Source organism: Pseudomonas sp. IT-P2 (assembly GCF_949767575.1).
Taxonomy (GTDB): domain Bacteria; phylum Pseudomonadota; class Gammaproteobacteria; order Pseudomonadales; family Pseudomonadaceae; genus Aquipseudomonas; species Aquipseudomonas pharyngis.
Window position 1 is genome coordinate 52,515 of record NZ_CATKQA010000048.1, and the last position, 219,932, is coordinate 272,446.

The following is a 219,932-nucleotide window of genomic DNA, read 5'->3' on the forward strand; positions in this document are numbered from 1 at the left end:
TTCCAGGCGATTGGCGTGGGTCAGCAGGGCGCGGGTTTCGGCGAGAAAGGTCTGGCCGTCGCGGGTCAGGCGTATGCGCTGCTGGCTGCGTTCGAACAGGGTCAGGCCCAGGCGTTCTTCGAGCTGGGCGATCTGTCGGCTCAGGGGCGACTGGGAAATGTGCAGGCGCTCGGCGGCGCGGCCGACGTGTTCTTCCTCGGCGACGACGACGAAGTAGCGCAATTGGCGGATGTCGATCATGTCAGACCTTCAGGGACTCAAGTGCTGCTGATTATGTCTTGGACGGTCTGAGTGGCGCAATCTAGGATCTGCTCAACGGTCAACACCGACCACGAACTACGAGGACAGCATCATGAGCTTGAAAGACAAACTCCCCGGCCAACTCGGCTTCGGCACCGCGCCACTGGGCAACATGTTCCGCGCCATTCCTGATGAAGAAGCCCAGGCCACCGTGCACGCAGCGTGGGATGCCGGCGTGCGTTACTTCGACACCGCGCCGTTCTACGGCTCGGGCCTCTCGGAAATCCGCCTCGGCGAAGCATTGTCCCGCTACCAGCGCGATGAGTATGTGCTGAGCACCAAGGTTGGCCGGGTGATTCTCGATGAAGTCGAAGACGCTGCCGCCCGGGATCTGGGCGAGAAAAGCGGGGTGTTCGAACACGGCCGCCCGAACAAGATCGTCAACGACTACAGCGCCGACGCCACCTTGCGTTCGATCGAAGACAGCCTCAAACGTCTGAAAACCGATCGCCTCGACATCGTCTGGGTCCATGACATCGCTCAGGATTTCTACGGCGACCAATGGCTTGAGTACTTCAATCAGGCCCGCACCGGCGCCTTTAAAGTCCTGACCCGTCTGCGTGAAGAAGGCGTGATCAAGGGTTGGGGCCTGGGCGTGAACAAGGTCGAGCCGTGCGAGTTGACGCTGGACCTGACCGAGGCGCAGCCTGACGGCTTCCTGTTGGCCGGCCGCTACACCTTGCTCGACCACGATCGCGCCTTGCAGCGTTTGATGGATTCGGCACGGGCGCAGAACGTTGAAATCGTGGTCGGCGGCCCCTACAGCTCGGGGATCCTGGCCGGCGGCGCGCACTTCGAATACCAGAAGGCCAGCCCTGAGATCGTGGCGAAGGTCGAGCAGATCAAACGCATCGCCGCGGCCCATGGCGTGGATGTCAAAGCGGCTGCACTACAATTCTCGCTGGCCAATCCGGCCGTGGCAGCCGTGATTCCCGGCGCGAGCAAGCCGGGGCGCATCGCTGAAGATGTGGCGGCGTTGTCGGCGGTCATTCCGGCCGGTTTCTGGCAGGCCATGCGTGAAGCGAAACTGGTGTCCGAACGAGCACCATTACCCATCGACGAGGTGAAAGCATGAAGATCGATCTGAGCGGAAAACTGGCGATTGTCAGCGGCAGCACGGCGGGCATCGGTTTGGGCATCAGCCAGTCGCTGGCCGAGGCGGGCGCCACGGTGGTGGTGATCGGTCGCGACGCGGCCAAGGTCGAACAGGCGCTGGCAAGCATTCGAGACAAAGTGCCGGGCGCGCAACTGCGCGGTCTGACGGCGGATCTGGGCACGGCCGAAGGCGCGCAGAAACTGTTCGCCGCTGAACCGAAAGCCGACATCCTGGTGAACAACCTCGGCATCTACAACGCCGTGGATTTCTTCGATGCGCCGGACGATGAGTGGACGCGCTTCTACGAAATCAACGTGATCTCCGGCGTTCGCCTGTCGCGGCATTACGTACCGGCGATGGTCGAACAGGGCTGGGGTCGGGTGATCTTCCTGTCTTCGGAATCCGGCGTGGCCACTCCGGCCGACATGATCAACTACGGCGTGACCAAAAGCGCCAACCTCGCGGTGTCCCATGGCCTGGCTAAACGTCTGGCTGGCACCGGGGTTACGGTTAATGCGATTTTGCCCGGGCCGACCTTCACCGACGGTGTCGAGGAAATGCTCAAGGATGCTGCCGCCGAATCTGGCCGCAGCCTGCGGGACGAGGCTGACGCCTTTGTGCGCCGGGCCCGTCCGAGCTCGATCATCCAGCGCGTGGCGGATGTCGAAGAGGTCGCGCACCTGGTCACCTACATCGCTTCACCGCTGTCCTCGGCCACCACCGGCGCCGCTTTGCGGGTCGACGGCGGCGTGGTCGACAGCCTGACTATCTGAATTCATTGAGAGAGACTTTTTATTTATGGCAACAGCATCAGCAACGATCGACATCCCGGCTTCGGCCGATCAGGTCTGGCAATTGATTGGCGGCTTCAACACCCTGCCGGACTGGCTGCCGTTCATTCCCAACAGCGAACTGAGCGAAGGCGGGCGCGTGCGCACTTTGCAAACCGCTGACGGTGGCGTGGTGGTCGAGCGTCTTGAGATGTTCGATAACGCGGGCAAAACCTACAGCTATTCGATTCTGCAGGCACCGTTTCCGGCCACCGATTATCTGGCGACGATTCGCGTTGAAGCCCAGGGGCAGGGCGCGAAGGTAACGTGGTCGGGACGCTTCACGGCCAAGGGCGTGAGCGATGAGGAAGTGGTGGCGCTGTTCAGCGGGATCTATCAGGGCGGCCTGGAAGCGCTGCGCGCCAACTATCCCGCCTGAGTTTGTTCACTGATCGTTCCCACGCTCTGCGTGGGAATGCAGCCCGGGACGCTCCGCGTCCCTTCCGGAGCTGGAACGCGGAGCGTCCCTTGAGGCATTCCCACGCAGAGCGTGGGAACGATCTATCTCAAGACTGTGAAATCAGGCTCTGCCGGCAATCCAGCACCAGCTTCGCCCCGCCCAGATCGCTGCGTCCCACCTCAAGGCTGAACCCGTGCAGGTTGACGATTGCCGCAACGATCGACAGCCCCAGGCCAAAGCCGTTCTGCGGTTGCCCGCCCTCGGCGCGATAAAAGCGCTGGAACACCGCCTCCCGTTCGGATTCGGGAATACCGGGGCCGGAGTCATGCACTTCGATCCGCGTATGCCCTGCATCATTGACCCCGCGCAACACCACCGTGCCACCGGCCGGGGTGAACTTGATCGAATTGCTCAACAGGTTCGCCAGCGCTTCAAACAGCAACGCCCGATCACCGTTCAGCATCGGCAGGGTTTCCGGCATGTTCAGTTCGAAACGCAACTCGTCGTCTTCGGCCAGCGGCAAATAGAACTCGTGCAGTTCCTGCAGCAACAACACCGGATCGAGCTCGACAAAACCCGAGCGCCGCTGACGATCCTCCAGTTCGGAAATCCTCAATAAACCGCGAAACCGCGCCATCAGCGTATCGGCCTCGGCCAGCACCAGATCCAGTTGCGCCGCTTCCGGCGAACCTTCGCCGGCCTGTTGCTGCATGCGATACAACTGCGCGCGCAACCGGGTCAACGGGGTGCGCAGGTCATGGGCGATGTTGTCGCACACGCCTTTGACTTCGTTCATCAAGCGCTCGATGCGATCAAGCATGGCGTTGACGATGGCGGCGAGCATGTCCAGTTCATCGCGGCGATTGGACAGCGGCAAGCGGTGGGTCAGGTCGCCGGCGACGATCGACTGGGCACTGTCCTGGATCGCCCGGATCCGCCGCAACGGCCGCCGACGCAGCAGATGCCAGCCAATGATCCCCGGCACAATCGTCAGCGACACGCCCCAGAGCAACGCATGCAGAATGATCCTGGTCACCGCGAACAGCGAACCGTTGTCGCGCAACAACACCAGCCAGCGGCCGTCGCGGGTCGGGGTGGCGACTGCGTCGCAGCTGTCGGCGGGCAGGGTCGGGTCGTCGGAGTCGGCGCATTCGCTGAGCATATGGATCTTGCCGTCCAGCGGCAGGCCCTCGGGGATCCTCTGCAACGCGCCGCCGAGGTAGCGATGCTGAGCGTCGAACAGACCGTAGGCGTCGATGCCGCGAATGTCGAAGGTCATGCTGGCGGCGAGCGCGTCTTCCAGCTGATCGCCGCGAAAGTGCGAAAACAGATGCTGACGTTGCATCAGCGAATGTTTGGCCAGGTTGTCGAGGTAACCGGAGACCTCGAAATACATGACCCCCATCAGGATCGCGCTCCAGGCCACGAACAACGAACTGTACAGCGCCAGCAAGCGGCTGCTGGAGGAGCGCCAACCGTCAGACGGGTTCGGCAATGACATAACCCGAGCCTCGCACCGTGCGGATCAACGGGACGTTGCCCGGCGGGTCGATCTTCTTGCGCAAGCGGCCGATGTGCACGTCGATCAGGTTGGTGCCAGGGTCGAAATGATAGCCCCAGACTTCCTCGAAAATCATCATCCGCGACAGGATCTGGCCGCTGTTGCGCATCAAAAATTCCAGCAACTTGTACTCGGTCGGCAACAGCGTCAGCACCTGCTCGGCGCGGCGGGCTTCGTGGCTGATCAGGTCGAGTTGCAGATCCGCCACCTGCAACGTGGTCGGTTGTGCGCCACTGCTGTTCTGCCGGCGCAGCAGCACTTCGACCCGGGCCGCCATCTCATCGGTGGCGAACGGTTTAGTCAGGTAGTCATCGCCGCCGGCGCGCAAGCCACGCACGCGCTCGTCGACGTCGGAGAGGGCGCTGATCATCAGGATCGGCGTGGCCACGCCCATGGTGCGCAGGGTGGTGACGATGGCCAGGCCATCGAGCTCCGGCAGCATGCGGTCGAGGGTGATCAGGTCGTAGTTGCCGCTGACGGCGCGGTCCAGGCCTTCACGGCCATTGTCGACCCAGTCCACGTCGAGGCCGTGGCTGCTCAGTTCGGCGACAATTTCCCGGGCGGTCACGGCGTCGTCTTCGATGGTGAGGATGCGAGTCATGGTGGGCCTGCTGGTCTGTTCAAACGCAATGGCAGCATTTTGCCAAGATTTTGCGCCTGCGCTTTAAATTAACTTTCATGTTGTTGCGGATACAAACGCTACGGCCGGGCTTTTGTGCCAATGCATAAAACCCGCTGTTATCGAGCCGTTGTTGCAAATTGCATGGTCCTAAGAAGTTCAGAGTTTTTAACTGATTGAATTAAAACGATTTATTTAATGTTGGCGACTGGCACGGTCACTGCAATTCATCTGATGACGAGTTGTAACACCATTTTTCATGCCTGGAGCACTACAACAATGAATAGATCCTCTGATGGGTTTTATCCTGCCTACGAAGGAGAGTCGAGCAATGTCTCGGGCGTGTCCTGGGGCGCGATCTTCGCAGGGGCTGCCGCTGCAGCGGCACTGTCGCTGATTCTGGTGCTGTTGGGATTCGGTCTGGGCTTTTCCGCCGTTTCTCCGTGGGCCGGGGAGGGCGTCAGCGCCAAGGGCCTGGGCATTTCCACCATCATCTGGCTGGCCGCCACGCAAATCATTGCCTCGGGGCTCGGTGGCTATATCGCCGGTCGCCTGCGGGTGAAGTGGGCCAACATGCACGGTGACGAAGTGTACTTCCGCGACACCGCCCATGGCTTCCTCGCCTGGTGCGTGGCCACGCTGGTCACCGCGACGCTGGTGGTCGGTTCGGTCAGCAGCATCGTCAGCGGCGGCGTGCAGGCCGGTGCGAGTGTTGCCGGCGGCGCAGCAGGCGCCATGACCCAGGCCGCTGGCACCGCAGCGGGCAATACCGACAGTGATCAATACGGTTACTTCGTCGACAGCCTGTTCCGCGACGATCGTCCCGCCGCCGTCAGCGATGACGCCGCCCGTGGCACCGTGACCCGGATCTTCGCCCAAAGCCTGGCCAACGGTCAGCTCAGCGCCGAAGACCGTACCTACCTCGCCCAACTGGTCGCCCAGCGTACCAACCTGACCCAGGCCGACGCCGAACGTCGGGTCGATGAAATCTACGCCCGCACCCAGAAGGCAATCGCTGACGCCAAGGTTAAAGCGCAACAAGCCGCCGACACCGCCGCCAAAGTCGCTGCCTGGACCTCATTGTGGATGTTCATCGCGCTGCTGGCCGGTGCGTTCTTCGCCAGCCTTTCGGCCACCTTCGGCGGTCGCCGCCGGGATGCGGTCGAGTACGTCGAAGTCGAAACCTACACCACGACCACGCTGCCGCCAGTCCGTTAATCAAGGAGACTCACCATGCGCTCACTACTGCTGTTTTTCCTCGGCGTACCGATCCCGATCATCATCCTGATCGCCCTGTTCGTGCACTGATTCCTTGAGGCATATGCCTTGGCCGCTTCCACCTTCGGGTTGAAGCGGCTTTTTGCTTTCTGCGCGGGGCCGAAGGCGCAGAACCGACCAGTCATTTCCATGGCCTGGATCAATATTCGTCGGCGCAATATCCCCTACCGTGAAATTTCCAGGCCCTTGCCGCTGGATCGACTACATTGCTTGCGCGCACTTTGCTGCGCGAGCGGAACCAACCTGCCGGCCCGATAGAGAGATAACACCCGACGTGCCGGCGAGGTGTAGTGCAGCAAGGAGCTGTTTCAACCTCACCTGAACTTTTCACGGATGATCATTGCAATGCACTGCCTAGAAAGAACCTTCGATATCCAGCCTTTGACGCAGGCGGATATGACTGTCCACATCAACGGCCAGACGGTCAGCGCCGCCATCGGCGAAACCGTGCTCAGCGTCATTCAGTCCCTCGGCGTGCGCCAGGTCGCGCGCAACGATCACAACCAGATCAGCGGTGCCTATTGCGGCATGGGCGTGTGCCAGTGCTGCCTGGTGAAAATCAACGGTCGGCACAAGCGTCGCGCCTGCCAGACCGTAGTGCGCGACGGCATGCTGATCGAGACCCAGGCCAACCGTATTCACGGGCAGGAGGTGGTATGAGCCTGCATCCGGTGATCGTCGGCGGTGGCCCGGCGGGAATGGCCGCGGCCATCGAACTGGCCCTGCACGGGGTGCGCTGCACCTTGCTCGAAGAGGCGTCGCGCCTGGGTGGCGTGGTCTATCGCGGGCCGCTGCGTGACGGCGTGCAGCTGGATTACCTGGGGCCGCGCTATGCCGAGGTGCTGGGCAAACTGCACGGTGATTTTCAGGAGCAGTCCGGGCTGATCGACGTGCGCCTCAACCACCGCGTGGTCGGCGCCGAAGGCACGCGCTCGCTGGTGGTGCTGGACGGCGACGAGCGTCTGCACGAAATCGAATACCCGCAGTTGCTGCTGGCCGCCGGTTGCCATGAACGCAGCGTGCCGTTTCCAGGCTGGACGCTGCCCGGCGTGATCATGCTCGGCGGCCTGCAATTGCAGATCAAAAGCGGCGTGGTCAAACCGCAGGGGCCGGTGGTGATCGCCGGTACCGGGCCGCTGTTGCCGCTGGTGGCGACTCAGTTGCATGCGTCTGGCGTGAGCGTGGCGGGTGTCTACGAGGCCTGCGCGTTCGGCAAGATCGCCAAGGAAAGTCTGGCGCTGCTGAACAAGCCGCAGCTGTTCCTCGATGGCTTGAGCATGCTCGCCTATCTGAAACTGCACGGCATCCCGATGCACTACGGCTGGGGCGTGGTCGATGCGCACGGCGAAGGCGAATTGAAAAGCGTCAGCGTGGCGCCGTATTCGGCGACGTGGGAGCCGGACATGAGTCGCGTCGAACGCTTCGAGGCGAAGACACTCGCGGTCGGCTACGGCTTCATTCCGCGCACGCAACTGAGTCAGCAAATGGGCCTGGATCACGGCTTCAGCGACGACGGTTACCTGCGCGCCAAAGCCAACATCTGGCAGCAAAGCAGCGAGCCCCACGTGCATCTGGCCGGTGACATGGGCGGGATTCGCGGCGGCGAAGCGGCGATGCTCGCCGGCAAGATCGCTGCCACTTCGATCTTGCTGCAACGCGGTGTGCTCGAAGAGGAACTGGCGCGCGTCCGTTGCGACCGTTATCTGGGCAAACTCAAAGCCATCGTGCGCTTCCGCGCGGCGGTGGATCGCTACACCGAACGCGGCGTCGGGCAGACCGCATTGCCGGCCGCCGACACGGTGATCTGCCGCTGCGAACACGCGACCCGCGCCGACATCGACCGCGCGCTGGAGCAGGGCGTGCAAGACATCGCCAGCCTGAAAATGCGCACCCGCGTAAGCATGGGCGACTGTCAGGGGCGGATGTGCGTCGGCTATTGCAGCGATCGTTTGCGACAGGCCACCGGGCGCAAGGATGTCGGCTGGCTGCGCCCGCGTTTCCCGATCGATCCGATACCTTTTTCCGCATTCCAGTCCCTCGGCACGGAGGCCGTTTCCCATGAGTAAGTTCTATGACGTGGTCATCGCCGGCGGCGGTGTGATCGGCGCGTCCATCGCCTATCAACTGTCCAAGCGCAAAGGCCTCAAGGTTGCGCTGATCGACGCCAAGCGCCCGGGCAACGCGACCCGCGCTTCGGCCGGTGGCTTGTGGGCCATCGGCGAGTCGGTGGGGCTGGGCTGCGGGGTGATTTTCTTCCGCATGATGTCGGCCAACCGCAAGCGCGAAACCCAGGGCGCGGCGGTGGCAGTGGACGCCAGCACGCCGCACATTCTGCCGCCGTCGTTCTTCGATTTCGCCTTGCAGTCCAATGCGTTGTACCCGGCGTTGCACCGTGAGCTGAAAGACAACCACGGGATGGATTTCAAGTTCGAAAGGACCGGGCTGAAATTCGTCATTTATGACGATGAAGACCGCTTGTACGCCGAGCACATCGTCGGCTGCATTCCGCATCTGGCCGATCAGGTGCGCTGGCTGGATCAGGCGGCATTGCGCGAGTCCGAGCCGAGCGTCAGCCATGAAGCGCGCGGGGCGCTGGAGTTTCTCTGCGACCATCAGGTCAGCCCGTTCCGCCTGGCCGACGCCTACACCGAAGGCGCCCGGCAGAATGGCGTGGACATGTTCGTCAACACCAACATCACCGGCGTGTTGCATCACGGCACGCGAGTGACCGGGGTGCAGACGGCTGAAGCCGGGGTGTTCCACTGCAAAACCCTGATCAACGCCACCGGCGCCTGGGCAGCGGACTTGAGTGAGTGGGCCACGGGCATCCGGATTCCGGTGAAACCGGTGAAAGGCCAGATTCTGCTGACCGAGCGCCTGCCGAAAATCCTCAACGGATGCCTGACCACCAGCGATTGCTACATGGCGCAGAAGGACAACGGCGAAATCCTGATCGGCAGCACCACCGAGGACAAGGGCTTCGACGTCACCACCACCTGGCCGGAAATCGCCGGGCTGGTGCAGGGCGCCGTCCGTTGCCTGCCGGAACTGGCGGACATCAACCTCAAGCGTACCTGGGCCGGATTGCGGCCGGGTTCGCCTGACGAGTTGCCGATTCTCGGGCCGATGGCCGGGGTGGAGGGGTATCTCAACGCCTGCGGTCATTTCCGCACCGGGGTGCTGACGTCGGCGATCACCGGGGTGTTGCTGGACAAATTGGTCAACGATGAACCGCTGCCGCTGGACATCACGCCGTTTCTGGCGGACCGGTTTGAAGTGGCGCCGGCCAAAGAAGAGAGGGAGCTGGAGATAGCCTGAGCCTGCTAGCTGTGATCGTTCCCACGCTCCGCGTGGGAATGCAGCCCGGGACGCTCCGCGTCCCTTCCAGATCTGGAACGCGGAGCGTCCCTTGAGGCATTCCCACGCAGAGCGTGGGAACGATCATCAACTCTGCAAACGTCAGGACTTGCCCGATTGTTCTTCCAGTTGATCCGACTCGAACAACCGGGCCAGTTCCGCCCGCGCTTCCTGCGCGGTCTGCAGGACTTTGGCCGCGTCGTCGTACACCGCGTGTTGAGCTTCCAGCACCTGTTCATCATGGTGCTTGAAGCGCTTGATCCGCGCATCGGCCTGGGCCTGGGTCAAGCCGAGGCCAACCAGCGTACGGCGGCTCATTTCCAGACTGGAGTAATAGGTTTCCCGGATTGGATCGGCCCCCACATCCACCAACCGATGCACATGCTGCCGGTTACGCGCCCGGGCGATGATCTTCATGTGCGGGTAGAGCTTGCGCACGATCTCGGCGGTCTTGATGTTGGTTTCCGGATCGTCCGTGGCAATCACGAAATACTCCGCTTCCCCGGCCTTGGCCGCATTGAGGATTTCCGGACGCATCGGGTCACCGTAGAACACCGGCACGCCACCGAAACTGCGCGACAGTTCGATAGTCTCCACCGAGGTGTCCAGCGCCACGAACTTGATGTTCTGCGCCCGCAGGATCCGCGCCACGATCTGGCCCATCCGACCCATGCCGGCGATTACCACCCGTGGGGTTTCGGTCTCGATCTGGCGGAACTTCTCCGGCACTTCCACCGGCTGCACCTTCGGGCTGACCAGTCGTGCGCAAATCAACAGCAACAGCGGCGTGACCGCCATCGACAGGGTGATGGTCAGCACCAGCAGATCGTACAGACGCGGTTCGAACAGCCCCTGATCGCGACCGATCTTGAACACCACAAACGCAAATTCACCGCCCGCCGCCAGCACGATGCCGAGGCGAATCGCGCTGACCTTGTTCAACCCGCCGGCCAGACGCCCGACCACAAACAGCAGCGGCAACTTCAGGGCGATCAGCAGCAGCGTCAGCCCCAGCACCGTGATCGGCGCGCTGAGCAGCAGACTGAGGTTGGCGCCCATGCCGACGCTGATGAAAAACAGCCCCAGCAGCAGGCCCTTGAACGGTTCGATCTGCGCTTCCAGCTCATGGCGATATTCCGAATCCGCCAGCAGCAGGCCCGCGAGAAACGCGCCCAGCGCCATCGACACACCAACCATGTCCATCAGCCACGCGGTGCCGATCACCACCAGCAACGCGGTGGCGGTGGAGACTTCCGGCAGACCGGTTTTCGCCACGATGCGAAACACTGGACGCAACAGATAACGTCCGCCGATCACCACCACCGCGATGCCGCCGAGCACCTGCAAACTGTGGCGCACGTCGTCGGCGGTGCTGGTGTGGTGATCGACCCCCGCGAGCATCGGCACCAGGGCGATCAGCGGGATCGCGGCGATGTCCTGGAACAGCAGAATCGCAAACGCCAGGCGACCGTGGGGGCTGGTCAGTTCCTTGCGCTCGGCGAGGCTTTGCAACCCGAACGCGGTGGACGACAGCGCCAGACCCAGGCCCAAGACAATCGCGCTGTTCAACGGCTGACCGAACACCGACAGCGCCAGTACGCCAATCACCGAACCGGTCAGCAGCACCTGCGCCAGACCCACGCCGAATACCGATTTGCGCATCACCCACAAGCGTCGCGGCGACAACTCCAGACCGATGATGAACAACAGCAGCACCACGCCCAGTTCCGAGATATGGCTGACGCTCTGCGGATTGCCGATCAGGCCCAGCACCGACGGGCCGATGATCACCCCGGCAAACAGATAACCGAGCACCGCGCCCAGTTGCAGGCGCTTGGCCAGGGGAACGGTGAGCACGGCGGCGAAGAGAAAGACGACGGCGGCTTGCAACAGATTGCCTTCATGGGGCATGAGCGGAACTCCAGTAACGCGGTACGGCGGGGGGCGACAAGGATAAAGGCTGAAATGATTGCAGATCCAGCGCAGAGCCTGATTGAGCAGATGTGCTTCTGTAATAATTTGCATCAATTGGTTACATTTATAGCCTCAGCGAATCAATTCCTCCCGAGTCTTCCATGGCCATCAACTTCGACCTCAACGACCTGCAAGCCTTTCGCGCCGTCGTCGAGCAGGGCAGTTTCCGCAAGGCCGCCGACACCGTGCGCCTGTCGCAACCGGCCCTGAGCCGGCGCATCGAAAAGCTCGAAGACGCCCTCGGCGTGAAGCTGTTCGAACGCACCACGCGCAAGGTCAGCCTGACCCAGGCCGGACGCGGTTTCATGCCCAGCGTCGAACGTTTGCTCGACGATTTGGACGTCGCGTTGCTGGGCATCAGCGAAGTCGCCTCGAATCGACAGGGCCATGTAACCGTCGCCTGCGTGCCGTCGGCGGCGTATTACTTCATGCCTAGCGTAGTCGCCCGTTATCACCAGCAGTTCCCGCGCATCAAAGTCAAAGTCCTCGATTCCAGCGCCCACGACGTGCTGAGCGCGGTGGTCAACGGCGAGGCGGATTTCGGTCTGAGCTTCATGGGCACCCAGGAGGCGGGCGTGGATTTCGAACCGCTGGTGCAGGAGAGCTACGTCGTTGCCTGTCGCCGCGATCATCCGTTGGCGCGGCGCAGCAGCGTGACCTGGGACGAGTTCTACCGGCAGGATTACATCTCGCTCGACAAGACCTCGGGCAATCGTTTTCTGCTGGATCAGGCGCTGGCCAAAGTGGTGCCGCAGCGCCCGAGCATCTGCGAGACGCGGCATGTGACGACCATGATCGGTCTGGTGGAAGCGGGATTGGGTGTGGCGGCGGTGCCGCTGATGGCGATGCCGGCGGCGGATCATCCGATCCTGACGCGGGTGCCGCTGACCGAGCCGCAAGTGATGCGCAGTGTCGGCATCATCAAACGCCGGGGTCGTACGCTGACCCCGGCGGCACTGGAACTGGAGCGGCTGGTGGTGGAAATGAAAGTCCAGCCGCCGACGGTCAGCGCTTGACCGAATCCAGACCGGTGGCCTGCACGTCAGCCTGGGCGGCAGGTGCGGCCAGATAAGCGAGCAACGCCTTGGCTTCCTGCGGGTGCTGCGCACCTACCGGAATCCCTGCTGCAAATCGCGTCACCGACTGCACCGATTCAGGAATCTTCGCCACAAAACTCACCCCCGGCACCGGCAGCAATTCGCTGACCTGCTGGAAGCCCAGTTGATAGTCGCCGGTCGCGACCACCGAGCCCACCGGGATTTTCGGGATCATCTTCGCCTTCGGTTTCAGCTGATCTTCGATACCCAGTTTTTTGAACAATTGCTGCTCGATGTACACGCCGCTGGCGCTGTCGGAGTAAGCCACCGATTTTGCATCCAGCAGGGTTTTCTTCAGGGCATCGACGTTGCTGATGTCCGGTTTCGGCGCGCCTTCGCGCACTACCAGGCCGATTCGCGAATCCGCCAGCTCCACCCGCGACGCCGGATCAACCTTGCCTTGCTTGATCAGATCATCGAGGGCGTAGCCGACCATGATCACCACGTCGGCCTTTTCACCACGGGCGAGGCGATTGGGGATTGCCTCCGGCGCCTTGCCCATCGACGGACCGAGTTGGGTGTCCAGCGTGTTGCCGGTGGCGGCGGCGAATTTCGGCCCGAGGATCTTGTAGGCGGCGGTGAAACCGCCGGAAGTCATGACCCGCAGTTCTTCGGCCTGGGCCGCAACGTTGAACGCAAGACCGGCGAGCAGGGCTGAAACGGTAAACAGTTTTTTCATGGTGATGTTCTCAGGCAGTAACAGGTTGCAGACGACCGCCGGCCCGGCGATACAGATAAAGCGTCGCGCACAATGCGCAGAGCGCGCCGATGCTCATCCAGTAACCCGGTGCGGCTTTGTCGCCGGTGTACTGGATCAGGAAGGTCGACATCGCTGGAGTGAAACCGCCGAACACGGCAGTGGCGAGGCTGTATGCCAGGGAGAAGCCGGCTACGCGCACTTCTACCGGCATGATCTCGGTCAGCGCCGGAATCATTGCGCCGTTGTACAGGCCGTAGATAAACGACAGCCACAACAGCGACAGCAGCATGTGGCTGAAGCTCGGCGCCTGCACCAGGTACGACAGCGCTGGATACGTGGTGGCCAGCGCCAGCAGCGCCATGGCGATCAGCACCGGACGGCGGCCGACGCGATCGGACAATGCCCCGCCAATCGGCAGCCAGAAGAAATTGGAAACGCCCACCAGTAGCGTCACCAGCAATGCATCGGAAGTGCTCAGGTGCAGCACGGTTTTGCCGAAGGTCGGTGCGTACACGGTGATCAAGTAAAACGCGGTGGTGGTCAGGGCGACCATCAGCATCCCGCCCAGCACCACGCCCCAGTTCTGGCCGAGGGTGCGGAACACTTCCTTCATGCTCGGACGATGTTTACGAGCGGCGAACTCTTCGGTCTCCGCGAGGTTGCGCCGCAGAAAGAAGATGAACGGCACGATCATGCAACCGACGAAAAACGGAATACGCCAGCCCCAATCGGCGACCGCTTCCGGCGCCATCCATTGGTTCAAGCCATAACCGAGCGCGGCGGCGACGACGATGGCCACCTGCTGACTGGCCGACTGCCAGGCGGTGAAAAAGCCTTTGCGACCGGGCGTGGCGATCTCCGAGAGATACACCGAAACCCCGCCCAGTTCGGCACCGGCGGAGAAGCCCTGCAGCAGCCGTCCGATCAACACCAGCGCCGGGGCAAACAGGCCGATGGTTTCATATCCGGGCACCAGCACAATCAGGATCGTGCCGCTGGCCATGATCGACAGGGTGACAATCAAACCTTTGCGACGACCGACGTCATCGATGTATGCGCCGAGCACGATAGCCCCCAGCGGACGCATCAAAAAGCCTGCGCCGAACACTGCAAAAGTCATCATCAGGGACGCGAACTCACTGCTCGCCGGAAAGAACACCGCCGCGATCTGCGTGGCGTAGAAGCCGAACAGAAAGAAGTCGAACTGTTCGAGGAAGTTACCCGAGGTCACCCGGAAAATGGCGCCGGCCCGCGAGCCGCCGTGTGGGATTGAGGCTGTCATAGAAAAGTACTCCACCGCTTTTATGACGTGCGCGACGGGGAGGCGGCGCACGGTTTTTATTGGGGCGGATAGTGGCGCGCAGGGATCGATTTGTTAATTGCATTGTTGGCATGGATTGATGTGCTATGCAGATCAATGGCGTGCTATGGCAGCTGTTTTGGCGTCGCTGCCTGTACGGTTCTGGCTACCATCGAGTCTTGCGCTGGTGCGGCGATGTTCACAAAAGTCCCGTCCCAGTCAGGGTCTATCCTGCGAATGCGTTCACGCAGATCCGGATGGCCCGAGAGCAGAAGAGAGCTGGAAGTGCCAGGGCCGAAAAACAGGTGGCTGAACTCGGCGGCACGGGCGGCCTTGAGGGTCGAGCCCATTTTGTATCCGCCGATTTTCTTCAGTGCCCCGGCGATACTGTCGGGGTTGCGGGTGTATTGCACGGCCGTCGCATCGGCCAGGAACTCGCGTTGCCGGCTGACTGCAGCCTTGATCAGGTTGCCGAAGAACGTCCCGGAGAATCCGACAATACACAGCGCAGTGCCAAACATGCTGACCAGAATGGTCGGCTGCTTACGATTGGCAGATGAGTGTGGTGTGTCTTCAAGACCGCGCAAGAGATGGTTTCCCGCCAGCCCGATCACCATGATCCCGTGAACGATCGCGACCAGTTGGGTGTTCAGGCGCATGTCGCCGTTATAGATGTGGCTGAATTCGTGGGCGATCACGCCTTGCAGTTCATCGCGTGACAACAGGCTTATCGCACCTTGAGTGACGCCGATCACTGCATCCTGAGGGGTGAAACCGGCGGCAAATGCATTGATGCCCTGATCCGGCAACAGATACACGCAAGGAACGGCGGTGCCAGACGCCAACGCCATTTCCTCCACCACGTTGACCAGGCGGCGCTCTTCCAGAGTCCGCGCGTCATGGTTGATCAGACGACCGCCCAAACGGCGCGCGACCACTTTTCCACCCCCTGTCAGTTCGACGTATTTGATTAGCCCGCCGAGCAACACAACACCCGTTACCAGCGTCGCAACGGTCGCGAAAAACTGCCAGTTCGACGCCATGTTCTCCAGCGTTTTGCCGTATGAGAACGGCAGAATCAGGAGCATGCAGGACACAAGAATCAAGCCGAGTACGGCGAGAAACATCAAGATCACGAGCTGCACCGAGCGACGTTTGGCCCGGCACTGTTGTTCAAAGAAATTCATCTAGTCTGAATCAATCCGCCGTTGCCGCCATCTGATCTGGCACCGGTCTGCCCGCTGCGGCAGCCGTCGTAAAACTCCCGTCCCACTGCGGATCGATCCGACGAATCCGTACGCTCAGATCAGGGTGGGTCGCAAACATCCGGCTCAGCAAACCTGAGCCGCCGGTACTGAAAAACAAATGGCTGAACTCGGCGGCACGGGGCGAGCTGATCACCGAGCCTTGTGCATGGGCGCCGATTTTTTTCAGGGCGCCGACAATGCTTTGCGGATTGCGCGTGTACTGCACCGCGCTGGCATCAGCGAGGAACTCACGCTGACGACTGACAGCGGCCTTGATCAAATTGCCATAGAGATTTCCGATAAATCCGGCCACGCACAGTGCGGCACCGAGCGCAAAAACCACCAGCATCAATCGCACGTCGCGTTTGTCGCGCTTGAGCAGGCTGGCCATTATGTAAGTGCCAGCCAGCCCCAGCACCAACAGGCCGTGCACTACCGCCACCAGTTGCGTATTGAGGCGCATGTCCCCGTTGAAAATGTGGCTGAATTCGTGGGCGATCACCCCTTGCAGTTCTTCTCGGGTCAGTAGTTTCACTGCGCCACGGGTCACACCAATGGCCGCGTCCTCCGGTGTAAATCCGGCCGCGAAGGCGTTAATGCTTTCGTCCGGTAATAGATATACCGATGGCACGCGGGTGCCGGAGGCAATCGCCATTTCTTCGACGACGTTCATCAACCGCTGCTCGTCCAGGGTTCGCACATTGCCATTGAGCAGGCGGCCACCCAGTTTCTCCGCGACGACCTTGCCGCCCGCGCGCAATTGCCGATATTTCAGCAGACCGCCAATTACCACGATGCTGCTGATGAACGATGCGATAACGACCATTGCCAGAAACGCATCCGCCAGCGTGCCTGTCCCGCTCAGGTAATCCTCAAAGCCATTGAAGACGAAGGGCAGGCTGGTCATCCCGATCAGCATGACAATCGCCAGAATCATCATGCACACCAGCCGTTGCGTCTGGTTTCGGGCCTGGGTTTGTCGTTCGAAAAAGTTCATCGAGCCATCCATGGAGAGAAGAAGTCAGAAAGAAACGTTGGGCGCGGTCTTGATGGCCAGCGTATCGGCGAACTTCAGCGGAACCGCATCCTCGCGATGGCCAAAACTGGCCGCCAGCAGCACCGCCGGAAAACTCTGCTTGAGCGTGTTGTAGGTCATCACCGCGTCGTTAAACGCCTGGCGCGCGAAGCTCACCTTGTTTTCGGTGCTGCTCAGCTCTTCACTCAGTTGTTGCATGTTCTGCGAGGCCTTGAGTTCCGGATAAGCTTCCAGCGTCAGATTCAATCGACCCACCGCGCTGCTGAGTGCGCTGTCCGCCAGCCCCAGTTGCGCGATGTTCTGGGCGCTGCCCGGTTTCGCCTGGGCAGCCTCAAGTCCAGCCACGGCGGCATTGCGTGCGGCGATCACGGCTTCAAGGGTTTCGCGCTCATGGGCCAGATAACCCTTGGCGATGCTGACCAGATTGGGGATCAGGTCATAGCGGCGTTTGAGCTGCACTTCGACCTGGGCAAATGCGTTCTTGATCTCGTTGCGCCGGGCAACAAGTTTGTTGAAAAGACTGACAGCGTAGAGCCCCAGCAGCGCCAGCAACACCAGATTGACGATGAGATAGATTTTCACGGTGATGTCCTTATTCACTCGGCAGGGGCGCGCGATCTTATCGCAAATGGATGCCGTTGACTGTATTGGCCCGGTGGCGGGTTAGCCCGGATCGCGTTCCGGAGCGTGGCTACAATCTCAACTTCCATCAATAAACAAGGAATGATTCCGGAACCCCGCAGTCGGAGTTCAGGTATCACACATTTCAGGAGGTTCACCGATGAACAACAAGACCCTAATCGCCAGCCTGGCCCTCGTCGCCGGCATCGCCGGGATCAGCCCCCTCGTTCAAGCGGCGCAAACCTCGAACGACACCGTCGAACAATCACCGACCGGCAACCGCGAACTGAACGTCAACGACCGCGCCCCGGATATCTACCAGCGCAGCGAAAAAGCCATCAAAAACTGGAAACAGAAAGGCCTCAAGCAGCCGGAACCGCAAGCGCAGTGGGTGCAGATCAATGACAAGTACGTGATGGTGATGATTACCAACGGGACGATTGTGGCGATTCAGCCGGTGGAGAAATAGCCTCGGGCTCAATCAGCCCGGCCATGACTCAGCGCTTGCCCGCCGCCCAATCGATACTGATTATTCCCGCTGCGCTTGGCCTGATACATCGCCAGATCCGCAATGTGCAGCAAGCGATCCATGGTCGGTGCGTGGTCGGGGAACACGGCGACGCCGAGGCTGGTGCCGATGTGGCGTTGTTCGTTGCCGATGGGAGTCGGCGGGGACAGTTCGATGAAGATTTTCTGACAGATGCTGCGGGCTTCGTCCTGCAGGTTCAGGCCGGGGGCGAGGCCTTGCAGGATGACCACGAATTCGTCGCCGCCGATCCGCGCGACGGTGTCGCTGACCCGCAGGATGCGTTTCAGGCGCGTAGCGGTGGTGAGGTCGCCGGCGGCGTGACCGTAGCGGTCGTTGATCGCTTTGAAGCCGTTGAGATCGATAAACACCAGCGCCACCCGCGTCTCGGTCACGCGCGCATGTTCCAGTGCTTCCGATAGCCGGTCTTCCAGCACCAGCCGGTTCGGCAGGCCGGTCAATGGGTCGAAATGAGCAAGATGCTGAAGGTAGCTGGCCGAGGCCTTTTCTTCGGTGATGTCGCGCACCACGCCCATCATCTTGATCACCGCGTCGTGATCGTTGCGCACCACGTTACCGGTTTCCCGCAGCCAGCGAATCGTGCCGTCGGGCCAGACCACGCGGTATTCCTCATCGTGGTTTTCACCGGTCTCAAGACATCGCAATTCCCCGGCGCGCACCTTGGCGCGGTCTTCGGGGTGTACGCAGGAGCAGAACAGGGCGTAGGAGGGTGTCACTTCGCCGATCTTGAACCCGAACATGCCGAAGATCGCGTCCGACCAGTAGAGCCGGTCAGTGTCGACTTCCCAGTCCCACGTGCCGATCCGGGCGAAATACTGGCTGCGCTTGAAGCGGTCGGCATCGCCATCCTGACGTATGTTCTGGCCCTCGGCGGCGCGGGTGAGCAATTCGCGATACTCGGCGAGTTGCTGACGAAGCTCGCGCACTCGGCGGATCAGAACGGCGATCACGACCAACAGCACAGCGACAATGGCGAAGCTGATCCAGAGTTGAGTCATTCAAGCGTCGCTGACATGGCGTATCGATCGGGATTGGTAGCGGGTGGCCATCATCCATCACGGCCGACGTAGGGTCAAACGGTTGCCAATGGCCGGTATTTCTGGGAAAACGGCGGCCAGCGGAACAATAGAGCGAATGTTATGAATGATGAACTGCAGATAATCGATCTTCAGCCCGGAGACGGAAAAGCCGCCGTCAAAGGCGCGTTGATCACCACCCAATACACCGGTTGGCTGGAAGACGGCACCGAATTCGATTCGTCCTGGAGCCGGGGCAAGCCGTTTCAGTGCGTGATCGGCACGGGCCGGGTCATCAAGGGTTGGGATCAAGGGATCATGGGCATGCAGGTGGGCGGCAAGCGCAAACTGCTGGTGCCGGCCCATCTGGGTTACGGCGAGCGGACGATGGGCAAGATTCCGCCGAATTCGAATTTGGTGTTCGAGATTGAGTTGCTTGAGGTTTTGACGCGGGAGGATTGATTGCCCGTTTCATCGCTGAAGTCATAAAAACCCGCTGCCTCCCTTCACGGAGGCAGCGGGTTTTTTCTTGCCTTATGCCCCAGGTGTTACGCAGCCATCGCCATCTCATCCAGCGTCGCGGCAACCGTGCCGGTCAGGCTTGGGAATCTGCGTTTTACGCTGGTGAGTGCCGGCAGCAGGCGGCTGCGGTCCAGTTCGCCATGGTCACGGGCGAGTTGGGTGAGTGCGGTGAGTGCGGCGCTGACGATGGATTTCCGTTCGCTCTCGAGCAGTAGCAAACAGGCTTTCTGGGCCCATTGGCTGTCTTTCTCGTTGAGGCCGATGGAGATCAGGGCGGCGACGATGTGTGCATCGGATTTGCTTTCCATGGGTGTTCCTCAGGTCGTGGCATCGAGAGTGTCCAGCGCCCGGTTCACAGCCAGTTCGCCACACATCACCACTTGGGCGATGCCCAGCACGGTGCTGCGGTAGGGCGGGTCCAGCAGCGCGGCGAAGTCGCTGAGCATCACGCTGGCCGAAGTCATCGATTCGCAGGCGTGGGCCAGCAGGGCATGCTGATCCAGGTCGGGGGCGACGAGGAACATGCGGCCGGGGCAGTGTTGTTTCGGGGCGGTGGGTTTCAGGTAATGGTCGAGGGCGCGCTCGGCGGCTTCGTGGAGTTTTCTGGAATCGGCGGAGGCGTAGGGCGAGGCCGGATCGGATTCGCTGGGTTTGTCTGTTTCGGGTGGATCGGGGACGTATTTGAACATTCGGGAAAGCCTCAAAGTGATGCCGACACCACCTCGCGACTAAACGAAAAGGTGGCAGCTGTACGCAGGTTAGTCGACCGGCGACTTCCCAAAACCGGCGCACCCGAGGGTGCCCTGCACACAGCCGCCATAGAGTGCAGATGAAGGTCACCTGACTGTCTGGAGCACATGTAAAGTTTTGAGAAATCATCGAGCGACTAAACCCGATCACTGACCATTCAGTGACGCGGACCAAGTTACTGACGCCCTCAAAACCGCACAAGCCGGCGGATTCTGGCGTAGTTGTAGGCAAAGGCGCAAGGCGATGTAGCCTCGCGGATGAGGGCAAAATGATGCTTCATTTGTCAGGCTTTATGGCTCACGTAAAAGGTCGCCGTCGGCCTGTGAAGCGTGTTTGCTTGTGAACATCCTCTTTGTGATACCGAATATTTAATAAGCCACTTTGAGCTTGATTTATATCGGTTTCGATATAGCCTGCGTGGCACGTTCAAATGCCAGGAACAGGTGAAACATGAAGGATCATCAAAACCCACCCCAACGTTTCTCAAACATCTGGGACGCACTGGAAGACACGCCGCATGAAGCGGCCAACATGCGTCTGCGGGCCAAGCTGATGCGCACGCTTTGCGAAACGATTCGTGCGTGGGAGCTTCCCCAGAAAGAGGCGGCCAAGCGTCTTGGCATCACTCAGCCGCGTCTCAACGACGTACTCAACGGCAAAATCGACAAGTTCTCGCTGGACGCGCTGGTCAACCTGTCGGCCGCCGCAAAACTGGAAGTAGACCTCTGTTTCCAGTTGCCTGCATCCCTGGAATGGGCCACCTGATCCTTGATTGCAGCGATGCTTAAGTCTGCATCTCGCTGAACATCGGAATTCGTCCATTCAGCGAAGGCCGGTAGTGCCACGCGAGTCTTCCCGGATCAATGTCGCGGGCGAGAATTTCAGTGAGCGTGGCGCTGGCGATCGTCATCGCCAGCATCTGTCCGGGACATTGATGCCGACCGCTGCCGAACGTGAAGCTGCGTCGGTTCGGGCGATCCACCATAAAGCGATCCGGGTTTCCATTCAGTGCGGGGTCGCGATTGGCCGAGGCCAGCAGCACCAGAATCACGTCACCTGCTTCCAGCCGCACACCGTCGATTTCACAGCTGTTCGCCACAAATCGACGGGTGTTCTGTACCGAAGGATCGAAGCGCTGGACTTCAGCCAGCAACGAATCCACTGACGCCACGCGTAATTCAGGCTGACGCTGCAACGCCACCAGCGCATTACCGATAAGCCCGGCGGTGGCCTCGTACGTCTGCGAACAGAGGCCGATCAGGTTGGCGAGCAGTACGTCCGCATCGCCGACAAAACGCTGGCGAATGTCGGCGAGAAACGGGTTCGGGTCCGACAGCAACTCAATGAAGTAACCGCGCAATTGCTCCGCCGCCCGATGCGCTGCCGCCAATTGCAGGTCATTGCTCAACGGCGACAGGCACGCCGCGAAATCCGCCGTCAGTTCACTGATGACCCGCGCCTGCGCCGGGGTGAAACCGAGCAGCGACGCAACCACGCACACCGGGCCACGAAACATTGCTTTATAGAGGCCGTCGGCGTCGTTCGTTATCAGCCGCGCGGAAACCAGCGCGCTGACTTCTTCCCGATCAATCATCCCCAACGGTGGCTCCGTGGCCGAACGCGGGCAGCGCTGCGCTTCACCGTCATTCATGCGCATCAACTGGCCGAACACCTTGCCCGCCGTTCCGTCGACGATAGCTTTGGGCACCGGCTCCTGCACCGGACGCACCCTGCAATCCGGATGCGCCAACACCGCGCACACCGCGCGGGCGCTACTGGCAACCCACAGTTTCAGTCCGTGATGAAAGGTCAACCCGCCCGCCGAGCGCAGTTCGGCGTAGTAGGGGTAGGGATCGGCGTGAGTCGCAGCGATGATCGGGTCCATGGATCGCAACCTTGTCGGTGGGGAAAGTGTTGCTACTATCTCCAGTCCTTGAGGGCGATGATTCGTCCGGGAGCGAAATATGCACGCAGAACATCAAGACATCGGCGTCTCGCAAGTGGCTGCCGCCATCGCGGAACCGGCGCGGACCAAAATGCTGTGCTCGCTGATGGACGGCCACGCCCGCACCGCCACGGAGCTGGCGACCCTCGCCGACGTCAGCGCCTCGACCGCCAGCGCACACCTGGGCAAGCTCAAGGATCTGGCCTTGGTGCGCCTGCATGTGCAGGGCCGCCACCGTTATTACAGCCTCGCCGACAAGCGCGTGGCCCAAGCGCTGGAAGCGCTGATGGTGATCGGCCAAAACCCCGCGCCGACCTTCAAACCACACACGCCGGATCGCCTGCAATTTGCCCGCACCTGCTACGACCATATGGCCGGGACGCTGGCGGTGTTGCTGCATGACCGCTTGCTCGAGGCGGGATGGCTGGTGGAAACCGATGAGCAGGGTTATCGCCTCAGTGAAAGCGGCGAGGCGTTGTTTGCAGGGTTAGGTATCGAGGTCAAGGATCTGTCGACGATGCGCCGACGGTTCGCCTGCCCGTGTCTGGACTGGAGCATGCGTCGGCCGCATCTGGGCGGTTCGCTCGGGGCGGCGTTGTTGCAGGCGGCGTTGAAGCGCAAATGGGTGACTCAGGATTTGGACAGTCGCGCGCTGACATTGACGGTGCAAGGGCGCCGAGAATTTGCGTCGCGCTGGGGTCTGGTTTTGCCGGAGTCCGGGCGGGATTCGTCAGGTCGCCAGCTGACGGATTCCACGCCCGGATCGGTGCATGCGCGTTAGCTCAAGGTGTATCCGCTGTCGACCACCCAGTCCTGACCGATGACGCCGCGAGCACCATTGCCCAGCTGGAACAGAATGACGTCGGCCACTGCCGCAGGTTCGAGGAATTGTCCGCCCAATAGTCGTTTGTTGACGCCTTGGGCGACGTCCCCGAGCGCTTCGTCACTCAGGCCCAATGTCGACCAGATCGGCGTTGCGGTCGGGCCGGGGGAGACGCAATTGATGCGCACGCCATGGGGTGCCAGCTCGACCGCAAGGGTTCGGGCATGGGCGATCAACGCCGCTTTTGATGCGATGTAGGCGGCCAGTCCCGCGAAACTGATTTGGGCCAGAAAAGTACCGATGAACACCACCGAAGCGCTGTCTGCGAGGTGCGGGCGCAGGACGGCCAACGTGTTCAGGGCACCTGCGCCGTTCACCGCCCATTGGCGATCAAACGCCGAGCTGTCGAGCCCGTCGGCGAGTTCTGCGATACCGGCATTGGGCACCACGAAGCTCACCGGGCCCAGACTCGCAGCCTGCTCGGCCAAGGAGGCAAGGTCAGAGGCTTGAGTGACATCGCCGGGATGCCAGACCAGTTGGTGGGGATACCGCTCAAGCAGTTCGGCCAGTGCGCCGAATTTTCGCGACATGGCCAATACGCGCGCGCCTTGATCGAGCAGGCGTTCGGTAGCGGCCAGGCCTATGCCCGAACTGGCACCGGTGATGACGGCAAGCTTGCCCTGAAAAACATGATCCATGTTCGACTCCCGTTTTTGGTCTTCAGCCAAATGGCTACGGGGGAGCAGTCAATTTTCGGGCCATGCCGGACAGCCTTTGATATCAAGGGTTGCGCAGGGTTGGTAGTCATTATGACTCTTTTGGAATCGAGTCAATCTGACTGCCTTTGAGTCAAATTGACCTGACTCCTGCGGCGCGACATTCCGACGAAGAGCGGTATTGCGCCTTGTGTGAGCCAATCACTCTCTATACTGTATATGCGAACAGTATCGAGTCCGTGCCATGCAAATCATCGACAAGCTCAGCATCCTCGCCGACGCCGCCAAGTACGACGCCTCCTGCGCCAGCAGCGGTGCGCCCAAGCGCAGTTCCGAGGGCAAGAGCGGGCTGGGCTCGACCGATGGCATGGGCATCTGCCACAGCTACACGCCGGACGGGCGTTGTGTGTCGCTACTCAAGATTCTGCTGACCAATTTCTGTCTCTACGACTGCCAATACTGCGTCAACCGCCGCTCCAGCGACGTGCCCCGTGCGCGTTTCACGCCCGAGGAAGTGGTGACGCTGACTCTTGATTTCTACCGGCGCAATTGCGTCAGCGGCTTGTTCCTCAGCTCGGGGATCATCCGTTCGGCGGACTACACCATGGAGCAACTGGTGCGTGTCGCGAAGCTGCTGCGCGAAGAGCATGAGTTCCGTGGCTACATTCATCTCAAGACCATCCCTGATGCGGATCCTGCGTTGATCGAAGAGGCCGGGCGTTACGCTGACCGCTTGAGCGTCAACATCGAATTGCCCACCGATGCCAGCCTGCAAACATTGGCGCCGGAGAAGCACATCGGTTCGATCAAGCAGGCGATGAATACCATCTACACCGGCGTGCAGACCGTGCTCAACGAACCCCGCGCACCAAAGTTCGCCCCGGCCGGGCAGAGCACGCAGATGATCGTCGGTGCCGATGACACCGACGACAGCACCATCCTGCACAGCGCTCAAGCTTTGTATGGCAATTTCCGTCTGCGCCGGGTCTATTACTCGGCGTTCAGCCCGATTCCCGACAGCCCGAAAAGCGTGCCGTTGGCCGCACCGCCGCTGATGCGCGAGCACCGCTTGTATCAGGCGGATTTCCTGTTGCGCGGTTATGGCTATACCGCCGGTGAGTTGCTCACGGGGCCGGGCAATCTGGCGTTGGACATCGACCCGAAACTGGCCTGGGCGCTGCAGAATCGTGAGGTGTTTCCGCTGGATCTCAATCGTGCCGAACCGGCGTTGATTTCACGCATTCCCGGCATCGGCTTGCGCACCACCGAACGTCTGGTGGAACTGCGTCGGCAGCGGCGCATTCGCTACGAAGACGTGGCGCGCATGCGCTGTGTGCTGGCCAAGGCCAAACCGTTCATCATCACCAGCGATTACCACCCGCAGCAGGCAGAAGTCACCAGCCAGATGCTTTATCAGCAATTGCGCGACCGACCAATGCCGCAACAGATGGGGCTGTGGGGATGATCAACCTCGATTGCGACGACCTGTTCGACACCTGGCGCCAGCAGGCGCGCTGGCTGCTCAGCCATGAAATCGACCCGAGTCTGGTTAGCTGGGCGTCGGAAGGGGTAAGTGATTTGTTTGCCAGTGACGTGGCGGTGCCCGAAGGGCAGGGGCCGTTTCAGGCGCGAATTCCGCGTGCACTTCTCGACACCCTGGAACAGGCGTCGCGATACCGTGGCGATCAACGCTGGAGTTTGCTGTATGAAGTGCTGTGGCGAGTCAGCCACGGCGACCGCACGGCAATGATGGCCGGCGACAAGCTGGGCAGCGAGTTGCAGCGGCGGATCAAGCAGGTGCAGCGCGAAGCCCATCATCTGCATGCGTTCGTGCGTTTCATCGAGCGCCCGCCAGAGCTGCCGGGCCCGCAATACGTCGCATGGCACGAACCGGCCCATGACATGCTGCACAGCGCCAGCGAACACTTCATCGGGCGCATGGGCCGGCATCGCTGGCTGATCGCCACGCCCCGCGACGGGGTTTATTACGATGGTGAACAATTGATCCATGAACGTCAGTGTCCGCTGGAGTGGCAGCAACTGGCGCAGAACGTCGATGATCCCCACGGGGACTTATGGCTGACGTACTACAGCCATATCTTCAATCCGGCGCGTTTGAACGAGAAAGTCATGCAGGGGCATTTGCCGACGCGGTTCTGGAAGAACCTGCCGGAAGGAGAGCTGATTCCCGGATTGATTACCCAGGCGCGAATGGGCAAGCAGCAGAACGGACAGGCGAGCGGGATTGCCGGTCGCGCGGGCAAGCGGATTGCCATGAAGGCCACCGAGCCAAACGAATAAAAAAGCCCCCATCGATCACTCGATGGGGGCTTTTGTGCATCTGGCCGTCAGATCAAACCTTGACGATCCAGCCTGCTGGCGCTTCAACGTCGCCGGTCTGCACGCCGGTCAGCTCTTTGTAGAGCTTCTGGGTGACCGGGCCGACTTCGGTTTCGCTGTGGAAGACGTGCAGGTGGTCGTTGTAGCTGATGCCGCCGATCGGGGTGATCACCGCAGCAGTACCGCAAGCACCGGCCTCTTTGAAGTCCGACAGCTTGTCGATGAACACGTCGCCTTCGACCACTTCCAGGCCCAGACGGGACTTGGCCAGTTCGATCAGCGACAGACGGGTGATGCCTGGCAGTACTGACGGCGAGTTCGGAGTCACGAACTTGTTGTCGTGGGTGATCCCGAAGAAGTTGGCCGAACCGACTTCTTCGATCTTCTTGTGGGTCAGCGGATCCAGGTAGATGGCGTCAGCGAAGTGCGCTTTCTTGGCCTGGGAACCCGGCATCAGGCTGGCGGCGTAGTTGCCACCGACCTTGGCGGCACCGGTGCCTTGTGGCGCGGCGCGGTCGAAGGTGGAGATCTGGAAGTTGTGCGGGGTCAAGCCGCCCTTGAAGTAGGCGCCAACCGGAATGCAGAAGATCGAGAAGATGAATTCGGGTGCGGTACGCACGCCGATGTTGTCACCCACGCCGATCACGAACGGACGCAGGTACAGCGCGCCGCCGGTGCCGTAAGGCGGGATGAAGCGCTCGTTGGCGCGAACCACTTGCTTGCACGCTTCGATGAACTGCTCGGTGGACACATGCGGCATCAGCAGGCGGGCGCAGCTGCGTTGCATGCGCGCGGCGTTCTGGTCTGGACGGAACAGGTTGATCGAGCCGTCCTTGCAACGATAGGCCTTCAGGCCTTCGAAGCATTGCTGGCCATAGTGAAGGGCAGTGGAGCCTTCGCTGATGTGCAGCACGTTGTCTTCGGTCAGGGTGCCTTTGTCCCACTCGCCGTTGCGAAAGTACGACAGATAGCGTTTGTCGGTCTTGATGTAGTCAAAACCCAGCTTGTCCCAGTTGATGCTTTCGTTACCCATGACACCCTCTATCACTGAACAACCGCCGAAGCGGTTCAAGGCTTCTGACGTTTTTTTGGATGGGCACAACAATACTTCATTCTTGAGCGGTTTCGCAGCCCGAAATCTCTGCCTTTGATCGTTCCCACGCTCTGCGTGGGAATGCAGTCCGGGACGCTCTGCGTCCCAACAGCCGAACGCGGAGCGTCCGTGGAGGCATTCCCACGCGGAGCGTGGGAACGATCTGCGACCGAGAGTTACAGGTGCAACGCGTGCCCAAGCGCACGCAACGCCGCTTCCTGCACCGCTTCACCCAAGGTCGGATGCGCATGGATGGTGCCGCCGATGTCTTCCAGTCGCGCACCCATTTCCAGACTTTGGGCGAACGCGGTCGACAATTCCGATACCCCGACACCCACCGCCTGCCAACCGACAATCACATGGTTGTCCCGACGAGCGACCACCCGCACGAAGCCGGTTTTCGATTCCAGGGTCATCGCCCGGCCATTGGCCGCGAACGGGAAGTTCGACACGATGCAGTCCAGTCCTGCCGCTTTGGCCTCGTCCGGGGTCTTGCCGACCACCACCATTTCCGGGTCGGTAAAGCACACGGCAGCGATGGCGGTCGGGTTGAACTCGCGGGTCTTGCCGCTGATCAGCTCGGCAACCATCTCGCCCTGAGCCATGGCGCGGTGGGCCAGCATCGGCTCGCCGCTCAGGTCGCCAATGGCGTAGACGTTGCGCATGCTGGTCTGGCAGCGGCTGTCGATCTTGATCGCCGAGCCGTTCATGTCCAGGTTCAGCGCTTCAAGGTTCCAGCCCTGAGTATTGGGTTTGCGACCGACAGCCACCAGCACCTGATCGGTTTCAAGGTTCAGGGTGTCGCCGTTCGGATCACGCACCTGCAACGTACCGTCGAAGCCCAGTACGCTGTGTTTCAGGTACAACTTCACGCCCAGTTGCTTCAGCGCGTCGTGCACCGGTTGTGTCAGTTCGGCATCGTAGGCCGGCAGAATGCGATCCTGCGCCTCTACCACGCTGACCTCGGCGCCGAGCTTGCGATAGGCAATGCCCAGCTCCAGGCCGATGTAACCACCGCCGACCACGATCAGGCGTTTCGGAACCGACTTCGGTGCCAGCGCCTCGGTGGACGAAATGATCGGCCCGCCAATCGGCAGGATTGGCAGATTGACGCTTTTCGAACCGGTGGCCAGCACCAGGTGTTCGCACTGGATGCGGGTGTCGCCGACTTCCACGGTCTTGCCGTCGATGACCTTGGCCCAGCCATTGACGACCTGAACCTTGTTCTTCTTTAGCAACGCGGCGACGCCGGTGGTCAGGCGATCAACGATGCCGTCCTTCCATTCGACGCTCTTGGTGATGTCAAGGGTCGGCGCCGAAACGCTGATGCCCAGTGCCGAATGCTGGTTGTGATGTTGAGTCTGGTGAAACTGCTCGGCCACATGGATCAGCGCTTTCGACGGAATGCAGCCGATGTTCAGGCAGGTGCCGCCCAGCGATTCGCCCTCGACCAGAATGGTCGAAATGCCCAGTTGCCCGGCACGAATGGCCGTCACGTAACCGCCGGGGCCGCCACCAATGATCAGCAGCGTGGTGTTCAGAGATTGCATGCCATCACTCCACAAACAGGGTCGCGGGTTGTTCGAGCAAGCCACGAATGGCCTGGATGAAGAGCGCCGCGTCCATACCGTCGACCACGCGGTGATCGAAGGAGCTGGAGAGGTTCATCATCTTGCGGATCACCACTTGGCCTTTGACGACCATCGGACGTTCGACGATTTTGTTCACGCCGACGATGGCCACTTCCGGCAGGTTCAGCACCGGGGTACTGACGATGCCGCCAAGGGCGCCGAGGCTGGTCAGGGTGATGGTCGAGCCGGACAGCTCATCGCGGCTCGCCTTGCCGTTGCGTGCAGCGGTGGCCAGGCGGGAGATTTCCGCCGCGCTGTCCCACAGGCTGCGAGCTTCTGCGTGACGCACGACCGGCACCATCAGGCCGACATCGCTTTGCGTAGCGACGCCGACATGCACCGCGCCGAGGCGGGTGATGACCTGGGCTTCGTCGTCGTAGCGGGCGTTCATCTGCGGGAAGTCGCGCAGGGCAACGACCAGTGCACGCACCAGGAACGGCAGCAAGGTCAGCTTGCCACGGCTGGCGCCGTGTTTTTCGTTCAGATGGGCACGCAGTTCTTCAATTGCGGTGACGTCGATTTCCTCGACATAGCTGAAGTGCGCAGCACGCTGAGTAGCGTCCTGCATGCGCTGGGCAATCTTGCGGCGCATGCCGATCACTTGAATCTGTTCTTCATCGTGACGCTGGGCGTACGCGGCAGCGACCGGCGCCGAAGCGTTCGATTGACCTTGCGCCAGATACGCCTCGAGGTCTTCGTGCAACACGCGACCGGCCGGGCCGGAACCGCGCACCAGACGCAATTGAATGCCCAGGTCCAGCGCATGCTTGCGCACGGCCGGCGAGGCCAGCGGACGCTCATCGGCTTCGCGAGCGACCACCGGGCCCTGGCAAACCGGAGCCGTACGCGGCGCGGCGGGTTTGCTTTCAACGACAGCTTCAACTTTGGGTGCGACTGGCGTTTCTTTCGCCGTAACTGGCGCCGGTTTGTCCGACTCCTTCAGATTGCCGGCGCCCTCGACCTCGATGCTGATCAGCACACTGCCGACCGCCATCACTTCACCCGGCTGACCGCCCAGCGCAATCACCTTGCCATGGACTGGCGAGGGAATATCGACCATCGCCTTGTCGGTCATCACATCCGCCAGCACCTGATCTTCAACGACCAGATCACCAACCTTGACGTGCCACTGCGACAGTTCTACTTCTGCGATGCCTTCGCCGATGTCCGGCATCTTGATAACGTGCGTGCCCATTCAGACCTCCATGACCCGTTTCAGCGCCGCGCCCACTCGGGACGGCCCAGGGAAATACGCCCACTCCTGCGCGTGCGGGTAGGGGGTGTCCCAACCGGTGACGCGTTCGATCGGCGCTTCCAGGTGGTGGAAGCAATGCTCTTGCACCAGCGACACCAGTTCGGCGCCGAAACCACAGGTGCGGGTGGCTTCGTGAACGACCACGCAACGGCCGGTTTTCTTCACGGATTTGACGATGGTTTCCAGATCCAGCGGCCACAGGCTGCGCAGATCGATGACTTCCGCATCCACACCGGATTCTTCGGCGGCGACTTGCGATACGTAAACGGTGGTGCCGTAGGTCAGCACGGTCACGTCCTTGCCCGGACGGGTGATGGCGGCCACGTCCAGCGGCACGGTGTAGTAACCGTCCGGCACCTGGGCTTGCGGGTGTTTCGACCACGGGGTTACCGGGCGGTCGTGGTGCCCGTCGAACGGGCCGTTGTACAGGCGTTTTGGCTCGAGGAAGATCACCGGGTCATCGTTTTCGATGGAGGCGATCAGCAGGCCTTTGGCGTCATACGGGTTGGACGGCATGACGGTGCGCAGGCCGCAGACCTGAGTGAACATCGCCTCGATGCTCTGGCTGTGGGTCTGGCCGCCGTAGATGCCACCGCCGCACGGCATGCGCAGGGTCATCGGGGCGGTGAACTCGCCGGCCGAGCGATAACGCAGACGGGCGGCTTCGGAAATGATCTGGTCGGACGCCGGGTACACGTAGTCGGCGAACTGAATCTCGGCCACCGGACGCAAGCCATAAGCGCCCATGCCCACCGCGACGCCGACGATACCGCTTTCGGAGATCGGCGCATCGAACACCCGCGAGGTGCCGTACTTGGTCTGCAAGCCTTCGGTGCAACGGAACACGCCGCCGAAGTAACCGACGTCCTGGCCGAACACCACCACGTTGTCGTCACGCTCAAGCATCACATCCATGGCCGAGCGCAGCGCCTGGATCATGGTCATGGTGGTCGTGGTCATGGCGGTTTCCAACTGAATATTGTTGTTGTGATCGTTCATATCAGATCCCCAACTGCTGACGCTGGCGCTTCAAGTGCTCCGGCATCTCTTTGTAGACGTCTTCGAACATGGTCGCGGCGCTTGGAATCTGGCCACCGGCGAGGGTGCCGTACTGTTCGGCCTGTTTCTGTGCGGCGATCACTTCGGCTTCGAGCTCGGCGCTGACGGCGGCGTGCTCCTCTTCCGACCAGTGGCCGACCTTGATCAGGTGCTGTTTCAGGCGGGCAATCGGGTCGCCCAGCGGGAAGTGGCTCCAGTCGTCGGCGGGACGGTATTTGGACGGATCGTCGGAGGTCGAGTGCGGGCCGGCGCGGTAGGTGACCCATTCGATCATGGTCGGGCCGAGGCCGCGGCGCGCGCGTTCGGCAGCCCAGGCGGAGGCTGCGTAGACCGCGTAGAAATCGTTGCCATCCACCCGCAGCGAGGCGATGCCGCAACCGACGCCGCGTCCGGCGAAGGTGGTGGCTTCACCACCGGCGATGGCCTGGAAGGTCGAAATCGCCCACTGGTTGTTGACCACGTTGAGGATCACTGGCGCACGGTAAACGTGGGCGAAGGTGAGGGCGGTGTGGAAGTCCGATTCGGCGGTGGCACCGTCGCCGATCCAGGCCGAGGCGATTTTGGTGTCGCCCTTGATCGCTGAGGCCATGCCCCAGCCCACGCCTTGAATGAATTGGGTGGCGAGGTTGCCGGAAATGGTGAAGAAACCCGCATCCTTGACCGAGTACATGATCGGCAACTGACGGCCCTTGAGCGGATCGCGCTCGTTGGACAGCAGTTGGCAGATCAGGTCGATCAATGGCACGTCGCGGGCCATCAGGATGCTTTGCTGGCGGTAGGTCGGGAAGCACATGTCGTCGATGTTCAAGGCCAGGGCCTGAGCGCTGCCGATGGCTTCTTCGCCGAGGCTCTGCATGTAGAACGACATTTTTTTCTGACGCTGGGCGACCACCATGCGGTTGTCGTAGATGCGGGTCTTGAGCATGGCGCGCATGCCTTTGCGCAGGATCTCGACCGGCACGTTTTCGGCCCATGGGCCGAGGGCGTTGCCCTGGTCGTCGAGCACACGGATCAGGCCACGGGCCAGGTCGGCAGTGTCGGCCGGTTCTACGTCGATGGAAGGTTTGCGCACCGTGCCGGCATCGGTCAGATGCAGGTAGGAGAAATCGGTTTTGCAGCCTGGGCGGCCCGAGGGTTCAGGGACGTGCAGACGCAGCGGTTCATACGCTTGGGTCATGGCTTCTACGCTCGATCTTGTGAATTTCTTGTAGTGAGCTGGCAGTCATTCTTCGATAAAAGAAATCTTGTCCTACAACAATCATAGGCCCGGCCAAGAAGAATATTTCTCTCTGTTTCGTTGCGCTGAAGATCATTTGCAGATAGAAATTCTGCATAAACATAAAAAACAGGTGGTTTTGTCTCATGCGCAAACTGGACCGTACCGATATCGGCATTCTCAACAGCCTTCAGGAGAACGCGCGTATCACCAACGCCGACCTGGCCCGTTCGGTCAATCTGTCGCCGACGCCGTGCTTCAACCGGGTCAAGGCGATGGAGGAACTGGGGCTGATCCGCGAGCAGGTAACCCTGCTGGATGCCGACCTGCTGGGGCTGCACGTCAACGTGTTCATTCACGTCAGCCTGGAGAAGCAGGTGGAAGAGGCCCTGCAGCATTTCGAAGAGGCGATTTCCGATCGCCCGGAGGTCATGGAGTGCTACTTGATGGCCGGCGACCCGGACTATCTGATCCGGGTGCTGGTACCAACCATCCAGTCGCTCGAGCGCTTCATGATGGACTTTCTGACCAAGGTGCCGGGCGTGGCCAACATTCGGTCGAGCTTTGCGCTCAAGCAGGTGCGCTACAAGACGGCGTTGCCGTTGCCGGCGAACGGTTTGACATTGGGTGCTTGAAGATGATCGTTCCTACGCTCTGGGTGGGAATGCCGCCATGGACGCTCCGCGTCCCGCTTCCGATCAGTTGATTACAGTTTGTTGAGCGGAATCTTCAGGTACACAACGCCGTTATCTTCCGCCGCCGGAAAATCCCCCGCCCGGACATTGACCTGAATCGCCGGCAGCAACAGCGTCGGCATTCCCAACCCCGCGTCCCGCCGTGTGCGCATTTCAACGAACGTGGCTTCATCGACGCCGTCATGCACATGGATATTGCTTTTGCGCTGTTCACCGACAGTAGTCTGGCACTGTGCCTGGCGACTTTCGGGTGGATAGTCGTGGCAGACGTAGAGCTTCACGCTGGCGGGGAAGGCCAGCAGCTTGTGAATCGAATTGAACAATTGATGCGCGTTGCCACCGGGAAAGTCGCAACGGGCGGTGCCGACGTCGGGCATGAACAGCGTATCGCCGACCAGAATCTGCTCGCCATCGATCAAATAGGCCATGTCCGCCGGGGTGTGGCCGGGGACGTGCAGGGCGGTGGCCTTGAGATTGCCGATCCTGAATGACTCGTTCGGCGCGAACAGATGATCGAACTGCGAGCCGTCGACGCGAAATTCCGGTTCCAGGTTGAACAGCGCCTTGAACACGTTCTGCACTTTGCTGATCGATTCGCCAATCGCGATTTTCCCGCCCAGTTCCCGACGCAGGTACGGCGCGGCGGACAGGTGATCGGCGTGCGCATGGGTTTCCAGCAGCCATTGCACTTGCAGGTCGTGGGCGCGAACGAAGGCGATGATCCTGTCCGCCTGTGCCGTGCAGGTGCGACCGGCGGCACCGTCGTAATCGAGCACCGGATCGACGATCGCGCATTGCCCACCGTCGGCTTCGTAGACCACGTAGCTGTAGGTCGAGGAGGCGGGGTCGAGAAAGGCTTCAATCAACGCGGGCATGGACATGAACCTGTGGCAGAGGACGAAAAGTCAGTCGTGGGTTGCAACACTTTATGTAAACACATAATGTCCGCAGCTTAAGTGACGTTGAAGGCATCCTGCAAATGCAATCCAGTCTGACCGAATGTGAAGTCGCCCAACTGCGCGCCTCGGCTTCCAAGGCCTGTTCGCTGCTCAAGGCATTGGCCAACGAAGACCGACTGTTGATCCTGTGTCAGTTGACCCAGGGCGAGCGCAACGTCGGCGAGCTGGAGAAAATGACCGGCGTGCGGCAGCCGACCCTGTCCCAGCAGCTGGGTATCCTGCGTGATGAAGGGCTGGTCGCGACCCGTCGTGAAGGCAAGTACATTTTTTACGGTCTCGCCAGTCACGAAGTGATCCAGGTGATGAAAACCCTTTCCGGACTCTACTGCGGAGCCGTGCTCAAAAGCTGGGCGCAATAGACCCGGCTATCCTTGCGTGCAGCCATAAGGAACAAACAATGAACGATCAACACTGGGGCCCATCCATCAGTGCGGACATCGTGGTCATCGGCGGCGGCACTGCCGGTATCGGTTTTGTCGCGAGCCTGCTCAAGCGCGATCCCGGCCTGAAAATCACAGTGATCGAGCCGAGCACCCTGCATTACTACCAGCCGGCGTGGACGCTGGTCGGCGGTGGTGCCTTTGATGCCAAAGACACTGCCCGACCGATGAACAAAGTGATGCCGCGTCAGGCCACCTGGATTCAGGCTGCAGTGACCGGCATCGATCCCGACCAGCGCCGCCTCACCCTCAACGATCAACGCACTGTCACCTATCAGAACCTGATCGTCTGCCCCGGCCTGCGCCTGGCGTGGGAGAAGATCGAAGGCTTGCAGGAAAGCCTCGGCCAGCACGGCGTCACTTCCAACTACAGCTATCAGCACGCGCAATACACCTGGGATCAGGTGCAGAAACTGCGCGGCGGCAGAGCGCTGTTCACCCAGCCGCCAATCCCGATCAAGTGCGCCGGCGCGCCGCAGAAGGCGCTGTACCTGTCCTGCGATCACTGGCTCAAGCGCAACGTGCTGAGCAAGGTCGAGGTCGAGTTCAATCTGGCCGGCGCCGCATTGTTCGGCGTCCCGACCTTCGTACCGCCGCTGATGAAGTACATCGACAAATACAACGCGCGGCTGGCGTTCAATTCGAATCTGGTAAAGGTCGACGGCGCGGCGAAAACCGCCTGGTTCGACGTCAAGGATGCGGACGGCAACGTCACCCGCCAGGCCAAGACTTTCGATCTGCTGCACGTCGTCCCGCCGCAGGTTTCACCGGATTTCATCGCGCAAAGTCCGCTGGCCGACGCCGCTGGCTGGTGCGAGGTCAATCCGCACACGCTGCAACATCCGCGTTATCCCGACGTGTTTGCCCTGGGCGATATCTGCGGCACCACCCATGCGAAAACCGCCGCGGCAGTGCGCAAGCAAGTCGTGGTGGTGGCGGAAAACCTTCTCGCCCTGCGCAAGGATCTGGCACTGCCGCTCAAGTACGACGGCTATGGTTCCTGCCCGCTGACGGTAGAGAAGGGCAAGGTGATCCTCGCCGAGTTCGGCTACGGCGGAAAATTGCTGCCGACCTTTCCCCTCGACCCGACCGTGCCGCGCCGCTCCGCGTGGTGGCTGAAGGCGACGCTGCTGCCGTGGTTCTACTGGAACGGCATGCTCAAGGGCCGCGAATGGCTGACGCGTCTGTCCAGGGTCGACTGAGAACACGCTATGTTGCTGGCAAGTCTGTTTGGCGTGGTGATGGGATTGGTCCTTGGTCTGACCGGGGCCGGCGGCGGGATTCTCGCGGTGCCGGCGCTGGTGCTGGGGCTGGGCTGGACGATGACGCAAGCGGCGCCGGTGGCGTTGTTTGCAGTGGGCAGCGCGGCGGCGGTCGGCGCGATCGATGGTTTGCGTCACGGTCTGGTGCGCTATCGCGCGGCGCTGCTGATTGCAGCGCTCGGCGCGGTGTTTTCGCCAGTGGGCATCTACTTCGCCCATCAGTTGCCGGAAAAGGTTTTGATGATTCTGTTCAGCCTGCTGATGGTCATGGTGGCGTGGCGCATGCTGCGCCGCGAACGCCAGCAGGAGGGCCCGAGCGACCATGGCCACGCCAGTTGGGGCCAGAAGAACTGCATGCTCAATGAACAGACCGGCCGTTTCGACTGGACCGCCAAATGCACCGCGACCCTCGCAGCATTGGGCGCGGTCACCGGCGTGGTGTCCGGTTTGCTGGGGGTGGGCGGCGGGTTTCTGATCGTGCCGGCGTTCAAGCAACTGACCGATGTGCAGATGCGCGGGATCGTCGCCACTTCACTGATGGTCATCAGCCTGATTTCCGCCATCGGCGTGATCGGCGCGTTCCATGCGGGCGTGCGGATAGATCGACTGGGTGCTGCGTTCATTGTGGCGAGCATCGTCGGCATGATCATCGGTCGCCAACTTTGCGCGCGAGTACCGGCGAGGACGTTGCAGGTGGGGTTTGCCAGTGTGTGCCTGGTGGTTGCGGCTTACATGTTGCTGCGGGCGTGAGACAACACCTGTGGCGAGGGAGCGAACGCCCTCGCCACAGCGTCAGCGTTACAACACCAGGTGCGGTAACCACAGCGACAGTGCCGGAACATAGGTCACCAGCATCAGCACCAGGAACAGCACCGCATAGAACGGCAGCAGCGCCTTCACGGTGCTTTCGATGCTGACCTTGCCCACCGCCGAACCCACGAACAGCACGGCGCCCACCGGCGGCGTTATCAGGCCGATACCGAGGTTGACCAGCATGATCATGCCGAACTGCACCGGGTCGACGCCGATACCGAGGATCACCGGCATCAGAATCGGCGTAAGGATCAGGATCAGCGGCGCCATGTCCATCACGGTGCCGAGCAACAGCAGCATGACGTTGATGCACATCAGGATCACGTAGCGGTTGTCGGACAGGGTCAGGAACAGCGTGGTGATTTTCGCCGGGATCTGCATCAGGGTCATGATGTAGCCGAAGCTGGCGGCGAAGCCGATCAGGATCATCACGATGGAAATGGTGCGCACCGTGCGATGCATCAGTTTCGGCAGCTCACTCCATTTGTAGTCGCGGTAGATGAACATGGTGACGAAAAACGACCACAGCACGGCGATGGCCGCCGACTCGGTGGCTGTGAAGATCCCCGACAGAATCCCGCCGAGAATGATCACCATCGCCATCAGCCCCCACAGCGCTTCGCCGCAGATCTTCAAGGCTTCGCGCATCGGGATCACTTCGCCTTTGGGATAGTCGCGTTTGCGCGCGAAAATCAGGCACAGCACCATCAGGCATGCGCTCATCAGCAGGCCCGGCACGACACCCGCCATGAACAGCGAAGCGATGGACACGGTGCCGCCAGCCGCCAGCGAGTAGAGCACCGAGTTGTGACTCGGCGGAGTCAGCAAGGCCTGCACCGAACCACTGACGGTCACTGCCGTGGAGAAGTCCCGGGGATAACCCTTGCGCTCCATTTCCGGGATCAGCACCGAACCTACCGACGCGGTATCGGCCACCGACGAGCCGGAAATCGCACCGAAAAACGTCGAGGCCATGATGTTGACCAGCGACAGCCCGCCACGCACGAAGCCCACCAGTACCCCGGCGAACGCCACCAGCCGTCGCGACATGCCGCCCTCGGCCATGATCGCGCCGGCCAGCACAAAGAACGGAATCGCCAGCAGCGAGAATTTGTTCACCCCGCCCGCCACCTGAATCATCAGGGCCTGGAACGGGATGTCGATCCACCACGCGCCGATCAGCGCCGACAGCCCGAGCGCATAGGCCACCGGCATGCCGATCAGGATCAGTGCGATAAAACTGCCCAGCAGAATCAATGCGTCCATCAGGCAGCCCCTTCGTTTTCTTCAACCAGGTCGAACCGCACCACGCGGCGATTGCTTTGATCGCCGAGCAAGAGTTTTTCCAGCACGAAAATCAGCGTCAGCGCGCCGCCAATCGGGATCGGCATGTAGGTGATGCCGACGCGCAATGTCGGCAGGGCGCTCATGAACTGGTTCCACGTCGACAGGCAGAGCTTGGTGCCCCAGATGGTCATGAACAGGCAGATGGTGCCCATGAGCACTTGGGAAACGATGCTCATGGTTCGACGCATGTTCGGTTGCAGGCGGTCGGTGACCATCGCCACCGCCATGTGCGCCCCGGCGCGGTAGCTGGCGGCGGCGCCGATGAAGGTGAAGACCATCATCAGCAGGATGGCGGTGGGCTCCGGCCAGCTCGAGCCGGTGCCGAGGACGTAACGGGCGAACACGCCCCAGGGAATGATCAGGGAAATGGTCAGCACCGACAGGCCGGCGACCCAGATGCAGGCCATGTAGATCCGGTCATTGATGCGCAGCAGCAAATTCTTCATCGGGTTCCACCGTAACCGGGCAGGCGTGAGCGTCGAGCGACGCCAGCGCTGCCGGGCCTTGTATTGAGGGCAGGGAGGTTACTGAACGGCTTCGATGCGTTTGATCAGGTCGACGTAGGGCGCGCCGTATTTTTCGCGGATCGAAGCGGTGGCCTCGTAGAAGGGTTTCTTGTCGACCGTGATGAACTCGACGCCGGCGGCCTTGAGTTTCTCTTCACTGCTGGCCGACTTGGCATCCCACAAGGTGCGCTCCTGGGCCTGCGCAGCCTTGGCGGCTTTTTTCACCAGGGTCTGCTGATCGGGGCTGAGTTTTTCCCAGGTGATTTTCGACATCACGATGGGCTCGGGCAGGATCAGGTGCCCGGTCAGGCTGTAGAACTTGGCGTTCTGGTAGTGGTTGTGTTCGAGCAGGGTCGGCGGATTGTTTTCCGCGCCATCGATGACGCCGGTCTGCAGGGCACTGAAGATTTCGCCGGTGTCCATGGCGATACCGTTGCCGCCCATGGCGTTGATGGTCTCGATGAACATCGGGTTGCCCTGCACGCGGATTTTCATGCCCTTAAGGTCTTCAAGGCTGCGCACCGGTTTCTTGGTGTAGATGTTGCGCGTGCCACCGTCCATCCACGCCAGCGCCACGAGGTTGAATTCGGAGTTGGTGATCTTGTCGAGGATCTCGTCACCGATTTCACCGTCGATGATTTTGCGCATGTGCGCCTGGTCACGGAACACGAACGGCATGTTGAACACGTTCACGTCCGGCACCACAGGGCCGACGATCCCGAGGCTGACGCGGGCCATCTGGATGGCGCCGACCTGGGCCTGTTCGACCACTTCCTTTTCCGAGCCGAGTACACCGCCGGGGAACATCTTGAAGGTCAGCTTGCCGTCACTTTCGGCAACCAGGGTCTTGCCCAACTGTTCTTCGGCGACCACGGTCGGATACCCGGCGGGGTGGATGTCGGCGAATTTGATTTCCAGCGCCTGGGCCGCGCTGCCGAAGGTGAGCGCGAGGGGGAGGGCGACGGCGAGCAACGTGCGTTTGAAGTCCATGAGGGGTTCTCCAGTCTTGTTATTTTTGTGTTCAAGGCACAGCAATGCAGCAGGGGGTTACAGCAGGTCGTCGAACAATGGCTCCGGCAGGCCTTTGACGCCGGGGTTGAGGGCGAACACGCCGCCGGCCAGGGACTGCGGATCCTGGTCGTCGCCGGGGCGAATCGAAGTCACGAACAAGGTGTCCATCCGGCTGCCGCCGAAGGCGCACATGGTGGGTTTTTTCACCGGCACCGACAGCGAGCGGTCAAGGCGACCTTGCGGGGTGAAACGATGGATCAGGCCGACGTCGTTCGCGCAGATCCAGTAGCAGCCATCGGCATCCACGGCTGCGCCGTCGGGGCGGCCGTAAAAATGGTTCATGTCCACGAACACCCGCCGGTTGGAGGGTGTGCCTGTCTCGGTGTCGTAGTCGAAAGCCCAGATCAGTTGGACGTTCGGGTGCGAGTCCGACAGGTACATGGTTTTGCCGTCCGGGCTGAAGCCCAGGCCATTGGGCACGATGAAGCCATCAAGCTGTGCCTCGATCACGCCTGTTTGCCCAGCACCGTAACGATAGAGCCGGCCCTCGGGCAGATTCAGCCCCATGTTCAGCACCATGCTGCCGGCCCAGAACCGGCCCTGGCGGTCGCAGCGACCGTCGTTCAGACGCATGTCCTGGCGGTTGTGTTCCACGGTCGCGAGCAGGTCGCTGTCGAGGCTGCCATCGCCATGCGGTTGCAGATGAAAGAACCCGCTCTCCATCCCGGCAACCCAACCGCCCTTGCTGTGGCGGGCGATGCAGGCAAGCATTTCGGGAGTCTTCCAGGCATGGACATGGCCAGTGTCGGCGCTCCAGCGCTGCAGGCCGCCGTTGGGGATATCGACCCAGTACAAGGCGTTCTCCTGCGATACCCAGACCGGGCTTTCACCCACCGCGTTGCGGGCGTCGACGATCAATTCGGCTTGCATACTCATTCCCTTGGTTTTATTGGAGACGTGAATCGCGCCGGTCAATCGCCAAACGGGCCGGCCGCAACGAAGGCTCCGCCCTGATAGATCCGCGCCGGGTCATCGGCTGCCGGCATGGGCTGCGCCTCGACCTTTTCGCGAAACACTTCGGAGGTGTCTTTGGCCTCGAAACCGAGGTGGCTGGCGAAGCGGTTGTCCCACCACACATCCTTGTTGGCGGACATGCCATACACCACGGTGTGGCCGACGTTGGGGGTGTACAGCGAACGTTCGAGCAGTTGAGTGAGGTCGTCGAAGCTCAGCCAGGTGTGCATCATTCGGCGGTTCTGTGGTTCGGGAAACGACGAGCCGATGCGGATGCTGACGGTTTCGATGCCATAGCGATCGAAGTAGAAACTGGCCATGTCTTCGCCGTAGGACTTGGACAGACCGTAGTAGCCGTCAGGGCGACGAGCAGAGCTGGCGTCGAGGTGTTCGTTCTGTTTGTAGAAGCCGATGACATGGTTGGAGCTGGCGAAGATCACCCGCTTCACACCGTGTCGGCGTGCCGCTTCATAGATATGGAATACGCCGCAGATGTTGGCGCCGAGGATTTCTTCGAAGGGGCGCTCCACCGAGACACCGCCGAAGTGCAGGATCGCATCCACGCCTTCGACCAGCTGATGCACGGCAGCTTTGTCGGCGAGGTCGCAGAGCACGATTTCTTCGCGGTCATCGATGGCCGGGGCGAGGGCAGCGATGTCCGACAGGCGCAGCACGTTGGCATACGGGCGCAGACGTTCGCGCAAGACTTTGCCCAGGCCACCGGCGGCGCCGGTCAGCAGCAGGCGATTGAACGGAGTTGGGGCGGTGGGGGTGGACGTCATGGCAATCCCTTACACGTTGTTATTAGGTTTGTTGTAGGTTGTCGTATGACTGCGCTGAAGTATCGGTAGGGTTTCCGGAACTTGTCAACGCGACTTTCGGTGTAAGTGACGGAAGGCCGATTCACCCTCCGTTCACCCCATGCCAGGGTTTACAACAACGAAATCGGGTAACTGATGAAGATCCGGTTTTCATCGAATTCATTGGTGCTGAAGTCCCGGCGAATCGTCGCGTTGCGCCATTTGACGTTGAGGTTTTTCAGCGGACCGCTTTGCACGGTGTAGGCCAGCTCCGACTCGCGCCCCCATTCCTTGCCGTCGGTGATGGTGCCGGTGTGCACGTTGTCGCCGCTGATGTAGCGGTTCATCAGCGTCAGCCCTGGGACGCCGAGGACCACGAAGTTGTAGTCGTGGCGGATCTGCCAGGAACGCTCCTGCGCGTTGTCGTAACTGGCGTTGTAGCTGTCGTTGGCCAGGGTGCCACCGCTGGTTCCGTTGACGCGCATCCAGGCATCGTCGCCGCTGAGCTTTTGCAAGCCGATGTAGAACGTGTTGCCGCCGTACCGGGCCGAGAGCATGGCGAATGCGGTTTTGTTGTCGAGGTCGCCGGCCTGGGCGCTGCCGTCTTCCTTGCCGGTGAAGAAACCGAGGTTGGCGCCCAGCGTCCAGTCGCCCAGTGGCTGGCTGTGGCTGAGGTTGAAGTACTGCTGTTGGTAGATGTCGCTGAGTTCGGCGTACCACAGACCGACAAGCGTGCGTTTGTCGTTGAAGGTGTATTCTCCGCCGCCGAAGTTGAAACGGTCGGACGTGAATGCGCCTCGGCCGTTCATCGACATGTCTTCCATGCTGGCATCGTTGCGCGGGCTGTTGCCACGGAACTGGCCACCGTAAAGGGTCAAACCATTGATTTCGGTAGAGGTGATCTGGCCGCCACGAAAGGTCTGGGGCAGGGAGCGACCATCGTCCGAGCGCAGGATGGGCAACACTGGCATCCATTCACCCACCTTCAGTTCGGTCTTCGACACCTTGGCCTTGAGCGCAACACCCAGTCGCCCGAAATTGTCCGCCGGGCGTCCGTCATCGTGAATCGGCAGCAGCTGCGTACCGCCTGTGCCTTTGCCGCCATCGAGTTTCTGCGAATACATACCCAGCACGTCCAGACCAAAGCCGACGGTGCCCTTGGTAAAGCCGGATTTGGCGTCGAGGATGAAGTTCTGCGTCCACTCTTCAGCCTTGCCCTGCGGATAGTTCGGGTTGACGAAGTTGCGATTGAAGTAGGCGTTGCGCAGGTTCAGCGTGGCTTTGCTGTCTTCGAGGAAACCCCCGGCATCGGCGCTCATCGGCAAGGCGAGGGCGAGACTGCCGCAGCCGATCAGGCTCAGGGTGGAACGCGGGCGGGAGATAGAAAAACGGGACGTGCGGACGGAATTGCAGACGAGTGTGCTCACTGTGACGCTCCCTGTTTCATTTGTTGTTTTTATTATTTGTTATACGTCGTCGTACAACATGGTTGCGGATATTTGCGAGGTTTTCCGGAAAAGTCAACAGGGCGTCGTACGATGACTTTGGGTGAGCGGGCAGCCCTCAAAGCGCTGTGAGGAGGGCTGCTGTCGGCACGTTTACTGGTTGTAGAGCGCTTCAGTGTTATCGATCAGGGGATTTTTTTCGGTCAGCACGATCTGCGCGATCTGATCCTTGCGCATGAAACTCACCTTCGCATGCGACTGGGCGTACCGGATGAAGCGCTCCATGGCCTCGACCATCGCCGGGGTGCCGCCGATGCGGTCGTGCAGACTCACCGACATCATCCGCCGCTTGCTCGCGCCTTCGGCGTAGAGGCGATCGAATTCCAGCACCAGTTGCTGATAGAACTGCTCGGCAGAGAAATGCCGGCCCTCGACCAGCACGATGTCGTTGTTGCGCAGGGTGTACGGCACCACGGCGAATTTGCGTCCACGAACCATGGTCACGAACGGCTCGTCGCGGCTGACGTCGTCGATGTGGTAGGTGAAATTCAGATCCTGCAGCACCTTCAGCGTATTGGGGCTGCGGCGCAGCCAGTTGGCGTTGTAGCCGACCGAGCGCTGACCGGTGATTTTTTCCACCGCCGCGACGCCATCACCGATGAACTGTTTTTCCTGGGCGTAATTCATGTTGTACGAGTCGGCCCAGCGCATGCCGTGGGCTGCCAGTTCATGGCCACGCTCGGCAATCGCCTTGGCCAGGTCCGGGTGCTTGAGCGCCGCTTCGCCGACCACGTGGGAGGTGACTTTGATGCCGGTGCGATCCCACAGATCAAGCATGCGCCACAGGCCTTCCTTGTAGCCGTAATCGAACCAGGTCTGCGCCGGCAGGTCCGGATAACCTTTTGGCAGCGGTGTGCCGGAGAACGGACTTTCGGCGCCCTCGGGCTGGCCGCCGGTTTCGAACTGCATCGACACCGAAATCACCAGTTGCGAGCCATCCGGCCACGGGCGTTCCTGGGCAAAAGCGAGGGCTGGCAGCAACAGCGTGGCGGCCAGCAGGTTTTTCAGCAGACGCGGGGAGCGTTGCCAACGGGGAGTGGTCATATCGGGCACCTTGCAGGTTGAGAAGTGCTGCAAGGTTGGCATCCGCTACGCTTGGGAAAAATCCGCTGCGGACGAGATGACCTTTAAACAAAATTTACGAATCGCGATGCACGAATTCCTGGTGGGAGCGAGCCTGGATAGGTGTTTGGCCAGGATTTGCGGCACACTTAAGCGACTACAAGACAAGGCCTTTCAATGGATCAATACGCCCCGCGCAACTGGCAGCCGCACGAGAAGCCCAGTCTGCCCGGTTCTCCCTCGACGCCGCTGCACTCCAACCCCAAGCGCCTGGCTTATGCGCTGGTGGGCTTGCTGGTGGCGGTGACCGGTGGGCTGGGCAATGCGCTGGTGGTCGCCAACCTGCCTTACCTGCAAGGCGCGCTCGGGGCGACCACGGCGGAGATGGCCTGGCTGCCGGCGGCGTATGTGATGACCAACGTGTCGATGAACCTGCTGCTGGTGAAGTTTCGCCAGCAGTTCGGGCTGCGGGCGTTCACCGAGGTGTTTCTGGTGCTGTATGCGCTGGTGACCTTCGGCCATCTGTTCGTCAATGACTTGAATTCAGCAGTCGCGGTGCGGGCGGCCCACGGCATGGTCGGTGCGGCGTTGAGTTCGCTGGGCCTGTATTACATGGTGCAGGCGTTCCCGGCCAAATGGCGGATGAAGGCGTTGGTGCTGGGCCTGGGCACCTCGCAATTGGCTTTGCCACTGGCGCGACTGTTTTCCGAAGACCTGCTGCAGATCGCCGAATGGCGCGGCCTGTACCTGTTTGAATTGGGCATGGCGTTGCTGTCGTTGGGCTGCGTCCTGATGCTCAAACTGCCGCCGGGTGACCGGTTCAAGACCTTCGAACCCCTCGACTTTCTCACCTTCGCCATCCTGGCCAGTGGTGTGGCCTTGCTGTGCGCCGTGTTGTCCCTGGGCAGGATCGACTGGTGGCTGGAAGCAGACTGGATCGGCATCGCCCTGGCCGCGTCGATTGCGCTGATTCTCGCGGGGCTGGCCATCGAACATAACCGCAGCAACCCGATGCTGATGACCCGCTGGCTCGGTAGCGGGGTGATGATCCGTCTGGCGCTGGCGGTGATCCTGATTCGCATGGTGACCTCGGAGCAATCCACCGGCGCCGTGGGCTTCATGCAGAACCTGAACATGAGTAGCCAGCAGCTTCATAGCTTGTACGTGGTGATGCTGATCGGCAGCGTCGCCGGGCTGCTGACCAGTGCGCTGACCATCGACCCGAAACACCTGCTGATGCCGCTGATCATTTCGCTGGCGTTGATGGCCACCGGCTCGATCATGGACAGCTCATCGAACAACCTGACCCGCCCCGGCAACCTGTATTTCAGCCAGTTCCTGCTGGCGTTCGGCAGTACGTTCTTCCTCGGCCCGACCATGGTGCTGGGCACGCGCAACGTGCTGACCAACCCGCGCAACCTCGTGAGTTTTTCTGTGTTGTTCGGGATCTGCAACAACCTCGGCGGCCTGATCGGCGCGGCGTTGCTGGGGACTTTCCAGATCGTGCGCGAGAAGTTTCATTCCAGCCACATCGTCGAGCAACTGGTGATGTCCGACCCGCGTGTCGCCGCCCGGGTGCAGAGCGGCGGATCGGCGGTCGGCTCCGTGATTGCCGACCCGAGTCTGCGCAATCTGCAGGGCATTCGCAGCCTGGCCAACGCCGCCACGCGCGAAGCCAACGTACTGGCCTATAACGATGTGTTCATGCTGATCGCGGTGATCGCAATCCTGACCATGATCTGGATTTCCATCCGTGCGCTGTGGCTGATCAGCACCACCAAAGCCGTCGCCCCGACACCTTCCGTACCTTCCAGCGGTGCCACTTCTTCATGACCGAACCGACCACTACGACCACCAATGCCATCGCCGCCACCCCTGAAGGCGTGGCGCCGCCGTCATCACCGAACACCGAGCCGCGTTCGTTGCGGGTGCGGATCATCTCGTCGCTGGGCTTTGCCGCGATTGCCATCGTCGGTGTGCTGATCGTGCTTTACGCCTGGCAACTGCCGCCGTTCAGCAGCGCAGTTGAGACCACCGAAAACGCCTTGGTGCGCGGGCAGGTGACGATCATCGGCCCGCAGCTCAGTGGCTATGTGTTTGAAGTGCCGGTGCAGGATTTCCAGTTTGTGAAGGAGGGCGACTTGCTGGTGCGTCTCGATGACCGCATCTATCAGCAACGTCTCGACCAGTCGCTGGCACAACTGGCGGTGCAGAAGGCCTCGCTGGCCAACGTGGTGCAGCAGCGCAACAGCGCCGAAGCCACTATCAAGTTGCGGCAGGCGGTGGTGGCCGACAGCGAGGCGCAGTTGCGCAAAAGCGAGGCCGACTTGCGTCGCAATAAGGCGCTGGTCAATGACGGTTCCGTGTCCAAGCGCGAGATGGACGTGGCGCTGGCCGCCAATGCGCAAAGCATTGCGGCGGTGGCGCAGGCCAAGGCCAATCTGGAAATCGCCCGGCAGGATCTGCAAACGGTGATCGTCAATCGCGGCTCGCTGGAAGCGGCGGTGGCCAGCGCCGAGGCGGCGGTGCAGCTGGCGCGGATCGATTTGTCCAACACCCGGATCATCGCCCCGCGCGACGGTCAGCTCGGGCAGATCGGCGTGCGTCTCGGCGCCTACGTCAACTCCGGGGCGCAGTTGATGGCGCTGGTGCCGAACCAGAAATGGGTGATCGCCAACCTCAAGGAAACCCAGATGGACAATGTACGCGTGGGGCAGCCGGCGAGCTTCACCGTCGATGCCTTGAACCACCGCAAGTTCACCGGCCACGTGCAGCACATCTCGCCGGGCACCGGTTCCGAATTCGCGTTGTTGCAGGCTGACAACGCCACCGGCAACTTCGTGAAAATTGCCCAGCGGGTGCCGGTGCGCATCACCATCGATCCGGATCAGCAGGAGAGCGAGCGCCTGCGGCCGGGGATGTCGGTGGTGGTCAGCATTGATACGGCGGCGGGTGACACCCAGAAACACTGACCTCAGGCGGCGATCATCGGCGGCAAGGTGCCGAGCACCGAAACCGCCGCCACGGCGCCGATCCCCAGCAGCCATTCGAGCACGACGCTGCGTTTGAGGGTGTCGAGCCGTTGTTCGCAATCGTTGATCCGCAGGCGATTGAACAGCGCCAGTGCAAGCATGCCGAACACCAGCAGCGCCTTGATCAGCAGGATCAGGGCGAATCCCGAGAACAGCGGCGTCGGCCACCATTGGCCGGTGAGCACGCGTACGTTGATCAACCCGGTGACCAGCAGGCCGGCGACCAGCCCGTAGCCGAGTCCGCTGAATCGCTGCAAGACTTCGCGTACGGTTTGGTCGGGTTGGCGCAGGATCATCACCAGCATCAGCAGGCCGCCAAGCCAGGCGCCGACGCAGGTCAGGTGAATGACCTGATTGAGGATCAGCATCTGCCCGCTGAAGCCATCGAGCATCGCCCCGTGACCGACCGGTGCCAGCGTCATCAGCAGCAGCGCGCTCAGACCCAGCCGCAATGGTCGGCTCGAACGCCACGGCGTAAACAGCAACGCCAGCAACAGGGCATTTATCATCAGATGCCAGCGCCAGACCTGACCGAAAAACGTGTGGCCAAGGACCCGCTCGACGGTGGCCGGATCAAACGCGGCCGCCGCCGAACCGGCCATGCTTGCGGTAATCAACAACGCCCAGATGACGCCGCTGGCCAGGGCAATCGCCGCCAGCCAGCGAGTCAGTCGCGCCAGCTGCCGATCCAGAAGCGGCGCTTCACCTTTGAGCAGCAGCGGCCGGAAAAGCCAGGCCCCGAAAAGCATCAACACCACGATGAAATGCAGGAACCGGCACAGCACCAGCGCTTCACTCATGAATTACTGGCCAACCTTGAACTGATAGGCGCCTTCGCTTTTGTGCGTATCGACCGACACCGCATGCCATTCGATTTTGTATTCCCCAGCGGTCAGCGGTGCTTCGGGGGTGACGATCAGGGTTTTCTTGTCGCCTTCGGTGGTCAGCGGTTTGACCGCCACCGGCTTGCCGTCGTGGGTCACGGTGACTTTGGTGAAGCTGGCTTCGACGCCTTCGGAAAACATCAGGCGCAGATCCGCCGGTGCCGCGACGGTGCTGTCGGCAGCCGGGGTCTGGCTTTTCAGATGGGCGTGGGCAAAGGCCTGGGAAGTGACGATCAGCGAAGCCAGCAGCGCGCCAGCGGTGAACAGGTTTTTCATCGTCATGGAAAGATTCCTTTCAGTGAAATGGCGGGCTGAGTATAGAACGTGGATCACAGGGCTTTCAGGCGCATGTGAATGACCGGAAAGGGCCGGCCTTCGCCGTCGAGTGCCGAGCGGCCGATGTCTTCGAATCCGTAGTGACGGTAGAAACCGTGGGCCTGCGGGTTCTGTTCGTTGACGTCGACCTTCAGCAGTGGGCGGCGGACATGGTCGAGCAAGCGTCGGCCGATGCCCTGGCCACGTTGAGCCGGGTCGATGAACAGCATCTGCACGGTGTCATCGTCGGTGGCGATAAAGCCTGCCGGGGAGTGGTCGGGGTTCTCGAAAACCTGCACATCCAGCGCGGGCAGGTAGGTGTCACGCACCAGCGGGAACAGCCGGTGGATGTCGTCTTCCGGGAGGAAATCGTGGGTGGCGCGGACCGAGCGCTCCCACAGTGCGGCGAGCTGCGGATCATCCGCAGCGATGCGCTTTCGAATGGTCATGGATGAGTCCTTCAGTGTCTGACGGGGAGAAGGAGGGCGATCCTAAACCAGAAAAAAGCGCAAGTGTGTGAAGAATCGTTCTCGGCTGTCGCCCCTTGCCCAGAGCGGATGCTAGTCTTCAACAACGTTGTCTTCAGGGAGCCCTCATGGGCAATCACAAGATCGAAATCCGCCGCACCAACGTCGACAAGATCCTGCTGGCGGCGGAAAAAGTCTTCGCCGAAAAGGGTTTCGGCGGCACCGCCATGGCGGACATCGCCGCTGAAGTGCAGCTGCCACGCTCCAACCTGCATTACTACTTTTCGACCAAGAGCGAGCTGTACAGCGCAGTGCTGTTCGACCTGCTGGAAGTGTGGAAGCAGGACGCGCTGTGCTTCGAGATGTTCGACGATCCGCGCGTGGTGCTCAGCAGCTACATCCGCGCCAAGATGAACCACTCGCGCAGCCGGCCTTACGGGTCGAAAGTCTGGGCCAACGAAATCATCCACGGCGCGCCGACCCTCGGCGAGGCGCTGGATGTGAGCCTGTATGACTGGGCGAAGATGAAGGAGGCGAAGATCCGCCAGTGGGTCGAGGACAAGCGGATTCTGCCGGTGGAGCCGTCGAGCCTGCTGTACATGATCTGGGCCTCGACGCAGCACTATGCGGACTTCGATCATCAGGTGAATATTCTGAATGAGCACCAGCCGCTGTCGGACATGCAGTTCGAGCGGGCGGTGCAGACGGTGACTAGCGTGATTTTGCGGGGGATCGGATTAGAACCGTAACTGATCGTTCCCACGCTCTGCGTGGGAATGCCTCAAGGGACGCTCCGCGTTCCAGTGGGACGCAGAGCGTCCCGGGCTGCATTCCCACGCGGACGGTTCGACGCCTCGACGTGGGAACGATCATTCAAGGGCTGACGTGATACGGATTACGCGGATCATGATTCCAGTCCAGAAACGGCTTGCCCGTTTCCATCGGCACCATCTCGATGCAGTCCGCCACCGGACAGGTGATCTGACACAGATTGCACCCCACACACTCGTCATCGATCACTTCATATTGATGCGTGCCATCGGCCTGTTTCAGGCTGCTGATCGCCTGGTGTGAGGTGTCCTCGCAGGCAATGTGACAACGCCCGCAACCGATGCATGCCTCCTGGTCGATCTTCGCGATCACCTGATAGTTGATGTCCAGGTACTTCCAGTCCGTGGTGTTACCCACCGCGCGCCCGGAAAACTCCGCGATGCTGGCGTAACCCTGACTGTCCATCCACCGCGACAAACCATCCTTCATTTCATCGACAATCCGGAAACCATGCAGCATCGCCGCCGTGCACACCTGCACCGCGCCGCTCCCGAGTGCGATGAACTCCGCCGCGTCACGCCAACTGCCGATGCCGCCGATGCCGCAGATCGGCAGGCCCTGGGTCTGCGGATCGCGGGCGATTTCCGCGACCATGTTCAGCGCGATGGGCTTCACTGCCGAGCCGCAATAACCGCCGTGGGTGCTTTTGCTGCCGACGGTGGGCAGGGCGACCATGTGTTCAAGGTCGACGCTGGTGATCGAGTTGATGGTGTTGATCAGCGACACCGCATCGGCGCCGCCACGGTGTGCAGCGCGGGCGGCGACGCGGATATCGGTGATGTTCGGCGTCAGTTTGACGATCACCGGCAGCGAGCAATAGGTCTTGCACCAGCGCGTAACCTGCTCGACGTACTCCGGCACCTGACCGACCGCCGCGCCCATGCCGCGCTCGGGCATGCCGTGGGGGCAGCCGAAGTTCAGCTCGATGCCGTCAGCGCCGGTGGCCTCCACCAGCGGCAGGATGTGTTTCCACGACTCTTCGACGCACGGCACCATCAGCGAAACGATCAGCGCGCGGTCCGGCCAATCCTTTTTCACCTGAGTGATTTCCCGCAGGTTGATTTCCAGCGAGCGGTCGGTGATCAGTTCGATGTTGTTGATGCCCAGCACTTCGCGGTTGGCGCCGTAATGCGCCGAATAACGCGACGACACGTTGACCGCCGCCGGGTCTTCACCCAGGGTTTTCCAGACTACGCCACCCCAGCCGGCTTCGAAGGCGCGCACCACGTTGTAGGCCTTGTCGGTCGGCGGCGCGGAGGCCAGCCAGAACGGATTGGGGGCTTTGATACCGGCGAAGACAATCGAGAGATCGGCCATTTACGCAGCCTCCACGTTGAGCATCAGTTGAGCGTTGATCGCCTCGGCGGCGCGTTTGCCGTGTTGCACCGCTTGCACGGTCAGGTCCTGATCGAGGCTGGTGCAGTCGCCGCCGGCATAGACGCCGGGGATGCTGGTGCGCAGGTTTTCATCGACCTGGATGCGTTCGCCCTGACGTTTGAGTTCGCGGGCCAGCGGGTCGGCAAGGGCGCTGCCGTCGAAGGCCTGACCGATGGCTTTGAAGATCGCATCGGCGGCCAACTCGAACGTTTCGCCAGTGGTTTGCAGGCGACCGTCCACCAGATGGGTGCGGGCGAAGCGCATGCCGCGCACCTTGCCGTGGGCATCGAGCAGCACCTCATCCGGTTGCGCCCAGGTCAGCAGCCGCACCTGATTGGCCTTGGCGATGTCCTGCTCGTGGCCGGTGGCGCCCATGTCCGCCGCGCCACGGCGATAGACCAGATTGACGTCGCGGGCGCCGAGGCGGGCCATTTGCACGGCCATGTCGATGGCGGTATTGCCGGCGCCGAGGACGATGCAGCGCTCGGCCAGCGGCAGTTGCGACAGGTCGTCGGCCTGGCGCAGTTCGCGGATGTAGTCGGTGGCGGCGAGCAGGCCAGGGGCGTCTTCGTGGGCCAGGCCGAGTTGCTTGCTGGCGTTCAGGCCGAGGCCGAGGAACACCGCGTCGAACTGTTGATGCAGTTCGCTCAAGGTCAGGTTGTCGCCGAGTTTCTGTCCGTGGCGGATTTCGATGCCGCCGATCTGCAGGAGGAAATTCAGCTCCTTCTGCGCGTAGTCGTCGACCAGTTTGTACTTGGCGATCCCGTATTCGTTGAGCCCGCCAGCCTTCTCCCGCGCTTCGAAAATCACCACGTCGTGACCGTGCATGGCGCTGCGATGGGCACAGGACAAACCCGCCGGACCAGCCCCGACCACTGCGATGCGTTTGCCGGTAGCGGCGGCGCGCTGGAACGGGTGCTCGGTGAAGTGCGCGTTGTCCACGGCGTAACGTTGCAGCAGGCCGATCAGCACCGGCGCGCATTCGTGGGCGTTGTTGCGCACGCAGGCTTGCTGGCAGAGGATCTCGGTCGGACAGACCCGGGCGCAACTGCCGCCAAGGATGTTCGCCGAGAGGATTTTCTGCGCCGCGCCGGGCACGTTGTCCTGATGGATATTGCGGATGAACGACGGAATGTCGATCTCGCTCGGGCACGCGTTCACGCACGGCGCGTCGTAGCAATACAGGCAGCGCGAGGCTTCCAGATGCGCCTGACGGTCGTTGAGCGGCGGCGCCAGATCAGTGAAATGGCCGGCGAGGGCGGCCGCACTTTCTTGCGGGTGCGGGAGATGGTTCAGGGTCTCGATCACGGTTTTTTGCCTCACGGTTATTTGAGGTTTTCTGCCTCTGTCGGGCAGTGGTTAGATCATCTGTTGATCGTTCCCACGCTCCGCGTGGGAATGCAGCCCGTGACGCTCCGCGTCACTGGACGCAGAGCGTCCCTTGAGGCATTCCCACGCAGAGCGTGGGAACGATCATCGGCAATCAGGGAATCAGCGCTTGACGGCCACAGGCCTGTGCAACTCAGCCCGCTTGCTCAGCAAATCAAACACCGCCGGATACGCCGGCCGTTCGATATACCGGCCCGCCCCACGCTCGGCGCGCAGGTCGCCATCGGCCCAAACCACCCGGCCCTGGCTGACGGTATGGCTCGGCACACCGGTCACGGTCTTGCCTTCGAAGATGTTGAAGTCCACCTGCTGATGGTGGGTCTTGGCGGAGATGGTGCGGGTGCCTTGCGGGTCCCACAGCACCAGGTCGGCATCGGCGCCGACGCGGATCGCGCCCTTGCGCGGATAGAGATTGAAGATTTTCGCGGTGTTGGTGGAGGTGAGGGCGACGAAGTCCTGCATCGACAACCGCCCCGAGTTCACCCCTTCATCCCACAACACCGCCATGCGGTCTTCGATGCCGGCGGTGCCGTTGGGGATCTTGCTGAAATCGTCGCGGCCGGCGGCTTTCTGCTCGGCGCAGAAGCAGCAATGGTCGGTGGCGGTGGTGTGCAGATTGCCGCTCTGCAAGCCATGCCAAAGCGCGTCCTGATGCCCGCGCGGACGGAACGGCGGGCTCATCACGTAACCGGCGGCGGTCTGCCAGTCCGGGTGCTGGTAGACACTGTCGTCCAGCAGCAGATGCCCGGCCAGCACTTCGCCGTAAACCGGTTGGCCCTTGCTGCGGGCATAGGTGATTTCGTCGAGGGCTTCCTTTGTCGAGACGTGCACCAGGTACAGCGGCGTGCCGATGGTTTCAGCGATCCGGATTGCCCGGCTCGCGGCTTCACCTTCGACCTGAGACGGCCGCGACAGGGGATGCGCTTCCGGCCCGGTGATGCCCTGGGCCATCAACTTGCGTTGCAGGTGATAGACCAGCTCGCCGTTTTCCGCATGCACGGTCGGCACCGCGCCGAGTTCCAGGCAGCGCTCGAAGCTCGCCACCAGCGTGTCATCGGCGGCCATGATCGCGTTCTTGTAGGCCATGAAATGCTTGAAGCTGTTGATCCCGTGATGGCTGACCAGCTCGGCCATTTCCTCGCGCACCTGCTCGCTCCACCAAGTGATCGCGACGTGAAAGCCGTAGTCGGACGCGGACTTTTCCGCCCAGCCGCGCCACTGATGAAAGGCTTCGAGCAGCGACTGCTGCGGATTGGGAATCACGAAATCGATGATCGAGGTGGTGCCGCCGGCCAGGCCAGCGGCGGTGCCGCTGTAGAAGTCTTCGCTGGCCACGGTGCCCATGAACGGGAGTTGCATGTGGGTGTGCGGATCGATGCCGCCGGGCATCAGGTATTGACCGCTGCCGTCGAGCACTTCGGCGCCGGCGGGAACATCCAGGTTTTCACCAATGGCTTTGATCACGCCGTCGGCGCAATAGACATCGGCGCGGTAACTTTCATCATGGGTAACAACGGTGGCGCCACGGATCAACAGAGACATTCCGAGTTCCTCGCAGGCATGACCGACTTGTGCCGGCTCTAGTGTTTTATTGTTTGCGGCGCCAGATGCGTAATCTTGTCAGCGCTGTCAGGAATAGACGCTAGTCGCAGTTCTGCAATTGATCAAGATTATTTTTTATAAGCTTATGACTGTTTTAACTTGATGATAAATAACGATAAAAATACAAAATCACCAAAATGGTGAGGCACTTCACCATTTTGACGCACTTGACAGGTTGGAAATATGAGCAAGATTTCCTATGTGAAATCAGCCGCTTGAAGTTGAGCTGCGGGTGATGCGTTCTAAAGAAAAATAATGCAGTGCACCAGATTGAGTCCTGACAGTTCGGACAACTTGCCTGGCATTTAGCCTGAGTGTTCAGTCAAGTTTTCGCGGCCTCACAAGGTGAATAATTAAAACTGATAAACATCAGTCAGTTACAAAAAGATCGAAGCACGGCCCCAGCGCCAAGCGGTTCCCCCGGCACGTTTATTGATGCCGCCGCTGACACCATGGCCGGTGCATGAAAGTTGTCAGTTCCTCCGGCCATCGTCCGGCTCGCACCTGCGTGTGCAGCCGCCTGATGAGCAAAAAAATAATCAGAAGAACAGTGGAGCGGCCATGCAACAGAACAGATCGCAAGTGACCGAGCGCGACGGCTTGTTCGAACTCGAAGCCGGCAGCGACGTCCTCGACAGTCCCCGTTACAACCACGACATGGCACCGACCAAGGTGCGCGAACGAACCTGGAACAAATGGCACATCACTGCGCTGTGGGTCGGCATGTCGATCTGCGTGCCGACCTACACCCTCGGTGGTGTGCTCACCGCGTATTTCGGCCTCACCGTCGGCGAAGCCTTGCTGGCGATTCTGTTTGCCAACGTCATCGTCCTGATTCCCCTCACGCTCAATGCGTTTCCCGGCACCAAGTACGGGATTCCGTTTCCGGTGCTGCTGCGATCGTCGTTCGGGATTCTCGGCTCCAACGTGCCGTGCCTGATCCGGGCGCTGGTGGCGTGCGGCTGGTTCGGCATTCAGACCATGTTCGGCGGGCTGGCGATTCACCTGTTTCTCGGGTCGGTGTTCGACGGCTGGAAATCCCTCGGCGGGACGGGGGAGGTGATCGGTTTCATGGTCTTCTGGGCGCTCAACCTGTGGGTGGTGATCCGCGGCGCCGAGTCGATCAAATGGCTGGAAACCCTGTCGGCGCCGCTGCTGGTGGCGGTCGGCATCGGGTTGCTGGTGTGGGCCATGCCCAATGTGTCGATGACTGAATTGCTGGCGATCCCGCCGAAGCGTCCCGAAGGCGCGAGCGTGGTCAGCTACTTCGCCGCCGGGCTGACGGCGATGGTCGGTTTCTGGGCCACGTTGTCGCTGAACATTCCTGACTTCAGCCGTTATGCCCGCAGCCAGAAGGATCAGATCCTCGGGCAGATTTTCGGCCTGCCGCTGACCATGTTCCTGTTCGCCGCGCTGGGCGTGGTGATGACCGCCGCTTCGGTGAAACTGGTGGGCGTCAGCGTCTCCGATCCGGTGACGCTGATCGGCCATATCCAGAGCCCGGTGTGGGTCGCGGTGGCCATGGCATTGATCATCATCGCGACGCTGTCGACCAACACCGCCGCCAATATCGTTTCGCCAACCAACGACTTCCAGAACATCGCGCCCAAGGTGATCAACCGCACCAAAGCGGTGATCCTCACCGGGTTCGTTGGTCTGGCGCTGATGGGCCATGAATTGCTGAAAAAGCTTGGGTTGATCGTCTCCGATGTCAGCCTGGAAACGGTGTATTCGAACTGGCTGCTGGGCTATTCCAGCCTGCTCGGGCCGATCGCCGGGATCATGGTGGTGGACTATTTCCTGATCAAGAAACAGCAACTGGACCTGGCCGGCCTGTACCGCGACGACGTGTATCCGGCGTGGAACTGGGCCGGGTTCATCGCCTTCGGCGTGCCGGTGGTGCTGACCCTGCTGTCGCTGGGCAGCAGCGCATTCAGCTGGTTCTACAGCTACGGCTGGTTCACCGGCTCGGCGCTGGGTGGGTTGATCTATTACGGGTTGTGCGCGATGCGTGCGACGCCTTCGGTCGTGAAATCACCGGTGTAGCAGATGATCGTTCCCACGTTCCGCGTGGGAATGCAGCCCGGGACGCTCCGCGTCCCCACAGCGGACGCAGAGCGTCCATGGATGAATTCCCACGCAGAGCGTGGGAACCAACTGCCTGAGGAGATCCCCATGAACGCAGCCGTAGACGTTCTGCAATCGACCCATCAGCACATCAACCGCGACCGCTTGTGGGCGTCGCTCATGGAACTGGCCAAGCTCGGCGCCACGGTCAAGGGCGGGGTCTGTCGCCTGGCCCTGACCGACCTCGACCGCCAGGCCCGCGACCTGTTCGTGCAGTGGTGCAAGGACGCCGGTTGCAACGTCACGGTCGATGAAGTCGGCAACATCTTCGCCCGTCGCCCCGGGCGTAACCCGAACCTGCCACCGGTGATGACCGGCAGCCACATCGACACCCAGCCCACCGGCGGCAAGTTCGATGGTTGCTTCGGTGTGCTCGCCGGGGTCGAGGTTCTGCGCACCCTCAACGACCTCGGCGTGGAAACCGAGGCACCGCTGGAAGTGGTGGTCTGGACCAACGAAGAAGGCTCGCGCTTCGCCCCGTGCATGATGGGCTCCGGCGTGTTTGCGGAAAAATTCACCCTCGAAGAAACCCTGGCCAAGGTCGATGCCGACGGCGTCACGGTCGGCGAAGCACTGAACGCCATCGGCTACGCCGGGACGCGCAAGGTCAGCGGGCATAAGGTCGGCGCCTATTTCGAAGCACATATCGAGCAAGGCCCGATCCTGGAGGACGAACAGAAAACCATCGGCGTAGTACTCGGCGCACTGGGGCAGAAGTGGTTCGACCTGAAACTGCGCGGCGTCGAAGCCCACGCCGGCCCGACCCCGATGCACCTGCGCAAGGATGCACTGGTTGGCGCCTCGGTGATCGTCGGCGCGGTCAATCGCGCTGCCCTCGGCCACCAACCCCACGCGTGCGGGACCGTCGGTTGCCTGCAAGCCTATCCCGGCTCGCGCAACGTCATCCCCGGCGAAGTACGCATGACCCTCGACTTCCGGCATCTGGAACCGGCACGCCTCGACTCGATGATCGCCGAGGTCAAGCAAGTCATCGAAGCGACCTGCGAAGAACACGGCCTGACCTATGAACTGACCCCGACCGCCGACTTCCCGCCGCTGTACTTCGAAAAAGGCTGCGTCGAAGCCGTGCGCGGCGCCGCCAAAGGTCTGGGCCTGTCGCACATGGACATTGTCAGCGGCGCCGGCCACGACGCGATTTTCCTCGCCGAACTGGGCCCGGCCGGGATGATCTTCGTGCCGTGCGAAGGCGGCATCAGCCACAACGAAATCGAAAACGCCGCGCCGGACGATCTGGCGGCCGGGTGTGCGGTGTTGCTGCGGGCGATGCTGGCGGCTTCGGCGGCGGTGGCGGGCAAGCAACGCGCGGCGTAAAGCCAGGGCTGGGTAGTCAAGAGACTGTGGCGATCTGGCAGATCGCCACAGACACCCGGCTCAAGTTGTTCTTTTGTGGCTCAGCTCTGCCTTGCGCCGTTCCTTGCCATCCGGGCTGCCGATGTTCAACAGCCTTCTTTCGATCATCACGTTTTCCAGTGCCTGCCGCTCTGCCGGGTCCATCTGGTGTTCGCGCTTTTTCAGCTCCAACAGAATGGGTGTGGACCACGTGCGATAGGTCCGTTCGGTAATACGGTCGCTCGTCATTTGTCTCTCCTTGATCAGATGCCCGGCCGCAGGCGCGGACACAATCCGTCGAGGTACTAACGTTAGACGAGAAAGCCGCGAGGCGCGAATAGTCAACGCTCAATCGTGGTTGGCACGATCACAACCGTCCGCGGTCGTAAATTTCACATGCGCGAACTTGTGGAGAATCAATGAGCCGGGACGTCCTGACCACCGAAACCAATCGCCGTCAGTTGCAGCAAATCATTGCCGGGCTGTCCGACGGGGTGATTCTGTTGGAGATCGACCAGACGATTCTCTGGGCCAACGAGGCGGCGCTGGCGATGCATGGTGTCAGCCGCATCGGCGAGTTGGGCAACAACGCCGGGGAATATGCCGAGCGCTTCAATCTGCGGTATCGCAACAACCACGCGCTGGCACCGGAGCAGTACCCGATCTGCCGGGTGGCCGCCGGCGAAACCTTCAGCGACGTGCTGGTCGAAGTCTCCCCGTGCAGTGACGAGGAACGCACCTGGGTACACAGTGTGCGGAGCATGGTGCTGACCGATCGCGATGGCGAGGTCGAGTCGCTGGTGCTGATCATGAGCGACGTCACCGATTGGGCCAACGCCGAGCAGCGCTTCGAAAAAACCTTTAATGCCAACCCGGCGCCGGCGGTGATCTGCCGCCTCAGCGATCTGCGTTATATCAAGGTCAATCCGGGGTTTCTGGAAATGACCGGCTACACCCGCGATCAGGTGATCGGCGCCTCGACCTATGAGCTGGACATTCTCGAACGGGCCGAGCGCAAGGACCTGGCGATCCAGCGCCTGCGTGATGTCGCGACCATTCCGCAGATGCAGGCCGAACTGCGTCTGCCGGACGGTGGCAGCAAACAGGTTATCGTCGCCGGCCAGCCGTTGGTGCTCAACGACGAAGACTGCATGCTGTTTTCGTTCGTCGACATGGAGCCACGGCACAAGGCCGAGGTCGCCCTGCGCCAGAGTGAGGAGCGGTTCGCCAAGGCCTTTCGCCTGACGCCGGTGCCGATCCTGATTTGCAGTGCCGACGAGCAGCGGCTGATCGATGTCAACCAGGCCTTCCTCGATACCTTGGCTTACGACAGCGACGACGTGCTCGGCAAGACCGTCGCGCAACTGGACTTCATCGATGAACAGGCTGAGCGCGCCCGGTTGCTGGCGGCGCTGGAGAAGACCGGCCGGGTCGATCGCGCCGATATGCGAATCCGCAAGAAAAACGCCGAAGTGCTGGAGTGCGCGGTGTCCGCTGACACCGTCAACATCCAGAACACAGTGTGCTATCTGCTGGTGCTGATGGACATCACCGAGCGCAAGCACACTGAGCTTGAACTGGTGGCAGCGATTGAAGAGGTGATGAAGGATGCGTCGTGGTTCAGCCGCACGCTGATCGAAAAGCTGGCCAATGTGAAGAAGATCAACTCGCCGCAGTTGCCCAGCGTTTCGTTCACCGATCTCACCGCCCGCGAGCGCGATGTTCTGGGGCTGATCTGCGAGGGGCTGGCGGACAAGGAAATTGCTGCACGGTTGAAACTGGCGCCGAATACAGTGCGCAATCATGTGGCGACGGTTTATTCCAAGCTGGATGTGCACAGCCGCAGCGAGGCGATTGTCTGGGCCCGCGAACGGGGGTTGTTCTCGGGGAGCAGCCGGGGGCAGCGGTAAGGTGCAAATGCACTAGTTCATGGGGTGCAAATTCGGGTGTCTGACAAGGCAGGCTGTTCTTAGGCTGGTGGGGTGCGATGCGGGTTTCGTTCGTGATCGTGTCCCTTCCGTCGTTGTTATTGGATCAGACCATGAATGTGTTGTTTGTCATTGAACCTGGCGTGTTGCGTCGATTTTCGGAGCTGGCGCAATGATTTATCTGACGCAGTTGCGGGCGCAACTTGAGCGTAGTTTTTCGCCGTTGGCTTGTGAGTGTGTGGTGGATGGGGATCATTCGCTTACGGTGAAGTTGTATCACCCGGCGTCCGGTCAGGTTGATCTGGTGATTAGTGGGTTGAGTCTGGATGCCTTGCGTACTTCGGAGGCGGTGGATGCTTTGGTTGATGAGTTGCGGTATGAGCTTGAGAGTAATTCGTTGCGAACGCCGGGGTGAACTTGGCGGCCTCTGGGCCGACCAGGTTCTTGTTCGGTTTGGGTGAATATCCGTTGCTGCGGTAACGGCTTCTTGGGGTTCCGCCCTTACGGCGGGTCACTTTTGGCAAACGCCCCAAAAGTAACCAAAAGGTCTCTAACCCTGACGTACGGCCCCTCGCTAAGGCTCGGGGTTCCTTCGCTCCGGGATTGATCCGGGGGCATCGCCTCCGGTTTGCTTCGCTGCACCTCCTCTCGATGTGTTTGGCTTCGCCAAACGGTCGCTGCGCTCCCACCCCCCGGATCAATCCCTCCACTCAGCCTGCCGACGGGCCCTGCGATCAAAAGCGGTGCTCGAGCTAACGCTCATCGTGGTGAGTGGTGAAGAGCGCTAAGCCGACTTGTTTGATCGTTCCCACGCTCCGCGTGGGAATGCAGCCCGGGACGCTCTGCGTCCCAATCCGACTTTCACCTGTGAGTGATGGCTTGTCGGCGGTGGCGATGGATCAGTCGACTCATTCCGAAAATCGACAGCAAATCCTGCCAGTTCGAGCCATTTAACTGGCACTCACCCCCCACTGGTCTATAAGGAATGAGTGGTTCGGTTTCCATAGCCGGGCGTTGTCCTGCTCGGCGACGGGAGTTTTCTTCCATTCATCGCGGGTCATCCTATGAACAATCCTGGGAAACGCGTGTGTGCTTCGTTGTTGTCGGCTTTCGGTCTGGTGCTGCTCAGTGGTTGTGCCAGTCCTCCACCCCCTCCGCCGGCAGCGCCGCCCCCGCCACCTGAGCGCACTTGTCAGGTCATGGAAAATACCGAGGTCGCCGGTGATGCCTATGCCGACGGGCAAGTGACTCGACACATCACCAAGACCCGTTGCGTCACTCAATAAGCCGGGCGCCGTTAAAGGCGCGGGTCGAGTGGATTGTGCTGGTGGCCGATCTGGTTGGCACCGCAGTCTTCGCCGTGGAAGGCGCGATTGCGGCGATGCGCAGTCAGCTAGATCTGCTTGGGGTGATGGTGATTGCGTTCATTGTCGCGCTCGGTGGCGGGGTGACCCGTGATCTGTTGATCGGTGCCACGCCGCCCAAGGCTGTGGCGGACTGGCGCTATCCGGCGCTCGCATTTGCCATGGGCGGGGTGGCGTTTGTTTTTCATGAGCGGGTGCTGGGCTGGTCCGGTTCGACCCTGATCGTGCTGGATGGGGCGGGATTGGCGCTGTTTGCCGTGGCCGGGGCGCAGAAGGCGTTGAATTTCGGGATCTCGCCGTTTGTGGCCATGTTGATGGGCACGATTACCGGGGTCGGTGGCGGGGTGCTGCGTGACATTGTGCTGGCGCGGGTGCCGGTGGTGTTGCAGGCGGATCTGTATGCCAGCTCGGCGTTTGTCGGGGCGGCAGTGTTGATCGTCGGGCGCAGGCTGGGTGTGCCACCGGTGGCGGCTGCATTGCTGGCCGGGGCGGCGTGTCTGTTGTTGCGGTTGTTGTCGGTGCATTTCGGCTGGCAGTTGCCGAAGGTTCTGGAGGCATGAAGAGGGCAGCCCTCGGGCTGCCCTTTTCTTTTGCGTCAGAAGCGGCTCAGGACAGGAATCCGCCGTCCACGTTCAGCGATACGCCAGTGGTATAGCTCGAAGCGTCGCTTGCCAGGTACAGCACGGCGCCGGCCATTTCGCTTGGGTCGGCTACGCGCTTGAGTGGGATCTGCGTCAGGGCCTGTTTCAGGATCGCGTCGTTTTTCACCAGGGCCGAGGCGAATTTGGTGTCGGTCAGGCCCGGCAGCAGGGCGTTGCAGCGGATGCCGAACTGCGCGCATTCCTTGGCGAAGACTTTGGTCATGTTGATCACGGCGGCCTTGGTCACCGAGTAGATGCCCTGGAAGATCCCCGGCGAAATGCCGTTGATCGAGGCCACGTTGATGATGCTGCCGCCGCCGTTTTCGCGCATCAGCTTGCCGGCTTCCACCGACATGAAGAAGTAGCCGCGGATGTTCACGTCGACAGTTTTCTGGAAGGCGCCAAGGTCGGTGTCCAGCACGTTGCAGAACTGCGGGTTGGTCGCGGCGTTGTTGACCAGGATGTCCAGCCGGCCGAACTGTTCCTTGATTCCGGCGAAGACCTGGCTGATCTGCTCCATTTCGCCGATGTGGCAGGCGATCGCAGTGGCCTTGCCGCCGGCGGCGATGATGGCGTCGGCCACGTGCTGGCAGCCTTCGAGTTTGCGGCTCGAAACGATCACATGTGCGCCTTGCTGGGCCAGCAGTTTGGCGATGGCTTCACCGATGCCACGGCTGGCGCCGGAGACGAAAGCGATCTTGCCGTCGAGGTCGAACAACTGAGTCTTGGACATGGGATTCCCTTGTAGTAAGCCTTGTTATAACGCCGTCATCAGAGGCTGGATTTGGCAATGACCTGCAGGCTCATCTGCTCCAGCAGTTTGTTCATGTGAATGAACTGCGCGAAGCGTTTGTCCTGGGTCTGGCCATGGAAGAAGCGGTAGTAGATCTGCTGCACGATGCCGGCCAGGCGGAACAGGCCGTAGGTGTAGTAGAAGTCGAAATTGTCGATCTGGATGCCCGAGCGTTCGGCGTAATAGTCGACGAATTCGCGGCGCGTCAGCATGCCCGGCGCGTGGCTCGGCTGGCGGCGCATCAGTTGCACCGGTGCCGGGTCGTCGGCCTGGATCCAGTAGGCGAGGGTGTTGCCCAGGTCCATCAGCGGATCGCCGAGGGTGGTGAGTTCCCAGTCGAGCACGCCGATGATCTGCATCGGGTTGTTCGGGTCGAGGATGACGTTGTCGAAGCGGTAGTCGTTGTGGACGATGCTGGAGGTCGGGTGGTCGGCCGGCATCTTGTCGTTGAGCCAGGCTTTGACCTGTTCCCAGTGCGGTGCGTCCGGGGTCAGGGCTTTTTCGTAACGCTCGCTCCAGCCTTTGATCTGGCGGGCGACATAGCCTTCGGGTTTGCCCAGGTCGCCCAGGCCGCAGGCGTTGTAATCGACCCGGTGCAGCTCGACGAAACGGTCGATGAAGCTCTTGCACAGGGCTTCGGTTTTCGCCGAATCCAGCCCCAGCTCCGGCGGCAGGTCCGAGCGCAGAATGATCCCCTTGACCCGTTCCATCACATAGAACTCGGCGCCGATCACCGAATCGTCGGTGCAGTGCACGTAGGCTTTCGGGCAATACGGGAAACCGTCGCGCAACTGGTTGAGGATGCGGAATTCGCGGCCCATGTCGTGGGCGGACTTGGCCTTGTGGCCGAACGGCGGACGGCGCAGGACGAATTCCTGGTCCGGGTATTCCAGCAGGTAGGTCAGGTTCGACGCGCCGCCGGGAAACTGGCTGATCTGCGGTGTGCCGGTCAGGCCCGGAATATGCGCCTTGAGGTACGGATCGATCAGGCTGGCATCGAGTTCTTCGCCAGAGCGGATACGGGTGGACTGGTCAGTAAGCGCCATGCTTATCCCTTCTGCTTATTTTGGAGGCCAGACATCATTGGCTAATCTAATGGCGCGCTCGGGCGGTCACAAGCGCGGTTCGGTCTTATAGGTTAGCGTGTTGGACGATAATCACCTTTGGGAATGTGCGCGGCAGGCCGCTGGCGACTAAGGTTTAGCGCAGATGCCTTGTTCACAAAGGAGCTTTGAAATGGGCTGCCCGCAAGTCTGTGCCAGCGCCACCCTGCAATGCAGTTTCGGCGCCGCACCGGCGGTGCTCAACGTGCTGCCGGTCAACCGCACGCTCACCGGCGGGATGCCGGCGGCGAACATCATGGATCATATTCCGCTGGTCAACGTCACCACCTTCGGCATGTGCATGAGCATGGCCAACCCGATGGTCGCCGCTGCCACGGCTGCGGCATTGGGCGTGTTGACGCCGATGCCATGCATTCCCGCTACCGCCACGCCGTGGATTCCCGGCGGCCCTCCGACGTTGCTGCTGGGCGGGATGCCGGCGATCGATGCCAACAGCACATTGATATGCAACTGGGCGGGGGTGATCAAGATCGTGATGCCGGGGCAGATGCAGATGTTGATTCCCTGATTCAGGCTTGCTGTGGATCCGTCCACTTGCGCAACCACCAGCGCACCCGGGAAATCGGCTTGCCATCGGCATCCAGCGGCCGCCCGTCCTCGGCAAATCCTTGTTCCGGTTCCATCAACTGTCCATTCAGATAGCGCGCATCCACCGCCGGGTTGCCATTGGGATGAAACCGTTGATAGCGCCCCTCACGCACGCCATCGCGATAGAACTCGGCCTCCGCTACTTTCCCGTCGGGAAAGTAGTTGAATGCCTCGCCATGCAACAGCCCGTGGCGGTAGGTGGCCTTGCGCTGTAACCAGCCCTCGGGTGCGTAGAAACTGGCGATGCCTTGCAGCTTGTCGCGCACGAACGGCATCTGCGCCGAGACCTTGCCGTTGGGGTGGTAGAGCAGGGACGTGCCCTGCAATTCGCCCTGGCTGTAATTCAGATCTGCCTGCGGGCGACCGTCATCCTTGATATTCAACGGGCCGTCGAGCTGGCCGTCCTGCAGACGCCCCTTGAGGTGTTTGTCGTCCTGCTGCAGGTCCAGCAGTGTGATTGCCATGGCTTCTCCTTGTCAGTTGACCTGTACCAGTCCGCCCTTGATGGTCAGCATGCCGCCGCCGTCCACGGTCTGTGAAGCCGCGCCCTTGTTGGTCAGGCTGATACCGGCGTCGTTGGTCAGCGTCGTCCCGGCCTTGTTGTCCAGCGAGGTACCGGCCTGATTGGTCATGGCGGTGCCGGCCTTCTGGGTGATCGAGGTGCTGGCCGAAGTCGCCAGATCCGCGCCGCTCTTGATCGTGAAGCTGCCGCCACTTTGCAGGGTGAGGGTGCCGCTGACCTTGATCGTCAGGTTGCCGTCCACCGTCAGGCTGTAATCGCCGGTGACTTTGTCGGTGTAATTGCCGCCGGTGCTGTGGTTCTGGTCGGCGCCGACCTTCACGGTGCGGCTGTCCTTCACATCGAGGCTGTCGCTGCCGGTCTGGATGGTCACGCTGCGTTTGCCTTTCTCCAGCGTTACGGTTTCATCGCCGTCCTTGACCGTGCGGGTGCGGGCGTTCTGTACCGTGAGGGTTTCGTCATGGCCGACGGTGGCGGTGGTGTCGTTGAGCACGTTGATCTTCAGATCTTTCTGCGCTTGCAGGAACACTTCTTCGGCGTCTTTCTTGTCCTCGAAACGCAGCTCGTTGAACCCGCCGCCACCCTTTGAAGATTGAGTCTTGATCCCGGACTGGGTCTGGTTCGCCGGCAAGGCATAGGGCAGGGCGTTGTCGCCGTTGTACACGCAACCGGTGACCAGCGGCCGGTCCGGGTCGCCGTCGATGAAGGTCACGATGACTTCCTGACCGATGCGCGGCACAAACTGCATGCCGAAACCCTTGCCGCTCCAGGGCAGCACCACGCGCACCCAGCAGGAACTGGTTTCATCGTTCTTGCCGTCGCGATCCCAGGGGAACTGCAACTTGATCCGACCGTATTCGTCGGTCCAGATTTCTTCGCCGGACTTGCCGACCACGACGGCGGTTTGTGGATGCATGCGCGGTTTTGGTGTGAGGCGTTGCGGACGAAATGGCGTGGCCTTGGGGATCGCTTCGAAGCGATTGCGATAGCTTTCGTGGCTGGCGTCGTGGGTCACCCGAGTGATGACCCAATCGATGTTCAGGGTCGCATCTTCGTGGCCGTCGAGGGTGAACCAGTGACCCGGAATCAGCCAGCGGCAGTCGCTTTCGCCGACGAAACGTTTCTCTTCACTGCGCAAACCGTCGACCCGCTGCTTGGTCAACGCATCGCCCCGAGCCTTGGCGTTGTAACCGCCGGGATGTTCATAGATCGAACGCGGCCCGGCCACGGCTTCGGCCTGCCCGTATAGCGAAGTGGTCGGCGTGGTGAATTCGTAATCCGTTGCCTTGTACACGCCGGCCACCGCTTGCAGACACACCTGGCCTGAGCGGATGCCGTGCAACTCACGCTCACCCATTTGTTGACCCAGATACTTGACCTTCGGGCCGTTGGGGATCTGCACGAATGCATCGTTGCTATCACCCAGCACCAGCGTGTGCTTACCCTCGTCGTGGGTGAAAAACCAGAAGATGCCTTCCTCCTCCAGCAGCCGCGAGACGAAGGCGAAATCGGTCTCGCCGTATTGCACGCAGTATTCGCGTGGGGTGTAGCTGCCGGTCAGCGACAGCTTGAAGTCGGTAAAGCCGTGGGCCTTGAAAATCGTCGTGACGATGTCTGAAGTGGCGAGGTTCTGGAATACGCGGTTGTTGCTGGCCAGGGTCAGCCACCAGAGCCACGGTCTTAAAACCAACTGATAGCGCTCGGCGGTGGCATCGGCAGGCAGTTGGCGAATTTCAGCGACCAAGGCATCGAACGGGCGCAATTGGGCGTCGTTGTGCAGGGTGGTGGTGACGTGGGTGGCGATGGCGGTGGTCAGGGTGAGAGTGGTGCCGTCGTTGAGGCCGTTGAGGGTTTGCGAGCCCAGAACGTTCAGCGCTTCGTCGCTGGACAGCGAATCAGGGTAAAGCGCCGACAGCGAGGTGGCGGTGAGGGAGAGCGTAGTGTTGCTGTCGGTGGAACGGGGCATTGAACGACCTTTACGAGAGTTATTCGAGTGTAGCCTTGAGCGTGAACAGCACCGGGAAATGGTCGCTGCGAATGGCCTGGCCCAGGCAGCGCGGCGCGATGCTGACGGTGTTTCCATCCATGTCGCTTTCGATTTGAACGCTACCGTCGCAGCTTGCCTCCCAAGCGTGTGGGGCATGAACATAGGCGTAGTCGAGCATCAGCAGGATGGGCAGTATTTCGCAACGCTCGATGGCTTCCATGTTCATGTAGTGGTCGAGATAGGAATGCGGCGTATGGTGCATGTCCTGCCCGAATTCCTGGCGCAGGCGCAGTTCGTTGGTCGCCCGCTGCAAGGTGACATTACGTACGCTCAAATGGGTATAGCCGGCACCTTTGGGCAGTAATCTGCTCATGCCGAGCATTGTCTCGGGCCCTTCGACGGCATTCACGTTCAGATCGCCGCCAAAAAACAGCAACTGTTTGATACCCAGGTTATCGGCGTTGCTTTCGATGAAACCGATGGTGTCGAGAATGTTGCCGGGTGCCATGTAGGACGCGTTGGCGTGATAGAACGCAAAACCATAACTTGAAGCTTTGTGACGAATGATCAGCGGTGCGCGTTGCTCGGTGTCCGACAGAATGTAACGCTCGGTGACATCGTCGAACTCTTTGGCGATGGCATCGCGAATCAGCACCATGGAACCGAGAGTGGTGTGTTTCTTCTTGCCTCCTTCCTGCGCGAGCACTGAGGCGAGGGAGTAGCTGCCCATCAAGTCGCTGACCAGACTTTCATTGATCGATCCGGTTTTGCCCACTTCAAACAGAGCAATAATGTCTGGCTTCTTTTGCTGAATGAAATAGTCCAGAAACTGCTTTTTATCCGAATACGCGCTGGAAAGCTTGGCCCGCTGATTATCGAAGTGCTGCGTATTCCAGATCATGATCGAGTACATGCAACGCTCCTTCTGCAAGCTCTTTACGACTAATCGAGTGAGTTCAGAACCGTTCGATACACATCGCTGCCGCGCATCAAAACCACCGAAGTAATCAGGCTTCCGGTATAGGCAAGCACTTCGTTACTGCCGCCCCGAAACAACGGGATGACATAGGAAGGCAGCGTATGGCGTTCGGCGACGTATTCTTCGATGTCTTGCAGGGTGGGGCCGTAAATCTTTCCCTGAATCTCGAACCGGTAGTAACCGCCGTGACCGAAATTCTCGGAAATACCGGAGTAAGTCCCGCACGGCACAAAATGACTGTAGTAATTGGGCGTACCGAAAGCCGTTTCCACACCCACCCGAGCAACAATCTCTTGATTGATCTGCTGGGCGTTCAATTGATTTAACGGGACAGGAACATTTCCGAGGATGATTTCCTTGCCGCTGCGCAATGTAGAACAAGGTTTTTGCGCGATCCGGGTGCGTATTTCGTTTTCCAGGTTGGGTTTGATGATCTTTACCTTCTGCAGATAGCTGCCTACGGCAATCGGGGCATTGATCGGCGGCAGGCTGGCTTCAATAACAGCCTGCTCCCATAGTTCAGTGGTGCCTCGATATAGAACAGTCCGGTACATACGCACTCCTTCGCACTCGTTGAACATGAGATAGCAGTCACTGCACTGCTGGAGGGGAAAAACCGTTAATTTTCCGTCGACCGTTACACCTCGACGGCCACGGGCACGGTGACAACGGGCGCCGGCCAGGTGACTGCATCGACTCTGTTGCCGCTAAACAGCAGATTGAAACGAGGATTAGCGGTGTCGACTTTGCACAGTCCAGGCGCCACGAGGGCTGGTATGAACTCTGAAGGGCAGGTGGAATCGGTCGCGGTAGTCGATGGACGGGCATCTTCCGGGGTATGAAGTGAGGCGCCGTTCACGAGAATCCTCTTGTAGTTATCAATCCATTTCTGGCAATTCTCACAGGCGGCTTTTTTGCCACCGAGGAAGATTTTGCTCTTTGAAAAATGACCCTCGACCATGCCCTTCGTAAAAAACTTGAGCAGCGCCAATTCAGCGTGAACGTTCTCTTCATTGTTTTCGATCACGTTGACGGTTTGTGTACCGATGCTGGCTAACGAAGTCACAAGGTGAAGGCTGCCGGTGGTGGTGTTCAGTTTCTTGGGATCAATGCTTTTGCCCGCCAGTTTTTTATACAGCCAGGCATGCGGAGCCTCGATGTCTTTTGGCAGCTTTGTTTCAATATCGACAATTTTTTTGATCTTGGTCGTTTGTTCTGCGGTCAGGGGGGCGGGGTTGAATGATGCATTGACGGCGTGGACGGCACTGTAGCCGTCTCGATCCTGGGCCGAGTAAAAGTACGCCATACCCAGCGAGTGCAAGGTCACACTCGGTGCACTGAAAATCTTGTGCGCTTTATACAAGAGTTGCATCAGGCTGCTGAGATTGGTGACGCCGCAACGATTGAGCATATTGAGGACACCCGTGTGCTCACGTGGGTTTGCTGCAATAAAAAGACGCTCCTCACCCTGAAAGAACGCGCACTGCACTTCCTGGATATCAAAAGCCCTGGATTGCTCATAAGCATGGGTGACCCAGTTTTGCCCGCTGGCGAGCGAGCCCAGAATGATTGAAATCTTGGCCAGATCGTATTGGTTGCTAAGCTCCATGCGCGTGTCGCCTTCTCTCTGACATCAGTAAAAACCTGTGCCTGCAATGCTGTGACTGGCTAATAGCGTTTCCCTACTCCAACACCCACTCCGCCAATTTCCCTGTCACCTGCGTCATCAACACATTCTCGACATCCCGCGCGCCTGCCGCGCTGCATTTGGCGAGCACGGCTTTGACGATTCCCGAATCAAACTCGAACTGCTTGCCGGTAGCCGCCTTGTAACGGCCCCGCAGTTTTTCCAGCTTCGCCAGCACAATCCCTTCCAGCGTCTGCTCATCCAGTGGTCGATAGGCGACCACCGTCATGCGCGCCAGAAACGCCGGGCGGAAGGCTTGCAGGAGGACTTTGTGCAGTGCTTCGTTGAACGCTTCCGAGCCGAGTTGTGCAGTCGGTGTATCGAGCAATAACTCAGCGCCGACATTGCTGGTGGCGAGCATCACGGTGTTCTTGAAATCCACTACCAACCCGGTCCCGTCTTCCATCAAGCCCTTGTCGAACACGTTGTAAAACGCTTCCAGCACATCCGGGTGCGCCTTCTCGATTTCATCCAGCAACACCACCGAATACGGCTTGCGCCGCACGGCTTCGGTGAGCACGCCGCCACTTCCATAACCAACATAACCGGGCGGGGCGCCCTTGAGCTGGCTGACGGTGTGGGCTTCCTGGTACTCGGAAAGATTGATGCTGATCAGATTGCGTTCGCCGCCATACAACGCGTCGGCCAGCGCATACGCGGTTTCGGTTTTGCCAACGCCCGTGGGGCCGACCAGCAGGAACACACCGACCGGTTTCTGCGGATCGGTGAGCCCCGCACGATAGGCCTGCAATCGTTGGGCGATGGTATTGAGCGCAGTGCTCTGGCCCATCACTCGCTGGCCCATGCGTGTGCCGAGGGTGCGCACGGCATGGGCTTCGTCGGCGAGCATTTTGCCGACGGGGATGCCGGTCCAGCCGGCGATCACGGCGGCGACGGTTTTGCCGTCGACCTGCTCGGGCACCAGCGGATCGTCCTGACGGATCGCATCGAGTCCGGCTTCCAGGCGCAGCAGTTCGGCGGCAAGGTGGTCGATGCGACTGTCGATGGCTTCGTCGGGCTTGTCGCTGTCGGCGCTTTCGCTCAATGCCAGCAACTCGCGGCGAGTGTCGAGCAGTTCGCGCACGGCGACGCGCTCTTCGCCCCAACGGGTTTCCAGTTCGCGGATGGCCTGGACGTTGGTCTTCGATTCACTTTCCAGCAGGGTAATGCGCTCGCGGTGATCGAGCCCCGTGGCCTGTTCCCGGCGCAGACGTTCGACTTCTTCTTTGAGGCTTTGCTGACGATGGCGCAGGCTCTCCAGCGGTGGCGGCACGTCGTGCTGGCCGAGGGCGACCCGGGCGCACGCGGTATCGAGGACGCTGATGGCCTTGTCGGGCAACTGCCGACCGGAGATGTAGCGATGGGAGAGTTTCACCGCTTCGTGGATTGCCGCATCCAGCACTTGCACGCCGTGGTGCTGTTCGAGTTTGGCGGCGACGCCACGGAGCATTTCCACGGCGGTGATTTCGTCCGGTTCTTCCACCTGCACCAGTTGAAAACGGCGGGCGAGGGCCGGGTCTTTCTCGAAATATTTTTTGTATTCCATCCAGGTCGTGGCGGCCAGCGTGCGCAATTCACCTCGGGCCAGCGCGGGTTTGAGCAAGTTGGCCGCGTCGCTGCCGCCTTCGGCACCGCCAGCGCCGATCAACGTGTGGGCCTCGTCGATGAACAGGATGATCGGCTTGTCGGCGCTGCGAACCGCGTCGATCACACCTTTGAGCCGCTGTTCGAATTCGCCTTTGACCCCGGCCCCGGCCTGCAACAGACCGAGATCGAGCACCCGCAAACTGACGTCCTGCAACGACGGTGGCACATCCCCGGCGGCGATGCGCAGCGCCAGACCTTCGACCACGGCGGTTTTACCTACGCCCGGTGCCCCGACCAGAATCGGGTTGTTCTGCCGGCGCCTCAGCAGAATGTCGATGCACTGGCGAATTTCACCATCGCGACCGACGATCGGGTCGATGCGCCCGGCATGGGCGTCGGCAGTCAGGTCCTGGGTGTATTGATCGAGCACCGAGTCTTGCCGTGGCGTTGAACTCCCCGAAGATACAGAGCGCGGGCCAACGTGCTCGCGGGAGTTTTCTGTCCACTCCAGCAGATTCGCGCGCAGGGCTTCTTTCGGAATTCGCAGCAATGACGACGCGCTGTTGAGCAGCAAACTGCGGCGCTCGTCACGGTCGATCAACGCCAATAAAAGCAGCCCGGAACGAATGCTGTCGATCCCCAACACACTGGCCTGTACCACGGCGTCTTCCAGCAATCCCAGGGTGTGCGAAGACAGCGCTGGTGTGCGGGTGCTGCCAGCCTTGAACAGGTCCAGCGCCTTGTTGATTTCCGCCGTCAGCGCATCCCGTTCCAAGCCAAAACGCGGCAGCAGAAACGCAAAATCGCCGCCCTCGATATCCAGCAACTCCAGCAACAGATGCTCGATCTCGACAAAGTGATGCCCGCGCTGCAAGCATCGTTGCGCGGCACGTTCGAGGGCGCGGCGGTTGTCCGGGTTGAGGCGTCCGATCAGGCTGGCCAGTTCCATTTCAGGTGATCTCCAGCTGACGCAGGCGGGTTTCGATCCGTTGTACGGCCAGGCTGGTCTGCCGTTGCAGGCCACCGTTCCAGCTCAACAGGGCCGGGGTTTGTCGGCCGAGTTGCAGTGGCCCCGCACCGCGCACCAGCAGCACCAGTTTCACGTCCAGATCCGGGCCGAAATACAGCGCAGCGAGGCTCGCCAGTGCCGGATGCGTCTCGCCGTCCGGTAGAAAACGTCCGGCCTGCGCCGAAGACAATGGCCCGAGCGTCAGGCGAATCCCGGCGTGTTCATCCCACACCCGAGTACCGGCGACAGCGCTGCGGCCGAGTTGCAGATTGCGTCCGCCGGCCTTCATGACGCTGCGGCTGGCGCGTGGAATCTCACGCCACGCCCCTTCATAAGCGCTCAGTTCCACCGCCACGGTAAACTGCTCACGGACAATCGCCGCGAACCCCGCCAATGACCGGCGGCCATCGGCGTACAACGCGGTGCATGCCAGAACGGCGCAGTCGGGAATCGCCTGGCGCTCTTGCAGGGATTTGGGCAATAACCCGGTCAGCGCCCGCAGTTGCGCCTGCACCGGCGAAGCGCCGGGCGTGGTGAAACCGAGGGCGATCCGGTGTTTGCGCATCACCTTGTACAGCAGACTCAGCAACCGATGCTGGAACAGGTCGAGGAACTCGGCGGGCGCATGATCCTTGGCTCGTGCCCGTTGTTGCAGCCATTCCTGATAGGCGTAAGGCAGCGGGCCGTCGGGGCCGCCGAGGCCGAACATCGGCGAGTTCAGGGTCAGCGGTTCACCGGGGTTTTCCTCCAGGCTTTCGATCTGGCTGGCGGCGAACAACGGCGTCAGCGGCCCGCGCAATTTCAGCGCTTCGGCCTGTGGCGATGTACCCGTACCAAGGGAGTCGGCCTGGGGTTGTTCGCGCTCCAGCAACAGCAACGCCTGCAACCATTCGAACGCCTGCGGATCACGGCGCAGGCGCTGGCTCAGGGTCAGAGCGACAGGGGCATGCCGGCTTGGGGTTGCCATGCCTTGACCTCCTTGTCTGCCTGCATGAGCACCGTGCGCACAAAGCGATTGGCCGTTGCGTACACCGAAAAGAACTGCGCGAGCACCGCCGAGAACAACACCGCGCTGCTGCCGACGAAATGCTGTGGATCAAGCTGCAATTGCACTTCAAGCCCGTTGCGCCAGCCGCGCCAGGCATCGGCGCCGACATGTCCGATCACTCGTTCACAACCGAGGCTCAGCAGACCTTCAATCTGGCGCAGGGCGCTGGCCTCATCGCGCAGGTTGTGCAGGGTCAGGATTTCCTTCAGCGCATCCAGCGCCTGCGGCCCTTCGACCAGCGACAGATGATTGAGGGTCAGTTGCGACACCAGCCGCCAGCGCGAATCACCGTCCAGCCGCGGCAGACTTTGCGGACTCGGCGGATTGCGCAGACGTGCCCACGCCACCGGGCCCGGCCGTTCGAAACCCAGCGGCGTACCGGCGGGCAGGCTCTGGGCCAGATGCCGGTTGGTGCACAGCAGTTCGGCGGTCAGGCTGTAATCGGGCAGGTCGGTCTGCGGTTCGAAACGGGTGTCGACGATGCTGACCAGAAGATCGCTGCCGAGCCGGTTCGGCGTCTGCCCGTTGACCCGTCGCGCATGCCAGTAACGTTGCCGGTCACCGCTGCTGTGCTGGCTGCCGTAATACGCCGGCAGCCGTTGCACACCGCTGGCGGAACTGGCGCGGATGCTACGAATGCTGTGGATTTCGACGCTGTTTTCCCGGTGGCTGTCGGCGATCAGTCGGTATTCGCTGCGGGTGCCGTCCGGGCGCAGCGGCTCCGAAGTGCGCGGAAACAGGTTGATCACCGGTGCGCAACCCAGCGCGATATCGCTGGCCTGCAAGTGCAAGCGGCCGGCCGGGGCACGATCAAAAACGATGTACAGATACAGCGTCTGGCTGTCACTCGACACGCCGGACAGTGGCAGATCAAAGAAGTGGAATTTGTCCGGGAACGCGAAGTACTCGGCCAGCAGGCGCATACCTGGATGCACGCCGTCTTCGTCCGGCAGCAGCACCTCGTCGTCGGCGAAACCGACGATCTTCGGCAGTCCTTTCACGCTGGCAGGAGTGCTCCCGGGCGAGCCGGCCAACACTTGCACCGCGTGGGCGCCGAGCAAGTCATAAAGGCTGGCGTTGACCACCGGTGACGCGGCCAGGTGAATGCGCAAGTGGTCGATGCCAAGCTCCGACCACTGGCTGTCGCCGAGACAACGCAGGCTCAGGCGCAGCGCCGAGCGGGACTGCGCAACGCCAGTCAGCGCCTGCGCTTCATCGCTGCCGAGCAACAAGGCTTCGCTGATTTCGACCGGCCACAACCGCACAGCGGCGCTGGTGCGAAAGTGAATGCTTTCGCCCTTGCTGGTGGTGACGAACAGCGGCGTGTCCCGGGGCAGGGGATAGCCGCCGTCGAGGTTGCCCTTGCTCGGATCCGGCTCGAACTGGACGATGGCGCAGGACGGCAGCGGGCGCATGGCCAAGGGATAAAGCTGTTCGAGCAATGCGTCGCTGAACTCGGCGTAGTCGTCATCCAGCCGCCGTTGCAGACGTGCGGCGAGCAGGGCGAAACCTTCCAGCAATCGTTCGACATGCGGGTCCGGGCATTCGCCGGGAGACAATTCCAGACGTCGCGCGACTTTCGGATAACGCTCGGCAAACTGTCCGCCGGCGTGTCGCAGCCAGGTCAGTTCGCGCTGGTAGTAGTCAAGTAGTTGCGGGTCAATCGAGTCGCTCATGGCGCACCTCCAGCCCTTCATTGCCGGGCTCGATGACAAAGGCCACCGGCCAGTGCTGCGAGCCGCTGCGCAACTCGCCGAGCAGGCGAATGCTCAGGCGCTGCGGATGCTCGGGCAGGGGATTGACCTGAACCTCGCCGAGCAGCAGACGCGGTTCGAAATGGGTGACGGCTTCGCGAATGTCCCGCGCCAGCCGACGACGGTCATCGCTGCGCTGTTGTTGCAGGGCGCTCCAGTCGGCGATGCCGTAATCGATGACGCTGGGCGGGGAGGTCAGGGTGCGCGGGCCACGGCGAGTGTTGAACAGGCGCGCCAGTTCGGTGTGCACCGAATCGAGCAGGTCCTGGCGATCGAACACCTGCACGACGTCCGTCTCGCTGGACGCGATGCGTTCGAACAGCGGCGGGAGAATGCCCGTGCCTGCCATGGCCGTTGCGTCCGGTTACTTGCTGGCCTTGTTCGCCGCCAGGTCCCAGACCGTGCCGGCGGTGCCTTCCTTGGTGCCGTCGTCCTTTTGCGCGGTGAGTTCCCATTTGATTTTGGTGAAGTTCAGGGAAAGCGTCTCCACCGGTTTGCCACCGGTGCCGCCACTGACGCTGACGTTTGAGATCACCACGTTGGTCAAGGTGTAGATGATGAACGGCATGATCTGCCCGCTGCCTTCGGCGGCGTTGCGACCGATGGTGATCTTGGCTTCCGGGATCGGCTTGCCGGCGCAGCAATACTCGTTGAGCGAGGGGGTCGAACTGTCAATGAATTTGGTCAGGGTAAATTCACCGATGTGCGGCCGGCCGGAGGTGCGCTCCGAGTTGCTGACGTCGTTGGTCACCTGCATCGCCACGTTGTGGCTGTAGGACATGACTTCGATCTTGTCCTTGTAGCCCTCGAGCAGGCTGTCGCCTTTGATGTCGCCGCCGAGGTCGAGAATGATTGCATCCATCGCTTGAAACTCCTGAAAGGTGTCGTGCCAGGCAAACGGGGGAGCGCCCGCAGGAAAATCCTGCGGGCGCAGACAGGTCAGGCTGCTACCGGAGGCGGCAGGGTCGCGACCAGACGGATCGATGCGGTCAGCTCTTCAAGCTGAAAGTGCGGCCGCAGGAACACCGTTGCGCGATAGGCACCGGGCTTGCCGGCGACTTCGGTGACGTCCACCCGCGCTTCACGCAACGGGTATTGCGCCTTGATCTCTTGCGGTGCGTTGTCGTTGATCAGTACGTAGTCGGCGATCCAGTTGTTGAGATAGGTCTGGACGTTGTCGCGGGTCATGAAACTGCCGACCTTGTCGCGCATGATCACCTTCAGGTAGTGGGCGAAACGCGATGCCGCGAGCACGTATGGCAACATCGCCGAAATGCGTGCGTTGGCGTTGGCCTCGTTGGTGTTGTAGACCTTGGATTTGTTGGTGGTCTGGCCGCCGAAAAATACCGCGATGTCGCTGTTCTTCTTGTGGCACAGAGCGATGAAACCGAGGTCGTTGAGTTCCTTCTCGCGGCGGTCGGTGATCGCCACTTCGGTCGGGCATTTGAGCGACAGATCACCGGAGCTGGTGCGGAAGGTATGCGCCGGCAGGCCTTCGACTGCGCCACCACCTTCAGCGCCACGGATCGCCGCGCACCAGCCGTATTTGGCAAAGGCCTCGGTGATGCGTTGCGACAGCGCCCATGCGGCGTTGCCCCACAGGTATTTGCTGTGGTCGGTGCCGTTGGTGTCTTCGACGTAGTTGATGCCTTCCACCGGCGAGGTGTCCGGGCCGTAAGGCAGGCGCAGCAGGAAGTGTGGCAGCACGAGAGAGACGTAGCGTGAGTCTTCGCTTTCGCGGAACGAGCGCCACTTGATCAGCTCCTGGCTCTCGAACACTTTCGACAGGTCACGCGGAACGGCCAGTTCGGTGAAGCTGTTCATGTCGAACAGGCGCGGGCTGGCGGCGGCAATGAACGGCGCGTGGGCAGCGGCGGCGACGTTCGACAGTTTCTCCAGCAGGCCGATGTCCTGCGGGTGACGGCCGAAGGTGTAGTCACCCACCAGCAGACTGAACGGGTGGCCACCGAAGGTGCCGTACTCCTCTTCATAGATCTTTTTGAACAGCGCGCTCTGGTCGAACTCGACGGCTTTTTCCAGGTCGTTCTGCAGCTCTTTCTGGGTCACGTTGAGCAGGCGCAGTTTCAGCCGGGTGCTGGTTTCGGTGTTCTGTACCAGCATGTGCAGGCCACGCCAGGACGCTTCGAGCTTTTGCAGGTCCGGGTGGTGCAGCACTTCGTTGAGCTGGGCGCTGATCAGCTCGTCGATCTGGCTGATGCGGTCGTTGATCATCGCCACAGTGTCCTTGTCGATGGCCATGCCTTCGTCGAGTACCTGGGTGGCGAATTCCGCGAGCATGTCGCGGGCGTAATCCTGCTGACTGTCGTCATGGGCCATGCGGCCCTCGGCGATGATTCGGTCGAGCAGGGATAAAGTCTCGGCAGCAGCATTTTCGCTGGCTTGATTCTGGGCGGCGGCGGGCATGGCGAATTCTTCCTCGGTCAGGTGGACGATCAGGCTTGCGGTTCGGCCGGAGCTTCGGCATCAGCGGCCGGGACAGCGGTGTCCGGGCGGGCCGACTTGATTTCCTGCAAGCCTTCGGTGTTGGCGATGACGTCGCGCAGCAGCTTGTCCAGATCGTCATTGCCGTCGAGTTTGGTCAGTAGATCGCGCAAGCGCTGGCGGGCTTCGAACAGGCGCCGCAGCGGCGTGACTTGCTCCACCACCTTGACCGGGTCGAAGTCGTCGATGTGCTTGAAGTTGAGTTCGATGTTCAGCTTGCTGTCGTCGCCGCTGAGGGTGTTGTTGACTTGCAGCGTGGCGCGGGGGGCGATGGAGGCGAGGACGTCGTTGAAGTTGTCGCGGTCGATTTCGGTGAAACGGCGTTCGGTCAGTTTTGCCAAGGGTTCGAGCGGCTTGCCCGAGAGGTCGGCCAGGATGCCGACCACCAGCGGCAATTCCTTTTTCTCGATGGCATTACCGATTTCGACGTCATAGGTGATTTGCACGCGGGGCGGGCGAACCCGGTCGAGCTTGTGCTGGGTACTTTCTGCCATGTCGGCGGACTCCGATGCGATGAGCGGGCGCAATGCATCGGGGAGGCCCGTTCATCGCTTTCCCTTGCTGGACCACAGGTTAGAAAGGGTGGCAGATGACCTGTCGTTCCTTTGACAAACCTTCCTCATTCGGCTGTAGGAACCGAACTACCCAAGACGCTAGAACAGGTCTATAAAAATGCAAGCGAAAAACTTTTTTGGACTGACTGGCGAAAAGGAAAATTCATTTTGTCTGCACGACTTTTTCTAACAATCGGGTTTGCGCTGCTCGCCGGTTGTTCGTTTTTCGGGCCGAAAGTCGATCTCGACAGCCTGACCCTCGACGTCGCCCCCAAGGCCAATGACGACACCCCGATCGCCGTGGATTTCATCGCGGTCAACGATCCGGATCTGCTCAAGCAATTGTCGGGCATCAGTGCCCGCCAGTGGTTTGCCGAGCGCGAGCAGTACCAGCGCGACTATCGTCAGCTGATGAGCGTGTGGGGACTGGAGCTGGTGCCGGGGCAATTCATCGACCGCCAGCCGTTCCCTTTGGGGGGCAAGCGGGCGGCTGGACTTTTGGTCTTCGCCAGCTATAACACTCCCGGAGCGCACCGCCTGCGGCTGGACGATCAGAGCGACGCATGGCTCAAGTTCGACAGTCGCGAGATGAGCCTGGTCAGCAAGGAAAACTGAAACACACCGTCCGCCGCCGGTTCGCGGTGCAGTCGAAGGGAGTCGTATGAGTCTGCTACCTGACGCGGTCTGCTGGCATGAAGGCATGCAATTGCTGCCCCAGCATTTTCAGTTACAGGGCCTGCGGGCCGAGGCCCTTGGAGCGCATCTGGCTCAGTCGTGCAATCCGTGGTTCTTCGGCGTCAGCCACATGGAGTTCGACCCGTCGGCGATGAGCGCCGGGGTGGTGCGGGTGCTGTCGTTACAGGGGACGATGCCGGACGGTCTGCCGGTCAATCTGCAAGTCGGCGTCGACCCGACGCTGGAGCTGGACGTCGCTGCCGCGATCGACGCCACGGAGGATGCGACGGTGACGGTTTATCTGGCGATCAGTCCGCTGTGGCGCGCCGGCCAGTTGTTGCCGCTCAAGGGACGTTTGCAATCGGTGGTCGGCGAGGCATTGCCGGATCTCACCAGCGGTGAATTTCCTGAATCGATCACGGTGTGGCGTCCCAATCCACGGCTGTGCACGCAACTGAACAAGGCCGATTCGATCTGCCTGCCGCTGCTGAAAATCCGCAAGGAGGGCGGCGGTTTCCTGCCATTGCCGTATACGCCGCCGACACCGGTCCTGTTGCCGGAATCCCCATTGGGTCGGCGGGTGGCCGGGCTCTGCGCGCGGGCGCGGGAGAAGTGCCTGTTTCTCGGCGGGCGATTGCGCCAGGCGCAACAGGCCGGCAATCAGGATGACGCGCTGGAAATCCGTCGGCAGATGACGGCGTTGTGGGCGCGGTTGCCGGAAGTGGAAGGGGCGCTGATCAGCCGTGTCGCTCATCCGCAAAGCATTTATGTGCAACTGCTGGGACTCGCCGGTGCGTGGTCGGCGCTGGACCCGCTGGCGGGCGTGCCGGCTTTTGCTCCACTGGATTTCCTCGAATTGCAACGCGGTTACGAACCGCTGCTCGACTGGCTGGAAAATACCCTGGAACTGATCCGTGCCGGTTACCGCAGCATCGCATTCGAGCGCGGCGAGCAGAGTTTTTCCATTCAGTTGCCGGACGAGCAACCGAGCCAGCGTCTGGTCATCGGCCTGCGCATGCCCAACGGCGCCAGCGAGCAGGCGGCCGACGAATGGCTGCGCGGCGCGATCATCGCCTCGGCTCCGCACATTACCTTGCTCAGCCGTCAACGCATGAGCGGTCTGACGCATCAGGCCATGAGCCGCAGCGAGCAGGTGGCCTACAGCGTCGGCGACGACACCCGGTTGTTCGTGGTGACCGCCGAAGGTAGCTGGTTCGATGCGCAACTGCCGCTGATGATCGCCGCGCCGGCCACCCGGCTGACCAGCAGTCCGTGGCAAGTAGTGTTGTTTGTCGCCCAGAACAGTGAACGTGCCTGATCACACAAGGAACGTCGTATGTCGCAAGGAAGTGCCGCAAGCCTCGGGTTGCAGGACGCTCCGCTGAGCAGTGCGTTCCGCCACACCTGGCAGCAGTGGTCGCAGGACTGGAGCCAGTTGCCCAAGGACAGCGAGGACGAAGCGGCGCTGGTCGAAACCGTGGTCGAACTCTCGACCCAGGCTTCGCAACGGTTGTGGCGCACCGCGTTTGCCCGGGTCGGCGATTCGGCGACCGAGCAGGTCAAGGCGTTGGTGTACGCGTTTGTCGCGCTGGTCGATGAAACCCTGCTGTTCAGCCCGTGGCCGGGCCAGAGTGCCTGGCAGGAAAAGCCCCTGGAGTCGCGACTGTATTCCAGCCGTCAGGCCGGCGAGCAAGTGCCGGCGGCGATCCAGACCCTGCTCGATGAACAGCAGCCCACCACCCGCGATCTGGCCAACGTGTATTTGCAGTGTCTGATCCTCGGTTTTCACGGACGCCTGCGCGGTGAGCAGGGCCAGGTGCAGCGAGAGAAATGGCGGCGGGCGCTGTTCACGTTTGCCTGGCAGGACGAGGCCGATTACGAGGGTGTCAGCCTGCGTCTGGTACAGCCTTCGCTGGCGACACCCTTGCAGTTGCCGGTGCGCACGGCGTTGCCCGATGGCTTTCGTCTGGCGCTGGGCATTCTGGCGATGATTCTGCTGCTGACCGGGCTCGGGCAGTTTCTGTGGCGTGACATCCGTCAGGAACTGGAGCCGGTGTTGCAGGCGCCCGACACGCTGGCGGCGCCGGAGCAAGACTCATGAGTACCCTGACGATCGTGGCCTGGGTGGTCGCCATCCTTCTGCTGCTGGTGATCATCGCGGTGGCGGTGTGGTGGTTGCGTACCCAGAGCGGCGCGGCGATCCGCAGTTTCTACGCTGCGGTGCGGCACATGGAACAGGAGCAGGGTGCCCACGACCGGTATCAGATGCCGTGGCTGCTGATGCTCGGCGATGAAACTCAGGGCGCGCAACTCGCCACTCAATGGCGTCTGCAACCCACCGACAAACCGGCGTGGTTCGGTCGCTGGTGGTCGGACTCCGAAGGCGCGGTGCTGGTGGTGCCGCAGGCACTGTTTCTGCCGGAAGACGGCATGCACCTGCAACGCGGCGGCTGGTGGCGCCTGCTCGGGTTGATCCTGCGCCTGCGCAGCAAGCGTCCGCTGGACGGGGTGATCTGGACGGTGCCGGTCAGTCGGTTGAGCAATCTGGAACAGGCTACGCAACTGGGGCTGGCGGCGCGTCGGCGTTTCATCGATCTGTTGCAGCGCTTTGGTCTGAGCCTGCCGGTGTACGTGGTCATCACCGGGCTGGAAGAACTGCCGGGATTTCAGGAACTGATCAGCGCGTTGCCGGACGAGGCTCGCGATCGCACCTTGGGCTGGTCGTCGCCCTATGCCCGCGATGCAGTGTGGCAGGGGCAATGGAGCGATCAGGCGCTGGATCGGCTACACCGCGCGGTGGCGGAGGCGGTGATTGAAATCGGCACCTTGTCCGGGCATTTGAGTGCGGATCTGTACGCCTTGCCGGAACGTCTGGAAACCCTGCGCCGCGGTTTGCAGAACGTGCTTGAGCCGGTGTTTCAAGGCAACGCTCAGGGCGAAGCACCGTGTTTTCGTGGCGTTTACCTGACGGCCAATCAGCCGGCCGACGATGCGCTGGACGGCTTTTCTGCCGGTGACAGCGGTCTGCAGCAAAGTGCATTTGTCCGTCAGTTGTGGCGCCAGCGAATAGTCGGCGAACGCGGGCTGGCCCAGGGCGTGCCGCGCCTGTTGCGCTTGCGCCAGCGCTGGCAGCGAGTCACCGCCGGGGTGGCGCTGGTGGTCGGGGTGGTGTGGGCGGTGGCGATGCTCTGGGTCTGGCAGGCGTCGGTCAAGGACGCCCATGAACTGGCGCGGCTGCTGCTGGGCGCGCAGAAAAATTACGTGGCGGTCACCGACGACGAGCATCGGGTCGAGCCGACCCGGCGCAACGTGCAGAACTTCTGGCGGGTGCTGGAACGGGCGCCGCACTGGCACTACGTTTCGCTGGCCTTTCCGACGTCATGGTTTTCCTCGCTGGACGGGCGACTCGAACAGGAAGTATTCAGGTCGACCCAGCGCCACATGCTGCAACCGCTGCACGATCTGCTGGTCGCGGAGCTCGCGAAAATCAAGGCGATCCGCGCCACCGACCGGCGCGCCAGCGTCGAAAGCGAAGACCCGGCGCAGTGGCAGAATTATCAGAAGGCCACGGATCTGGTCGAGCGGGCCTTGCGTCTGGAACAACAGAATCAGTTGTTCGCCCAGGTACAGAACAATCAGCGGACGCCGCTGGAGGATTTGGCGCAGCTGAGCAACAGCGCGCTGTCACTCAACCTCAACGCCGGCACCTTGCCCCATGCCGCCTACTACAACCGGCTGCTCGCAGCCAGTGATGGCGGCGACTTCCAGGCTCTGGATCTGAGCGTTGAACGGCCGTTGATCGTGAGTAATTTCACCGGGCTGATGGAGCGCTGGCTCGATCAGTATTTTCTGGCCGACAACTTCGTCAGCAAGGCCGGCTACCTCAAGTTGCATCTGGAACAGCTTGAAGCCGGGAGTGGCAACAGCCTCACCGAACTGGAAGACCTGCGCGCCCTGATCGACGACCTGCAAGCGGCGATCGCCCTGACCAACTCGACCTGGAGTCGCGGCAAGGGTCAGGAGCTGGTGCCGGGTTATCGCGAATTTCTCGACAAGGTGCGCAAGAGTTCATTGCTGGGCCCGCCCGTAGAGCAGCAGCTTGATGCGCAGGCCGGTAAGTTGCAGCAGAGTTTTCGCGATCAATGGATCGCCCAGGTGGGTTCGCGGGGCAATCTGCTGGTGCAGCAGGGCAGCGGGCAACTGGCGCTGCAGGATCAGGTGGTCAAGCTCAACAACGCGGTGCAGGCCCTGTTCAAGCGCGACTTTGTCTCGATTGCCCTGCGCGCCAGTCAGAACAGCGTCAATCGGCAAGGTCAGACCGTGGATGGCGATGACCTCAACGTGTCTCTGAATTATTTCGCCAGCTATAAAACTTACGTTGCCGAAGAGCTGCCGCGCATTCCGCCGGCCTATCGCGAAGCATTGCTGCAAGCGGCTGAAACCGCCGCGGCGCAGGCGATGTGGTTGAGCCTCAAGGATCACGATGACCAGACTCATGCCTACGCGGTGTTCAACGTGCAGGCGGTGCAGGCAATGAACCTGCAAAAGGCCTTTGTCGAGGTGCATCGCAGTGATCTGGCGGCGCGTCTGCAAGGGGCGTTGAACCGCCGGGCGATGGCGCAGATTGTCGGCGGGCTGGATGAAATTACCGCGCAGCCGCTGTTCGGCGGCCGTACGGAAATCAGCCAGTGGGACGGCTCGAAAAACCTCGGCCTGCAACTCTATGGCGCCAGCGATGTGCAGGATCTGAAACTGAGCCTCAAGCAGCAATTCAACACCATGCTCGGCATCACCGAGCGTCGCGCTCCGGCGCTGGAGTGGCTGAAGACCCAGCAGGGCAATCTGTCGGCGCTGGATTACGAGCGCGTGACCCAGTTCAGCGCGCTCAACGACGAATTGCTCAAGTACAAGGATTCCAACCCCGCCAGTTCACCGGCGCAGATCGAGCAACTGGTCAGCCGCGACTTCATTGAAATGGACACCGGCTCCTGCGTGCAGGTGTTGCAGACCGCCAATCTGACCGGCGGGCGTGGCACCCTGGCGATGCGTGCGGTGGAGCTGCAGCAGTCGGCCCTGCAACGCTGCCAGCTCCTGCAACAGCAACAGGCAGCCGCCGCGTGGAACGAGTTGGCCGGCTATTTCAATCAGTACCTGGCCGATCGCTTTCCTTTTGCCAACGGTGTTCAGGCTCAGGATGCCGACCCGGCGCGGGTTCAGCACTTTCTGGAAATCATCGACAAGCGCTTGCCGGTGGCTCAGGCCGGACTGGTTCTGAGCCAGACCCCGGAGCGGCTGGCGGCGGAAGATTTTCTCAACCGGGTGAAACAGGCCAGCGTCTGGCTGACGCCGCTGTTCGTGCGGGACAAGAGCGGGATTCTCGGCGTCGAACTCGACGTGCGCTGGCGCACCGATCGCGAAGAAGAGAAGGGCGCCGATCAGGTGATTGCCTGGGGCTTGCTGGCCGGTAATCAGCAGATCAGCTATCCCGCTGCCGACCAGCCGAACCTGCGCTGGATGCCCGGTCAGCCGATCCGCCTGACCCTGCGCTGGGCGCGCAACGGCAAGGAGCGTCCGGTCAACGACCCGCTGCAACCGAACCTGGTGGTGCGCGATCTGGAGGCCGGTTGGGAGTATGGCGGGCCGTGGTCGCTGCTGCGCCTGATGCGCGCGCACTTCTCGGTGCAACGTCAGCCGAGCATGGATTACACCGATTTTCCGTTGAGCCTGCGCCTGCCGGTGACTGCGCAGAATGACAGCGTCACCAGCGAATTCACCCGGATGTTCGTGCGCGTGTCGCTGATGAGCCAGGGCTCGAAACTGCCGTTGTCGATTCCGCCGTTGCCGACCCGTGCGCCGCGTTCGCCGTTCCAGGTGACCGGTACCACCGCCGCCCTTGAATTGCAGAAGGAGGATTTGTGAGCCTGCCCTCGATCCCATTGCCTGACCTGATCGATCAGTTGCTTGCGCCCATCAGCGACGACGCGCCCTGTGGTGCGGACCTGCGCTATGAGCGCGAGTACGACCAGTTGCGCGATCTGCGCCGTGAGGACGACGCGAGTTTGCCCACCGGCGTCTGGCAGTCGACCCTGAAACGGGCCAACTGGCCGGAAGTCGAGCGGCTGACCACCCTGCTATTGCTCGAGCGCAGCAAGGACCTGATGCTCAGCGCTTGGTTGGGCGAGGCCTGGCTGCACCTGCAGGCACTCGACGGACTGCCGGGCAGTCTGGCGCTGATCGCCGGTCTGTGTGAGCGCTATCCCGAACAGTTGCACCCGCAGGCCGATGACGGTGACCAGTCGTGGCGGGCGATTCCGCTGGAGTGGCTGGTGCGTCGCTACAGTGAAGTGCTGCTGACCCGGGTGCCTTTATTTGGCACGCACAACAGCGACTTTGAGGGTTACACCCTCGAAACCTGGCGACGGATTCAGATGCAGCAGGTGCAGGCCAACGACTCCAAAGGCGCCAAGGCGTCAGCCGAAACTGCGCGCAGCGAACACAAGAAACTCATCGAACAGGTGCGGACCACGCCCATGGCCTTCTGGCTGCGCCATCAAGGCAATCTGCTGCTGAGCCTGCAACACCTGCAGCGTCTCGATGCCTGGTGCGATGCGTATCTGGGAGATCAGGGACCGGGGCTCGGGCCGTTGCAGGACACCCTTCAAGCGTTGCTGACACTGGTTCAGGAGTTTATCGCCATGCACCCACAACAACCGCTGTCGGCACCACCGCCTGCGCCGGTCGCGGTTTCGCCTGTTGAAGCGTCGGTCACGGCCTCAGTCGAAACCGCGCCAGTGCCGCGCGAACCCGCCAGTCGCGAAGAGGCTTATCGGCAATTGCTGTTGATCGCCGAGTACCTGGCCCGCACCGAACCCCATAGCCCGGTGCCGTATCTGATCCGGCGCGGGGTCGAGTGGGGCAACAAACCGTTGAGCGAGCTGCTCGGCGAGTTGATTTCGGCAGACGCCGAATCCCGGCGTCTGTGGACCTTGCTCGGCGTGCTTTAGTGCACGCGCTGGTTGTTGAGTTTCGGCGGTAGCTGGAGCGGCGTCAGTACCGGTTGCCCGGAGAAGAACGCCATCAGATTCTTGCCCACCAGCTCAACGGTGCCTTGGGTGGCTTCCGGTGACAACCCGGCGACGTGAGGGGTAAGAAGCACGTTGCTGAGGTTTTTCAGCGCATCGGGCACTTGTGGCTCGTGATCGAACACATCCAGCGCTGCGCCGGCGATTCGACGTTGTTCCAGTGCGGTGATCAAGTCGGCAGTGGCGATCACGCTGGCACGGGCAATGTTGACGATGAAACCATTGGGCCCCAGGGCATCAAGCACCGGGCGGGTCACCAGATGCTGGCTGCCGATGCCGCCGGGCGTGGCAACCACCAGAAAGTCCGAGGCCCGGGCCAGTTCGGTCGGGGTCGAGCAGAACGCGTAAGGCACGTCGCTGCGCACCTGACGGTTGTGGTAGCTGATCTCCATGTCGAAGCCCAGGCCCGCGCGTTTGGCAATCGCCATCCCCACCGCACCCAGCCCGAGAATCCCCAGGCGCTTGCCGGCCAGCGACGGGCGCATGATTTTCGGCCACTCGCCCCGACGCACCGCCGCATCGCAGCGCGGAATGTCCCGCACCAGCGCCAGCAGCATGGCCATGGCGTGGTCGGCCACCGACGAAGCGTTGACGCCGGCGCCGTTGGTCACGATCAGACCCCGGTCGCTGGCGGCCTGCAGGTCGACCTGCTCGTAACCGGCGCCGATCACGCAGATGATTTTCAGCGCGGGCAATGCGGCGATCTCTTCAGCATATAAACCCAGCGGGCCGCGGGTCAGCACCGCGTCAATCCGCGCCCCGTGGGTGGCGATGGCTTGCGCGCGTTCAGCAGGGGTCGGTGCAAGAATCAGGTGAAAACCCTGATGTTCGAGAATCGGCAAATAGTCATTGATGGTTTCAACCAGTACCAGAACGGTGGCGGGCATTGCTCGGCTCCTGTGATCGTCGGTCTTCGGGCGCAAAAGTCGGTTCAGAGTGCTGACTCCAGAGCGGTTTGGCAATGGCTGGCGCGGCCCCGCATCAGGCAGTGTAGGAGCTGATGCGGGGAGCGCGCGGGTGCTTCGTCAGAAGGTGAGGCCGGCGCCCGTGGTCACAGGATCAGGTCACATACTGGGCGATGCCGTTGCCGAACGACCAATTCTCTTTTTTCACCTCCACCAGATTGATGAACACATCCTCCTGACGCACGGCCAGTTGCTGGTTCAGGTTGCGCGCGATGGTCTGGAACAGCCGTTGTTTCATCTCGACGGTGCGGCCTTCGCTGATGGTCAGCTGGATGAACACGATGCCGTCGCTGCGCTGGATCCCCAGGTATTGCGGGTCATAGACGAAGTGCTGGTCGTCGTGCTCGGCCAGCACCTGAAAGTTGTCGTGTTCCGGCACATTGATCTCGCTGCGCAGGGCGGCGTAGATCACTTCGCCAATGCGTTTGGCGAACGTCGGGTCCGGGTTCTTCTTGATGTCGACGCGGACGAGGGGCATGGGATGGCTCCACAGGCGAGGGGGACTGGACGGGAATGTCAGTCAATTCGCCATTGGGTATAGCCGAAAAATGCCGGTCAGTGAGGTTGTTTAAAAACGTTAGGAAATGGACGCACCGTCCTGCGGGATTTACGGATGTTGCCTACGAGTGCTGCCGGATTCATCCGCTATACGGCGGGGTGAGAAGCGCGGAACCATAGAGAGCATGACGTGATGCGCTCTTCAGGACGGAGCGGCAACCCGGACGGAAATTGCCATCAGCCAAGGAAGGCCAATGTTTCATAACGATCGTGAAAGTCTGGAACTCGACAGGTTGGAACATGAGTCACGAAAGCTCGTGGCTGAAAGACAAAAGCTGCTGGCGGAGGAAAAGAAGCTGAGGTGGGAGGCAAACTTGTATCCAGTCGCGGTATTTGGTGGGGTGTTGACTGCATTCACTGCAGTAGCAGGATTTTTTTTCAAATTTTGAGTGTTCGCCTTTCAAAACAGTCAGGCCCAGGGAACCCAGAGGAAGATCAGCATGAGTACATATGACCGCAAGGCCAGAATGGAACGCTCAGAGCGAGAGCACGATGAGTGGGTCGAAAGAATGCGCATCAAACACAAAGGTGAAATGCTTCCGATGTTGGGGTTATTTGGCTTCGGCATCTTCTGCATGTCCCTTGGCTTCATATTGGCCCGATTGATCTGATCGGGCTTTCCCATGGCTCATTCGGCGCCTGCGCATGCCATAAAACGACATTTGGCGTATCTTGTGCCGACAGTCTTTTTCCCAAAAGCGACAAGCCTCCGATCTGCTCCGCACAACCATTCCTCAGCTAAGTCTTTGCTTCTGCTCATTTATCGCGGAGAATCGCGCCCCTGTTTCGGCCGGAGCATGTCTGTCGGTTTTTTCCGACGCGTCCTGACCGAGTGGCAAGTGACCGGAATGCGGAGATCCGACCGGATGAATGATCAGGCCAATAGCGTCGAACAACGCTTTGAGGCGGCAGCACCAGCCGAACTGTCGAGCTGGAATCGCCATGACACTACCTGGATGTTGGGACTGTTTGGGACGGCCATCGGCGCCGGTACCCTGTTTTTGCCGATCAACGCAGGTCTGGGTGGCTTCTGGCCGCTGGTGATCCTCGCGCTGCTGGCGTTCCCGATGACGTTCTACGCACACCGCGGTCTGACCCGCTTCGTGCTCTCCGGTCGCGAAGGCGCCGACATCACCGACGTGGTGGAACAGCATTTCGGCATCAAGGCCGGCGCGCTGATCACCCTGCTGTACTTCTTCGCGATCTTCCCGATCCTGCTGATCTACAGCGTCGGCCTGACCAACACGGTCGCCAGTTTCCTCGAACACCAACTGCACATCACGCCGCCACCGCGTGCGCTGCTGTCGTTCGTGCTGATCCTCGGCCTGCTGGCCGTGGTGCGCTGCGGCGAGCAAGTGATCGTCAAGGCCATGAGCCTGATGGTGTATCCGTTCATCGTCGCGCTGCTGTTCCTGGCGGTGTACCTGATTCCGCACTGGAACGGCGGCATCCTGACCACCGCTTCGCAAGTGCCGGCACCGTCGGCGCTGCTGCACACGCTGTGGCTGGCGATTCCGGTGATGGTGTTCTCGTTCAACCACTCGCCGATCATCTCGGCGTTTGCTGTGGATCAGAAGCGTCGTTACGGCATTCACGCGGATGAGCGCAGCTCGCAGATCCTGTCCCGCGCCCATCTGCTGATGGTGGTAATGGTGCTGTTCTTCGTGTTCAGCTGCGTGCTGACCCTGTCGCCGGAGCAACTGGCCGAAGCCAAGGCGCAGAACCTGTCGATCCTGTCGTACCTGGCCAACCATTTCAGCAACCCGACCATCGCGTTCGCGGCACCGCTGATTGCGTTTGTGGCGATTTCCAAGTCGTTCCTCGGCCACTACATCGGTGCCAGCGAAGGCCTGAAGGGCTTGATCGTCAAGAGCGGCAAGCGTCCGGGCGCCAAGGCGCTGGACCGCATCGTGGCGGCGTTCATGCTGGTGGTGTGCTGGATCGTGGCGACCCTGAACCCGAGCATCCTCGGCATGATTGAAACCATCGGTGGCCCGGTCATCGCGGCGATCCTGTTCCTGATGCCGATGTACGCGATCCGCAAAGTGCCGGCGATGGCCCGTTATCGTGGGCAGATGTCGAACGTGTTTGTCACCGCAGTGGGTCTGGTGGCGATTTCGGCGTTGATCTATTCGCTGACGGCTTGAGGTTCAACACCAGATCCCGATTGATCTTGTGAAACACAAAGGCCGATCTGCCTCGCGGGTCGGCCTTTTTTGTGCCTGCGATCTTCGCGGGCAGGTTCGCTCCCAAGATGATCGTTCCCACGCTCTGCGTGGGAACGCAGCCAAGGACGCTCTGCGTCCTGAACCGTGACGCAGAGCGTCACAAGAGGCATTCCCACGCGGAGCGTGGGAACGATCAGCGCGGGGCGAGGCCCATCCGGCAGGCATAAAAAAACGCCGCTCATCTCGCGATGGGCGGCGTTTTTCATTGCGTTGCAGCGTTAGGCTTGAACGACCGGGATCTTGGCGTTCGCAGCAGCTTCACGGAACTCGGCAATCTGGTCGAAGGACAGGTAGCGGTAAACGTCGGCCGCCATGCTGTCGATCTTGCCAGCGTATTCCATGTACTCCTCGACGGTCGGCAGGCGACCCAGGATCGAAGCGACGGACGCAAGCTCAGCCGAAGCCAGGTAGACGTTCGCGCCGTCGCCCAGACGGTTCGGGAAGTTACGGGTCGAGGTCGACACCACGGTGCTGTTCGGCTCAACGCGTGCCTGGTTACCCATGCACAGCGAGCAGCCTGGCATTTCCATGCGGGCGCCGGCCTTGCCGTAGATGCCGTAGTAGCCTTCTTCGGTCAGTTGGTGAGCGTCCATCTTGGTCGGCGGCGACAGCCACAGACGGGTTGGCAGCTGACCCTTGACCTGATCCAGCAGTTTACCGGCAGCGCGGAAGTGACCGATGTTGGTCATGCACGAACCGATGAACACTTCGTCGATTTTCTCGCCAGCAACGCTGGACAGCAGACGGGCGTCGTCCGGGTCGTTCGGCGCGCACAGTACAGGCTCGCTGATATCGGCCAGATCGATTTCGATGACTTCGGCGTACTCGGCGTCGGCATCGGCTTCCATCAACTGCGGGTTGGCGATCCAGGCTTCCATCGCTTGAGCACGACGCTCCAGGGTACGCGCATCGCCGTAGCCTTCGCCGATCATCCAGCGCAGCAGGGTGATGTTGGACTGCAGGTACTCGGTGATCGACTCTTTCGACAGCTTGATGGTGCAACCGGCAGCCGAACGTTCGGCCGAGGCGTCGGACAGTTCGAACGCCTGTTCCAGGGTCAGACCTTCCAGGCCTTCGATTTCCAGGATGCGGCCGGAGAAGGCGTTTTTCTTGCCTTTCTTCTCGACGGTCAGCAGACCGTTCTGGATGGCGAAGTAAGGAATGGCATGAACCAGGTCACGCAGGGTGATGCCAGGTTTCATTTTGCCTTTGAAGCGCACCAGGATCGATTCCGGCATGTCCAGCGGCATGACGCCGGTGGCAGCGGCGAACGCGACCAGGCCGGAACCGGCCGGGAACGAGATGCCCATCGGGAAACGGGTGTGCGAGTCACCACCGGTACCGACGGTGTCCGGCAGCAGCATGCGGTTCAGCCACGAGTGGATGATGCCGTCGCCCGGACGCAGGGAAACACCGCCGCGGGTCATGATGAAGTCAGGCAGGGTGTGGTGGGTGGTCACGTCGATCGGCTTTGGATAGGCCGCGGTGTGGCAGAAGGACTGCATCACCAGATCAGCGGAGAAGCCCAGGCACGCCAGGTCTTTCAGTTCGTCACGGGTCATTGGACCGGTGGTGTCCTGAGAACCTACGGTGGTCATCTTCGGTTCGCAGTAGGTGCCAGGACGAACGCCTTTGCCTTCTGCCAGACCGCAAGCCTTGCCGACCATTTTCTGCGCCAGGGTGAAGCCCTTGGTGCTTTCAGCCGGTGCTTCCGGCTTCTTGAACAGGTCGAACGCTGGCAGACCCAGTTCGGCGCGAGCCTTCTCGGTCAGGCCACGGCCGATGATCAGCGGGATACGGCCGCCGGCGCGGACTTCGTCCAGCAGGACCGGGGTTTTCATTTCGAAGGTGGTGATGACTTCGTCGGTACCGTGCTTGCAGACTTTGCCTGCGTGCGGGTACAGGTCGATCACGTCGCCCATGTTCATGTTCGATACGTCGAACTCGATTGGCAGTGCGCCGGCATCTTCCATGGTGTTGTAGAAGATCGGGGCAATTTTGCTGCCGAAGCAGAAACCGCCAGCGCGCTTGTTCGGCACGTAAGGGATGTCGTCGCCGAAGAACCACAGAACCGAGTTGGTCGCCGATTTACGCGAGGAACCGGTACCGACCACGTCACCGACGTAGGCGATAGGGAAGCCCTGGCCGCGCATTTCTTCGATCTGCTTCATCGGGCCGGTCTTGCCTTGCTCGTCCGGAACGATGCCGTCACGGGCCATTTTCAGCATGGCCAGGGCGTGCAGCGGGATGTCTGGACGCGACCAGGCGTCAGGAGCAGGGGACAGGTCGTCGGTGTTGGTTTCGCCAGTCACCTTGAAGACGCGCAGGCTGATCTTGTCGGCCAGCACCGGACGCTTCTTGAACCACTCGCCGTCAGCCCAGGATTGCAGCACGGCCTTGGCGTGAACGTTGCCGTTCTTGGCCTTTTCAGCCACGTCGTGGAAGGCATCGAACATCAGCAGGGTGTGCTTGAGTTCCTCGGCGGCCACTGGCGCCAGCTCGGCGTTGTCCAGCAGTTCAACCAGGGTCACGATGTTGTAGCCGCCCTGCATGGTGCCGAGCAGTTCTACAGCGCGCTTCTTGTCCAGCAGAGGGGAGGAGACTTCGCCCTTGGCCAGTGCGGAGAGGAAACCGGCCTTGACGTAGGCGGCTTCGTCCACTCCTGGTGGTACGCGATTGGTGATCAGGTCAACGAGGAAAGCTTCTTCGCCAGCCGGAGGATTCTTCAGCAGCTCGACCAGGCCTGCAGTTTGTTCGGCGTTAAGCGGCTGGGGAACGATACCCAGGGCTGCACGCTCTTCGATATGTTTGCGGTAGGCTTCAAGCACAGTTATTACCCTCATCAGTGGTCCCAAATGGGTGTCCGGGACGCTCATCCCGAAATTGCCGTACTCATGCTCCTCACGACGTTGTGGGTCGTTCGGCCAGAATTACCGGCAATTCCTTACAGAAGCTGCTTTCAAAGTTTTACGCCTGCAGAACGGGGAGCTGATGAGGGTTGGCGTATGGCTTTTCCCCGCTGGAAAAACCTTACGCCAACACCGCTCTGAAGGAACGACTGTGCTCGTGACGCTTTGAAAACAGCTTCTAACGGACATTGGCGCCTAAAAAGGCTGGCTGATTCTACGGCAAAAAAAATTTAAAGGTAAGTCGCGCTCTATTGGACTTTGGTTGCGTTGTGCGCAGGTGGGGCAAACCCTGATCCGGCGCTTGCCCCTGACGTTTGAGGGGTGATGAATGGCGGACAAAGGGCTAACATGCCGACCTGTTCCGCGTTTCAAGTGTTTTGCCCACTCTATGCCCAATCAGACCATCAAGACCCCCTGCGTCGGCCTCTGCTCCACCGTTTACGGTGATCTGGTGTGCCGTGGCTGCAAGCGTTTCCACCATGAAGTGATCCATTGGAACGGTTACAACGAGGAGGAAAAGCGCGCGGTCTGGCTGCGTCTTGAGCAATTGCTGTCACAAGTGATGGCGAGCAAGGTCGAGGTCTTCGATCCGGCGCGTCTGCGCCTGCAACTGGAACAGCGCAAGATCCGCTTCGTGCCGCATCAGTCGGAATATTGCTGGGCGTATCAGCTGATCGCCCGGGGCGCGCGGGTGATCATTAATCTGGAAGCCTACGGCATGGTGCTGCTGCCGGAGTTTCGCGACTGGAACCTGCCGGAACTGCGCGATGCCATTGATCGGGAATTTTTCCTGCTGTCGGAAGCGCACTATCAGCGCTACATCGCGCCCGGTTTTCTTAAGGATGCGCTCGGCGACTGAGGTTGGCTTGCGGCCAGGGAGATTGCTCCCTGGCCGCAAAGGTCAATGCTTGACCGCCAACTCCACCAGATGGTCTTCAACCTCCTGAGGCTTGAGCACCAGCACGTCGCTTTCCAGCTGATCCAGCACCTGTTCGGCGGTATTGCCAATTAACGCACCGGATACCCCGCTGCGCGCCACGGTGCCGATCACCGTCACCGCCGCCTGCAGCTTGTGCGCCATGAACGGAATCAGCACATCGGCCGGGCCTTCCTCGACGTGCAGGTGAGCGTCATCGATGTCGAATTCAGCCTGAAACGCCCGGCATTGCTCGCGGTAGCGCGCCTCGATGGTTTCCTTGAGCTGGAACGTCGGGTCGGCCGCCGACAGCATCGGCGACGGATGAGCGGTAATTACGTGCAGATGCCCCTTGGCCAAGCTGGCGATGTCGAACCCATGGTCGATGATCGTGGTGTGCAGATGACGGTGTTCGCCGTCGGCATTGCCCACGTCGACCGCCGCCAGAATCACCTTGTCCTTCCACGAACCGGCGGTTTTCACCAGCAGCACGGGAGTAGGGCAATGGCGCAGCAGTTTCCAGTCCGCCGGGGTCAGCAGGGCCTTCTTCAGCGAGCTGTCGGGGAAATGCTGTTTGATCACCAGCCCGCAACCTTCGGCCTGCTGCACGTCGATGATGGTTTCGTGCAGGCTCTCGTTCCACGCCTGTTCGGTGGTGACGCTGTAGCCGTCCGCCAGCAGCGCGGCCTTGAGCACGCTGAGCATGCCGGCGTGATCGTGCTTTTTGTCGCAGACCAGCAGGTGCAGATGGGCCTGGGTCACCCCGGCGATCAGCTTGGCGCGCTTGAGCGCCAGGCTTTCCGCGTGTTCGGGTTCGATAACCACCAGAATGCTGCGAATGGCTTGCATAGCGGAGTCTCCAGCAATGAAAAGGCACGGCGTTGCACAACTATAGTTGCTGCTGCCGTGCCTGCGACTTGATGCATATCAACGCCGGCCGCTGGTGGTCTGCGGGCAGGCCGGTATAATCGGCGCCCTTCGCTCGAACACCTTTTGACCGTGAGCCCCATGATCCTTCCCGAAATCCACGAATTCCTTGGTTGCCGCACGCCTGACGCCTGGGTCCAGGCCGCGCTGGCCGATCAGGAAACCCTGCTGATCGACCACAAGAACTGCGAGTTCAAGGCCGCCAGCACCGCCTTGAGCCTGATCGCCAAGTACCATTCCCATGTCGATCTGATCAACATGATGTCGCGTCTGGCCCGGGAAGAACTGGTGCACCACGAGCAGGTGATGCGCATCATGAAGCGACGCAAGATCGAACTGCGCCAGCTGCATGCCGGCCGTTATGCCTCGAGCCTGCGCAAAGTGGTGCGCAGCCATGAACCGGTGAAACTGGTCGACACCCTGGTGGTCGGCGCCTTTATCGAAGCGCGCAGTTGCGAGCGGTTCGAAGCGCTGGTGCCGCACCTGGACGAAGAACTCGGCAAGTTCTACTTCGGCCTGCTGAAAAGCGAGGCCAGGCATTTCCAGGGTTACCTGAAACTGGCCTACCAGTACGGTGACGCCAAGGACATCGCCCAGGTGATCGAGAAAGTTCGCGCCGCCGAGCAGGACCTGATCGAATCGCCGGACGAGGAATTCCGCTTCCACAGCGGCGTACCCGTCGCGGCATGAATTGTTAAAAACTCTTAAGAGTATGAAACATCAACGAAAACCGGCCCCGGAGCCCGGTTTTTGCTGCCTGCGATAAACGACTCGCCCGCGAATGCCGCCATAATGGCGCCCACTTCACAAAGCGGTTGGCGGCGGTTGTTATGGATAACCTGGGTTTTGGCAGAGTCCTGCTGGTGGAAGACGATGAGCGGCTGGCCGCGCTGATCGCCCACTTTCTCGAACAACACGGCTACGAGGTGCGCACGGTGCATCGCGGCGACCTGGCCGTGGCCGCGTTTCTCGAATTCAAGCCCAAAGTGGTGGTGCTCGACTTGATGCTGCCGGGGCAGAGTGGCCTGCACGTATGCCGGGAAATCCGCAGCGTGTCGGACACACCGATTGTCATCCTGACCGCCAAGGAAGATGACCTCGACCACATTCTGGGCCTGGAGTCCGGCGCCGATGACTACGTGATCAAACCGATCAAGCCGCCGGTTCTGCTCGCACGCCTGCGGGCTCTGCAACGCCGGCAGGTGCCGGACAGCGGCGTGGTCAGTTCACTGGAGTTCGGCAACCTGATCATCGACCGCAGTTGCCGCGAAGTGCGTCTGGCGGGCGAGCTGATCGAGCTGACCACCATGGAATTCGAGCTGCTGTGGCTGCTGGCCAGCGCCGCCGGCAAGATCCTGTCGCGCGATGACATTCTCAACCGCATGCGCGGCATCGCCTTCGATGGCCTCAACCGCAGCGTCGACGTTTACATCAGCAAGTTGCGCAACAAACTCAAGGACAACCCTCGCGAGCCGGTGTGCATCAAGACCGTGTGGGGCAAGGGTTACCTGTTCAATCCGTTCGCGTGGGAGTTGTAGATGCTGCGGTTATTTCTCGGGCTGTTTCTGGTGATGACCGTCGGGCTGGTGGCGGCGCTGCAAACCGTCGAACACACCTTCAACGCCTTGCTCGACAACCAGATGCAGGCCTACAACCGTGAAGCGGTGCGCGGTCAGGCCTGGTCGCTGGTCGAACACATGCGCGACCAGCAGGGCGCGGCGCGCGAGGCGCAACTGGAGGCGTTACGGCCGCACTACGGGCTGACGCTGAGTCTGGTCGAGGCTGACCAATTGAACCTCAACGATCAGGAAAAAGCCGAACTGGCCCAGGATCTGTTGGTAATTCGCGATGACTACACCCAGTTCATCAGCAACATCGACGGTGGTTCGCAGTTGCTCAGCATCAAGCTGCCGCCCGAGCCGAGTCTGATGCCGTTCTACATTGCCGGGGCCTACCTGATGCTGGCTGTGCTGCTCGGCATCGTCCTGTACTTCTGGGTTCGTCCGCACTGGCGCGATCTGGAAAAACTGCGGCTGGCCGCCGAGCGCTTCGGCGACAACGACCTCTCGGTGCGGATTCAGCTGTCCAAACGCTCGAACATCCGCGACCTGGCCGGCCACTTCAACCTGATGGCGGCGCGCATCGAAGGCCTGATCGCCAATCAGCGCGAACTGACCAACGCGGTCTCCCACGAACTGCGCACGCCGATTGCCCGGTTGTCGTTCGAGCTCGATCAGCTCAAGCAGCAACCGGACGCCAGCCAGAACCGCGAACTGATCGCCGACATGTATGCCGACCTCGGCGAGCTGGAAGAAATGGTCTCCGAACTGCTGACCTACGCCAGCCTCGAACGTGGCGCGACGGTGATTACCCGCGAAAACATTCAGGCCGCCAACTGGCTCGACAGCGTGGTCGGCAGCGTGGCGCTGGAGGCCGAGGCCGCCGGGGTGCAGCTATTGATCGTTGATTGCCGGGTCGATGAAGTACGGATCGAACCGCGGTTCATGGCGCGGGCGGTGATCAATCTGCTGCGCAATGCCATTCGCTATGCCGAGCAGCGTGTCGAGGTGTCGCTGGTGCGCATCGGCGATCAATACGAAGTGCAGGTCAACGATGACGGCCCGGGCGTGCCGCTGGATGGACGGGAGAAAATCTTCGAACCGTTCTCGCGTCTGGACGCCAGCCGCGACCGCCGCACGGGCGGCTTCGGCCTCGGCCTGGCGCTGGTGCGGCGGGTGTCGCAATCCCATGGCGGGCAGGTCGAGGTCGGCGATTCATCATGGGGCGGGGCGTCGTTCCGCATGACCTGGGCGCATCTGGATTAATGACTCTCCCTTCCCGGAAATGGAGGCAGTCGATTAACTGAGGACGTAGTCCACCGGTTTCAGCGCTGGCGGCAACGGTTCCGTTCCCAGCTCCGAGAGAATATCCCGCTCGATGCTGCGCACCAGCGCATCGGTCGGCAAATCGTTTTCATCCCGGCCGAACGGGTCTTCCAGCTCATCGGCAATCGCATCCAGCCCGAAGAAGGTGTAGCTGACAATCGCCGTGAACAGCGGCGTCAGCCAGCCCAGCGGTTCGGCCATGGCGAACGGCAGCAGGATGCAAAACAGATAAATCGTACGGTGCAGCAGCAAGGTGTACGGGAAGGGCAGCGGCGTGTTCTTGATCCGCTCGCACACGGCCTGTGCTTGGGTCAGGCTGGTCAGGTGATTGGCCAGCAGCATGTAGCGCCACTCGCTGAGATCACCGGCCTCATGCAGATCGGAACATTGTTGACCGACGGTTTGCAGGATGCGCCCGCTGTAATCCGGCACCTGCGCATCGTGCTGCGGGGTGATCCATTCGGCGCTGGCGGCGGCTTCGTCTTCCCGGCGCAACCGCGCATTCAGCGCATGGGCAAAACCTGCGAGGTTGAGCAGCAACAGACGGCGCTGCGCAGATTCGCGAATCACATGGGTCTCGCGGATCACCGAGCGCACATGCACGATCACTTCGCCCCAGGCCTTGCGCGCTTCGTACCAGCGGTCGTAGCAGGCGTTGTTGCGAAAATTCATGAAGATCGACAGCGACAGGCCGAGCAGGGTGAACGGTGTGGCGTTGACCTTGGTGAAGTTGCTCGGGTGGAGCATTTCCACCAGCACGATGGCCGACGCCAGCAGCGTCACCATCAGGGCGCGCAGGGCGATGCGCTTGGCAATCGAGCCCTTGAGGGTGAAGAGAATGGCGAATTGATTGACCTTGGGTCGGATAATCATGCGGCTCTCTGCCTTGCAAACGTGGCGGATCAGCCGCCGGTCATGTTCATGAAACGCACCACTTGCACGTCGTCGTTCACTTCAAAGTTGTGCCGGTAAGGCTTGAGTTTCATCGCTTCGATGATGGCTTTCTCGAGCCGTTCCGGTTGGCCCGGATGAGCCCGCAGCACCGCTTTCAGATCCACCGAATGCTCGTTCCCCAGACACAGTAGCAAACGCCCCTCGACCGTCAGCCGCACCCGGTTGCAGGTGCCGCAGAAGTTGTGGCTGTGGGGCGAAATAAACCCCAGCCGAATGTGCGGCGCTTCCGCCAGGCGCCAGTAACGCGACGGGCCCTGGGTCGATTCGGCGGAGTCGATCAGGGTGTAGCGCTCGGCGATCTTTTCGCGCACCTGAGTGCTGGAAAAGAACGACTCGGCGCGGCTGTGTTCGCTGATGATCCCCAGCGGCATTTCCTCGATGAAGGAAATATCCAGATCCCGCTCGATGGCGAACTGCACCAGATCATTGATCTCGTGATCGTTGCGGCCCTGCATCACCACGCAGTTGAGTTTAGTGCGGGTAAATCCGGCGGCGCGTGCGGCGTCGATGCCGTCGATCACCTGGCCCAGGTCGCCGGTGCGGGTCATCTGCTTGAAGCGCTCGGCATCAAGGCTGTCGAGGCTGACGTTGAGGCGTTTGACCCCGGCATCGAACAGCGGGCTGGCGAGTTTGCCGAGTTGCGAGCCGTTGGTGGTCAGGCACAGTTCGCGCAGGCCGGGCAGGGCGGCGATCTGCTTGCACAAGCCGACGACGCCGGGACGAATCAGCGGCTCGCCGCCGGTCAGGCGAATCTTGCGGGTGCCCAGTGCAACGAAACTCTGCGCCAGTTGATAGATCTCCTCCAGCGTCAGCACCCGTTGGCGCGGCAAAAACTGCATGTCTTCGGCCATGCAATACACGCAGCGGAAGTCGCAGCGGTCGGTGACCGACATGCGCAGGTAGTCGACGCGGCGGTTGTAACCATCGATCAAGACGCGCTCTGACATGACAGCCTCGCTTGGGTGAAATCCGCTATTGAAGGGATTGGGTCGGCGCAGATTATGAGCAACTTCGAACAGCGTCCAATCACTCTTGATTACCGGCCGATTGATGCTGTCGATGATGAAAAATTTATTCGTCATTTTTCCCTTCCTGGTTTTGCAAGTGCCCGGATTTAAAGGGATTAAGTTGGTGATAGATGCTTTCGATAACGCAGTCATTAATAGCGATTAGACAAGTTTTTGCAGCGGTTTCTATCCTTGGCCCCGTCAAACGAAACGACCGCTTTTTTAACTTGAAAGTCAGTCGTCGCTGTTTAAACCCGATCAGGTTTTTGCCTGTGTGCATCGTCGTGGAGAAGTCCCATGTCACAAGTCGACCGTTACAAACCCTACAAGGGCGCCGCTGCGGGTTGGGGCGCTGTGATCAGCCTCACCAAGAACTGGCTGGGCAGTGAAAATGCCCTGAAAAACATCCGCGCCATGCTCAAGACCAACCAGAACGGCGGCTTCGACTGCCCCGGTTGCGCCTGGGGTGAAGCACCCGGCGCGAGCATGTTGAAGTTCTGCGAGAACGGCGCCAAAGCGGTGAACTGGGAAGCCACGGGCCGCCTGGTCGATCCGGCGTTCTTCAACAAGTACACAGTCTCGAGCCTGGCCGAGCAAAGTGATTACTGGCTTGAGTATCAGGGCCGGATCACCCATCCGATGCGCTACGACGCGCGGGTCGACCGCTATGTCGAAACCACCTGGGACGACGCCTTTGCGCTGATCGCCAAGCACCTCAAAGGCCTGAAATCGCCCCACGAGGCCGAGTTCTACACCTCGGGTCGCGCCAGCAACGAAGCGGCGTTTCTCTATCAGTTGTTCGTCCGCGCCTACGGCACCAACAATTTCCCCGACTGCTCGAACATGTGCCACGAAGCCAGCGCCGTCAGCATGGGCGAGAGCCTGGGCGTCGGCAAAGGCACGGTGGTCTATGAAGACCTGCACCACGCCGACGCGATTTTCGTGATCGGCCAGAACCCCGGCACCAACCACCCGCGCATGCTCGAACCGCTGCGTGAAGCGGTGAAACGTGGCGCTCAAGTGGTGTGCATCAACCCGCTCAAGGAGCGTGGGCTGGAGCGATTCCAGAATCCGCAAAACCCGATCGAGATGCTCAGCAACGGCTGGGAAGCGACCAACACCGCGTACTTCCGCCCGGCACTGGGCGGCGACATGGCGATGATTCGCGGCATGGCCAAATTCCTGCTGGAGTGGGAGCGCGAAGCCCAGGCCACTGGCGGCGAACCGGTGTTCGATCACGCCTTCATTGCCGAGCACACGTCGGGTCTCGACAGCTACCTGGCCGAAGTCGATGCCACGAGCTGGGAGCACATCGTCGAGCAGTCCGGCGTGCCGCTGCATGACATCGAACTGGCCGCGCGCATGTACGCCCGCGCCAAGAGCGTGATCATGTGCTGGGCCATGGGCCTGACCCAGCACGTACACTCGGTGCCGACTCTGCAGGAAGTCATCAACCTGCAACTGTTGCGCGGCAACGTTGGCCGTCCGGGCGCCGGGCTGTCGCCGGTGCGTGGGCACAGTAACGTGCAGGGCGACCGCACCATGGGCATCAACGAACTGGCCCCGACCGAGCTGATGGACGCCCTGGAAAAACGCTTCAACTTCAAGGTGCCGCGCATGCACGGCCACAACACGGTGATGGCGATTGGCGCCATGGAACGTGGCGAAGCCAAGGTGTTTATCGGGCTCGGCGGCAACTTCGCCCAGGCCACGCCGGACACCCCGCGCACCCACGCCGCGATGCGCAAACTCGACCTCACCGTGCACATTTCGACCAAGCTCAACCGCAGCCATCTGGTGACCGGGCGTGATGCGTTGATCCTGCCGTGCCTCGGTCGTACCGACATTGATGTCCAGGCCGAAGGTCCGCAAGGCGTGACGGTGGAAGACACCTTCAGCATGGTGCATTTGTCGTTCGGCCAACTGAAGCCGAAGTCGGCGCACCTGAAATCCGAGCCGGCGATCATTGCCGGGATCGCCGCCGCCACATTGGGCAAACACCCGATCGACTGGGAATGGGCGGTGGGCGACTACGGGCGCATCCGCAACCTGATCGCCGACGTGATTCCGGGCTTCGAGAATTTCAATGAGAAGCTGCTGACCCCCGGTGGTTTCCACCTCGGCAACAACGCCTCAGACCGGGTCTGGAAAACCGAATCCGGCAAGGCCCAGTTCACCCCGTGTGTGCTGCCGGAACATCTGATCAGCGAAGGCGTGCGCAACCTGCCGGTCAAACCGCATCTGATCCTGCAAACCATGCGTTCCCACGATCAGTACAACACCACGCTGTACGGCCTCGATGACCGTTATCGCGGTGTATACGGGATGCGCGACGTGGTGTTCGCCAACGAGCAGGACATCCGCCGGCTCGGTTTTGAACCGGGGCAAAAGGTCGATCTGGTGGCGCTGTGGGGCGACGAGCGTGAGCGTCGGGTCAGCGGTTTCACCCTGATCGCCTACGACATTCCCGCCGGGCAGGCTGCCGCGTACTACCCGGAAACCAATCCGCTGGTGCCGCTGGAAAGTTACGGTGACCGCACCTACACGCCGACCTCCAAATTCGTGGCGATCCGCCTCGAAGCGGCCGAGGCGAGCAACCTGATCCCGTCGTCGGTGGCCTGACCGACCCACGCGATCCAACCCTTTTGCAATTTGACTGGCTGCAGGCGTTCGCGCCTGGCGGTGGCCCGGCCGTGTGCTGCCGCTTTTCAGCCTGGATGAGGACATCATCATGTTCAACCTGGAGGCACTGGACCTGGCGCGAATTCAATTCGCGTTCACGGTTTCGTTCCACATCATTTTCCCGGCGATCACCATTGGTCTGGCGAGTTTCCTGGCGGTACTCGAAGGCCTGTGGCTGAAAACCGGTAACGACACTTACCGCGATCTTTACCACTTCTGGTCGAAGATCTTCGCCGTCAACTTCGGCATGGGCGTGGTGTCGGGGCTGGTCATGGCGTACCAGTTCGGCACCAACTGGAGCGGATTTTCCGACTTCGCCGGCAGCGTCACCGGGCCGTTGCTGACCTATGAAGTGCTGACCGCGTTCTTCCTCGAGGCCGGGTTCCTCGGGGTGATGCTGTTCGGCTGGAACCGTGTCGGCCGTGGCTTGCACTTCTTCGCCACGGTGATGGTCGCCATCGGCACGCTGATCTCGACCTTCTGGATTCTCGCCTCCAACAGCTGGATGCAGACCCCGCAAGGCTTCGAAATTGTCGACGGTCGGGTGATGCCGGTTGACTGGCTGGCGATCGTGTTCAACCCGTCGTTCCCGTTCCGTCTGGCGCACATGGCGATTGCCGCGTTCGTCGCCACGGCGTTCTTTGTCGGCGCTTCGGCGGCCTGGCATTTGCTGCGCGGCAACGACAGCAAACCGGTGCGCAAGATGTTTTCCATGGCGCTGTGGATGGCGCTTATCGTCGCGCCGATTCAAGCGGTGGTCGGTGACGCCCATGGCTTGAACACCCTGGAACACCAACCGGCAAAAATCGCCGCCATCGAAGGCCACTGGGAAAACCCCGACAACGGGCCGACCCCGCTGGTGCTGTTCGGCATCCCGGACATGCAGGCGGAGAAGACCAAATACGCGATCGAGATTCCGTACCTCGGCAGCCTGATCCTCACCCACAGCCTCGACAAGCAGATTCCGGCGCTCAAGAGCTTCCCGAAAGAAGACCGGCCGAACTCGACCGTGATTTTCTGGAGCTTCCGCGTGATGGCCGGGCTGGGCATGTTGATGATTCTGGTCGGTGTGCTGGGCCTGGCGTTGCGGCGCAACGGCAAGGTCTACCGGCATCGCGGCTTCCAGCGGCTGGTGCTGCTGATGGGGCCGAGCGGACTGATTGCGCTGCTGGCGGGGTGGATCACCACCGAAGTCGGGCGTCAGCCGTGGGTGGTGTACGGCCTGATGCGCACCCATGACGCCGCGTCCCATCACTCGGTGGCGCAGATGAGCACCTCGCTGGCGCTGTTCGTCGTCATCTACTGCACGGTGTTCACCGTGGGCATCGGCTACATGATGAAACTGGTGAGCAAGGGCCCGCAGCCGCACCACGAACACCCGCCCGAAGGCACTCAGGTGCAGACCCCGCGCCGGCCACTTTCGGCGGTCACCGACAACCTCGAATCCGCGACCCGGATCCACTGAAAAAGGAGCGTTGAGTCATGGGTATTCAAGGTATCGATCTCTCGTTGATCTGGGGCGTGATCATTGCCTTCGGGGTGATGATGTACGTGATCATGGACGGCTTCGATCTGGGCCTCGGGATCCTGTTCCCGATGATCAGCGACGAGCAGGAACGCGACGTGATGATGAACACCGTCGCACCGGTGTGGGACGGCAACGAAACCTGGCTGGTGCTCGGCGGGGCGGCGTTGTACGGCGCGTTTCCGCTGGCTTACGGGGTGATTCTCGAGGCGCTGTATCTGCCGCTGATCTTCATGCTCGCTGGGTTGATTTTCCGCGGTGTGGCGTTCGAGTTTCGCTTCAAGGCACCGGCTGAAAAACGCCATCTGTGGGACTGGGCGTTCATTGGCGGTTCGCTGCTGGCGACGTTCTCCCAGGGCGTGGTGATCGGCGCGTATGTGGCGGGGATTCCGGTGGTGGATCGGCAGTTCGCCGGTGGCGGTCTTGACTGGCTGGCACCGTTTCCGCTGGTCTGCGGCGTCGGTCTGGTGATCGCCTACGCCTTGCTCGGCAGCACCTGGTTGCTGGTCAAGACCGAAGGCATGCTCGAATCGCGGATGCGTCACTACAGCCGTCCACTGGCGTGGCTGCTGCTGGCGATGGTGGTGGTGATCGGCGTGTGGACGCTGCAACTGCACCCGGAACTGGCCGGCCGCTGGTTCAACCATGCGCACCTGACCGTGTTCGCCGGGCTAGTGGTGTTGGCTGTGCTGGCGCTGTTCGGTCTGTTGCGCTCGCTGCGTCAGCGCCACACCCACTGGCCGTTCGTGTTCACCCTGGTGCTGATGTTTCTCGGCTACATCGGGCTGGCGCTGAGCATCTGGCCGAACATCATCCCGCCCTCGGTCAGCCTGTGGGCGGCGGCTTCACCGGCCACCAGTCAGTTGTTCGCCTTGATCGGCGCGCTGTTCATCCTGCCGGTGATCCTGATGTACACCTTCTGGAGCTACTACGTGTTCCGCGGCAAAGTGAGGATTGGCGATGGCTACCATTGAGATGCGTGAAGTGAAAAGCCGCTGGTACAAACGCCTGGGCTGGTTGCTGTTGATCTGGTCCGGCAGCGTGGTTTCGCTGGCGGTGGTGGCGAGCCTGCTGAAACTGGCGATGTACGCGGCGGGGATGAGAACTCACTGAGCATAAAAAAACCGGAGCCTGGCTCCGGTTTTTTATTGCCTGCATATTGCATCCCTGCACACCCCCTGTGGGAGCCAGCCTGCTGGCGATCGCGATCTTTCAGTCTGTGAAGATGTGATGGCCTCATCGCGAGCAGGCTCGCTCCCACAAGGGCAGCGGTGGATTCAAGTCATCATTCGCCGCCAAACATCGCGGTCCAGTAAATCCCGGCGCTGCTCTTCGGATCGACTGCGTAAGCAGCGCCCAGTTCGCGGTACTGCGGGTTCATCAGGTTGGCGCAATGACCGGGGCTGGCGAGCCAGCCGGCGACGACCTTCTGCACCGTGTCCTGCCCGGCGGCGATGTTCTCGCCGACCTGCTGGCCGCTGTAGCCGGCCAGTTCCGCGCGGTCGCCGGGAGTGCCGCCGTTGCGGTCCTTGTGGTCGAAATAATTGTTGTTGGCCATCTCGCGGCTGTGTTCCTGGGCAACGCCGCCGAGCACTGCGTTCCACGCCAGCGGCGCAGTTGCTGCGAAGGCCTGACTGCCGCACTGGCGCGGTTGGGCGCGGGCGGCATTGAGTTGTTCGAGGAGTTTCTGGCCTTCCGCCTGACCGTCGCCGAGGCGGGCGGACAGCAGCGGTCGGGCCAGAGTGATGCGCCAGTCACGGTCGGCGCGACTGACGCCGATATCGACGAACTGCGGATCCAGCACCACCTGACAGAAGCTTTCCTGAATCGCCTTCATCGCCGACGCCGCGTCCCGTGGTCCGTTCAGGGTGATCGCCTGCACGTTGACCATCGGGTAGCGAGCGCTAGACATCGCCTGCTGCAAATCCACCACGCCGGTGGCCGGCAGAATCAGGCGCGGATCGGCCGACAGCGGCGGCAATTCGCTGGACGCCTGGCTGCCACAACGCTGCGGCTGGCTGCGGTAGCTGTTGATCGATTCGATCAATTGCGACTCGTCGGTGGCCATGGCCGAAGTGGCCAGCGCCAGGCCCACGGACAACGCGGCGAGTCGCAGAACGGATGGCATGAAGCGCATGGAAATCTCCCTTGGGCTGAGTGCGCACATCATGCGCGAAAGGGCCCCGGTTGGTGCAATGTCTTTTTCTTCATGGCACGGATTTTTCTGCGGAACGATGCTGTGAAAATTGCCGTCTACACTTCGCGAAGAGCCCGGGATCCGGGCGTCTCAACCACGTAACACTTTGCCCGCAGCGGGCCCTGCCGGAAGAATGATCATGGGATTGAACGGGTTGCTTTGCTGTCTTGCGTTGACCCTGCTGAGTGGTACGGCACTGGCCACCGATCAGGCGCCGATCAAGGAAAAGGCCGAAGCGAAAGCCGAAGTACTGGAAGAGAAAGCGGCCGACAAGCCCGACGCGCCCCCGGCACCCAAATCCGAAGCCATCACCCCGACCGAAGCGCAGGCGGTTGACCCCGCCGGTGCTGCGCCGCTGGACGATCCGATCACCTGTCTGGCGCGCAGCATCTATTGGGAAGCCAAGGGCAAGGACACCGCCGACATGGAAGGCGTGGCCAGTGTGGTGATGAATCGCTTGGGGCATGACGGCTTTCCAGGCACGGTCTGCGCGGTGGTCAAGCAGGGCTCGGAAAGCAGGAGCTGCCAGTTTTCGTGGTGGTGTGACGGGCGTCCGGATCAGGTCAAGGAAGATGCCGAATACGCGCTGGCCAAGGAAATCGCAGGCAAGGCGCTGAACCGCCAGCTTACCGACCGCACCCACGGCGCGCTGTATTTCCACGATCGCAACGTTCATCCGAGCTGGGCGAAGGAGTACAGGAAAACCGCCGAGACCAGGAAATTCCTGTTCTATAAGCCCGCTGGCGGGGATGCGCGTTAGGCGCAGACTTCGCGCACACAATGGCGCCGTCGCACTGCATTTTCCTTGTGGGAGCAGGTTCGCTCCCACAGGGAGAACTTGGCGAAATCAGTCGCGGGGTTGTCGGGCCGGAAAGAACAGTTCAAAGCAGGTGATCCCGTCGGCGCTGCTGACGCTGTAGCGGCCCTGATGCAACTGCATGATGGTCGCGACAATCGACAGGCCCAAGCCGTTGGACTGGGCCGAGCGCTCGCGGGACGGATCGACGCGGTAGAAACGCTCGAACAGTCGCGACAGATGTTCCGCCGGAATCGTCGCGCCCTGGTTGCGTACCCGCAGGTAGCTGCCGTCCGCTTCAGCGATGGCTTCGACCTGCAACGTCGAATCCGCCGCGCCGTACTTGATCGCGTTGGCGCACAGGTTGGCCAGGGCCCGCCGCAGCAGCATCGGCTCGGCCCAGATCACGCCGCTGCCACTGGCCTCGATGGTGACGCCGACGTCCGCCGCCAGCCCTTCGAAGTAATCGGCAATGCGCTGCATCTCATCGCCGGCGTCCAGCTCCTGCCGCTGACTCAGTGCGCTGGCCGGGTCGGTGCGGGCAAGAAACAGCATGTTGTCGAGCATCCGCGCCAGCCGCTCGAGTTCTTCGACGTTGGAGGCGAGCAACTGCTGATAGGCGTCCACGCTGCGGCTCTGTTGCAACGCGACCTGGGTTTCGCCAAGCAGGTTGTTGATCGGCGTGCGCAGTTCGTGGGCCATGTCGGTGGAGACCTGGCTCAGTTGCGCAACCCCTCGGTCGAGCCGGTCAAGCATCGCATTGAAAGCTTCGATCATCGGTTGCAATTCCCGGGGCGTGCCGTGGCGGTGGAGGCGTTCGCCGAGGTTGGCGATGCCGATCCCGTGGGCATGCCGGGCAATCCGCCGCAATGGCAGCAAACCGCGATACACCAGCAGGCAGCCGACCAGCGCCAGCACAATCGCGGCCAATGAAGCGAGGCCGTACACGCTGAGCCGGTAATTGGCGAGCATTGCCGTGCGCTCGGTCATCAGGCGTCCGGTGAGCACCTGCAGGTTGCCCAGATCGCCCGAGTCGATGGTCGCCGCCACCGCCGAAAACGGCACACCGTCGACGCTCGGCAAGTGCTGTACATCGCTCAGGGCCATCGGGTGATCGATCGGTACGGCGGGCAAGTTCGGGGTGGCGAGGTTGCCGGGGTTGACCACCAGCAACGGCGGCTGGCCGGGTGCGCCGATGGTCAGCAAGGCTTCGCGGTTGCCGAGCATGTTCTGAAACAGCGCCGGCTTGTTCTTGATCAGTTCCAGGGTGTTGCTGTCGTTGAGGAAGGTGCGCAACTGATCGACGCGACTGACCAACTGGATGTCGTCGCGGCGAATCAGAGCTGCTTCCAGTTGGTTGTACAGCGCCGCGCCCAGGCCTGCCAGCGCGGCGAAGGCGAGCACGGCGAAGACCAGCGCCAGACGCAAGGTCAGAGAGTAAGTGCCGGCGATTTTCATGGCTGGGTATCGAAGCGGTAGCCGATGCCGCGCACGCTGTGGATCAGCTTGAGCGGGAACGGATCGTCGATTTTCGCCCGCAGGCGGCGTACGGCGACATCGACCACGTTGGTGTCGCTGTCGAAATTCATGTCCCACACCCGCGAGGCGATCAGCGAGCGCGACAGCACCTGGCCGGTGTGGGTGGCGAACAGTTGCAGCAGGGCGAATTCCTTGTTGGTCAGGGTGATCCGGTTGCCGGCGCGGCTGACCCGGCGCTTGAGCACGTCGATCTGCAGATCGGCCACCTGCAATTGCTCTTCTTCATGGATCGGCCCGCGCCGGGTCAGGGTGCGCAGGCGCGCCACCAGTTCGGCGAAGGAAAACGGCTTGATCAGGTAATCGTCAGCGCCCAATTCCAGGCCTTTGACCCGGTCGGCGATGTCATCGCGGGCGGTGAGGAACAGCACCGGCGTGTCGGTTTCCTTGCGCAGCCGGCGCAGGACTTCCCAGCCATCCATTTTCGGCATCATCACGTCCAGCACGATCACGTCGAAGTCGAACTCCAGCGCCAGGTGCAGGCCGTCGGCGCCGTCCCGGGCCAGGCTCACGCTGTAGCCCAGTTCCTGCAAGCCGTTGAGCAAATAATTGCCGGCCTTGGGTTCGTCTTCGACAACAAGGATATTCATGGCTACTGCGCCTCAATGGTCGTTGGTGCAGCCGCTGCCTTGCACTTGATAGTCCAGCACATGTTCACGGCCCTGGTGGTCGAGGTAGTCGAGCTGCGCGGGGATCACGCCGCAGGCCTGGGAAATATCGGTGCTGGAGAGGACTTTGTCGACATCCAGATGCACGAAGAAGCCGGTTTTGTCATGAATGACGGCAGCGTCCGGCGCAGGTGCGGCGAACACGGAACCGGTGGCGAGGAGGGCGGTGAAAGCGAGGATCAGGGTTTTCATGATGGGTCACTCGAGTCGTTGAAGTTGATCGGCGTTCTGGCCGGGACAACTTCAAGCTACCGGGCGATCCGCTCGGCAAACCGACAACTCGATGACAAATCTGTAATAAACCGAACCTGTGGGAGCCAGCGCACTCCCACAGAGTATTCAGCTGGCGTGGGTGCTGAGAATGCTCGCGATCTGTTGCGGCTGGCAGTTGAGGTACGGCGAGGATTTCAGCCACTGCTGATCCGGATACCAGGAGAACATGAATTGGCCGTTCTTCAGGCTGTCGATCACCCGTTTGGCAACCTGCGGTCGCACCGCCGGGCAACCCTGGCTGCGGCCCAGGCGGCCGGTACGTTTGCTCCAGAACGGGTTCACGTAGTCGGCGGCATGGATCACGATGGCGCGGTCACGGGCCATGTCGTTGATGCCTGGTTCCAGGCCGTCCATGCGCAGCGAGTAACCGTGGGTGCCCTGGTAACTTTCCTGGGTGCGGAACAGGCCGAGGCTGGATTGAAAACTGCCTTCACGGTTGGAAAACCGGGTGGCGAAGTTTTCCCCGGAGTTTGAACCATGGGCGACCAGATCACGCAGCACCAGTTTTTTCCGGGTCAGGTCGAAGATCCACAACCGGCGCTCGGTGGACGGCTGCGAATAATCGATGATCGCCAGGTGACGGGACTGCTTCGCACCGTTGTTGATCGCACATTGCATGGCGTTCAAGGCACCTTTCAGCGCCTGGGGATTGAGTTCCGGCGCGGCGTGCGCGAGGCTGGTGTACAGAACCGGCGAAGAGGTGCCGGCGGCAAAGGCTGGACTGGTCAGCACGCCAATGGCGGTGGCAGTCAGCAGAAGTCGGCGCAAAAACGTCAACATTTAAAGTGAGTCTCCACTTGCTACTTGTTTGGCACTTAGGCTCCTGACGTCCAGTCGTTCCCGGCAAGCCCGCGAATCGGGCCTGACTGTGCACCGCACCTGAGGTAAGGTTGACCGTCAATCAAGACGGCCATGGATTGGAGTAAAGCAGTTGTTCAAAAAGTACGCATGCTACTTGAGCATTTGTTTGCTCGCTGCGCCGTTTGTCGCTTGCGCCGAAGAGCCGTTGCCGGGACTTCCGACGCTGCCGCCCGTGCCGACGGAAATGCCCATCGAGCCGCAGAGCCCGCTGCAGGCTGCGCTGATCAGCCTGCCTCAGGCGTGCCCGACGATCGGCACCAGCCTCAACGGCCCGGCGCTGGATCAGTTGCGCGCATTCTACCAGCAGCAGGACTGGCTGCCGGTGTGGGCCGATGGTGGGCAATTGCCGGCCTTGCATGCGCAATTGCAGCTGTTGGCCGACGATGGCCTGAATCCGAAACGCTATCCGGTCGCACTCACCGCGCCGCAGGACGGCGAGCTGTGCGCCGACATCGAGATCAGCCGTTACTACCTGCAAGCCCTGCAGGATCTGCATTACGGCCGCCTGCTGCAATCGCACTTCGAACCGCTGTGGCATTCCGACGAAACGCCACGCGACCGTCAGGCCGAATTGCTGGCGATCGCCGTGCCGGGCGTGCACAACGTTCCCGCCGCCTTCGATCTGGCCCGGCCGCAGTTGGCGCAGTACCAGAACCTGCGTCATCTGTATGCCGCGCAGCGCCTGCAAGCCCTGCCTCAGTGGACGTCGGTGGGCAACGGCCCGTTGCTGCGTCCGGACATGGAAGACAAACGCGTGCCGGAACTGGCCCGGCGGCTGTACAGCGAAGGCTACCTGAGCAGTGTGGTCGGCACGCCGGACAACGCTTATCAAGGCGTATTGGTGGAGGCGGTGAAGCGTTTTCAGGCCAACCATTCGTTGCAGGCCGACGGGGTGGTCGGGCCGGGAACGATTGCCGAACTCAACATCAGTCCGTTGACTCGCCGCGAACAGTTGCGGGTCAACCTTGAACGTTTCCGCTGGATGGCCCAGGACATGGAGCCGGACGGTCTGCTGGTCAACGTCGCCGCTGCCGAGCTGACGCTTTATCAAGGTGGCCTGCCGGTGTGGCAGACCCGCACCCAGGTCGGGCGCGCCGAACGCCAGACCCCGCTGCTCAAATCCCGGGTCACGCGCCTGACGCTGAACCCGACCTGGACCGTGCCGCCGACCATCTGGAAGGAAGACAAACTGCCGGAAATCCGCAAGGATCAGACCTTCCTCAGCCGCCAGAACCTGCAAGTGCTTGACGCCAACGGCCAGCCGCTGGCCGCCGCCGACATCGACTGGGACAACCCCGGCAACATCCTGCTGCGTCAGGACGCCGGGCCGCGCAACCCGCTGGGGCAAATGGTCATTCGGTTCCCCAACCCGTTTTCGGTGTACCTGCATGACACCCCGAGCAAGGCGCTGTTCGACAAGGGGCCACGGGCGTTCAGTTCCGGCTGCGTGCGGGTCGAGCATCCGATGAAGCTGCGCGATTTGCTGCTCAGCCCGGCGGAGAAGGCGCGCACCGACACCTTGCTCGCCACCGGCACCACCCATGAATTCCGCCTGAGCAATCCGGTGCCTATCCTCATGACTTACTGGACGGCCCAGGTCGATGGCCAGGGTCGCGTGCTTTACGCGCCGGACATCTACAGCCGTGACAGCGCGTTGCTGGCGGGGCTGGACCGGGCGCATTGATTCTCAGCGGCTGGCGCGTTTCCAGAAGGACCGCGCCAGCCACGCATCGACGCTCAACTTGCCGGCCCCGGCAAACACCAGCGGTATCAGCGCAGCCAAATAAATCGCCGGCAGCTTGAAGTTGCCGAAGCCCTTGTTGGTGATCGCATAACCCTGGGCCAGTTCACTCAACGATGACCAGTCCGCCGGCCAGTGCACGGCAGCGGTGGCGACCACGGTCACGACGATCAGAGAAATCGCCGAAATCCGCGTGCCGAATCCGATCAGGATCGCCAGCGCGCAGATCAGCTCGGCCCACATCGACAGTTCCCAGTTCAGCGTGGCCGGCAAGTGGTCGAAGGGAAACGGAAACCGCTCCTGAATGTCTTCGAACCAGTTCTGGCCGTTGAATTTCTCCAGCCCCGATTCGAAAAATTCCCAGGCGATGAACAGGCGCAAGGTCAGCGGCGCGAGCCACTGGCCGGCGCGGTCGAGGTTCCAGTGCAGGCCTTTGACGGCCGACGAGAGAGCTGTGGTCATGGGAAGGCTCCATTCATTCGAAAGAAAACGGGGCACCAACGTGCCCCGTGAAAAGGGTTACTCGCCGGCGCCACACTTGCCTTCGCCGCATTTGCCTTCCGAGGTTTTTTCCGCCGAGTCGGCCTTGGCCTGGGTCTGGCTGTAGCCGTGATCCAGTTGCTTGACGGTGAACGCTTCGGAAGCCGAAGCGGCGTTGGACAGGGCCAGGCCACCGGCAAGCAGCAGGCCCAGAGTCAGGGAGGTTTTCGAGAGCTTGGTCATGGTGAATCTCCGATGCGATAGGTGAGTTCAAAGGCTTGATCGGGGTTGCCGATCGACAGGTTCATTTGAACGCCGGGCTGTATCGGTGATGTGTCGCGAAGGGCCGGATTTGTGGGCGGGATGTGTCGGGCGTCGGGCCGTACACACTGCGATACACCGCGCCGGTGTGATTCGATTGCCGGGCGCAGCGTCTAGCCACCGTGTCCCCGCAATCCCATGGGGCGAGACTTCGAGACCCGGCATGCAAGCGCTGTTGAACGAGATCCTTGACGCTGTCCGGCCCCTGATCGGGCAGGGCAAGGTGGCTGACTACATTCCCGCCCTCGGCACCGTGCCGGCCAATCAGCTGGGCATCGCCGTGTATGGCAACGACGGCGAGATGTATTGCGCCGGCGACGCCGAGACGCCGTTCTCGGTGCAAAGTATTTCCAAGGTATTCAGCCTGGTGCAGGCCATCGAACATTCTGGCGAGGCCATCTGGGAGCGTCTGGGCCATGAGCCGTCCGGCCAGCCGTTCAACTCGCTGGTGCAGCTGGAGTTCGAACGCGGCCGTCCGCGCAATCCGTTCATCAATGCCGGGGCGCTGGTGATCTGCGACATCAACCAGTCACGCTTTGCCGCACCGGCCTTGTCGATGCGCGACTTCGTGCGGCGGCTGTCGGGCAACCCGCAGGTGATGGTTGACGGCAAGGTCGCTGACTCCGAATACCAGCACCGCGCGCGCAACGCGGCGATGGCGTACCTGATGCAATCCTTCGGCAATTTCCACAACGACGTTGAAGCGGTGCTGCGCAGCTACTTCAGCCACTGCGCGTTGCGCATGAACTGCATCGATCTGGCCCGGGCGTTCTGCTTCCTGGCCAACGACGGTTTCTGCAAGCACAGCGGTGAGCAGATTCTTACTCGCCGCCAGACCCAGCAAGTCAACTCGATCATGGCCACCAGCGGCCTGTACGACGAGGCGGGCAACTTCGCCTACCGCGTTGGTCTGCCGGGCAAGAGCGGCGTCGGTGGCGGCATCGTCGCGGTGGTGCCGGGGCAGTTCACGGTGTGCGTGTGGTCGCCTGAGTTGAACACGGCGGGCAATTCGCTGGCGGGGATGGCGGCGCTGGAAATGCTCAGTTCGCGGATTGGCTGGTCGGTGTTCTGAGCCCGTGTTGCGTTGAGGGAGGCCAACCTATACATTTTCCGGCCGCCCTCAATATGGTGAATCCGCTCAATGTCTCTCGCGCTCGAACGTCTCGTCGCTGGCACGCCTATCCCTTTCGCCGGTAACCGCGTCACCGTGGTCAGCCCCGAACTGGCCGAGCGTTTCCGACCCGGCGACCATCTGCTGGTGGAGCAGGTGAGCGGCGAGCTGTTGCTGATTCCGGTGGTGGATCAGCAGGCTGCATCGGTGGCGATCGAGCGTGCAGCGGCGGCGTTTTCCGCGTTGTCCGCGGTGTCGGACGAGGCCATCAGCCGCTTCTTCGATCTGTTTGCCCAACGTCTGGAAAACCCGGACGCCTGGGCGCTGATCGAAACCGCCAACCTCGCCGACATCGAGCGGGCCAAGGCTCGCAGTCGTTCCACTACCCGGTTGCTCGCTGACGAGCGCATGCGCCGCGACATGATCGCCGGCCTGCGCGCCTGGCGTGATGCGCCGGCCACCCGTGGCAAGGTGATCAGCAGCGTCGAACATGACGGCTGGAAGGTCGAGCAAGTGGTGTCGCCCCTGGGCATCGTCGCATTCGTATTTGAAGGCCGGCCAAACGTCTTCGCTGACGCCGCTGGTGTACTGCGCACCGGCAACACTGCCGTGCTGCGGATTGGCAGCGATGCGCTGGGCACCGCGCAAGCCATCGTCACCCACGCCCTGAACCCGGCGTTGGCCGATGCCGGTCTGCCGGCGGGTGCGGTGTCGCTGGTGGAGAGCGTCAACCACGCCGCCGGTTGGGCGATGTTCGCCGACCGGCGTCTGTCGCTGGCGGTGGCCCGTGGTTCGGGCCGTGCGGTCAGCCAGTTGGGCAGCATCGCCCAGCAGGCCGGCACCGCCGTCAGCCTGCACGGCACCGGTGGCGCGTGGCTGATTGCTGATCGCGATGCCGACGCCAAACGCTTCGCCGCGGTGGTACGCAACTCGCTGGACCGCAAAGTCTGCAACACTTTGAACGTCTGCCTGATCCAGCGCGACCGTGCCGCCGAACTGGTGCCGCTGTTCCTCGACGCCTTGCAGCAGGCCGGCACCGCGCGTGGTCAGGGCTGCAAATTGCACATCGCCGAAGGCAGCGAAAGCTACCTGCCGAGCGACTGGCAGAACGCGACGGTCGAGGTCTATCGCGCCGAGGGTTACCAGACCGAGGCCCTGGCCGAGCCGCTGCCCGAAGATCAACTGGGCCGCGAGTGGGAATGGGAAGAAACCCCGGAAACCAGCCTGATGATCGTCGACGATCTGGATCAGGCCATCGCGCTGTTCAATCGCTACAGCCCGCAGTTCACCGTGTCGCTGATCAGCGAAGACGCGGCGGTTCAGGAGCGTTTCTACAGTGCGGTCAACGCGCCGTTCGTGGGCAACGGGATCACCCGTTGGGTCGATGGCCAGTACGCGCTGAACAAGCCGGAACTGGGTCTTTCGAACTGGGAAAGCGGTCGGTTGTTTGCTCGCAGCGCGATTCTCTCCGGCGACGGTGTGTTCACCGTGCGCAGCCGCATGACGCAAATCGATCTGGGCGTAAAACGCTGAACAGAACAACGCCGCGCCCGTCGCAATGACGGGCGCGGCGTTGTGTTTTCAAGCCGCATCGACTGCCTGGCCGTACACCGCGCACGTCGACGGTTGCTCGGCCAGCGAGACGAAGGTGCGGCGGTCGGCACTCAGGGCGTCGATCGAGCCGGTCTCGATGTCGTACACCCAGCCGTGCAGATTCAGCAGGCCTTTCTCCTGGGCCAGGCGCACGCTCGGGTGAGTCTGGATGTTCGCCAGTTGCGCGATCACGTTTTCCCGCACCATCGAACTCAGCCTGGCGGCGTCATTGGCGTGTGGCCGCGATTCGTTGACCACTTTCGCCGACTCGGCGTGTTGCAGCCAGCCGCTGACGGCGGGCAGGTGATCCATGCATTTGCACTGGGCGATGGCGGTCATGGCGCCGCAATCGGAGTGGCCGCAGATCACGATGTCGGTTACGCCGAGCACGGCCACCGCGTATTCCACCGTCGCCGAAACCCCGCCCGGATGCGGACTGTAGGACGGCACGATATTGCCGGCGTTGCGGATCACGAACAGCTCGCCGGGTTCCTGCTGGGTCAGCAGTTCCGGAACGACGCGGCTGTCGGAGCAAGTGATGAACAGCGTGCCCGGGGTTTGGGTAGTCGCCAGGTGTTTGAACAGCTCGGTGCGTTGCGGAAACGCTTCGTTCTGGAATTTCAGGAAGCCTTCGATCAGGTTTTTCATGGTGTGTCCTCTCAGTTCGAACAGCCGGTGCCGAATTCGCTGTATTGAAGAATGTGTTTTGCGCCGTGGCTGTCGAGGTAAGTCATCTCGACTGGCACTACGCCGCAGACGTCGGCGACCGGGGTGATGCTCACGACCTGCGCGATGTCCAGCGACATGCCGTAGCGGTAGGCGACGGCCTCTTCATCAGCCTGGGCCTGGGCGGCGAGGCCGGCGAGCAGGGCCAGGGTCAACAGAATTTTTTGCATGGGGCAGCCTCCAGGCAGATGTGGTGACGACTTGGCAATTCAGGTTTGCAGGGGCCCGCACGCGGGGTGCGGGCCCGGAGGGATCAGAACGGACGCAGCGGGAGGAACTTGCCGTCGAGGGTGACTACGGCGCGGGAGCCGCCTTCAGGGTCTTCGACTTTCTTGATGTCGAGCTTGAAGTTGATCGCGCTGATGATGCCGTCGCCGAACTGCTCGTGAACCAGCGCCTTCAGGGTGGTGCCGTAGATCTGGATCATCTCGTGGAAGCGGTAGATGGTCGGGTCGGTCGGCACACCGTCGAGGCTGCCGCGCAGCGGGATGATTTGCAGGGCGGCGACGTCTTCGGCGCTCAGCTCAAGCTTGTCGCCGACCACTTCGGCCGCGGCTTTTGGCAGTGGATGCTGGCCGAGGAGGGCGGCGGTGACGTAGGCCAGGCTCAGGCCGGTGCCGTCGGCCAGATCCTGCCACGACAGGTTTTTCTGAGCCTTGGCATCCAGGGCGCGGGTGGTCAGGGCGATGCGGCTGTCGTTGTAGGCTTGGGATTGCATGGTGCTTCTCCTTTCGGGGTTGGCTTGCTGTGTGGATTCATCTTCTGCCGATTGATCCATAGCGTCCAAGACCGATATACAATGCTAGGCATAAGTACTGCCTATAGGTGGAGCGTTCCATGCTGCTGCGACATTTGCGATACCTGCTGGCCGTGGCCGATCACGGCGGTTTCACCCGGGCGGCCGAGGCGCTGCACGTGTCGCAGCCGACCCTGTCGCAACAGATCCGCCAACTGGAAGAAAGCCTCGGTGTGGATCTGTTTGATCGCACCTCGCGCTCGGTCAAACCCACTGACGCCGGACAGGCCTATATCGAATGCGCGCGACGGGTACTGGTGGAGCTGGAGGCGGGCAAGCGCGCATTGCATGACGTGAAGGATCTGTCCCGAGGCTCGCTGCGCCTGGCCATGACGCCGACGTTCATGGCATATCTGGTCGGGCCGTTGGTGCGTGATTACGTGGCGCGGTATCCGGGGATTCACCTGGAGATTTTCGAGTTGTCGATGGACGACATCGAGGCCGGGCTGGCGGATGACTCGCTGGATATCGCGATTGCCTTTAGTCCGGTGCGCAATCCGGACATCGAATGCATTCCGGCGTTTGTCGAGACGTTGGGGGTGATGGTCGGGCGTGAACATCCGTTGTATGCCAGTGCTTCTGTGCTGACGCCGGATGACATTGCGCAGCTGGATTTCGCCTTGCTGGCGCCTGACTTTTTCACGCGCCTGTCGATCGACGAATATTTCCGCCAGCACGGCATCACGCCCAAGGTGCAGATCGAGGTGAACTCGGTGAGTACGTTGCTGGAAGTGATCCGGCATGCGCCGATTGCGACCATGTTGCCGGAAGCGATTGCGACCGAGGACCGGGCACTGCGCCGCTTGCGTGTCGAGAGCGAGGCGCCGCAGCGGGGAGCGGCGTTATTGCGGCGCAAGAACAACTATCACAGTGCGGCGGCAGAGGCGTTCATGAAGCTGGTGCTGGAAACTCGTTCATGAGCTTTTTTGCGAGCAATAAAAAGAGCCTGCTTCGTTTTCGAAGCAGGCCCTTGTTTTATTGAAGTTTTAACTTAGCAGAACCGATCAATCACCCGAACTTCGTTCTTGTTCTGCATCGAGTCCCACGCCTGTTTCAGCGTTTGCAGAACATTACCGATGAAGTCCTTGTCGGCCGCGGCTTTCTTGCCGACATAGCCGTGGCCACGGCGGTACATCTTCAGGCGGGCCAGCAGGTTCTGGTTGTTCCGATCGAACTCTTCTTCACCAGCATGGGGCGACAGGCAGTCGATATGGACCTGACCCGACTTGCTGATCCACAGAATATGGCTGTCGTGGCTGTCTTTTTGCGCCGCGAACATACGAGCCAGTTCTTCGATAGTAGGTTGATTGTTCAGATTCATGATATTGCCCCTTGACCAGTCTGGTGATCTTTCAAAGTTGATTCGCTAATACAGGTAGCCCATCGGTTAGTTGATCCCTGGCACCGAAACCAGGACGTCAGCGGTCGCCCGTATGAAGTACGGGGTCATGCGTCTGTTGCATGTAGTCGTGTTGAATAACTGCTACGCAAAAGCGTCACAACGAGGAGAAGCAGCGAAAACCGGGAGGCTCCTTGACGACGTTTTCAGGGTCGACCACAAGCGTCTTGAGAATTTTCGCCAGCGCTTCTCGTCCTTGTACTGGACGTTCAGGCCAGGTCAGCTTCTTCAATCTGCCTTGTGGGCAGCGTGTATCCGGAAAAAACAGCTCGGCGGTCAGACGAGCTTGCTCAAGCGTGTTGCCAATGCTCCCGATCGGGGAGACGTCTGCATCATGCAAAAGCAAAACGATGCCGTCAACGGTTTTGTAGTGATTATTTTTGGTCACTACATATTGTCGGACAAAGTCATTCTGGAATGAAAAAAGAGGTCTTCAGACAGCGGGAGAAAGGCTGCGCAGGCAGTAGAACGTACAGGGATAGCCGTCCACGGTTTTGGTCTGGCGGGTAAAGTCGCCGCCGCTCAGCTCGGGGATGAGCCGGGCCCAGAACCGCTGTGCAGGCAGGTTGGCGTCGACATGGAAAATCTGCCATCGACCGGGCAAGTGGCTCAAGAGGGCAGAGGCGACAAACTGCGCGACGCCTTGGCCACGCCAGCGCCGGCTGACGAATAAATAGCCGATGTTGTAGTCGGTGCCTTCGATGAGGAGGTGGTCATCCACGGTCACGAATCCCGCCAGTTCACCGTCAACGTGGATCAGGAATGGCCGCGTCGCCGGCTGGCGCCAGTAATCGTCTTTCAACTGGATTGGGAAGAACCCATGCCCGCCGAGCTTCAGCGGCAGCCACTCGCTGAAATCATAGGTATAGAACTGCATCAGGTTTTCGAGGGTGTCCAGTTCGTCGCGCCGGGCGACGCGCAGTTCGATGACAGACATGCCGCTGCCTCCTGACCATCACTGTTGAAACAGTAGCGCGCAGCGGGCTATTTGGCCGCCGGTTTCGCCGAGCGTTTGCCGGTTCCGGTGGTTTTGCGCCGAGTGGTCTTGCGTTTGTTCTTCCATGGCGTAGCGGCCTTGCCGGCAGGTGGCGGGCCGCTGATGGTCAGGCTCAGCCCGGCGCAGCGGGTCACTTGCTTGCTCATCCACGCGGCCTGTTTGGTGACGAATTCCTCCAGACTCATTTCGCCGCTCTGCACCATGTCCAGCGCCTGCTCCCAGATCGCTGTGGTGCCGGGGTCGGCAATCGCCCGCGGCACGGCGTCGATCAGGCTGAAGGCGGCGGGCGTGGCGGACAGCGCCTTGCCGTTCTTCACCAGATAACCGCGATCCAGCAACCCTTGAATGATCGAGGCGCGGGTGGCCTCGGTGCCGATGCCGGTGGTGTCCTTGAGTTTCTGCTTGAGCAGCGGATCTTCCACCAGTTTGGCGACGTTCTTCATGGCCTTGATCAGGTCGCCTTCGGTGTAGGGCTTGGGCGGTTGCGTCCAAAGGTCCTTGAGCTTCACGTCCGCCACGGCGCACTCGGCGCCTTTGGTCAGTGTCGGTAGCGTCTGTGGCGCGGGGGCTTCACGTCCCCTGGCCGGGGCCAGCGCTTCGGGCAACGCGCGTTTCCAGCCCGGCTCGATGATCTGCTTGCCGACCGCGCGCAAGGCTTCCCCGGCGCAATCGAAATCGGCCTGGGTGCGGTCGTATTCGTGATTGGGCAGGAACTGCGCCAGATACCGCGCGCGAACCAGCGTGTAGACCGCGCGGTGCTTGCCGGTCAGACGCTCCAGGTTTTTCGCGGCAGCGGTCGGAATGATGCCGTGGTGGGCGCTGACCTTGGCGTCGTTCCAGGCGCGGGAGCGGCGCTGTGGCTCCAGATGCTCGCGCAGCGCTTCGAGGCTCGGGTCGGCCTGACGCAGCGCCGCAAGAATCCCTGGCGCCTCGCTGTGCTGGCTCAGGGGCAGGTAGCCGCAATCGCTGCGCGGGTAGGTGATGACTTTGTAGGTTTCGTAGAGAGCCTGGGCGATGTCGAGGGTCTCCTGGGCACCGAGGCCGAGCTTCTTCGAGCAGACTTCCTGCAAGGTGCCGAGGTCGAAGGGCAGGGGCGCCACTTCGCGCATGCGCTCGGTACGCAGTTTGACCACCCGGGCACTGGCAGCGCTGCCGATTGCGGCGGCCGCTTGCTGGGCGAGGGCCTGATTGAGGCAGCGATCCTGATCGTCACAGGCATCGCCCGGCGCCCGCCATTGCGCCGTGAACGGCGTGCCGTTGTGCAGCAGTTGCACATCGATGGCCCAATACGCGACCGGCACGAAATCGGCGATGCTGCGGTCGCGATCCACCACCAGCCGCAACGTCGGCGTCTGCACCCGGCCCACCGGCAGTACACCTTGATAGCCTGATTGCCGCCCGAGCAGGGTGAACAGGCGACTCATGTTCATCCCGATCAGCCAGTCCGCCCGGGAGCGCCCCAATGCCGAATGATACAGGCTGAAGGTTTCAGCGCCCGGTTTGAGCGCCGCCAGCGCCTTGCGAATCGAGGCTTCGTCCAGCGCCGACAGCCACAAGCGGCGGATCGGCCCGCGATAGCGGCAATGCTCCACCAGCTCCCGGGCGATCATTTCGCCCTCGCGGTCGGCGTCGGTGGCGATGATCAGTTCGCTGGCCTCGCCGAGCAGGCGCTTGACCGCCTTGTACTGGCTGGCGGTACGCGGCTTTACGGTCATTTTCCATTTGTCCGGGATGATCGGCAGGTCGGCCAGCACCCAGCGCTTGTATTTGGCGTCGTAGGCGTCCGGCGGCGCGGTTTCCAGCAAGTGGCCGATGCACCAGGTCACCGTGACGTCCGTTCCCAGCCAGCAGCCGTCGCCCCGACGCTTTGCGCCGAGCACGGCCGCAATGTCCTTGGCCTGGGAAGGTTTTTCACAGAGGTACAGCCGCATAACCACCGTCGTCGATCATTGCCCGAAGAGGCGCACAGGATGGCCTGACTCGGGCGAACGGGCAACTTTTATCTGTATGGATATACAGATAAAAAGATTGCCGGTCATGACAGCCGTCGCCAGGGTAATCCGGGACGCTATCGAGAAATTGATTAGCGCCCCCGTTGGCGGCTGTGGCAGGGTCAATCTGCCTGACAGGGCGAGTGACAGGACGATCTCGCCAGAAGATCGCCGCTTTTCTGTCTGACACTGACTTTTCAGAAACAAGGACGTACACCATGTCTCAACCTTCCTCCCAGGCCAGCAGCGCCTTCACCGCCGTAGACACCTTCAGCCACCTGTACGATCGCGGCACCGGTACCGTAAACGGCAAACCGTCGTTCACCGCCGACCAGGCCGCCGACGAAATCCTGCGCAAGGGCATGTCGTGGCAGGACAAGAATGCCGACGGCAAGATTGACCTGACCTACACCTTCCTGACCGACAAACCGTCCAACTACAACCCGAAACTCGGTAACTTCAGCGAGTTCAGCGCCCAGCAAAAAGCCCAGGCCGTGCTGGCGATGCAATCGTGGTCGGACGTGGCCAACGTGACCTTCACTGAAGGCAAGGGCGGTGACGGCCACATGACTTTCGGCAACTACGACGTCAGCACTGGCGGCGCGGCGTTTGCCTACCTGCCGCAGGGCAGCAGCTACGACGGTCAGTCGTGGTACCTGATCAACGATCAGTACCAGGTCAACAAGACCCCGGACACCAACAACTACGGGCGTCAGACCCTGACCCACGAAATCGGCCACACCCTCGGCCTGTCGCACCCGGGCGCCTACAACGCCGGCAACGGCAACCCGACCTACGGTGACGCCAAGTACGCCGAAGACACCCGTGGCTACAGCCTGATGAGCTACTGGAGCGAAGCCAACACCGACCAGAACTTCAGCAAGGACGGCAGCGGCGCCTACGCCTCGGCACCGTTGATGGACGACATCGTCGCCGTGCAGAAACTCTACGGCGCCAACTTCGAAACCCGTGCCGACAACACCGTGTACGGCTTCAACTCCAACGCTGATCGCGACTTCTACAGCGCCACCGAGAACACCTCCAAAGTGGTGTTCTCGGTGTGGGATGGCGGTGGTAACGACACCCTGGATTTCTCCGGCTTCAGCCAGAACCAGAAGATCAACCTCAATGAAGGCTCGTTCTCCGATGTCGGCGGTCTGGTGGGCAACGTGTCCATCGCTCACGGCGTGACCGTGGAAAACGCCATTGGCGGTTCGGGCAATGATTTGCTGATCGGCAACGCGGCGGCCAACGACCTGATCGGTGGCGCCGGTAACGACATCATTTACGGCGGTGGCGGCGGTGATTCGCTGTGGGGCGGTGAGGGCGCGGACACCTTCGTGTTCGGCGCGGTCAGTGACTCGACCTTGACCGCGCCGGACTGGATCATGGATTTCACCAGTGGCCTGGACAAGATCGACCTGTCGGGCATCGCCGGGTTCGCCACCGGCGCAGCCACGCTGAACTTCGTCAGCGGCTTCACCGGTCACGCGGGCGATGCGATCCTCACTTACTTCGAACAGACCAACCAGACCAGCCTGATGATCGACCTGACAGGCCAGGGTTCGGTGGATTTCGCCGTGGGTGTGGTGGGGCAGGCTGTGGCGACCGATATCGTCGCCTGATCTGAAAACGGAAAATCTGAAACGAAAAAACCGCAGTCCTTCGCAGGCTGCGGTTTTTTTGTTTTCGGACATCGCTCTACGACATTGAAATCGGTTACTGCTCGGTTTCGAGGATCGAAGCGGCGGATGTATTACGTACTCTGGCAAACCACCAGAGAGCCGCAACGCCCAGCAGCGTCGCCAGCACAGCCAGGATCAGGATCACACGTTGTGCCCCCAAAGGCGCGGCGAGCAGCGCAACAAGCAGTCCCGCGAGCGGTTGTGACAAGTTGTTGAGCAGGGTGATCACGCCCACGGTCTTGCCGAAGTCCTGAGGGGGAATGACTCGCTGGCGAATGCTGCGCATGTAAACGTTGAACATCTTGTCGAAGCCGACGATCAACAGAAAACCCAGCACATAACCCGCCAGGTTCGGGCTCAGAGCGCTGATGAAGGCGCCGGCGGCGAGCATCGAATAGGCAACGCCACCCAATACGCGCAACGGCAATACCACCCGGGCGAGGAAAAACAGAATCACGATGGTGGTCACCGCGCCAGCCGCTTGCAGCACGGCGTAGTCGTCCTTGCCGGCGCTGTATTGACCGAGCACCATGGCCGCCGAAGTGGCCAGGGTGACCCCGACAATCAGGTTGACCCCGATCGCCAGGGTGATGATCTTTTTCAGCTCCGCCAGTTCGCGGATATGCCTGAACGCGATGCGCAGAGGCTGCAGCCAGATGTCCTGATGCTGCTCAAACACCTCGAGGGTGATACGACTGAAACGTTGCCACACCAGCATGCTCAGGTCGGCCAGCAGGAACAGCCCGGCCACCCACAGCACCACCCAGTGCCAGGCCGAAACCTCCAGCAGCAATGCCGCCACCAAGGGTCCCAGAACCAGTCCGGTCTGGTCGGCTATCTGCGAGTAGGAAAGGGTTTTGGTGTAGCTGTAGTGCTGGAAAATATGCGGCATCAGCACTTCGCGGGCCATGATGCCCTGAGTAGTCAGCACGCCGCACAGCGCAGACAGCACCACAAGCCACGCGATACCGCCGAAGACGGCATAAAGCCCAACCGCCAACACACAGAGCAGCGCCCGGTAGACCTGACTGATATGCAGAATCCTGATGGGCGAGAACTTGTCGCACAGGGCCCCACACAGTGGAAACGCGAGAAAACGCGGCAGCGACTCGACGAAAAATGCGAGCCCCGCCCAGGACGCGCTGTTGGTGGTTTGGAACACCACCAGCGGCACGATGAACAACAGGATCTGATCCGCCAGCCGCGACAGGAACAGCGAGATGAAGAAAGCCAGGTAATCCTTACGCATGATGACTCCTGTCGGTGAGCGTTTTGGCCGTTTTGCGCGTGATATGAAACCAGAAACCGCCGCCTCCGCAAGCGGCGGTCATATCTGATCGAAGAAAAACCGTTCGGCTGCGAACCCGACGAGATTCCCCCGCATGGGTTATACCTGAACCGGTGCCTTCGCCGCCGTCAGGAGAAACCGATGAAAAGTTCCGGTCCCAGTCCCGTCATCACCGTCGCCGAGCAGCCTGGCTGCCTGCTGGTAAAATTCCACGGCATACAGGTCGCCGCCTCGGCTCGAGCGCTGGTGCTGCTCGAAGCCAATTACCCGCCGGTCTACTACATCCCGCGCGAGGATATCGACGAAAAATACTTCGCCCGCACCGACCACACCACCTACTGCCCGTACAAGGGCGATGCCAACTATTTCAGTCTGCAAGTGCCGGGGCATGAAGGGGCGAATGCGGTGTGGACGTACGAAAATCCGAAGATTTCGGTCAGCCAGATCAAGGATTACGTGGCGTTTTATCCCGATCAGGTGAAGTTTGAATTGTTGGAGGCGGAGGTTTGAGACTGCCGACTTCATGCACTTGGTCGGCAGTCAGTTGTGTTTGCAGTCGCCAACAGCATTCAGTCAGGATTTTTTGCCCGCTTCGGCATTCAAAAACAGCAGCGCGATCATCGGGTAGCGCTTGTTGTCGTGACTCGGGGTTTTTTGAGCTTTGGCAGGACAGACCCAGGCTAGCGCATCACTGGTCAGTGCCCGAAGCATTGTCTGGAAGGCTTCAATCTGTTCAGCACTTGCCAGACTGCCGAGCGAATAGGGTGCAATAAATACGGCGCCCAATTTAGGCTCGTTGTAGTCGAGCCTGGCGGCATCGACAGTCGCTAATTTGCATTTACTCAAGATCCAGTCGCGGGCGTACGCCAGATTATCGATCGGCACGTAAGCGACTTTGGCCTCAATGCAAAAACCATTGCTGTCGTCGGCAATGTACAGGTCGTTACGGCCGATCGATGAGGTCTTTTCGTTCGCCTCCGTGGCGATCTTGCTGATCTGATATTCCTCGATGGCAGTCCAGTCGGCTTTCCAGGCTGCACCGGCGAGGATGCTTACGTTGGCCTGTTCGTTGTACCAGTAGGGGAGATCATCGCCGTCCCACACATCGATGTAGCGCTCGGTGCAAGTGATCCAACTGTTCAGCACGGGATCGAGTGGCTGTAAAGTCGGGCAAGCAATGTGTAAATATTGATCGTTCATCGAGACGATGATCCTTGTCATTTGACGACGTTGGTTAGAAGAGGTAGCTGAAAAAGCCTTTGGATTGTCGAGCGCTGATCTCACGCGCGAAAAGATTGCGGGTCGATTTGAAGAATGATTGTTCCGCATTGAAGTTTTTTTGTTCGGTGGTCCTGAATAGAAAATTGAGTTCGACGACCGGCTTGGCGTAAACAGAAACCTCTTCAAGCATTTTTTGTTGATCCGCTGATGATTCAGCGTCAGAGGAAGCAACTTTGCGCAGGAGCGCCATCATATCGTTGCTGTTGCTTGCTTCGAGGTAAGGCTCCATGGAGAGCTTCATCTGCTTGTCGATTTGTTCTATCGATTTGTCCCGCACACTTGCCAGTCTTTTGAATTTTTCATAGGTGCCTGTCACCAATGCGAGTTCTTCATATTTGATGTAGAGGTCGGTGCGGCATTGACGTACCGCAGTGGACAGTTCTTTGCTGCTTTTGGCCAGTTCTTCATTGGTTTTGTACAGGGCTCTGGGGACTGCATCGTAACCGGGCTTCGACGCTAGTTCCGGATGGGTCAGAATGTGCTTCAGCTCATCGAACTGTAATTGGTAGGAGCCCGCAAGCTTGCCGTATTGATCTGCCAGTTCCAGATGCTTTGAAGAGCAGGAGGCGTGCAGCGCCCGCATCGGCCGGTAATAGCTGTCGATAATGTCTTTTTTGTCGCCGAGGGAGCTCTTGTAACCTTCGAGGATGCCGCTGAAGAGGAAGGAGCCCAAAAGCACCGGGACGATGGCTTGGCCGAACCACGCAAGGAATTTACCACCTCGATTTGTTTTGCCAGGTTTGTTGTTGTCTTCGGCATTGTCGGGTGACGTATCGGGCGTCGACGAGTCGGCCATTTTCCTGATCCTTTAGGAGGGGTGAAGCAATGAAGGAAGGGAGCTGCATTAAGTGATGCTGGATGATATGTAACTGCCACTATGCTGTCGATGGCAGAGGAGCATCCACAAAAAATCCGCTCCAGGCCTGACCTAAAGCGGACCGGTTGTATCAATCAGTTCTTGTCCAGGTCGATATTCTTTGTCTCACGCAGACAGATCATCCCCACCACCAGGCTCACTCCGGTAATCAGCACCGGGTACCACAGCCCATAGAAAATATCCCCGGTGTACACCACCAGCGCAAACGACACGGTTGGCAGGAATCCGCCGAACCAGCCGTTGCCGATGTGATACGGCAGGGACATCGAGGTGTAGCGGATGCGGGTCGGGAACAGTTCGACCATCAGCGCGGCGAGCGGACCGTAGCACATGGCCGAGATGATGATCAGGCCGACGATCAGGGCCACGATCATCGGTTTGTTGATTTGCTGCATGTCGGCCTGTTGCGGGTAGCCGGCCAGAGTGATGGCGCCGCGCAGGGCGGCTTCGTCGAAGCCGTCGAGCTTCACATCGCCGACGCTCACTTGCACCGTGCTGCCCGCCGGCGCGGCGACGCTGGAGTAGGGCAGGCCTTGCTTGACCAGGAAGGTCTTGACCTTGTCGCATGGGCTGTCGAATTTGGCCTTGCCCACCGGATCGAACTGGAAGGTGCAGGTCGCCGGGTCGGCCACCACGGTGATCGGTGCCTGTCGGCTGGCGTGGTCGATGGCCGGGTTGGCGTAGTGGGCCAGGGATTTGAAGATCGGGAAGTACAGCGCGGTGGCCAGCAGCAAGCCAAGCATCAGCACCGGTTTGCGCCCGACCTTGTCCGACAGCCAGCCGAAAATGATGAAGAACGGCGCGCCGATCACCACGCTGATGATCAGCAGACTGTTGGCCACCGCGGGGTCCATTTTCAGGAACTGGGTGAGGAAGAACAGCACGTAGAACTGCGCGGCGTAGAAGGTCACCGCTTGCCCGGCGTTGATACTGAACAGGGCGATCAGCACGACCTTGAGGTTTTCCCATTTGCCGAAGGATTCGCGGATCGGCGCCTTGCTGGCCTTGCCTTCCTCTTTCATTTTCAGATAGGCCGGCGATTCGTGCAGGCTCAGGCGAATCCAGGTGGAAATGCCCAGCAGCACGATCGACAGCAGGAACGGAATGCGCCAGCCCCAGACTTCGAATTGATCGCCGGTGAAGTAGCGGCAACCGAGCACCACCAGCAGCGACAGCAGGAGACCAAGGGTCGCGGTGGATTGAATCCAGCTGGTGTGGAACCCGCGCTTGCCGATCGGCGCGTGTTCGGCCACGTAAGTCGCGGCGCCGCCGTATTCGCCGCCGAGGGCAAGGCCCTGAAGCATGCGCAGTATCACCAGAATGATCGGTGCGGCGATGCCGATGCTGGCGTAGGTCGGCAGCAGGCCCACGGCGAACGTCGCCACGCCCATCAGGATGATGGTTGCGAGGAAGGTGTATTTGCGCCCGATCATGTCCCCCAACCGACCAAACACCAGCGCCCCGAACGGCCGCACGATGAAGCCTGCGGCAAACGCCATGAGCGCGAAGATGAACGCCGTGGTGTCGTTGACCCCGGCGAAAAACTGCTTGCTGATGACCGCCGCCAGGGCGCCGTAGAGGAAGAAGTCATACCACTCGAACACCGTCCCCAGGGACGAGGCGAAGATGACCTTTCGGGTATCGGGGCTGGCGTCCGCGCTGCGCACGGCGTCCAGAGGCTGAACGTGTTCTGACATATCGGTATCCCTCACAGTGATTGTTTTTGTTGTTTCCACTGTCGGCGCCGACCTTGTGGGCGTGCGCCGCTGTTCCTTTGGTCAAGAGAGTGCGGTCAGTGCTTTTTCTTCGGCGGGAAAACTCCGGGCGGTTGGGGTGAGAATCAGCTGTGCCGCTTTTTCAGCAATCATCAGCGTAGGCGAACAGGTGTTGCCCGAGGTAATGCGCGGCATGATCGACGCATCGGCAATCCGCAGCCCCGGTACGCCGTGCACGCGCAATTGCGCATCGACCACCGCTTCCGCATCGTTACCCATGCGACAAGTGCCGACCGGGTGGAAAATCGTCGTGCCGATCTTCGCCGCCGCTTCGTGCAGTTGTTCTTCGGTTTGCAGGCTGGCGCCGGGCAGGTATTCCACCGGATTGAAGGCTTGCAGGGCGGGGGCGCTGACGATGCGCCGGGTCAGGCGAATCGCGTCGGCGGCCACGCGCAGGTCTTCGGGATGGCTGAGGTAGTTGGGCTGGATCAGCGGCGCGGTTTGCGGATCGGCGGCGCGGATTTCGATTCGGCCCCGGCTCTGCGGCCGCAAATCACACACCGACGCGGTGAATGCGGGGAAGCTGTGCAGCGGCTCGCCAAAACGCTCCAGCGACAGCGGCTGCACGTGATATTCGAGGTTGGCCGAAGTCTGTTCCGGCCCGGAGCGGGCAAATGCGCCCAGCTGACTCGGCGCCATCGACAACGGCCCGCTGCGGTCGTACAGGTAACGCAGGCCCATGCCCATCTTGCCCCACACGCTGCCGGCGATCTGGTTGAGGGTGCGGGCGTTTTCCAGTTGGTAGATAAGCCGCAGTTGCAGGTGATCCTGCAGGTTGCCGCCGACGCCCGGCAGTTCATGCACCACACCGATGCCGAGCTTTTCCAGCAGCGGGCGCGGCCCGATTCCGGAGCGTTGCAGAATGCTCGGCGAGCCCACGGAGCCGGCGCACAACACGATCTCCTTGCGCGCCTTGAAGCTCTTTTGTTGACCCTGCCAACGGGCACTGACTTTCGAGGCGCGACCGTCCTCGAACAACACTCGATCCACTTCGACTTCGGTCAATACCGTGAGATTGGCCCGATCGCGAATCGGCTTCAGAAACGCCTTCGCCGCATTCCAGCGCACCCCGGCCTTCTGATTGACCTGAAAGTAGCCGCAACCCTCGTTGTCGCCCTGGTTGAAGTCATCGATGCTGGCGATGCCGCTCTGTTCGGCAGCGCTGCGGAATGCATCGAGAATCGGCCACGACAGGCGCTGGCGTTCAACGCGCCATTCACCCTTGTCGCCATGAAAGTCCGCCGCGCCGGCAAAGTGGTTTTCGCTCTGTTTGAACAGCGGCAGCACGTCATTCCAGGCCCAGCCCGGATTGCCCTCGGCAGCCCAGCCGTCGTAGTCGTTGGCCTGGCCGCGCATGTAGATCATGCCGTTGATCGACGAACAGCCGCCCAGCACCTTGCCGCGCGGATAACTCAGCGCGCGGCCGTTGAGGCCCGGTTGTTCTTCGGTCTTGAAGCACCAGTCGGTGCGCGGGTTGCCGATGCAGAACAGGTAACCCACGGGGATGTGAATCCACGGATAGTTGTCGCGCCCGCCAGCCTCCAGCAACAGCACGCGCTGCTGTGGATCGGCCGACAGCCGATTGGCCAGCAAACACCCGGCCGGCCCGGCGCCGACCACGATGTAATCGAATTCATCAAGGGAAGTCTGCATTCCCTGACCTCGCTAATTGTTTTTGTTGTCGGTCATCCTAGTTGTTAGCTTTCGTCAAAAGAATGTTAGTTTTTGCGCAGCCGCTGTGCGTTTTCAAACAGCGCTCCCTGACGATAGCCGACAAGGACAAGCCATGTTCGACTGGAACGACCTGCGGTTCTTTCTTGAGTTGCAGCGCAGCGGCCGACTGCTCACCGCCGCCCGTCGCCTGAACACCACGCACGCCACCGTCGCCCGGCATATCGAGGCCATCGAAAAAAGCCTCGGCACCGCGTTGTTCGTCCAGCACGCCCAGGGCTACGAAATGACCCCGGCGGGGGAGGCGCTGCTCAAGCATGCCGAAGCCATGGAGAACGTCGCGCTGCTGGCTCAGGAGGAAATCACTCAATCCACCGCACCGTTGGGCAAGATTCGCGTTGGCGTGACGGAGGGGCTGGGCATCATGTTTTTGGCCAGCCGCATGATCGGGTTGTTCGAACGCTATCCTGGGCTGGAAGTGGAACTGGTGGCGGTGCCGCGCTTCGTCAGCATCCTCAACCGCGAGGCGGAAATCAGCATTCACCTGGAGCGGCCGGCGGCAGACATGCTGGTCACCCGTAAACTCACCGATTACCGGCTTGCGCTCTATGCCAGCCGCGCCTACCTGGACAACGCGCCGCCATTGCGCAGCCGCGAGGATCTTGGCCGGCATGCGTGGATCGGCTATGTCGATGATCTGCTGTTCAGTCAGGAGCTGATGTTTCTCAACAGCTTCTGCCGCAACCCACGGGTGGTGTTTCACAGCACCAGCGTGATCGCCCAGCAGCAGGCGGCGCGCTCAGGTCTCGGCATTGCCGTTCTTCCTTGTTACATGGCGGCGTCGGATCCGGATCTGGTGGCGCTTTTACCGGATGACAGCATCGAGCGCAGTTACTGGATCAGCACGCGGCGCGAGTTGCACAAGTCGGTACGGTTGCGGGTGGTTTGGGATTACGTGGTGGGGCTTTGCGAAGGCGAGCGCGAGTTGTTGATGGGCCAGTAAAGACGGCTGTTTCATGCAACTAAAACGCCCGGCGAAAGGTCATTCGATTTGCGGAGGTTGAGTCATTTCGCAGAACCTCGACAACGAAGACGTTTCCCGTGGCCACTCACCTCGATCGCCGCAATAACCTGTCCCTCGACAGTCTGAATTTCTTTCTCGCCGACGTGCGTGACGGGCTCGGTCCTTATCTCGCGATTTACCTGCTGGCGGTTCACCACTGGGAGCCGGCGAGCATTGGTCTGGTGATGACTATTGCCGGGATCGCCGCGCTCATCACCCAGACCCCGGCAGGCGCGCTGGTCGACAGCACACGCTTCAAACGGGCGCTGATCGCGATTGCCGCACTGGTGGTCACCGGAAGCTGTCTGCTGCTGCCGTTCGTGACTTCATTCAGCCTCGTGGCCGTGACGCAAGCCATCAGTGCCGCTGCCGCTTCGATCTTCGCCCCGGCCATTTGCGCAATCACCCTCGGCATTACCGGGCCTCGCGCGTTTACGCGAAGAACCGGGCGCAATGAAACCTTCAACCACGCGGGCAATGCTTGCGCTGCGTTGTTGGCCGGTTTGTCCGCGTACCTGTTCGGCCCGGTGGCGGTGTTTTATTTGATGGCAGTCATGGCGCTGGCCAGTGTGATTGCCGTCTCGTTCGTATCGGCCGACGCCATTGACCACGATCTCGCCCGAGGACTGGAGCCTAGCGCAAAGGGGCAGGGCAAGCAGCCTTCGGGCTTTTCCGTGTTGCTCACCAACCGCCCGCTGCTGATGTTTGCGATCTGCTGCGCGCTGTTTCATCTGGCGAACGCGGCGATGTTGCCGCTGGTGAGTCAGAAACTGGCGCAGGCCAATCTGCAGATGGCCACGCCGCTCACGTCCGCCTGCATCGTCGCGGCACAACTGGTGATGGTGCCGGTCGCGCTGCTGGTGGGGGCGAAGGCCGATCTGTGGGGGCGCAAGCCATTGCTGCTGGCGGGGTTTCTAATTTTGCCGTTGCGAGGTGTGCTGTATGTGCTGTCGAACGATCCGTGGTGGCTGGTTTCGGTGCAGTTGCTCGATGGTATCGGCGCGGGGATTTTCGGCGCGCTGTTTCCGGTGGTGGTGAAAGACCTGACGCTGGGGACCGGCCACTTCAACGTCAGTCTGGGGGCGATTTCGACAGTGTTCGGACTGGGCGCGGCATTGAGCAACAGTCTGGCGGGCATCGTGGTTCAAGAGGCCGGTTACAGCGCCGGGTTTCTGACCTTGGCGGCCGTGGCGCTGGTAGCGCTGGTGCTGCTTTGGGTGGCGGTGCCCGAGACAGTGTCGGGTTCCAATGCCGACTCAATGGCACTGCAAAGCAAGGCGCCGCCGATGGTTACGCCTTGACTCAACGGTCCCAAGACCTGTTCAACCGGCGGGAATCGACAGCGTCGCCCGCAGGCCTCCCTCGACCCGGTTTTCCAGTGTGATCCGCCCACCCAGACGCGTTGCGATGGTATTGACGATGGTCAGCCCCAGGCCCGCGCCCTCGGGATTGCCCCGGCTGTAGAACCGTTCGAACAACCGCGCCCGGTCCGCTTCATCGATACCCGGCCCCTGATCTTCAACGCTCAAATGGTAAAAACCGTCGGTCTGGGTCAATTGCACGCTGATCACGCCAAGTTCGGGAGAGAAGTTGGCGGCGTTGGTAATGAGGTTATTCAGGGCGATGTCGATGGCGGCGGCATCGGCGAACGCTGGGAAGGGTTGGTCGCTGACGTCAAAGGCCAATTCCAGATGCTTGCTCAGCAGCCACGGCGTGAGTTGCACCAGACTATTGCGCACGGTGTCGCCAAGGTCGATGCGTTGGTTGGCAGGCGCACTGGCCTTGGGTTCGAGGCGGGCCATGGTCAGCAACTGATTGACCAGTCGGCTGGTGCGATCCACCCCGGCGATCAGAAATTCGAGTGACTCGCGACGTTCCTGCTCGGTGCCAGCCTCCAGCAGGTTTTGCGCATGTACCCGCAGTACCGCCAGCGGCGTGCGCATTTCGTGGGCGGCGTCGGCGATGAACCGGCGTTCCCGACCGAGCACTTCCTGGATCTGCGCAAGCATGCGGTTGAGTGCGGCTTGCATCGGTTCCAGCTCGCTGGGCAGGGGTGTCAATTGCAGCGGTTCGAGGGAGCCGCTGTGCCTGGCGCGTAGCGTCGCCGCCATATTGGCCAGGGGCTTGAGCCCCCAGCCGATGGCCAGCCAGATCATCGCCGCCAGCATCAGGCTGCCGATCACATTCGGCCACAGGGTATGGCGGACGATCCGGTCAACCAGATCCGCTCGCACGTCGCCACGTTCGCCCACCCAGATGCGCAGCCCGTTCTGTTTGTCTTCCAGGACAAACGCCCGCCAGTGGCGCTTGTTCAAATCCACCACATCACTGAAGCCTGGCTGGATCGGCGGCGTGCTGAAGGAGGGCGCGCTGGCGGTATGCACCAGGACCTCGCCCTTGGCATTCCAGACCTGAAAGGCGAGCTTTCTTTCGTAGGGATGGCCGTCACCCTTGGGCACGGCTTCAGCCAGGGCCGAGTTGAACGCCCGATAAAGATCCGCGTGTTCCTGCCCCGGCAACGGCATGCGCATCACCCCTTGCAGCAAGCGTGCGTTCTGCGCCAGTTGCGCGTCGTAGACCTCGGCGATTTCGTGGTTGCTGTCGTGCAGGTTGAACAGGCTGAGCACAGTCAGACCGGCGAGCATCAAGCCGATGATCAGGGTCAGGGTGCGGCGCCGGATCGAGGTCATCGGCGCTCCTCCACCAGATAACCCACGCCGCGAATGGTGCGGATCAGGTCGGTGGAGAATTTCTTGCGCAGGTGATGAATGTGCACTTCCAGGGTGTTGCTTTCGGCTTCTTCGTTCCAGCCGTAAAGCAGTTGTGTGAGGTGGTCGCGGGTCATGACCCGGCCCGGCGGCGAGAGCAGTTCGTGCAGCAACTGATATTCCTTGGGCGTGAGCACCACCGGTTGGCCCAGATAGCTGACTTGCTGGGTGCCGGGGTTGAGGCTGATGCCGGCATGTTCGATCAGCATCTGCGCCCGTCCGGCACTGCGCCGCAGCAGAGCGCGCAGGCGGGCCTTGAGCTCGGCCAGGTCGAAGGGCTTGATCAGGTAATCGTCGGCGCCGGCGTCCAGCCCCGCGATGCGGTCTTCGGTGGCATCGCGGGCGGTGAGGATCAGCACCGGCAGGTTCGAACCGCTGGCGCGCAGACGGCGTAATACTTCAAGTCCGTCCATGCGTGGCAGGCCGAGATCGAGCACCGCCAGATCAAAGGTTTCGCTGAGCAGGGCGTGCAGGGCGCTGCTGCCGTCCTTGAGCCAGTCGACGGTGTAGCCCTCGCGCCCCAGCGCCTGATGAATGCCCTCGCCGAGGGCCACGTCATCCTCGATCAGTAGTAAACGCACACGGACTCCTGTCAGTCGAGTTTCTTGTTCACGTCCACCAGCAACGCGGCGATCTCTTTGCGGCGTCCGGCATCGGCACTTTCCCGGCCTGGGCGAGGAGCGGCTTGCAGGGCCTTGAGCAGCGCTGCTTTGGCTTCAGCGTAGCGTTTTTGACGGTAAAGGTGATCGCCCCAGAAGTACAGACTGTCGATTCCCTCGGGGTTGAGTTGCAGGGCTTGTTTGAGCAGTTGTTCAGCCTTGTCGCTGTCACCAAAACCGATCGGCCAGCCCCGTACCCGGTCGTACAGCGCGGCGAGGCTGGTGTAGGCCGAACCTTGCAGCGCCTTGGGGTCGAGGGTCAGGGATTTTTCCAGATCGGCCTTGGCGTCCTTGGTTTTGCCCAGGGCTCCGAGCCCGCCCTCGGCACCGGCCCAACTGCTGGTGACGATGCCTTTCCAGATCCAGGCCTCGGCAACGGCCGGCCGTTCGGTGGCGAAGTGCGTTGCCTGGACGGCCAACTGTTCAAACGCAGCGGCGCGCTGTTTTTCCGGTGTTTCGTACTGGATGTGCGCCCAGCTCTGCTGGATGCTGCTGAGGCGTTGTTGATCGGCGGCGTCCAGCGCCCAGACACTTTGACTGAGGGCGCCCAGCAGCACACAGGCGAGAAGTTTTTTCATGGTTTCGGCGTCTCGTTTTCAGGTTTTTCACTCAGGCGACGGATCAATGGCAATTGCTTGCGCAGACCGCGATCCACCAGATTGGGCAGCAGGCTGTTGAGGCGTACGAAGAAGCGCTCCGGCCAGCCCAGATAGAGGTCGCGGCGATCACCGGCAATCGCATGGATCACGGCGGCAGCGACGGCTTGCGGATCGTCGACGCTGGATTTGAGTGCGTCGTTCAATGCCTGGGCGGCGGGGCTGTTCATGGCGGTGCGTGTGGCGCGGGGCGCCACGTACAACACACCGACCCGGGTATCCGCCAACTCTCGGCGCAAGGCCTCGGAAAATCCGCGCAAGGCAAACTTGGTGGCGCAATAACTGGCATAACCGGGATAGCCGATCGACCCGTAGGTCGAGCCAACGTTGACCACCATGGCACTGTCGGCCTGCTTGAGCAGCGGCAGCAACAGCTTGGTCAGGCAGATCGGTGCACCGATGTTCACCGCCAGCATGGCGTTGATGTCGCTGTCGTCGAGCTGTTCCAGCATTGCGAAATGATTGACCCCGGCGGCGTTGATCAGCAGGTTGATGCCGCCGATGGCCTCGGCGGTGGCCAGCACCTTGCGTCGGTCGCTGAGGAATGTCAGGTCGGCAGCGACCCAGCACAGGTTCTGTGGGTAAAGATCGAGCAACGGGCGCAGCGATTCCTGATGCCGCGCGACCGCCAGGACCTGCGCACCGGCAGCGCACAGGGCACGCGTGATCGCTATCCCGATGCCGCCGCTGGCACCGGTCAGCACCACACGGGCTTCATGCAGCTGCATGTTGAACCTCCGCGTCACGGGGCAGGCCGCGGAACATGTCGGCGTAGAGACGATAGACGACTTTCGAGGCATGAATCACCGCCGCCTGGTCGGCCGGATCTTCCAGCTGATTCATCAGCCGGCGATAGGTTTGCATGTGCTCGATGTCCAGCGAACCGTGGGAGCTGAGGTAGCTGAACGCCGTTTCCGGCAGGGCCAGACGTTCGCGGATGCTGCCCGCCGCATGGGTGGCCAGGGCGATGCTGGTGCCCTCCAGCACGTTGACCATGCCAAACAGACCCACCGGATTGCCTCGGGCGATCAGGTCGTAAAGAAAGCTGACCATCAGCTCGATCGGCAGCGACGGCTGGCCATCACGCACCGCGTTACGGTCACCGCCACAGGCCTCGATGTCGTTGAGCACCCATTGCTCATGACCGTATTCGTCCTCGATGTATTCGCACACGGCTTTGCGCAGCCATTCCAGGTGCGTTGGCAGGCGCGCGCCGCAAGCCATCATCAAGGGGACGGTGTGACGCACGTGGTAGTAGGCCTGGGCGAGAAACGCGCGATAGCTTTCAAGGCTGACCTTGCCTTGCAGCGCATCGAGGATGATCGGCAGATTGAACAGCTCGTGGCGTTCCTGGTGCGTGGCTTCTTGCAGGGTGTCGAAAAAACTCATGATGCGGATTCCTCGGAAAAGGCGGATTCGGTAAGCACGGCGCGGTACTGCGCGACGATTGCCTCGCGGCGCGGGCGACCGTTGGCGGTGAGCAGGCCGTTGGTGGCCGTGAAAGGTTGTTCGAGGCGTGTCCAGTGATGCACCTGGGCGTAATCGGGCAAGGCCTCGTTGGCAGCGGCGATGGCGGCTTCCAGTTGTGCATCGGTGCAATCAGGGCGATGTGGCCAGAGCAGGGCGTGGTTGTGCGGCAAGGCCTCGCCATACACAAAGGCCTGGGCGATGTGCTGGCGCTGAGTCAGTTCGGACTCGACCCATTCCGGGTTGACGTTGCGCCCGAAACTGGTAACGAACTGATGCTTCTTGCGGCCCTTGAGGTAGAGAAAACCTTCCGGGTCGAACTCGCCCAGATCGCCGCTGGGCCACCATTCATCGCTGTACGTCGGCTCGCCAAGGTAACCGAGCAAGGTCGAGCCTTTGATCAACACCTCTCCGTCTTCGGCAAGGCGCACGTCGACATGGGGCAGGGGCCGCCCGACACTGCCCGGACGACGTTCGCCGGGTCGGTTGAGGCAGACCACCGAGGCGCACTCTGACAGGCCGTAACCTTCGTAGACCGGCAGGCCGATTCGTTGCGCGCGGTGCAGCAGATCCTCGGAAACCCGTGCGCCACCAACGGCGGCAAAACGCAGCGATTGCGGATCGAAGGCTTTCTGTTCGGCAGCGCTGACCAACAGCAAAAGCAATTGCGGCACCAGGATCAGACTCTCGGGCGCCCGGTGGGCCAGGCAGCCCAGCAAACGCGGCAGGTCGACGCCGCTGGCGCCCTGGATGCCCAGGGTTTTCTGACTTGGCACGCTCAGCATCGCGCCGGCGTACAGGGCCGCGTAACAGCCAAGGTTTTCCAGCAGGATCGCCAGCGGCAGCAACGCCACGTGATGTTGAGGGGCTGTGGGTTTGCTGGCCTCTTCCAGCTCCCGAGCGACCCGCAGCAGACTGTCGGCGCTCAGGCACACGCCTTTCGGTGTGCCGGTGGTGCCGGAAGTGAACGTCAGTTTGGCGGTGCCGACTGGCAGGCGGTTCGGGCCTTCAAAAGCGCGGCACCAGAATTCACCGCGTTGTTCATAACCGGCGGCGAGCAATTCTGGCTCCAGCTCCGGTTCGGCGATCACTCTTTCGGCCTGGCTTTGTTCAAGACAATGGGCACGTTGTGCCGGACTGAAGAACGGCGGCAGGGTCACGCACGTCAAGCCTTCAAACAACGCCGCCAGATCCCAGAGTATGGCTTCGACGCCGTTGTCCAGCGCCAGGGCGATAACCTTCACGTTTTCATCGCGCAAGCGCTGCTGGCGGTACATCACCTCGGCGTACAGCGTGGTGTAACTGATTTTCAGCGTGTCGCCCCACAATGCCAAAGCGTTGTCATTGCGCCCTGCATGGCTGCGCAGGGTTTCCTGGAATCGTTGCCGTTCAAGCGACATGGCAGGCTCCTTCGATAGACGTCGGCAATCCCAGCCGGCTGAACAGACCGATGTTGCGCAGATGGATGAAACCGGCGCGGATGTTGCCGACATGCACCCAGGGTTTGCTTTCGTAGTAACTGCCCCAGTGGTGACGGTCATCGCCCAGGCGTTCCGGGTCGGCGGCGCACAGCGTCACGGGTTTCAGACCCAGGCGATGGAAGCTGTTGACCAGCCCGATATTGCCGGTAAACGTCACCCACTCCAGACCGCCCATGGCCAGCAGGTAAGTGATCGCAATGATGCTCAGGCGCGCGCTGCCGGTGTCGTTGGCGGCAAGGTTGCCGACTTCGACAATCGCGCTGCGCGCCACCGGATGGTCTGCCGCCGCGCTGATCAACGGCTCGATCGGTTCATCCAGGTAATGTTCGAGAAAAAGTGGTTCAAGGTGCGCACGACGTACTCCGGCGACCGCGCAAAGGTCCCCGGAGTCGTTGTGCACACCAAACAGTTCAGGCATGAAATGGCGGATATCGGCGCCGTGGGCCTTGCGAAAACGTTGTTGAATAAACGCTTCGAACGCCGCTCGTTGAGCGTCGCCGGGTGGGGCGCTCGACAGTTGCATCTGCGGTGTTTCGCCTTGGCCGAAACGCAGGGGCAGGGAGATGTTCCAGTCAGAATCGGGCATGGGCTGAACGCCTCCCTCAATAGGTTTGAGTGGAGTATCCGGACCATTTCTTAACGAAGTCTGAAGGTGAAAAAAGGTTAACGAACGACGGATCTTCAGATTGTCTTAAGACTGTCACGGCAGTGTGACGCCGTCGGTCCGCCCGGCAACCGGATCGAGACAGCCGAACGAGTCGGCTGTCGCTCACAACAATCACGAGGCAACTATGACCCGCGACATGGCCGCACCCCGTTATGGAAAACTGTCGATCACCTTGCACTGGCTGATGCTGGCGCTGTTCGTGGGCGTGTATGCCTGCGTTGAAATCAAAGGCTTGATGCCCCGAGGCAGCGAAGCGCGGGGCCTGTTAATGGGCCTGCACGGGATGTTCGGCGCGAGCATTTTCGTTCTGGTGTGGGTGCGCCTGTTTGCCCGCCTGACGCCGCGTCCGCCGATCACCCCCAAACCGCCTGCCTGGCAGACGGCAATCGCGCACCTGATGCACCTGGCCCTGTATGGGCTGATGATCGCCACCCCGGTACTGGCCTGGCTGATGCTTGCGGCCGGCGACAAACCTTTTCCGTATTTCGGCTTTCATGTGCCGGCGCCGGTGGCGGTCGATCCGGACCTGGCCAAGCAGATCAAGTACTGGCATGAACTGCTGGGCAGTGCGGGCTATTGGCTGATCGGCCTGCACGCAGCGGCGGGGCTGTTTCATCACTATTGGGTGCGGGACAACACGCTGCTGCGCATGCTGCCGTCGCGTCAGCGTTGAGTTCGTTATCAAAAAGCCAAAGGCAGTCTGCCGGGCAGGTTGCCGAACGCACGATCAGCGTCCAGTCTGTTGCCTGACAACAGGAAGTGAGGACATCTTCACGATGATCCGGCCAGCGGTTCGTTTTCCGTTGGTCAATCAGCGTATTGACATATCGAATAATCTCGATATTCTCGCGGCATGGACCTGATCGAAGTATTCAAAGCACTCTCAAACCCGGTACGGCTTGAAATCCTGAAAGGCTTGAAAGACCCCGTAAAGAACTTCCCCCCGCAGGACGAGGGCGACGTTCACACGGTGGGCGTGTGTGTGAGCAGTATTCAAGAGGGCATCGGACTCTCGCAGTCAACGGTGTCCGGTTATCTTGCAACGCTGCAGCGCGTGGGCCTGGTTGAAGTCAGGCGCATCGGTCAGTGGACCTACTACAAGCGCAATGAAGCCAACATCAGCGCCTTGGCCGAGGTCATAGGGAAAGAGCTGTAAAAAAATTTACCGCATGATATCGAGATATCTCGATATCCCTTATTGTCGATACGAGGATTCACCATGAAAGCGATGCTGCTTGAATCATTTGGCAACCCGGAATCGTTCAAACTCTGCGACGTACCCAAGCCCATACCCGAAGCGGGGCAAGTGCTGGTCCGCGTACACGCCACCTCGATCAATCCACTGGATTACCAGGTCCGACGTGGCGACTATCCCGACCTGGTGCAACTGCCAGCTATCACCGGACATGACGTCTCCGGCGTCGTCGAAGCGGTCGGCCCGGGCGTGACGGCTTTCGCACCGGGCGATGAAGTCTGGTATACGCCGCAAATCTTCGACGGCCCCGGCAGCTATGCCGAATACCACGTGGCGTCCGCCAGCATCATCGGCAAAAAGCCGCGCTCGCTGAGCCATCTCGAAGCGGCCAGTCTGAGCCTGGTGGGCGGGACGGCGTGGGAAGCCCTGATCGTGCGGGCGGCGCTCAGAGTGGGGGAGAGCATTCTGATCCACGGCGGCGCGGGAGGCGTCGGACACGTCGCCATCCAGCTCGCCAAAGCGATGGGCGCCAAAGTGTTCACCACCGCACGCGAAGCAAACGCCGAGTTCGTCCGCCGCATGGGCGCCGACGTGATCATCGACTACGAAAAGGAAGATCACGTCGACGCCATCCTGCGAGAAACCAATGGCCTCGGAGTGGACGTGGTGTTCGACACCATCGGCGGCGACACCCTGTCGCGCAGTCCCGACGCCCTCGCACAACTTGGCCGCGTGGTTTCGATTGTCGACATCGCCCAGCCACAAAACCTGGTTCAGGCCTGGGGCAAGAACGCTAGCTATCACTTCGTGTTCACCCGCCAGAACCGCGGCAAGCTCGATGAATTGAGTGCCCTGGTGGAGCGCGGTCAACTGCGGCCACATGTTGGCGCGGTGTATTCGCTTGCGGAGATTGCGCTGGCCCATGCTCGGTTGGAAAGTCCCAACAATGGTCTTCAAGGGAAAATTGCGATTACGGTCGTGCCGTCACTTCGTTCGGGTTCTGTTGGGGATGCGTCATGATTTATGAGATCGCTTTGTTGCCTGTTCACGCAGAACGTGTTGATGAATTCCGGCATGCATTTGCCGAGGTAGCGTCTCTACTCCGCCGCGCTAAAGGGTATGGCGGGCACATGCTTGCGCAGGGGATTGAAACGCCGGAGCGGTTCAATTTGATCGTGCGGTGGGAATCGCTTGAGGCTCATACGGAGTTTGAGGCGGGGGAGGATCACAGGGTCTTTATGCTGGGACTTGAGAGGTATTTTTCAGAGGAGCCGCAGGTTTATCACATTGAGGGGGCGGCTTTTACGGCTGGCGAAGGTGATGGGGCGCTTTGGCCCGGAAACTGAAAACATGATTTTGTGACGAGCGAGCCGGACTGGGTGACAGTCCGGCTTTTATCCGGAGTTAAACGCCCTGCGCATTGGTTGTTTAAATCAGTCCTGCAGCCACACCCGGATGCCCACAGCGCCTTGCGCCGTCCCCTACACCTAAGACAGAATCCGCCGGCTTGTGCGTCTGGACTTCCGACCGTAACTTGATTCCCGTCACTGCCCATCAGTGATCGGGTCTGCAAGCCCGCCGGAAAAACCAGTCGCACAGCCTGCCAAAAGGACGCTCGTTCGCGTCCGCTCAATGGCGGCTTTGTGCGGGAGACCCTCGGGTCTGCCGGGTGCCTGGTTTCCCGGTCTTGCAGACCCGCACATGGCTGCCACCCATCATCTGCAAGTGATGCTGGTAGCTCCTATTGAAAATCAGGAGTTTCACCATGATCAAACCCACACCGAATCCCCCGGAAACCGATCCGGTTTCACCCTACAGATTCCCCGACTCCCGAACCCTGAACGAAGCCGCCGAACGCGCGCTCGATCATTACCTCACTCCGCAGCAACGGGTCATGGGGAGTCATCACAAACACGATCCGATGTACCTGGCCAATCCGGCGTATGACACCGAATCACTGCTCGCCAATGCCAGCGAATCCCTAGGCTCGGCCAGCGAAATGCTCAACAACTTTGCGGCCACGCTGGAGCCCGCTCACCGTAAGACTGCGATAGGGATTGCGCAGATTGTGATGCTCGGAGAATTGGCGGTGAATCAGGCGTTGGATAACGTCGAACTGAAGACTTAAGGCTGTCCTTCAGTAAAAAGGGAGCAGATTCACTACCTGAATCTGCTCCCTTTTTTGTTCGTTAAGCTCAACCGTTGGCGTTTGCTCTCTTTTCCGCCGTCACGATGCAAGCCTTGTAGAAATTGGAATGGAAATCGCTGATCGCTTTCTGTTGCAAACTCTCGCTTGAGTATTGAGGAATCTCGTACGCCTCGCGAATCAACGACTTGAACACCTCACCCACATACTCGTTCTGCTTACCTGCCGCTTCGGCCAGTTCCAACACCGAAGCCATGGGCACGCCTTGCTGCCTGGTTTTCATGACCTGTTTGGCCGAGTTTTCTATTCGTTGGCACTCTTCGAGCTCTTCCTGCGGTACGGGAGAGGCAAGAGCGGAAAAACTGATGGCGAAGGTTACTGCTGCTGCCAGACATTGTTTGTGCACGAGGTGTCGTCCCTGGTTTTGAGGCTGAACCTTATCATTCGTGGCTCGGCGCCACCATTGCAGGCAGGGAGAAAGAGCGCCAGGTGCTGGCACGCGGCCACGCCTTGCGCCCCCCGATTTCCGCTGTCACCCTTCGGCCCGTTCTTCAAGGATCAGAAGAAGGAATCAAGGATTGAGTGGCTACATTCCCAACCCGCCAAAAAACTATCGCAACAAAGGAACCGACCCCGTCGATATTCATGCCCAGCGTTGGGCGGAATATGAGAAACACGGGAAGGAACCGGCATCGGCTCGTGAAAAGATCGGCATAGCCCTGCGGATCGGAGTGTTCTTCGATGGGACGGGGAATAATGCCAATAACGCTGCTGCGGGTTTACTTTGCGGTGCCCATCATCCCATTGCTGCTCAAGATATTGATGCCAGTTGCAAGCCGTTCATGAAAGATCCGGACAGCAGCTACGGTAATGACACCAGCAATGTGCAGAAACTGAGTGACTTGTACTACGCACCTCAGAAAGCCGAAGGAGAGGGCTCGCAGAAGCAAGCCTTTCGCATGGTGTATGTCGAGGGGATCGGTACTCGCTCAGGCATGGAGGACAGCACGCTTGGGGCGGGCACTGGTCGAGGTGAGACGGGGGTTGCAGGTCGTGTTCAGCTTTCGTTTTCAGAGATCAAGCTGCGTATTGAAGGGGTACTGGCTAGCCATCCTGAGAGCGAAATTACTTCTCTGACATTCGATACGTTCGGTTTCAGCCGTGGAGCTGCTGCCGCTCGGCATTTTGCCAATGAAATTGCACGCGGAAAGCAGGGCCCTCTTGGGGATGTGATGCGCAGTAGTGCGAGAGGATTTAGTTCTACTTTCAATGATCAATACAAAAGCAGCATCAACATGGGCTTCATTGGTCTGTTCGATACCGTACCCTCGATTGCCGGATGGTCAAATCTGGGCAATATCAAAAGCCCTGTTGCCACTGGCATCAGGTTGTACCTGGATCGTCGCTATTTCTCTGATGTCGTCCAGCTAACTGCCCGCGATGAATGCCGGGCGAATTTCGCTTTGAGTCGCGTCAAGCCCGATCATTTGGAAATCGTTTTACCGGGAGTTCATTCCGACCTTGGTGGTGGTTACCTCGAAGAAGCACAAGAGAATGTACTCGTCAGCCCCATGCAAAGCTTGGACGTGTCGCAGAATACTGATGTTGTGACAACCTCGATTTATCGTGATGCAGAGATAGTGAAGGATCAGTTGCTTGCCAAAGGTTGGCCTGCGGAAATGCTGGAGATTGTCACGCCAGCTGCGTTGCCCTTGCCTAATGCGTTACAAGATCGGCTCAGTCCGCGCCTAAAACGGGTGTACGCCGCCGTCCAACTAAAACGTCCGGTGAGTGGCATGCTCTCCCGGGTGTACCTGCGCTTGATGCACCAGTTGGCGAAAGAGAAGGGCGTTCGCTTTAAAGACATTCCGGATACACCGGAATTGGCTGTTCCTTCAGAGCTTCAAGCGTTGTGTGATCGGTTCTTGGCGGGTGACTACAGCGTTACTCCGCAAGAAGAAAAGCTGTTGAAACTGAAGTACATTCACACGTCTGCAAACTGGATCCACCCCCTTGGCCGCAGAGATGGCAGCGGAATGAGCGCGGTCTATATCAATGCTCCTACCGCAGACTCAATTCGCGTACAACATCCTCACGTACCTGACTGGACGCTCTGGTAATGAAATTACTCGTCACTCTGTTTTGCGCGTTGTTCATGGCTGGCTGCCAGTCTGCTGACCCGCTATCAGGCAAAAACGACCCCAAATCCGAATGGTGGGAATTGGCATTCATCGAACCTGATTACATGCAGGTTTGGGTAGAGGACAGTTCTGTGCAGGACGTTACCGGCAAGGTCTACTTCAAGGCCAATGGTGGCTCCGCAGCCGGTGGCGAGCCAGAGGACGGCACCGAGTCGGCTCGCGGCTGGTCCATCGTGGACGGCAGTGGAAAACGAGTGGTGGGTGCCGATCTTCCCGTGCGGATATATGTTCGATGGCAGTCAATCGTTGAAAAGAAAACCTGGCAAGCCTGGGTGGATATTCCAGAACACGCCAGACATTTGATGTTGGAATCCACCAGCAAACGTTGCCCGCAAACACCTGAACGAGAAGTGCGGTTTATGGCGTCGGTTTACTTGGGGCTGGCGCCCGGCGGGGTGGTGCAGGCTTGGGTTAAAGACGCGTGTCACAAGGCGATCAAGGTCGCTCGGGCGCAAGCAGAGATTGAGCCGTTAGGGCCTAGTCAGGGGAAGAACGAAGGACGTTACGCTTATCCGGTCAGTGAAAAGTCGCAACGCTATATTGAGAAGTTTGGCATTCCGTACGGCAGTTGGTAGCTGTCAACAAATGAGGCAAGTAATAAGTCTGCTATGCCTGCTGTTGATTGCTGGTTGTCATTTGACTGATCCGTTGTCAGGCGAAAATGATCCCAGGTCCGAATGGTGGGAGCTCGGCTTTACCGAACCTCGCTACATGAAGGTCTGGGTTGAAGACACAGCTGTGGAAGACATCAAAGGAAGAACGTTCCTGCACACCGGCGGAGGATCCGCCTCGGGCGGACAACCAGAGGATGGCACAGAGTCAGCCCGAGGTTGGCATGGCGTAGGCGGCTCTGCAAAAGCAGTGGTAGGTGCGGATCTTCCCAAACGAATCTTCGTTCGTTGGCAATCTATTGTGGAGCCTCAGACCTATCGTGCTTGGGTGGATATACCGGAAGAAGCCAGGCAGCTAATGCTGACGTCGGTCAACCAGCGATGTGCGAAAACTCCGGAGGAAACGGCCACCTATATTTCTTCCGTTTATTTAGGGTTGGCGCCGGGCGGAGTTGTGCAAGTGTGGGTTAGAGACTCTTGTCATCACCCGATCAAAGTGGCTAGGGCGCAAGCTGAGATTGAACCGTTGGGGCCAAGCCAAGGCAAAAACCAGGGGCGTTACGCATATCCGGTCAGTGAAAAATCCAAGCGTTATATCGACCAGTTCGGCATTCCATATGGCAGTTGGTAATTCTTGGAAACGGGGGGAGTCGGAAAAAATAGAGCGGGTCTTTTGATAAATAGATGCGTCCCCATTTTTCGATTTTTTGCACGTCCCCATTTTTTTTAGCATTTCTTTGAAACGATCCTTCTATGGTGATCAAATGCTGGATGCCACTTTGAAGATAATAAAAGCTACTCGCTTTGATGACATCGACCACGACCTCGGGTATGAGTATCGTGGTTATAACTACGAAATACAGAGCGAAGAGGATATGTTTCTGATCAGGATTTACGATGACGAACCCGGACAGGCAGCGGTAGTGCGTCCGACGTCGATGTCTAAAAACAAAAAGCTAAGAACGTTAGTCGAGCTTTTACAGTCCGAGCTGGGCGTGTCCAGGGTCTCGCTTTACAAGGGGGATATAGGTTCTTACGCCGAGATCAATCTTGACAGTTTGACCTTCCTTCCCGCCTGAAGCCGGCTGTGAAGGGGTGCCAAGCGTGTTTAGATACTTTTGGTCAAAATCAGTCAGAAAGTAAAGTCGTAAATTTTTGATCGGTTGCGAAGAGTTGAAAGCGTCGAGTTGGATTAGTCGGAATGACGCATAGGTGTGAAGTTTTATCTCTTGTTGAACATTTCATACACCCATTTAGCCAGCTCCTCTGGTGATGTTGTCTCTTTTCTCAACACTTCATAACCGCGATCTCGCGCAACGATAGCCAGTTTTCCTGAGTCGGAAATTTCAACATACGGCCCGCCAAACTCATCGATTTCAGTGGTAAGGGGGAAGCTGCTGTACGGATTTCTCCGTTCAATCGCATATTTAAAAAAGCAATCGACTATTTGTTTAAGCTTCATGGCCAGGTCCTTGGATTTTTTTGTTGGCTAGTCCACGTACGAGAGCAACGTCAGAGAGAATCTTTCAGTCCGTCAAAAATCGATGTCAACCGCTGTACTCCCCAACCGCTCCCCATTAACCACCACATGCACCGCATGTACCCCCGCATAGTGCTTGCGCGTAGTGAAGTCCTTGATCACCTGTCGCCGCGCCACAACCTCACTCCCATACCCCGCCAGCTCCAACGTCTTCAACTTGAAAACCTTCGCCGAAGTCCCGCCATTCGCCTTCACATAGTCAATCGCATAATCAATCACCAATCGCTGTTCCACCGGCACCAACGACCGCACGGTAAACGACAATGTAATCGTATCCCCAAGCCGCACAACCGCCGGCTCCACTTTCACATCCAGCAATTCAACCTCAGCCTTCGCCCCTGCGCCTATAACCGTGAGTGCCCGCGAATTCCCCTGTTTGATCAAACTCCGCAACGCATGTCTGGCAATCCACGCCGTGTGCCTGTTCTCCAGTGACCACCCCTCAACCGTATCCAGCACCCATTCCGGATGCTCCTTGGTTACATCATTCAAATGATTCGCCACGGACTTGCGCACGTACAAACTTTCATCCGCCTTCAACCGGTCGAGAATCCCGGCAGCCAACAGCGGATCCGCCTGCACCGGTTCCAGCCGAAACGACCACGGCAGGCGAGGGCGGCTGCCTTCGCTGGCTAGTCTTCGGACGTGGTGGTTTTCGTCTCGGGTCCAGTCGTGCATCAGTTCCAGCGAGCGTTCCAGGTCGCTGCGCAGGAAGTGGCGGATGGCGAATTCGGAGGAGCCGAAGGTGGTGAAGTACTTCAGGGCTTCCATTGATGTGTCGAACGCGTGCGCGCCGTAGCACGCGACGTAGTGCGGCAGGCACATGCTGACGAAGCCGCTGTTCAGGCGTGGGGCAAGTTCGCGCAGCACAGCGAGGGAATCTGCGTAATCCAGCGGCAGCACCGCGTGCAGGCTTTCGCTGACGCGGGCCATGCGTTGCATGACGGAGAGGTCGGCGAGGCCGTCGTTGGCGTGCTTGAGAAATGCCTTGGCCTTGAACGCCGGGTACACGGCGCTCATTTCTGTGGCGATGTGTTGCAGGCGTTCGGCGTTGAAGATTTCTTTGAGGGCCGGGGCGGCGGTTTCGGTGGCGCTCATGGTCAGGTCATCGGGGTGTCGATGAACGCCTGGGTGCTTTCGGCGTACGCGGTGTATTGGGCGATGCGCGGGAAACATTGAGCGTCGATCTGGTCGGGGACGACGAGGCCGGTGAAGCTCCAGGCGACGGCGAGGGTGATGCCGTCCTGCTGGAGAGGGCCGTCGGTGGGCAATGGGTGATTTTCGAGTTCATGTTCAAGGGCGGTGAAGGCGGCGGCGAGTTGGCCTTCGACGCGTTCGACCCACGGCTGGTATTGAATGTCGGCCGGGCGCAGGTTGCGTTCGTAGTAGAGCTGCACGGCTTTTTCGCAGGCGGCGAGGCCGAGGCCGATCAGGCGCAAGGCTTTGACCCGTTGCGACAGGTCGGCGGGCAGCAGGGTTTTGCCGGACAGGGCTTCGAGATAGTCGAGGATCAGGGTCGAGTCGATCAGCACTTCGCCGTCATCAAGGACCAGGGTCGGCGCCTTGACCACCGGGTTGATCTGCTGGAAGCGTTCGAAGTGACGGAACACCGAGACCGGGTCGTGTTCCAGTTCGATCTCCAGGCATTTGGCGGAGATCGCCACGCGGCGCACGTAAGGGGAGTCCAGCATGCCGATCAGTTTCATGACGCGTTCCTTCAAGTCGAACCGGGGAGGGCATAACGTAGCCGAGGTTGGGGGGATTTGTCAGTCTTTGCGAGGGGGTGGGTTTTGCGGTGACCGACCGTAACGAATTGCGACAAAGCGCCGCTCGTCCGACGTTTGTCTTCTATATACAGCCGCTCGACTGAATTTCTTGCTATAAACGCACTCCGATGAGCGCTGTGAAGCCTGTGTCAGAGCAGTTTCCGGGCCTTGTCGGACAAATTCCCGGTATTTACAGTTGCTGAGGCCTTAAACGGGCCTTAGACTGCCGCCCCTTCGTAAATTGAGTGCCGGGTGGCGTTTGCAATAAACGATGCCTTTCCGATGACCGCAGGCGGTTCGCCGGAACGCTCCCTAATTCGCCTTAATGCACGTTTTTTATAGAGATATCAATGACAAAGGACAAGTTGCTGGCCATGCCGGCAGATGACTACATGAATGCCGAGCAACACGCTTTCTTTCAAGAGCTGTTGCAGAACATGAAAGTCGAAACCCATGAGCGCATTGAGCAGAACCGTATTGCCATCGAAAGCCTGGACACCCCGGCTGACCCGGCGGACGCCGCATCGGTGGAAGAAGAGCGCACCTGGCTGGTAAACGCGATCGATCGCGACCAGCGCATGCTGCCGCAACTCGAGCAGGCCCTTGAGCGTATCAAGGAAGACAGCTTCGGCTGGTGCGACGACAGCGGCGAGCCGATCGGCCTGAAACGCCTGCTGATCAGCCCGACCACCAAGTACTGCATCGAAGCTCAAGAGCGTCACGAGCAGATCGACAAACACCAGCGTCAGGCCTGATTCCTGAGGCGACCCCTTCAATGCGGGTCGTCGCGAAAAGATCGCAGCCTTTTGCAGCTCCTCCGGGAACTGCAAAAGGCTGCGATCTTTGCTTTTTTTCGTCTGCCGGAAAGTCTCCCCGCCATTCCATTGACCTGCCACAGACCCACGACTAACGGACCATGGATAATGGCGTTGTAGTGGCGTTTAATGCAGTCACAACAATGAGAACAAGCGTGGGGTAACGAAATGACGAGAGATGGATCTCTGGTTGCGGCTCTGCCTGCACCAGTTGTTTTGCCGAAGAATCGCTGGCTGACGCCGACCCTGCAAAGCATCGCTCTGATGCTGTTGCTGGCCGGAATGAGCCTGGGCGAATGGCCCTTGTACATTGGCATGCCGCTGGCGGTGCTGATCGTCTGGCTGCCGCGCCTGCGTTCCCGGGCGGTCCCCGATGCGCAACCGGTCGACAGCAGCAACGCGATGTCCGAGCTGACTCGCGATCTTTCCTACACCACCAGCCATAACGCGCTGTCAGCCGCCGGCGTGGCATTTTCCGTCAAGGAATTGGCCGGCAAGCTGCAATCGCAACTCGACGCCGCCGCGCAGATAGTCAACAACGCTCAAGTCATGATCGCCACTGAGCAGGCCACTTCGCAGCTCAGCCGTGAAGCCTTGGGCGCTGCCAGCGAAGCCCATCACAGCAGCGCGGCGGGGCGCACCGAGCTGGTGGATTCCATTTCGCGCATGCATCAGCTCAGCCAGCGTGCCAATGCCAGCCGCGAACTGATCGAAGCCTTGAGCCAGCGCAGTGACGACATTCAGCGCGTGACACTGGTGATTCAGTCCATCGCCAGTCAGACCAACCTTCTGGCATTGAACGCCGCCATCGAAGCGGCCCGGGCCGGCGAGCACGGTCGTGGATTTGCAGTGGTCGCGGACGAGGTACGCGGCTTGGCGGCGCGTACCGCGACGGCCACTGGCGAAGTGGGCGAGATGGTCGCCGACATCCAGCAACGCACGGCGCAGGTGGTGGAACAGATTCGGCAGCTCTCCGACGATTTGCACACGGGTGTCGAGCAGGTCGAACACACCGGTCAGCACCTGGAAAACATTGCGCGACTGGCGGCCGGGGTGGAAACCCAGGTTGGCGAAATCGCCCGAGGCGCGGAAACAAATCGTGAACAGCTCGACAGTCTGTTCACCGCCATCGAGCAGATGCGCAGCGATCTTGCGATCAGCGACCAACAGACCCAGCGCCTGGCCGAGGCCGCCGTGCAAATGGAAGGGCAGGCGGAAACCATCAGCGAACGTCTGGCAGAAGTCGGGCTGGATGACTATCACCAGCGCATCTACGATCTTGCCCGCGAAGGGGCCAGTCAGATTGCCGCGCGGTTCGAGGCCGATGTCGAGCAGGGACGCATCAGTCTTGAGGACCTGTTCGACCGTCAGTATCAGCCGATTCCAGACACCCAGCCCGCCAAGTTCCAGACTCGTTTTGATCGCTACACCGATCAGGTGCTGCCGGCCATCCAGGAACCGTTACTGCCGCGCCACGAAGGCCTGGTGTTCGCCATCGCTTGCACGCAGCAGGGTTACGTGCCGACCCACAATCAGGTGTTCAGCCAGCCACTGACCGGGGATGTGCAGGTCGATACCGTGAACAATCGCACCAAACGCAAATTCGCCGACCGCACCGGCATCCGCTGCGGCAGCCATCAGCAACCGGTGCTGTTGCAGACCTACACCCGCGATACCGGCGAGCTGATGCACGACCTGTCGGTGCCGATCATGGTCAAGGGCCGGCATTGGGGCGGGTTGCGTCTGGGCTATAAACCGGAGAAGCCGCGCTGAGCCATTGTTGCCGGAACTGCAATTAAGCTGTGCAGCGGAGTTGCTGTTTCCTCTTGATCCAAATCATTAACATGCCCACATAGTTAGGTTGCTAATGAAATTGGGAGGTCAACATGCAATGCAGAGTCGATGTCGCGGTGATGATCGGCACCGGTGTACCCGCCGGTCTGCGCGCGATGGGGCAAAGTGTCTGCTGGGTGGTGCTGCTCAATGGCGAACGCCGGGGCACTGCGTTTGCAAGTCGTAACGAGGCGGAAGAGTGCAGGGCTGCATGGCTTGCGCAATTGAGCGCTGAAACCGGTGACAGCCTGCACTGATCAAGATTACTTGCCCCGGTGCAGGCGCACATTCAGCTCATCGACCATGATGGCTTCCTCGCCATCGGCCCGCAGCCACTCCTTGAGCATTTGCGCCTGTTGTGGGCTCCAGAAGTCGGCGTCGATCAGCTTGGTATCGGCATCCAGCGGATGGGCTTCGATGAAGTCGTCGATCGCCGTTTCCTCCGAAGGCAGCCCTAATTGATCGAACAGGGTTGTCAGGTTGTAGGCAGGCAGTTCCATGGTGTGCTCCTTGAAAGATGGCGGGGTCGATCTCTCTTTATCTGAGGTGCTCGCTGGCCAGGAGTTCGATCCGGGATTCAAGTGAACGGGCGAGGGCGCAAGCGGCGTTGTGATTCTCACGGAAACCTCTGACAAGCCCCGTCGACTTTTCCCTGATATGGAAAAAGCCGTTGCCCGCCGGGATTACCTGAAACAACGGTGCCTGACCGCAAGACTCGATTGCAGGAACAGTCTCGAAGGCTGGAGTGTTCAAGGCAAAGGCGGGTTCGTGAGTCACGGCAAAATGCGTCATAGTGCACATATGAAGTCCTTTTCATGGTTTGGCCCGCATTTACAGGGTGTTGCGGGTAGTCGCGAACAGCATCGCTGCTCTAGAATCGCCAACACCTGTTGACGGCATGGCCCTATCTAAAGCAATTTTTTGCGTGCGATATGTCGGAAAAGTGCTTTTGTTGGTGAGTTTTTTCCCTAAAGTTCGTAGTCAGTTTTTTCCTGGCCGGCCGTGACGCGTTTTCCTTCAACATTTGGAGAACGTCTTTGCAGGTTTCGCGAGTGGCATTCCAGTAGTCTTGTGCAACTCGCGTTGAATGAGCACTTCGCTCCCTCAGGCGTATATTCGAGTCATCGCGCAACACCTTCGGCCCGGCCGACTTTTTTTGCTGTGCGCGCTTTCGCGTATGGCACTCTTTTCAAGTGTGGGGATGTTTCTTTGGCAGTCAGTAACCTCGATATGCATGCTTTGTTCGTGCTGGGTGATTTGCGGGCAAAGCTGGTCAAGCAGTTTCAATCGCGTTTTGTTTACATCACCGAGCAAAACGCCGAAGGCATTTACGTTGCCGAGATCGACACCGAAAGCGCATTGGTGGTCGATGACAAACCTGGCCTCAAGCTCAAGGTCGGCGATCATTTCAGCGCGTCGGTACTGCCCAGCCGTGAAGGCGGCAAGATGGACATCCGCTTTCGCGAAATCAAAATGACCGTGTACGGTCTGGGCGACTACGCGTTCGTCACCACGGCCGATGGCCACGCCATCGTGTTCAAGGAAGGCCACAGCGCGGTTACCGTGTTCGCCGCCAATGAACAACTGCAGGAAGGCCTGACCAAAACCTTGAAAGCCGTCACCGCCAAAGCCGCCAAGTGGCGCAAGGGCGAACTGGTGACGTTCAAGGCCAGCGAGTGAGCCGCGCCGATTTCCATTTGCAGAACCTCGACAGCGCCCGCGAGGAAGCACGTCGGTTGTTCACGGCAAAGGCTGAATTGAAGGGTGCCTGGCTGGGTTGGGTCGCCTCGCAAATCTACGCCTTGCAGCCTGCGGAATACGCCAGCATGGTCAGACGCGAGCTGAAGAGCCTGCAGGAAATGTCTGAAAAGTAGCCTCGTGCGTGTTATGCCCCTGAAAAAGCAGGAACCTCGTCTACAGTCAGTTGACTGAGTATTCAGAGGCTTGCGGTCTTCTGTCAGGCCATCCTGCTATTGCTGTGAACGGCACGAGGTGCAAAAGCATGAACGGATTTCGACGGTTGCTGGCTGCTGGGTTGACCACATTCGGCCTGATGACGGTGGTGCCTTCGGTGAGCGCGGCACAGGCGCCGATTCACTTTGCCGATCTGAACTGGGAAAGCGGCAGCCTGATCACCGACGTCCTGCGGATCATTGTCGAGAAGGGCTATGGCCTGCCGACCGATACCTTGCCGGGCACCACCATCACCCTTGAGACTGCGCTGGCCAACAATGACATTCAGGTCATCGGCGAAGAGTGGGCCGGGCGCAGTCCGGTATGGGTCAAGGCCGAGGCCGAAGGCAAGGTCGTCAGCCTGGGCGACACGGTCAAAGGCGCCACCGAAGGCTGGTGGGTGCCGGAATACGTGATCAAGGGCGATCCGGCCAAGGGCATCAAGCCACTGGCGCCGGACCTGCGCAGCGTCAGCGATCTGAAGAAGTACAAGGACGTGTTCAAGGATCCGGAAACCCCGAGCAAGGGCCGGTTCCTCAACAGCCCGATCGGTTGGACGTCTGAAGTAGTGAACAAGCAGAAGCTGACGGCTTACGGATTGCAGGACGATTTCGTCAATTTCCGCAGCGGCTCCGGAGCGGCACTCGATGCCGAAATCAGCTCATCGATTCGCCGCGGTAAACCGGTGCTGTTCTATTACTGGTCCCCGACGCCGTTGCTCGGCAAGTTCAAGCTGATTCAACTGGAAGAGCCGCCGTTCGATGCCGAGGCCTGGAAGACCCTGACCGACGCCGACAACCCCAATCCGAAACCGACCCGGTCACTGGCCTCGAAGCTGTCGATCGGGGTGTCCACGCCGTTCCAGAAGCAGTATCCGCAGATCGCCGAGTTCTTCAGCAAGGTCGACTTTCCGATTGATGATCTGAACAAGGCGCTGGCCGAGATGAGTGAAAAACACACGCCACCTCGGGATGCGGCGACAGCGTTCATGAAAGCGCATCCGGATGTGTGGCAGGCGTGGCTGCCGAAGGATGTGGCAGATAAGGTTTCAGCTGATTTGAAATAGAGGTCGTACCGATGGGCCTCATCGCGGGCAAGCCCGCTCTCACAGGTTTTTCGGTGTGCTCTGAGCGTTGCAAACACATCGATTCCTGTGGGAGCGGGCTTGCCCGCGAAGCTTTTAGAAGCGGGTTTGCACAGCCAGCTCAAAGGTGCGCGGTGTGCCGAGGTAATACGCCGGCGACACATGGGCGAACTCGGCATACACCTCATTCGTCAGGTTGCGCACCCGTCCGGTCACAGTTGTGTGCGAGTCCACCTTGTAGCTGAGAAAGCTGCCAAACAACGTGTACGACGGCACGGTCATGGTGTTGGCCGTGTCGGCGAACACCGACGCCACGTACCGTGCATCGACCCCGCCTTGCCATTGCGGCGAGAAATCGTAGGTCAGCCACAGATTGCCGACCCGGTCCGGCACGTTGGTCGGTGTATTGCCCTTGCGCGAAACCACCACACCGGCGGCGTTCTTCTCGTTGAACTCATCGTATTGCGCATCGACCCAGACGAAGTTGCCTTCGGCCAGCAACTTGTCGGTGATCCGCAGCGAGCTGGCAATCTCGATGCCCTTCGAAGTCTGCTGGCCGACCGGAATGCTGCTGGTCGGGTCCAGTGGATCCGTCACTGCGAAGTCCTTGCGCTCGATGGTGTAGGCGGCCACCGTCGCCGAACCGCGCCCGTTCAGGTAGTCGAACTTGCTGCCGATTTCCCATTGTTTGCCGGTCGAGACGTCGAAGTCCTGGGTGCCACTGGGTTGCTCGGCGGCGGTGCTGTATTGCACGTACACATTGGCTGACGGAATGAACTGATACGTCAGGCCGACACGCCCGGTGACCGGTTCCCAACTGCGCTTCAAATGACGCGGGTTGCTCGCGGTCACAGTGCGATGGTTGGTCACGTCGAGGTCGATGTCGTCATAGCGAAGACCGGTCAGCAGCGAGAGCTTGTCGGTCAGTGCCAGGCGGTTTTCGCCGAACAGCGCTTTGGTCGTGACTTCGTTGGTCTTGTCGCTGACGAAACCCGGCATCGTTCCGGGGATGTCATAGAAATGCCCCGGTCGGTAGTTGTTCGGGTCCACCGCGCTGGCGCCTTTGACGTTCAGCGGCGAGTTGGTGGTCTGGTTGACCTTGTACTCGAATCCGCCGGACCAGGTGGTGTCGAGGCCGAACAGGGTGTTGTCGTGGCGCAGTTCGAATTGGTTGCCGTTCTGCTCGCCCTGGTGTCGCACCTGATACGCAGTGGAGCGGTTCACCGCGCTGTTGTCGGCGTTGTATTGATAGGTTTCCAGGTTGCGGTAATCACGCTGACTGTCGAGGTGATAGAGGGTGTTGCGCAGGGTGGTGCTGTCGTTGATCCGGTAATCGATGATCGAGCGCACCCAGATCGTCCGCTGCTCGTAGCGGCCGTCCTCGACGTTGTAGTTGTTGAAGCGGTTGTGCTTGTCGATCTTCAACTCGCCGGCCTTGGGGCTGAGCACCGGCGTGCCCCAGTACGGGCTGTCCTCGTGTTCGTCCTGATATTCCAGGGCCAGGGTGTGCAACAGGTTCGGCGTCAGGTCACTGAGCAACGAGAACGCCACGCTCCAGGCATCGCGTTCCTGGCGGTCAATGTAGCCGTTGCTGGTGTTGTGGCTGACGTCGAGACGCGCGTAGTGCTGCACGTCGGCGCCGGGGTCGGTCAGCGCGTGATTGAGGCCGAACGCGGTTTCGGTGGTGTCGTAGGTGCCATAGCTGACCCGGCCTTCGGTGGCTTGCTCGTCGCGGGTGGCCAGTTTGGTCACGTAGTTCAGCGAACCACCGACCGAGCCGGCGCCGTTGATCAACGATGACGGGCCGCCGACCAGTTCCACCCGATCATAAATCCATGAATCCACGGGGCGCGCCAGCCCGCCGGAAACGTTGACGCCGTTGAACATCTGGGTGATCTGGCTGCTGGTGAAACCGCGATAGGAGACGAATCCGCCAAAGCCCGGCGGTGCACTGGCGTTCACACCCGGCAAGGTGTTGGCCGCGTCCTGAAAGTTTTGCGAACCGCGACGTTCGATGTCACTGCGGTTGGCAATGGCCACCGAGGCCGGGGTGTCACGCACGCTGAGGCCGAGGCGCGAGGCCATGCCGCTGGACTGGTCGAGGCTCAGGCCGGGTTCGGCGCCGGACTCGCCGTCAATAGTGATCGGCGCCAGATCCACGGTGGATTGCGCCCAGACGTTGACGGACAGGCAGCCGCACAGGCTCGCCAGCAAGGTAAGTTGTTTCATTGATTGAATCCTGAATGCTTGTTCTCGGAGTCAGCGCACAGGCGAACGCCGCGCGTTGGCGCAGTGGGCTGACAGATCAAAAAGGCAAGGGCACTCAGGCGAGCGGCGGGGCGCGGGGATTGGCCGAAGGCCAGATAAAGCGGGCAGGAAGGTCGGCACTGACGATGGCCGGCAGCGGCGGGCTGTGTTGTTCCGGCAGAATCGCCAGGGTCAGGCTGGAGTTGAACGCCGGGCCCATGCCTCCGGTGGAGCAGAGCGGACAGCCGAAGGCTTTGGCCAGGGTCGGCAGTTTTTCTTCGGCGGGATTTGAGGCGAGCGGCGCCTGGGTGCTCGGGTCGACGGCACAGAACTGTCCGCCGATACCGTTGAGCTGCATACCGACCATTTGTCCGTGACCGATGCTGCAGGCGAACACGTTGAACAGGACGCAGCAATAGAGCATCCAGGCCAGCAGTGAGCGATCGGTACGGGTGAATTTCATGGGGCGGCACTTTACCGCACCGCCGATCGGTCGTGCACATGGAAAAATGCCGACTAGGATGTTTTGTTCAAATCCCTTTCAAGGATTCTCGACCATGACCTTTGTGTTGGCTCAATGGCTGGTGACGACATTCGCGGTGATCAGCCTGATGCATGTGTATTGGGCGATGGGTGGGCAGTGGGCGGCCGTTGCGGTGGTGCCGCAGGTTCCGGTGGATAACGGCGGGCTGACCCTCAGGCCTGCGTTCAAGCCGTCAGGCTGGATCACGCTGGTGGTGGCGGCAGCTCTGCTACTGATTGCCGCACTGGTGTGCATGCGAGTGGGGTGGTGGCTGCCCGCCGTGCATCACTGGGCGCTGCAATGGGTGATCAGCGCGATTGCGCTGTTGATGTTTGCGCGGGCGATCGGCGATTCGGAGCTGGTGGGTTTTTTCAAGGAAGTGAAGGGATCGAGGTTTGCCCGGCTCGACACTTGGGTTTACTCGCCGCTGTGTCTGATATTGGGAGCCGGGCTGTTGGCTGTCGCCTGGATCTAGCTGCCGGTTTCAGTACGCCGGCTGCTGACCTCGGCCGGCACGTCATCCCCGGCCATGCGCTTGCGGAACAATGCCGCCCGCGCCAGCAGCAGGGTGGTCACTGGCACGGTGATCGACAGCAGAATCGGGATCAGCCATGCGTGCAGCACCGGCCCGGACTTGAGTGCGGAAAAACAGATGATCGAGGCCAGCGCCACGCACCACGCGCCGAGGGTCGAGGCCAGCGCCGGCGGGTGCATGCGCTGGAAGTAATCCTTCATCCGCAGCAGGCCGGTCGCACCGATCAGGGCGAAAATACCGCTGAGCACCAGCAGAATTGCCACCGGGATTTCCACCCACAAAGACAGTTCAGCGTTCATTCGATCACCTCGCCACGCAGGAGGAATTTCGCCAGGGCAAACGAGCCGACGAAGCCGAACAGCGCGATCAGCAGCGCCGCTTCGAAGTAGGTGTCACTGGCATAACGAATCCCCAGGGTCAGCATCATCAGCATGGCGACGATGTACAGGTAATCCAGCGCCAGTACCCGGTCCTGCGCCGACGGGCCTTTGAACAGGCGCACCAGCGTGAGGACCATGGCCAGGGAAAACAGGAACAGCGTCAGCAGAATCGCGTTCGACAGCAGCGGGCTCATTCGAAAATCTCCATCAACGGCCGCTCGTAAGTGACCTTGAAGTGCTGGATGAACTGCGCCTCGTCATCCAGATCCCAGACGTGCAGCAACAGAATGCTGCGATCCAGCGCCAGTTCCGACCAGACTGTGCCGGGAATAACCGTGGTGATCATCGACAATGCTGCCAGGCCGTTGGCGTCGCGCAGGTCCAGCGGCACCTTGATGAAGCGCGAGCGAGGCGGGCGGCGACCGGCGTTGAGCACGCCCCAGGCCACCTGCAGGTTCGAGACGATCACGTCACGCCCGACCAGCAGAAACAATCGCAGGATCGTGCCCGGGCGGCGGATGTGAATCCGCTGCGGGCGCAATTTGCGCATCATCAGCGGGGCGCAGAAACCGAGTACGGCACCCAGCAGCAGGTTGCCCGGGCTGACCGACAGGTTCAGTACCAGCCACAGCAACCACAGCGCAAGCGACAACCACGGAGCCGGAAACAGACGCTTCATGGTTGCACCTCCAGCAGCGCAGCCTTGGCTTCCGGGCTCGGCACGGCGCGGGTGCCGAGTACCGCCATTACGTATTGCTGCGGATTGTTCAGGGCATCGGCCGCTGCCTGGGTGTAACGCAGCAGTGGTTCAGCCTTGAAGGTCAGCGCGATGCTCAGGCCGAGCAGCAGGAAAATCGGTGTGCATTCCAGTTTGCGCAGCAGCGGCGACGGGCGCTCCTCTGGCGACCAGAAGCGCTGGATCCCCAGGCGTGAGAACGCCATCAGCGAGCCGAGGCCTGTAAGAATCAGCAAGGCCAGTAAGCCCCAGGCGGCATTCGAGATCGGTTCGCCTGCGCCGAGGCCCAGTGGATTGAGCAGGGCGCCGATCAGGTTCAGCTTGCCGATGAAGCCGGACAGCGGCGGCATGCCGATAATCAGCAGCGCGCAGGCAATGAAGCTCAGACCGAGGAACGCCATGGTCCATGGGATCACCTGACCGACCACCGCTTTCTGATCGTCGTCGAGGTTGATGCCCTTGACCGGACGCTGCCATTCCTGCGGACGTGGCAGCAGTTCGTTTTCATCTTCCAGCGGCACTTCGATGGCGGTACGCGAACGTTCGATCAATTCGGCCAGCAGGAACAGCGCACTCAGCGCCAGGGTCGAGCTGACCAAATAGAACAGCGCGGCGCCGATCAGGTTTGGCTGGGCGAAACCCACGGCCGACAGCAGAATCCCTGCCGATACCAGAATGCTCAGGCTGGCCATGCGTTCCAGGCGTTGCGCGGCAATGATCGCCACGCCCGCGCCGGCCATGGTCGCCATGCCGCCGTAGATCAACCAATCGCCGCCAAAATACGCCGAAGCGCCGGCCTGGCCGGAGAACAGCAGCGTCCACAGGCGCAGCAAGGTGTAGACACCGACCTTGGTCATGATCGCGAAAATCGCCGCGACTGGCGCGCTGGCCGACGAGTAGGCCGGCACCAGCCAGAAGTTCAGCGGCCACATGCCGGCCTTGGCCAGGAACGCCACGGCCAGAATTCCCGCGCCGGCGTGCAGCAGGCCACGGTCGGCTTCCGGCACCAGCGGGATCTTCAGGGCCAGATCCGCCATGTTCAACGTGCCGGTCACGCCGTAGATCAACGCCGCGCCGATCAGGAACAGCGACGACGCCAGCAGGTTGATCGAGATGTAATGCAGCCCCGACGACACTCGGGCCCGGCCCGAGCCGTGGAGCAGCAAACCGTAGGACGCGGCCAGCAATACCTCGAAGAACACGAACAGGTTGAACAGGTCTGCGGTCAGGAACGCGCCGTACAGCCCCATCAACTGAATCTGGAACAGCGCGTGGAAGCTCGACCCGGCGCCGTCCCAGCGGGCCATGGCGAACAGCAGGGCGCTGACGCCAATGATTCCGGTCAGCACCAGCATCAATGCCGACAGACGATCGACCACCAGCACGATGCCGAACGGCACCTGCCAGTTGCCCGGCAGATAAACCCCAATCGAACCGGGCACGCCGGTGGTCTGGGTCCATTGCAGCAGCATCACCGAAATGCCGAGGCCGAGGAGGCTGGAGAACAGGTTGATTTTCGCCTTCAGCGGACGGTGCTTTTCGCCGAGCATCAGCATGATGGCGGCGGTCAGCAGCGGCAGCAGGATCGGTGCGGCGATCAGGTGAGTCATCGCCGTCATTCCTTGGGCTCCCTTCCGTCAACGTGGTCGGTGCCGGTCAGGCCCCGTGAGGCCAGCAACACCACCAGGAACAATGCGGTCATGGCGAAGCTGATGACGATGGCCGTCAGCACCAGCGCCTGGGGCAGCGGGTCGGTGTAATTGAGCAGGTCCTGCGGCACGCCGTCCTTGATGATCGGCTCCTTGCCGATGAACAGGCTGCCCATGCTGAAGATGAACAGATTGACGCCGTAGGACAGCAGGCACAGGCCCATCACCACCTGGAACGTCCGTGGTCGCAGGATCAGCCAGACCCCGGACGCGGCGAGCACGCCGATGGCGATTGCGATGACTTCTTCCATCAGACGGCTCCTTTGGCGGCAGCGGTTTTATGGCCCCGGACTGATTGGTGGGCGAGGGCGGTGAGGATCAGCAAGGTCGAGCCGACCACCACGGCGTAGACGCCGATATCGAAGAACAGCGCGCTGGCGATATGGATATCACCCAGCAGCGGCAAGCTGAAATGCCAGGTGTGGGTGGTGAGGAATGGATACCCGACCGCCATCGCCCCAAGCCCGGTAACGGTGGCGAACAGCAGGCCGGTGCCCATCCAGCGCAGTGGGCGCAGGCTCATTTGCGCCTCGACCCACTGGGTGCCGGCGACCATGTATTGCAGGATGAACGCCACCGACATCACCAGACCGGCGACGAAACCGCCACCCGGCTGGTTGTGCCCGCGCATGAACAGATAGAACGACACCACCAGCGCAATCGGCAGCAGCAGGCGCACCAGCACCGCCGGCACCATCATGAAGCCGAGCGCGGTATCGCTGGCCGAGCGCGGGTTGACCAGATCGGTGACCACGTCGGGGGCGAGCAGGCGCTGTTGGGCCGGCAGTTGCAGGCTTTCTTTCGGCGGGCGGAAGCGACGCAGCAGGGCGAACACGGTCAGTGCCACGGCGGCGAGCACTGTGATCTCACCAAGGGTGTCGAAACCACGGAAATCCACCAGCATCACGTTGACCACGTTGCTGCCGCCGCCCTCGGGCAGGGCGCGACTCAGATAGAACGAGGAAATGTCGTTCGGCGTCTGCCGGGTCAGCATCGCGTAGGACAGCAGCGCCATGCCGCCACCAACGGCAATCGACAGCAGCAAGTCGCGCAGACGTCGAACCCGCGCCTTGCGCAGGCTGCTTGGCAGCGGCGAAACCTCTTCGATCCGCCGTGGCAGCCAGCGCAGGCCAAGCAGGATCAGCACGGTGGTCACCACTTCGACTACCAGTTGCGTCAGGGCCAGATCCGGTGCCGAGAACCAGACGAAGGTCACGCAGGTCATCAGGCCGCAGACACTGACCATGGTCAGTGCGGCGAGACGGTGATACTTGGCCTGCCACGCAGCACCCAGGGCGCAGGCGATTGCCAGCAGCCACAGGGTCACGAACACGATCGAGCCCGGAATCTTCGGCCGGTCGCCCCAGCTCAGGCTGCTGTGCAGCATCGGGATCAGCCCGGCCAGCACCGCCGCCAGCACCATCAGGAACAATTGCGCTTGCAGGCGCTTGGTGCCGATTCGTCGCTCCAGGCGTCGAGCCAGGCGCATCATCGCCACCAGGCTGCGTTCGAACATTCGCTTGCCGTTAAGGCGACCCGCCAGCGGCGGATACTTGAAGCGGCCGCGCTTGAGTTGGTTGCGCAGTAGCAGATACAGCACGATGCCACCGGACATGGCGATCAGGCTCATGATCATCGGTGCATTGAGGCCGTGCCAGATCGCCAGGCTGTATTCCGGCAGCACGCCGCCCACCACCGGCAAGGCGGCAGCGGCGAGCAACGGGCCGACCACCTGGGCCGGGAAAATCCCCACCAGCAGGCAGGTGAACACCAGCAGTTCCACCGGTGCACGCATCCAGCGCGGCGGTTCGTGCGGGGTGTGCGGCAGGTCGGTGGCGGTCGGGCCGAAGAATACGTCGACGGTGAATCTCAGCGAGTAGGCAACGCTGAACATCCCGGCAATGGTCGCGACGATCGGCAGGCTGGTTTCAACCCAGGCGGTGGCGTTGATGAACACGGTTTCGGCGAAGAACATCTCCTTGGACAGGAAACCGTTGAGCAGCGGCACGCCGGCCATGGACGCACTGGCGACCATCGCCAGGGTGGCGGTGAATGGAATCAGTTTGAACAGGCCGTTGAGCTTGCGGATGTCGCGGGTGCCACTTTCGTGGTCGATGATCCCGGCGGCCATGAACAGCGAAGCCTTGAAGGTCGCGTGGTTGAGAATGTGGAACACCGCCGCCACAGCGGCCAGCGGACTGTTCAAACCCAGCAGCAGCGTGATCAGGCCGAGGTGGCTGATGGTCGAGTAGGCCAGCAGCCCTTTGAGATCGTTCTGAAACATCGCGCAGTACGCGCCGAGCAACAGCGTAGCAGCGCCGGCGCCGCTGACGATGTAGAACCATTCTTCGCTGCCGGACAGCGATGGCCACAGACGGGCCAGCAGGAAAACCCCGGCCTTGACCATGGTCGCCGAGTGCAGGTACGCCGAAACCGGTGTGGGTGCCGCCATCGCGTGGGGCAGCCAGAAGTGGAAGGGGAACTGGGCGCTTTTGCTGAGGGCGCCGATAAGAATGAGCGGAAGCAGGATGGGGTAGAGGGCATGTGCGCGAATCAGATCGCCGGCGGCCAGGACCTTGTCCAGGTCATAGCTGCCGACCACATGGCCGAGGATCATGACCCCCGCCAGCAAGCACAATCCTCCCGCGCCAGTCACCATCAACGCCATGTAAGCACCACGGCGGGCGTCGTGACGGTGGTGCCAGTAGCCGATCAACAGGAACGAGAAAAGGCTGGTCAGCTCCCAGAAGAATACGATCTGGATCAGGTTGCCGGAGATCACCAGCCCGAGCATGGCGCCCATGAACGCCAGAAAGAACGCGAAGAAGCGCGGCACCGGATCGTCCGGCGACATGTAATAACGGGCATATAAGGAGACGAGAGTGCCGATGCCCAGCACCAGCATCGAGAACAGCCAGGCGAAGCCGTCCATGCGCAGGACGAAGTTCAGGCCCAGGCTGGGCAGCCAGGTGAATTCTTCGCGGATCACGCCGCCGTGGGCGATCTGCGGATACAGCAGCGCGACCGAGACAGTGCCGATCAGTGCGACCAGACCTGCCAGCAGGGATTCGGCGTTACGTGCATTGTGCGGCAGCACGGCTGCCAGACAGCTGCCCAGAAAAGGCAGAAGCAGTAGAACTATCAGGGACATAGGCTTCTAATCTGCGGAAGTTTGTGAAGCATCATACGTGCCAGCTCCCGGATCGCCAAACGCGAGGATGTCTCTGAATCCTACAAAGTAGCCGTAAAAACCCCGTTTAGCCTTCGGTCTCGTGTTCCAATTCTTCCGTGACCGTTTGTGTCCCTTTGCCTTTGGTCTTCAATTCACTGACGATCACCGCCGCCACGATCAGCCCCGCACCTATCAATGCGATCGCTGGCAGACGCTCTCCTGCGATGCGCCCGACGATCCCGGCCCACACCGGCTCACCGGCGTAGATCAAGGTCGCGCGGGTCGGCGAAACACTTTTCTGCGCCCAGTTCATCGCCACCTGAATCGCCGCACTCATCGCGCCCAGGCCCAGGGCGGTGCTCAGCAACAGCCACGAGAAATCCGGAATCGCCTCGCCGGTCGGCACCACCATCAAGAAAGACAGGGCCGAGGTTACCGCCAGTTGCACCACCGTCACTCGGCGCACATCCACCTGCCCGGCGTAGTTACTGATGAGGATGATTTCGGCCGCAATCGCGATGGCGCTGATCAGCGTGGCGATTTCACCGGGGCTGAAATTCAGCGAAGCCCCGGACGGCCCGGAAAGCAGCATCAGCCCGGTAAACGCCAGCATGATGCCGATGCTCGGCATCAAACCCGGGCGCCGGCCCAGCACCAGCCATTGCAACAGCGGCACGAACGGCACGTACAACGCCGTGATGAACGCCGACTGGCTGCTTGGGATACTCTGCAACCCAACGGTCTGCAAGCCATAACCGAGCAGGATCGCCACGCCGATAAAGGCGCCAGCCTTGAATTCGAACAGGGTCAGTTCCCGCAAGTGTTTCCAGGAGAACAGCGCAACAATGCCTGCGGCGGCGGCAAAGCGCAGGCCGACGAAAAACATCGGGCCGCTGACGGTCATCGCGTGCTGCACCAGCAGAAAGGTGCCGCCCCAAAGCATGGTGATCAACACCAGCACGCACTCGGCTTTGCTGAACCGGGAAAATCGCAGGGGAGTTTGAGTGGAGTTGGCTGACGTCATGACCTTGCGCACTTTTAAGGAGGGGACGCACAATGCGCCAAATGGTGCGCAGTATACTGCCCAACCCCAGCCAGTGAGCAATATAGTGCACAGAGATTCCGTTCAGCGGGCTTCAGTCCTGCAACACGTCAGCCAGAACGTCCGGCGCCTGCGCCACGCCGCCGACATGAGCCAGACCGCCCTCGCCGAAAAGTCCGGGGTCAGCCGGCGAATGCTGGTGGCCATCGAGGCGGGTGAGAAGAATGTCAGTCTGACCACCCTCGACCGCGTCGCCGAAGCCCTCGAAGTGGCCTTCAGCGATCTGATCCAGGCCCCGGACAATCGCGATCCCGGCCGTATCAACGAACTTGCCTGGGCCGGCAGCATCCCCGGCAGCAAAGCCGTCTTGCTATCCAAGGCCAACGCCACCCGCGCGGTGGAGCAGTGGGAATGGTGCCTGCAACCGGGTGAGGTCTATCCCTCGCAACCGGACGCCGAGGGCTGGAGCGAACAGATCTTTGTGTTCGAAGGCTGCCTGACGCTGATGCTCGGCGACCAACCCCAGCAAATCGCGGCCGGCGAGTTTTTCATGTTCGCCAGCAATCAGCCGCACACCTACCGCAATGACGGGGAAGTGGCCGCGCGCTTCGTGCGCAATGTGGTGATCTGACTGTTGCAGGGCCGACAGCGGATAAACAGTTTGCTCCATCCTGCGTGCAGACTGCTTTAGGTTGTTATCTCAACATATTGATAAATAAGTTAAATATATTAAGGCATGACTCCTGCTACGGGTTCTGGATCCTCATCCGGAAACAACGGAGTCGCCTCACATGACCGTCTCAATTCACACCTTCAAACGCCTCCTGACAATCGGGAGTGCCGTCTGATGCCCCGCGAAATCCGTCTCAACGCCTTCGACATGAACTGCGTCGGCCATCAGTCGCCGGGCCTGTGGGCTCACCCTCGGGATCGCTCCTGGCAATACAAGGATCTGGAGTACTGGACCGATCTGGCGAAAATCCTCGAGCGCGGCAAGTTCGACGGTTTGTTCATTGCCGACGTGCTGGGCATCTACGACGTGTACAACGGCAACGGCGAAGCGGCGATCCGGCAGGCGGCGCAGGTGCCGGTCAATGACCCATTGCAGTTGATTCCTCCGATGGCGCTGGTCACCGAGCACCTGGGTTTCGGCCTGACCGCCTCGTTGTCCTTCGAACATCCGTATCCATTCGCCCGACGCCTGTCGACCCTCGATCACCTGACCAAGGGCCGTGCCGGCTGGAACATCGTCACCTCTTATCTGGAGAGCGGTGCGAAGAACATCGGCCAGCAAGCTCAGACCGAACATGACGCGCGCTACGACTTCGCCGAGGAATACCTGGAGGTCTGCTACAAACTGTGGGAAGGCAGTTGGGAAGAGGGCGCTATCCTGCGGGATCGCGAGCGGCGGATTTTCAGTGACCCGAGCAAGATCCACGAGATCCGCCACCACGGCAAACACTTCCAGGTGCCGGGCATTCACCTTTGCGAACCGTCGCCGCAGCGCACGCCGGTTCTCTACCAGGCCGGCGCGTCCAGTCGTGGCAAGCAGTTTGCTGCCGAGCATGCCGAGTGTGTATTTGTCGCGGCACCGTCGAAAGTGCTGCTGAAGAAAACCGTGGCCGACATCCGCCGTCGCGCCGCCGAGGCCGGGCGCGATCCGTCGAAGATCCTGATCTTCAATCTGCAAACGGTGATCCTCGGCGAGACCGACGCCAAGGCCAAAGCCAAGTTCGAAGAATACAAATCCTGGGTCAGCTACGAAGGCGCGATGGCGCTGATTTCCGGCTGGACCGGCATCGACTTCAGCCGCTTCAAACCGGACGAACCGCTCAAACACGTACACACCAACGCGATTCAGTCGGCGGTCGAAGCGTTTTCCACAGCGGATCCGAACAAGGTCTGGACCCCCAACGAACTGGCCGATTGGGTCGGCATCGGCGGCTTCGGCCCGCTGTTCGTCGGCAGCCCGGAAACGGTGGCGGACCTGTTGCAGGAATGGGTCGACGAAACCGACGTCGATGGCTTCAACCTCGCCTACGCGCTGACCCACGAAACCTTCATCGACGCCGTGGAATTGCTGGTGCCGGAGTTGCAGAAGCGCGGTGTCTACAAGACCGAGTACGCGCCGGGGACCTTGCGTGAGAAGCTGTTTGGCGAAGGGCCGAGACTGCCGGAGATCCATCCGGGCAGCGGCTATCGAAACCTCGGCGAGCTGCATCGGCAGGAGAAAAAGGTCGCGTCTGTCTAGACGTCTTCGCGGCGTCTGAATGACACTGGCCCGAGCATATCCTCAGCTGCGAGAACGGCATGACTCAAACCGATACAACCGCCACCCGTCACGCCGACATTCTGATTGTCGGCGGCGGCCTCAGCGGTACGATGCTGGCGGTGCAATTGCTGCGTTTGCCGGGGCGCAGAACGATTCTGGTGATCGAGCCCCGGGCCGAACTGGGCCGGGGCGAAGCGTACAGCGCGGTGGAGCTGGGCCACACGCTCAACGGCAATGCGGCGCGGATGAGCGTCGATCCGGACAATGCCGATGACCTGACTCAATGGCTGACCGATCACATCGCTGGCGGTGGCTGGCCGGAGTCGGATCAGCAGCATGTGCCGGTCAGCGAACTGTTTCCGCCTCGGGGGCTGTTCGGCGTGTACGTGCAACAGCGTCTGGCCGAAGCGCAGCAGGTGGGGGCGCAATGCGGTTCGACGGTCGAGCATGTGCGCGCCGAAGTGGTCGATGTTCAGGCTTCCAGCGATTGCGTGCAGCTCACCTTGAGTGACGGCCAGCATCTGCAGGGCGCTTTTGCCGTGCTGGCGACCGGGATGTTCCCGGCTGCCCGCACGCCGCAAAAGGAGTCCAGCGGCCTCAACGCGGCGGCACTGGATCCGTGGGATGTCGCGGCCATGCGCCAGCTCGATCCACAATCCACGGTGCTGATCATCGGCTCCGGCCTGACCATGGTCGATGCCGTGGTGTCGCTGGAGCAGGCCGGGCATCGCGGGCCGATCGAGGTGTTTTCCCGGCACGGGCTGCTGCCTCATGTTCGTCGGCAACCGCCCGCGTGGGTGGACTTCCTCGCCGAGGATCACAGCATTCGCACACCGCGCCAGCTATTGCGCGAATTGCGTCGGCATTGCCGCGACGCCATCGCCCAAGGCATCGACTGGCAGGCGCCGCTGGACACCGTGCGTGCGCACATCGGCCGGTTATGGAGCCAGGCCAGCGATGCGCAGCGCCGGCAATTCGTGCGCCATGTGCGGCCGTGGTGGGAAAGTCATCACCATCGTTCACCGCCGCTGAGCGCGGAACTGGTCGAGCGTCTGCACCGGGAAGGGCGATTGCGCATTCATGCTGCGTCCTACAAGGGTCTTGAATTGGCGTCGGATGGCGGGGTGAGTATCCGTATTCGCCCTCGCGGTAAGGCTGAGACCCGCGTGGTGCAGGGCGCGGCGTTGATCAATTCCAGCGGCATCGAATACGACTGGCGCCGGGTCGCGCGACCTTTGCCGCAGCAGTTGCTGTCGCGCGGTCTGGTTCGGCCGGGGCCATTGGCGCTGGGCATCGCGGCAGCGGTGGACGGCGCTGTGCTGGATGAAGAGGGTAGGGTCTCGAACCGTCTGTTCGCCATGGGCCCGCCGTTGCGCGGGATGTGGTGGGAGAGCACCGCCGTCACCGATGTGGCGTCGCAGGCCAAGGCACTGGCCGCGCGACTGGTGCGCTGACGCCCGAATGCAAGAAACCCCGCTTTGGCGGGGTTTCCTGTTTCTGGCAGCTCAAACCGATCACTCAGTAGCGCTGATATTTGGAACCGAATTCCGGGCGGTTTTCCGCGACGTACAGTTTGGTCTGTTCGGCGTTCTGTTGGAGTTTGAGGCCTTGGTGTTCGGCGTCGTTGCTGACGGTGTCGACGTTCAGGGTGCCGGACTGGCCAACGGTCGCAGCCGCGACAACTGGAGTGCTGGCGTGTGGGGCAGCGATGGCGGAAGTGGCGCCGATCAGGGAAACAATGAAGCCGAGGGCGATGATGTCTTTCATGATGTTGCTCCAGAGAGTGGGGAGAAGATGGGGCCCACTGTAGTGCTGGAGGGTTTTGATGTGAAAACACCCTTGCGCATAGTTGTTATCGAAGGTGTTGATGCGCGATCAGCGCGGTAGGGTATTGCTCAGCCAGCGCTGGCGCAGCTTCTCCAGACGGCCGTCGGCCCGCAATGTATCCAGCGCCTGCTGCCAGCGTGCGACCTGTTTCGGATCGGTCTGCGGCGAAAAGGCAATGTAGGTGTTCTGTTTCATCAGCGGGATCTGGTACTGCAAGCGTCCCGGCTCCAGGCCTTGTTCGCGGGCGAGGGCGGCTTTGGACCAGGTATCGGAGACCACGAAATCGGTACGCCCCAGGCTGAACAGTCGCATCATCTGCTCCGGGGTTTCCACGCCGTAGAGGTTGTTCAGGTCTTGCCCTTGCAGGTAGCTGTAGACCAGCCATTTGCGCGGCACGGTGATCCGGCCCAGGTGATCGGCTTCACGCAGGCTGTGCACGGGAGGCTGGAGATTGTCGCGGGCGTATAGCGCGGTTTCGACTTCGATCAGCGGCCCGACCCATTGATAGCGATCGTCGCGCTCATCGGTACGCAGCACGGTGAATACGCCGGTGTCGGGCGTGTCGCTGGCCATGCGCAGGGCGCGCAGCAGCGGGACTTGTTGCAGATGGATGCGGTCGCCGGTCTGGTTCGCCAGGGCCTGCACCACGTCCACACCGAATCCTGCGAGCTGATTGCCTTGCATGAAATGCAGGGGCGGGTGGTTGTCGGTGAGCAGTTGCAGGTCCGCCGCAGTGGCCGTCAGGGCCAGCATTGACAGCAGACAAGCGGCAAATCGTTTCATGGATCGTCCCTGAACAAATCAATCGCGCAGCTTAGTACGAGCAGTGATGACTGTCGTGGGGAAACAGCGGGGCTTTTGTGTCAGAGAACAAGGCTTATCGGTAGTGATCGCTGCGGGGGCAGAGCGCCCCCGGCAGGAATCGACAACGGCGGGTACAGACGATCAGTAGCGCTGGTACTTGGAACCGAACTCGGGACGGTTCTCGGCGACCAGTACGCTGCGGGCCGAACGTTCGCGCAGTTCCTGCAAGCGGTCGGCGCCACCTTCAGCTACACGTTCACGCAACTCTTGCAAACGGTCAGCACCGCCTTCAGCCACGCGTTCACGCAGTTCCTGCAAACGGTCGGCGCCGCCTTCAGCCACGCGTTCGCGCAGTTCCTGCAAGCGATCCGCGCCACCTTCGGCCACGCGATCCTTCTGCAGGTTTTCCGAGCCGTATTCGGCGACCAGCGGCTGGGAGCTGGCGGACGCCAGGTCGGTCAGGGCCAGGCCACCGAGCAGGCTGATTACGAGTACCAGGGATTTCGAGGACTTGAACATGGTGCTTCTCCTTGCGTTTGAGATGAGTGAACCAGTGCTTTCTGGTGGGTTCATTCAAACGCGAGGGTGTATCGCTGATATGTGGTGTGACGGCCCAAAAACACCGGTTACGTATCTGCGCGGCGAATTTATACAGAGTGATACAAATCCATCAGGATTCGGCGAGCATCTCCACGGCGAAGGAGAACACATAACCCTCGTTGCGCACGGTCTTGATGTAGGTCGGCTCGCGGGAGTCGTCCAGCAGACGCTGACGCAGGCGGCTGACCAGCAAATCGATGGAGCGGTCGAACAGGTCGGCGTCGCGCCCCTGGGTCAAGTTCAGCAATTGATCGCGGCTGAGCACCCGTTGCGGATGATCGAGAAACACCCGGAGCAGGCGATACTCGGCGCCACTGAGGGCAACCATGGTGTCGTCTTCATCGAGCAGATGTCGGGCGGTGGTGTCCAGGCGCCAGCGACCGAACGCGAGCAGCCGCCCGGTTTCGGTGATCAGCAGATTGGGCGGCAGCATTCGCGTGCGGCGCAGCACGGCGTTGATCCGCGCCAGCAGCTCGCGGGCGGCGAAGGGTTTGGTCAGGTAATCGTCGGCGCCCATTTCCAGGCCGAGGATGCGGTCTGTCTGGTCGTCGCGGGCGGTGAGCATCAGGATCGGGATCGCCTTGTGCTTGCCGGCGCGCAACTCGCGGCACAGCACCAGCCCGTCATCGCCGGGGAGCATGATGTCGAGCACGATCAGGTCGACCGTGTTGGCTTCCAGAAAACTGCGCATCTGCCGGCCATCGGCGACCACGGTGCTGCGCAGGCCGTTCTTGGTCAGGTAATTGCCGACCAGCTCGCGGATCTCGCGGTCATCGTCGACGATCAGGATGTGGTTGATGTGATCCATGGTTCGCTCTTTTTATAAGGAGTGCCCGAAGCGTTGCGCTTCGGGCACCTGTCTCTTCGGGTCAGGACACCACGCGATAGCACGGCACATACGCCGCGCCGCCCGGCAGTTTCATCCGGTGCTGGGCGACGAAGGCTTTGAGCAGCAGATCGAGCGGCTGCATGATCGCGGCGTCGCCACGGATCTGATACGGCCCGTGTTCCTCGATCAGACGAATGCCCTTGTCCTTGACGTTGCCGGCGACAATCCCGGAGAACGCGCGGCGCAGGTTGGCCGCCAGTTCATGAGGCGGCTGGTCGCGGTGCAGCTTGAGGTTGGCCATGTTTTCGTGGGTCGGGTCGAACGGGCGCTGGAAGCCTTCGTCGATTTTCAGCAGCCAGTTGAAGTGGAACGCATCGTTGCGCTCGCGGCGGAACTGCTTCACCGCTTTGAGGCCCGCGGTCATCTGCCGCGCCACTTCGGCCGGGTCGTCGATGATGATTTCGTAGTGCTGTTTCGCCGCTTCGCCGAGGGTGGCGGTGACGAAGGCGTCCAGTTGTTCTAGGTACGGTGCGGCGTGTTTCGGCCCGGTCAAAATCACCGGGAACGGCAGCCCGGCGTTGTCCGGGTGCATTAGGATGCCCAGCAGGTACAGGAACTCTTCGGCAGTGCCGGCGCCGCCCGGGAAGATGATGATGCCGTGGCCGACGCGGACGAAAGCTTCCAGACGTTTTTCGATGTCCGGCAGGATCACCAGCTCGTTGACGATCGGGTTCGGCGCTTCGGCGGCGATGATGCCCGGCTCGGTCAGACCGAGGTAACGGCCACCGTGAATCCGCTGTTTGGCGTGGGCGATGGTCGCGCCTTTCATCGGGCCTTTCATCACGCCCGGGCCGCAGCCGGTGCAGATATCGAGGCTGCGCAGGCCCAGTTCGTGGCCGACTTTCTTGGTGTATTTGTATTCTTCGGTGTTGATCGAGTGGCCGCCCCAGCACACGACGATTTTCGGCTCGACGCCCGGACGCAGGGTGCGCGCGTTGCGCAGCAGGTGGAAGACGTAGTCGCTGATGCCCTGGGAGGTGCTTAGGTCGATGCTCAAAGCGTCGAGTTCGTTTTCGGTGTAGACGATGTCGCGCAGGGCGCTGAACAGCATTTCCCGGGTGCTGGCGATCATTTCGCCGTCGACGAAGGCGTCGGCCGGGGCGTTCAACAGTTCCAGACGCACGCCGCGATCCTGTTGGTGGATGCGGATTTCGAAGTCCTTGTAGGCTTCAAGGATGGTTTTTGCGTTGTCGACATGGGCGCCAGTATTGAGGATGGCCAGGGCGCACTGGCGAAAGAGGGTGTAGGTGCTGCCGGTTCCGGCCTGGCTCAGTTGCTGAACTTCACGTTGGGAAAGGGTTTCGAGGCTGCCTTTCGGGCTGACCGAGGCATTGATTACGTGTCGTTGGGTCATGCAGTGATCCTTAAAACGATGTCATTGCCGGCATGGCCAATGGCATCCGAATAGTGTGTATCCATGAATGAAGATGGCACGATCTGCGTGGTATCGCCATGTCCCCGTTGGACGTAGAAAAGATGAAAAGGCGCTCCAGCATAGCTAAATCCGCCCCAGAGGCGATAATGCGCAGCCTCTTTTTAACTCAAGCCATGGAAGCCTGTCGCGATGTTCGAGATTCAACCAATCGATGCCATCACTTATCGCCAGCAGACCCGGCGCAGCACGCTGATCATCGCGTTGCTGTTTCTGGTGCTGGCGATGGCGTTTTCGACGGCGGCGGTGGCGCTGTTCGGCGAGCCGGGCGGGGATAATCTGCGGTTCAATGTCGGCGGGGTGTTTGGCGCATTTCTGCTAACGGCGGCGTTGCTGCGCGGACGTTTCTGGAACCAGACCTGGATGGCCCCGGCAGTGTACGGCTGGCGGCTCAAGCGCAGCCTGATGAGCGTCACTAATGTGATGCATCAGGTGACGGCGGCGGTGGAGAAGGGTGATCCGGTGGCGATGAAGGTGCTGCGTTTCTATCACCTGGGCCTGACTCAGATGCATGAACTGGATGGCAACTCCAGCGATCACGCGCAATTGCACCGGGAAGTCGAAGCGCACAAGGCGCGGATGGAGGCGTTGGGTCTGGACACCGATCAGACGCGCCTCGATCCGGCCTGGCTGGAAACATTGAAAGCGCGCTAAAACGGAATGCGCGCGGCGCGTCTGAGTTTCCAGCGGCGAATCAGGCGCCCGTAGACCAGCAGGTTGACCGCCAGCACCACGCTGCCCAGTACCAACTGAATCTGCGGGGTCAGCCCGGCCGGGTAGATGATCGGCCAGACGTAATGTTCGATGAAACCGCCGGCATACTCTGTTTGCCCGGCGGCGTGGCGCATCAGGTTTTCCCAATAGGTCAGCGGACAGGTCAGGTGCAACACCTCGACCGCCACGCCCCAGGCCGCCGCTGGCAAATGCAGCCACATCAGCCGCGGCCACTTGAGTACCAGCAGTCCGCCGAACAGCACGAACAGAATGAACAGCAAATGAAACAGCACCAGCCCGTCGGCGGCTATTCGATACAGCATGTCGTCTCCCTGACGCGTGTGTGAATGGTTGCCATGTTACGCCCGTAAACGACTGACGGAAGGAAGGATTTGCGCCAACTGCGCAAGATTGTTCAAGCCACCCACGGGCGTTTGCTGGCAGAGTCCGGGGTCTTGTCTCACGGTTGAAGCGTGATATGTCTGACTCATTTATGCCGCGCAGTGCCTTTCTTCGCGGAGCCGCGGCGATCATGCCGTTATCCCTGGCGACCGCGCCGTGGGGGCTGCTGGCCGGCTCCATGGCAATCGAAGCCAACCTCACGCCGCTGCAAGGGCAAGGCCTGTCGAGCATCGTGTTCGCCGGCGCTGCGCAATTGGTGGCGATCGGCATGCTCAAGGGCGGCGCGGGGATTTTCTCGATTCTGCTGACCACGTTGCTGCTGACGTCGCAGCATTTGCTCTACGGCATGAGCATGCGCCACGTGATTTCGCCGTTGCCGGGGCGCTGGCGCATTGGCCTGGGCTTTTTGCTCACCGATGAGCTGTTCGCCCTGACCAGTCAGCACGATCGTCAGCAGTTCAACCGCTGGTACGCCCTGGGCGTCGGCCTGACGTTCTACATCGCCTGGAACCTCTTCACCCTGGCCGGCATCGTGCTCGGCAGCAGCATTCCGGGGCTTGAGCACCTGGGGCTGGACTTCTCGATTGCCGCCACCTTCATCGCATTGATCACCCCGGTGGTGCGCAATGTGCCGACGGTGGTCTGCGTGGCGGTGTCGCTGTTCTGCTCGGTGTTGTTCAGTTACTGGCAATGGGGTTCGGCGCTGGTGCTGTCGGGACTGGCCGGAATGACCGCCGGGTTTATCTGCAACAAGCTGTATCGGGAGCGCACATGATGGTCTGGGCAGTGATTATCGGCATGGGGATTCTGGTGTTCCTCAACCGTTACGTGTTTCTCGAACCACGTTTGCCGGTGCGTCTGAGCAGCAACGCGCGGCAATTTCTCGGTTTTGCCGTTCCGGGCATGTTGACTGCGATTTGCGGGCCGATTGTATTCATGCCAGACAAACAACTGAATCTGCAGTGGGACAACCCTTATCTGCTGAGTTCACTAGTGGCAATCGGCCTGGTGATCTACACGCGTAATACATTGCTCAGCATGCTGTTGAGCATGGCGTTCTTCTTTCTATTGCGCTGGTGGCTTTAAGTTCTACGCTTAATGGATGAATTCCATTAGCGAGGTGAACATGGCAACCGAGCAGAAACGTCCCGAAGAAGATGACGAACCGAGTGAAGAAGAGCTCGAGCGGGAGAAACACAAGGAGCAGACCTGGAAGCATGACGACAGCCGCGAGTTGTCCGACCGTGATCAGGAACGCCCGCTGAAACCCTGAACGCCACAACGAAAAGCCCCGCGATTGCGGGGCTTTTCGTTTTATCAAAGATCTTCCAGCTGCGTGAAATCGGGGTGGGAGGCCCGATAACCCAAGGTCTTGTCGATCCAGGCATTCAGCTCGTTGACCATCACCGGCGGGTGGCAGGGATAGCTTTCGAGGGTGGCGCGCAGGATGCGGTCGATATCGGGTACGTCACGCAGGTTTCGAGTCTTTATGTAGTGGCCGATAAAACAGTCGAGTTCAAAGCGTTCTGTCGGGGACAGATGAATACACTCCAGGCCTGTGACCTGTTTGATTGCAAAATCGTCGCGCAACTTAATTCTCTGCAAGGCTTGTAAGTTTGTGGGGGATTCCTGGTTTTGCTGACTCTTTGGTCAACTGGTATGCCAAAAGGAAATGCGGCGCGCATGCTATCCGTAGTGTTTGTAAATGTATGTATGACGGTTGAAATGTCAGACAGGCGGTTAGTTCAATCAAACGACTGTTTAGGTTGAATGTTTCGCGTTTGAAACACCGCGTGTAACACGCAGGATTCGATTCGTGAATTCCTGCTTTTGATAACGCACCACGTCGACATTTATTTACGGTACGGCATCAATCAATTCCGCACCCTGATTGCGGGAGTTGCCCACCGCTTTGCCGACTTTGTGCCATTGGAACGCTTCGCTGGGTTCGGCTTCGAACAACAGCATCTGCTCGGCACGCTCTGTGGGCGTGGCGGGATCGAGCCATTCCTGCACCCGATCAGCGCGCAGCACAATCGGGCGCCGGTCATGCACATCGAGCAAGCCGCCTTCGCTGTTGGCGGTAATGATGACGAAGCCGTCGTCTTCCCGTGAAGGTTCGCCGGGTATCGGAAACTGGCCGATGGCGGCGCAGAAAACCGGCTGGTGATCGGCCCGACGAATCAGCCAGGGCTGTCGGCTCTTGTCGGGTGCATCGACCCACTCGAACCAGTTGTCGACCGGCACGATCAGTCGATGACGCCAGATCGCTCGAAAGAACGGCCCGTGGGCGACTTTTTCCAGCCGCGCGTTGATCGGTGCAGCGCGATCCCTGGCCCAGTGCGGGCGCCAGCCCCAGCGCAGATTGTCGGCGTATAGCCGTTGTTGGTGCTGATGAAGGATCGCCAGTGACGTGGTGGGCGCGGCGTTGTAATGCGCCAGCGGCGCCTCGCCGACGTGATTGATCAGCGCATCGGGAATGCTCAGCACCGCGACGAAATCGTGGATACCCCGGTATTGCGACAGTCTTCCGCACATCGGCCAACCCTCCGGCGAACGGCTGCCTGAAGGTTTCAGCTTAGTTGCACGGTTCAATCCTTGCTGCCCTGGCCGGTGAACGCGTCGCGCCAGACCAGCCAGCGACGTTCCAGCACCGCAAGCAAACCGTCGCTGAGTTTGCCCAGCAGCGCCAGGACGATGATCGCAGCCAGCACGATGTCCGGCCGCGAAGTTTCGCGACCGTCACTGAGCAGGTAACCCAGACCTCTGGTCGCGGCGATCAGTTCGGCCGCCACCAGAAACATCCACGACAGGCTCATGCCGCTGCGCAATCCTGTGAACAGGCCGGGCAGGGCGGCGGGCAACAGAATCCGTTGCACCAGTTGCAGCGGGCTGAAGCCGTAGATGTGCCCGACTTCCACCAGTTTGCGGTCGATGTTGCGGATCGCCGCGACCACGTTGACGTACACCGGGAAGAACGCGCCGATGGCGATCAGAACGATTTTCGAGGTCTCGTCGATCCCCAGCCATAGCAGCAACAGCGGCACCCAGGCCAGGCTGGGAATCGACCGCAGTGCGGCGAACGTCGGTTCCAGATAGGCCTCGGCTTCGCGGCTGAGGCCGACCCATGCGGCGAACACCAGCGCCAGGCTCGCGCCGATGGCAAACCCCAGCAGCACGCGAATCAGGCTGGCGCCGATGTGTTTCCACAGGGCGCCTTCGGCCAGGTCGGTGAGGGTCAGGGCGATCTCGCTCGGCGCCGGCATCTGGTAGGACGGCAGCCAGCCGATGCGCACGATGAATTCGAGGGCGATCACGATCAGCAGTGGCAGGGCCAGGCCTTTAAGGCGCCGACGCCAGAGCGGATTCAGCAGTGGGAGTCTTCGGCGTGGTGCCGGCACGGCGAGGCGGGCGGGCAAGTCGTTGCTCATGGACGGTTCTCCGCTCACGACAAATCCGCGACGGACGCGGACTTGTCATGGGCCTGATCGGTTACTGGGCGGCGGCGACTTGCTGGAAACCGGTGTCGATCAACTGATCGATGACCTGATCGACATTCACCCCACGGCGCACCAGTTCTTCGGAGACCAGAATCGGCGCGGCGGCTTTCGAGGCCAGCACGTCCCTGGCGGTCAGCTGCGGGCTGCTCAGGTCGGTGCGCGACAATTGCAGTTTGGCCACGTCCAGCGGCAGGCCGGATTCGCTGGCGAGCAATTTGGCCAATTCGTCGGGGTTCTTCACCGACCACTCGCGGGCCTGCTCATAGGCCTTGATCACGGTGTCGATGGTTTGCGGGTGTTGCTTGGCGTATTGCTCGGTGACGCTGACCACGCCGTAGCTGTTGAAGTCGCGATTGCGGTACAGCAGGCGCGAACCGGCCTGCACCTGACTGGCGGCCATGTGCGGATCGAGGCCGGCCCAAGCGTCGACATCGCCTTTCTCCAGCGCGGTGCGGCCGTCCGGGTGCTGCAGGTGCACCAGTTCCACGTCGTCCTTTTTCAGCCCGGCCTGTTGCAGGGTGCGCAGGGTAAACAGGTACGGATCGGTGCCTTTGGTGGCGGCGATTTTCTTGCCCTTGAGGTCGGCGACAGACTGGATCGGCGAGTCCTTGCGCACCACCAGCGCGGTCCACTCGGCGCGGCTGTAGACGTAGACCGATTTGATCGGGCTGCCATTGGCGCGACTGAGCACGGCGGCGAGGCTGGCCGACGAGGCGAAATCCACGCCGCCGCTGTTGAGGTATTCCAGCGAGCGGTTGCTGCCCTGGCTCAGCACCCAGCTGACTTTGCTCTGGGGCAAGGCTTTTTCCAGGTAGCCCAGATGTTTCAACGCCAGGCTGACCGGCGAGTAATAGGCGTAATCCAGATGCACTTCGGCCGGCGGCGCTTCGGCAGCGTGGGCCAGAGGTTGTAGGCTCAGGGCTACAGCGCAGGCCGCGAGCAGCGTTTTGACGCGGGAAAACGGTAAGAAGGGTTTCATGGGCACGCTCCGGCAAGGCAACAGATTCTTATGTCCAAAAAGATATTTTTATCGAATGCTTCCTGCATGAATGGAATATTGCAGGCTCTGTGCCATGTACGTTTTGTCCCGTATTTACGGGGGGTGACGCCGGTTTTGCAGGTTTGAAGTGTTGCAGGGAAAACACTGTGCCGAGCCACTGTTGCTCGGCAAACAGTGCAACTGGAAGGTGCTGAGCTTATGCGCTAATAGAATTTCAAATCTCATTTGTAAGAGCGTTATGGTCTATAAAAATCCCTTCTGCAGGACTCGCCATGAAGCTCTCACGTTTCCTACGCGCCGCGTTGACCAGCGCACTGTTTGCCACGCCATTGACCTACGCTGCCGAACCTTTGGTCCTGCACGTCGGCGACCAGAATTACTACAACATCCGCGCTTCGATAGAAGCGTCCGGCGTGTTGAAGGACGCGCCTTACACGGTTGACTGGAAACACTTCCAGGCTGCCGCGCCGTTGGCCGAAGCGTTGCACACCGGGTCGCTGGATCTGGGTTTCCTGGGGGATTCGGGTTTTCTGTTTCTGGCCGCTAAACAAGCGCCGGTGAAGCTGATCGGTGTGTCACGACAGAATCCGGACACCATCGCCCTGTTGGTGCCCAAGGATTCTCCGGTGAAAACCATCGAGGACCTGAAGGGCAAGAAAGTCGCCTACTGGCCGGGTGCCTGGAGTCAGCAGCTGACCCTTCGCGCACTGGAGCAGGGCGGTTTGCCGGAGAATTACGTCGACTTCGTCAAACTGATGCCGATCGATGCGGCGGCCGCGCTACCGCAAGGCAGCATCGATGCGTTCCCGGTATGGGAGCCGTACATTTCCCAGCAGATCGTTTTCTCCGGCGCCCGGCCGATTCTCACGGCGAAAAACCTGATGCCGGGCTTGAGCGCCATCGCCGCGTCTGCGCCGTCCATCGACAGCAAGCGCGAAGCGATCGCCGATTTCCTCGGACGTTTGAAGCAGGCCAGGGCCTGGGTCGACAGCCACACCGACGAGTACGCCGACCTGTGGGCGAAGAAGGCCAACCTCGATCAACAGGTTTCGCGGCACTGGTTGCGCCAGGCGCACATGACGGTCGGCCCGGTGGATCAGCAGGCCGCCGCCGATCTGCAAAGCACGGCCGACTTCCTGTTCAAGGTCAAGGCGCTGCCGGCTCCGCTGGCCACGGCCGGTATCATCGACAGCTCGTTTCAACAGGCGCTGGCGCGCTGAGCGAGCGCCGGAACCAAACCCTGTGTATCTTTATCCAACCTCGGCCCATCTCAATGGGTCGCAGGGAGGCAGCAGCGGCGAAGGAGTTTTGCCAATCGACAACATGACCGCAACGGTCGGGCTCAAGGCAAAACATGACACAGTGGTTCAAGGTTTTCTGTGCGATGGCGGTAGCCGTCGGGTTGGCCGGATGCATCGCCGCTCCCATCGAAATGACCGCGCAGACCGAGGCCCGGCTCAAAGAGCAGGCGCCTGTGCGGTTTCTGTTGACCTTCGATGACGGCCCCAGCGCTTCCAGTCTTTTCAACCCCACCGACACCGTACTCGACAGCCTCAAGGACAACCCGCTGCAACCGGGGATCAAAGCGGTGTTTTTCGTCCAGACCCGCGCACCCCGAGCGGGCAACAGCGAGATCGGTCGGCGAGTCATGCGCCGCGAGCACGCTGAAGGGCACATTCTGGGCTTTCACACCGCCACCCATTGGCACACCAATCATCGATTGCTCGATCCCCAAGAACTCGAAACCTCGCTGACCAACGGTTCGGCGGACATCGCGGCAATCACTGGCGCGCCGCCGACGTTATTGCGTCCGCCATTCTGGAACTACGACAAACGCACCTTCGCCGCCTATCAGCAGCACCATATGCAGGTGTTGCTGACCGACCTGAGCGCCAACGACGGCAAGATCTGGGGCTTCAACGCCAGCCCCCGGCGGCGGGCGAACATGCTGCGACAACTGTCGGAAGTCCGCGAACGGATTGCCCTCGGCGAATTGCCAACGGTGGACGGAGTGATTCCGGTGGTGGTGACCTTCCATGACCTCAACCGCTACACCGCGCGCCACACCCGCGAGTATCTGCAGATTCTGCTCGACAGTGCCGCCGCCACCGGCGTACGACTGGCAGGCAAACCGTTCTATGACGATCGCGCGGCGCTGGAAAAAGCTGCGCTGGCGCGCACGGTGCGCGAGTCGTCGAAACCGGTGAATCTGCCGGGAATATGGAACTGGATCTGGGACCATGACGCCCATTGAGAACCGCGATTTGAAGTTGTGAAACGGTTGGCAATTTTTACACTGGGCGGCAGGGGCGGGGCAGTGAAAGCTCATCTATGCTGATCGGGTCGCCCGAGCCAAAGCCTGTGAGGCGTGCCCCCATGATTGCCATTGCCGACATTTGCCGCATCGTCGAATCCGGCTTTTCGCCGTTGTATTGCGACTGCACCGAAACGGCGCAAGGCCTCTTGCAGATCAAGGTGTACGAACCCGACAGCGGGCGTGTCGAGTTGCTGCTCAATGGTGTTTCTCCTGAGCATCTGGTCACCATTCGTGACATCTCCAATTTCATCGGTGAATTGCGCACGGAAATGAGCGCCGGACGCCGGGCGTTCGCCGGCTGAGAGTCAAAGGCGTCGTTGAAAGGCGCGGACGATGCTCAGCGTGGCGTCACTGACGTTCAGATTCTGCACCGCATCCAGCGGGTGCCAGAGGCAGTCGACGATCTCGTTCAGCGGGCGAACCTGCTCAATGTTCAGCACCGACGCCTCGTAGACGTGGTGGCGGGTGCTGCCGTTCTGCAGTTCCATCAGATAAAGCATGTCATCGCTGTCCAGGCCGGTCTCTTCCTTGAGTTCTCGGGCGGCGGCTTGCGCGCGGGTCTCTCCCGGTTCGACGGTGCCCCCCGGAAGCGTCCAGCGGCATCTGGGTTTGCGCACCAGGAGAATGTGTCGATCCTGTTCGCAGATGACGGTTGCTCGTACTTTCATGTGTTACCTGATTGCCGTTTGTCATAAATCTGTCATGAATTAGCAATATTTGGGCCGCTGCCGGTTTAGAGCTTCTGAGTGCCCGGCAGCGGCAAAAGTGCCGGAGACTTGACGCAGAGACGGCGCGACGTCCGGTCGGCACGATTGCGCGTTGCGGGTGTAAGGTGCAAAAGTTCGTTAGAAGACAGGAGGTGCCTATGAGCATGGCGATGCTGAACAAAATGCACATGAATGGCTACGACGTACTCAGCGTGAACAACGGCCCGTGGCGGGTCTGCACGCAGGGTGACCGGCTCGCTTCGTTTGCCAGTCGCGAAGAAGCGCTGGCCTACGCCGCCGCACTGCCGGGGTACAAAAGCCGTGTACGCGGTCGCAAGACAGGCTGAAGGCCTGTGGAGAAAAAGCCCCGGATGTCCGGGGCTTTTTGTTGTGGACCGGGTGGGTTTCAGTGGACTTTGGTTCGGCTGATGGCGCGGGCTTTCACTTCCCGGGCATACAGCTGCAGGCGCTCTTCATCGCTTTGCAGCACCTCGCAGGATCGCAGTACCGCCTGGGCGTCCGCCTCGTTGCCCGACTGGCGCAATTGCTCGGCAATGCGCTTGAGGTCCACCGCCGACCATCTCAAGTCCGATGCCACGCTTTGCAGGTCACGTTGAAGTTCGTGTTCGTATTCATTGAGCCGCATGATCACCTCCGGAACATTCTCGGTAAAACAGAGTAGCCGCATTTTTTGGGAGTGGGGCAAGGTCATCTGTCGGTGAGCTGATTGGTCCGGTTTTCGAGGAGTACAGGCAGAGCGCTACGATGGATGTCCGAACAGTTACAGGTTACATTCGCGTTTTTTTCAGATGAAGGAATCACCATGCGGATGTTGATCGGGGGCATGCTGTTGGTAGCATTGGCCGGTTGTTCGTTGCCTGCGTCACTGGTGCCGGGCGAGCCGAATGTCAGCAAGACCAGCAACAAGACTCCCAAGGACTACGCCGCGTGTGTATTGCCGTTGTGGCAGCAGGACGTTGCCAAGACGTCCCAGACAGCGATTTCCAATGGCTACCGGATCACCGCGCCGAGCATCGTCACCGCTGACGAGATTCTCGATGTGGTCAAGTACAAGGACGGCAGCCGCGTTTCCCTGTATCAGGGGCCGCCGTGGGCGAAGTCCGGATCGTTGCGCAAAGCGGTGCGCGACTGCCTGTGAGGTCGAAATAAAAAAAGCAGAAACCGGAGATCGGTTTCTGCTTTTTTTTGCCTGCTGATCGAGCTCAGTCCGAGATGTCGGTGAGCGGAATGCCGGCGCCGCCGGTCTTCTTTTCCCGGCGATCCTGCATCCAGTCTTCCACCTGACTGTTGAACCCCGCCGGTGCCTTGCGCCCGACCTTTCTGGCGATGTCGAGGATGGTCTGCTGGGCGAGGGCTTCTTCCATGCGCTTTTGCGCGGTCATCATCGCGGCGTGAATCGAGCAGGTGCCGTCCAGCGCCCAGTCCGGCGGCGAGCCATCGAACAGCGCGCAGCGTCCGCGAATGTCCCGGCATTCGAAAATGTTCTTGGGACCATCGATGGCATTGACGATGTCGAGCAGGGTGATTTCTTCCGCCGGACGCGCCAGGGTGAAGCCGCCGCGCACGCCACCGGTGGATTCCACCAGCTTGCCTTTGGCCAGTTTGGTGAAGATCTTCGCCAGGTAATCCAGCGGCACCCCTTGCAGCTCTGCCAGGTCACGCACGCTGGCTTCACGACTGTCACCGCCGCTGCCCACCAGAAAGGCCAGGCAGTGAATGCCGTACTCGACCCCCGCACTGTAAAGCGACATAACTATCTCCGACTGTATTTGTCGCCGATGTTATCAGGGTTGTTCGTGGCAAACAAATCGAGAGCGCCTTGAGTGTTTGGCTATTAGGATCCCGGATTTCTTGATTTCAGCTGAATCAACGAGTTGAAGAGGGTGGCTCCGTTCAATCTGAGCTATCGAAGTTTTCGATGCTAATCATCACAAAATCTGACTTGTCGGATATAACGGCGACCAATACAGTCGCCGTTATCCGGTGAGCAGCCTTCCGCGTTCTTGAAAAATACAGACGTGTCCGCTCCCGATGATGTGAATCCTTCCACCTCATTCAGTGACTTGGCTTCGTGCCTGGAGAGAACAATGAAACAGCACATTCTGGTAATCGGCGCAGGTTTCGGTGGCATGTGGACGGCATTGAGCGCCACGCGTCTGGTCGACATTCACAATCGGGACAACATCGACGTAACCGTGTTGGCGCCGCAAGCCGAGCTGCGCGTTCGCCCACGTTTCTACGAGCCGAATGCCCACACACTGGCCGCACCACTGGGCGATCTGTTCGACGCGGTTGGCGTCAATTTCATCAAGGGCGCCGCGAACACCATCGACGTACAGGCGAAAACCGTGGGCTACACCGACGCAGCCGGTGCGCAACAGGTGTTCAGCTACGACAAACTGGTGCTGGCCTCCGGCAGCGGCCTGGCCCTGCCGGACACCCCGGGTGTGGCGCAATATGCGTTTGACGTCGACCAGATCGAAGCTGCGATCCGCCTGGAAAACCATCTGGATTCCCTGATCTGCCAGCCTGAAAGCCAGGCGCGCAACACCGTGGTCGTCGCCGGCGGTGGTTTCACCGGTATCGAAACCGCCACTGAAATGCCGGCGCGTCTGCGGGCCGTGCTGGGCGACGATGCCAATATTCAAGTGATCATCGTTGATCGCGGGCAAAAAGTCGGCGCGTCCATGGGCGAAGCGATCAGCGTGTCGATTGCTGAAGCTAGCGAAGAGCTGGGCGTGGAATGGCGACTGGGTGTGTCGGTGGTGTCCGTCGATGAAAACGGCGTGACCTTGTCGGACGGCCAGCGTATCGAGGCAAAAACCGTGGTCTGGACCACCGGTGTACGTGCCAGCTCCCTGACCGAGCAGATTCCTGCCGAGCGTGATCGTCAGGGCCGTCTGCACGTTGATGCCAACCTGAAAGTCATCGGCCAGGACGACATCTTCGCCACCGGCGACGTGGCTTACGCGGCCACCGACGATGTCGGCAACTTCGCCCTGATGACCTGCCAGCACGCGATTTCCCTTGGTCGTCACGCCGGCAACAACGTCGCAGCGCAGATCCTCGGGGTCGACCCAACGCCGTACAGCCAGCCGAAATACGTGACCTGCCTAGACCTCGGCGCCTGGGGCGCGGTGTACACCGAAGGCTGGGATCGTCAGGTGAAACTGGTCAAGGAGGAGGGCAAGTCGCTCAAGACCCAGATCAACACCCAGTGGATCTATCCACCGGCGGCTGACCGTGCCATCGCGCTGGCGGCTGCGGATCCGATGATCCCCGTCGTCGCGTAAACGGCGTGTTTAGAAAATCCCGCCCGGTTGATGCCGGGCGGGATTTTTTGTTCAGATTCCGCAAACCCCTCCGGCAAGGACCACCCGACCGAACTCGGCGTTGGTCTCCTGAGGTGTGATGGCGAGCAACTGGTCGAGGCGAATTTCCTGTTGCGCGCCTTGTTGCTCGATCACCAGAAATTCTTCTTTTTCACTGCTGGTTCGCGTGGTCACGGCCCGGGCCATCAGCCGCTGACCGTCGACCAACTCAATGTCCAGTTGATAGCCGCGCAGGCAGGCTATTTCCAGGTAGTCGTGCAGATCACAGTTCAACGGCTGATAACGGGTCATGGCGTTACTCCTCGAAACCTTGCGCGATGATGAAACGATCCGGCTCGTGCATCAACCTTCATGCGGCGGTGTTGATGGCGGCAGGGAACGGTGCGGATCAGATTCTGCGGGAAGTGTAATGCGCGGTGACAGTTGATTGCGGGCTTTTTTCCCGCGAGCACTAGGCTTTGAATGCCGGACCATTACAGGCCGGGATTGCTGTTTTGGGAGGAGTGTTTCTTGATTCAAGGAGCGACCGATCATGGATGATCTGGTGAAGGAAGTGATTCCGCTTTTGCAATACCTGGTCCCGGGGTTTGTTTCGACCTGGATTTTCTACACGCTGACGGCCTTCAAGCGACCGGATACGTTCGGCCAGATTGTGCAGGCGCTGATTTTCACGTTTGTGATTCACGGGATGGTGCTGGGGATTGGGGCGGTTTGTGTGTGGGTGGGGGAGGAGGGGTTTTCCATAGGAAAGTGGGATGCGAAGGCTGAAGCGTCGTGGGCATTTTTTGCGTCGCTGGTACTCGGGTTGTTGGCCTGTTGCCTGTCAGCGAATGGCAAGTTACATGGTTGGTTGCGCAGCAGAAACGTCACGAAACAATCTTCCTACCCCAGTCAATGGTTCAGCGCATTTGCGAAATATGATCGCGTTATCACCCTGCATTTGGATGATGAAAGGCGCGTCCTGGGCTGGCCGGTGGACTGGCCACCCGAGTCAACCAGCGGGCAGTTTGTGATGCAATATCCCTGCTGGATCAACGAGGATGGAACGGAGGTGCCTATTAGTGCGGAATTTTTGCTGATAGATTCCACGAGGGTTAAATGGGTTGAATTCAGCCCTGTATCAGAGGGTTCATCATGACCGCCAGAGCATCACAACCAATACCGCCACATATAAAGCGTCTTTTTGTAGGGCCGGACGGAAAGCGGCTGGAGAAACCATTGATCGAGGCATCAAAGGCACCTCCACCGCCGAAATACCCTCCATATCCGCAAGCCCATTCCTAACCCCATCCATCCTTCACCGCCCGGCGAATGCCCTCCAGCAACATCGCAAACGCCGGGTTGTCGTTGTTCTCCCGCCAGATCAGATGCAGCTCGCTCTGCACCCCTTCGCCCAGATCGATCTCGCGAAACACCACATTCCTGAACACCACGCTGGTCGCGCAACGCGGCACCAGCGCCAGGCCCATGCCCGCATTGACCAGCGCCAGAATCGTCAGCGAAGACCCCAGCCATTGCACGTAATCCGGGGCGACCCGGGCCGAGCGCAGCATGCCGGTGAGCAATTCGTTGAACGGCGGATAGGCCGCGTGGGAATACATCAGGAACGGCTGCCCATCCAGATCCTTCACTGAAACCTCGTCGGCCTCGGCCAGTCGATGGCCGCTCGGCACCGCCAGCACAAACGGCTCACGCACCAGGCATTCGGTGGCGTAACCAGGCTCCAGCAACGGCGCGCGGACGATCCCCAGGTCGATGCGTCGGGCGCGCAAGGCCTCGTGTTGCTGATAGGTGTTCATTTCGGTCAGGTCGATCTTCACCTGCGGCTGCTTGAGGCGCGCCTCGGCGATCACCTTGGGCAGAAATTCATACACCGCGCTGCCGACAAAACTGATGTTCACCGAGCCGATATCACCCTCGGCAAAACGTCGGGCGGTGACGGCGGCCTGTTGTGCGCGTTCGAGCAGATTCTGCGCCTCGATGAAAAACGCCCGGCCGGCAGCGGTGAGCGCCACGCTGCGTGTGCTGCGGGTGAACAGGTCGACGCCCAGGTGATGTTCCAGTAACTGGATCTGCCGGCTCAGTGGCGGCTGGGTCATGTTCAACCGCTCGGCGGCGCGGCGGAAGTTGAGTTCGGTGGCGACAGTGGTGAAGCAGCGCAGTTGGGTCAATTCGAACATTGATCTAATCCAGGTATCAATCGAATGCCAAGTTAGATTAGACGGGATCAATCACCCCGTCCATGATCGCTCTACGCCTGAACAGGCCATCCCTACAAAAACAAAGATCGGGAGTCGCCCCTTGAATACCCTCCAGAGTCCGCCGGACATCACGGTACTCGCCCGCGCCGCCGCCAAGGTCAAGCGCCATGTGCTGCCGCTGTTCGTGGTGATGTTCATCGTCAACTACATCGACCGGGTCAACATCGGCTTCGTGCGCAGTCATCTGGAAACCGATCTGGGTATCGGCGTCGCTGCCTATGGCCTTGGCGCCGGTCTGTTTTTCATCGGTTACGCCTTGTTTGAAGTGCCGTCCAACATGCTTCTTCAACGCTATGGCGCCCGCGCCTGGCTGACGCGGATCATGTTCACCTGGGGCGCAGCGGCGATGGCCATGGCGTTCGTCAAAGGCGAAACCAGTTTCTACGTGCTGCGCTTCATCCTGGGCGCTGCCGAAGCCGGGTTCTTCCCGGGGATCATTTATTACTTCACCCAATGGCTGCCGGCCTCTGAGCGCGGCAAGACCATGGCGGTGTTTCTCAGCGGTTCCGCAATTGCTTCGGTGATTTCCGGCCCGGTGTCCGGCGCGCTGTTGCACATCAGCGGTCTGGGCCTGCACGGCTGGCAGTGGATGTTCCTGATCGAAGGCGCTGCGTCGGTGGTGCTCTGCGGGTTTGTCTGGTTCTGGCTGCAATCCCATCCGCGCCAGGCCAAGTGGCTGAGCGAGGAGGAGCGTGAAGCGCTGGTGATGGCAATCGCCGAGGAACAACGTGCCCGCGAAGCGACCCACGTCGCCAAACCATCGATGTTCAAACTGTTGGCGGATCGGCAGATCGCATTGTTCTGCTTCATCTACTTTTCCATCGCCCTGACCATCTACGGCGCCACCTTCTGGCTGCCGAGCATGATCAAGAAAATGGGCAACCTCGGCGACTTCCAGGTCGGGCTGCTCAACTCGGTGCCGTGGATCATTTCCATTGTCGCGATGTACGGCTTTGCGGCGCTGGCCGGCAAGTGGAAATTCCAGCAGGCGTGGGTCGCGCTGACCCTGGTGATCGCCGCGTTCGGCATGTTCATGTCCACCACCGGCGGGCCGATTTTCGCCTTCGTCGCGATCTGTTTTGCGGCCATCGGTTTCAAGGCGGCTTCGGCACTGTTCTGGCCGATTCCGCAGAGCTATCTGGATGCGCGCATCGCGGCGGCGGTGATCGCGCTGATCAACTCCATCGGCAACCTCGGCGGCTTCGTTGCGCCGACCGCGTTCGGTTTTCTTGAACAGACCACCGGCTCCATAGAAGGCGGCCTGTATGGCCTGGCCGCAACTTCGCTGGTAGCGGCAGTAGTGATCTTCTTCGCCCGCATGGCGCCAGGCGCCAAAGGCAAAACCCCGGCAAAGCCTGAACCCGAAACTGCCGTTGTGCCGACGGCCAACCCGGTGGCGAGCCACTGATTCCGACTCAACAGGAGCGTCATTTTGAAAATCACTCGCGTAACCGTCACTCCGATCGCTTTCCGTGATCCGCCGCTGCTCAACGCCAGTGGCATCCATGAACCGTTCGCCCTGCGCTCGATCATCGAGATCGAGAGTGACAACGGCTACATCGGCCTCGGCGAAAGCTATGGCGATGCCCCGGCGTTGGCGATCCAGCAACAGTTGCAGTCGCAGTTGATCGGTCTCGATCCGTTTAATCTTAATCAGCTGCGTCGGATCGTTCAGACCACGGTTGCCACCCACAAACCGGCAAGTCTGGCGGGTGCCGAACTGGCGCCCGGTTCCCACGCCAGCAAGGCCGTCAGCAATGCGTATTCGGCGTTCGAAGTGGCGTTTCTCGACTTGCAGGCCCGTTACCTGAATGTGCCGCTGGTGGATCTGCTGGGCGGTGCGGTGCGCGACGAAGTGCCGTTCAGTGCCTACCTGTTTTTCAAGTATGCGCAGCACGTCGATTCACCGTACAAACCGGACAACTGGGGCGAGGCGCTGAACGAGCAGCAAATCGTCGCCCAGGCGGCGCGGATGATCGAGGCGTACGGTTTCAAGAGCATCAAGCTCAAGGCCGGCACGTTGCCGCCGGAGCACGAAGTGGCGTGCATCAAGGCGCTGAAAAAGGCCTTTCCCGATTATCCGCTGCGCATCGATCCCAACGGCAACTGGTCGCTGGAAACCTCGATCCGCATGGCCGAGTTGCTGGGTGATGATCTGCAGTATTACGAGGATCCGACCCCGGGTCTCGACGGTATGGCCGAGCTGCACAAACGCACCGGGCTGCCGCTGGCGACCAACATGGTGGTCACTGACTTCGACGAGTTCCGCCGCAGCGTGGCGCAGAACAGCGTGCAGATTGTTCTCGCCGATCACCATTACTGGGGCGGCCTGCGTGACACCCAGACCCTGGCGAAAATGTGCGACACCTTCGGCCTCGGCGTGTCGATGCATTCCAACTCACACCTGGGCATCAGCCTTATGGCCATGGCGCACGTGGCGGCCGCCGTGCCAAATCTGGACTACGCCTGCGACACCCATTATCCGTGGCAGGAGCCGGATGAAGAGGTGATCAAGGGCGGCAAACTGCCGATCGTCGATGGCTGCGTGACGATCACGCGTGCGCCGGGCCTGGGGTTGGAACTGGATCACGATCAACTGGGCAAGCTGCATGACCAGTACCTGACCTGCGGCATTCGCCAGCGCGATGATGTGCGGCAGATGCAACGCTATAAACCTGACTGGAAAGCGCTGAAGCCGCGATTCTGATCGAGCAAAACCAGAGGGCGCCAAACGGCGCCCTCGATTGTTTCAAAGCGTGCGCATTAACCAGTCGCGAAACGCCTTCAGCGACGCCAGCGACTCATTGCGCGCCGGGTACACCAGGTAATAGCTGCGCCGGCTGCTGATCGGTTCACCCAGTTGCAATAGCTCGCCGTTGTGCAATTCATCTTCCACCAGAATCCTCGGCACCAGCCCGATGCCGATATTGGCGCGCACGGCCTGGATCAAGTGCGAGGTCATCTCGAAACTTGGGCCAATGCGCATGCTGCGATGGGGCAGGGCATGATGGCTGAACCACTCGGACCAGGCCTGAGCGTTGCTACTGACGTTGAGCAGCAGTTGCCCGGCGATGTCCTTGTCGGCCGCACGGCGTTCGGCATCGGACAGCTGCGCACTGGCGATCACCACCAGTTCTTCGGTGTGCAGGCGGTGAGCGGTCAGCCCCGGCCAGTCACCGCCACCGACGCAAATCGCCGCGTCGATTTCGCTGGTGTCGAAGTCGATCGTTTCGATGCGTGAATGCAGGTGCACAGTCATGCCGGGGTGGGCAGTGTAGAAATCCTTCAAGCGTGGCAGCAGCCATTTCGAGCCGAAGGTCGGCAGGGTCGCCAGGCGCAAACTGTGGATGCCAGAGCCAAACGCCATGGCCTGCAACGTCGCGCTGCGGATCTGGCCGAGGGCTTCGGACAGTTCGCGCTGATACATGCGCCCGACGTCGGTGAGAATCACCCGCCGGCCTTCACGGCTGAACAGGCGCATGCCGAGCATCTTTTCCAGAATCTGCACCTGCCGGCTGACCGCGCTTTGGGTCAGCGACAGTTCGTGGGCGGCGCGGGTGTAGCTTTCATGGCGTGCGGCGGCTTCAAATGCCAGCAGCAACGACATCGAGGGAGTGAGGGTTCGCGGATTCATTCGTTTTAGTCATGGATTGCGGGTCGATTTTACGGTTGTCCCGGCGTCGCTCTGCAATGAACATAAGGCCTATGAGATGGCGGGAGCGTGACGCAATCATTCATTGCGCACAACTGTTCACCGCCACACGGCCCGTTTTTGACCGAGATTGCACTTCCGATGATTGCTCAGCTGTCGCCTTCCACCCCGTTGAACACTGACTACCAACAGTTTCTCAAAGCCCTTGAAACCAGCGGCTTTCGTGGCGAAATCAGTGCCGACTACGCCAGCCGCGTGGTGCTGGCCACCGACAACTCGATCTATCAGCGCTTGCCGCAAGCGGCGGTATTCCCGCGTGACGCCGACGACGTGGCGCTGCTGGCCCGTCTGATCGCCGAACCGGCGTACCAGAAAGTGGTGATCACCCCTCGCGGTGGCGGCACCGGCACCAACGGCCAGTCGTTGACCGACGGCATAGTCGTCGACCTGTCGCGGCACATGAACCGCATTCTCGAAATCAACGTTGAACAGCGTTGGGTAAGGGTGCAGGCCGGCGTAGTGAAGGATCAACTGAACGCCGCCCTGAAATCCGCCGGGCTGTTTTTCGCCCCGGAACTGTCGACCTCCAACCGCGCTACGGTCGGCGGCATGATCAACACCGACGCCAGCGGCCAGGGCAGTTGCACCTACGGCAAGACCCGCGACCACGTGCTGGAACTGCACATGGTCCTGCGCGGTGGCGAGCGCTTGCACGGTCGCCCGCTGGAAGAGAGCGAGCTGACAGCGGAATGCGCCCGCGAGGGCCGGGCCGGCGAGGTGTATCGCTGTGCGCGGCAGATCATCGATGAGCAGGGCGAGCTGATCCGGGAAACCTTCCCCGATCTCAACCGCTGCCTGACTGGCTACGACCTGGCGCACCTGCGCGAGGCCGACAATCGTTTCAACCTCAACAGCGTGCTGTGCGGCGCCGAGGGTTCGCTGGGGTTTGTGGTCGAGGCCAAACTCAATGTGTTGCCGATTCCCAAGCACACGATGCTGGTGAACATTCGCTACGCCGGCTTCATGGATGCCTTGCGCGATGCCCGGGCGCTGATGGCGCTCAAGCCGCTGTCGATTGAAACAGTGGACTCCAAAGTGCTGTTGCTGGCGATGCAGGACATCGTCTGGCACGGCGTCGCCGAGTACTTTCCGGAAAGCGCCGAGCGGCCGACGCTGGGGATCAACCTGGTGGAATTCTGCGGCGACGATCCCGAGGAGCTGCAACGCCGGGTCGAAGCCTTCGTCCAGCACTTGGGCAACGACGCCACGGTCGAACGCCTGGGGCATACGCTGGCCGTCGGGCATGCGGCGGTGAATCGCGTCTACGGCATGCGCAAACGCGCGGTGGGCCTGCTCGGCAACGTCGCCGGTGAAGCGCGGCCGCAGCCATTTGTCGAAGACACCGCCGTGCCGCCGCAGCACCTGGCCGAGTACATCGCCGAACTGCGCGACCTGCTCGACAGCCACCAATTGCAGTACGGCATGTTCGGCCACGTTGATGCCGGCGTGCTGCACGTGCGGCCGATTCTCGACATGAAGGATCCGCAACAAGCTGCACTGGTGCGTCCGGTGTCGGACGGTGTCGCCGCGCTGACCCAGCGTTACGGCGGCCTGCTGTGGGGCGAACACGGCAAGGGCCTGCGCTCGGAATATGCGCCGGCCTTCTTCGGCGACTTGTACCCGGCGCTGCAAGCCCTGAAGGCGGCGTTCGATCCGTTCAACCAGTTCAATCCGGGCAAGATCGCCACGCCGAATATTCCCGGCGCGGCATTGCTGAAGATCGATGAAGTGACCCTGCGCGGCGAACTCGATCGGCAGATCGACGAGAAGGTCTGGCAGGACTACGGCGCAGCGATGCACTGCAACGGCAACGGCGCCTGCTACAACTTCGATCCCGACGACGCCATGTGCCCATCGTGGAAAGCCACCCGCCAGCGTGCGCAATCGCCCAAGGGCCGCGCCTCGCTGATTCGCGAATGGCTGCGGTTGCAGGGCGAGGCGGGGGTCGACGTGTTGGCCGATGCCAGCCGCCGTCCGCCGTTTTTCAGCACGTTGCTGCAGCGCTGGCGCAACAGCCGTGCGCAGGAACAGGACTTCTCCCACGAGGTGTACGACGCCATGGCCGGGTGCCTGGCGTGCAAGTCCTGCGCGGGGCAGTGCCCGGTGAAGGTCAACGTGCCGGACTTCCGTTCGCGGTTCCTTGAGCTGTACCACACCCGTTATCTGCGGCCGGCGCGGGATTATCTGATTGCTTCGCTGGAGTACACGATTCCGTACATGGCGCGGATTCCGTTTCTCTATAACGGCTTGATGGGCGCCTCGTTCAGCCGGCGCTTGATCGAACGTCTTGGCGGCATGGTTGATGTGCCATTGCTCAGCCGTTTCGATTTCCACGCGGCGATGCGCCGCTGGCAGGTTCAGCCAGCGTCGGTCGAGGTGTTGTCGGCGCTGTCTGCAGCCCAGCGCGAACGCAGCGTGGTGCTGGTGCAGGACGCCTTCACCCGGTATTTCGAGGCGCCGTTGCTGGCGGATCTGATCGAGCTGATTTCGCGCCTCGGTTATCAGGTCTACCTGGCACCGTTCAGTGCCAACGGCAAGCCGCTGCACGTGCAGGGCTTCCTCTCGGCGTTCAACCGCGCGGCGTTGCGCAATGCCGGGCAATTGCGCGCGCTGGCCGAGATCGGTGTGCCGTTGGTAGGGCTCGACCCGGCCATGACCCTGGTCTATCGCCAGGAATATCTGAAAGTCCCGGGAATGGAGCAATGCCCGGAGGTGGCGCTGGTGCAGGAGTGGCTGCTCAAGATCATGCCGGAGCAAGTCGGAACGCGCCGCGACGAAACCTTCCGCCTGCTGGCGCACTGCACCGAGAAAACCAACGCCCCGGCCGCCACCCGACAATGGGAGCAGGTGTTCGAGCGTGTCGGCCTGAAGCTCGCGACCCAGGCCACCGGTTGCTGCGGCATGTCCGGCACTTACGGGCACGAAGCGCGTAATCGCGAGACCTCGGCGGTGATCTACGAGCAATCCTGGGCGAAGCAGATCGAGGCGCCGGTGGAGAAGGGCGAAGCACTGGCCACCGGCTATTCCTGCCGCAGTCAGGTCAAGCGCCAGGCCGATCGACAGTTGCGCCATCCGTTGCAGGTCGTGCTGGAAACCCTGCGCACCGCGTGATCGCTGTTTGAGAACCGCTAGCGATTAGATCGGTTTTTCATGTTATAAGGTAACGCAAATTTTACGGCCGCTTTCGGGCGGCTGCATCGATCAACCTTTCGATTGCGATACTTCCATGACGATTGCGGTTCCCCGTTCTGCCCCCTCGGCGACTGGCCGGTTGCTGTCCATTGATGCGCTGCGTGGCCTGGTGATTCTGTTCATGTTGCTGGACCACGTGCGCGAAACCTTTCTGCTGCATCGTCAGGTCACCGACCCGATGGACATCGCCAGCACCGAGCCGGCGCTGTTCTTCAGTCGCACCCTGGCGCATCTGTGTGCGCCGGTGTTCGTGCTGCTGACCGGGTTGTCGGCGTGGCTGTTCGGCGAGAAGTACTACGGCAAGGCTGACGTCAGTGCCTTCCTGTTCAAGCGCGGACTGTTTCTGGTGGTGCTGGAATTCACTTTGGTGAATTTTGCCTGGACGTTCCAGCTGCCACCGACTGTGATCTACCTGCAAGTGATCTGGGCGATCGGCCTGAGCATGATCGCGCTGTCGCTGCTGGTCTGGCTGCCACGCTGGCTGTTGTTGACGCTGAGCCTGTCGATCATCGCCGGGCACAATCTGCTCGACGGACTGCACTTCGCAGCGGAGTCGGCGCTGCACATACCGTGGGCGATCCTGCATGACCGGGGCTGGATCGAGGCCAGCGAGACCTTGCGTCTGCGCACCTCGTACCCGTTGTTGCCGTGGATCGGCGTGATCGGGTTGGGTTACGCGCTGGGGCCGTGGTTCGCTCGTGCGGCCGATGCCGGGGTGCGTCAGCGCCGTTTGTTGATCGGTGGCATCACCGGTTTGCTGGGCTTTGTGGCGCTGCGGCTGGTCAACGGTTACGGCGAGAAACCCTGGGCCTTCGGTGACAGCGGTGTGCAAACCCTGATGAGTTTTTTCAACATCACCAAATACCCGCCGTCGCTGTTGTTCATCACATTGACGGTGAGTGTCGGACTGTTGCTGTTGCTGGTGTTCGAACGCGCACAGGATCGGCGCTGGATTCGCTGGCTGACGGTGTTCGGCTCGGCGCCGATGTTTTTCTACCTGCTGCACCTGTATGTGCTGAAGGTGCTGTACCTGATCGGCGTGGCGCTGTTCGGGCTTAATCAGGGCACCTATTTCGGTTTCTCTTCGGTGACGGCGGTGTGGCTGGCGGCGATGGTGCTGGCGGTCGCGTTGTTCCCGGCCGTGCGCTGGTTTTCGGCATTGAAGGCCCGGCGTCGCGACATTGCCTGGCTGAAGTATCTGTAGAACGGCTCAGCCCGTTTTGCCATCGCGGGCATGGCGGGCGAAGTCGATAAACGCCTTGAGCGGCGCCGGCACATGGCGCCGGCTCGGGTAATACAGGTGCAGGCCGGGATAGTACGGGCACCAGTCCGCCAGTACCTGCACCAGCCGCCCGCTTGCCAAGTGCTCGCGGGCCATGTCCTCGAACACATACGCCAGTCCCAAGCCCTGCAACGCCGGGCCGACCATCAGGCTGACATCGCCCAGGGTCAGCGGGCCGTTGACTTCGATTTCCTGATCGATGCCACCGCGTTCGAATTCCCAACGATACAGCGCGCCGCTGGGAAAGCGGTGACGGATGCAGGGCAGGGCGTGCAGATCCTCGGGTTTTTGCGGCGCGGCGTGCCGCTCGAGAAATGCCGGCGAGGCGACCACCACCGAGCGCAAGGTCGGGCCGATCGGCAGCGACACCATGTCCGCCTCCAGCCGATTGCCGAACCGCACCCCGGCATCAAAACCGGCGGCGACGATATCCAGCAGCGCATCGCTTTCGACCACTTCCAGGCGGATGTCCGGATAGGCCTGAAGGAACGCCCCGGCAATCGGTAGCAGGACCAGTTCGCAGGCCTGGCGCCCGGCAGTGATACGCAGGTTGCCGGAAGGCTTGTCGCGAAAGTGATTGAGGTCTTCGAGCGCGTCGTCGATGTCGCGAAACGCCGGTTTCAGCCGCACATATAACCGCTCGCCCGCTTCGGTCAGCGCCACACTGCGAGTGGTGCGATTGAACAGACGCACACCCAGGCGATTTTCCAGAGCGCGCAACGAATGGCTCAGCGCCGACGGTGTCAGGCCCAGATCCACCGCTGCACGGCTGAAATTCAGGTGCTGGGCGATGCAAAGAAAGATCGACAGATCCGCCGTGGACGGGTTTTTCATTTGTGAACACCTTTCACAAAGTCATGCAAATTTGTTGGGATTATCACATCAGTAGCACGGCTTTAAAGTCGACTCAACTCATCAAGAAGGCCCGGCAATCTCGCCAGGGTCACCGACAGGAGGAGTTGATATGCGTACCTGGCTGATTACCGGAGCTTCCCGTGGTTTTGGCACCCTTATCGCTGAGCAGGCCCTGCGTGCCGGTGACGCGGTGATTGCCACCGCCCGCAACCCGCAAGACATCACCGACCGCCTCGGCGATCACCCGAACCTGCTGGCGGTGCGGCTGGACGTCACCCGCGAAGAGGAAGCCCACCAAGCGGTGGCACAGGGCATCAAGCGCTTCGGCCGCATCGACGTACTGATCAACAATGCCGGCTTCGGCGTGTTGGGCGCCGTCGAAGAAACCAGCGCCAGCGAAACCGAGCGCCTGTTCGCGACCAACGTGTTCGGCCTGCTCAATGTCACCCGCGCGGTGCTGCCGCACATGCGTGCCCAGCGCAGCGGACGGGTCATCAACATCTCGTCGATTGGCGGTTATCAGGCCTACGTGGGCTGGGGTGTCTACGGCTCGACCAAGTTCGCAGTGGAAGGCATCAGCGAAGCGCTGCATCAGGAACTGGCGCCGCTGGGCATTCATGCCACGGTGGTCGAACCGGGCTTCTTCCGCACCGACTTCCTTGACGAACAATCGCTGATCAAGACCGCACTGGTGCTGCCGGACTACGACGAAACCGTCGGCAAGATGCGCACGTTTGCCGAAGCGGCCAACCATGCCCAGCCGGGCGATCCGCTGAAGTTTGCCGAAGCGATGCTGGCGCTGGTCAACGCGCCGAATCCGCCGCAGCGGCTGGCGCTAGGCAGCGACACGGTTGCACGGATCGAGGCGAAGAACCGCTTGGTGGCGCAGGAATTGGCCGAGTGGAATGAGCTGGCGCTGTCCACGGATTTCAAGGACTGACCTGGCCCCTCGTTGAAGCCATCGCAGGCTGCGCTCTGTTGATCGCAGCCTGATTTTCTTTTCATTGGATGAAATCATGACAAACGTCTCCCAACACACGGGCGCGCGCGACAAGCTGCTGATCCTCGCAGCCATTTGCCTGTCGGCTCTGGTCCTTCCGTTAAGTTTCACTGGTGGCGCGGTGGCAACGCCGGCCATTGGCGGTGACCTGGGCGGCAGCCCGGTGGCGCTGACCTGGATCACCAATGCGTTCATGTTGTCGTTCGGCAGTCTGCTGATGGCGGCGGGGGCGTTGGCCGATGTCTATGGACGCAAGCGCCTGTTCACCGGCGGCATGCTGTTGTTCACCGCCGCGTCGATTGCCCAGAGCCTGGCACCTTCGGTGTTCTTGCTCGACGTATTGCGAGCGGTTCAGGGCGTGGCCGGTGCGGCGGCTCTGGCCAGTGGTTCGGCGGCGCTGGCGCAGGAATTCGAAGGTCATGCGCGCACCCGTGCGTACAGCATGCTCGGCACCACGTTTGGTATCGGTCTCGCGTTCGGCCCGTTGGTGGCCGGAGCGTTGATCGAGGCGTTCAACTGGCGCGCGATCTTTGTGTTCACCGCGCTGATTGGTGTGATCGCGATGGTCTTCGGTCTGCCGCGCATGCGCGAAACCCGCGACCCCGACGCCAGCGGTCTCGACTGGCCGGGCACCGTGACATTCAGTTCGATGCTGGCGCTGTTTACGTTCGGTGTGATTCAGGCACCCGAGAGCGGTTGGGGCAGTCCGTTGGTGGTTGGTCTGCTGGGTGCTTCGGCGCTGTTGCTGGCGCTGTTCGTCTGCATCGAAATGCGCGTCAAACGTCCGATGCTCGATCTGACGCTGTTCCGCTTTCCGCGCTTCGTCGGCGTGCAGATGCTGCCGATCGGCACCTGCTATTGCTACATCGTGCTCGTGGTCATGCTACCGCTGCGTTTTATCGGCGTCGAAGGCTTGAGTGAAATCGATGCCGGCCTGCTGTTGCTGGCGCTGTCGGCGCCGATGCTGGTGGTGCCGATGCTCGCGGCGTCCATGACCCGGTTTGTCTCGGCCGGCATCCTGTCGGGCGTGGGCTTCCTGATTGCCGCCGTGGGGCTGCACTGGCTGAGCCTGTACGACGTCGGCGAGCCGAAATTTGCGCTGGTGGTGCCGATGGTATTGATCGGAATCGGTGCGGGTCTGCCGTGGGGTTTGATGGACGGACTGTCGGTCAGCGTGGTGCCAAAGGAACGTGCCGGTATGGCGGCCGGGATTTTCAACACGGTGCGGGTGGCGGGTGAGGGGATTGCACTGGCCAGTGTCGCGGCGATTCTTGCCTCGCTGCTGCATACCGATCTGCAAGCCGTGGCCAGCGGTGCAGACACCGCGCTGATTGCGGAGACGGCGCACCGGGTGACCACCGGCGACATGGCGCATGCGATCAACACGGTTCCGGGGTTGGATAATGAACGTCTGGTGCAGGGTTACGCCTCGGCGTTCCAATATCTGCTGCACATCCTGACGATCATCACCCTGGTGTCGGCGGCTGTGGTGCTGGGGCTATTAAGCAAAGATCGGACGGTCTCGGAACCCCAACAGGCTGCGGCATAAATGAAAAAGCCCGGAAGCGCAAAACGCTTCCGGGCTTTGTTCATTGGTTCAGCGGCGATCCAGCCACACCGTCTGCGCATTGCAGAACTCGCGCACGCCGAAGTGCGACAGCTCGCGGCCGAAACCGCTTTTCTTCACGCCGCCGAAGGTCACGCGCGGGTCGCTGGCGGAGTAACCGTTGATGAACACGCCGCCGGTTTCCAGTTCGCTGGTCAGTTGCTGGGCCAGGGCGACGTTGGCGGTGTAGATCGTGGCAGTCAGGCCGAACTCGCTGTCATTGGCCAGCGCTACAGCGTGGGCGCAGTCGCGAGCGGTAATGATCGAGGCCACCGGGCCGAACAGTTCCTGCTTGAACGAAGTCATGCGGTCGGTGACGTCGGCCAGTACGGTCGGCTCGTAATAGTTGCCCGAACCTTCTACTTTGCTGCCGCCGAGCAGCAGGGTGGCGCCTTCTTCCAGGGTGTCGCGCACTTGTTGATCGAGTTCGTCACGCAGGTCAAAACGGGCCATCGGGCCGATGTAGTTGTCGGCGGACAATGGGTCGCCCATCTTCAACTGGCGGGTGGCTTCGACGAATTTGCGGGTGAATTCTTCGACCACACCTTCTTCGATGATCAGGCGTTTGGCGGCGGCGCAGACTTGCCCTGAGTTCTGGTAACGACCGATCACCGCCGCTTGCACGGCTTCGTCGATATCGGCGTCATTGAGCACGATAAACGGATCGGAGCCGCCCAGTTCCAGTACGCATTTCTTCAGCGCGGCACCGGCCTGTGCACCGATGGCCATGCCGGCGCGGACGCTGCCGGTCAGGGTTACGGCTGCAATGCGCGAATCGGCAATGGCGGTCGAAACGCCTTCCGGGGTGACGTTGATCACTTCGAACACGCCATCGGCAAAACCGGCGCGGGTGAAGGCGTCGCGCAGCAGATAGGCGCTGCCCATCACGTTCGGCGCATGTTTGAGCACGTAAGTGTTGCCGGCGATCAGCGCCGGGACGGCGCCGCGCAGCACTTGCCAGATCGGGAAGTTCCACGGCATCACGGCAAGGATCGGGCCGAGCGGACGGTACTCGATACGTGCCTTGCCGCCCTCGACCAGGGTCGCTTCGGCGTTGAGCATGGCCGGGCCGTGTTCGGCGTACCACTCGCAGAGCTTGGCGCATTTCTCGATTTCGCCACGGGCCTGGGCGATCGGCTTGCCCATTTCCCGGGTGATCATGGTGGCCATGGCTTCGCTGCTGTCACGCAGAGCACCGGCCAGCGCGGTCAGGGCGCGGGAGCGATCCTGCAGCGGTTTGCGTTTCCACTTGTTGAAGCCGAACGCCGCGCGGGTCAGTGCAGCATCGAGGGCGTCGGCGGATTCGAAGGCGTAATGACCGATCTGCTCGCCGGTGGCGGGATTGATCGAGATAGCGTGGGTCTGGCTGGAAATCGGGCTCATGGCATCGTCCTGCGAGGTCAGTGGATGCGCTCAGAGTAGGGTGGCGTTTGGTTTCTGGAAACTGAATAATAAAGAGCGTTTCTTTCACGATTGGAGAATGACTGTGGATCTGGTGCAACTGGAAATCTTCAAGGCCGTTGCCGAGCACGGCAGCATCAGCGCTGCGGCGGCGCAGATCCATCGCGTGCCGTCGAACCTGACGACGCGCATCAAGCAATTGGAGGAGGACCTGGGCGTCGACCTGTTCATCCGTGAGAAAAGCCGCTTGCGCCTGTCGCCGGCGGGCTGGAGTTTTCTCGAGTACGCGCGGCGCATTCTCGATCTGGTGCAGGAAGCGCGCGCCACGGTGGCTGGCGAGGAACCGCAAGGCGCGTTCCCGCTGGGCTCCCTGGAAAGTACGGCAGCGGTGCGGATTCCCGGTTTGCTGGCGACCTATAACCAGCAACATCCGAAGGTCGATCTGGACCTGTCGACCGGTCCGTCCGGGACGATGATCGACGGTGTGCTCTCCGGGCGCCTGGCGGCCGCGTTTGTCGACGGCCCGGTTTTGCACCCGGCGCTGGAGGGCATTCCGGCGTTCGAAGAGGAAATGGTCGTCATCTCGCCGCTTCACCACGGGCCGATCCAGCGCGCGGCGGACGTGAATGGCGAGAACATCTATGCGTTCCGCTCGAACTGCTCCTATCGCCATCACTTCGAAAAATGGTTCAGCACCGACGCTGCGGTGCCCGGCAAGATCTTCGAAATGGAGTCCTATCACGGCATGCTCGCCTGCGTCAGCGCGGGTGCCGGCCTGGCTTTGATGCCGCGCAGCATGCTGCAGAGCATGCCCGGCTGCGCGACGGTCAGTGTATGGCCGCTGGCGTCGGATTTCCGCTTTCTGACGACGTGGCTGGTATGGCGGCGGGGTACGGTTTCGCGCAGTCTGAGCATGTTTGTGCGTTTGCTGGAGGAGCGCGGTGTGGTGCGTGCAGAAGAGAATTGACGCTCTGGGTTCGGGTCTTCTCCATGAAGACCTGCTCATTTGATTGAAAAGCGTGCCCGGTTCGGTGATTCGCCGAACCGGGCATTTTTCATTGGCCGTCGATGCTGCGAGGCAGGTCGAGTGGATTGGCGTCGCGCAACACCTCCGGCAGCAATGCATCGGGAAAGCCCTGATACGCCACCGGCCGCAAAAAGCGCTCGATCGAGGTCATGCCGACCGAGGTGAAGCGGCTGTCCGAGGTGGCCGGGAATGGGCCGCCGTGTACGGTGGCGAAGGTCACTTCCTGCGGATGGGCGAAGGCGTTGACCACAATGCGTCCGGTGCGTCGTTCGAGGATCGGCAGCAGACGCTGGGCCAGATCCAGATCGCGGTCTTCAAGGTGAATGGCTGCGCTCAGTTGGCCCTTGAACGTGCGGGCGACTGCCAGTAACTCTTCATCATCCCTGACCGTTACCAACAACGCGGCCGGGCCGAACACTTCATGGGCCAGTGCGGTTTCGTTGAGAAAGTGCTGACCACCGACTTCCAGCAACGCCGAGCGGCCCTCAAACTGGCCATCCGACGGCGCGCCGACCGCCACCAGATTCGCCCCCACGCTTTCCATCGCCACCAGGCCGTTAACGTATGACCCGTGAATCCCCGGCGTCAGCATCGTACGCGCTGGCGCTTCGCTGACCCGTTTGATCATCGCATTGCGCAGCGCTTGCAGACCTTCGCCTTCAATCGCGATCAGAATCGACGGACACAGACAGGCCTGCCCGACATTCACCAGCATCCGCTCGATAAAGCCATCGCCGATTTCTCCGCCACGCGCGGACAGCGCTGCGGGCAAAATGAACGTCGGGTTGACGCTGGTCATTTCGGTGAAAACCGGAATCGGATCAGGCCGCAACTGCGCGCGGCGATAAAGCGCCATGCCGCCCACCTCTGAACCGGTGAACGTCACCGCTTTAATCAAAGGATGATCGACCAGCGCCTCACCGATCGCATTGCCGCCACCGCGCACCATGGAGAAAACCCCTTCATGCAAGCCATGCGACTGCACCGCTTTGCGGATAGCGCGAGCCTGGATTTCCGATGCGCCGGGATGTGCGTTATGCGCCTTGAGAATCACCGTCGCACCGGCCGCGAGTGCCGACGCAGTATCGCCACCGGCTACCGAATAGGAGATCGGAAAATTGCTCGCACCGAAGATCGCCACCGGGCCGATGGCGACTTTCTGCAGGCGATGATCCATCCGTGGTCGCGGCTGGCGATCAGGTTGCGCCGGGTCTATCGCCAGTTGCAGAAAGCGCCCCTTGCGCACCACCTCGGCGAACTGACGGAACTGGGTCGCGGCCCGGGCGGCTTCGCCTTCGAGCTGCGCCTGAGGCAGGCCGGTTTCCAGCGCGGCGCGGGCGGCCAATTCTTCGCGTACGGCGTCTAGGTTGTCGGCGATGCTTTCGAGAAACGCCGCACGTTCGGCCAGCGAAGTGTGGCTGTAGCTGTCGAAGGCCGCGTCGGCGAGGGTTGCCGCCTGATCGACCTGCGCTGCACCGCCGAAGGCGAATTCCGGTTCGATCAGCGTGTTGGTTGCCGGATTCAGCGCCTTCATCGTGCCCTCGGTGGCGGGGACGTCAGCGGCGCCGATCAGCATGTGGCCGGTCAGAGTCATTTTGCGTCACCTTGCGACTGAAGGTTGGCGATCAGTTCGTCTGTAGTGGTGATGACATGAGCGAAGGTCGGGCCGTTGAGTTCGTGGGCGGCGTGCATCATTTCCTCTTTAAACGCGGCGGTCGCATCGCGCACCAGCGTGACGTGATAGCCGAGTTCCGATGCATAGCGCGCGGTGGCTTCGATGCAGGTGTTGGCCAGCAGGCCGACGATGATCACGTGGGTGATGCCTTGCTGTTTCAGGCGAAAATCCAGGTCGGTGTTGGCGAAACCGCTGGAGCCCCAGTGTTCCTGAACCACGATGTCGCCGTCCTTCGGCGCGAAATCCGGGTGCCATTCACCGCCCCATTCGCCGCGCGCAAAGTGGTGCATGTGCATGATCTTTTGTTGGGTCGGGGTTGGATGGTCCCAGTTCTCGTAGTCGCCTTTGACCCAGCGATGATGCGGTACGATGACCACCGGAATCGGCAGGGCCCGCACGGCGCGATCGAGTTTGCGCAGGTTGTCGAGCAGGCCGTTCTGTTCGGCCATCGGTTTGAGCAGCGGAAAGATCTTGCCGCCCTCGGAGAGAAAATCGTTGTACGGATCGACCAGCAGGTAGGCGGTTCTGTCGAGCGGATAGAGAGGTTTCGACATGACGATGTACTCCGGCAATGAGAGTGATCGATGCTCAGGGCTTGTTCCCGCATCGTATTGATATGATAATCATAGTAACTGTGAAAGAGGCAAGCCCTGATGGCTGTAAACGATAGTCTTCCTGAGACCCTGTGCCCGATTTCCCGGGCCGAGGCGATCGTCGGCGACCGCTGGACGGTGCTGGTTTTGCGCGAATTGTTCATGGGCAGCCATCGCTACGACGAGATCCTGGCCCAGACCCGCGGCACGCCGCAGATGGTCGCCGCCCGTCTGAAAAGCCTGGAGGCGGACGGACTGGTCGAGCGCCGCTTGTACAACGAGCGGCCGAAACGCTACGAGTACCACCTCACCGCGAAGGGCGAGGCGTTTTACCCGGTGGTGATCGCGCTGCGCGCCTGGGGAGAAACCTGGTGCAAGTCACCGGAAGAAGGGCTGGCGGTGAACATGACCCACAAGAACTGCAATCACAGCGCGGGCCTTGGGCCGGTGTGCGATCACTGCGGCGAAGTGTTGCGCCGTGAGGATTTGATCAGCCAGCCGCAAGAGGCGTACGCCGCGGAACGACAGGCGCGGCGTGAGGCGTTCAAAGCGAAATAGGCGGCCCCATCCAAAACAAAAAAGGCCCTCATTTGCGAGGGCCTTCGTGTGTCAGCGCAGAACGAGTGGCTTACAGACTGCCCGCCAGTTTCCCGGAGGTCAGCCGCCGACGATAAGCACTGTCACGGGTCGCCAGCCAGAAATACAGCGGCGAGGTCACCAGAAGGCCAACCAGCCACGACAGGTCCGCGCCGTTGATGTGCGCCGACACCGGCCCGACGTACAGCGGCGTGTTCATGAATGGAATCTGCACCGCAATGCCGATCGCATAGGCCAGCAGGGCCTGCGGGTTGTAACGGCCGTAAATGCCGCCATCGACCTGGAAGATCGAGCCGATGTCGTACTGGCCTTTGTGGATGGCGTAGAAGTCGATCAGGTTGATCGCCGTCCACGGCACCAGCACGACCAGCAGCACCAGCACCATGTCGACGAAGTGGCCGATGAAGTCCGCCGAGGCGCCGACCGCAGCGAAGCAGCAAGCCAGCAGGACGATGATCGAAATCACTGCGCGGCTCTTGGCGGTCGGGATCCAGCGGTAGGCGAAGGTCTGCACCAGGGTGATCAGCGACAGCACCGCGCCGTACAGGTTGAGGGCGTTGTGGCTGATGACGCTGAGCAGAAACAGCACCAGCATCAGCGGGCCGATGGCGCCGGTGGCGAGTTTCACCGCGTCCATGGTGTCCATGCCCACCGGGGTTGCCAGCACGGCGACGGCGCCGAACACGAACGACAGGCTCGAGCCCAGCGCCGAACCCAGATAAGTCGTCCAGAAGGTCGCCGCCACCGGCACGTTCGCCGGCAAGTAACGCGAGTAGTCCGACACGTAAGGCGCAAACGCGATCTGCCACAACGCCGCCAGCGACACCGTTGCCAGCCAGCCCGAGAGGTTGAAGCTGCCGCGCGTGAGAAAATCATCGGTCTGGATGTGGGTGAGGATGTAGCCGAAACCGATCACGATGCCGATCCCCAGCACCCAGGTGCCGATGCGGTTGAGCACGTGGATGAAGCGGTAACCGATGATCCCGATGATCCCCGAACCCAGCGCACCGATAACGATGCCGACGGGCACTGGAACGCTGTCGACCACGCCATGCAGGGACTTGCCGGCCAGCACGATGTTGGAGGCGAAGAAGCCGATGTACATGACGCCGGCAATCAACACCACCAGCAGCGCGCCGAGGGAGCCGAACTGCGCACGGCTCTGGATCATCTGCGGGATGCCCATCTGCGGGCCTTGCGCCGAGTGCAGCGCCATCAGCACACCGCCGACCAGATGGCCGACCAGAATGGCGACGATGCCCCACACCAGATTCAGGTGAAACAGTTGCACGCCGAGAGCGCCGGTGACGATGGGCAGCGGCGCGATGTTGCCGCCGAACCAGAGGGTGAACAGATCCCGAACCTTTCCGTGGCGATCTTCGGGTGGCACGTAGCCGATCGTGTGTTTTTCAATGAGCGGTGCAGACGTTGATGCAGAGGTGGTCATGACGAACTCCAAGGCAAGGACGAGTACGTGGACGTACTTCAATGAGCGCCGGCACGGACGGCGCATTTCTTGTTGGGGTGATCATGGGCAAGGAAAGGGCAGAGATAAATTAGTAGTTTTGTTGCTTCAGGCGTTAAAAAAACGAGGCTCTCCGGTCAGCTGAAAACGCTCTGTCCCGGGTATTTCAGCCCGGTGAACGACAACGCAGCTGACCTCCATCGGAGCAGCTGTCTGTCGGTGAGCCTGCGGCTCGGCTGCGAACTTCAACCCGCAGCCAGACCGGTTTTTTCAGAGGCGAATCGAAACCAGCATCCGTTGCAGCATCTCATCGCAGGCCTCGAGTTGGTCGAGGCTGACGAACTCGTCCGGCTTGTGGCCCTGATCCATGCTGCCGGGGCCGCACACCACCGTGGGAATCCCCACCGCGTCGAACAATCCGCCTTCGGTGCCAAAGGCCACGGTGCCGAAATCGTCCGAGCCACAGAACGTGGCGATCAGTTCCGCAGCCTTACTTCTGGCATCGGTTGCGAGCCCCGGATAGGCCGACAATTCGCTGAAACGGATATCGCTCTGCTCGCTGACGGCTCGCATTCGCGGCAGCATTTGCTGCTCGGCGTAGGCCTTGAGTTGCTGCGCGACCAACGCCGGATCCTGCGAGGGCAGGGCACGGATTTCGAAGTCGAAACGGCAATCGGCGGGGACGATGTTCAACGCCTTGCCACCGCTGATCACGCCGGTTTGCACCGTGGAATAAGGCGGGTCGAAACGCGGATCGAGGTGTTCATCCTTGAGTTGCCGGCCGATGCGTCCCAGCTCGCCGATCAGCTCGGCGGCGCATTCGATGGCGTTCACTCCGAGCGGCGCATAGGCCGAATGACAGGCGTGCCCCTGGACATCGCAACGTATGGCCAGTTTGCCCTTGTGCCCGAGCACCGGTTTGAGCTCGGTCGGCTCGCCGATGATGCACAGCAGCGGTTTGACCGGACGTTGCTCCAGCACCTTGAGCAGCGAGCGCACACCGAGGCAGCCGACTTCTTCGTCGTACGACAGGGCAAAGTGCACCGGCAGGCGCAACGGTGCTTCGATCAACGACGGCACCAGCGCCAGCACACAGGCGATGTAGCCCTTCATGTCCGCGGTGCCGCGACCGTAAAGCTTGCCGTCGCGCTCGCTGAGTTCGAACGGCGGCATCGTCCACGGCTGGCCATCGACGGGCACTACATCGGTGTGCCCCGACAGCACGATGCCCGGTTGATCGGCCGGGCCGATCGTGGCGAACAGGTTGGCTTTGCTGCGCTCATCGTCGTAGATCAGCTCGCACGGCACATCGAAACCTTCGAGGTAGTTGCGCACGAACTCGATCAATTGCAGGTTGGACTCGCGGCTGGTGGTGTCGAACCCCACCAGCGTCTTGAGCAACGCGACGCTGTCGCTCATCGGTCGTCTCCGGCAACTCCATAACCCGGCGCCTTGGCCGGATCGAGGGCGCGGTCGATGTAGTCCTGAAGCTGCGGACGATAGGCGTCCCACAGTTTTTGCAATTGGCCGATCGGGTCCTCATCGGCCCAGTCCACCCGCAGGTTGACGATGGGCCAGGTCAGTTCACCGACCACGACCACGGCTGCCGAATGCACCGGGCCTGCTTCACCGCCCAAGGCCTGGGCGGCGTGCAGGGCGTTGATCAGGCGATCCGCCAATTGACCTTCGCCTTCTTCGAACGCGCTGACCATGGCTTCGATCACCGAGCGCCCGGCGAGCATGTTGCCCGCCGCCACGCATTGCTCGCCCGACACGGCGTTGTGCACGCCGAGGGTCTGCGCGCCGCTGAAATGTGCGGTCTGGCCGAGGTGATTGATCGCCGTGATCTGCCGGTACTGGCTGTAGCCGTTGCGGGTCAGCACCTTGTCCAGTGCAGCCTCGGGTGCCAGGCCTTGTTCCATCAGGGCAAGCACTTCCGGGCCGAGGGACGGCAGGGTGATGTTCTGGCTCGACACCGCGCCGACCCCCGGCAACAGCCAAGGGCAGCGGGCGCCGACGGCGATGCTGGAGGAGCTGATGGCGATGCCGAACTGACCGGTTTCGGGGCAACGGGCGGCGATGGAAAATGTCATGTGTGGCCTCCTTTCGCTAAGGTCGAATTACTCGGGAATCACCGCAACCACATCAATCTCCATCAGCCACTGCGGCTGACCCAAAGCCGACACCACCAGCCCGGTGGAAATCGGGAACACACCCTTCAGCCATTTGCCGACTTCCTGATACACCGGCTCGCGGTAGCGCGGGTCGATCAGGTAGGTGGTGGTCTTGACGATATGGCTCAGGTCGCTGCCGGCCTCTTCGAGCAGTTGCTTGACGTTGCGCATCGCCTGTTCGGTCTGCGCGCGCGGGTCGCCGAGGCCGACCAGTTCACCGTCGAAATTGGTGCCGACCTGGCCACGGACATACACGGTGTTGCCGGCGCGCACGGCCTGGCACAGGTCGTTGTCCAGGGTCTGGTTCGGGTAGGTGTCCTTGGTGTTGAACATGCGAATGCGGGTGTGGGTTGGCTGACTCATGTGAGGCTCCTGACGAAATCGGACCCGGCGCGACGGGCGCCGGGATTGAAGAGGGAAATCAAGCGTCGACGGTGTCGACAGCGTGGTTGTGCAGCGCGGCTTCGCGTTGTTCGGCATCGCGATAGGCCAGGTATTTGCGTTGGGTGGCGATGTGATCGGCCACGTGTTTGGCGTCGTGCCACACGCCCCAGATGAACGACGACCCGCGCCGCGACTGCCACGGCAAACCGAGGAAATACACACCCGATTCGCTGGACACGCCGCGCTGATGTTGCGGCTTGCCGTTGTCGTCGAAAGCGGCGACTTTCAACCACGAATAGTCCACGGCAAACCCGGTGGCCCAGATGATCGAGGTGATGCCGGCGGCGGCCAGATCGAGATCGGTCAGCGGGTTTTTTACGCATTCAGGGTCCGGATACGTCTCGCGGGCTTCCGGTTCCAGCGGCAGGTCGAGGCCGTTGCTTTCGATATAGGCGTCGGCGGCATCCAGCAGCGCGAGGTAGTTCTCGTCGCCACGTTTGAGGTTGTCGCGCAGGTCCTGTTTGAAGGTCACCACGCCGTCGCTGAACGATTCGGTGACGCCGACCAAGGTCATGCCGCGATGGGCCAGACCACGGAAGTCGATGGTGCGGCCACCGTGGGCGCCGCTGACGGCGATGGTCACATGCTCGCGGCCGGGTTTCATCGCGGCCTGATCCCACTCGCCGAGCACGCCTAGCCACCAGCAGAAATCACGGTTGCGGTAAGCGCGGGGAGGGCGATCGTGGGCGCCGACCGAGAGGTAAACCTGCTTGCCCGAGCGCTGCAATTCATCGGCGATCTGCACGCCCGATGAACCGGCACCGACCACCAGCACTGCGCCGGCCGGCAGTTGTTGCGGGTTGCGATAGTCGGCCGAGTGAATTTGCAGCAGACGCTCATCTTTTGGCGCAATGGCCGGGATCACCGGACGCTGGAACGGACCTGTTGCAGCGACGACGCGGGCGGCTTCGATCACGCCTTCGGAGGTCTCGACGGTGAAGCCAGGACGTCCGACATTGCGCACCACGCTTTTTACCTCGACGCCGGTGCGGATCGGCGCGTTGAATTTTTTCGCATAGGCTTCGAAGTAGTCGGCGACGCGTTCCTTGTGGGCGAAACCGTCCGGATCGACATCATCGAATTCCATCCCCGGAAACCGGTCGTGCCACGCCGGACCGTTGGCCACCAGCGAGTCCCAGCGCCCGGTGCGCCAGCGTTCGGCAATGCGGCTGCGCTCCAGAACGAGGTGCGGCACCCCGAGTTTGCTCAGGTGTTCACTCATGGCCACACCCGCTTGACCGGCGCCGACAACAAGCGTGTCTGTTTTTATTATTTCAGTGGTCATCTCTGATCCCTTCTCACGAGGCCGTTGGATTCAGGTCGCTGTCGACCTGTTCTCTGTGCTTGGGATCAGACTAGGGAGGGGGTGGTTATCGGTAAAATATTATTAAGCTGGCATGTGAAGATAAAAACGTGATGCAGAGGTCTGAAAGCCCCGTAAACAAGGGGCTTCGCCCTGGCACCGGAATCCGGGACAACGAAAAAAAGGGCCGTCGACAGGTGTGTCGACGGCCCTTTTCAGTTGGCGCTTGATTTACATCGAATTCAACGATTGAGGAACGCCAGCAGGTCTTCGTTCAGTGCCTGCGCATGGGTCACGGCAAACCCGTGCGGCGCACCGGCATAAACCTTCAGCTCGGCACCCTTGATTTGCTCGGCGGCGCGTTTGCCGGTGGTTTCGAACGGCACGATGACGTCGCCGTCACCATGGATCACCAGCGTCGGCACATCGATTTTCGCCATGTCAGGACGGAAGTCGGTTTCCGAGAACGCAGTGACGCAATCCACGGTGCCTTTGAGCGAGGCCAGCAGGGCGATGTTCAGGGTTTGTGTCAGCACGCCGTCCGAAACTTTCTGACCTTTATCGAGGCCATAGAACGGCGTGTTGAAGTCTGCGATGAACTGCGCGCGATCCTTCAAAAGACCCGCCTTGATCCCGTCGAATACCGACTTGTCGACGCCCTCGGCGAAGTCCGGTTTCTTGCCGAACAGCGGCGTTACCGCGCCCAGCAACACCAGCCCGGCGACACGCTCGCTGCCGTGACGCGCGATGTAGCGGCTGACATCGCCGCCGCCCATGGAGAAGCCGACCAGGGTCACGTCACGCAGGTCGAGGTGCTCGATCAGTTGCGCGATGTCATCGGCGAAGGTGTCGTAGTCGTAGCCGGTCCACGGCTGCTCGGAACGGCCGAAGCCACGGCGGTCGAAGGCGATGGTGCGGTAGCCACGGCTGCTCAGATATTCCATCTGGTATTCCCACATGTCGGCATCCAGCGGCCAGCCGTGGCTGAACAGCACGGGCTTGCCGCTGCCCCAGTCCTTGAAATAGATCTCGGTGCCGTCTTGGGTCGTGAAGGTGCTCATGAAAACTCCTTATGTCGGGGCGTGTGTGGTTGCCGGGATGGCATCGCTGACTATCGCGGTTAAGCGTCTGGTCTACTTGTACGCAGGTGCTAAGTTTCGCCAGCCGATCAGCGTAGACGCCTGCGGGCGTCAGAGTTGTAAGATGCAACCACGATTTGATGACCGTTTTGCTGGAGAGCGCTGGATGAAACGCAAAAGCCTGGAGGGCAACATCTGCCCGGTTGCCCGGACACTCGACCTGATCGGTGACTGGTGGTCGTTGCTGATCATCCGCGACGCGCTGGAGGGCATCAGTCGTTTCAGCGATTTCGAGAAGAGCCTGGAAATCGCCAAGAACATGTTGAGCATGCGGCTCAAAGGGCTGGTGGAGCGGGGCATCCTGCGCCTGGTGCCGGCGTCCGACGGCAGCGCCTACAAGGAGTACGTGCTGACGGAAAAAGGCCGGGCGTTGCAAACCGTGATCGTTGCGTTGTCGCAGTGGGGTGGGGAGTTCATGTTCGAGCCTGGCGAGCCCGGGTCGGTGATGGTAGATGCGCAAAAGCGTCAGCCGATCAGGAAGCTTCAGTTGCTGTCGGCCGATGGTCGGGTGCTGGCGCCGGAAGATGTGGCGACGAAACTGGCGGTTGAGCACTGAGGTGAAGTAAGCGGGGTCTGTCGGATGTTTCGTTTTTCGGAACGTTCTCTGATTTGGTGACCGTTTTTCCTTGTTTGATCTACGAAACATCCTGCATCTCTGTCGGAGTCGGAGTCGGACGATTTCACCGATGCCGCTCGTCGGCCACACTATTTCGGTGAATCCTTAAATTGACGTCAGAATAGTGGCTCTTTAACATGGTGCCACTATTCTGATATCGCTTTCCGTCTCGAGGGATCGAACATGTCCTCACCCGCCCTCGTGGCGAGGTTGTGCCTGGCTTTGCTATGCCTTTCTCCGCTCCAAACCGCACTTGCAGCACCCACCCCCGGTGAAACCGACCTGATCCGCGAACGCCAGAACCGTCTGCTCGACGAGCAGCAGCGACGGCTCGAAGAACTCAAGGATCTACCTGGCAAAGAGGCCAAACCGGCGCAGCCGGAAGCCCCCACCGACACGCGTTGCTTTCAGATCAACGACATCGAGCTCAAAGGCGCCGACAGCCTGTCGGAGAGCGACAAGAGCCGTTTGCTCAAACCCTACCTCGGCCAGTGCCTCGGTGTGCCTCAGCTGAATGAAGTGCTGAAGGTCATCACCGATCACTACATCGAGAAGGGTTGGGTGACCAGCCGTGCTTACCTGCCACAGCAGGATCTGTCCGGTGGACATCTCAAAGTACTGGTGGTGGAAGGCAAACTCGAGGGCTTGAAAGGCGCCGACAACAGCAAGCTTTCGGAGCGTGAGTTGTCGATGGCGTTTCCCGGCAAGGCCGGTGAGTTGGTGAACCTGCGCGAGATCGAGCAAATGGTCGATCAGCTCAATCGCCTCCCTTCCAACCAGGCCCAAATGGAGCTGTCGCCAGGCAAGAACGTTGGCGGCAGTGAGGTGTTGGTCACCAACACCCCGCAGAAACCATGGCGCGCCGGGCTGTCGCGTAGCAACGACGGCCAGCGCAGCACCGGTGAACAGCAGTGGGGCACCACGTTCGATTGGGACAGCCCGTTGGGTCTGGCTGACCAGTTGAGTCTGCGCGGTGGTCACGACGCGATGACCGATCACCAGCACACCTCCAACAACGCCATGCTCAACTACAACCTGCCGTGGGGCTGGTGGAACTTCAGCTACACCTACAGCCAGAGTGAGTACCGCTCGCAGATCGCTGCCAACGGCTACAATTTCAAGCAGACCGGCGACAGCGAGAACCATCAGTTGCGCGCCGAGCGGGTGATCCATCGCGACTCGGTCAGCAAGACCTCCCTCAGCGCCGGTCTGTCGTATCTGCGCACCAACAACTTCATCGAAGACAGCAAGCTCAAGCTGAGCAGCAACCGTATCAGCGAAGCACAGTTCGGCTTCAACCACGGGCGGCGGATCGGCAGCGCTTTCGTCAACTTCGATGCCGGCATGCAGGAAGGCATCGGCGCGTTCGACGCTCAGGGCAGCCACGATCCGGGCCCCGGCGAGCCTGACGCGCGCTATCGCAAGTACACCGCGACCCTGAGCTATCTGCAGCCATTCAAAGTGTGGGGCGAGTCCTTCAGCTTCAGCAGCCTGATGACCGGCCAGCGCAGCGAAGACGTGCTGTTCAGCCCGCAGCGCACCAGCCTCGGCGGGTCGTCTTCGATCCGTGGCTACAAGGATCAATCGCTGTTAGGCGACAGCGGCGGCTATTGGCGCAACGACCTGCGCTGGTCGCGCCCGATCAACGCCGAATGGCTGCGCCCGGTGTTCGCCGAATACGGCACCAGCCTCGGTTACGACCAGGGCGTGATTCGTGGCGACCGTTACAACGGCGAGCAACACGGGCGCATGTCGAGCAACTCGCTGGAGCTGTTTGCGCGTGGCGAACACGTGGCAGCAAGTGTGACTTTTGCCCATTCCCTGGAACGCCCTGACGTGCTGACCGAGCGCGAAGCGCCGATCTATTTCCGCGTGGATTTCTTCCTCTAGTTTTTGCCCTTTCCGAGATTCTGCTATGGAGTTCCGCCAACTGGCCTTTCTGGCCAGTCAGCCTTCTGCTGCCGTAAAAAACCGTGAACACTTCTGGGGCATGCCCAAACGCGGACTGGCGTTCCTGCTGGCCAACGTCATGTTCTGGCAACCGATGTGGGCGCAGGCAGACGGAATTGTGGTCAGCGCGCCCGGCACCACGCTCGACCGGGCGGGCAACGGCGTGCCGATCATCAACATTGCCACGCCCAACGGCGCAGGGCTGTCGCACAACCAGTTCCACGATTACAACGTGGACGCCCAAGGCCTGATCCTCAACAACGCGACCAGTCGTACTCAGCTGACGCAGATGGGCGGGATCATTCTCGGTAACCCGAACCTGCGCGCAGCAGCTGCGCAAACCATCCTCAACGAAGTCAACGGTGGCAGTCCGAGCCAGTTACGCGGATATACCGAAGTGGCGGGGCAGTCAGCGCGGGTGATCGTCGCCAACCCGTACGGCATCAGCTGTAACGGTTGCGGCTTCATCAATACACCACGCGTCACCCTCACCACCGGTAAACCGTTACTCGATGGCGCGGGTCGGCTGGATCGTTTCCAGGTCGATCAGGGCAGCGTTTCCATCGATGGCAAAGGTCTGGATGCCAGCGCCGTCGACAGCTTCGAAATCATTACCCGCAGTGCGCAGATCAACGCGCAGATCCACGCCAAACGCCTGAACATCACCACCGGTCGCAACGATGTAAACGCCGAAACGCTGAGCGCCACGGCGCGTGCCGATGACGGCAGCGCCAAGCCGCAACTGGCGATCGACTCTTCGGCACTCGGCGGGATGTACGCCGGGGCAATCAAACTGGTCGGGACCGAGGCCGGTGTCGGCGTGAAACTGGCAGGCGAACTGGCGGCCAGCGCCGGTGATATCCAGATTGACGCCAATGGCCAACTGACGCTGGCCAAAGTCACGGCCAGCAATGCGGTCGACATCAAGGCCAACAGTCTTGAGGCGCAGCAAACCGTTTACGCGGGCACGCAATTGACCGTGCAAACCGCTAAGGATCTGGTCAACCAGCAAAGCCTTGCCGCCAGGGACAGCGTTCGCCTGACCAACGGCGGCACATTGACCAACGCCGGCGTGATCGAAGCCGGAGTGAATGCGGATAACAGCCGTAACAGCAATGGCGATGTTTCCATCAACAGCGGCTCGGTGAGCAACCGTGGCAGTGTATTGGCCAGTCGCTCGCTGAGCGCGAGTGCCGCAGGTGTTTTCGATAACCAGAACGGTATCGTCCAGGCCAAAGACGTCGCCCTAAGCGCCACTCGCCTGGTCAACCAAGGGGCTGACGCACGGATCTACGGCGAAACCAGTCTCGCGTTCAACGTCCCGGCTATCGTCAACCTCAGTGGCTTGATCCGCTTCGGGCACCGAGTTGCTCAATCAGGGCGGCACGCTGGCCGCCGATTCGATCCGGATCACCGGCACTCGGCTGGACAACAGCAGCAAGGGTGTCATCAGTGCCGAAAACGGCAATGTTGATCTGACGCTGGATCAGGATTTCGATAACCACGACGGCAAGGTGCAGGCATCGAAACACTTGAGCGTCGCTACCCAGAGCATCAACAACCGCAATGCCAGTCTGACCGGTAAAACCCTTGAGCTGACCAGTCGCGGCAAGCTCGACAACACCCAAGGCACGATTTCATCCGACGACAGCGTGCTGTCCAGCGAAGACCTGGACAACACTCAGGGCTTGATTCAGGGCAAAACGACCCTGAACCTGACCGCACGCGATCTGGGCAACGCCAATGGCCAACTGCTCGGCGGTGTTGTCGATGCGACGCTGGACAATCTCACCAACAATGACAAAGGTGCGATCAGTGCCGAAACCGGCAAGCTCACGCTGGTCGTCAACAAGCACCTGAACAATGCCTTGGGCCGACTACAAGCCAGCCAGGGTGATGTAGATATTCACGCCGACAGTGTCGACAACCGCAAAGGCGTGGTGGCTGCGCAACAATTGCTGTTGGTCGCTCGCAATGGCCACATCGACAACCGTGGTGGACGGGTGATCGGCGATCGCTTCGACCTGCAAGCGACCAGCCTCGATAACAGCGACAGCGGTCTGCTGGCGGCAGGTGTTGACGGTGCCCGCTTGATTCTCAAGCAAGCCGTCGCCGGTCAATCGCAACTGCTCAATCAAAAGGGCCGGATCCAGAGCGACGCCGACCTGTACATCGAAAGCGATACGGTCGACAACAGTGCCGGTGTCCTGCTCGGTAAAACCCTCGAAGTCACCGCGACCCGACTGAACAACAGCGACAAGGGCGGCATCGTCGGCACGGGCGGCAACATTGCGCTGAAAATTGCCGGGGTCTTCAAAAACGTCACGGGCGTGGTCGATGCTGGCGAGCAACGCGTGCTGCTCGACCAATTGGTCGAACTCGACAATCGCGGCGGCACGTTGCGCGGCCAGCGTCTGGACATCACCAGTACGACCATCGACAACCGTGACGCGGGCCAGATCATTGCAGGCAGCGATGGTCTGAAAATCGTCGGTAGCACACTGCTGAACCAGCAGGGCGCGATCCTCGCCAATGGCAGCCACGCAGAACTCGCGCTGGGCACCGGCAACCTGCAGAACCAGGGGGGCACGCTGCAGGCCGACACCCTCGACATCACCAGCGCCGACCTCGACAACAGCGCAGTCAACGGCAAGGCCGGTTTGATCTCCAGCCTGCTGGGCGATTTGAAGTTGACGGTGACACGTCTGACCAACCGCGCCGGCAAGCTATTCGGCAAAGACCAGGTCGTTTTCGATGGGGCCACCCTGGACAACGCAGGCGGCGAAATCAGCGGCAATCGACTGGGCCTCGAGGCGGTCAGTCAGATTCTCAATCAGGGCGGACTGATCGAGTCGGGCACGGACCTGAAACTGATCAGCGGCCAACTGAACAACAGCGCTGGCGGGCAGATTCGCGCACTGGGCGGAGCGTCCAGCCAGATCAAACTGACCGGCAACCTGAACATCCAGAACGGCGTCATCGAGATCGGCAGTCAGGATCTGGAACTCGCCGGCATCCAGCTCAACAACCTCAGCGGCAGCGTGCGTCACGCCGCGCAAGGGCTGTTCAACCTGGATCTGAATAACCTGACGGGCACGCAGGGCAGCCTCACCGGTCTGGGCAAAGGCGTCTGGGATGTTGCGGCGGTCAATGGTGTGGGCACCTGGCAACTCAATGGTGGGCTGACTTACACCAGTTCGCAGGATTTGAACCTCAATGTCGGGGATCGCATCGCCAGTGCTTCGGCGCTGAACCTGAATGTCGCCAATCTGAACAACGCCGGGCAACTGCTCAGCGATGGCGACCTGACGCTGACCCTTGGCGGCAGCTTGATCAATAGTGGTCGAGTGTCGGCTCAACAAAAACTCACCATCAACGCCAACGACGTGATTCAACAGGACGGTCGACTCGTCAGCGGTGGCGATACCGTGATGACCTTGCGCGGCACGCTGGACAACCTCGGTCGGCTGATCGCCAACCAGAACCTTACGGTGACGGCTGCACAGATCAACAACAAAGGCACCTTGGGCGCCCAGGGCAATCTGGAATTCAACGCCGCCAACGGCATCTCCAACGTAGCCGATACGCTGCTGTTCAGCGGCGGCACGATGAAGTTGCATGGCAGCAGCCTGAGCAACTATTACGGCGATATCTACAGCCGGGGCAATCTCACGGTCGACGCAGTGGGTGGTGGTCGTGCTGCGTTGTTCAGCAACTTGTCGGGGACGGTCGAGGGCGAGGGGGATATCGACATCAATGCGGTGTCGGTGGAAAACGCCAAAGCGGTTTTCGAGATCTCTCAGGGGCTGAACTCCGGCGACATCAGTTGGGTGTGTGGCCAGCATTGTGGCGGTCACGATGGTTGGAAGCGCGGCACGATTACGATCAACCGAACCTACAGGGATGTCGTACTCAAGGATTCGACCGCTGCGCGTTTTGTCGCCGGTCGAAACCTGACGATTCATGGCGGCAATGTCGAAAACCGCTACAGCCTGATGGCTGCCAACGGCAACCTCAGCCTGACCGCAGACAATCTGCTCAACCAAGGTGCCAAGTCTCGTGACGGCTACTCGACAGAGATCATCGGAACTCCTGGCCACATCGACAATAGTCTGTGGGACAGGATGGAGTTCATTGATGTCCCCGCGTTCAACGCAGCCACCGCTGCGGGACATTTCGATGAAGCGCGTTTCGAGGAACTGGTTGAAACCACGATGGACAGCCGGTTCAAACATCCTGACATGGTCGAGATCCATTGGCAGGACGCTGGCAGTACGGTGTATGCGGGAACCCTGCAGGCCGGGGGTAGCGTCAGCCTGAACGTGAGCAACAACCTTCAGAACGGTACGCTGCACGACAACACCTACGATCAGCTGACCGGCAAACTGGACAGCGATCAGACCTTGGGTGTCGGGGTTCTCAATATCAACCTGGGTAAACGCAGCGGCCCAGCGGACGCTCAGGTGGCCAGGGATGTGACGCGGATCGAGCGCCTGGACGCCGATGGCGTGAAGCAAATCAGTTTCGTACCCATCGACTTCAAGGGCGTTCCGTTTACCGCCGTAGACCCGACGGCATCGTCGACGTTCAGGCTGCCCAAGGGCCCGTACGGCATGTTCGTGCAGAGCCCGAATCCGCAGAGCCGCTACCTGATCGAAACCAATCCGGAGCTGACTCAGACCGCGCCATTCATGAGCTCGGACTACCTGCTGGGCAAACTCAATTTCAGCGCAGATGAGGCTGCCCGTCGCCTCGGCGATGGCCGCTACGAATCGCGTTTGATCAGCGATGCCGTCTTGGCTCAGACCGGCCAGCGTTTTCTGGCCGGTGGCTTGAACAACGATTACGAGCAATTCCGTTACCTGATGGACAACGCGCTCGCCAGCAAAAACGAGCTGAATCTGGCGGTGGGTGTCGCCCTAACGTCCGAGCAGGTGGCGGCGCTGACGCATGACATCGTCTGGATGGAAGAGCGCGTCGTCGATGGCCAGAAAGTACTGGTGCCAGTGTTGTATCTGGCGCAGGCCGAGTCGCGCAACGTGCGCGGCGGCAGCCTGATTCAGGGGCGTGATCTGGAAATGATCGCCGGCAACGACCTGGTCAACGTCGGGACTCTGCGGGCCACCAATAACCTCACGGCAGACGTCAAAGGCAGCCTTTATAGCGGTGGTCTGGTCGAGGCCACCGAACGCCTGAGCCTGATGGCCACCGACAGCATCCGCAATGCGCTGGCCGGTGATATTCGCGGTAATCAGGTCAGCATGAGCACCCTCAAGGGTGACATTGTCAACGACCGGACCGCCGTGACTTACAGCCCGGGGCAGGGGTTGCGCACTTCCCTTGATGACGGCGGCAACATCAGCGCCCGCGATACGTTGAGCATCAAGTCCGGCCGTGACTTGACCAACTCCGGCACGATCACCAGCGGCGCCGATGCAGACCTGAGCGCGACCCGCGACATCGACTTACTGGCGGTTCAGAACGTCAACGAGATCCACACAATCGAGAACGGCGGACATCGCTCGACCGTCACCACAACCGTGGAAAACCTCGCGTCCAGCGTGAAAAGTGGCGGCAACCTGAAGCTTGACGCCGGTCGTGACATCAACGTCCTCGCCAGTACGGCACAAGCCAAAGGCGATCTGCTTGCCGACGCGAAACAAGACTTGAACATGGCTTCGGCGAGCGACGAACACAATGTCGAGACCAACAGCAAAAGTGGCAAGAAACGCGTCCACGAAGAAGACAACCACACCGTCCAGAAAGCAGCCGAATTCATCGCGGGCGGCGACGTAAAAACCACTTCCGGTCGCGATACCACGTTGGTGGCGAGCAAGATCAGCGCGGGCAATGAAGCCTATGTGTATGCGGGTAATGACCTGAGTCTGCTGGCCGCGCAGAACAAGGACTACACCCTGTACGACATGAAAGAGAAGGGTGGTTTCGGCGCCAAGAAAATGAAGCGCGACGAAGTTACCCAGATCACTCATGTGGGGAGCGAGATCAAGACCGGGGGCAATCTCACGCTGGTTAGCGAGGGGGATCAGCGCTATCAGGTGGCGAAGCTTGAAAGTGGCAAGGGCATCACGCTGGACAGTGGTGGGCAGATTTACTTCGAAGGGGTGAAGGATCTCCATGATGAAAGCCATGTAAAAAGCAGCGACAGCCTTGCCTGGACTTCGATGAAAGGGGAAGGCAACACAGACGAAACGTTGCGCCAAAGTGCTTTGGTTGCAAAAGGAAAGCTGACCATCCATGCCGTCGATGGTTTGAAAATCGATGTTCGCAAGCTGAATGAACAGACTGTCAGCCAAGCCGTTGATGCGATGGTCGCTACGGATCCTGAACTGGGCTGGTTGAAGGAGGCGGAAGCCAGGGGCGATATCGACTGGCATCGCGTGGAGGAAATACACAAGAGTTTCAAATACGAGCACTCGGGGCTTGGCGCTGGTGCGCAGTTGATATTAGCCATCCTGCTGGCGGCAGTGACGGGAGGGGCAGGGGCTGCGCTGGTTGGAGCGGCGGAAGGGACCATTTATGCGACCGCTGCAAATCTGGCCTTCGTTTCGTTGGAGACGACCGCGGCCAATAGTGCGATCAGCAATAAGGGCAAGTTAAGTGCAGTTGCCAAAGACACCTTCAGCAAAGAAAGCCTCAGGAATGCCGCAATTGCGGGAGCAACCGGTGCGTTTACTCAAGGGGTAATCGACCCGTATCTGGGAGGCAAAACAGTACCGTTCAATAACCTGACCAAAGGCTTCGACCTTAATACGGTCGGGGGCATTGGTGGTCTCGCAATTCATGCCGGGGCACAGGGGCTCGCTGCGGGGGCAATCAAGACGGCTATTGGAGGAGGCAGTCTCGGCCAGAATCTGCAACAGAGTCTGGTGGCGCAGGCCGGTAATGTCGTAGCCGCTACAGCGTTCAACTTTGTTGGAGGGTACGCCCAGAGTCATTGGCAAGAAGCAAAAGAAGCGGGCGATTCGGTCGGCATGGCGATGTGGAAAGAGGGTGGTATTGCTCGTACCGCCATGCATGCGTTGTTTGGCGGCGCTGTATCCAGTGCCACTGGGGGCGATTTCAAGACCGGTGCAGTTGCGGCGGGTGCCAATCAGGCAATGGCTGGCGTTCTGAACTCCACTTTCGAAAATAAACCCGAGTTACGCCAGGCCTTTTCTCAAATTGTCGGTTTGACCGCCGCTGGATTGGCGGGGGGGGATGTCAATAAGGGGGCCTGGGTCGCGTTGATGGCTGACCAGTACAACCGTCAGCTCCATCTGAAAGAAACCGTAGCGCTGGAGAAGTTGCAGAAAGAGTCGCCGGATAAAGCATATGAGCTCAAAGCGGCTGCATGTGCGTTGGTTCATTGCAGTGAGTCAATACCAACGGGTGATCCGAATTATCAGGAGTTCAAGGATCTAGAAACCGCCGGCAAAGGCTTCAAGGGGGCGCAAGACGCTCTGCTCGCATCAGGGGCGTTTGACGAGTACTCAAAGTGGGACCAGGCCAACGATGCACTCGGGCGTAATGAAGAAAGCGCTCAGCGCTCAATTGCTGCGCGACAAGCGATCTTTGGCGCTGTGGGTGCTGTAACCGGTTACGGGGGCGCGGTAGCCTTAAGCCCGGCCTGTGTGAGTGTGGTTGGTTGCACGCTGCCAGCAATGTCCGCATTGGGGGGGGCCGTTTCCTTCAGGGATGGCTGGGAAGCCACTGGCCGACTGTTTGCACCTTACGAATACACGCAGGGCGACAGAGTAAGTGCGTCCTTCAGCAGTGATACATATCCCGGTGATGTAAATCCGCTTCGTGATTACGGCACGGAGGCTGCGAAAGCTGCGCTGGAAATGGCGTTGTTGAAGGGGGCAGCGAAGTATCTGGAGAGGACCGGGTCTTCGGTACTGGTTTCGGGGGGAAATGGACTGAAACCGAAGACTGGGGATAATCTGGCCGAGCCACTTGAAGCTGAGCAACTGGGTAGCGGGGCTAAGGGGACTGGTGCATTCCTCGAAGGTGTTAATGGCGGAACAGGCCTTGGTAAACTGACGGAGCGAAAAGTAAATGTTTCTGATAGAGGCTTATATATAGTAGAGAGCCATTTGGAAAAGTTTGGGGTTGTACCAGAGAATGAATTGATGGTTAATAGGCTGCGGGCAGCGCTAGCTGAAGGGCGACCAATAGAAGGTGCAGATGCGAGCTTCTATATTCATGAGTTGTCTGAATATACCATGATGAATAAGGGCTTGGACTATAGTTCTGCGCACCAAGGGGCACTTGGTAAATACCAGGTTTCACCATACAGTGTTTATCACCCAGATGTTATCAATGCTATTAACGCTGCTGAGCCTGGGTCTTTCAATCCTAATTGGTTAAAGTTTTGGGGGCAGCAATGATTGTTAGTGGTGGTTTTGGGCGACTGGGTAAATTTCGGTTTTGGTGCGATGAGCCTCATGTTTCTGATTGTAGATGGTTCAGAGCTCATAAGTCTGATTTCGCTGGTGTAAATGACCGGGCTGAACTGGCTGGAGTGCGAAGCATAGTGCTTGAAGCAATGGAGCCTAGAGGTGCCAGGACCTTGTACGCGATGCTTGGATTGCATTACCTAGCGGAAACTGGAGAGTTTAGAGTAAACGTTGTTAACCACTCACCGAATTCTGCAGTCTATGAGGGCTCTCTTATAGATGATTTTGAGGTGGCGCATTTTGGTTTGCCAGCAAATTATGCAGCCGCATCCGTTGCTGGCATGAAACGCGGGCTAGCTGATACCGTTGGTGCTGATGGAGGTCGGGTAGATATTTGTTGTGCGGCATATGGAAGTGTTTCTTCAAGTGAACCTTTTTTTGAAAAGCTAGGCTTTACCTTGGCTCACCTTTTACGGTTGTCATGTGATGATATTTCAGAGGGTTTGATTGGTTCTTATCTTTAATTTTTTTTATTAATTTATAACTAATTAATAAAAATAGAAAAAGGAACAAAAGAAAAGGGGTGGATTTATTTGATTTATCTTTTGATTTAATAA

Annotated in this window: 217 protein-coding genes (1 of these 217 only partly in view); 96 read left to right on the top strand and 121 right to left on the bottom strand. The window is 60.8% G+C overall.

Translation table 11 applies throughout. From position 1 onward, the window contains the following. On the bottom strand, positions 1 to 240 hold the beginning of the coding sequence (locus ACM6JM_RS27630) for a LysR substrate-binding domain-containing protein (protein ID WP_414882798.1). Its footprint begins 654 nt before the window's first position; only the first 240 of its 894 coding nucleotides appear in the window; the start codon lies at positions 238 to 240; its stop codon lies off the left edge, out of view. 112 nt (positions 241 to 352) lie between these two features. Here ACM6JM_RS27630 and ACM6JM_RS27635 point away from each other — a divergent pair, with 112 nt between their 5' ends. The 3 genes from ACM6JM_RS27635 to ACM6JM_RS27645 are packed head-to-tail and all read left to right on the top strand — an operon-like array spanning position 353 to position 2,605. After that, a complete protein-coding gene (locus ACM6JM_RS27635) occupies positions 353 to 1,375 on the top strand; it encodes an aldo/keto reductase (RefSeq protein WP_039767294.1) in 1,023 nt (340 codons plus the stop codon). Next, positions 1,372 to 2,169, top strand: a complete 798-nt coding sequence (locus tag ACM6JM_RS27640; protein ID WP_007952959.1) for an SDR family NAD(P)-dependent oxidoreductase — start codon at positions 1,372 to 1,374, stop codon at positions 2,167 to 2,169. The genes ACM6JM_RS27635 and ACM6JM_RS27640 overlap by 4 nt, the downstream gene beginning before the upstream one ends. A 25-nt stretch (positions 2,170 to 2,194) precedes the next feature. Further along, positions 2,195 to 2,605: an SRPBCC family protein gene (locus ACM6JM_RS27645; protein ID WP_414882799.1), complete on the top strand. Its 411-nt coding sequence runs from the start codon at positions 2,195 to 2,197 to the stop codon at positions 2,603 to 2,605. Positions 2,606 to 2,732: 127 nt separating this feature from the next. On the opposite strand, the gene ACM6JM_RS27650 is transcribed toward ACM6JM_RS27645, so the two are convergent. Together ACM6JM_RS27650 and ACM6JM_RS27655 are read right to left on the bottom strand one after the other, a co-directional pair. Beyond that, on the bottom strand, positions 2,733 to 4,127 hold the full coding sequence (locus ACM6JM_RS27650; RefSeq protein ID WP_414882800.1) for a sensor histidine kinase: 1,395 nt from the start codon (positions 4,125 to 4,127) through the stop codon (positions 2,733 to 2,735). Further along, the gene (locus ACM6JM_RS27655; protein WP_163975772.1) at positions 4,105 to 4,788 is read right to left on the bottom strand and encodes a response regulator transcription factor; all 684 of its coding nucleotides are present in this window, start codon (positions 4,786 to 4,788) and stop codon (positions 4,105 to 4,107) included. The genes ACM6JM_RS27650 and ACM6JM_RS27655 overlap by 23 nt, the downstream gene beginning before the upstream one ends. A gap of 297 nt (positions 4,789 to 5,085) precedes the next feature. Between ACM6JM_RS27655 and ACM6JM_RS27660 the strand changes: the two genes are divergently transcribed. Beyond that, positions 5,086 to 6,024: a hypothetical protein gene (locus ACM6JM_RS27660; RefSeq protein ID WP_039767287.1), complete on the top strand. Its 939-nt coding sequence runs from the start codon at positions 5,086 to 5,088 to the stop codon at positions 6,022 to 6,024. Here ACM6JM_RS27660 and ACM6JM_RS27665 read toward each other — a convergent pair. Beyond that, positions 6,021 to 6,215 carry a hypothetical protein gene (locus tag ACM6JM_RS27665; protein WP_103385934.1) on the bottom strand — a complete coding sequence of 65 codons (195 nt, stop codon included), beginning with the start codon at positions 6,213 to 6,215 and terminating at the stop codon, positions 6,021 to 6,023. The genes ACM6JM_RS27660 and ACM6JM_RS27665 overlap by 4 nt on opposite strands. Positions 6,216 to 6,429: 214 nt before the next feature. Here ACM6JM_RS27665 and ACM6JM_RS27670 point away from each other — a divergent pair, with 214 nt between their 5' ends. Genes ACM6JM_RS27670 through hcnC form a run of 3 tightly spaced genes read left to right on the top strand, consistent with a single transcriptional unit; the run spans position 6,430 to position 9,402 of the window. Next, positions 6,430 to 6,744, top strand: coding sequence for a (2Fe-2S)-binding protein (locus ACM6JM_RS27670; RefSeq protein WP_414882801.1), 315 nt, complete (start codon positions 6,430 to 6,432; stop codon positions 6,742 to 6,744). Beyond that, positions 6,741 to 8,150 (top strand): cyanide-forming glycine dehydrogenase subunit HcnB, encoded by a 1,410-nt coding sequence (gene hcnB, locus ACM6JM_RS27675; RefSeq protein ID WP_414882802.1) that lies wholly within the window; start codon positions 6,741 to 6,743, stop codon positions 8,148 to 8,150. The genes ACM6JM_RS27670 and hcnB overlap by 4 nt, the downstream gene beginning before the upstream one ends. Continuing rightward, positions 8,143 to 9,402, top strand: coding sequence for a cyanide-forming glycine dehydrogenase subunit HcnC (hcnC, locus tag ACM6JM_RS27680; protein ID WP_414882803.1), 1,260 nt, complete (start codon positions 8,143 to 8,145; stop codon positions 9,400 to 9,402). The genes hcnB and hcnC overlap by 8 nt, the downstream gene beginning before the upstream one ends. A gap of 141 nt (positions 9,403 to 9,543) precedes the next feature. Here the strand turns inward: hcnC and ACM6JM_RS27685 are convergent, their stop codons facing one another. Then, a complete protein-coding gene (locus tag ACM6JM_RS27685) occupies positions 9,544 to 11,352 on the bottom strand; it encodes a monovalent cation:proton antiporter-2 (CPA2) family protein (RefSeq protein WP_414882804.1) in 1,809 nt (602 codons plus the stop codon). Positions 11,353 to 11,516: 164 nt separating this feature from the next. Here ACM6JM_RS27685 and ACM6JM_RS27690 point away from each other — a divergent pair, with 164 nt between their 5' ends. Beyond that, on the top strand, positions 11,517 to 12,431 hold the full coding sequence (locus ACM6JM_RS27690) for a LysR family transcriptional regulator (RefSeq protein ID WP_163975765.1): 915 nt from the start codon (positions 11,517 to 11,519) through the stop codon (positions 12,429 to 12,431). Here the strand turns inward: ACM6JM_RS27690 and ACM6JM_RS27695 are convergent. The 5 genes from ACM6JM_RS27695 to ACM6JM_RS27715 form a co-directional block, all read right to left on the bottom strand. Beyond that, positions 12,421 to 13,191 carry a substrate-binding domain-containing protein gene (locus ACM6JM_RS27695; protein WP_085648319.1) on the bottom strand — a complete coding sequence of 257 codons (771 nt, stop codon included), beginning with the start codon at positions 13,189 to 13,191 and terminating at the stop codon, positions 12,421 to 12,423. The two genes, ACM6JM_RS27690 and ACM6JM_RS27695, sit on opposite strands and share 11 nt — an antisense overlap. Positions 13,192 to 13,201: 10 nt before the next feature. Then, positions 13,202 to 14,494 (bottom strand): MFS transporter, encoded by a 1,293-nt coding sequence (locus ACM6JM_RS27700; RefSeq protein ID WP_085746043.1) that lies wholly within the window; start codon positions 14,492 to 14,494, stop codon positions 13,202 to 13,204. A 143-nt stretch (positions 14,495 to 14,637) separates the two neighbouring features. Next, positions 14,638 to 15,699, bottom strand: a complete 1,062-nt coding sequence (locus tag ACM6JM_RS27705) for a M48 family metallopeptidase (protein ID WP_414882805.1) — start codon at positions 15,697 to 15,699, stop codon at positions 14,638 to 14,640. Positions 15,700 to 15,709: 10 nt separating this feature from the next. Beyond that, complete coding sequence (locus ACM6JM_RS27710; protein ID WP_414882806.1) at positions 15,710 to 16,756, bottom strand: M48 family metallopeptidase; 1,047 nt, start codon at positions 16,754 to 16,756, stop codon at positions 15,710 to 15,712. Between the two features lie 24 nt (positions 16,757 to 16,780). Continuing rightward, positions 16,781 to 17,377: a LemA family protein gene (locus ACM6JM_RS27715; protein ID WP_074688846.1), complete on the bottom strand. Its 597-nt coding sequence runs from the start codon at positions 17,375 to 17,377 to the stop codon at positions 16,781 to 16,783. Positions 17,378 to 17,576: 199 nt separating this feature from the next. On the opposite strand from ACM6JM_RS27715, the gene ACM6JM_RS27720 reads away from it, so the two are divergent. Then, positions 17,577 to 17,885 carry an RcnB family protein gene (locus tag ACM6JM_RS27720; RefSeq protein ID WP_011334872.1) on the top strand — a complete coding sequence of 103 codons (309 nt, stop codon included), beginning with the start codon at positions 17,577 to 17,579 and terminating at the stop codon, positions 17,883 to 17,885. Positions 17,886 to 17,893: 8 nt separating this feature from the next. Here the strand turns inward: ACM6JM_RS27720 and ACM6JM_RS27725 are convergent, their stop codons facing one another. Beyond that, positions 17,894 to 18,961 (bottom strand): diguanylate cyclase domain-containing protein, encoded by a 1,068-nt coding sequence (locus ACM6JM_RS27725; protein ID WP_414882807.1) that lies wholly within the window; start codon positions 18,959 to 18,961, stop codon positions 17,894 to 17,896. 141 nt (positions 18,962 to 19,102) lie between these two features. Between ACM6JM_RS27725 and ACM6JM_RS27730 the strand changes: the two genes are divergently transcribed. Next, positions 19,103 to 19,441, top strand: coding sequence for an FKBP-type peptidyl-prolyl cis-trans isomerase (locus ACM6JM_RS27730; RefSeq protein WP_007952931.1), 339 nt, complete (start codon positions 19,103 to 19,105; stop codon positions 19,439 to 19,441). An 86-nt stretch (positions 19,442 to 19,527) separates the two neighbouring features. Here ACM6JM_RS27730 and ACM6JM_RS27735 read toward each other — a convergent pair whose 3' ends face one another. Continuing rightward, positions 19,528 to 19,809: a hypothetical protein gene (locus ACM6JM_RS27735; protein WP_039767262.1), complete on the bottom strand. Its 282-nt coding sequence runs from the start codon at positions 19,807 to 19,809 to the stop codon at positions 19,528 to 19,530. Positions 19,810 to 19,818: 9 nt separating this feature from the next. Further along, positions 19,819 to 20,190, bottom strand: a complete 372-nt coding sequence (locus ACM6JM_RS27740; protein ID WP_039767261.1) for a DUF6124 family protein — start codon at positions 20,188 to 20,190, stop codon at positions 19,819 to 19,821. 511 nt (positions 20,191 to 20,701) lie between these two features. Between ACM6JM_RS27740 and ACM6JM_RS27745 the strand changes: the two genes are divergently transcribed. Beyond that, a complete protein-coding gene (locus ACM6JM_RS27745) occupies positions 20,702 to 21,016 on the top strand; it encodes a helix-turn-helix domain-containing protein (RefSeq protein ID WP_039767259.1) in 315 nt (104 codons plus the stop codon). Between the two features lie 19 nt (positions 21,017 to 21,035). Here the strand turns inward: ACM6JM_RS27745 and ACM6JM_RS27750 are convergent, their stop codons facing one another. Then, positions 21,036 to 22,136 (bottom strand): cytochrome P450, encoded by a 1,101-nt coding sequence (locus ACM6JM_RS27750; RefSeq protein WP_414882808.1) that lies wholly within the window; start codon positions 22,134 to 22,136, stop codon positions 21,036 to 21,038. 79 nt (positions 22,137 to 22,215) lie between these two features. On the opposite strand from ACM6JM_RS27750, the gene ACM6JM_RS27755 reads away from it, so the two are divergent. Continuing rightward, positions 22,216 to 22,977: an ArsR/SmtB family transcription factor gene (locus tag ACM6JM_RS27755; RefSeq protein WP_414882809.1), complete on the top strand. Its 762-nt coding sequence runs from the start codon at positions 22,216 to 22,218 to the stop codon at positions 22,975 to 22,977. On the opposite strand, the gene ACM6JM_RS27760 is transcribed toward ACM6JM_RS27755, so the two are convergent. Next, complete coding sequence (locus tag ACM6JM_RS27760) at positions 22,974 to 23,717, bottom strand: SDR family NAD(P)-dependent oxidoreductase (protein WP_039767255.1); 744 nt, start codon at positions 23,715 to 23,717, stop codon at positions 22,974 to 22,976. The two genes, ACM6JM_RS27755 and ACM6JM_RS27760, sit on opposite strands and share 4 nt — an antisense overlap. A 262-nt stretch (positions 23,718 to 23,979) precedes the next feature. On the opposite strand from ACM6JM_RS27760, the gene ACM6JM_RS27765 reads away from it, so the two are divergent. Then, positions 23,980 to 25,200 carry a putative DNA modification/repair radical SAM protein gene (locus tag ACM6JM_RS27765; protein ID WP_074688836.1) on the top strand — a complete coding sequence of 407 codons (1,221 nt, stop codon included), beginning with the start codon at positions 23,980 to 23,982 and terminating at the stop codon, positions 25,198 to 25,200. Beyond that, a complete protein-coding gene (locus ACM6JM_RS27770; RefSeq protein WP_414882810.1) occupies positions 25,197 to 26,036 on the top strand; it encodes a TIGR03915 family putative DNA repair protein in 840 nt (279 codons plus the stop codon). The genes ACM6JM_RS27765 and ACM6JM_RS27770 overlap by 4 nt, the downstream gene beginning before the upstream one ends. Positions 26,037 to 26,088: 52 nt before the next feature. Here the strand turns inward: ACM6JM_RS27770 and ACM6JM_RS27775 are convergent, their stop codons facing one another. From ACM6JM_RS27775 to ACM6JM_RS27795, 5 genes are all read right to left on the bottom strand, one after another. Next, positions 26,089 to 27,108 (bottom strand): branched-chain amino acid aminotransferase, encoded by a 1,020-nt coding sequence (locus ACM6JM_RS27775; RefSeq protein WP_039767249.1) that lies wholly within the window; start codon positions 27,106 to 27,108, stop codon positions 26,089 to 26,091. Positions 27,109 to 27,344: 236 nt separating this feature from the next. Beyond that, positions 27,345 to 28,718 carry a dihydrolipoyl dehydrogenase gene (lpdA, locus tag ACM6JM_RS27780; RefSeq protein ID WP_414882811.1) on the bottom strand — a complete coding sequence of 458 codons (1,374 nt, stop codon included), beginning with the start codon at positions 28,716 to 28,718 and terminating at the stop codon, positions 27,345 to 27,347. Positions 28,719 to 28,722: 4 nt separating this feature from the next. Then, positions 28,723 to 29,994, bottom strand: a complete 1,272-nt coding sequence (locus ACM6JM_RS27785) for a dihydrolipoamide acetyltransferase family protein (RefSeq protein WP_414882812.1) — start codon at positions 29,992 to 29,994, stop codon at positions 28,723 to 28,725. After that, positions 29,995 to 31,053 carry an alpha-ketoacid dehydrogenase subunit beta gene (locus ACM6JM_RS27790; RefSeq protein ID WP_003224000.1) on the bottom strand — a complete coding sequence of 353 codons (1,059 nt, stop codon included), beginning with the start codon at positions 31,051 to 31,053 and terminating at the stop codon, positions 29,995 to 29,997. Position 31,054: 1 nt separating this feature from the next. Beyond that, complete coding sequence (locus ACM6JM_RS27795; RefSeq protein ID WP_103385947.1) at positions 31,055 to 32,290, bottom strand: 3-methyl-2-oxobutanoate dehydrogenase (2-methylpropanoyl-transferring) subunit alpha; 1,236 nt, start codon at positions 32,288 to 32,290, stop codon at positions 31,055 to 31,057. Positions 32,291 to 32,475: 185 nt separating this feature from the next. Between ACM6JM_RS27795 and bkdR the strand changes: the two genes are divergently transcribed. Further along, positions 32,476 to 32,964: a Bkd operon transcriptional regulator BkdR gene (bkdR, locus tag ACM6JM_RS27800; RefSeq protein ID WP_025111414.1), complete on the top strand. Its 489-nt coding sequence runs from the start codon at positions 32,476 to 32,478 to the stop codon at positions 32,962 to 32,964. Positions 32,965 to 33,035: 71 nt separating this feature from the next. Here the strand turns inward: bkdR and ACM6JM_RS27805 are convergent, their stop codons facing one another. Further along, a complete protein-coding gene (locus ACM6JM_RS27805) occupies positions 33,036 to 33,899 on the bottom strand; it encodes an MBL fold metallo-hydrolase (protein WP_039767240.1) in 864 nt (287 codons plus the stop codon). Between the two features lie 104 nt (positions 33,900 to 34,003). Between ACM6JM_RS27805 and ACM6JM_RS27810 the strand changes: the two genes are divergently transcribed. The 3 genes from ACM6JM_RS27810 to ACM6JM_RS27820 are packed head-to-tail and all read left to right on the top strand — an operon-like array spanning position 34,004 to position 36,435. Further along, positions 34,004 to 34,342, top strand: coding sequence for an ArsR/SmtB family transcription factor (locus tag ACM6JM_RS27810; protein ID WP_007952897.1), 339 nt, complete (start codon positions 34,004 to 34,006; stop codon positions 34,340 to 34,342). 38 nt (positions 34,343 to 34,380) lie between these two features. After that, positions 34,381 to 35,625, top strand: a complete 1,245-nt coding sequence (locus ACM6JM_RS27815) for an FAD-dependent oxidoreductase (RefSeq protein WP_414882813.1) — start codon at positions 34,381 to 34,383, stop codon at positions 35,623 to 35,625. Positions 35,626 to 35,634: 9 nt separating this feature from the next. Then, entirely contained in the window at positions 35,635 to 36,435 is an 801-nt protein-coding gene (locus tag ACM6JM_RS27820) for a sulfite exporter TauE/SafE family protein (protein ID WP_064597548.1), read from the top strand. A 48-nt stretch (positions 36,436 to 36,483) separates the two neighbouring features. Here ACM6JM_RS27820 and ACM6JM_RS27825 read toward each other — a convergent pair whose 3' ends face one another. From ACM6JM_RS27825 to ACM6JM_RS27855, 7 genes are all read right to left on the bottom strand, one after another. Then, positions 36,484 to 37,764, bottom strand: coding sequence for a TRAP transporter large permease (locus ACM6JM_RS27825; RefSeq protein WP_039767236.1), 1,281 nt, complete (start codon positions 37,762 to 37,764; stop codon positions 36,484 to 36,486). Beyond that, positions 37,764 to 38,291, bottom strand: a complete 528-nt coding sequence (locus ACM6JM_RS27830; protein WP_039767235.1) for a TRAP transporter small permease — start codon at positions 38,289 to 38,291, stop codon at positions 37,764 to 37,766. The genes ACM6JM_RS27825 and ACM6JM_RS27830 overlap by 1 nt, the downstream gene beginning before the upstream one ends. Before the next feature lie 78 nt (positions 38,292 to 38,369). Then, positions 38,370 to 39,341, bottom strand: coding sequence for a TRAP transporter substrate-binding protein (locus ACM6JM_RS27835; protein ID WP_074688819.1), 972 nt, complete (start codon positions 39,339 to 39,341; stop codon positions 38,370 to 38,372). Between the two features lie 57 nt (positions 39,342 to 39,398). Further along, positions 39,399 to 40,292 (bottom strand): SMP-30/gluconolactonase/LRE family protein, encoded by an 894-nt coding sequence (locus ACM6JM_RS27840; protein ID WP_414882814.1) that lies wholly within the window; start codon positions 40,290 to 40,292, stop codon positions 39,399 to 39,401. Between the two features lie 41 nt (positions 40,293 to 40,333). Next, entirely contained in the window at positions 40,334 to 41,158 is an 825-nt protein-coding gene (locus ACM6JM_RS27845; protein WP_414882815.1) for an NAD-dependent epimerase/dehydratase family protein, read from the bottom strand. A 149-nt stretch (positions 41,159 to 41,307) separates the two neighbouring features. After that, the gene (locus tag ACM6JM_RS27850) at positions 41,308 to 42,603 is read right to left on the bottom strand and encodes an OprD family porin (protein ID WP_414882816.1); all 1,296 of its coding nucleotides are present in this window, start codon (positions 42,601 to 42,603) and stop codon (positions 41,308 to 41,310) included. A 171-nt stretch (positions 42,604 to 42,774) separates the two neighbouring features. Continuing rightward, positions 42,775 to 43,725: a polysaccharide deacetylase family protein gene (locus tag ACM6JM_RS27855; RefSeq protein WP_414882817.1), complete on the bottom strand. Its 951-nt coding sequence runs from the start codon at positions 43,723 to 43,725 to the stop codon at positions 42,775 to 42,777. A gap of 195 nt (positions 43,726 to 43,920) precedes the next feature. Between ACM6JM_RS27855 and ACM6JM_RS27860 the strand changes: the two genes are divergently transcribed. Then, a complete protein-coding gene (locus tag ACM6JM_RS27860) occupies positions 43,921 to 45,576 on the top strand; it encodes an MFS transporter (protein ID WP_414882819.1) in 1,656 nt (551 codons plus the stop codon). Then, positions 45,573 to 46,715, top strand: coding sequence for an HlyD family secretion protein (locus ACM6JM_RS27865; protein WP_039767224.1), 1,143 nt, complete (start codon positions 45,573 to 45,575; stop codon positions 46,713 to 46,715). The genes ACM6JM_RS27860 and ACM6JM_RS27865 overlap by 4 nt, the downstream gene beginning before the upstream one ends. A gap of 2 nt (positions 46,716 to 46,717) precedes the next feature. On the opposite strand, the gene copD is transcribed toward ACM6JM_RS27865, so the two are convergent. From copD to ACM6JM_RS27880, 3 genes are read right to left on the bottom strand one after another with little or no spacing between them, the layout of a single operon-like run. Next, entirely contained in the window at positions 46,718 to 47,575 is an 858-nt protein-coding gene (copD, locus tag ACM6JM_RS27870; RefSeq protein WP_414882820.1) for a copper homeostasis membrane protein CopD, read from the bottom strand. A gap of 3 nt (positions 47,576 to 47,578) precedes the next feature. After that, positions 47,579 to 47,941, bottom strand: a complete 363-nt coding sequence (copC, locus tag ACM6JM_RS27875) for a copper homeostasis periplasmic binding protein CopC (protein ID WP_414882821.1) — start codon at positions 47,939 to 47,941, stop codon at positions 47,579 to 47,581. A 47-nt stretch (positions 47,942 to 47,988) separates the two neighbouring features. Further along, on the bottom strand, positions 47,989 to 48,423 hold the full coding sequence (locus tag ACM6JM_RS27880) for a GNAT family N-acetyltransferase (protein WP_085648338.1): 435 nt from the start codon (positions 48,421 to 48,423) through the stop codon (positions 47,989 to 47,991). A 146-nt stretch (positions 48,424 to 48,569) separates the two neighbouring features. Between ACM6JM_RS27880 and ACM6JM_RS27885 the strand changes: the two genes are divergently transcribed. Then, a complete protein-coding gene (locus tag ACM6JM_RS27885; RefSeq protein WP_007952885.1) occupies positions 48,570 to 49,190 on the top strand; it encodes a TetR/AcrR family transcriptional regulator in 621 nt (206 codons plus the stop codon). Between the two features lie 124 nt (positions 49,191 to 49,314). Here ACM6JM_RS27885 and preA read toward each other — a convergent pair whose 3' ends face one another. The 3 genes from preA to hydA form a co-directional block, all read right to left on the bottom strand. Then, the gene (gene preA, locus ACM6JM_RS27890) at positions 49,315 to 50,589 is read right to left on the bottom strand and encodes an NAD-dependent dihydropyrimidine dehydrogenase subunit PreA (protein ID WP_103385958.1); all 1,275 of its coding nucleotides are present in this window, start codon (positions 50,587 to 50,589) and stop codon (positions 49,315 to 49,317) included. Beyond that, positions 50,590 to 51,957, bottom strand: a complete 1,368-nt coding sequence (locus tag ACM6JM_RS27895) for an NAD(P)-dependent oxidoreductase (protein ID WP_163975722.1) — start codon at positions 51,955 to 51,957, stop codon at positions 50,590 to 50,592. A gap of 183 nt (positions 51,958 to 52,140) precedes the next feature. Then, the gene (hydA, locus tag ACM6JM_RS27900) at positions 52,141 to 53,580 is read right to left on the bottom strand and encodes a dihydropyrimidinase (RefSeq protein WP_085648341.1); all 1,440 of its coding nucleotides are present in this window, start codon (positions 53,578 to 53,580) and stop codon (positions 52,141 to 52,143) included. 621 nt (positions 53,581 to 54,201) lie between these two features. Between hydA and ACM6JM_RS27905 the strand changes: the two genes are divergently transcribed. Then, on the top strand, positions 54,202 to 55,686 hold the full coding sequence (locus ACM6JM_RS27905; RefSeq protein WP_074688805.1) for an NCS1 family nucleobase:cation symporter-1: 1,485 nt from the start codon (positions 54,202 to 54,204) through the stop codon (positions 55,684 to 55,686). A 129-nt stretch (positions 55,687 to 55,815) separates the two neighbouring features. Further along, a complete protein-coding gene (locus ACM6JM_RS27910) occupies positions 55,816 to 57,099 on the top strand; it encodes a Zn-dependent hydrolase (protein ID WP_039767204.1) in 1,284 nt (427 codons plus the stop codon). Positions 57,100 to 57,159: 60 nt separating this feature from the next. Here the strand turns inward: ACM6JM_RS27910 and ACM6JM_RS27915 are convergent, their stop codons facing one another. Beyond that, positions 57,160 to 57,366: a hypothetical protein gene (locus ACM6JM_RS27915; RefSeq protein ID WP_039767201.1), complete on the bottom strand. Its 207-nt coding sequence runs from the start codon at positions 57,364 to 57,366 to the stop codon at positions 57,160 to 57,162. 170 nt (positions 57,367 to 57,536) lie between these two features. Between ACM6JM_RS27915 and ACM6JM_RS27920 the strand changes: the two genes are divergently transcribed. From ACM6JM_RS27920 to ACM6JM_RS27930, 3 genes are all read left to right on the top strand, one after another. Continuing rightward, the gene (locus ACM6JM_RS27920; RefSeq protein ID WP_414882822.1) at positions 57,537 to 59,027 is read left to right on the top strand and encodes a PAS domain S-box protein; all 1,491 of its coding nucleotides are present in this window, start codon (positions 57,537 to 57,539) and stop codon (positions 59,025 to 59,027) included. Positions 59,028 to 59,217: 190 nt separating this feature from the next. Beyond that, on the top strand, positions 59,218 to 59,460 hold the full coding sequence (locus tag ACM6JM_RS27925; protein WP_039767197.1) for a DUF1652 domain-containing protein: 243 nt from the start codon (positions 59,218 to 59,220) through the stop codon (positions 59,458 to 59,460). A 912-nt stretch (positions 59,461 to 60,372) separates the two neighbouring features. Further along, positions 60,373 to 60,969, top strand: a complete 597-nt coding sequence (locus tag ACM6JM_RS27930; RefSeq protein WP_414882823.1) for a trimeric intracellular cation channel family protein — start codon at positions 60,373 to 60,375, stop codon at positions 60,967 to 60,969. A 46-nt stretch (positions 60,970 to 61,015) separates the two neighbouring features. Here the strand turns inward: ACM6JM_RS27930 and ACM6JM_RS27935 are convergent, their stop codons facing one another. Further along, the gene (locus ACM6JM_RS27935; protein ID WP_064380507.1) at positions 61,016 to 61,783 is read right to left on the bottom strand and encodes an SDR family oxidoreductase; all 768 of its coding nucleotides are present in this window, start codon (positions 61,781 to 61,783) and stop codon (positions 61,016 to 61,018) included. A gap of 38 nt (positions 61,784 to 61,821) precedes the next feature. Further along, complete coding sequence (locus ACM6JM_RS27940; RefSeq protein ID WP_007958889.1) at positions 61,822 to 62,889, bottom strand: phosphotransferase family protein; 1,068 nt, start codon at positions 62,887 to 62,889, stop codon at positions 61,822 to 61,824. Between the two features lie 190 nt (positions 62,890 to 63,079). Between ACM6JM_RS27940 and ACM6JM_RS27945 the strand changes: the two genes are divergently transcribed. Beyond that, entirely contained in the window at positions 63,080 to 63,475 is a 396-nt protein-coding gene (locus tag ACM6JM_RS27945) for a DUF4280 domain-containing protein (protein ID WP_039767186.1), read from the top strand. 1 nt (position 63,476) lies between these two features. Here ACM6JM_RS27945 and ACM6JM_RS27950 read toward each other — a convergent pair whose 3' ends face one another. The 12 genes from ACM6JM_RS27950 to tssB all read right to left on the bottom strand — a co-directional run bounded on the left by ACM6JM_RS27950 (position 63,477) and on the right by tssB (position 77,122). Then, positions 63,477 to 64,019, bottom strand: a complete 543-nt coding sequence (locus ACM6JM_RS27950; protein WP_039767184.1) for a toxin-antitoxin system YwqK family antitoxin — start codon at positions 64,017 to 64,019, stop codon at positions 63,477 to 63,479. A gap of 12 nt (positions 64,020 to 64,031) precedes the next feature. Beyond that, the gene (gene tssI, locus ACM6JM_RS27955; protein WP_414882824.1) at positions 64,032 to 66,041 is read right to left on the bottom strand and encodes a type VI secretion system tip protein TssI/VgrG; all 2,010 of its coding nucleotides are present in this window, start codon (positions 66,039 to 66,041) and stop codon (positions 64,032 to 64,034) included. A gap of 19 nt (positions 66,042 to 66,060) precedes the next feature. Further along, complete coding sequence (locus tag ACM6JM_RS27960) at positions 66,061 to 66,975, bottom strand: endonuclease/exonuclease/phosphatase family protein (protein WP_414882825.1); 915 nt, start codon at positions 66,973 to 66,975, stop codon at positions 66,061 to 66,063. 29 nt (positions 66,976 to 67,004) lie between these two features. Beyond that, positions 67,005 to 67,595, bottom strand: a complete 591-nt coding sequence (locus ACM6JM_RS27965; RefSeq protein WP_074688791.1) for a hypothetical protein — start codon at positions 67,593 to 67,595, stop codon at positions 67,005 to 67,007. Positions 67,596 to 67,678: 83 nt separating this feature from the next. Beyond that, positions 67,679 to 68,650 carry a hypothetical protein gene (locus tag ACM6JM_RS27970; protein WP_074688789.1) on the bottom strand — a complete coding sequence of 324 codons (972 nt, stop codon included), beginning with the start codon at positions 68,648 to 68,650 and terminating at the stop codon, positions 67,679 to 67,681. Between the two features lie 73 nt (positions 68,651 to 68,723). Continuing rightward, positions 68,724 to 71,264 (bottom strand): type VI secretion system ATPase TssH, encoded by a 2,541-nt coding sequence (gene tssH / locus ACM6JM_RS27975; protein WP_134333890.1) that lies wholly within the window; start codon positions 71,262 to 71,264, stop codon positions 68,724 to 68,726. Position 71,265: 1 nt separating this feature from the next. After that, positions 71,266 to 72,291, bottom strand: a complete 1,026-nt coding sequence (tssG, locus tag ACM6JM_RS27980) for a type VI secretion system baseplate subunit TssG (protein WP_103385965.1) — start codon at positions 72,289 to 72,291, stop codon at positions 71,266 to 71,268. Further along, on the bottom strand, positions 72,255 to 74,048 hold the full coding sequence (gene tssF / locus ACM6JM_RS27985; RefSeq protein WP_414882826.1) for a type VI secretion system baseplate subunit TssF: 1,794 nt from the start codon (positions 74,046 to 74,048) through the stop codon (positions 72,255 to 72,257). The genes tssG and tssF overlap by 37 nt, the downstream gene beginning before the upstream one ends. After that, the gene (gene tssE / locus ACM6JM_RS27990) at positions 74,032 to 74,475 is read right to left on the bottom strand and encodes a type VI secretion system baseplate subunit TssE (protein WP_074688781.1); all 444 of its coding nucleotides are present in this window, start codon (positions 74,473 to 74,475) and stop codon (positions 74,032 to 74,034) included. The genes tssF and tssE overlap by 17 nt, the downstream gene beginning before the upstream one ends. A gap of 15 nt (positions 74,476 to 74,490) precedes the next feature. After that, complete coding sequence (locus ACM6JM_RS27995) at positions 74,491 to 74,988, bottom strand: Hcp family type VI secretion system effector (RefSeq protein ID WP_025111453.1); 498 nt, start codon at positions 74,986 to 74,988, stop codon at positions 74,491 to 74,493. 77 nt (positions 74,989 to 75,065) lie between these two features. After that, on the bottom strand, positions 75,066 to 76,550 hold the full coding sequence (gene tssC / locus ACM6JM_RS28000) for a type VI secretion system contractile sheath large subunit (protein WP_039767165.1): 1,485 nt from the start codon (positions 76,548 to 76,550) through the stop codon (positions 75,066 to 75,068). 29 nt (positions 76,551 to 76,579) lie between these two features. Then, on the bottom strand, positions 76,580 to 77,122 hold the full coding sequence (gene tssB, locus ACM6JM_RS28005; protein WP_007958861.1) for a type VI secretion system contractile sheath small subunit: 543 nt from the start codon (positions 77,120 to 77,122) through the stop codon (positions 76,580 to 76,582). A 228-nt stretch (positions 77,123 to 77,350) separates the two neighbouring features. Between tssB and ACM6JM_RS28010 the strand changes: the two genes are divergently transcribed. The 5 genes from ACM6JM_RS28010 to tssA are packed head-to-tail and all read left to right on the top strand — an operon-like array spanning position 77,351 to position 84,861. After that, a complete protein-coding gene (locus tag ACM6JM_RS28010; protein ID WP_039767163.1) occupies positions 77,351 to 77,797 on the top strand; it encodes a hypothetical protein in 447 nt (148 codons plus the stop codon). Positions 77,798 to 77,843: 46 nt separating this feature from the next. Continuing rightward, positions 77,844 to 79,175: a type VI secretion system baseplate subunit TssK gene (tssK, locus tag ACM6JM_RS28015; RefSeq protein ID WP_039767161.1), complete on the top strand. Its 1,332-nt coding sequence runs from the start codon at positions 77,844 to 77,846 to the stop codon at positions 79,173 to 79,175. Between the two features lie 18 nt (positions 79,176 to 79,193). Continuing rightward, a complete protein-coding gene (locus tag ACM6JM_RS28020) occupies positions 79,194 to 79,958 on the top strand; it encodes a DotU/TssL family secretion system protein (RefSeq protein ID WP_414882827.1) in 765 nt (254 codons plus the stop codon). Further along, a complete protein-coding gene (locus tag ACM6JM_RS28025; RefSeq protein ID WP_414882828.1) occupies positions 79,955 to 83,776 on the top strand; it encodes a type VI secretion system protein in 3,822 nt (1,273 codons plus the stop codon). The genes ACM6JM_RS28020 and ACM6JM_RS28025 overlap by 4 nt, the downstream gene beginning before the upstream one ends. Beyond that, positions 83,773 to 84,861: a type VI secretion system protein TssA gene (gene tssA, locus ACM6JM_RS28030; RefSeq protein ID WP_039767153.1), complete on the top strand. Its 1,089-nt coding sequence runs from the start codon at positions 83,773 to 83,775 to the stop codon at positions 84,859 to 84,861. The genes ACM6JM_RS28025 and tssA overlap by 4 nt, the downstream gene beginning before the upstream one ends. On the opposite strand, the gene ACM6JM_RS28035 is transcribed toward tssA, so the two are convergent. Both ACM6JM_RS28035 and ACM6JM_RS28040 read right to left on the bottom strand, forming a co-directional pair. Further along, the gene (locus ACM6JM_RS28035) at positions 84,858 to 85,826 is read right to left on the bottom strand and encodes a 2-hydroxyacid dehydrogenase (RefSeq protein WP_039767151.1); all 969 of its coding nucleotides are present in this window, start codon (positions 85,824 to 85,826) and stop codon (positions 84,858 to 84,860) included. The two genes, tssA and ACM6JM_RS28035, sit on opposite strands and share 4 nt — an antisense overlap. A 172-nt stretch (positions 85,827 to 85,998) precedes the next feature. Beyond that, positions 85,999 to 86,382, bottom strand: a complete 384-nt coding sequence (locus ACM6JM_RS28040; protein WP_007958838.1) for a tautomerase family protein — start codon at positions 86,380 to 86,382, stop codon at positions 85,999 to 86,001. A gap of 274 nt (positions 86,383 to 86,656) precedes the next feature. Here ACM6JM_RS28040 and ACM6JM_RS28045 point away from each other — a divergent pair, with 274 nt between their 5' ends. From ACM6JM_RS28045 to ACM6JM_RS28055, 3 genes are all read left to right on the top strand, one after another. Beyond that, the gene (locus ACM6JM_RS28045; protein ID WP_085667572.1) at positions 86,657 to 86,851 is read left to right on the top strand and encodes a hypothetical protein; all 195 of its coding nucleotides are present in this window, start codon (positions 86,657 to 86,659) and stop codon (positions 86,849 to 86,851) included. A gap of 51 nt (positions 86,852 to 86,902) precedes the next feature. Then, positions 86,903 to 87,073: a hypothetical protein gene (locus tag ACM6JM_RS28050; protein ID WP_166742324.1), complete on the top strand. Its 171-nt coding sequence runs from the start codon at positions 86,903 to 86,905 to the stop codon at positions 87,071 to 87,073. Positions 87,074 to 87,328: 255 nt separating this feature from the next. Further along, positions 87,329 to 88,609, top strand: coding sequence for an HAAAP family serine/threonine permease (locus ACM6JM_RS28055; protein ID WP_064597506.1), 1,281 nt, complete (start codon positions 87,329 to 87,331; stop codon positions 88,607 to 88,609). A gap of 299 nt (positions 88,610 to 88,908) precedes the next feature. Here ACM6JM_RS28055 and acnB read toward each other — a convergent pair whose 3' ends face one another. Then, positions 88,909 to 91,518: a bifunctional aconitate hydratase 2/2-methylisocitrate dehydratase gene (gene acnB, locus ACM6JM_RS28060; protein WP_039767143.1), complete on the bottom strand. Its 2,610-nt coding sequence runs from the start codon at positions 91,516 to 91,518 to the stop codon at positions 88,909 to 88,911. Positions 91,519 to 91,987: 469 nt separating this feature from the next. Here acnB and ACM6JM_RS28065 point away from each other — a divergent pair, with 469 nt between their 5' ends. Next, on the top strand, positions 91,988 to 92,458 hold the full coding sequence (locus tag ACM6JM_RS28065; RefSeq protein WP_039767141.1) for a DUF1289 domain-containing protein: 471 nt from the start codon (positions 91,988 to 91,990) through the stop codon (positions 92,456 to 92,458). A gap of 42 nt (positions 92,459 to 92,500) precedes the next feature. Here ACM6JM_RS28065 and ACM6JM_RS28070 read toward each other — a convergent pair whose 3' ends face one another. After that, positions 92,501 to 93,364 carry a universal stress protein gene (locus tag ACM6JM_RS28070; RefSeq protein WP_007958823.1) on the bottom strand — a complete coding sequence of 288 codons (864 nt, stop codon included), beginning with the start codon at positions 93,362 to 93,364 and terminating at the stop codon, positions 92,501 to 92,503. 159 nt (positions 93,365 to 93,523) lie between these two features. Here ACM6JM_RS28070 and ACM6JM_RS28075 point away from each other — a divergent pair, with 159 nt between their 5' ends. The 3 genes from ACM6JM_RS28075 to ACM6JM_RS28085 all read left to right on the top strand — a co-directional run bounded on the left by ACM6JM_RS28075 (position 93,524) and on the right by ACM6JM_RS28085 (position 96,267). Further along, the gene (locus ACM6JM_RS28075; protein WP_085610660.1) at positions 93,524 to 94,132 is read left to right on the top strand and encodes a tRNA-(ms[2]io[6]A)-hydroxylase; all 609 of its coding nucleotides are present in this window, start codon (positions 93,524 to 93,526) and stop codon (positions 94,130 to 94,132) included. A 140-nt stretch (positions 94,133 to 94,272) separates the two neighbouring features. Then, complete coding sequence (locus ACM6JM_RS28080; protein ID WP_011334763.1) at positions 94,273 to 94,980, top strand: response regulator; 708 nt, start codon at positions 94,273 to 94,275, stop codon at positions 94,978 to 94,980. Continuing rightward, the gene (locus ACM6JM_RS28085) at positions 94,981 to 96,267 is read left to right on the top strand and encodes an ATP-binding protein (protein ID WP_414882829.1); all 1,287 of its coding nucleotides are present in this window, start codon (positions 94,981 to 94,983) and stop codon (positions 96,265 to 96,267) included. Positions 96,268 to 96,300: 33 nt separating this feature from the next. On the opposite strand, the gene ACM6JM_RS28090 is transcribed toward ACM6JM_RS28085, so the two are convergent. Beyond that, on the bottom strand, positions 96,301 to 97,200 hold the full coding sequence (locus tag ACM6JM_RS28090; RefSeq protein WP_414882830.1) for a bestrophin family protein: 900 nt from the start codon (positions 97,198 to 97,200) through the stop codon (positions 96,301 to 96,303). A 29-nt stretch (positions 97,201 to 97,229) separates the two neighbouring features. After that, complete coding sequence (gene moaA, locus ACM6JM_RS28095; protein ID WP_039767130.1) at positions 97,230 to 98,228, bottom strand: GTP 3',8-cyclase MoaA; 999 nt, start codon at positions 98,226 to 98,228, stop codon at positions 97,230 to 97,232. Between the two features lie 357 nt (positions 98,229 to 98,585). On the opposite strand from moaA, the gene ACM6JM_RS28100 reads away from it, so the two are divergent. From ACM6JM_RS28100 to ACM6JM_RS28115, 4 genes are all read left to right on the top strand, one after another. Then, complete coding sequence (locus tag ACM6JM_RS28100; protein ID WP_414882831.1) at positions 98,586 to 100,910, top strand: FdhF/YdeP family oxidoreductase; 2,325 nt, start codon at positions 98,586 to 98,588, stop codon at positions 100,908 to 100,910. 109 nt (positions 100,911 to 101,019) lie between these two features. Next, positions 101,020 to 102,435, top strand: a complete 1,416-nt coding sequence (locus ACM6JM_RS28105; protein WP_414882832.1) for a cytochrome ubiquinol oxidase subunit I — start codon at positions 101,020 to 101,022, stop codon at positions 102,433 to 102,435. A gap of 17 nt (positions 102,436 to 102,452) precedes the next feature. Beyond that, positions 102,453 to 103,469, top strand: coding sequence for a cytochrome d ubiquinol oxidase subunit II (gene cydB, locus ACM6JM_RS28110; protein ID WP_134333902.1), 1,017 nt, complete (start codon positions 102,453 to 102,455; stop codon positions 103,467 to 103,469). Continuing rightward, entirely contained in the window at positions 103,456 to 103,608 is a 153-nt protein-coding gene (locus ACM6JM_RS28115) for a DUF2474 domain-containing protein (protein ID WP_074688757.1), read from the top strand. The genes cydB and ACM6JM_RS28115 overlap by 14 nt, the downstream gene beginning before the upstream one ends. Before the next feature lie 172 nt (positions 103,609 to 103,780). On the opposite strand, the gene ACM6JM_RS28120 is transcribed toward ACM6JM_RS28115, so the two are convergent. After that, on the bottom strand, positions 103,781 to 104,632 hold the full coding sequence (locus ACM6JM_RS28120) for a CAP domain-containing protein (protein ID WP_039767125.1): 852 nt from the start codon (positions 104,630 to 104,632) through the stop codon (positions 103,781 to 103,783). A 199-nt stretch (positions 104,633 to 104,831) separates the two neighbouring features. On the opposite strand from ACM6JM_RS28120, the gene ACM6JM_RS28125 reads away from it, so the two are divergent. Continuing rightward, on the top strand, positions 104,832 to 105,452 hold the full coding sequence (locus ACM6JM_RS28125) for a cell wall hydrolase (protein WP_103385972.1): 621 nt from the start codon (positions 104,832 to 104,834) through the stop codon (positions 105,450 to 105,452). An 87-nt stretch (positions 105,453 to 105,539) separates the two neighbouring features. Here the strand turns inward: ACM6JM_RS28125 and ACM6JM_RS28130 are convergent, their stop codons facing one another. From ACM6JM_RS28130 to ACM6JM_RS28145, 4 genes are all read right to left on the bottom strand, one after another. Further along, a complete protein-coding gene (locus tag ACM6JM_RS28130; protein ID WP_414882833.1) occupies positions 105,540 to 106,946 on the bottom strand; it encodes a heavy metal sensor histidine kinase in 1,407 nt (468 codons plus the stop codon). Next, positions 106,943 to 107,614, bottom strand: a complete 672-nt coding sequence (locus ACM6JM_RS28135; protein WP_039767117.1) for a heavy metal response regulator transcription factor — start codon at positions 107,612 to 107,614, stop codon at positions 106,943 to 106,945. The genes ACM6JM_RS28130 and ACM6JM_RS28135 overlap by 4 nt, the downstream gene beginning before the upstream one ends. Positions 107,615 to 107,626: 12 nt before the next feature. After that, positions 107,627 to 107,884, bottom strand: coding sequence for a DUF2790 domain-containing protein (locus ACM6JM_RS28140; RefSeq protein ID WP_064597487.1), 258 nt, complete (start codon positions 107,882 to 107,884; stop codon positions 107,627 to 107,629). A 147-nt stretch (positions 107,885 to 108,031) separates the two neighbouring features. Next, positions 108,032 to 108,745: a murein L,D-transpeptidase catalytic domain family protein gene (locus tag ACM6JM_RS28145; protein WP_227232878.1), complete on the bottom strand. Its 714-nt coding sequence runs from the start codon at positions 108,743 to 108,745 to the stop codon at positions 108,032 to 108,034. 151 nt (positions 108,746 to 108,896) lie between these two features. Here ACM6JM_RS28145 and ACM6JM_RS28150 point away from each other — a divergent pair, with 151 nt between their 5' ends. Beyond that, positions 108,897 to 110,510 (top strand): L,D-transpeptidase family protein, encoded by a 1,614-nt coding sequence (locus ACM6JM_RS28150; protein ID WP_039767111.1) that lies wholly within the window; start codon positions 108,897 to 108,899, stop codon positions 110,508 to 110,510. A gap of 3 nt (positions 110,511 to 110,513) precedes the next feature. Here ACM6JM_RS28150 and ACM6JM_RS28155 read toward each other — a convergent pair whose 3' ends face one another. Beyond that, positions 110,514 to 111,029 carry a DoxX family protein gene (locus tag ACM6JM_RS28155; RefSeq protein WP_414882834.1) on the bottom strand — a complete coding sequence of 172 codons (516 nt, stop codon included), beginning with the start codon at positions 111,027 to 111,029 and terminating at the stop codon, positions 110,514 to 110,516. Between the two features lie 57 nt (positions 111,030 to 111,086). Continuing rightward, on the bottom strand, positions 111,087 to 111,290 hold the full coding sequence (locus ACM6JM_RS28160) for a hypothetical protein (protein ID WP_074688746.1): 204 nt from the start codon (positions 111,288 to 111,290) through the stop codon (positions 111,087 to 111,089). A 241-nt stretch (positions 111,291 to 111,531) separates the two neighbouring features. Between ACM6JM_RS28160 and glsB the strand changes: the two genes are divergently transcribed. Continuing rightward, the gene (glsB, locus tag ACM6JM_RS28165; protein ID WP_011334745.1) at positions 111,532 to 112,440 is read left to right on the top strand and encodes a glutaminase B; all 909 of its coding nucleotides are present in this window, start codon (positions 111,532 to 111,534) and stop codon (positions 112,438 to 112,440) included. 69 nt (positions 112,441 to 112,509) lie between these two features. After that, complete coding sequence (locus ACM6JM_RS28170; RefSeq protein ID WP_414882835.1) at positions 112,510 to 114,012, top strand: aldehyde dehydrogenase family protein; 1,503 nt, start codon at positions 112,510 to 112,512, stop codon at positions 114,010 to 114,012. Positions 114,013 to 114,060: 48 nt separating this feature from the next. Here the strand turns inward: ACM6JM_RS28170 and ACM6JM_RS28175 are convergent, their stop codons facing one another. From ACM6JM_RS28175 to cynS, 3 genes are all read right to left on the bottom strand, one after another. Further along, positions 114,061 to 114,720 carry a carbonic anhydrase gene (locus ACM6JM_RS28175; protein WP_039767103.1) on the bottom strand — a complete coding sequence of 220 codons (660 nt, stop codon included), beginning with the start codon at positions 114,718 to 114,720 and terminating at the stop codon, positions 114,061 to 114,063. A gap of 11 nt (positions 114,721 to 114,731) precedes the next feature. Continuing rightward, entirely contained in the window at positions 114,732 to 114,968 is a 237-nt protein-coding gene (locus ACM6JM_RS28180) for a DUF2790 domain-containing protein (protein ID WP_064597472.1), read from the bottom strand. An 83-nt stretch (positions 114,969 to 115,051) separates the two neighbouring features. Next, a complete protein-coding gene (gene cynS, locus ACM6JM_RS28185; protein WP_011334741.1) occupies positions 115,052 to 115,516 on the bottom strand; it encodes a cyanase in 465 nt (154 codons plus the stop codon). Between the two features lie 119 nt (positions 115,517 to 115,635). Between cynS and cynR the strand changes: the two genes are divergently transcribed. Beyond that, positions 115,636 to 116,514 (top strand): transcriptional regulator CynR, encoded by an 879-nt coding sequence (gene cynR, locus ACM6JM_RS28190; RefSeq protein ID WP_210709834.1) that lies wholly within the window; start codon positions 115,636 to 115,638, stop codon positions 116,512 to 116,514. A gap of 71 nt (positions 116,515 to 116,585) precedes the next feature. On the opposite strand, the gene ACM6JM_RS28195 is transcribed toward cynR, so the two are convergent. Continuing rightward, positions 116,586 to 116,915: a hypothetical protein gene (locus ACM6JM_RS28195; protein ID WP_047293552.1), complete on the bottom strand. Its 330-nt coding sequence runs from the start codon at positions 116,913 to 116,915 to the stop codon at positions 116,586 to 116,588. Between the two features lie 127 nt (positions 116,916 to 117,042). Here ACM6JM_RS28195 and ACM6JM_RS28200 point away from each other — a divergent pair, with 127 nt between their 5' ends. Next, the gene (locus ACM6JM_RS28200) at positions 117,043 to 117,414 is read left to right on the top strand and encodes a hypothetical protein (RefSeq protein WP_134333907.1); all 372 of its coding nucleotides are present in this window, start codon (positions 117,043 to 117,045) and stop codon (positions 117,412 to 117,414) included. 12 nt (positions 117,415 to 117,426) lie between these two features. Here the strand turns inward: ACM6JM_RS28200 and ACM6JM_RS28205 are convergent, their stop codons facing one another. Then, the gene (locus ACM6JM_RS28205) at positions 117,427 to 117,930 is read right to left on the bottom strand and encodes a GNAT family N-acetyltransferase (RefSeq protein WP_163975690.1); all 504 of its coding nucleotides are present in this window, start codon (positions 117,928 to 117,930) and stop codon (positions 117,427 to 117,429) included. A gap of 47 nt (positions 117,931 to 117,977) precedes the next feature. After that, the gene (locus tag ACM6JM_RS28210; RefSeq protein WP_414882837.1) at positions 117,978 to 119,921 is read right to left on the bottom strand and encodes a DNA topoisomerase III; all 1,944 of its coding nucleotides are present in this window, start codon (positions 119,919 to 119,921) and stop codon (positions 117,978 to 117,980) included. A 278-nt stretch (positions 119,922 to 120,199) separates the two neighbouring features. Here ACM6JM_RS28210 and ACM6JM_RS28215 point away from each other — a divergent pair, with 278 nt between their 5' ends. Continuing rightward, positions 120,200 to 121,606 (top strand): serralysin family metalloprotease, encoded by a 1,407-nt coding sequence (locus ACM6JM_RS28215; RefSeq protein ID WP_039767092.1) that lies wholly within the window; start codon positions 120,200 to 120,202, stop codon positions 121,604 to 121,606. Positions 121,607 to 121,700: 94 nt separating this feature from the next. On the opposite strand, the gene ACM6JM_RS28220 is transcribed toward ACM6JM_RS28215, so the two are convergent. Further along, positions 121,701 to 122,915, bottom strand: coding sequence for an MFS transporter (locus ACM6JM_RS28220; RefSeq protein ID WP_039767090.1), 1,215 nt, complete (start codon positions 122,913 to 122,915; stop codon positions 121,701 to 121,703). 180 nt (positions 122,916 to 123,095) lie between these two features. Between ACM6JM_RS28220 and ACM6JM_RS28225 the strand changes: the two genes are divergently transcribed. After that, positions 123,096 to 123,464: a DUF427 domain-containing protein gene (locus tag ACM6JM_RS28225; protein WP_414882838.1), complete on the top strand. Its 369-nt coding sequence runs from the start codon at positions 123,096 to 123,098 to the stop codon at positions 123,462 to 123,464. Positions 123,465 to 123,527: 63 nt separating this feature from the next. Here the strand turns inward: ACM6JM_RS28225 and ACM6JM_RS28230 are convergent, their stop codons facing one another. The 4 genes from ACM6JM_RS28230 to ACM6JM_RS28245 form a co-directional block, all read right to left on the bottom strand. Continuing rightward, positions 123,528 to 124,154, bottom strand: a complete 627-nt coding sequence (locus ACM6JM_RS28230; protein ID WP_414882839.1) for a hypothetical protein — start codon at positions 124,152 to 124,154, stop codon at positions 123,528 to 123,530. A gap of 34 nt (positions 124,155 to 124,188) precedes the next feature. Next, positions 124,189 to 125,031, bottom strand: coding sequence for a hypothetical protein (locus ACM6JM_RS28235; RefSeq protein WP_414882840.1), 843 nt, complete (start codon positions 125,029 to 125,031; stop codon positions 124,189 to 124,191). Positions 125,032 to 125,186: 155 nt separating this feature from the next. Continuing rightward, positions 125,187 to 126,809 carry an MFS transporter gene (locus ACM6JM_RS28240; RefSeq protein ID WP_039767085.1) on the bottom strand — a complete coding sequence of 541 codons (1,623 nt, stop codon included), beginning with the start codon at positions 126,807 to 126,809 and terminating at the stop codon, positions 125,187 to 125,189. 81 nt (positions 126,810 to 126,890) lie between these two features. Then, positions 126,891 to 128,540: a GMC family oxidoreductase gene (locus tag ACM6JM_RS28245; protein ID WP_074688732.1), complete on the bottom strand. Its 1,650-nt coding sequence runs from the start codon at positions 128,538 to 128,540 to the stop codon at positions 126,891 to 126,893. Positions 128,541 to 128,673: 133 nt separating this feature from the next. On the opposite strand from ACM6JM_RS28245, the gene ACM6JM_RS28250 reads away from it, so the two are divergent. Then, the gene (locus tag ACM6JM_RS28250) at positions 128,674 to 129,561 is read left to right on the top strand and encodes a LysR family transcriptional regulator (RefSeq protein ID WP_103385984.1); all 888 of its coding nucleotides are present in this window, start codon (positions 128,674 to 128,676) and stop codon (positions 129,559 to 129,561) included. Between the two features lie 98 nt (positions 129,562 to 129,659). Further along, positions 129,660 to 130,922: an MFS transporter gene (locus ACM6JM_RS28255; RefSeq protein ID WP_414882841.1), complete on the top strand. Its 1,263-nt coding sequence runs from the start codon at positions 129,660 to 129,662 to the stop codon at positions 130,920 to 130,922. A 21-nt stretch (positions 130,923 to 130,943) separates the two neighbouring features. On the opposite strand, the gene ACM6JM_RS28260 is transcribed toward ACM6JM_RS28255, so the two are convergent. From ACM6JM_RS28260 to ACM6JM_RS28290, 7 genes are read right to left on the bottom strand one after another with little or no spacing between them, the layout of a single operon-like run. Continuing rightward, on the bottom strand, positions 130,944 to 132,311 hold the full coding sequence (locus ACM6JM_RS28260) for an ATP-binding protein (protein WP_039767076.1): 1,368 nt from the start codon (positions 132,309 to 132,311) through the stop codon (positions 130,944 to 130,946). Next, positions 132,308 to 132,970 carry a response regulator gene (locus tag ACM6JM_RS28265; protein WP_085687674.1) on the bottom strand — a complete coding sequence of 221 codons (663 nt, stop codon included), beginning with the start codon at positions 132,968 to 132,970 and terminating at the stop codon, positions 132,308 to 132,310. Before ACM6JM_RS28265 ends, ACM6JM_RS28260 begins: the two co-directional genes overlap by 4 nt. A gap of 11 nt (positions 132,971 to 132,981) precedes the next feature. Then, positions 132,982 to 133,626: a tetratricopeptide repeat protein gene (locus tag ACM6JM_RS28270; RefSeq protein ID WP_414882842.1), complete on the bottom strand. Its 645-nt coding sequence runs from the start codon at positions 133,624 to 133,626 to the stop codon at positions 132,982 to 132,984. Further along, entirely contained in the window at positions 133,623 to 134,432 is an 810-nt protein-coding gene (locus tag ACM6JM_RS28275) for an SDR family oxidoreductase (RefSeq protein WP_414882843.1), read from the bottom strand. Before ACM6JM_RS28275 ends, ACM6JM_RS28270 begins: the two co-directional genes overlap by 4 nt. Further along, on the bottom strand, positions 134,419 to 135,093 hold the full coding sequence (locus ACM6JM_RS28280; protein WP_414882844.1) for a TenA family transcriptional regulator: 675 nt from the start codon (positions 135,091 to 135,093) through the stop codon (positions 134,419 to 134,421). Before ACM6JM_RS28280 ends, ACM6JM_RS28275 begins: the two co-directional genes overlap by 14 nt. Further along, positions 135,090 to 136,571, bottom strand: coding sequence for an AMP-binding protein (locus tag ACM6JM_RS28285; protein WP_163975678.1), 1,482 nt, complete (start codon positions 136,569 to 136,571; stop codon positions 135,090 to 135,092). The genes ACM6JM_RS28280 and ACM6JM_RS28285 overlap by 4 nt, the downstream gene beginning before the upstream one ends. Then, positions 136,561 to 137,238, bottom strand: coding sequence for a thermostable hemolysin (locus ACM6JM_RS28290; protein WP_414882845.1), 678 nt, complete (start codon positions 137,236 to 137,238; stop codon positions 136,561 to 136,563). The genes ACM6JM_RS28285 and ACM6JM_RS28290 overlap by 11 nt, the downstream gene beginning before the upstream one ends. Positions 137,239 to 137,443: 205 nt before the next feature. Here ACM6JM_RS28290 and ACM6JM_RS28295 point away from each other — a divergent pair, with 205 nt between their 5' ends. The 5 genes from ACM6JM_RS28295 to ACM6JM_RS28315 all read left to right on the top strand — a co-directional run bounded on the left by ACM6JM_RS28295 (position 137,444) and on the right by ACM6JM_RS28315 (position 140,642). Continuing rightward, positions 137,444 to 137,992: a cytochrome b gene (locus tag ACM6JM_RS28295; RefSeq protein ID WP_414882846.1), complete on the top strand. Its 549-nt coding sequence runs from the start codon at positions 137,444 to 137,446 to the stop codon at positions 137,990 to 137,992. 180 nt (positions 137,993 to 138,172) lie between these two features. Then, a complete protein-coding gene (locus tag ACM6JM_RS28300; RefSeq protein ID WP_007950555.1) occupies positions 138,173 to 138,475 on the top strand; it encodes an ArsR/SmtB family transcription factor in 303 nt (100 codons plus the stop codon). A gap of 63 nt (positions 138,476 to 138,538) precedes the next feature. Next, a complete protein-coding gene (locus ACM6JM_RS28305) occupies positions 138,539 to 139,534 on the top strand; it encodes a zinc-dependent alcohol dehydrogenase family protein (RefSeq protein ID WP_039767061.1) in 996 nt (331 codons plus the stop codon). Then, positions 139,531 to 139,860: an antibiotic biosynthesis monooxygenase family protein gene (locus tag ACM6JM_RS28310; protein WP_039767059.1), complete on the top strand. Its 330-nt coding sequence runs from the start codon at positions 139,531 to 139,533 to the stop codon at positions 139,858 to 139,860. Before ACM6JM_RS28305 ends, ACM6JM_RS28310 begins: the two co-directional genes overlap by 4 nt. Positions 139,861 to 140,279: 419 nt before the next feature. Then, positions 140,280 to 140,642, top strand: a complete 363-nt coding sequence (locus ACM6JM_RS28315; protein WP_039767057.1) for a DUF6124 family protein — start codon at positions 140,280 to 140,282, stop codon at positions 140,640 to 140,642. A gap of 67 nt (positions 140,643 to 140,709) precedes the next feature. Here ACM6JM_RS28315 and ACM6JM_RS28320 read toward each other — a convergent pair whose 3' ends face one another. After that, positions 140,710 to 141,066 (bottom strand): hypothetical protein, encoded by a 357-nt coding sequence (locus ACM6JM_RS28320; RefSeq protein ID WP_039767675.1) that lies wholly within the window; start codon positions 141,064 to 141,066, stop codon positions 140,710 to 140,712. Positions 141,067 to 141,238: 172 nt separating this feature from the next. Between ACM6JM_RS28320 and ACM6JM_RS28325 the strand changes: the two genes are divergently transcribed. The 4 genes from ACM6JM_RS28325 (at position 141,239) to ACM6JM_RS28340 (ending at position 144,551) form a co-directional block, all read left to right on the top strand. Continuing rightward, positions 141,239 to 142,780, top strand: coding sequence for a phospholipase effector Tle1 domain-containing protein (locus ACM6JM_RS28325; protein ID WP_103385988.1), 1,542 nt, complete (start codon positions 141,239 to 141,241; stop codon positions 142,778 to 142,780). Then, positions 142,780 to 143,436, top strand: coding sequence for a DUF2931 family protein (locus ACM6JM_RS28330; RefSeq protein ID WP_134333916.1), 657 nt, complete (start codon positions 142,780 to 142,782; stop codon positions 143,434 to 143,436). Before ACM6JM_RS28325 ends, ACM6JM_RS28330 begins: the two co-directional genes overlap by 1 nt. Before the next feature lie 10 nt (positions 143,437 to 143,446). After that, positions 143,447 to 144,103 (top strand): DUF2931 family protein, encoded by a 657-nt coding sequence (locus ACM6JM_RS28335; RefSeq protein WP_134333917.1) that lies wholly within the window; start codon positions 143,447 to 143,449, stop codon positions 144,101 to 144,103. 133 nt (positions 144,104 to 144,236) lie between these two features. Continuing rightward, positions 144,237 to 144,551, top strand: coding sequence for a hypothetical protein (locus tag ACM6JM_RS28340; protein ID WP_246883710.1), 315 nt, complete (start codon positions 144,237 to 144,239; stop codon positions 144,549 to 144,551). A gap of 143 nt (positions 144,552 to 144,694) precedes the next feature. Here ACM6JM_RS28340 and ACM6JM_RS28345 read toward each other — a convergent pair whose 3' ends face one another. The 3 genes from ACM6JM_RS28345 to ACM6JM_RS28355 all read right to left on the bottom strand — a co-directional run bounded on the left by ACM6JM_RS28345 (position 144,695) and on the right by ACM6JM_RS28355 (position 146,718). Further along, positions 144,695 to 144,934 carry a hypothetical protein gene (locus ACM6JM_RS28345; RefSeq protein WP_011334704.1) on the bottom strand — a complete coding sequence of 80 codons (240 nt, stop codon included), beginning with the start codon at positions 144,932 to 144,934 and terminating at the stop codon, positions 144,695 to 144,697. A 72-nt stretch (positions 144,935 to 145,006) separates the two neighbouring features. Continuing rightward, complete coding sequence (locus ACM6JM_RS28350) at positions 145,007 to 146,110, bottom strand: DNA alkylation repair protein (RefSeq protein WP_414882847.1); 1,104 nt, start codon at positions 146,108 to 146,110, stop codon at positions 145,007 to 145,009. A 2-nt stretch (positions 146,111 to 146,112) separates the two neighbouring features. Further along, on the bottom strand, positions 146,113 to 146,718 hold the full coding sequence (locus ACM6JM_RS28355; RefSeq protein WP_414882848.1) for a glutathione S-transferase: 606 nt from the start codon (positions 146,716 to 146,718) through the stop codon (positions 146,113 to 146,115). Positions 146,719 to 147,128: 410 nt separating this feature from the next. On the opposite strand from ACM6JM_RS28355, the gene ACM6JM_RS28360 reads away from it, so the two are divergent. The 3 genes from ACM6JM_RS28360 (at position 147,129) to ACM6JM_RS28370 (ending at position 149,683) form a co-directional block, all read left to right on the top strand. Continuing rightward, positions 147,129 to 147,533 carry a TraR/DksA family transcriptional regulator gene (locus tag ACM6JM_RS28360; RefSeq protein ID WP_039767046.1) on the top strand — a complete coding sequence of 135 codons (405 nt, stop codon included), beginning with the start codon at positions 147,129 to 147,131 and terminating at the stop codon, positions 147,531 to 147,533. Positions 147,534 to 148,142: 609 nt separating this feature from the next. Further along, a complete protein-coding gene (locus tag ACM6JM_RS28365; RefSeq protein WP_414882872.1) occupies positions 148,143 to 149,366 on the top strand; it encodes a methyl-accepting chemotaxis protein in 1,224 nt (407 codons plus the stop codon). Positions 149,367 to 149,479: 113 nt separating this feature from the next. Next, on the top strand, positions 149,480 to 149,683 hold the full coding sequence (locus ACM6JM_RS28370; RefSeq protein WP_074688708.1) for a hypothetical protein: 204 nt from the start codon (positions 149,480 to 149,482) through the stop codon (positions 149,681 to 149,683). Between the two features lie 6 nt (positions 149,684 to 149,689). Here ACM6JM_RS28370 and ACM6JM_RS28375 read toward each other — a convergent pair whose 3' ends face one another. Continuing rightward, positions 149,690 to 149,926 (bottom strand): DUF2789 family protein, encoded by a 237-nt coding sequence (locus tag ACM6JM_RS28375; RefSeq protein ID WP_039767041.1) that lies wholly within the window; start codon positions 149,924 to 149,926, stop codon positions 149,690 to 149,692. Between the two features lie 37 nt (positions 149,927 to 149,963). Further along, positions 149,964 to 150,227: a hypothetical protein gene (locus ACM6JM_RS28380; protein WP_074688706.1), complete on the bottom strand. Its 264-nt coding sequence runs from the start codon at positions 150,225 to 150,227 to the stop codon at positions 149,964 to 149,966. Between the two features lie 408 nt (positions 150,228 to 150,635). Between ACM6JM_RS28380 and ACM6JM_RS28385 the strand changes: the two genes are divergently transcribed. The 3 genes from ACM6JM_RS28385 to ACM6JM_RS28395 all read left to right on the top strand — a co-directional run bounded on the left by ACM6JM_RS28385 (position 150,636) and on the right by ACM6JM_RS28395 (position 152,445). Next, positions 150,636 to 151,106 (top strand): hypothetical protein, encoded by a 471-nt coding sequence (locus tag ACM6JM_RS28385; protein WP_007950541.1) that lies wholly within the window; start codon positions 150,636 to 150,638, stop codon positions 151,104 to 151,106. Further along, the gene (locus ACM6JM_RS28390) at positions 151,103 to 151,300 is read left to right on the top strand and encodes a hypothetical protein (RefSeq protein ID WP_039767035.1); all 198 of its coding nucleotides are present in this window, start codon (positions 151,103 to 151,105) and stop codon (positions 151,298 to 151,300) included. The genes ACM6JM_RS28385 and ACM6JM_RS28390 overlap by 4 nt, the downstream gene beginning before the upstream one ends. A gap of 128 nt (positions 151,301 to 151,428) precedes the next feature. Continuing rightward, positions 151,429 to 152,445 (top strand): ABC transporter substrate-binding protein, encoded by a 1,017-nt coding sequence (locus ACM6JM_RS28395; protein ID WP_414882849.1) that lies wholly within the window; start codon positions 151,429 to 151,431, stop codon positions 152,443 to 152,445. A gap of 114 nt (positions 152,446 to 152,559) precedes the next feature. Here the strand turns inward: ACM6JM_RS28395 and ACM6JM_RS28400 are convergent, their stop codons facing one another. Further along, positions 152,560 to 154,692 carry a TonB-dependent receptor gene (locus tag ACM6JM_RS28400; RefSeq protein WP_414882850.1) on the bottom strand — a complete coding sequence of 711 codons (2,133 nt, stop codon included), beginning with the start codon at positions 154,690 to 154,692 and terminating at the stop codon, positions 152,560 to 152,562. Positions 154,693 to 154,786: 94 nt separating this feature from the next. After that, complete coding sequence (locus ACM6JM_RS28405) at positions 154,787 to 155,173, bottom strand: DUF2946 domain-containing protein (RefSeq protein WP_011334690.1); 387 nt, start codon at positions 155,171 to 155,173, stop codon at positions 154,787 to 154,789. A 94-nt stretch (positions 155,174 to 155,267) separates the two neighbouring features. Here ACM6JM_RS28405 and ACM6JM_RS28410 point away from each other — a divergent pair, with 94 nt between their 5' ends. Continuing rightward, positions 155,268 to 155,708 carry a DUF3995 domain-containing protein gene (locus ACM6JM_RS28410; protein ID WP_074688700.1) on the top strand — a complete coding sequence of 147 codons (441 nt, stop codon included), beginning with the start codon at positions 155,268 to 155,270 and terminating at the stop codon, positions 155,706 to 155,708. Here ACM6JM_RS28410 and ACM6JM_RS28415 read toward each other — a convergent pair. The 7 genes from ACM6JM_RS28415 to ACM6JM_RS28445 all read right to left on the bottom strand — a co-directional run bounded on the left by ACM6JM_RS28415 (position 155,705) and on the right by ACM6JM_RS28445 (position 162,789). Beyond that, a complete protein-coding gene (locus tag ACM6JM_RS28415) occupies positions 155,705 to 156,067 on the bottom strand; it encodes a Na+/H+ antiporter subunit G (protein WP_064379433.1) in 363 nt (120 codons plus the stop codon). The two genes, ACM6JM_RS28410 and ACM6JM_RS28415, sit on opposite strands and share 4 nt — an antisense overlap. Then, positions 156,064 to 156,342: a K+/H+ antiporter subunit F gene (locus tag ACM6JM_RS28420; RefSeq protein WP_011334688.1), complete on the bottom strand. Its 279-nt coding sequence runs from the start codon at positions 156,340 to 156,342 to the stop codon at positions 156,064 to 156,066. The genes ACM6JM_RS28415 and ACM6JM_RS28420 overlap by 4 nt, the downstream gene beginning before the upstream one ends. Further along, positions 156,339 to 156,827 (bottom strand): Na+/H+ antiporter subunit E, encoded by a 489-nt coding sequence (locus ACM6JM_RS28425; RefSeq protein WP_039767025.1) that lies wholly within the window; start codon positions 156,825 to 156,827, stop codon positions 156,339 to 156,341. Before ACM6JM_RS28425 ends, ACM6JM_RS28420 begins: the two co-directional genes overlap by 4 nt. Beyond that, positions 156,824 to 158,503: a monovalent cation/H+ antiporter subunit D gene (locus ACM6JM_RS28430; RefSeq protein WP_414882851.1), complete on the bottom strand. Its 1,680-nt coding sequence runs from the start codon at positions 158,501 to 158,503 to the stop codon at positions 156,824 to 156,826. The genes ACM6JM_RS28425 and ACM6JM_RS28430 overlap by 4 nt, the downstream gene beginning before the upstream one ends. Continuing rightward, a complete protein-coding gene (locus ACM6JM_RS28435; RefSeq protein WP_003192163.1) occupies positions 158,500 to 158,844 on the bottom strand; it encodes a Na+/H+ antiporter subunit C in 345 nt (114 codons plus the stop codon). Before ACM6JM_RS28435 ends, ACM6JM_RS28430 begins: the two co-directional genes overlap by 4 nt. Further along, positions 158,844 to 161,744: a monovalent cation/H+ antiporter subunit A gene (locus ACM6JM_RS28440; protein ID WP_039767016.1), complete on the bottom strand. Its 2,901-nt coding sequence runs from the start codon at positions 161,742 to 161,744 to the stop codon at positions 158,844 to 158,846. Before ACM6JM_RS28440 ends, ACM6JM_RS28435 begins: the two co-directional genes overlap by 1 nt. Before the next feature lie 106 nt (positions 161,745 to 161,850). Next, positions 161,851 to 162,789: a DMT family transporter gene (locus ACM6JM_RS28445; RefSeq protein ID WP_103385999.1), complete on the bottom strand. Its 939-nt coding sequence runs from the start codon at positions 162,787 to 162,789 to the stop codon at positions 161,851 to 161,853. An 85-nt stretch (positions 162,790 to 162,874) separates the two neighbouring features. On the opposite strand from ACM6JM_RS28445, the gene ACM6JM_RS28450 reads away from it, so the two are divergent. The 3 genes from ACM6JM_RS28450 to ACM6JM_RS28460 all read left to right on the top strand — a co-directional run bounded on the left by ACM6JM_RS28450 (position 162,875) and on the right by ACM6JM_RS28460 (position 166,533). Beyond that, entirely contained in the window at positions 162,875 to 163,438 is a 564-nt protein-coding gene (locus ACM6JM_RS28450) for a helix-turn-helix domain-containing protein (protein ID WP_085610605.1), read from the top strand. Positions 163,439 to 163,654: 216 nt separating this feature from the next. Next, entirely contained in the window at positions 163,655 to 165,058 is a 1,404-nt protein-coding gene (locus ACM6JM_RS28455; protein ID WP_085610604.1) for an LLM class flavin-dependent oxidoreductase, read from the top strand. Positions 165,059 to 165,117: 59 nt separating this feature from the next. Beyond that, on the top strand, positions 165,118 to 166,533 hold the full coding sequence (locus tag ACM6JM_RS28460; RefSeq protein ID WP_414882852.1) for an FAD/NAD(P)-binding protein: 1,416 nt from the start codon (positions 165,118 to 165,120) through the stop codon (positions 166,531 to 166,533). A gap of 64 nt (positions 166,534 to 166,597) precedes the next feature. Here the strand turns inward: ACM6JM_RS28460 and ACM6JM_RS28465 are convergent, their stop codons facing one another. The 5 genes from ACM6JM_RS28465 to ppnN all read right to left on the bottom strand — a co-directional run bounded on the left by ACM6JM_RS28465 (position 166,598) and on the right by ppnN (position 170,553). After that, the gene (locus ACM6JM_RS28465; protein ID WP_039767006.1) at positions 166,598 to 166,846 is read right to left on the bottom strand and encodes a hypothetical protein; all 249 of its coding nucleotides are present in this window, start codon (positions 166,844 to 166,846) and stop codon (positions 166,598 to 166,600) included. 108 nt (positions 166,847 to 166,954) lie between these two features. Then, positions 166,955 to 167,689 (bottom strand): substrate-binding periplasmic protein, encoded by a 735-nt coding sequence (locus tag ACM6JM_RS28470; RefSeq protein WP_414882853.1) that lies wholly within the window; start codon positions 167,687 to 167,689, stop codon positions 166,955 to 166,957. A gap of 162 nt (positions 167,690 to 167,851) precedes the next feature. Next, positions 167,852 to 168,229 (bottom strand): hypothetical protein, encoded by a 378-nt coding sequence (locus tag ACM6JM_RS28475; protein ID WP_039767002.1) that lies wholly within the window; start codon positions 168,227 to 168,229, stop codon positions 167,852 to 167,854. A gap of 151 nt (positions 168,230 to 168,380) precedes the next feature. Continuing rightward, positions 168,381 to 169,118 (bottom strand): response regulator, encoded by a 738-nt coding sequence (locus ACM6JM_RS28480; RefSeq protein ID WP_039766999.1) that lies wholly within the window; start codon positions 169,116 to 169,118, stop codon positions 168,381 to 168,383. Between the two features lie 61 nt (positions 169,119 to 169,179). Next, positions 169,180 to 170,553, bottom strand: coding sequence for a nucleotide 5'-monophosphate nucleosidase PpnN (gene ppnN / locus ACM6JM_RS28485; RefSeq protein WP_064597381.1), 1,374 nt, complete (start codon positions 170,551 to 170,553; stop codon positions 169,180 to 169,182). A gap of 210 nt (positions 170,554 to 170,763) precedes the next feature. On the opposite strand from ppnN, the gene ACM6JM_RS28490 reads away from it, so the two are divergent. Further along, positions 170,764 to 171,285, top strand: a complete 522-nt coding sequence (locus tag ACM6JM_RS28490; RefSeq protein ID WP_414882854.1) for a DUF3087 domain-containing protein — start codon at positions 170,764 to 170,766, stop codon at positions 171,283 to 171,285. Here the strand turns inward: ACM6JM_RS28490 and ACM6JM_RS28495 are convergent. After that, positions 171,282 to 171,668: a DUF2784 domain-containing protein gene (locus ACM6JM_RS28495; RefSeq protein WP_414882855.1), complete on the bottom strand. Its 387-nt coding sequence runs from the start codon at positions 171,666 to 171,668 to the stop codon at positions 171,282 to 171,284. The genes ACM6JM_RS28490 and ACM6JM_RS28495 overlap by 4 nt on opposite strands. Positions 171,669 to 171,823: 155 nt before the next feature. On the opposite strand from ACM6JM_RS28495, the gene ACM6JM_RS28500 reads away from it, so the two are divergent. From ACM6JM_RS28500 to ACM6JM_RS28510, 3 genes are read left to right on the top strand one after another with little or no spacing between them, the layout of a single operon-like run. Next, on the top strand, positions 171,824 to 172,522 hold the full coding sequence (locus tag ACM6JM_RS28500; protein ID WP_414882856.1) for an AzlC family ABC transporter permease: 699 nt from the start codon (positions 171,824 to 171,826) through the stop codon (positions 172,520 to 172,522). Next, entirely contained in the window at positions 172,522 to 172,833 is a 312-nt protein-coding gene (locus tag ACM6JM_RS28505) for an AzlD domain-containing protein (protein ID WP_166742327.1), read from the top strand. The genes ACM6JM_RS28500 and ACM6JM_RS28505 overlap by 1 nt, the downstream gene beginning before the upstream one ends. 40 nt (positions 172,834 to 172,873) lie before the next feature. Further along, positions 172,874 to 173,020 (top strand): hypothetical protein, encoded by a 147-nt coding sequence (locus ACM6JM_RS28510; RefSeq protein WP_166742325.1) that lies wholly within the window; start codon positions 172,874 to 172,876, stop codon positions 173,018 to 173,020. 44 nt (positions 173,021 to 173,064) lie between these two features. On the opposite strand, the gene ACM6JM_RS28515 is transcribed toward ACM6JM_RS28510, so the two are convergent. The 4 genes from ACM6JM_RS28515 to ACM6JM_RS28530 all read right to left on the bottom strand — a co-directional run bounded on the left by ACM6JM_RS28515 (position 173,065) and on the right by ACM6JM_RS28530 (position 176,226). Next, on the bottom strand, positions 173,065 to 173,337 hold the full coding sequence (locus tag ACM6JM_RS28515; protein WP_414882857.1) for a hypothetical protein: 273 nt from the start codon (positions 173,335 to 173,337) through the stop codon (positions 173,065 to 173,067). Positions 173,338 to 173,604: 267 nt separating this feature from the next. Next, a complete protein-coding gene (locus ACM6JM_RS28520) occupies positions 173,605 to 174,285 on the bottom strand; it encodes an SOS response-associated peptidase (RefSeq protein ID WP_414882858.1) in 681 nt (226 codons plus the stop codon). A gap of 53 nt (positions 174,286 to 174,338) precedes the next feature. Then, positions 174,339 to 175,178: an ABC transporter permease gene (locus ACM6JM_RS28525; RefSeq protein ID WP_414882859.1), complete on the bottom strand. Its 840-nt coding sequence runs from the start codon at positions 175,176 to 175,178 to the stop codon at positions 174,339 to 174,341. A 61-nt stretch (positions 175,179 to 175,239) separates the two neighbouring features. Continuing rightward, complete coding sequence (locus tag ACM6JM_RS28530) at positions 175,240 to 176,226, bottom strand: aliphatic sulfonate ABC transporter substrate-binding protein (protein WP_039766977.1); 987 nt, start codon at positions 176,224 to 176,226, stop codon at positions 175,240 to 175,242. Between the two features lie 293 nt (positions 176,227 to 176,519). On the opposite strand from ACM6JM_RS28530, the gene ACM6JM_RS28535 reads away from it, so the two are divergent. From ACM6JM_RS28535 to ACM6JM_RS28545, 3 genes are all read left to right on the top strand, one after another. Beyond that, positions 176,520 to 177,467 (top strand): ABC transporter substrate-binding protein, encoded by a 948-nt coding sequence (locus ACM6JM_RS28535; protein ID WP_414882860.1) that lies wholly within the window; start codon positions 176,520 to 176,522, stop codon positions 177,465 to 177,467. 134 nt (positions 177,468 to 177,601) lie between these two features. Continuing rightward, positions 177,602 to 178,501: a polysaccharide deacetylase family protein gene (locus ACM6JM_RS28540; RefSeq protein WP_414882861.1), complete on the top strand. Its 900-nt coding sequence runs from the start codon at positions 177,602 to 177,604 to the stop codon at positions 178,499 to 178,501. A 122-nt stretch (positions 178,502 to 178,623) separates the two neighbouring features. Then, positions 178,624 to 178,866 (top strand): DUF1652 domain-containing protein, encoded by a 243-nt coding sequence (locus ACM6JM_RS28545; protein ID WP_011334667.1) that lies wholly within the window; start codon positions 178,624 to 178,626, stop codon positions 178,864 to 178,866. Positions 178,867 to 178,869: 3 nt separating this feature from the next. Here ACM6JM_RS28545 and ACM6JM_RS28550 read toward each other — a convergent pair whose 3' ends face one another. Further along, positions 178,870 to 179,232: an NUDIX hydrolase gene (locus ACM6JM_RS28550; RefSeq protein ID WP_039766972.1), complete on the bottom strand. Its 363-nt coding sequence runs from the start codon at positions 179,230 to 179,232 to the stop codon at positions 178,870 to 178,872. Positions 179,233 to 179,429: 197 nt separating this feature from the next. On the opposite strand from ACM6JM_RS28550, the gene ACM6JM_RS28555 reads away from it, so the two are divergent. Beyond that, entirely contained in the window at positions 179,430 to 179,618 is a 189-nt protein-coding gene (locus ACM6JM_RS28555) for a hypothetical protein (RefSeq protein WP_039766970.1), read from the top strand. 59 nt (positions 179,619 to 179,677) lie between these two features. Here ACM6JM_RS28555 and ACM6JM_RS28560 read toward each other — a convergent pair whose 3' ends face one another. Then, complete coding sequence (locus ACM6JM_RS28560; protein ID WP_007950501.1) at positions 179,678 to 179,917, bottom strand: hypothetical protein; 240 nt, start codon at positions 179,915 to 179,917, stop codon at positions 179,678 to 179,680. A gap of 177 nt (positions 179,918 to 180,094) precedes the next feature. On the opposite strand from ACM6JM_RS28560, the gene ACM6JM_RS28565 reads away from it, so the two are divergent. After that, the gene (locus ACM6JM_RS28565; RefSeq protein ID WP_039766968.1) at positions 180,095 to 180,430 is read left to right on the top strand and encodes a hypothetical protein; all 336 of its coding nucleotides are present in this window, start codon (positions 180,095 to 180,097) and stop codon (positions 180,428 to 180,430) included. A gap of 64 nt (positions 180,431 to 180,494) precedes the next feature. Here ACM6JM_RS28565 and ACM6JM_RS28570 read toward each other — a convergent pair whose 3' ends face one another. Further along, positions 180,495 to 181,043, bottom strand: a complete 549-nt coding sequence (locus ACM6JM_RS28570; protein ID WP_074688679.1) for an RrF2 family transcriptional regulator — start codon at positions 181,041 to 181,043, stop codon at positions 180,495 to 180,497. A 336-nt stretch (positions 181,044 to 181,379) separates the two neighbouring features. Here ACM6JM_RS28570 and ACM6JM_RS28575 point away from each other — a divergent pair, with 336 nt between their 5' ends. Next, the gene (locus ACM6JM_RS28575; RefSeq protein WP_085667588.1) at positions 181,380 to 182,585 is read left to right on the top strand and encodes an NAD(P)/FAD-dependent oxidoreductase; all 1,206 of its coding nucleotides are present in this window, start codon (positions 181,380 to 181,382) and stop codon (positions 182,583 to 182,585) included. 51 nt (positions 182,586 to 182,636) lie between these two features. On the opposite strand, the gene ACM6JM_RS28580 is transcribed toward ACM6JM_RS28575, so the two are convergent. After that, the gene (locus ACM6JM_RS28580) at positions 182,637 to 182,915 is read right to left on the bottom strand and encodes a Rho-binding antiterminator (RefSeq protein WP_039766966.1); all 279 of its coding nucleotides are present in this window, start codon (positions 182,913 to 182,915) and stop codon (positions 182,637 to 182,639) included. 241 nt (positions 182,916 to 183,156) lie between these two features. On the opposite strand from ACM6JM_RS28580, the gene ACM6JM_RS28585 reads away from it, so the two are divergent. Then, positions 183,157 to 183,762: a DUF6338 family protein gene (locus tag ACM6JM_RS28585; RefSeq protein WP_039766964.1), complete on the top strand. Its 606-nt coding sequence runs from the start codon at positions 183,157 to 183,159 to the stop codon at positions 183,760 to 183,762. 142 nt (positions 183,763 to 183,904) lie between these two features. On the opposite strand, the gene ACM6JM_RS28590 is transcribed toward ACM6JM_RS28585, so the two are convergent. Then, positions 183,905 to 184,804, bottom strand: coding sequence for a LysR substrate-binding domain-containing protein (locus ACM6JM_RS28590; protein WP_039766962.1), 900 nt, complete (start codon positions 184,802 to 184,804; stop codon positions 183,905 to 183,907). 121 nt (positions 184,805 to 184,925) lie between these two features. Here ACM6JM_RS28590 and ACM6JM_RS28595 point away from each other — a divergent pair, with 121 nt between their 5' ends. Continuing rightward, positions 184,926 to 186,293: an MFS transporter gene (locus tag ACM6JM_RS28595; protein WP_039766961.1), complete on the top strand. Its 1,368-nt coding sequence runs from the start codon at positions 184,926 to 184,928 to the stop codon at positions 186,291 to 186,293. 24 nt (positions 186,294 to 186,317) lie between these two features. Further along, positions 186,318 to 187,592: a glucarate dehydratase family protein gene (locus ACM6JM_RS28600; RefSeq protein WP_163975637.1), complete on the top strand. Its 1,275-nt coding sequence runs from the start codon at positions 186,318 to 186,320 to the stop codon at positions 187,590 to 187,592. Between the two features lie 42 nt (positions 187,593 to 187,634). Here ACM6JM_RS28600 and ACM6JM_RS28605 read toward each other — a convergent pair whose 3' ends face one another. Next, positions 187,635 to 188,519, bottom strand: coding sequence for a LysR substrate-binding domain-containing protein (locus tag ACM6JM_RS28605; protein WP_011334658.1), 885 nt, complete (start codon positions 188,517 to 188,519; stop codon positions 187,635 to 187,637). 159 nt (positions 188,520 to 188,678) lie between these two features. Between ACM6JM_RS28605 and ACM6JM_RS28610 the strand changes: the two genes are divergently transcribed. Further along, positions 188,679 to 191,708, top strand: coding sequence for an FAD-binding and (Fe-S)-binding domain-containing protein (locus tag ACM6JM_RS28610; protein WP_414882862.1), 3,030 nt, complete (start codon positions 188,679 to 188,681; stop codon positions 191,706 to 191,708). Positions 191,709 to 191,823: 115 nt separating this feature from the next. Beyond that, positions 191,824 to 192,993, top strand: coding sequence for a DUF1624 domain-containing protein (locus ACM6JM_RS28615; RefSeq protein WP_085667592.1), 1,170 nt, complete (start codon positions 191,824 to 191,826; stop codon positions 192,991 to 192,993). Positions 192,994 to 192,999: 6 nt separating this feature from the next. On the opposite strand, the gene ACM6JM_RS28620 is transcribed toward ACM6JM_RS28615, so the two are convergent. Next, positions 193,000 to 193,905, bottom strand: a complete 906-nt coding sequence (locus tag ACM6JM_RS28620; protein WP_085667593.1) for a LysR family transcriptional regulator — start codon at positions 193,903 to 193,905, stop codon at positions 193,000 to 193,002. Between the two features lie 130 nt (positions 193,906 to 194,035). Between ACM6JM_RS28620 and ACM6JM_RS28625 the strand changes: the two genes are divergently transcribed. Next, positions 194,036 to 194,866 (top strand): oxidoreductase, encoded by an 831-nt coding sequence (locus ACM6JM_RS28625; RefSeq protein ID WP_163975628.1) that lies wholly within the window; start codon positions 194,036 to 194,038, stop codon positions 194,864 to 194,866. Positions 194,867 to 194,942: 76 nt separating this feature from the next. Then, positions 194,943 to 196,475, top strand: coding sequence for an MFS transporter (locus ACM6JM_RS28630; protein WP_414882863.1), 1,533 nt, complete (start codon positions 194,943 to 194,945; stop codon positions 196,473 to 196,475). A 48-nt stretch (positions 196,476 to 196,523) separates the two neighbouring features. Here the strand turns inward: ACM6JM_RS28630 and ACM6JM_RS28635 are convergent, their stop codons facing one another. Then, complete coding sequence (locus ACM6JM_RS28635; RefSeq protein ID WP_039766949.1) at positions 196,524 to 197,915, bottom strand: aldehyde dehydrogenase family protein; 1,392 nt, start codon at positions 197,913 to 197,915, stop codon at positions 196,524 to 196,526. A 103-nt stretch (positions 197,916 to 198,018) separates the two neighbouring features. Here ACM6JM_RS28635 and ptrR point away from each other — a divergent pair, with 103 nt between their 5' ends. After that, positions 198,019 to 198,900, top strand: coding sequence for a putrescine utilization regulator PtrR (gene ptrR / locus ACM6JM_RS28640; RefSeq protein WP_414882873.1), 882 nt, complete (start codon positions 198,019 to 198,021; stop codon positions 198,898 to 198,900). A gap of 88 nt (positions 198,901 to 198,988) precedes the next feature. Here ptrR and ACM6JM_RS28645 read toward each other — a convergent pair whose 3' ends face one another. Together ACM6JM_RS28645 and ACM6JM_RS28650 are read right to left on the bottom strand one after the other, a co-directional pair. After that, positions 198,989 to 200,554 (bottom strand): aldehyde dehydrogenase (NADP(+)), encoded by a 1,566-nt coding sequence (locus ACM6JM_RS28645; protein WP_414882864.1) that lies wholly within the window; start codon positions 200,552 to 200,554, stop codon positions 198,989 to 198,991. After that, positions 200,551 to 201,189 (bottom strand): isochorismatase family cysteine hydrolase, encoded by a 639-nt coding sequence (locus tag ACM6JM_RS28650; RefSeq protein ID WP_414882865.1) that lies wholly within the window; start codon positions 201,187 to 201,189, stop codon positions 200,551 to 200,553. The genes ACM6JM_RS28645 and ACM6JM_RS28650 overlap by 4 nt, the downstream gene beginning before the upstream one ends. Before the next feature lie 99 nt (positions 201,190 to 201,288). Here ACM6JM_RS28650 and ACM6JM_RS28655 point away from each other — a divergent pair, with 99 nt between their 5' ends. Continuing rightward, positions 201,289 to 201,786, top strand: a complete 498-nt coding sequence (locus ACM6JM_RS28655; protein ID WP_414882866.1) for a winged helix-turn-helix transcriptional regulator — start codon at positions 201,289 to 201,291, stop codon at positions 201,784 to 201,786. Positions 201,787 to 201,856: 70 nt separating this feature from the next. On the opposite strand, the gene ACM6JM_RS28660 is transcribed toward ACM6JM_RS28655, so the two are convergent. The 6 genes from ACM6JM_RS28660 to ACM6JM_RS28685 form a co-directional block, all read right to left on the bottom strand. Then, entirely contained in the window at positions 201,857 to 203,272 is a 1,416-nt protein-coding gene (locus ACM6JM_RS28660) for a purine-cytosine permease family protein (RefSeq protein ID WP_074688654.1), read from the bottom strand. Positions 203,273 to 203,560: 288 nt separating this feature from the next. Further along, positions 203,561 to 204,709 carry an acetylornithine deacetylase gene (gene argE, locus ACM6JM_RS28665; protein ID WP_210709858.1) on the bottom strand — a complete coding sequence of 383 codons (1,149 nt, stop codon included), beginning with the start codon at positions 204,707 to 204,709 and terminating at the stop codon, positions 203,561 to 203,563. Beyond that, the gene (locus ACM6JM_RS28670) at positions 204,706 to 205,383 is read right to left on the bottom strand and encodes a DUF1028 domain-containing protein (protein ID WP_074688650.1); all 678 of its coding nucleotides are present in this window, start codon (positions 205,381 to 205,383) and stop codon (positions 204,706 to 204,708) included. The genes argE and ACM6JM_RS28670 overlap by 4 nt, the downstream gene beginning before the upstream one ends. 27 nt (positions 205,384 to 205,410) lie before the next feature. Beyond that, entirely contained in the window at positions 205,411 to 205,827 is a 417-nt protein-coding gene (locus tag ACM6JM_RS28675; RefSeq protein WP_007950460.1) for a RidA family protein, read from the bottom strand. Between the two features lie 58 nt (positions 205,828 to 205,885). After that, positions 205,886 to 207,193, bottom strand: coding sequence for a flavin-containing monooxygenase (locus ACM6JM_RS28680; RefSeq protein WP_414882867.1), 1,308 nt, complete (start codon positions 207,191 to 207,193; stop codon positions 205,886 to 205,888). Between the two features lie 260 nt (positions 207,194 to 207,453). Further along, positions 207,454 to 208,272: an alpha/beta fold hydrolase gene (locus tag ACM6JM_RS28685; protein WP_064597308.1), complete on the bottom strand. Its 819-nt coding sequence runs from the start codon at positions 208,270 to 208,272 to the stop codon at positions 207,454 to 207,456. Positions 208,273 to 208,456: 184 nt separating this feature from the next. On the opposite strand from ACM6JM_RS28685, the gene ACM6JM_RS28690 reads away from it, so the two are divergent. From ACM6JM_RS28690 to ACM6JM_RS28710, 5 genes are all read left to right on the top strand, one after another. Next, entirely contained in the window at positions 208,457 to 208,906 is a 450-nt protein-coding gene (locus ACM6JM_RS28690) for a winged helix-turn-helix transcriptional regulator (protein WP_039766933.1), read from the top strand. A 243-nt stretch (positions 208,907 to 209,149) separates the two neighbouring features. Then, entirely contained in the window at positions 209,150 to 210,856 is a 1,707-nt protein-coding gene (locus tag ACM6JM_RS28695) for a ShlB/FhaC/HecB family hemolysin secretion/activation protein (RefSeq protein ID WP_414882868.1), read from the top strand. Between the two features lie 25 nt (positions 210,857 to 210,881). Then, complete coding sequence (locus ACM6JM_RS28700; RefSeq protein WP_414882869.1) at positions 210,882 to 212,390, top strand: filamentous hemagglutinin N-terminal domain-containing protein; 1,509 nt, start codon at positions 210,882 to 210,884, stop codon at positions 212,388 to 212,390. Further along, positions 212,284 to 219,306, top strand: a complete 7,023-nt coding sequence (locus tag ACM6JM_RS28705; RefSeq protein ID WP_414882870.1) for a DUF637 domain-containing protein — start codon at positions 212,284 to 212,286, stop codon at positions 219,304 to 219,306. The genes ACM6JM_RS28700 and ACM6JM_RS28705 overlap by 107 nt, the downstream gene beginning before the upstream one ends. 182 nt (positions 219,307 to 219,488) lie before the next feature. Then, positions 219,489 to 219,839 carry a hypothetical protein gene (locus tag ACM6JM_RS28710; RefSeq protein WP_134333930.1) on the top strand — a complete coding sequence of 117 codons (351 nt, stop codon included), beginning with the start codon at positions 219,489 to 219,491 and terminating at the stop codon, positions 219,837 to 219,839. Positions 219,840 to 219,932: the final 93 nt, after the last annotated feature.

Excerpts from the sequence above, each read along its gene's own strand:
- ACM6JM_RS27635 (WP_039767294.1), top strand. The coding sequence starts at position 353 with ATGAGCTTGAAAGACAAACTCCCCGGCCAACTCGGCTTCGGCACCGCG.
- ACM6JM_RS27640 (WP_007952959.1), top strand. The coding sequence starts at position 1,372 with ATGAAGATCGATCTGAGCGGAAAACTGGCGATTGTCAGCGGCAGCACG.
- ACM6JM_RS27645 (WP_414882799.1), top strand. The coding sequence starts at position 2,195 with ATGGCAACAGCATCAGCAACGATCGACATCCCGGCTTCGGCCGATCAG.
- ACM6JM_RS27650 (WP_414882800.1), bottom strand. The coding sequence starts at position 4,127 with ATGTCATTGCCGAACCCGTCTGACGGTTGGCGCTCCTCCAGCAGCCGC.
- ACM6JM_RS27655 (WP_163975772.1), bottom strand. The coding sequence starts at position 4,788 with ATGACTCGCATCCTCACCATCGAAGACGACGCCGTGACCGCCCGGGAA.
- ACM6JM_RS27660 (WP_039767287.1), top strand. The coding sequence starts at position 5,086 with ATGAATAGATCCTCTGATGGGTTTTATCCTGCCTACGAAGGAGAGTCG.
- ACM6JM_RS27665 (WP_103385934.1), bottom strand. The coding sequence starts at position 6,215 with ATGGAAATGACTGGTCGGTTCTGCGCCTTCGGCCCCGCGCAGAAAGCA.
- ACM6JM_RS27670 (WP_414882801.1), top strand. The coding sequence starts at position 6,430 with ATGCACTGCCTAGAAAGAACCTTCGATATCCAGCCTTTGACGCAGGCG.
- hcnB (WP_414882802.1), top strand. The coding sequence starts at position 6,741 with ATGAGCCTGCATCCGGTGATCGTCGGCGGTGGCCCGGCGGGAATGGCC.
- hcnC (WP_414882803.1), top strand. The coding sequence starts at position 8,143 with ATGAGTAAGTTCTATGACGTGGTCATCGCCGGCGGCGGTGTGATCGGC.
- ACM6JM_RS27685 (WP_414882804.1), bottom strand. The coding sequence starts at position 11,352 with ATGCCCCATGAAGGCAATCTGTTGCAAGCCGCCGTCGTCTTTCTCTTC.
- ACM6JM_RS27690 (WP_163975765.1), top strand. The coding sequence starts at position 11,517 with ATGGCCATCAACTTCGACCTCAACGACCTGCAAGCCTTTCGCGCCGTC.
- ACM6JM_RS27695 (WP_085648319.1), bottom strand. The coding sequence starts at position 13,191 with ATGAAAAAACTGTTTACCGTTTCAGCCCTGCTCGCCGGTCTTGCGTTC.
- ACM6JM_RS27700 (WP_085746043.1), bottom strand. The coding sequence starts at position 14,494 with ATGACAGCCTCAATCCCACACGGCGGCTCGCGGGCCGGCGCCATTTTC.
- ACM6JM_RS27705 (WP_414882805.1), bottom strand. The coding sequence starts at position 15,699 with ATGAATTTCTTTGAACAACAGTGCCGGGCCAAACGTCGCTCGGTGCAG.
- ACM6JM_RS27710 (WP_414882806.1), bottom strand. The coding sequence starts at position 16,756 with ATGAACTTTTTCGAACGACAAACCCAGGCCCGAAACCAGACGCAACGG.
- ACM6JM_RS27720 (WP_011334872.1), top strand. The coding sequence starts at position 17,577 with ATGAACAACAAGACCCTAATCGCCAGCCTGGCCCTCGTCGCCGGCATC.
- ACM6JM_RS27725 (WP_414882807.1), bottom strand. The coding sequence starts at position 18,961 with ATGACTCAACTCTGGATCAGCTTCGCCATTGTCGCTGTGCTGTTGGTC.
- ACM6JM_RS27730 (WP_007952931.1), top strand. The coding sequence starts at position 19,103 with ATGAATGATGAACTGCAGATAATCGATCTTCAGCCCGGAGACGGAAAA.
- ACM6JM_RS27735 (WP_039767262.1), bottom strand. The coding sequence starts at position 19,809 with ATGGAAAGCAAATCCGATGCACACATCGTCGCCGCCCTGATCTCCATC.
- ACM6JM_RS27740 (WP_039767261.1), bottom strand. The coding sequence starts at position 20,190 with ATGTTCAAATACGTCCCCGATCCACCCGAAACAGACAAACCCAGCGAA.
- ACM6JM_RS27745 (WP_039767259.1), top strand. The coding sequence starts at position 20,702 with ATGAAGGATCATCAAAACCCACCCCAACGTTTCTCAAACATCTGGGAC.
- ACM6JM_RS27750 (WP_414882808.1), bottom strand. The coding sequence starts at position 22,136 with ATGGACCCGATCATCGCTGCGACTCACGCCGATCCCTACCCCTACTAC.
- ACM6JM_RS27755 (WP_414882809.1), top strand. The coding sequence starts at position 22,216 with ATGCACGCAGAACATCAAGACATCGGCGTCTCGCAAGTGGCTGCCGCC.
- ACM6JM_RS27760 (WP_039767255.1), bottom strand. The coding sequence starts at position 23,717 with ATGGATCATGTTTTTCAGGGCAAGCTTGCCGTCATCACCGGTGCCAGT.
- ACM6JM_RS27765 (WP_074688836.1), top strand. The coding sequence starts at position 23,980 with ATGCAAATCATCGACAAGCTCAGCATCCTCGCCGACGCCGCCAAGTAC.
- ACM6JM_RS27770 (WP_414882810.1), top strand. The coding sequence starts at position 25,197 with ATGATCAACCTCGATTGCGACGACCTGTTCGACACCTGGCGCCAGCAG.
- ACM6JM_RS27775 (WP_039767249.1), bottom strand. The coding sequence starts at position 27,108 with ATGGGTAACGAAAGCATCAACTGGGACAAGCTGGGTTTTGACTACATC.
- lpdA (WP_414882811.1), bottom strand. The coding sequence starts at position 28,718 with ATGCAATCTCTGAACACCACGCTGCTGATCATTGGTGGCGGCCCCGGC.
- ACM6JM_RS27785 (WP_414882812.1), bottom strand. The coding sequence starts at position 29,994 with ATGGGCACGCACGTTATCAAGATGCCGGACATCGGCGAAGGCATCGCA.
- ACM6JM_RS27790 (WP_003224000.1), bottom strand. The coding sequence starts at position 31,053 with ATGAACGATCACAACAACAATATTCAGTTGGAAACCGCCATGACCACG.
- ACM6JM_RS27795 (WP_103385947.1), bottom strand. The coding sequence starts at position 32,290 with ATGACCCAAGCGTATGAACCGCTGCGTCTGCACGTCCCTGAACCCTCG.
- bkdR (WP_025111414.1), top strand. The coding sequence starts at position 32,476 with ATGCGCAAACTGGACCGTACCGATATCGGCATTCTCAACAGCCTTCAG.
- ACM6JM_RS27805 (WP_039767240.1), bottom strand. The coding sequence starts at position 33,899 with ATGCCCGCGTTGATTGAAGCCTTTCTCGACCCCGCCTCCTCGACCTAC.
- ACM6JM_RS27810 (WP_007952897.1), top strand. The coding sequence starts at position 34,004 with ATGCAATCCAGTCTGACCGAATGTGAAGTCGCCCAACTGCGCGCCTCG.
- ACM6JM_RS27815 (WP_414882813.1), top strand. The coding sequence starts at position 34,381 with ATGAACGATCAACACTGGGGCCCATCCATCAGTGCGGACATCGTGGTC.
- ACM6JM_RS27820 (WP_064597548.1), top strand. The coding sequence starts at position 35,635 with ATGTTGCTGGCAAGTCTGTTTGGCGTGGTGATGGGATTGGTCCTTGGT.
- ACM6JM_RS27825 (WP_039767236.1), bottom strand. The coding sequence starts at position 37,764 with ATGGACGCATTGATTCTGCTGGGCAGTTTTATCGCACTGATCCTGATC.
- ACM6JM_RS27830 (WP_039767235.1), bottom strand. The coding sequence starts at position 38,291 with ATGAAGAATTTGCTGCTGCGCATCAATGACCGGATCTACATGGCCTGC.
- ACM6JM_RS27835 (WP_074688819.1), bottom strand. The coding sequence starts at position 39,341 with ATGGACTTCAAACGCACGTTGCTCGCCGTCGCCCTCCCCCTCGCGCTC.
- ACM6JM_RS27840 (WP_414882814.1), bottom strand. The coding sequence starts at position 40,292 with ATGCAAGCCGAATTGATCGTCGACGCCCGCAACGCGGTGGGTGAAAGC.
- ACM6JM_RS27845 (WP_414882815.1), bottom strand. The coding sequence starts at position 41,158 with ATGACGTCCACCCCCACCGCCCCAACTCCGTTCAATCGCCTGCTGCTG.
- ACM6JM_RS27855 (WP_414882817.1), bottom strand. The coding sequence starts at position 43,725 with ATGACCACTCCCCGTTGGCAACGCTCCCCGCGTCTGCTGAAAAACCTG.
- ACM6JM_RS27860 (WP_414882819.1), top strand. The coding sequence starts at position 43,921 with ATGGATCAATACGCCCCGCGCAACTGGCAGCCGCACGAGAAGCCCAGT.
- ACM6JM_RS27865 (WP_039767224.1), top strand. The coding sequence starts at position 45,573 with ATGACCGAACCGACCACTACGACCACCAATGCCATCGCCGCCACCCCT.
- copD (WP_414882820.1), bottom strand. The coding sequence starts at position 47,575 with ATGAGTGAAGCGCTGGTGCTGTGCCGGTTCCTGCATTTCATCGTGGTG.
- copC (WP_414882821.1), bottom strand. The coding sequence starts at position 47,941 with ATGACGATGAAAAACCTGTTCACCGCTGGCGCGCTGCTGGCTTCGCTG.
- ACM6JM_RS27880 (WP_085648338.1), bottom strand. The coding sequence starts at position 48,423 with ATGACCATTCGAAAGCGCATCGCTGCGGATGATCCGCAGCTCGCCGCA.
- ACM6JM_RS27885 (WP_007952885.1), top strand. The coding sequence starts at position 48,570 with ATGGGCAATCACAAGATCGAAATCCGCCGCACCAACGTCGACAAGATC.
- preA (WP_103385958.1), bottom strand. The coding sequence starts at position 50,589 with ATGGCCGATCTCTCGATTGTCTTCGCCGGTATCAAAGCCCCCAATCCG.
- hydA (WP_085648341.1), bottom strand. The coding sequence starts at position 53,580 with ATGTCTCTGTTGATCCGTGGCGCCACCGTTGTTACCCATGATGAAAGT.
- ACM6JM_RS27905 (WP_074688805.1), top strand. The coding sequence starts at position 54,202 with ATGCAACAGAACAGATCGCAAGTGACCGAGCGCGACGGCTTGTTCGAA.
- ACM6JM_RS27910 (WP_039767204.1), top strand. The coding sequence starts at position 55,816 with ATGAACGCAGCCGTAGACGTTCTGCAATCGACCCATCAGCACATCAAC.
- ACM6JM_RS27915 (WP_039767201.1), bottom strand. The coding sequence starts at position 57,366 with ATGACGAGCGACCGTATTACCGAACGGACCTATCGCACGTGGTCCACA.
- ACM6JM_RS27920 (WP_414882822.1), top strand. The coding sequence starts at position 57,537 with ATGAGCCGGGACGTCCTGACCACCGAAACCAATCGCCGTCAGTTGCAG.
- ACM6JM_RS27925 (WP_039767197.1), top strand. The coding sequence starts at position 59,218 with ATGATTTATCTGACGCAGTTGCGGGCGCAACTTGAGCGTAGTTTTTCG.
- ACM6JM_RS27935 (WP_064380507.1), bottom strand. The coding sequence starts at position 61,783 with ATGTCCAAGACTCAGTTGTTCGACCTCGACGGCAAGATCGCTTTCGTC.
- ACM6JM_RS27940 (WP_007958889.1), bottom strand. The coding sequence starts at position 62,889 with ATGGCGCTTACTGACCAGTCCACCCGTATCCGCTCTGGCGAAGAACTC.
- ACM6JM_RS27945 (WP_039767186.1), top strand. The coding sequence starts at position 63,080 with ATGGGCTGCCCGCAAGTCTGTGCCAGCGCCACCCTGCAATGCAGTTTC.
- ACM6JM_RS27950 (WP_039767184.1), bottom strand. The coding sequence starts at position 64,019 with ATGGCAATCACACTGCTGGACCTGCAGCAGGACGACAAACACCTCAAG.
- tssI (WP_414882824.1), bottom strand. The coding sequence starts at position 66,041 with ATGCCCCGTTCCACCGACAGCAACACTACGCTCTCCCTCACCGCCACC.
- ACM6JM_RS27960 (WP_414882825.1), bottom strand. The coding sequence starts at position 66,975 with ATGTACTCGATCATGATCTGGAATACGCAGCACTTCGATAATCAGCGG.
- ACM6JM_RS27965 (WP_074688791.1), bottom strand. The coding sequence starts at position 67,595 with ATGTACCGGACTGTTCTATATCGAGGCACCACTGAACTATGGGAGCAG.
- ACM6JM_RS27970 (WP_074688789.1), bottom strand. The coding sequence starts at position 68,650 with ATGGAGCTTAGCAACCAATACGATCTGGCCAAGATTTCAATCATTCTG.
- tssH (WP_134333890.1), bottom strand. The coding sequence starts at position 71,264 with ATGGAACTGGCCAGCCTGATCGGACGCCTCAACCCGGACAACCGCCGC.
- tssG (WP_103385965.1), bottom strand. The coding sequence starts at position 72,291 with ATGGCAACCCCAAGCCGGCATGCCCCTGTCGCTCTGACCCTGAGCCAG.
- tssF (WP_414882826.1), bottom strand. The coding sequence starts at position 74,048 with ATGAGCGACTCGATTGACCCGCAACTACTTGACTACTACCAGCGCGAA.
- tssE (WP_074688781.1), bottom strand. The coding sequence starts at position 74,475 with ATGGCAGGCACGGGCATTCTCCCGCCGCTGTTCGAACGCATCGCGTCC.
- ACM6JM_RS27995 (WP_025111453.1), bottom strand. The coding sequence starts at position 74,988 with ATGGATGCAATCATTCTCGACCTCGGCGGCGACATCAAAGGCGACAGC.
- tssC (WP_039767165.1), bottom strand. The coding sequence starts at position 76,550 with ATGCCCGCCGCCGCCCAGAATCAAGCCAGCGAAAATGCTGCTGCCGAG.
- tssB (WP_007958861.1), bottom strand. The coding sequence starts at position 77,122 with ATGGCAGAAAGTACCCAGCACAAGCTCGACCGGGTTCGCCCGCCCCGC.
- tssK (WP_039767161.1), top strand. The coding sequence starts at position 77,844 with ATGAGTCTGCTACCTGACGCGGTCTGCTGGCATGAAGGCATGCAATTG.
- ACM6JM_RS28020 (WP_414882827.1), top strand. The coding sequence starts at position 79,194 with ATGTCGCAAGGAAGTGCCGCAAGCCTCGGGTTGCAGGACGCTCCGCTG.
- ACM6JM_RS28025 (WP_414882828.1), top strand. The coding sequence starts at position 79,955 with ATGAGTACCCTGACGATCGTGGCCTGGGTGGTCGCCATCCTTCTGCTG.
- ACM6JM_RS28035 (WP_039767151.1), bottom strand. The coding sequence starts at position 85,826 with ATGCCCGCCACCGTTCTGGTACTGGTTGAAACCATCAATGACTATTTG.
- ACM6JM_RS28040 (WP_007958838.1), bottom strand. The coding sequence starts at position 86,382 with ATGCCCCTCGTCCGCGTCGACATCAAGAAGAACCCGGACCCGACGTTC.
- ACM6JM_RS28045 (WP_085667572.1), top strand. The coding sequence starts at position 86,657 with ATGTTTCATAACGATCGTGAAAGTCTGGAACTCGACAGGTTGGAACAT.
- ACM6JM_RS28050 (WP_166742324.1), top strand. The coding sequence starts at position 86,903 with ATGAGTACATATGACCGCAAGGCCAGAATGGAACGCTCAGAGCGAGAG.
- ACM6JM_RS28055 (WP_064597506.1), top strand. The coding sequence starts at position 87,329 with ATGAATGATCAGGCCAATAGCGTCGAACAACGCTTTGAGGCGGCAGCA.
- ACM6JM_RS28065 (WP_039767141.1), top strand. The coding sequence starts at position 91,988 with ATGCCCAATCAGACCATCAAGACCCCCTGCGTCGGCCTCTGCTCCACC.
- ACM6JM_RS28070 (WP_007958823.1), bottom strand. The coding sequence starts at position 93,364 with ATGCAAGCCATTCGCAGCATTCTGGTGGTTATCGAACCCGAACACGCG.
- ACM6JM_RS28075 (WP_085610660.1), top strand. The coding sequence starts at position 93,524 with ATGATCCTTCCCGAAATCCACGAATTCCTTGGTTGCCGCACGCCTGAC.
- ACM6JM_RS28080 (WP_011334763.1), top strand. The coding sequence starts at position 94,273 with ATGGATAACCTGGGTTTTGGCAGAGTCCTGCTGGTGGAAGACGATGAG.
- ACM6JM_RS28085 (WP_414882829.1), top strand. The coding sequence starts at position 94,981 with ATGCTGCGGTTATTTCTCGGGCTGTTTCTGGTGATGACCGTCGGGCTG.
- ACM6JM_RS28090 (WP_414882830.1), bottom strand. The coding sequence starts at position 97,200 with ATGATTATCCGACCCAAGGTCAATCAATTCGCCATTCTCTTCACCCTC.
- moaA (WP_039767130.1), bottom strand. The coding sequence starts at position 98,228 with ATGTCAGAGCGCGTCTTGATCGATGGTTACAACCGCCGCGTCGACTAC.
- ACM6JM_RS28100 (WP_414882831.1), top strand. The coding sequence starts at position 98,586 with ATGTCACAAGTCGACCGTTACAAACCCTACAAGGGCGCCGCTGCGGGT.
- ACM6JM_RS28105 (WP_414882832.1), top strand. The coding sequence starts at position 101,020 with ATGTTCAACCTGGAGGCACTGGACCTGGCGCGAATTCAATTCGCGTTC.
- cydB (WP_134333902.1), top strand. The coding sequence starts at position 102,453 with ATGGGTATTCAAGGTATCGATCTCTCGTTGATCTGGGGCGTGATCATT.
- ACM6JM_RS28115 (WP_074688757.1), top strand. The coding sequence starts at position 103,456 with ATGGCTACCATTGAGATGCGTGAAGTGAAAAGCCGCTGGTACAAACGC.
- ACM6JM_RS28120 (WP_039767125.1), bottom strand. The coding sequence starts at position 104,632 with ATGCGCTTCATGCCATCCGTTCTGCGACTCGCCGCGTTGTCCGTGGGC.
- ACM6JM_RS28125 (WP_103385972.1), top strand. The coding sequence starts at position 104,832 with ATGGGATTGAACGGGTTGCTTTGCTGTCTTGCGTTGACCCTGCTGAGT.
- ACM6JM_RS28130 (WP_414882833.1), bottom strand. The coding sequence starts at position 106,946 with ATGAAAATCGCCGGCACTTACTCTCTGACCTTGCGTCTGGCGCTGGTC.
- ACM6JM_RS28135 (WP_039767117.1), bottom strand. The coding sequence starts at position 107,614 with ATGAATATCCTTGTTGTCGAAGACGAACCCAAGGCCGGCAATTATTTG.
- ACM6JM_RS28140 (WP_064597487.1), bottom strand. The coding sequence starts at position 107,884 with ATGAAAACCCTGATCCTCGCTTTCACCGCCCTCCTCGCCACCGGTTCC.
- ACM6JM_RS28145 (WP_227232878.1), bottom strand. The coding sequence starts at position 108,745 with ATGTTGACGTTTTTGCGCCGACTTCTGCTGACTGCCACCGCCATTGGC.
- ACM6JM_RS28155 (WP_414882834.1), bottom strand. The coding sequence starts at position 111,029 with ATGACCACAGCTCTCTCGTCGGCCGTCAAAGGCCTGCACTGGAACCTC.
- ACM6JM_RS28160 (WP_074688746.1), bottom strand. The coding sequence starts at position 111,290 with ATGACCAAGCTCTCGAAAACCTCCCTGACTCTGGGCCTGCTGCTTGCC.
- glsB (WP_011334745.1), top strand. The coding sequence starts at position 111,532 with ATGCAAGCGCTGTTGAACGAGATCCTTGACGCTGTCCGGCCCCTGATC.
- ACM6JM_RS28170 (WP_414882835.1), top strand. The coding sequence starts at position 112,510 with ATGTCTCTCGCGCTCGAACGTCTCGTCGCTGGCACGCCTATCCCTTTC.
- ACM6JM_RS28175 (WP_039767103.1), bottom strand. The coding sequence starts at position 114,720 with ATGAAAAACCTGATCGAAGGCTTCCTGAAATTCCAGAACGAAGCGTTT.
- ACM6JM_RS28180 (WP_064597472.1), bottom strand. The coding sequence starts at position 114,968 with ATGCAAAAAATTCTGTTGACCCTGGCCCTGCTCGCCGGCCTCGCCGCC.
- cynS (WP_011334741.1), bottom strand. The coding sequence starts at position 115,516 with ATGCAATCCCAAGCCTACAACGACAGCCGCATCGCCCTGACCACCCGC.
- cynR (WP_210709834.1), top strand. The coding sequence starts at position 115,636 with ATGCTGCTGCGACATTTGCGATACCTGCTGGCCGTGGCCGATCACGGC.
- ACM6JM_RS28195 (WP_047293552.1), bottom strand. The coding sequence starts at position 116,915 with ATGAATCTGAACAATCAACCTACTATCGAAGAACTGGCTCGTATGTTC.
- ACM6JM_RS28200 (WP_134333907.1), top strand. The coding sequence starts at position 117,043 with ATGCGTCTGTTGCATGTAGTCGTGTTGAATAACTGCTACGCAAAAGCG.
- ACM6JM_RS28205 (WP_163975690.1), bottom strand. The coding sequence starts at position 117,930 with ATGTCTGTCATCGAACTGCGCGTCGCCCGGCGCGACGAACTGGACACC.
- ACM6JM_RS28210 (WP_414882837.1), bottom strand. The coding sequence starts at position 119,921 with ATGCGGCTGTACCTCTGTGAAAAACCTTCCCAGGCCAAGGACATTGCG.
- ACM6JM_RS28215 (WP_039767092.1), top strand. The coding sequence starts at position 120,200 with ATGTCTCAACCTTCCTCCCAGGCCAGCAGCGCCTTCACCGCCGTAGAC.
- ACM6JM_RS28220 (WP_039767090.1), bottom strand. The coding sequence starts at position 122,915 with ATGCGTAAGGATTACCTGGCTTTCTTCATCTCGCTGTTCCTGTCGCGG.
- ACM6JM_RS28225 (WP_414882838.1), top strand. The coding sequence starts at position 123,096 with ATGAAAAGTTCCGGTCCCAGTCCCGTCATCACCGTCGCCGAGCAGCCT.
- ACM6JM_RS28230 (WP_414882839.1), bottom strand. The coding sequence starts at position 124,154 with ATGAACGATCAATATTTACACATTGCTTGCCCGACTTTACAGCCACTC.
- ACM6JM_RS28235 (WP_414882840.1), bottom strand. The coding sequence starts at position 125,031 with ATGGCCGACTCGTCGACGCCCGATACGTCACCCGACAATGCCGAAGAC.
- ACM6JM_RS28240 (WP_039767085.1), bottom strand. The coding sequence starts at position 126,809 with ATGTCAGAACACGTTCAGCCTCTGGACGCCGTGCGCAGCGCGGACGCC.
- ACM6JM_RS28245 (WP_074688732.1), bottom strand. The coding sequence starts at position 128,540 with ATGCAGACTTCCCTTGATGAATTCGATTACATCGTGGTCGGCGCCGGG.
- ACM6JM_RS28250 (WP_103385984.1), top strand. The coding sequence starts at position 128,674 with ATGTTCGACTGGAACGACCTGCGGTTCTTTCTTGAGTTGCAGCGCAGC.
- ACM6JM_RS28260 (WP_039767076.1), bottom strand. The coding sequence starts at position 132,311 with ATGACCTCGATCCGGCGCCGCACCCTGACCCTGATCATCGGCTTGATG.
- ACM6JM_RS28270 (WP_414882842.1), bottom strand. The coding sequence starts at position 133,626 with ATGAAAAAACTTCTCGCCTGTGTGCTGCTGGGCGCCCTCAGTCAAAGT.
- ACM6JM_RS28275 (WP_414882843.1), bottom strand. The coding sequence starts at position 134,432 with ATGCAGCTGCATGAAGCCCGTGTGGTGCTGACCGGTGCCAGCGGCGGC.
- ACM6JM_RS28280 (WP_414882844.1), bottom strand. The coding sequence starts at position 135,093 with ATGAGTTTTTTCGACACCCTGCAAGAAGCCACGCACCAGGAACGCCAC.
- ACM6JM_RS28285 (WP_163975678.1), bottom strand. The coding sequence starts at position 136,571 with ATGTCGCTTGAACGGCAACGATTCCAGGAAACCCTGCGCAGCCATGCA.
- ACM6JM_RS28290 (WP_414882845.1), bottom strand. The coding sequence starts at position 137,238 with ATGCCCGATTCTGACTGGAACATCTCCCTGCCCCTGCGTTTCGGCCAA.
- ACM6JM_RS28295 (WP_414882846.1), top strand. The coding sequence starts at position 137,444 with ATGACCCGCGACATGGCCGCACCCCGTTATGGAAAACTGTCGATCACC.
- ACM6JM_RS28300 (WP_007950555.1), top strand. The coding sequence starts at position 138,173 with ATGGACCTGATCGAAGTATTCAAAGCACTCTCAAACCCGGTACGGCTT.
- ACM6JM_RS28305 (WP_039767061.1), top strand. The coding sequence starts at position 138,539 with ATGAAAGCGATGCTGCTTGAATCATTTGGCAACCCGGAATCGTTCAAA.
- ACM6JM_RS28310 (WP_039767059.1), top strand. The coding sequence starts at position 139,531 with ATGATTTATGAGATCGCTTTGTTGCCTGTTCACGCAGAACGTGTTGAT.
- ACM6JM_RS28315 (WP_039767057.1), top strand. The coding sequence starts at position 140,280 with ATGATCAAACCCACACCGAATCCCCCGGAAACCGATCCGGTTTCACCC.
- ACM6JM_RS28330 (WP_134333916.1), top strand. The coding sequence starts at position 142,780 with ATGAAATTACTCGTCACTCTGTTTTGCGCGTTGTTCATGGCTGGCTGC.
- ACM6JM_RS28335 (WP_134333917.1), top strand. The coding sequence starts at position 143,447 with ATGAGGCAAGTAATAAGTCTGCTATGCCTGCTGTTGATTGCTGGTTGT.
- ACM6JM_RS28340 (WP_246883710.1), top strand. The coding sequence starts at position 144,237 with ATGCTGGATGCCACTTTGAAGATAATAAAAGCTACTCGCTTTGATGAC.
- ACM6JM_RS28345 (WP_011334704.1), bottom strand. The coding sequence starts at position 144,934 with ATGAAGCTTAAACAAATAGTCGATTGCTTTTTTAAATATGCGATTGAA.
- ACM6JM_RS28350 (WP_414882847.1), bottom strand. The coding sequence starts at position 146,110 with ATGAGCGCCACCGAAACCGCCGCCCCGGCCCTCAAAGAAATCTTCAAC.
- ACM6JM_RS28355 (WP_414882848.1), bottom strand. The coding sequence starts at position 146,718 with ATGAAACTGATCGGCATGCTGGACTCCCCTTACGTGCGCCGCGTGGCG.
- ACM6JM_RS28360 (WP_039767046.1), top strand. The coding sequence starts at position 147,129 with ATGACAAAGGACAAGTTGCTGGCCATGCCGGCAGATGACTACATGAAT.
- ACM6JM_RS28365 (WP_414882872.1), top strand. The coding sequence starts at position 148,143 with ATGATCGCCACTGAGCAGGCCACTTCGCAGCTCAGCCGTGAAGCCTTG.
- ACM6JM_RS28370 (WP_074688708.1), top strand. The coding sequence starts at position 149,480 with ATGCAATGCAGAGTCGATGTCGCGGTGATGATCGGCACCGGTGTACCC.
- ACM6JM_RS28375 (WP_039767041.1), bottom strand. The coding sequence starts at position 149,926 with ATGGAACTGCCTGCCTACAACCTGACAACCCTGTTCGATCAATTAGGG.
- ACM6JM_RS28380 (WP_074688706.1), bottom strand. The coding sequence starts at position 150,227 with ATGTGCACTATGACGCATTTTGCCGTGACTCACGAACCCGCCTTTGCC.
- ACM6JM_RS28395 (WP_414882849.1), top strand. The coding sequence starts at position 151,429 with ATGAACGGATTTCGACGGTTGCTGGCTGCTGGGTTGACCACATTCGGC.
- ACM6JM_RS28400 (WP_414882850.1), bottom strand. The coding sequence starts at position 154,692 with ATGAAACAACTTACCTTGCTGGCGAGCCTGTGCGGCTGCCTGTCCGTC.
- ACM6JM_RS28405 (WP_011334690.1), bottom strand. The coding sequence starts at position 155,173 with ATGAAATTCACCCGTACCGATCGCTCACTGCTGGCCTGGATGCTCTAT.
- ACM6JM_RS28410 (WP_074688700.1), top strand. The coding sequence starts at position 155,268 with ATGACCTTTGTGTTGGCTCAATGGCTGGTGACGACATTCGCGGTGATC.
- ACM6JM_RS28415 (WP_064379433.1), bottom strand. The coding sequence starts at position 156,067 with ATGAACGCTGAACTGTCTTTGTGGGTGGAAATCCCGGTGGCAATTCTG.
- ACM6JM_RS28420 (WP_011334688.1), bottom strand. The coding sequence starts at position 156,342 with ATGAGCCCGCTGCTGTCGAACGCGATTCTGCTGACGCTGTTCCTGTTT.
- ACM6JM_RS28425 (WP_039767025.1), bottom strand. The coding sequence starts at position 156,827 with ATGAAGCGTCTGTTTCCGGCTCCGTGGTTGTCGCTTGCGCTGTGGTTG.
- ACM6JM_RS28430 (WP_414882851.1), bottom strand. The coding sequence starts at position 158,503 with ATGACGGCGATGACTCACCTGATCGCCGCACCGATCCTGCTGCCGCTG.
- ACM6JM_RS28435 (WP_003192163.1), bottom strand. The coding sequence starts at position 158,844 with ATGGAAGAAGTCATCGCAATCGCCATCGGCGTGCTCGCCGCGTCCGGG.
- ACM6JM_RS28440 (WP_039767016.1), bottom strand. The coding sequence starts at position 161,744 with ATGTCCCTGATAGTTCTACTGCTTCTGCCTTTTCTGGGCAGCTGTCTG.
- ACM6JM_RS28445 (WP_103385999.1), bottom strand. The coding sequence starts at position 162,789 with ATGACGTCAGCCAACTCCACTCAAACTCCCCTGCGATTTTCCCGGTTC.
- ACM6JM_RS28455 (WP_085610604.1), top strand. The coding sequence starts at position 163,655 with ATGCCCCGCGAAATCCGTCTCAACGCCTTCGACATGAACTGCGTCGGC.
- ACM6JM_RS28460 (WP_414882852.1), top strand. The coding sequence starts at position 165,118 with ATGACTCAAACCGATACAACCGCCACCCGTCACGCCGACATTCTGATT.
- ACM6JM_RS28465 (WP_039767006.1), bottom strand. The coding sequence starts at position 166,846 with ATGAAAGACATCATCGCCCTCGGCTTCATTGTTTCCCTGATCGGCGCC.
- ACM6JM_RS28470 (WP_414882853.1), bottom strand. The coding sequence starts at position 167,689 with ATGAAACGATTTGCCGCTTGTCTGCTGTCAATGCTGGCCCTGACGGCC.
- ACM6JM_RS28475 (WP_039767002.1), bottom strand. The coding sequence starts at position 168,229 with ATGTTCAAGTCCTCGAAATCCCTGGTACTCGTAATCAGCCTGCTCGGT.
- ACM6JM_RS28480 (WP_039766999.1), bottom strand. The coding sequence starts at position 169,118 with ATGGATCACATCAACCACATCCTGATCGTCGACGATGACCGCGAGATC.
- ppnN (WP_064597381.1), bottom strand. The coding sequence starts at position 170,553 with ATGACCCAACGACACGTAATCAATGCCTCGGTCAGCCCGAAAGGCAGC.
- ACM6JM_RS28490 (WP_414882854.1), top strand. The coding sequence starts at position 170,764 with ATGTTCGAGATTCAACCAATCGATGCCATCACTTATCGCCAGCAGACC.
- ACM6JM_RS28495 (WP_414882855.1), bottom strand. The coding sequence starts at position 171,668 with ATGCTGTATCGAATAGCCGCCGACGGGCTGGTGCTGTTTCATTTGCTG.
- ACM6JM_RS28500 (WP_414882856.1), top strand. The coding sequence starts at position 171,824 with ATGTCTGACTCATTTATGCCGCGCAGTGCCTTTCTTCGCGGAGCCGCG.
- ACM6JM_RS28505 (WP_166742327.1), top strand. The coding sequence starts at position 172,522 with ATGGTCTGGGCAGTGATTATCGGCATGGGGATTCTGGTGTTCCTCAAC.
- ACM6JM_RS28510 (WP_166742325.1), top strand. The coding sequence starts at position 172,874 with ATGGCAACCGAGCAGAAACGTCCCGAAGAAGATGACGAACCGAGTGAA.
- ACM6JM_RS28520 (WP_414882858.1), bottom strand. The coding sequence starts at position 174,285 with ATGTGCGGAAGACTGTCGCAATACCGGGGTATCCACGATTTCGTCGCG.
- ACM6JM_RS28525 (WP_414882859.1), bottom strand. The coding sequence starts at position 175,178 with ATGAGCAACGACTTGCCCGCCCGCCTCGCCGTGCCGGCACCACGCCGA.
- ACM6JM_RS28530 (WP_039766977.1), bottom strand. The coding sequence starts at position 176,226 with ATGAAACCCTTCTTACCGTTTTCCCGCGTCAAAACGCTGCTCGCGGCC.
- ACM6JM_RS28535 (WP_414882860.1), top strand. The coding sequence starts at position 176,520 with ATGAAGCTCTCACGTTTCCTACGCGCCGCGTTGACCAGCGCACTGTTT.
- ACM6JM_RS28540 (WP_414882861.1), top strand. The coding sequence starts at position 177,602 with ATGACACAGTGGTTCAAGGTTTTCTGTGCGATGGCGGTAGCCGTCGGG.
- ACM6JM_RS28545 (WP_011334667.1), top strand. The coding sequence starts at position 178,624 with ATGATTGCCATTGCCGACATTTGCCGCATCGTCGAATCCGGCTTTTCG.
- ACM6JM_RS28550 (WP_039766972.1), bottom strand. The coding sequence starts at position 179,232 with ATGAAAGTACGAGCAACCGTCATCTGCGAACAGGATCGACACATTCTC.
- ACM6JM_RS28555 (WP_039766970.1), top strand. The coding sequence starts at position 179,430 with ATGAGCATGGCGATGCTGAACAAAATGCACATGAATGGCTACGACGTA.
- ACM6JM_RS28560 (WP_007950501.1), bottom strand. The coding sequence starts at position 179,917 with ATGCGGCTCAATGAATACGAACACGAACTTCAACGTGACCTGCAAAGC.
- ACM6JM_RS28565 (WP_039766968.1), top strand. The coding sequence starts at position 180,095 with ATGCGGATGTTGATCGGGGGCATGCTGTTGGTAGCATTGGCCGGTTGT.
- ACM6JM_RS28570 (WP_074688679.1), bottom strand. The coding sequence starts at position 181,043 with ATGTCGCTTTACAGTGCGGGGGTCGAGTACGGCATTCACTGCCTGGCC.
- ACM6JM_RS28575 (WP_085667588.1), top strand. The coding sequence starts at position 181,380 with ATGAAACAGCACATTCTGGTAATCGGCGCAGGTTTCGGTGGCATGTGG.
- ACM6JM_RS28580 (WP_039766966.1), bottom strand. The coding sequence starts at position 182,915 with ATGACCCGTTATCAGCCGTTGAACTGTGATCTGCACGACTACCTGGAA.
- ACM6JM_RS28585 (WP_039766964.1), top strand. The coding sequence starts at position 183,157 with ATGGATGATCTGGTGAAGGAAGTGATTCCGCTTTTGCAATACCTGGTC.
- ACM6JM_RS28590 (WP_039766962.1), bottom strand. The coding sequence starts at position 184,804 with ATGTTCGAATTGACCCAACTGCGCTGCTTCACCACTGTCGCCACCGAA.
- ACM6JM_RS28605 (WP_011334658.1), bottom strand. The coding sequence starts at position 188,519 with ATGAATCCGCGAACCCTCACTCCCTCGATGTCGTTGCTGCTGGCATTT.
- ACM6JM_RS28610 (WP_414882862.1), top strand. The coding sequence starts at position 188,679 with ATGATTGCTCAGCTGTCGCCTTCCACCCCGTTGAACACTGACTACCAA.
- ACM6JM_RS28615 (WP_085667592.1), top strand. The coding sequence starts at position 191,824 with ATGACGATTGCGGTTCCCCGTTCTGCCCCCTCGGCGACTGGCCGGTTG.
- ACM6JM_RS28620 (WP_085667593.1), bottom strand. The coding sequence starts at position 193,905 with ATGAAAAACCCGTCCACGGCGGATCTGTCGATCTTTCTTTGCATCGCC.
- ACM6JM_RS28625 (WP_163975628.1), top strand. The coding sequence starts at position 194,036 with ATGCGTACCTGGCTGATTACCGGAGCTTCCCGTGGTTTTGGCACCCTT.
- ACM6JM_RS28630 (WP_414882863.1), top strand. The coding sequence starts at position 194,943 with ATGACAAACGTCTCCCAACACACGGGCGCGCGCGACAAGCTGCTGATC.
- ACM6JM_RS28635 (WP_039766949.1), bottom strand. The coding sequence starts at position 197,915 with ATGAGCCCGATTTCCAGCCAGACCCACGCTATCTCGATCAATCCCGCC.
- ACM6JM_RS28645 (WP_414882864.1), bottom strand. The coding sequence starts at position 200,554 with ATGACTCTGACCGGCCACATGCTGATCGGCGCCGCTGACGTCCCCGCC.
- ACM6JM_RS28650 (WP_414882865.1), bottom strand. The coding sequence starts at position 201,189 with ATGTCGAAACCTCTCTATCCGCTCGACAGAACCGCCTACCTGCTGGTC.
- ACM6JM_RS28655 (WP_414882866.1), top strand. The coding sequence starts at position 201,289 with ATGGCTGTAAACGATAGTCTTCCTGAGACCCTGTGCCCGATTTCCCGG.
- ACM6JM_RS28660 (WP_074688654.1), bottom strand. The coding sequence starts at position 203,272 with ATGACCACCTCTGCATCAACGTCTGCACCGCTCATTGAAAAACACACG.
- argE (WP_210709858.1), bottom strand. The coding sequence starts at position 204,709 with ATGAGCGACAGCGTCGCGTTGCTCAAGACGCTGGTGGGGTTCGACACC.
- ACM6JM_RS28670 (WP_074688650.1), bottom strand. The coding sequence starts at position 205,383 with ATGACATTTTCCATCGCCGCCCGTTGCCCCGAAACCGGTCAGTTCGGC.
- ACM6JM_RS28675 (WP_007950460.1), bottom strand. The coding sequence starts at position 205,827 with ATGAGTCAGCCAACCCACACCCGCATTCGCATGTTCAACACCAAGGAC.
- ACM6JM_RS28680 (WP_414882867.1), bottom strand. The coding sequence starts at position 207,193 with ATGACCACTGAAATAATAAAAACAGACACGCTTGTTGTCGGCGCCGGT.
- ACM6JM_RS28685 (WP_064597308.1), bottom strand. The coding sequence starts at position 208,272 with ATGAGCACCTTCACGACCCAAGACGGCACCGAGATCTATTTCAAGGAC.
- ACM6JM_RS28690 (WP_039766933.1), top strand. The coding sequence starts at position 208,457 with ATGAAACGCAAAAGCCTGGAGGGCAACATCTGCCCGGTTGCCCGGACA.
- ACM6JM_RS28695 (WP_414882868.1), top strand. The coding sequence starts at position 209,150 with ATGTCCTCACCCGCCCTCGTGGCGAGGTTGTGCCTGGCTTTGCTATGC.
- ACM6JM_RS28700 (WP_414882869.1), top strand. The coding sequence starts at position 210,882 with ATGGAGTTCCGCCAACTGGCCTTTCTGGCCAGTCAGCCTTCTGCTGCC.